Source organism: Bombilactobacillus sp. ESL1092 (genome assembly GCF_058107465.1).
In genome coordinates this window covers 1,038,085-1,268,770 of sequence record NZ_CM176594.1, presented here as the reverse complement: position 1 = coordinate 1,268,770, position 230,686 = coordinate 1,038,085, and the positions used below count along the sequence as shown (strand labels likewise).

Below are 230,686 nucleotides of genomic sequence, written 5' to 3'. Positions count from 1 at the left end.
CTAAGATAAACCGTCCTAAAAAAATGCCCAACATATCTTTACTTAAACGAATATTCTTTAAGCCCACTTGGGCTAATTTCATCCCAATAAAAAACATAGAGAGCGGAATAGTTAAATTACCAATATATTTAAAATCTGAATTCAAAAAAGTGGGCACTGAAATATGACATAAAACCAAAATCACGCCAATTAAAAAACCGAGTAATGGTGGCGAAAAAATCTTTTTGAGCATCTCTGACCATTTTAGTTTTTCATTATTCGAACCATCCAAGCGAATCAGATACACGCCTAACGTCCAAAAAAACGTCGTATTAGCCATGTAATAAATTAAAACATATGGCAGACTGGCTTTACCAAACAGCGCCATGTTCACTGGTAAACCCACAAAGACCGTATTCGAATTGGAAAACATAGATTTAAACAAGCCTCGATGTTTAGAATCAATCCGTAAAACAGACTGCATCACCCAGGAAATTATGAATAATAACATCATTGATAAAATTGGAAATTTTAAATCAGGAAAAATCCGAAAAAGTTCTCCTCTAGAAAACTTAGACGTGATAGTATTAATCATGTAACACGGTAAGGCTATCTGCGTTACTAATTTAGAAACAATCTGACTAAAATTTTCATCAAACCATTGTCTGACTGTCAACCAATAGCCAACTACAATCATTCCTAAAATGATTAACACACCACTAATACTATGCAATAACATAACTTCATCTCACTATCTTACTTAGCCTATCTATTCTATGTTAGCATGATCCCTTCAGATTTTCAGAAGAGATTGACACGGTGGGAATTAAAAAATAAAGGCGGCTTCCGTATGAAGATACAGCTTCACTGGGATTGGAAACAATTTTGGCACAAAAATCACTTATTTATCATCATTTTAGGCGGCTTTATCATTACTGTCGCTTTATTTTCTTATCTTTTATTTAATGTTGTTTGGATTAATGGCACCGTACATGGTCAATCCATGCAGCCCAACTTTTACGCTAACGACCGCGTTTTAGTTAAACCCAATGCTCAGATTCACCGCGGTGATATCGTCTTATTAGATCCCCCCGGATCCACTGAGAACAAACTTTTTGTCAAGCGGGTGATTGGCATTCCGCATGATCAAATCACTTCTAAAAACGATACCACTTACATCAATCACCAAGCTATTAACGAACCTTACCTCGATCCTTACAAAGCCAAATTAGCTCCGGGAAAGTTACTCACCAAGAATTTTAAATTAAAAAATCTGTTTGGTATTTCTCATGTTCCCGCAGATAATTATTTTGTAATGGGCGATAACCGCCGCAAGTCGGCTGATAGTCGTAGTTTTGGCCCCGTCAAAAAAGACCAAATTTTAGGGGTTGTCAAAGTTCGTTATTGGCCCTTAAATCGCATCAAATTCTATTAATCATGCTGTTTTTGATGGACTATTTGCTCCTGTAAACCATGCTTAAATTCTGGTTGTAGTGTGACGTGTTCTATGCCGTACTCTTTGAGAATTTGAGCAATTTTTTGGTAGAGTTGTTCTAACTGGGAAGTCGGTTCATCCTCCTGAACATTAATATGTGCATCAAAAGCAATCAATTGTTCATCAATGCGCCAAACATGCACATGATGTACCCGCACCACCTCAGGCAAGGCTTGAATCTGTTGACAAACTGCTTGTAAATCGATTTGCGGACTAGCTTCCATCAAAATTGCGACCGTTTGTTTAACCACTTCCAGTGATTCTTTTAAAATCCAAACGGCAGTGATTAACGTAATCACGGGATCCGCCCAGTACCAATTAAACAGTTGCACCAGGATTGCGGCTAAGATGACGCCAAAAGATGACAAGGCATCCGCCGCCATATGTAAAAAAGTTGCTTTAATATTTAAATTATGTTGTGAACCCTGCATCATGATCAGAGCGGAAATCAGATTAGCTACAAAACCAATCACCGCTACAATTAACATCAGATGACCATTAACTTTTTGTGGATGAAAGAGCCGCTTTAGACCTTCCACTGCTAAAAAAATTGTAATTGCAATTAAAATAGCTGAATTGACAAAAGCGGCTAAGATTTCAGCGCGCTGATAACCAAAAGTCTGCCGTTCATCATTGGCCTTTTTACCAATTAAATGAGCAATAAATGACAAAACGACTGACAAAGTATCTTCCATATTATGAAAACCATCAGATACCAACCCTAAACTGCCCGCAACCAAACCGCCAACCAGCTCAGCTCCTGTAATTGTGGCATTTAAAAGCGTTACTAGCGAAAATTTCACAGTCGACATTTCTTTATGCTTTTCAGTCATTTAATATTACTCCTTTGAACTTTATTTTAAGTTAAATGACCAAAATGTTCAATCCGAATTCTATAACTTATTCCAATGTACAAAAAAAGATTGACGCTAACTATTGCTTCAATCTTGACTACATAATTTTAATTGCTCAATACCGCTCTCGGTAAATTGCTTTAAACTTTTTACTTCAAAAATCAGAAATTTGGTCTGAAGAAGTTAGACTAGTTGGTACCCAATGACTAAATTCAGTTGTCAAAACTGTAATTAATGATTAACTTTCACATTAACCTTAATGGGTTGGTGGACGTCCAGATTGTCAGAATAATTCGTTTGTACCCAATTTTTCATTCGTTGAATAGCTTCCCGCCGTGATACATTATGACAAACTCTTTTAGCAACCACGCGCTCACCATTAACTGTATTAAACACACAAACTACTTCGTAATCACATACCTGACGATTGAAAACAAACATAATCATTCCTCCATCAGAACCCTCACTCTTTTAGCAACCAGAATGTTATATCATTTTTGGTTCAAAAATTCAAGGGGCTTGCTGTATTTTTCTGATTATTGGCGCCTAATTGAAAAAAATTTTTCCTTACCAAACGTTTATTTTTTAAGATTTAGTTGAGTTTTCATCAGAATAGTTTAATTTGAGGGCCAGATTGTATAAGATGTTGTAGAGGAGGCTGATGTATATGCCGAAACAAAGATCGAAACATCAATTTAAAACCAATCAAAACAACAATTTAACTAATAACAATCCCGTGCCACAACACCCCAGCGCTCCCAGAGCACCTGAGCCTGTGGCGCCTAATTTTTCTGAACAACCAAAAGCTCCTTTAAACACTAATCTCCCCCCCAAACCGGATTATCCGCGTAATCAAACACCAAATTATCAAATGCCGCCGACTAATCCCCAACCAAGTAATGATAGCAACAATCATGGCAAACATAATAAAGCTTGGTATAAACAACCAATTTTTTGGATTATTGCAGTGCTCATTATTGTAGTAGCTGCAATCTTACTAGTTTTCTTACTTTTACATCCGACTAAACAAGCACCGAAAACCACTGATCATCCTAAAAGTGAACAGACAACTTCTAAGCAACTACCGTTAAAGAAGCACCCGAAGACTACGAAAGTCACGCCCGCTTTAAAGAAAGATACTGCAGCCAAAGACGTTCAACATAGTGAAGCTAATGAACGCCAATGGAAAAATCCGGGTTCCTATGACAATATGAAATATGAGACTGATGATTTTACATTAGAGCTGAATAATTCGGCTGACGGCGTTAAATTGATTTCTGACGCTAATAATAAACCAGCTTTATATATTGAATACACAATTACTAATAATTCTAAACAAGATTTGAAACCAGCAGATATTGTTAGTCAAGATTTGCAATTAAAACAGGATAATCAAATTTTAAATGCTAATAACGATATTGGTGATAACCAAGATATGAAAGATCGTTTGAATACCGCTCAACAAGCAGTGGCTGCCGGTCAAAAAGCCCAAGCAGCAATGCTTTATTCCGTGAATAACACCAAGGACCAAATTTCCATGTTCTTTATGAACTTAAAAACTAAACAGCCTATTGCTACAACGCAACCGTTTAAGTTATAACACAACAGCAATTTCAAATTGATCATACTGATAAATGGTTGAATTTATAATGTGGCTCCCGAAGTTAGCACAACTTCGGGGGCCTTTTTGTGTCTAATTATCTAAGTAAAATAAGATTGATCTTTTGTCTTTATGGAAAGATGATAATATACTTCTTTTTTATTGGCATAATTCTACTTTAGGTGTTCTTTTAATGCTCACTGAAACTCAACTAATCAATAGCTATTAAAACTAGCAACTAGCTACCTAATATTTAATTGAACAAATAAAAAACACTTTCGTAATCGAAAGTGTTAGTAGAAATATCTTAACGTTTGGAAAATTGTGAAGCCTTACGAGCCTTCTTCAAACCTGGCTTCTTACGTTCTTTCATTCGTGGATCACGAGTTAACATGCCTGCACGTTTCAAAGGTGCCCGAAAATCAGGATCTACTTCCAATAAAGCCCGCGCAATTCCATGACGGATTGCACCGGCTTGACCAGAAAAACCGCCTCCATGAACATTAACCAAGACATCATAACTATCAGCAGTTTCAGTGATATCCAATGGTTGTTTTAAATCTTTGATCAAACTTGCAGAAGGAATGTAATCTTCTGCAGCACGTTTATTAATTGTTACTTGACCCTTACCAGGGACCAAGCGTACACGAGCAACTGAGTCTTTACGACGTCCAGTTCCAGCATAAGATACTTGTGCCAAATTATTCTCCTCCTTAAATCAACTTATTAACATCTAAAACTTCAGGTTGTTGAGCTGCATGTTTATGTTCTGAACCTGCATAGACATAAAGCTTCTTAAATTGTTGACGACCAAGGGAATTCTTTGGCAACATGCCGCGAACTGAAGTTTCAATCAACCGTTCAGGCTTTTCAGCCAACATTTTACCTGCAGAAGTAGTCTTCAACCCACCAGGATGATTACTATGATGATAGTACATCTTCTTAGTAGCTTTCTTGCCGGTCAACTTCACTTTGTCGGCGTTAATAATAATTACATTATCACCAGTATCAACGTTCGGGGTAAATGTTGGTTTATTCTTGCCACGTAAAATTGTAGCGACAGCTGATGATAAACGACCTAAGACGACATCAGTTGCATCAATCAGATACCATTTACGTTCAACTTCGCTTGGTTTAGCTAATGGTGTTGTACGCATTTGTTTTCCTCCAATATCTGTGTTTGTTCACACACTCAATAAGTTTCCGGGGCTCATCGTGGGGTAAACAATACCATTTATCAGTATAATCGTTAATTTTATTGAAGTCAATGATAAGTCACTGTTGTTTTCAACACTCACGTTTTAACTTAATAGAACACTTGCTTTAAAAATAAACCACTAGCAGGCGCTGTTACCCGGGCCTGTTGTCGATCTTTGACTTCATATAATCGCAAAAAATCGTGCACATCACGCCGACCGTTACCAATTTCCAAAAGTGTTGCGACCATAATGCGCACCATATTATACAAAAAACCATTACCGTGAAAAATAAATTTCAATTGTCGTGGATAGTCACTTAAATCGAGCTGGGCTTGATAAATTTCGCGTACTTTATTTTTAATAACGCCACCACTGGCAGCAAAGCTAGTAAAATCATGAACACCAACAATATCTTGTAGCGCTATCTGTAAGCGTGAAACTTCCAGCGGATAAGGGTAATGACCCGTATATAATCGTAAAAAAGGATCCGTATAACGCCCCAAAGCCACCCGATATTCATATATCTTACTAACCGTATCAAAACGGGCATTAAAATTTTCCGGGACAATTTGGGAATTTGTAAAGAGGATATCTAGCGGCATGAGACTATTTAACGCCTTTAACATTTGCTCCGCTGGAATATTTCCCGGGTAATTAAACGAAATAACTTGTCCTAAAGCGTGCACTCCTGCATCCGTGCGTCCCGAACCAATTATTTCAACTAATTGACCCTTCGTCATCTTAGCTAAGGCCTGTTCAATAGTACCTTGAATTGTTGCTAATTGTGGCTGTTTTTGAAAGCCATGATATTTAGTGCCATCATACGCCACAGTCATTTTATAAGTCGTCATTTAATAACTCCGTAAAATTAAAAGTAAAATTGTCAGTAATCCAAATGTCATTAACATGATGGTATCTTTTTTTTGCCAGTGCAACTGACGATATTTACTTCTACCAGCACTACCTTGATAGCCCCGTGATTCCATCGCCACTGACAAGTCATAAGCAATATTAAAACTACTAACAAATAACGGAATTAAAATCGGAACAATCGCTTTGATTTGTTTAATAATATTTCCTTCGCCAAAGTCCACGCCCCGCGCCCGCTGAGCATTCATAATCTTAGTAGTTTCATCAGATAACAAAGGAATAAATTGTAAAGCAATTGACAACATCAAAGCTACTTCGTCAACCGGAAAATGAACATATCGCAACGGTTTTAATAATGATTCAATCGCGTCAGACATTTGTAACGGAGTAGTGGTAATTGTTAATAAAGTTGAAATGAAAATAATTAAAATAAAGCGAAAAAAAATGTATGCTCCATTAGTCAAACTCAAACTTGATAATGATAAAAAGCCCCAGTGCCAAAAAGGATGCCCCCCAGGTGTCAAAAAGACTTGCAAAGCAACCGTAAATAAAATAAGAATTAACATCGGGCGAATACCACGCAAAAAGAAACTCAGCGAGATTTGCGACAAATAAACCGCCCAAATAACAAATGCCAACAAAGTGGCGTAGGTTAACCAATTATTAGCTAAAAAAACAATAATAACAAATAAAAAAGTGGCCGTAAATTTAGCTCGCGGATCCAACTGATGAATGAATGAATTGCCAGGTAAATAACGCCCAATAATGATTTTACCCATCGTTCTCTCCTCTCAATTGTGGAACTAACTGTGCGACTAGCTCTGGCATCGTAATCGGCAATGATGCAAATTTAAAGCCTCTTTGTAGCAACTTTTGTGCAAATTGCGTACTTTCTGGTTGTAACAAATGATGCTGAGTTAAAAATTCTTGATCATTAAAAATCACTTGTGGACTAGCAGCACGAACCAATTGTGCATGGTCCATCACTAAAACTTGGTCACTGTATAATGCCACATCTTCCATTTGATGAGAAATCAACACAATCGTAGTACCAGTTTGATTCAATTGGGCAAATAACTGCATTAATTCCTGATGTCCTTGGGGATCTAAACCTGCTGTTGGTTCATCCAAAATCAATACTTGTGGCTGCGATGCTAAAACACCCGCAATGGCCACCCGCCGCATTTGCCCACCAGATAAATCAAAGGGTGACTTATCAGCTAAACTTTGTGGTAAGCCAACCAAATCTAACATTTTTAAAGCTAAGTTATTAGCTTCACTCGCATCTACACCAAAGTTTTTCGGACCAAAACTAATATCTTCTTGGATCGTTTCTGCAAATAATTGCTGTTCTGGAAATTGAAAAACCATCCCTACTTGCTGACGCAACGGCTTTAAATGCTTATTTTTTGTCTCTGCAGTAATTTTGTGCTGACCAATTGTTACCGTGCCACTGGTCGGCTTTAAGAGCGCATTCATATGCTGCACTAAAGTTGACTTTCCACTGCCAGTCTGACCAATAATCGAGGTAAAACTGCCATCAGCAATTTCAAAGCTGACGTCCTTTAAGCCAGTATACGCTAATGGTCCATCAGCTTGATAAGTATGTGTTACCTGTTCAAATGTAATTGCCATAATTTTTCAACCAATTCCTGCTTTGTTAAATATTGATTATCAATTGCAATTTTTTGTTCCTGTAATAATAATTGCAAACTTTGCGTAAACGGTGGTTGCAAACCAAAATCGGTTAGTTGTCGCGGATTTTGAAAAATATCTTTCACAGCACCTGTTTTTAAAACATGCCCCGCTTTTAAAACCACTACCTGATCTGCTTGAACGATTTCTGTTAGATCATGGGTAATTGATAAAACCGTCATGCCTAATTCTTGTTGTAAAGCTTTAATTAATTGAATAATATCGCGACGACCTTGCGGATCCAACATACTCGTGGCCTCATCCATCACAATAATTTTAGGTTTTAATGCAATAATACCAGCAATTGCAACTCGTTGCTTTTGCCCACCAGACAGTAACTGTGGCGACTTTTGCGCATAATCTGTCATTTGTACACGCTCTAAAGCCCAAGCCACTCGTTGGACCATCTGTTCTCGGGGCATCCCCTGATTCTCTAGGCCAAAAGCGACATCATCTTCAACAGTAGCACCCACAAACTGATGATCTGGATTTTGAAAAATAATCCTCAACTGTTCCCGAATCGTCCAAAGTGTTTCATCGGATAATACTTGCCCAGCAACCTTAACTTGTCCTGATTGTGGTTGTAATAATCCATTTAAAATTCGGGCCAAGGTACTTTTACCACTACCATTACGACCAATAATAGCGACCCATTGCTTGGGTTTAACTTGTAAACTAACCTGATCCAATGCTGGTGTTACTGCTTCTTCATAAGTGTACGTGACATGGTCTAATTGAATAATATTTTCCATGCTGTCACCTCATCTCAATAGTGCTTTTAATCAATATCATACCATAGACTTTCTTAAATATAATCAAAACCACAAAAAAATCATTCCCGAAAAGTAGCGCTAAAGCATTAGAGCTAGACTTAGCTTTCACCAACATCATTACGCTCACTACTAATCGAAAGAATGATCATTTAAATAGCTATTTAAAAAAATCTATAAATTAAACTAATTCAATAATTGCCATGGGTGCTGCATCACCACGACGAGGGGCAGTCTTTAAAATACGAGTATAGCCGCCTTGACGATCTTGATAACGTGGAGCAATATCACTAAATAATTTTTGCAAAGTTGATTGAATAACTACTGCATCTTCTTCTTCAGTAATACTTGCTACTTCGTTACGCAAATAACTAGCTGCCAAACGCCGAGAATGTAAATCGCCACGTTTAGCTAACGTAATCATCTTTTCAGCTGTTTTTCTAACTTCCTTAGCGCGTGCTTCAGTAGTAACAATATGTTCGTTAATAAACAAATCTGTTGTTAAATCACGTAACATTGCCTTACGTTTATCTGATGCTCGACCTAATTTACGATAACTCATCTGTTTACCTCCTTTTCATCTTAATCATCTAGACGCAGTGACAATCCTAAATTGGCCAACTTCTCTTTAACTTCTTCTAGAGACTTACGCCCTAAATTGCGCACTTTCATCATATCTGATTCAGATTTATCGGTTAATTCTTGGACAGTATTAATCCCCGCCCGCTTCAAACAATTGTATGAACGAACTGAAAGATCAAGTTCTTCGATGGTCATTTCAAGTTTCTTCTCTTTACGAGTTTCTTCCTTTTCAACCATCATCTCAGCGTCTTTAGCTTCATCGGTTAATTCAACAAAAACGCTCAAGTGCTCTGTCAAAACTTTAGCAGCTAAGCTAATTGATTCCCGCGGACCAATTGAACCATTAGTCCAAATATCCAAAGTTAACTTATCAAAATCATTCCGCTTACCCACACGAGTATGCTCTACTTGATAATTAACCCGAGAAACAGGGGTAAAAATCGAATCCACAGGTAAAACGCCAATTGGTGTTTCATCAGTTTTATTTTGATCTGCCGGAATATAACCGCGACCAGTTTTAACAGACAATTGCATGTGCAACTGTCCACCTTCAGCTACGGTACAGATATATTGATCAGGATCCAAAATTTCTAAATCAGCATCCGTTTCAATGTCAGCAGCCGTAACTTGTTTGGGGCCTTCAACATTAATTTCAACTTTTTTCTCGTCGGAATGTAATTTTAAAGACAATTTTTTGATATTTAAAACAATCTCAGTTACATCTTCTAAGACACCATCAATTGTTGAAAATTCATGTAAAACTCCATCAATTTGAATGTCAGAAACTGCTGTTCCTGGTAAAGAAGCCAATAAAACTCGCCGTAAAGAATTACCTAATGTAGTCCCATAACCGCGTTCCAATGGCTCAATTACATATTTACCGTAATTATCTGTTTCATCAATTTTTGTGATAACAGGTTTTTCAAATTCAATCATTATTTATGTTTTGCCCCTTTCACAACACTGTTTAACAACAAAAGTTTAACACTAATGCTTGGGTCAAAACTAAACACGACGGCGTTTTGGTGGACGTGAACCGTTGTGAGGAACTGGTGTGACATCACGAATTGCAGTCACTTCTAGACCGGTAGTCTGTAATGAGCGAATCGCAGCTTCACGACCAGAACCAGGACCTTTAACAGCTACTTCAACTGATTTCATACCATGTTCCATGGATTCTTTAGCAGCAGCTTCACCAGCCATTTGCGCAGCAAATGGTGTTGATTTACGACTACCCTTAAATCCTAATGCACCTGCAGAAGACCAAGAAACAGCATTACCATGAGTATCGGTAATCATCACGATCGTATTATTAAATGTTGAATGGATATGTGCTACACCAGATTCAATATTTTTCTTTACACGACGCTTACGTGAAGTCTTTGCTTTCTTGTTTGCCATTAATCATTACCTCCTTTATTATTATTTTTTCTTGCCAGCAATAGCCATCTTTTTGCCCTTACGAGTCCGAGCATTATTTTTCGTGTTTTGACCACGAACGGGCAAACCACGACGATGACGCATACCACGATAAGAACCAATTTCTTGTAGACGTTTAATGTTCATGCTGACTTCACGACGTAAGTCACCTTCAACCTTAATGCCATCTACTTGCGCACGGATTTTTTCCTCTTGTTCAGGAGTCAAATCACGTGTTCTGATATCTTCAGAAACACCGGCAGCAGCCAACACCTTTTGAGCGGTTGTATTACCGATCCCATAGATGTAGGTTAATGCGACAACAATACGTTTATCACGTGGTAAGTCAATACCTGCAATACGTGCCATATGTTGTTAACCTCCTTTTTAACCTTGTCTTTGTTTATGCTTTGGGTCAGCAGAACAAATAATCATGACGCGACCCTTCCGCTTAATCACTTTACAATGCTCACACATTGGTTTCACTGATGGTCTAACTTTCATAAACTAAATCCTCCCATCTGAACTGACGGACAACTTTGACTCACACTATTTACCGGAAACGATAGGTAATACGCCCCTTAGTTAAATCATAAGGTGAAAGTTCAACCGTAACTTTATCACCAGGTAAAATCCGAATATAATGCATCCGAATTTTACCAGAAACATGAGCCAACACAGTAGCACCATTTTCCAACTTAACTTTGAACATTGCATTTGGCAAAGTATCGGAAATAGTTCCTTCAACTTCGATTACGTCATCTTTAGCCAAAAAAGTATCCTCCTCGTTTCTTTTAAACACAAAAATAGTGAGAGCTTGGCACTCACTAGACGATACACGCGCTTAGTGTACCATATAAATGAAGTGATTGCCACCAATTAATTAATCTGTTTTAAAACTTGATCAATTTCTGCAAAAACTTGATCAATTTCTTGCGCACCATTAACTTTATGCAAGATACCTGCATTTTGATAATAATCAATTAACGGTGTATTCATTTTAATATTAACATCCAAACGATTTTTAACCGTTTCAGGCTTATCATCATCACGCTGATAAAAATCATGACCACCACAACGGTCACAAGTTCCATCAACTTTCGGTGGATTATATAACTTATGATAAGTGGAACCACAATCCCGGCAGATAAAGCGTCCTGATAAACGATCAACCAACAAATCAGTTGGCACATCAATATCAATCACGGCATCCAGTTTTAAGCTTAATTCATCATCAATCTGATCTAAAGCCTTCGCTTGATCCAAATTTCTTGGAAAACCGTCTAGCATATAACCAGCTTGAAAGACATCACTTTGAGCTAAACGTTCCTTAACAATTTCATTAGTAACACTATCAGGAACTAAATTTCCCTGATCAATAAAAGACTTAGCTTTCAAACCCACTGGTGTTTCTTGAGCCATAGCCTCACGAAACATATCACCAGTTGAAATATGAATGACATGATATTGATCAACAATTTTTTCAGCTTGTGTTCCTTTACCAGCCCCTGGTAAACCCATTAACATTAAATTCATCAAACTTCCTCCAAGCTTTTAACGAATAAAACCAACATATTCACGCTTCATCAACAATCCTTCTAATTGCCGATTAGCTTCAATCGCTACCCCAACAACAATTAACAAACTTGTTCCACCTAAACCAATCGATTGTGGTAGGCCAAACAAATTAGTTGCTAACTGAGGTAGTAAAGCAATTAAACCTAAAAAGACAGAACCAACAGTTGATAGACGCATTAATAAACCAGAAATATATTTAATTGTCGCATTTCCTGGCCAAATACCCGGAATATAAGCTCCTTGCTTTTGCAAGTTCTCCGCTAATTTTTCAGGGTTAACCTGAACAAAGGCGTAGAAGAAAGTAAATAGAACAATTAATACAGTATACACAATAGAACCGGTTGTTGTTTGTAAGCTAAAAATATTTTGTAAGACTTGATACCAAGTATCACCGCCATGAGAATTTTGAAAGGCCATCAAAATCGTCGACGGAGTAACAATTAGTGAACTAGCAAAAATAACTGGGATAACTCCCGCTACATTCACTTTCAATGGTAAATAACTTTCAGAACCACCACTAATTGCTCGCCGAGTATATTGAATCGGCACTTTACGATTAGCTTGTTGAACATAAGTTGTAAACTGTGTTACTAACAAAACAGCAACTAAAATCAAAACTAAGAATAAAATGTTCAACCAAAGATCCGAACCAGTCGAACTAATAATTTTATCCTTTACTAATTGATAAGTTCCGTGTGGCAAGCGAGCAACAATACCAGCAAAGATAATCATGGAAACACCATTACCAATACCCTTATCAGTAATTTGCTCACCCATCCAAGTTAAAAGCATTGAACCACCTGTCATGACAACCCCTAAAACTACAAAGGTTTGCCAATCAGGTTTAGGAACTAACTTCAAACCCTTCATTGAACTCAAAGCATTAAAACCAGCGGTTATTCCGACTGATTGTACAAAGGCTAAGAAAATCGTCAAATAACGAGTTACTTGATTTAATTTACGTCGACCAACTTCACCTTGCTTACTCCATTCAACAAACTTAGGAACAATATCCATTTGCAACAGCTGAATTACAATTTGGGCAGTAATATAAGGCGAAACACCTAACGAGAAAATCGAATAGTTAGATAAACCACCGCCACTAACTGTATCCAGCAAAGGAATTAATCCGGTAGAACCAACCTTTTCCATTGCTGCAGCGTTAATACCTGGAACTGTAATTTGTGCTCCCAAACGATACACTGCCAAAATAAACAATGTGAAAAAAATCTTTTTACGAATTTCTTTAACTTTAAGAGCATTCTTAAGTGTTCCTAGCATTAAATCACCTCGATTGAACCACCTGCTGCTTCAACCGCTTCTTTAGCAGCTTTAGATACTTTATTGACTTTAATGGTTAATTTCTTAGTTAATTCACCATTAGCTAATAATTTAACGCCAGCTAATTCTTTCTTGATGATTCCAGCTTTTTTCAAAGCTTGTGCATCTACAACACTACCAGCACGAAATTGGTTCAATTGATCTAAATTAACAACCGCATATTCTTTACGATTAATATTATTAAAACCACGCTTAGGCATCCGCCGGAATAAAGGCATTTGACCACCTTCAAAACCTAGACGAGTCTTACCACCACTACGTGCTAATTGACCTTTTTGTCCGCGTCCGGAAGTTTTTCCAAAACCCGAAGAAGTTCCGCGACCTACACGCTTGCGTGTATGACGTGAACCTGCACTCGTTTGTATTTCATGTAACTTCACGATTAAGGCACCTCCTTAAAATTTAATGATTAAGCTTCTTCAACTTCAACTAAATGAGCAATCTTTAAAACTGCTCCGCGCATTGCAGCATTATCAGGCTTGATTACTGAACTGTTAATGCGTCCAAGGCCCAATTCTTTAACAACTTTACGTTGTTCTGGAATCCGATGTGCCACACTACGCTTCAAAGTAATTTTAATTTTATTAGCCATTGTGTGCTCTCCTAACCTTGTAATTCTTCAGTTGAAATACCACGTAAATTAGCAACTTCTTGCGCAGTCTTCAACTTCTTTAGGGCATCCATCGTAGCACGAATCATATTAATTGGTGTGTTACGACCCAGTGACTTACTAGTAATATCATCGATACCAGCCAATTCCATAACGGCACGAACAGAACCACCAGCAGCAATTCCAGAACCAGCAACAGCTGGCTTCAAGAGAACTCGACCAGCGCCAAATTCACCGATGATTTCATGAGGAATGGTTGTTCCAACTTTTGGTACTTCTACCAAGTTTTTACGTGCATCGTCAACAGCCTTACGAATAGCTTCTGGAACTTCTTGAGCTTTACCTGTTCCTAAGCCAACGTGACCATTCTTATCGCCAACCACAACAATTGCAGCAAACCGTAAACGACGACCACCCTTAACAACTTTAGTAATCCGATTGATAGAAACTAAGCGATCTTCTAATTCTAATTGAGATGGATCAACAAAAGCCATAAATCTTATTCCTCCTTTCTAAAATTTTAAACCATTTTCACGTGCGGCTTCAGCCAATGCTTGAACCCGACCTTGGTATAAGTAACCGCCACGATCAAAGACAACATCTGACTTACCAGCTTTGACAGCACGTTCAGCAATTAATTTACCAACAGCACTTGCTTGTTCGGTTTTGTTAGCTGCTGCTACTTCAGAGTCTAAAGTTGAGGCACTTGCTAGCGTTACACCCGCTACGTCATCAATTAATTGAGCGTAGATGTTTTTATTGGAACGAAAAACGTTTAAGCGTGGGCGCTCAGCAGTACCAGAGATTTTAGCACGAACTCGACGATGACGCTTAGCGCGAGTCTTGTTTTTATCTGGTTTAGTAATCACAATTTTCACCTCATAAATTATTCAGAATAAACTGGTTAACTATTTACCAGTCTTACCTTCTTTACGACGAATATGTTCATCAGCATATTTAATACCTTTACCCTTGTATGGTTCAGGTGGACGAACATCACGAATTTCAGCCGCAAATTGACCAACTTTTTGTTTACTTATACCACTAACATTGATTTGAGTATTTGACGGAACATCGATTGTTAAACCTTCAGGTGTTGTCATTTCAACGGGGTTAGAATAACCAACATTTAAAACTAAGTCATTACCCTTCTTTTGAGCACGATAACCAACACCAACCAATTCCAAATTCTTTTGGAATCCGTCTGTAACACCGAGTACCATGTTATTCACGTTAGCTCTAGTTGTTCCGTGAATAGCTTTGTCACTTTCATTGTGACGTTCAAATTTTAATTGATTGTCTGTTTGTGTAACTGTAATCTTCGGGCTAATATCACGAGTTAATTCACCCTTAGGTCCCTTAACAGTAATAGCATTTTGATCATTATCAATTGCTACTGTTACGCCTTCTGGAAGATCAATTACTTTATTTCCAATACGACTCACGCTAAGCGCACCTCCTTGTTATTGATTTTACCAAACGTAGGCAATAACTTCGCCGCCGATGTCTTTAGCCCGAGCTTCTTTGTCTGTGATAACTCCTTCAGATGTTGAAAGAATAGCTATACCTAAACCATTAAGAACCTTGGGAACTGCATCAGCTTTAACGTAGCTACGTAAACCTGGCTTTGAAATCTTCTTCAAGCCAGTAATGACGCGTTCATTATCTTTACTATATTTCAAGTAAACCTTGATAATACCTTGTTTATGATCATCAATTACTTCATAATCGCGAATAAAACCTTCACGTTTAAGAATTTCAGAAATACTTTTCTTCATATTAGAAGCTGGTACTTCTACTGAAGCATGACGAACCATGTTCGCATTACGAATCCGTGTTAAGTAATCCGCAATTGGATCTGTCATAGACATGTGCTGACCTCCTAAGTTTTATTTTTTTACCAACTAGCTTTACGCATACCTGGAATTTGTCCATCATGAGCTAATTCACGAAGGCAAATACGGCAGAGCTTAAATTTACGATATACAGAATGTGGACGACCACAGCGTTCGCAACGTGTATAAGCTTGTGATGAAAACTTTGCTGGACGATGATTCCGAACAATTTGTGACTTCTTAGCCAATAGTTTGACCTCCTAATTTACTACTTTGCAAATGGCATTCCAATTTGCGTTAATAACTCTTTAGCTTCTTCATCAGATTGAGCTGTTGTAACAATTACAACGTCTAATCCGCGGACTTTGCTAACTTTATCATAGTCAATTTCTGGGAAAATTAATTGTTCCTTAATTCCTAAGGTATAATTTCCACGACCGTCAAATGAACGACCGTTGATACCATGGAAATCACGCACACGTGGTAATGAAATATTAATCAACTTATCTAAAAAGTCGTACATTCTTTCACCACGTAAAGTAACTTTAGCTCCAATTGCCATGCCTTCACGTAAACGAAAACCAGCAATGGATTTTTTAGCTTTAGTAATTAAAGGTTTTTGTCCAGAAATTAAGCTTAATTCTTCAACTGCATTATCCAAGTTTTTAGAATTAGAAACAGCGTCACCAACACCCATGTTTAAGACAATCTTATCAATCTTTGGGACTTGCATAACAGAACTGTAATTAAATTTCTTTACTAAACTAGGAGTAATTTCTTCAACATATTTTTTATGCAAAGCATTTTCCATCTTAGACAAAATCCTCCTTCCTTAATTATTTATCTTTCTTTTTGTCGGACTTTTTAGCAGGTTCTTGAGCTGCTGTCACAACTTTAACATTTGATGCATCAAGCGGAGCTTCAACGTCTTTGATTCCACCGTTAGGTTCTGTTTGAGATGGTTTTTGATGTTTCTTTACCATATTGATTCCCTTAACAGTTACCTTATTGGTCTTAGGAAAAGCCTTAATGACTGTACCAGTCTTACCTTTATCTTTTCCCGCAATGACTTTGACATTATCGCCGGTTTTTACAAACACTGGTCAAGCACCTCCTTATGAATTCCAGATTTTACAAAACTTCGGGAGCTAATGAAACGATCTTCATAAAGTTGTTATCACGTAACTCACGTGCAACTGGTCCAAAAATACGAGTTCCCTTAGGGGTCTTATCAGCGTTAATAATAACAGCAGCATTTTCATCAAAACTGATGTAAGAACCGTCTGGACGATGAGAACTAGATACTGTTCGAACAATAACAGCCTTCACTACGTCACCTTTTTTGACAACGCCACCTGGTGTTGCTTGTTTAACAGTTGCAACAATGACGTCACCAACACCGGCAACTTTGCGACCAGAGCCGCCTAACACTTTAATAGTTAGCAATTCACGTGCACCAGAGTTATCAGCAACACGTAACCGCGTTTCTTGTTGAATCAAATTAGGATCCTCCTCTCATGGACTTATCTCAATATCAAATTAAATTTTAACAGCTTTTTCTACAACGTTTAATAAACGGAAACGTTTCAACCGTGACAAGGGACGAGTTTCCATGATACGAACAACGTCGCCAACTTTTGCTTCATTATTGTCGTCTTGGGCATAGAATTTTTTAGAATATCTAAACCGTTTGCCATAGACTGGGTGGGTTTTGTAAGTTTCCACAACGACAGTAATTGTTTTATCCATTTTATCAGAAACTACACGTCCTTGATAAACTTTACGATGGTTACGAGAATTTTCTGTTTCGCTCAATTAATTCCACTCCTTCCTACTTGTCTTCTAATTCTTGTTGACGTAACACTGTCTTAATCCGCGCAATATTTTTACGCACTTGCTTAAGACGTGCTGTGTTTTCTAATTGACCAGTTGCTTGTTGAAAATGCAAATTAAATAGTTCTTCTTTATATTGCTTTTCTTTATCATGCATTTGCGCAGTGGTTAATTGTCTAATTTCACTAGTTTTCATCAGATTCGCCACCTACTTCCTCACGCTTAACAAACTTAGTTTTAATTGGGAGTTTGTTAGATGCAAGCCGCAAAGCTTCACGAGCAACTTCTTCGGAAACACCACCGATTTCAAACATGATCTTTTCACGTTTTACTACTGCTACCCAGCCAGCCGGTGCACCTTTACCAGATCCCATCCGGACACCAACACCTTTTGCAGTGTATGATTTATGAGGGAAGATCTTAATCCAAACTTTACCGCCACGTTTCATGTAACGAGTCATCGCAATACGGGCTGCTTCAATTTGACGGTTAGTAATCCAATGTGATTCTAAGGCTTGTAAGCCATATTCACCAAAAGTTACCTCACGACCGCCTTTAGCAGCGCCACGCATTTTACCACGAAATTCACGACGGTGTTTTACACGCTTAGGTACTAACATCGATTAGTTTCCTCCTTTCGCTCCATTATGATCAGTACGATTATTCGTTCTTGGCTTATCTGGTAAAATTTCGCCACGATAAATCCAAGTTTTAACACCCAAATTACCATAGGTGGTTGATGCTTCAACCCAAGCATAATCAATATCAGCTCGTAAAGTATGCAAAGGAACAGTTCCTTCTGTATGCCATTCTGTCCGTGACATATCAGCACCATTTAACCGACCAGAAATTTGAGTTTTGATACCTTTAGCACCAGCACGACGAGTCCGTTGTGTAGCTTGGCGTTGTGCCCGACGAAAAGCAATACGTGCTTCCAATTGGCGAGCAATACTTTCACCAACTAATTTGGCATCCAAATCAGGCTTTTTGATTTCCACAATGTTAATGTGAATATTTTTGCCTGTTAAAGCATTTAATTCTTTACGAAGTTTTTCAACTTCGGATCCACCTTTACCAATAACCATACCTGGTTTTGCAGTATGAATGGAAACATTGATTTTCTTTGCTGCACGTTCAATTTCAATACGTGAAACTGAAGCACTAGCTAACTTCTTTTCAATAAACTTACGAATTTTTAAATCTTCAAGCAAGTATTTAGAAAAGTCTTTTTTATCAGCATACCATCTTGAATCCCAGTCACGGATAACACCAACACGGAATCCAATTGGATTAATCTTTTGACCCACGTTTTTTCCTCCTTATTGGATTATTCGACTTCAGAAACAACAACCGTGATATGGCTAGTCCGCTTGTTAATTGGAGATGCGGAACCTTTAGCCCGTGGACGGAATCGTTTCAAAGTTGGTCCTTCATTTACATAAGCTTCACTAACAACTAAGTTTTGAGCATCCAAATCATAGTTATGTTCAGCATTAGCAATTGCGGATTTTAATACTTTAGCCACAATTGGTGAACCTGCACGTGGAGTGAATTGTAAAATTGCCAAAGCTTCAGCAGCACTTTTACCTTTAATCAACTCTACAACCAAGCGCGCTTTTCTTGGAGCGATGCGAACTGTTTTAGCGGTTGCCGTTGCAGTAGTAATTTGTTCTTCTGCCATCGTATAACCTCTCCTTTCTATGCGCCAGTTTTCTTGTCATCTTTGCTATGACCATGGAATGTCCGTGTTGGTACGAATTCACCAAGCTTATGACCAACCATGTCTTCAGAAATATAAACTGGGACGTGCTTTCTTCCATTGTAAACAGCGATTGTATATCCTACAAAACTAGGAAAAATAGTAGAACGACGTGACCAAGTCTTAATAACAGACTTCTTTTCTTGATCTGCTTGAGCTTCAACTTTTTTTAACAAGTGAGCATCCGCAAATGGTCCTTTTTTTAAACTACGGCTCATTAGACAACCTCCCTTAACGTTATCGTGATCAAACTAAATTATTTTCTCTTATTCTTACGGTGACGTACAATAAACTTCTCAGATTGTGCACGTTTAGAACGTGTCTTCTTACCAAGAGTTTTCTTACCCCAAGGAGAAAGAGGAGATGGATGTCCAACGGGAGCCTTACCTTCACCACCACCATGAGGGTGATCGTTAGGGTTCATAACAGAACCACGAACTGTTGGGCGAATACCCATCCAACGTTTACGACCGGCTTTACCGATATTAATCAATTCGTGTTGTTCATTACCAACAGCCCCGATTGTTGCCCGACATGCAGAAAGGATCATCCGCACTTCACCAGAAGCTAAACGAATTAAGGTATATTTACCATCACGACCCAAAACTTGAGCTGAAGTTCCTGCAGAACGAACTAATTGTCCACCCTTACCAGGCTTTAATTCAATGTTATGAATAACTGTACCAACTGGGATGTTAGCTAATGGTAGTGCATTACCAACTTTGATATCAGCTTGTGCACCAGATTGTAACTTTTGACCAACTTCCAAACCTTTAGGTGCCAAAATATAGGATTTAACACCATCATCATAATGTAATAAAGCAATGTTGGCAGAACGATTTGGATCGTATTCAATAGCCTTAACAGTTGCTGTTACATCATCTTTGGTCCGTTTAAAGTCAATAATACGGTACTTTTGCTTATGACCACCGCCACGATGACGAACGGTAATTTGACCGTATGAGTTACGACCAGCAGTATGACTTTGAGATTCTAATAAAGTCTTTTCTGGCTTCGTCTTCGTGATTTCAGCAAAATCAGAGCCAGTCATGTTCCGGCGACCATTAGTTGTCGGTTTGTATTTAATAATACCCATGCTCATTACCTCCTATTTTACTTGTTTTCAAAAATTTTAATTTCTTTAGAATCAGCAGTCAACTTAACAATGGCTTTCCGCCGACGATTAGTTTTACCAAGATAACGACCAACGCGTTTCTTCTTGGGTTTTACATTCATAATGTTAACTTGAGCAACTTTTACATCAAAGATTTCTTCAATGGCTTGACGTACTTGAATTTTGTTAGCAGTAACTGCAACATCAAAAACGTACTTTTTGTCGTCCATATCAGCCATGGAAGATTCTGTAATTACAGGACGTAAAATGATATCTTGTGCTGCCATTATCCAAGTGCCTCCTCAATTGTTGATAAAGCTGATTGCGTCACAACAATTTGGTTGTTATTTAAAACATCCAAAACGTTAATTCCATCAGCCTTGATTACTTTAACTTTATCAATGTTACGTGCAGATAAGATCGCATTTTCATTGTCAGATTCAACAATCACTAATGTCCGACCTTGAGCATTTAATTGATCTAAAGTTTTCTTAAATTCTTTGGTACTTGGTTTAGTAAAGTTCAAAGAATCCACAACGATCATTTCTTGGTCAGCAACCTTTTGTGAAAGTGCCGACTTAATTGCCAAACGTGCAACTTTACGTGGCAACTTATAAGCATATGATCTTGGTGTTGGTCCAAAGACAACACCACCACCACGCCATTGTGGGGAACGGATAGAGCCTTGACGAGCACGGCCTGTTCCTTTTTGACGCCAAGGTTTACGACCACCACCACGAACTGCAGAACGGTTCTTGACGGCATGATTTCCTTGACGTAATGATGCTTGTTGCATGATAACAGCATCAGCTAAAACATGATTATTAGGTTCAATACCAAAGACTTCATCTTTAATATCTGTAGAACCATTTTTAGAGCCTGTTTGTTTAAAGACATCAATTTGTGCCATTAATAGTTTCCTCCTTTCCTTTCCAATTATTCTTCGTTAGAAGTAGCTTCTTCATCAGAAATCAAAGCACCAATATTCTTTTGGCCTTTAATTCCCTTAATAGTTGATTGAATCTTAACTAATGATTTATTAGCACCAGGAACGTTACCTTTGATCATTAATAAGTTATTCTCAACATCTACTTTGGCAATTACCAAATTTTGTGTTGTAACTTGGTTACCGCCCATCCGTCCAGGTAACATCTTACCCTTAAAGACGCGATTAATGATTGAACCCATTGAACCAGGGATTCGGTGATACCGAGAACCGTGGGTTTCTGGTCCACGTGATTGACCAAAACGTTTGATATTTCCTTGGAAACCATGTCCCTTAGTAATACCAGTAACATCAATCACATCGCCACTAACAAATGTGTCAACTTTAACTTCATCGCCAACTTTGTAATCATCCAAATTTACATCGCGAAATTCACGGATATAATGCTTGGGAGTTGTGTTGGCTTTTTTAGCATGGCCTTGTTGCGGTTTGTTACTTAAAATTTCACGCCGGTCTTCTAAGCCTAATTGAACAGCTTCATAACCATCATTTTCATTGGTCTTAAGTTGCATAACAACATTCGGTGTTGCTTGAATAACTGTTACTGGAATTAATTCGCCTTTATCAGTAAAAAGCTGAGTCATTCCGACTTTTTTACCAAGAATTCCTTTTCTGGTCATGATTACACCTCCATTAATTGATTTGTTTTTTAAAGATAAAATTATAATTTAATTTCGATATAGACACCACTTGGAAGATCAAGCTTCATTAAAGAATCAACTGTCTTCGGTGATGGGTTAACAATATCGATTAAGCGCTTGTGTGTGCGCATTTCGAATTGTTCACGTGAGTCTTTAAACTTATGTGGTGAACGAATAACCGTATATACTGTACGTTCTGTTGGTAAAGGAATTGGGCCAGAAATTTGTGCACCAGTTCTCTTTGCGGTTTCAACAATCTTATCAGCTGATTGATCGATAATCCGATGTTCATAAGCTTTAAGACGAATACGAATCTTTTGACTTGCCATGGATTTCCCTCCTTTTTGTATCTTTCAGACACCGGCTCTGTGAAAATTACCGATAACCCTGCCGTGGCAAAGCGTCCGGGCGTGTCGCAACCTCTCACATCAATGCCGTAGCCACCAATCCAAGTTTTAAGCATAATTATCCCTTGAATCAGCACTCTTACTATATTACACTGATGAATGCCTAATTTCAAGGATTTAGTTGCATTTTATTAGCTATATTTGAAATTGATTATGCTAAAATCAAGAGGAAAGGAAGTAAGCAAAATGTCTAACGAAGCACTATTAATTATTGACTATACAAATGACTTTGTGGCTGATCAAGGCGCGCTAACTGCGGGCAAACCAGCTCAGCAATTGGAATCAGCTATTGTTGATTTAGCTAATCAATTTCTAGATGAGAAGAAGTGGGTTATTTTACCAACCGATCTCCATCAAAAAAATGATCCCTATCATCCTGAAACGAAACTATTTCCCCCACATAATTTAGCGAATACCTGGGGGCGCGAATTTTATGGACAATTACAAACTTGGTACAAACAAAACCAAACTAACTCCTTAGTTTATAATTTTGCTAAGAATCGTTATTCCGCTTTTGCTAATACTAATTTAGATAATTTTTTACGGGAGCGGAAAATTGATACGCTTCATTTAACTGGTGTCTGCACCGACATCTGTGTTTTACACACAGCTATGGATGCTTATAACAGGGATTATCAACTCGTGATCCATGAAAATGGCGTAGCCACTTTTAATCCACAAGGACAGACTTGGGCCCTAGATCATTTTAAAAACAGTTTAGGCGCCACTATTGTTTCATAAGTTAATCATTTCTTTACTGAACACAAAAAAAGCTGGGAAAATTCCCAGCTTTTTTTGATTCAGCAATTAACCAGCGTTACCGCCATTTTTCTTAATAATATCTTCTTGAATACTCTTTGGAGTCTTTTCATAATGATCAAAAGTCATCGTGAAAGTACCACGTCCTTGAGTTGCAGAACGCAAAGTAGTAGCATAACCAAACATTTCAGATAATGGCACAAATGCATTAATCAATTGCGCATTACCACGTTCTTCCATACCTTCGATCCGACCACGACGAGCTGTAACTTGTCCCATAACATCACCTAAGTAATCTTCTGGAGTTACAATTTCAACTTTCATGATTGGTTCCAAGATTACGGCACCAGCATTCTTCACTGCATTATGCAAGGCCATTGAAGCAGCAACTTTAAAGGCAGCTTCAGAAGAATCGACTTCATGGTAAGAACCATCGTATAACTTAGCTTTAATATCAATCAAAGGATAACCAGCTAAGACACCATTAGCCATTGAATCTTTCAAACCATCTTCAACTGATGGAATGTATTCACGTGGAACAACCCCACCAACAATAGCATCTTCAAATTCAAAGCCTTTGCCTTCTTCATTTGGTGTAAATTCAATCCAGACATCACCGTATTGACCTTTACCACCAGACTGACGAACAAACTTACCTTCAGCAGAGGCTTGTTTCGTGAAGGTTTCACGATAGGCAACTTGCGGTTCACCAACTTGAGCATCAACCTTGAATTCACGCCGCATCCGATCAACCATGATATCCAAGTGCAATTCACCCATACCAGCGATTAAAGTTTCACCAGTTTCCGGATTCGTTTCAGCACGGAAAGTTGGATCTTCTTCAGCTAATTTTTGAATAGCAATATCTAATTTATCACGGTCTTCTTTAGACTTCGGTTCAATAGAAACTTGGATCACAGGATCAGGAATTTCCATTGATTCCAAAATCAAAGGATGATCAGGATCAGTCAAAGAATCACCAGTTGTCGTATTCTTCAAGCCAATTGCGGCAGCAATATCGCCAGAGAACACTTCTGGAATTTCCATTCGGTGATTAGAATGCATCTGTAATAAACGACCAACACGTTCCCGCTTATCTTTGGTAGCATTCAAGACATAAGAACCAGCTTCCAAAGTACCAGTATAAACCCGCAAGTAAGTTAAACGACCAACAAATGGGTCCGTAGCAATCTTGAAAGCTAAACCAGCAAATGGCTTAGTATCATCAGCTACTAATTCAACATCATCACCAGTTTCTGGATCTTTGGCATTATATGGACGAACATCCAATGGTGATGGCAAATAATCAACCACGGCATCCATCAACATTTGCACACCTTTATTCTTAAAGGCAGAACCAGCTAAAACAGGGAACAATTCCAAGTCAATAGTAGCTTTACGAATAGCTGTCCGAATTTCATCATTACTGATTTCAGCACCGTCAAGGTATTTCTCCATGATTTCATCATCAACATCAGCTAATTCTTCAATCATTTGTGCCCGACGCTTTTCAGCTTCTTCTTTATATTCATCAGGAACATCAATGGTATCCCATTTAGAACCTAATTCATCTTCGTCATAAAGATCAGCTTTCATTTCGATTAAGTCAATAACACCTTCAAAAGCATCCTCGGCACCAATTGGCATTTGAATTGCTAATGGTTTAGCATCCAAACGATCTTTGATCGTTTGAACAGAATAATCGAAATCGGCTCCTAATTTATCCATTTTGTTAACAAAAACGATTCTAGGAACATGGTAAGTGGTAGCTTGACGCCAAACATTTTCTGTTTGTGGTTCAACACCAGATTGACCATCCAAAACTGTAATTGCACCATCTAACACACGTAAAGAACGTTCAACTTCAATCGTGAAGTCCACGTGTCCTGGGGTATCGATAATGTTAATCCGATGATCCTTCCATTGAGCAGTTGTCGCAGCTGAAGTAATAGTAATACCACGTTCCTGTTCTTGTTCCATCCAGTCCATTTGGGAAGCTCCATCATGAGTTTCACCAATTTTATGAATTTTACCAGTGTAATAAAGGATCCGTTCTGTTGTTGTTGTTTTACCGGCATCAATATGTGCCATGATCCCGATATTACGTGTTTTCTCTAAAGGAAATTCACGTTTATTAGCCATAAGACTAGTACTCCTCTCAATAAATCGGTTTTAAATTACCAACGATAATGTGCAAAAGCCCGGTTGGCATCAGCCATCTTATGAGTATCTTCACGTCTTTTGACAGCTGCACCAGTATTGTTAGCAGCATCCATAATTTCTTGAGCTAAACGTTCATCCATTGTGTGTTCACCACGTAAACGTGCGTAGCTAACAATCCAACGTAAGCCTAAAGTTGTCCGCCGTTCTGGACGTACTTCGATCGGAACTTGATAGTTAGAACCACCAATCCGGCGAGCTTTAACTTCCAAAACTGGCATAACATTTTTCATTGCTTCGTTAAAAACTTCAACTGGATCGTTACCAGTTTTATCTTTAATAATATCAAATGCATCATACAAAATAGTTGAAGCTTTACCACGTTTACCATCGATCATTAAGTGATTAATTAAACGAGTAACAAGCTTTGAATTATAAATTGGATCTGGCAAAACATCGCGCTTTGCAACTGTACCTTTTCTTGGCATTGGAAATCCTCCTAAATAGATCTCTTAGAATTTTGATTGCTTATTTTTTAGGCTTCTTTGCGCCATACTTGGAACGGCCTTGCATCCGACCATCAACACCAGCAGTATCTAATGCACCACGAACAATATGGTAACGAACACCAGGTAAATCTTTCACACGGCCGCCACGAATCAAAACAACACTATGTTCCTGCAAATTATGACCAATTCCTGGAATATAAGCAGTAACTTCGATTAAGTTTGATAAACGAACACGAGCATATTTACGTAAAGCAGAGTTTGGCTTCTTTGGTGTCATAGTACCGACACGAGTTGCAACTCCCCGTTTTTGTGGAGCAGGATTATCAGTAGCAATTTTCTTCATACTGTTATAGCCGAAGTTCAAAGCTGGAGAATCAGACTTTGAAGTTCTTGATTTACGACCTTTACGTACCAATTGGTTAATTGTTGGCATTAAAAGTTCCTCCTTAAAATTTTAAGTACACACATCCAGGTGGTTCTTTTTTGATTAAATAAAAAGACCACACGTGTGGTTTACTAAGCTAATTATGGCACACTAAACCTCTAAAAAGCACAGCTATCATGGTAGCATTGAATCAACTTAATGTCAAATTAAATTCCACGCCAATTGCTAACGACTGTCAAAAAATTAATCTCTCTACGATCTTAACATTTACATTCTGGTATCCAATTTTTTTACACTTTATTCAAAAAAATCACCGCAATTTACGTAGTGTGAATTGAGGTGAAAATATGATTATTTTTAAATTATTCTTGAGTATCTGTCTGGCATCTTTCTGTGGCTTAGTTGCCTTACGTTTACCATTAGGTTATTCCATTATCCGCGGACGTTCCCGCTGTGACGTCTGTGCCAAACCACTGAAGTGGTATCATGAAATTCCTATTATCAGCTACTTATTATTACGTGGTCGTTGTGCCTATTGCCACCGCAGAATCTATCCGGGCATTTTTTGGATTGAAGTAATTGGACTAGTTATTGGGCTAGAGGCTAGCTTGCAACATACTGTCAATTCTTATTTATTAATCTTAGTTGGCTTAACTATCGCTCTAAGTTCCATGACCGATTACATCTTTTTGAGTATTTGGCCAGTAACTTTAGTTCCTGCTTATCTCGCTTGCATTATCTTCAACTTCCCCAACTGGCACCAATTGATTTTCATTGGACTTTTTAGTTTATTTATAATTGGTTTTTATTTCTGTTGTCGTCCACGCTTCGGTTTAGGCGATTGCGAAATACTGATTTTAATGAGCCTTTTAACTCCTAATCAGATAACATTACAAATCGTCCTCATTGCATGCGGATTAGCATTAATTGGATTTTTGATTTTATATCATAAACAACATCGTCGAGTTTTAATGCCCTTTATTCCGTTTATTCTCATAGCTTTCATTTTACGCTTTTTATTTTGACCAATGCTCCTTTAAAAACTGTTCTCGCCCACCAGCTTCTTCTAATTGATAACGTGCAGGATTTTTTTTATAAAAAGCTTGATGATAGTCTTCCGCCGGATAAAAAGTTTGTGCCGGTTCAATTTGGGTCACAATTGGTCGATCAAAATGGCCACTTTGAATCAAACTTTGTTTTGAGGCTTCAGCAATCTTTCGTTGTTGTTCATCTTTCACAAAAATAACCGGTCGATAGTTGTCTCCGCGGTCTTGAAATTGACCCATTGCATCTGTAGGATCCGTTTGCTGCCAATAAATATTAACTAAATCTTGATAAGAAATAATTGCTGGATCAAATACAATTTTGACTGCTTCAGTATGACCAGTTTGGTGACTGGCCACTTGTTCATACGTCGGATTGGGGACGTGACCACCAGTATAACCAGAAATGACTTGTTTAATGCCCGGCATTGTATCAAATGGTTTAACCATGCACCAAAAACAACCGCCCGCAAAAATTGCAGTTTCTTCCATAATTGAAAACCTCCTTTTTATTATTAACTAAGAATAGCACGATTTTAACTAAGATTGGCATAATTGAATTAATGGACAGTTGCAATTGTATAACCCAAAAGTTATAATTCTTATTCGATGTTAAATATAGCAGGAGGATTCCCATGAATCTCAAACTAACTAATTTTAAAAAAGGGTTAACCACTTTTGATTTAAAAATTTTAGGTATTATTTTCATGGTCGTTGACCACATTCATCAAATGTTTTTGCCATTTGGCGCTCCCAATTGGTTAGACTGGTTTGGTCGCCCCGTAGCGACGATTTTCTTTTTTACTTGTGTTATTGGTTTTAGTTACACACATAGCAAAAAGAATTATATGTGGCGCTTATATTTCAGTATGGTCTGTATGTCCTTATTAACCTTTGGTGTAGAACACTGGGTTAAATATGACAAAGTCGTTTTATCAAATAACATTTTTCGAGACTTATTCATCGGTACTATTTTTATGTTAGCTATTGATTATTTTCAAAAGGCGCGCCAACAACAACGTGGCAAAAATATTATTATTGGTCTCTTATTATTTAGCTTACCTTTTGTTGCTTCATTATTAATTTTACCGTTAACTAAAGCTCCTGTACCATTAATGGTCATTGGTACTAGTCTCTTACCAGCTTTGTTATTAGCCGAAAATAATTTTATGGTTTTGCTGATTCCTTTACTTTATCTTTTTAAAGACCATCGCAAAATTCAATGTCTCATTATTGCTTTAGTCGCCCTGATTTACGCTTTATTACGAATGGATCAATGGTTGATGGTTCTGGCGATTATTCCTATTCTATTTTATAACAATCAAAAAGGGCCAGGGATGAAGTACTTCTTTTATATTTTCTATCCAGCGCATATTATTATTTTATATTTAATCTCAGCTTTCATTTATATGCACTAGTTCCATGAACTTAGCAAATTAACGCCAACAAAAAAAGCCTTACGAAAAATTTCGTAAGGCTTTTTCTTTACATTAATCACGATTCATTTCAGCTTCAATATCGGATAAGTTAGTATGATCAGTGGTATCGCCTAACACTGCGCCCACTTTTTGTGGTTGCATGTGCCGATACTTAGCCATACCGGTACCAGCTGGAATAATCTTACCAATCATGACATTTTCTTTTAAGCCGACCAATGGATCGCTCTTGCCACGAATCGAAGCATCAGTTAGAACTCTCGTAGTTTCCTGGAAGGAAGCGGCTGACAAGAAACTATTGGTTTCTAATGAAGCTTTGGTAATTCCTAATAAGACTGGTGAACCAGTTGCTGGTAATTTACCTTTAATTAAAGCATCGGTATTCGTATCAGTAAAGTCACCAATATCTAATAAGGAACCCGGTAAGACTTCAGTATCCCCAGGATCTAAAACCCGGATCTTCCGTAGCATCTTACGGACCATAACTTCAATATGCTTATCACTAATATCAACACCTTGCATCCGATAAACTTTTTGCACTTCAGATAGCAAATAGTTTTCGGTAGTTTGGACATCAGTAACTTTAATTAATTGCTTAGGATCAATTGAACCAGAAGTTAATTTATCACCCCGCTGAATCACATCGCCTTCACTCACAGCAACACTCGCTGTGTAAGGAACACTGTAGGTGCGGTTATCAATTTTACCTTCAACAGTGATTTCACGAGTATGTTCTGCAGGATTTTCATCAATAGCAGTAACGGTCCCATCAACTTCAGAAATATAAGCTAGACCTTTAGGATTCCGAGCTTCAAAAATTTCTTCAACCCGCGGCAATCCTTGCGTAATATCTTCGCCACCAGCAACACCACCGGTATGGAAGTTTCTCATGGTTAACTGGGTACCGGGTTCACCGATGGATTGTGCAGCAACAACCCCGACAGCTTCACCAACTTCAACTTCTTCACCAGTTGCCAAGTTGCGACCGTAACATTTTTGGCAAACACCATGCAATGTGTTGCAGGTGAAAGCAGAACGAATCGTTACTTTGGTTACACCAGCATCCAAAACTAACTTGGTTAATTCTTCATCCAATAAAACGTTACGTCCAACTAATTCTTCACCAGTTGCGGGATCTAAAATTTCCTTTTGCGTGTAACGACCTAATAAACGATCGGCCAAAGGTTCAATAATTTCATTACCTTCAGTAATGGCCGAGACCTCTAAGCCCCGATCAGTACCACAATCTTCTTCTCTGACAATCACGTCTTGGGCAACATCAACCAAACGTCTAGTCAAGTAACCAGAGTTAGCCGTCTTCAAAGCCGTATCAGTCATACCCTTCCGGGCACCGTGAGTGGACATAAACATTTCCAAAACAGATAAGCCTTCACGGAAGTTCGAAGTAACAGGAACTTCCATCATTCCGCCGTTAGGAGCGGCCATTAAGCCCCGCATTCCTGCTAACTGCGTAAAGTTAGAAATATTACCCCGGGCTCCAGAATCAGACATCATGGAAATTGGGTTCTTCGGATCAAAACTATCAACCAATTGTTGTTGAATCTCGTCTTTAGCATCATTCCAAATGCTAATAACCCGATTATGCCGTTCTTCATCAGTAATTAAACCACGCCGGAATTGCTTAGCTACAGTAGCTACTTGTTTATGTGCTTCATTAACAATATCTTGCTTATCAGACAATTGTGGTACGTCAGAAACCCCAACGGTTAAACCAGATAAAGTACAGATCGTATAACCCAATTCTTTCATATCATCTAACAATTCGGAAGTGCGTTGAACTTTATAAATCTTAAAGACTTGCGCAATGATATCACTTAAATAGCCCTTTTTAAATGGATCAATTAACGGCATATCCGTTAAGCGTTGGTGAATATCTTCACCTTCATTTAAGAAGTATTGATCAGCAACGCCATCAGTTAAGTTAGCCGCAGTTGGTTCATTAATATATGGCATTCCTTCTGGTAAAATCCGGTTAAAAATCACTTTACCAACACTAGTTATCATAATCCGATCTTTTTGATCTTCTTTGAAGGCAAAATTAGTCAAAGACTTAGTTGCCAAACCAATTCTTGTATGCCAATGAACGACCCCATTTTGAAAGGCCATCTCAACTTCGTCCATGTCTTTAAAGATCATGCCTTCGCCTTCACGACCACGTTCTTCTAGCGTTAGATAATAGTTACCCAACACAACGTCCTGTGAAGGAGTAACGATTGGTTTACCATCTTTCGGAGCTAAAATATGGTGAGCAGCTAACATTAACATCCGCGCTTCTGCTTGTGCTTCATCAGATAAAGGAACGTGAACAGCCATCTGATCGCCATCAAAATCGGCATTATAAGCTTCACAAGCCAATGGATGTAATCGAATGGACTTACCATCAACTAAGACAGGCTCAAAAGCTTGAATACCTAACCGGTGTAAGGTTGGTGCCCGGTTTAACAACACTGGACGTTCTTTAATCACATCTTCGAGAACGTCCCACACCACATCATCTTGCCGTTCAATTTTGCGTTTAGCATTTTTAATATTGGAAGCTAATTCCCGTTCAACCAATTCGTGCATGACAAATGGCTTAAATAATTCCAAGGCCATTTCACGTGGCAAACCACATTGATAAAACTTCAACGTTGGTCCAACATCAATAACCGAACGCCCAGAATAATCAACACGCTTACCTAATAAGTTTTGACGGAAACGTCCCTGCTTACCTTTAAGCATATGCGATAAGGATTTTAATGGTCGATTTCCTGGGCCAGTTACTGGACGACCCCGTCGGCCATTATCAATCAAAGCATCGACTGCTTCTTGTAACATCCGTTTTTCATTTTGCACAATGATATTTGGCGCATTTAAATCTAATAACCGCTTCAAACGATTATTACGATTAATGACCCGCCGATATAAATCATTCAAATCAGATGTGGCAAAACGACCACCTTCTAATTGCACCATTGGCCGTAAATCTGGCGGAATAACTGGGATACAGTCCATAACCATCCATTCGGGACGATTACCGGAATCCCGAAAAGCATTTAAAATATCTAAGCGCCGAATTGCCCGCGTCCGCTTTTGACCAGTAGCAGTTTTTAAGAGTTCTTTCAAACCGGCAACTTCTTTATCTAAATCTACGGCCTGTAATAACTCTTTAATACCCTCGGCACCCATTTTGGCATCGAAAGCTTTACCATACTGCTCCCGTTTTTTACGATACTCAGTTTCGGTTAATAATTGCTTATCTTCCAAATCAGTATCACCGGACTTGATAACTACATAAGCGGCAAAATAAATAATTTCTTCCAATGCTCTAGGACTCATATCTAACACTAAGCCCATCCGACTCGGAATTCCTTTAAAATACCAAATATGCGTTACAGGAGCTGCTAATTCAATATGCCCCATCCGTTCACGACGAACTTTTGAGCGCGTTACTTCCACACCACAGCGGTCGCAAACAATTCCTTTATAACGGATGCGCTTATATTTACCACAAGCACATTCCCAATCTTTGGTGGGTCCAAAAATTCGTTCATCGAACAAACCATCACGTTCTGGTTTTAAAGTCCGATAATTGATAGTTTCTGGCTTCTTAACTTCGCCGTAAGACCAACTTCTAATCTTATCTGGTGAAGCCAGACCAATTTGCATACTTTCAAACTTATTGACGTCTATCAATTGGCAACCTCCTATTATTTATCAGTTGTATCGCCATCATCCGCGTTTAAACTATTAATTTTATCCATTAAATTATCTAAATTAGGTTGTAATTGTGCTTCTTGTTCTTTATTCTTATCAGCCATTTCTTGCAGTTTCTTTTGTTCCTGCTCTTGTGCTAATTTGGATAAAGCATCAACACTCTTAGACGTAGTATCTTCATCCATATCACGTAAACCAATTTCTTGATGTTCATGATCTAGAATCTTCATATCTAAGCCCAATGATTCCAATTCTTTAATTAAAACTCTGAAGGATTCTGGAACCCCAGGTTTAGGAATTGTCTCACCTTTAACAATAGCTTCGTAGGTGTTGACCCGACCAGTTACATCGTCGGACTTATAAGTCAAAATTTCTTGTAAGGTATAAGCTGCACCATAAGCTTCTAAGGCCCAAACTTCCATTTCACCAAAACGCTGACCACCAAATTGTGCTTTACCACCTAATGGCTGTTGCGTAACTAATGAGTAAGGTCCAATGGAACGCGCATGGATTTTATCATCAACCATATGCGCTAATTTCATATAATACATAACCCCGACAGCTACCCGGTTATGGAAGGGTTCACCTGTCCGGCCATCGTACAAAATAGTCTTAGCGTCAGAAGCCATATTAGCTTCTTTAACAGCTTCCCACAAATCATCATCACTGGCCCCATCAAATACAGGAGTAGCCACGTGAATACCTAAATTCCGAGCAGCCATACCTAAGTGTAATTCCAAAACCTGCCCAATATTCATACGGGAAGGAACACCCATAGGATTTAACAAAATATCAATTGGGGTACCATCTGGCATATATGGCATATCTTCTTCAGGAACCACAATGGAAACTGTTCCTTTGTTACCATGACGTCCGGCCATCTTATCACCCACTTGAATCTTCCGCTTTTGAGCAATATAAACCCGAACCATCGTATTAACACCAGGGCTTAATTCATCGCCGGCTTCGCGAGTAAAGACTTTCACGTCTTGCACAATTCCACCGCCACCATGAGGCACCCGTAAGGAAGTATCACGTACTTCACGAGCTTTTTCACCAAAAATGGCGTGCAGTAAACGTTCTTCAGCTGATAATTCAGTCATACCTTTTGGTGTCACCTTACCAACTAAGATATCACCATCACGAACTTCGGCTCCAATCCGGACAATTCCAGTTTCATCCAAATCTTTTAACGCATCTTCACCAACATTTGGAATTTCGCGTGTAATTTCCTCTGGTCCTAATTTGGTATCCCGAGATTCTGATTCATATTCTTCAATATGAATTGAGGTATAAACGTCATCTTTGACCAAACGTTCAGATAAAACAACCGCATCTTCGTAGTTGTACATGTTCCAAGTCATAAAAGCAATCAGTGGATTTTGACCTAAAGCCAATTCCCCTTCTTGCATTGCTGGACCATCGGCAATAATTTCACTCTTATCAACATGGTTGCCCTTTTCCACAATTGGCCGTTGATTGTAACATTTACCCGCATTAGAACGCCGATATTTCATCAAATGATAGGTGTCAATCACATCTTCATCGTCACGTTTAACCTTGACAATTTTAGCATCAACATATTGCACTACTCCGGCATGATGAGCTAATAAAGCTGTTCCTGAGTCATGGGCAGCGACATATTCCATACTGGTTCCCACCAATGGAGAATGTGGCTTTAATAATGGAACCGCCTGCCGTTGCATGTTAGCACCCATCAACGCCCGGTTGGAGTCATCGTTTTCCAAGAATGGAATACAAGAAGTCGCTACCGACACAACTTGACGCGGTGAAACATCCATATAATCGACTTTATCGGCGGTCGTTTCAATATTATCATCTTTATGCCGAGCTAAAATCCGTTCTTCAGCAAATGAACCATCATCATTCAAAGGCGTGTTAGCCTGGGCCACCACATAGTTATCTTCTTCATCGGCAGTCAAATAGTCAATCTTATCAGTAACTTTATGCGTATCCCAAGAAACGCGACGGTAAGGAGTTTCAATAAAGCCATACTTATTAACAACCCCATAAGTGGCCAAGTTATTGATCAAGCCAATGTTCGGTCCTTCGGGTGTTTCAATCGGACACATCCGTCCATAATGCGTATAGTGCACGTCCCGAACGGCATATCCAGCTCGATCACGAGTTAAACCACCCGGTCCTAAAGCTGATAAACGTCTCTTATGCGTCAATTCACCCAAAGGATTGTTTTGATCCATGAACTGGGACAATTGTGAAGAACCAAAGAATTCCTTAATAGCTGCTACCACAGGACGAATATTAATCAATTGCTGCGGCGTTACAGTTGCTGTGTCTTGAATGGACATCCGTTCCCGAACAACCCGTTCCATCCGGGATAAACCTAAACGAAATTGGTTTTGCAACAATTCACCAACAGACCGAATCCGCCGGTTACCCAAGTGGTCAATATCATCAGTGGTGCCAATGCCCTCTTGTAAATTCAAGAAGTAATTAATTTCAGCTAAAATATCAGCTGGGGTAATATGCTTGATTTTTTCATCAATATTACCATTGCCAATGATATTGACAATCCGATCTTCATCAGTTTGTGAATAGACTTTAATAATCTGTAATTTAACTGGATCGCCCAAAATTCCTTCATCAGCTGGTTGGAAAGTAACCGCCTTAAAGTCAGGATTTTTGAGATATGGAGCTAATTTGCTCATCGCTTCCCGGTCAATTTTGGTATCTTTAGCTAAGATAACTTCACCAGTTTCTGGATCGGCTAAAGTTTCGGCGAGTGTTAAACCTAACAAACGTGTTTTTAAATTTAATTTTTTGTTTACCTTATAACGTCCCACTGGCGCTGTATCGTAACGCTTTGGATCAAAGAAGCGCGCGTACAATAAGGACCGTGAACTTTCAGCAGTCTTAGGTTCACCAGGGCGTAACCGTTCATAAATATCTTTTAGAGCTTCGGCAACCCGCGAATCACTGGTATCCTTGTGGACATCTTTTTCTAAAGATAAGTTCAAGGAATCACTGTTACTGCCAAAAATTTCCGTAATTTCTTGATCAGAACCAAAACCAATGGCCCGAATCAATTCAGTAATCGGCAATTTTCGTGTTCGATCAATTCGAACATAACTAATATTCTTCGCATCGTTATCGAATTCTAACCAAGCTCCCCGATTGGGAATCACCGTTGTGCCATAAATCATGCGACCGTTTTTGTCAGCTTCGGCAGTGTAATAAACGCCCGGTGAACGTACTAATTGGGAAACAATTACCCGTTCGGCACCATTAATGATAAAAGTTCCTTGCTCAGTCATTAAGGGAAAATCACCAAAGAAAACATCTTGGGTCTTGATTTCGCCTGTGTCATGATTAGTCAAACGCAAAGTAACGTGTAGTGGTGCAGAATAGTTGGCATCATGATCACGTGCTTCTTCAACCGTATATTTAGGCTTTAATAGTTTATAACCAACATAATCCAAAGATAATGTTCCTGCAAAATCATTAATTGGCATAATATCTTGGAACATTTCTTTTAAACCTTCATCCAAGAACCAATTATAAGAATTAGTTTGAATGTCAATTAAATTTGGTAATGGTAAAACTTCCTTAATCCGCGCATAACTCCGCCGCGTCCGGTGTTTTCCATAATTGACATTGTGGTAACGTACTGTGTCTTGCGTCAAACTATTCACCCTTTCAAATCAAATAAATTACCAGTCAAATATTACAATTCCATTACAAATTAGCATTTAACAATTCGAAAGCAAAAAAAAACCAAAAATAGTTCAAACTATTTTTGCTTTTTTATAATTCCGGCTCGGACAAGATTTCGAGGGAATACGCCCACTGCACCACGCTAATTAATTATAATTAGGATAAAACAAATTCACCTAAGTGTCAAGTTCTAGACTTGAACTTTTTGAGCATGACGAATGTTAAATGATAACTGGCCTTTAGCTACCCCTACCGACAAACGATCACCTGCAACTAATTGCCGCGACAATAATAAATCACTAATTTGATCTTCGACTTGGCTTTGAATCGTCCGGCGTAACGGCCTTGCGCCCATTTGGGGATTGAAGCCTTTCTCCACTAACCAATTTAAAGCTCGCGTTGTAATCGTCAATTTGATTTGCCGTTGTGTCAAACGCTGAACTAAATCTTTCGTCAAAATCTTGACCACTGCTTGTAAATCAGTTTTAGTCAACTCATGGAAAATCAAGATTTCATCAATTCGATTTAAAAATTCGGGCCGGAAAAACTCTTTAGTTGCCGCTAAAATATGATTCTTCATGGTCTGATAATCGTGAGCTGTCGTTTGGTTAAAGCCCACATTATGTTCTTCATTGAGGCTATCAACGCCTAAATTAGAAGTCATAATAATGATTGTATTGCGAAAATCAACTTTGCGACCCTTAGAGTCTGTCAAAAAACCATCATCCAAAACTTGGAGTAATAAATTAAACACATCGCGATGAGCCTTTTCAATCTCATCTAATAAAATCACAGAATAGGGATGATTGCGGACTTGTTCAGTTAGTTGTCCGCCTTCATCGTAGCCCACATAACCAGGAGCTGCTCCTACTAAGCGTGAAGTACTAAATTTTTCCATATACTCAGACATATCAATACGAATAATTTCGTCTTCGCTGCCAAAAACACTTTGTGCTAAAGCTTTGGCTAGCTCAGTTTTCCCAACGCCAGTAGGTCCTAAAAACATGAAAGAACCAATGGGGCGTTTCGGATCTTTTAAGCCACTACGCGCACGACGAATAGCTTTGGCAATGGCTGTCACAGCTTCATCCTGACCAACAATCCGTTGATGTAATTCATCTTCTAAATGTAGTAATTGTTTGGATTCTTGTTGGGTAATCTTCGTTACCGGAACATTCGTCCATTGCGAAATGATTGTTGCAATATCATCACTAGTTACTTGAGATTGATCATCTGTTGGCTGTGCGCTGTTTTGTTCACTTTCGGCAAGCTCTTGCTGCAGTTTTAATTCCTGTTTCCGTAAAACTGCCGCTTTTTCAAAATCTTGTTGAGCAATAGCCTGATCTTTTTGCATCCCCACATTATTCAACTCTTGCTCCAGGGCCTGCCATTTTTGCGGTTGTTGCTGTGCAGACTGATTAATGTGCACTCGCGCAGCGGCCTCATCAACTAAATCAATCGCTTTATCAGGCAAGAAACGATCTGTCAAATAACGTTTGGATAAATCAACTGCAGCCTGTAAAGCCGCATCGGTAATTTTTAAATGGTGATGTTGTTCATATTCTGGGCGCAAGCCTTTCAAAATCTCATAAGTTTGTTCGGTAGTTGGTTCTTCCACCACAATCTTCGCAAATCGGCGAGCAAAAGCCGCATCTTTTTCAATATATTTTTGGTATTCATCTAAAGTAGTGGCACCAATCATTTGGAGCTCACCGCGTGATAGTGGTGGCTTTAAGATGTTCGAGGCATCAATGGCCCCTTCAGCTCCGCCTGCACCGATTAAAGTATGCAACTCATCAACAAATAAAATAACATTTTGATCTTGGTTGATTTCATTAATTATCTTTTTCAGACGATCTTCAAATTCACCACGATACTTGGTGCCAGCTACTAGTGAACCCATATCCAACATCATTACCCGTTTATTGAGTAACTCTAACGGAACCTCTTGCTTAATAATTTTTTGAGCAAGACCTTCAACAATTGCCGTTTTACCGACTCCTGGTTCACCAATTAAAACTGGATTATTCTTGGTGCGACGGCTTAAAATCTGGATCATTCGTTCAATTTCTTTGTCTCGACCAATGACCGGATCTAAGTGTTTTTGTTTGGCTGAAATAGTTAAGTCACGGGCTAAAGAATCCAGTGTTGGTGTCGCACTTTGTGAACCATTCATACTCTTTTTTTGATTAGCCCGATCAACTCTTTCAGAAATACCCATATTTTTTAATAATAAGCGCTTGGTCTTAACAATACTTAAGCCCAAACTAGTTAAAATCCGTGAAGATAAAATTGTCTGATCATGTAATAAAGCCAATAAGAGATGGCCGGTTCCAACTTGATTAGCACCTAACAATTTGGCTTGTTGACTAGCTTGTTCTAGAACTTGCCCCGTTCTAGGTGAATACGGTAGATAGAGCTGATCTTGGCGCTCATCCGTATTATCGCCATAGCCTGTGAGGGCTTCAATTTCGTCTTTAATATCCTCAGAAGTGACTGTCATTTCAGTAATTGTTTGAGCTGCAACTCCAGAACCCTGTTCTACTAAACCATAGAGTAAATGTTCTGTACCTACAGCTTGATGACGAAAAGCCATTGCGATCTTTTGTGCCAAACTTAGAGCAGTTTTGGCACTATCAGTAAATAATTCGCTCATAACAATCTCTCTTTCTTTTACTTCAATTGAATATTCTTAAAACATTACGTTGTTTGACTATTTTACCGCAGATTAACAAGAGTACCAATGAAAAGTCATCGTAATGAATTAAATTATTAATTTTAGTTTATCGTCAAACACTTATCTGAACAATGATTAAGAATTAGAACCAAAAGCTTCAAACTATTGAAAGTGTGGCTTTTGCCCATAGCAACTCTTGTTCAGTAACATAACATCTTAAAAGCATATAGGTTTAAACAGCATTAATTACGTGACCTCCCTTACTGAACTTTTCAATATACAAAAAGATACGATAAATAATATCGTATCTTCAACCATCATATGTAACTGGACTTATCGGGAAAACAAGATTCGAACTTGCGACCCCTACGTCCCTAACGTAGTGCTCTACCAAGCTGAGCTATTTCCCGAAATCGGGAAAACAAGATTCGAACTTGCGACCTCTACGTCCCGAACGTAGCGCTCTACCAAGCTGAGCTATTTCCCGATGAAAAAAGCGGAAGACGGGATTCGAACCCGCGACCCCCACCATGGCAAGGTGATGTTCTACCACTGAACTACTTCCGCAATCAAATTCACAAATATAAATGTACAATCGTACAATGCACCCAGTAGGAGTCGAACCTACAACCTTCTGATTCGTAGTCAGACACTCTATCCAATTGCGCTATGGGTGCTCATTATAATGCCGAGGACCGGAATCGAACCGGTACGGTAATCACTTACCGCAGGATTTTAAGTCCTGTGCGTCTGCCAGTTCCGCCACCCCGGCGTGATTATAATGAAAGCGGAAGACGGGATTCGAACCCGCGACCCCCACCATGGCAAGGTGATGTTCTACCACTGAACTACTTCCGCAATTAAAACTATCTTCAACGATAGTATGAGTCGCGTGGGGCTCGGACCCACGACCCACGGCTTAAAAGGCCGTTGCTCTACCAACTGAGCTAGCGACTCAATACAATCATCAGCTAACCCAATGACTGTATTAGTATAACAATTTTAATTTCAAAATGCAACTCTCTCAAACAAAAATTTACTTATTTTGTTCACCTGGCCGTAATGTTGGGAATAAAATGACATCACGAATGGATGGCGCATCGGTTAGCAACATGACCAAACGGTCAATTCCAATGCCTAAACCACCAGTTGGTGGCATCCCATATTCCAAAGCTTCCACGAAATCTTCATCAATTGGTTCAGCTTCATCATTACCAGCTTCACGTTCTTTAGCCTGAGCTTCAAAGCGTTCCCGTTGATCAATTGGATCATTTAATTCAGTAAAGGCATTGGCATATTCATTACCTAAAATAAACAATTCAAAGCGATCAACAAAACGGGGATCGCGTTCACTCTTTTTAGCTAACGGTGAAATTTCAATTGGATGACCATAGATAAAAGTTGGTTCAGTAATGGTTTCTTCAACAAATTCTTCAAAGAAAGCATTAATAATATGACCAACTTGCCAATAATCTTCGTAATGAACCTGATGTTCATCTGCAAGCTTGCGAGCTTGTTCAATGGACATTTCGGGCCAAAAATCAACTCCGGTCCGTTCCTTAATGGCATCAACCATATGTTGGCGTTTGAACGGCTTACTTAAGTCAACAGCATGACCTTGATAAGTCACTTGCTGGGTACCTAAAGCTTTTTTGGCGGCATAGCGAAAAATACCTTCAGTTTCGTCCATCACATCTTCAAAGTTAAAGTAAGCAGCATAACTTTCTAATTCAGTAAACTCAGGATTATGCTTGGTATCAATCCCTTCATTTCGAAAGACCCGACCAATTTCGTAAACCCGTTCCATGCCACCAACGATCAAACGTTTTAGTGGTAGTTCCAAGGCAATGCGCATATACAAATCAATATCCAAGGCATTATGGTGTGTCAAAAATGGTCGTGCCGATGCGCCACCGGCTTGACTATGCAAAACGGGCGTTTCCACTTCTAAGAAGCCATTTTGGTCCAAATATTCTCTAATTGCTGAAATAATTTTGGTGCGTTTCACAAAACGATCGAAACTTTCTTGGTTGGTAATCAAATCCAAGTACCGTTGCCGATAAATTTGTTCCACATTGGTTAAGCCGTGATACTTATCTGGCAATGGTCTTAAGGCCTTCGTTAATAAAGTAACATGATCAGCCCGCACAGTTAATTCACCCATGTCGGTCTTCATCACCGTTCCTTCAATGCCAAACAAATCCCCTAAGTCCGCTTTTTTAAAAATCTGATAATTTTCTTCACCGACAACATCTTTACGCACATAAAGTTGAATCTTACCCGTCCGATCTTTTAAATCAGCAAAACCAACTTTACCTTTGCCACGTTTGGTCATCATCCGACCAGCAACTTGCACTTTAACTGGCTCAATTGCATCTTTATCTAAAGCATCATATTGCTCATGCAATTCTTGGGCAGTTGCTGTTGGTTGATAACGATGACCAAACGGGTCAATCCCAGCATCACGTAAGTCTTGCATCTTTTGTCGCCGAACACGTAATTGATCATTCATTTCATTTTCTGCCATATTACTAACCCCTATCTTTGTAATTGTCGTTGCATTGCTTGCTGGGCAAATTGATCCAGCAAGTCATCAACTTCTTGTTGCGTATTCACTTCATTAATGGCCGCTTTCGTGCGGGCTGAACGAGGAATTCCTTTTAAATAGTAAGCGGCCTGCTGCCGAAATTCTGGAACACCAATTCGCTCACCTTTTAATTCCACTAACCGCGCTAATTGTTCTTTCGCAATTTGAATTTTTTCAGCCGGTGTTGGTTCTGGCAATAATTCACCGGTGTCTAAATAAGTGACCATGGCTTTTAATGCCCAAGGATTACCAATCGCGCCCCGCGCTACCATCACTGCATCGGCTCCGACTTCATCAATCATTACTTTAGCATCTTGGGGCGTTTTCACATCACCGTTACCCATAAACGGAATGGTTAAATGTTGTGCCACTTCATGTAATAATTCCCAATCCGCATGCCCCGTATACATTTGCGCTTTAGTCCGACCGTGCATGGCAATGGCATCAGCGCCACCTTCTTGGGCCGCTAAGGCATTCTCTACAGCCAAAATATGATCGCTATCAAACCCTGTGCGCATTTTCACAGTCAAAGGCTTTGAGATTTCTTGTTTGACCGCTTTCACTAAATCATAAATACTATCCGGATCCAATAACCAATGTGAACCAGCACCGGTTTTAGTAACCTTTTTCACGGGACAGCCCATATTAATATCGATAATGTCCGCCGCTGTATTTTCGGCCACATATTTAATCGCCGGAACTAACGTTTCTTTCGAACCACCAAAAACTTGAATGCTAATCGGATGTTCGTTAGGATTCACATACAACATTTCATGGGTCTTTTGATTATTGTATAAAATACCGCGATCACTAACCATTTCGCAAACTACCAATCCTGCCCCAAATTCTTTGGCCGTCATGCGAAATGAATAATTAGAAATTCCCGCCATTGGGGCGACCACAACTTGATTGGGGATCGTAACATCCCCTATTTTCCACTCCATACTCTCTTCTTCTTTCTTTTAAAATCAAACCTCAGCCTGTTAAAATTAGCGTCTAGCGTTAATCAATGAATTGGTTAGTTTTAATTTTTTCAGATAACTATCATTTACATGATAGCAAAGTCAATACCCTACTGGCAATTATTTCTGTGAAATCATTTGTTGAATTTCAGTCGGTGTAAAATGATACTTTTGTCCACAAAATTTGCAAACCACTTCTACTGGTTGATTTTCTTGTTCCATAGCCTGCAATTCAGTTAATGGCAAAGCTTGAATCGTTTTTGCAAAGCGTTGTTTGGAACAATCACAAGTAAAACTCACTGGTATTTTCTCTAAAATTTTATTTCCCGTGGCAAATAATAACGTTAAGATTTCTTCGGGACTTTTTTCTTGCAGTAATTCATGCAATGGTGGTAATTGCTGAATCTTGGTGGTTAACGCCGTTAACTCTTGTTCCGTAGCCTGCGGCATGGCTTGCACCATAAATCCGCCAGCACAACTCACATGATTATCACTTTCTACGTAAACAGACAGTCCCACTGCTGCGGGAATCTGTTCTGACTGTACTAAATAATACGCATAATCTTCGGCTAATTCACCCGAAATTAATGGAACCTTGCCCGTAAAAGGTTGAGCTAAATGCTGATCTTTGGTAACCGCCAAATAACCATTTTGTCCCACGGCTTTAGCCACGTCAATTTTACCTTTTTGATTCAGCGGCAAACTAATATGTGGATTTTGAACATAGCCTTTCACTTGGCCCTGCGCATTACCGTCCGCAACAATTAACCCGACTGGTCCGCCACCAGCAATTCGCGTAGTCAATAATTCATCATTTTTTAGCATGGAAGTACTTAATAATAACGTTCCGATTAAACTACGCCCCAAACTAGCCGTGGAAGCACTCCATGTATCATGATTGACTTGCGCCGTCGCCACTAAGTTAGTGGCCCGTACGACATAAATTCGAAAATGACTATTTTGATTTAAAGCTTTAATTAAATAATCTTGCATCGCAAGTTCTCCTTTAAAATTCAGTTGTATCATTTGAAACTCGTTATTAAATCTCCAAAAGCAAGTAAGCACAGACCACTACAGTCTGTGCTTACCAACTTGATTTTGTTATTCTTCAGTTTGATCATCATCACTATCAGCAGGATCTGCAGTGATAGTTTCTTCATGATGTTGTGCAACTTCATGCGCTTGTTTAGCTTCATCACGACGTTGCGCAGCTTGTTTAGCTTCTTCAAAAGTTGAAGCCTTTTCTGATGGAAATTCGTCTTGATTAGTTTCTGGCATATGACCAGTATTATATAAACTCAAAATTTGTTTTTCATCTAAAGTTTCATACTTTAATAGTGCTTGTGCAATCGCCTTATGTTGTTCACGATGGCTTTGGATAACTTCTACCGCTGTTTGATGACCTTCATCTAAAATCTTGCGAATTTCTTCATCAATGGCAGTTGCTGTTTCTTGAGAATAGTTAGGTTGACCGTAGGCCCCAACTGGAGCACCACCTTTTTCAAGTTGGACCATCCCCAAGCGCTCCGACATTCCGTATTCAGTGACCATGGACCGCGCAATTTGCGTTGCTTGTTCAAAATCATTGGAAGCACCAGATGATTGTACCCCAAAGATAATCTCTTCAGCAGTGCGACCACCCATTAAGCCAGCAACTTGCTCCATTAAATCTTTCTTAGTCAGCAAGTTCTGATCTTCTTTAGGCAACATAATCGCATAACCACCCGCACGACCACGCGGAATAATCGTAACTTTGCGGACAACGCGGGAATCACTCAAAACCACACCAATGATCGCATGTCCTGCTTCATGGTAAGCCACGGTTTCACGTTCTTTAGCAGAAATCACCCGATCCTTTTTAGCGGGACCCGCAATTACACGATCTTCAGCCTCATCAATATCGGCCGCATCAATTTTAGTTTTATTACGTTCAGCCGCTACTAAAGCTGCTTCGTTTAAGACATTTTCCAAGTCAGCTCCGACAAACCCAGGGGTTTGTTGGGCAATAACTTTCAAATCAACATCATCAGCCAAAGGTTTATTCTTGGCATGGACTTTCAAGATGGCTTCGCGCCCTTTGACATCCGGTTGACCAACTAAAATCTTTCGATCAAACCGACCTGGCCGCAATAAGGCAGGATCTAACACATCCGAACGGTTAGTAGCCGCCATCACGATTAAACCTTCTTTACCGGTAAAGCCGTCCATTTCTACCAATAATTGATTTAAAGTTTGTTCGCGTTCATCATTGCCACCACCGGTTTTACCGTTACCACGTTGGCGACCAATGGCATCAATTTCATCAATAAAGATAATGGCGGGAGCATTCTTTTTAGCGCTACTAAATAAATCACGCACTCTGGAAGCACCAACACCGACAAACATTTCCACAAAATCAGAACCAGAAATAGAATAGAATGGCACGGCTGCTTCACCAGCAACTGCACGAGCTAATAGTGTTTTACCAGTTCCGGGAGGTCCCTCTAATAAAACACCTGATGGTATCCGCGCACCTAAAGCTAGATATTTCCGCGGATCCTTTAAGAAATCAACTACTTCAACTAATTCTTGTTTTTCTTCTTCAGCACCAGCAACGTCAGAAAAACGAACCTTATTTTTCTTAGGATCAACTGGCTTGGTTTGCGACTTGCCAAAACTCATGATCTTGCCAGCACCGCCACCTTGACCAGCTTGACCCATCATAGAATACAATAAGAATGCGAAGAATAAAAACGGAATTACCGTTAAGGCAATATTAAGCCACATTCCATTCTGTGATTCCTCACGCGTACTCATTTTTGTTTGCGACTTCTGTGCCGCGCGATTAATTTCTTGCAACGTTGAATTATTCGGCAAAACGGTAGCCGTAAAATTCTTTGCCTTAGTTACAGTCGCTGCTGAGTGTGAAAATAAATTAACATTTGACTGACTGCCTTTACTAGTTTCAGACTTTTTTAAAGTTCCTGAAACTTTATAAACACCATTAGACGGTTGAAGCGAAAAATGTTTAATTTTATTAGCTTTTAATTTGGACACAAATTCACTCGAAGAAAGGTTTTCAACTTGTGATGATCCTTGTCCTCCAACAAACCAACTAGTAGCCAAAATTAACAACACGAAAATAATGATATAAAATAGACTATTATTTCGTAGTCCATTTCGATTATTTTTCAATCTATTTTTCCTCCACAAGAATAAACTTGCTTTTCATGCTAACACAATCTCGCATGAGCCGCTAGCCTTGATTAAGATATAACTATGTGAAACAAATGCTTACCACTTAAGCCCTTAACAGCTTTCAGCTACTCAGCAATTAAAACCAGTATATCATATTGTTTTGATTCCACTTGAATTAGAATTAACTTAATTTTGCGTGTAAACTTCTGGCTTTAAAACACCGATATATGGCAAATTACGATAACGTTCTTGATAATCCATACCATAGCCTACAACAAATTCATCTGGACACTGTAACCCCACGTAGTCCACATGCACATTTTGTTGCCGGTTAGCTGGCTTATCAAGCAGGGTCACAATTTTAATGGACTTAGCATGACGAGACTTAAACAAATTCGTTAATTCTTTTAAGGTAATGCCTGTATCAATAATATCTTCGATAAAAACGACATCGCGACCCGTCACTGATACGTCTAAGTCTTTGAGAATTCGAACCTGACCAGACGTTGCGGTTTGACCGTTATAACTTGAAACATCCATAAATTCAATTTCGGCACTTTGAGGTAGTTGCCGCATTAAATCTGTTAAAAAGACAATTGCTCCTTTTAAAATACAAACAAACAGTGGGTCCTTATCTTTATAATCAGCTGCTAACTGTTGTCCTAACTTTTTGTTAGCTTGTGCGATTTCTTCCGCAGAAAAAAGCACTTTCTGCATGTCCTGATCCATTTCCATAATTAATCTCCAATCTTAATTTCAAATAAATATTGTGTAGGGGAAATTTGATAACGATAAATATCTTTAATCCAAACAATTTCTTCATCAAAAGTGACTACCCACAATTGATCTCGCAATAAGCGGGGCAACTTCAAGTTAATCAAGCGATCTTTTAGCTTTTGATGCTGCCCGTTCATTAAACGGACACGATCTCCTGGCTGGCGTGTCCGAATCCGAATTTTTTGTGGCAAACGATTAAAATAAAAAGTATTGCGATTGATTTTTGAAGACTGTTTAATTGTAAACTTTTGTCCATCATTTGCAAGACAGGGCTGATTCAACTTGAGCGCAAGCGCGAACGTCTTTTTCGATTGTGACTTCTGAAGCAAACTTAATTTTTGATAAGCTTTCACCAGTAACCAATTTTGTCCAATATCCATCTGGGCGTTAGCCTGTGGTAATAAGCGTTTAACTTGTTGCAATTGGCGGTTAGTTAAATCTAAGTTTAACTGGTGATGGCATACATACTGAATAAATAAAACTGTTTGCTCTGCATTTAAAGAATTAATCGCCGTTAAATCCATATCTAATGCTCGCGCGCCAACACTAATACTAAGCGTTTGTAATTGTTCAAACATTGCTGTCGTTAATTGCACTGACTGTTGTAACTGGGTAGCAAAATTAGTTACGTGCTGGGAAAATTGCGGATTTAATGCTTGCAGTTGGGGAATGATTTGATTGCGCAATTGATTGCGCCACGTAATATCTTCAAAGTTAGTTGCATCAACTGCAAAGCTAATGTGCTGGCGTTGTAAGTAAGCCACTAATTCTTGCTTAGAAAAATTGAGCAACGGTCGTATTAATTGTCCAGAAGCAAAAGCCCGACACCGCTGCATTGCCGGCACTTCCCACAAACTACCACTTCGGATCAATTTCATTAAGATTGTTTCCACTTGATCATCTTGCTGATGCGCAACTAATAATTGTTCTAAATCAAATTGCTTCATTAATTGTGCAAAGTACTGATAACGAAATTGGCGGGCTTGATTTTCTAAATCCGTCACTACCGATTCATGCTGCCAAGTAATCGTATGAAAAGCAATCTGGTGCTGTTGACAAAACTGCTGCACTAAAACCACTTCTGACACACTTTGCGCTCGCAACTGAAAATCAACAGTTGCCACATGAATCACAGGGCGCCAAGCTTGAGGTAATTGTAACACCAAGTTTAACAATGCCAGGGAATCACTACCGCCAGAAACCGCAATTAACACACGCGTTTTAGCAGTCCAATCTTGATAAGTACGCACTTCTTGAACAAATTTAGCTTCTGTCACATCCATAATTTATACTAAAAAAGTCCGGGCTAAACTTGCTCGCACTTAACCACGACGACCACCACGGCCGCCTCTTTTCCCTTCAGTGTTCTTTTTAATCGTTGCCAAACGATCCTGACTTTCTTTCATAAAACCAGCTAATAAGTCATCAAAATCCTCCGATTTATGTGTAGCAACATGACCATGATTATTATGTCCACCATGACGTTTATAACTAGGTTTGGGTTCAGCTTTTTTCATTGATAAAGCAATTTTACCATTATCAACGCTCACCACAATAGCGGTAACTTCATCACCAATACTCAACTTATCATGAATATCTTTGACATAATCATTAGAAATCTGGCTAATATGTACCAGACCACTCTGGCCATTACCAATATCAACAAAAGCTCCAAAATTTTTAATGCCAACCACTTTACCCGTTACTTTTGTTCCTACCGATACGGTCATTTTCTTTCCTTACTCCTTAAAAATTTAAATTTTTATTTGATTCATTAGGAATATTATAAATGATTTCCCCATTTTTAGAATAGTTGAATCGATAACGAATTAAATTGTCGAGATATTCTGGTCGATGTAATTGCTGAATTTCGTTTTGTAAATCGGCGTTTTTATTTTTTGCCGCTGTCAACTTCTGTTGCTGTTGAAAGACACTTTGCTTGGTTACGGCTTGCGTTTTATTAGCTTGATAAATGCGTCCACCAAATAACAGACTAATCAAGGCTAATACACCTAGTAATACCGTTACCCGGCGCCGATGAACTGCTTGAACATGCCGTTTAAATTGACGTTCAGCTGACCGATCTTCATTATCAATGTTAATTGGACTCACGTTATTAGTCCTCGGCTGATTAGACAAAATAATCCCTCCGTTTAGCTATCCTATTTTGAGTATAACAACATTAATATTATATTGTCTATTATTTAATCAGTCTAATCTTTGATACATCTTCGCTGCATCTTCTTTTTTAACAATTTGCGGTGTTGCCACTACGCGTACTTGCACTTGACGATTACCATAGTGAATTGTAATTTGATCACCAATTTCTACATCACTAGCGGATTTAGCAACTCGCTCATTGACTTCTACTCGTCCTTTGTCAGCCAACTCTTTAGCTAATGGCCGTCGTTTCACTAATCGCGACAACTTCAAATATTTATCTAAGCGCATGTTTGACTCCTTTTTTTCACAGAAATTTTGCTCCCGGTAATAACTGCCATTCTGCTTTTGACCACAGATGGCTATAATAACTACCTCCTAAGACTAAGATCACTCCCAAACCAGCTTCGAACAGTGTTTCAATGGCAGCATGGAAACGATCTAGTGGCCAAATAAATTGCCAGCACCAACTAGTAGCTCCAACAATTAATCCCATTGTACCAACAATAACAATAACTTTTAAGCAGAAATTTTCTTTCCAGATAATTTTTTGTAAGAAAGCACCTGAATAATGATAAATCAGTGCGGCCATGACTAAACTAGCTAATAAAGTAGCCCAACTAGCCCCTTGAATTCCCAAAATGGGCATCAAGCCCAAATTAGCTAATAACTTGACCACAATACCAACGACTAACACCCGCCAATTTTTTTGTTGTTGATGAAAAGCATGCATAATCGTATTGATAATGGTGACATAAGAAATAAAGATGAGCGATAAAACATAAATTGCTAAACTCAGACTTTGCTGAGCATTGGTAAAAAGTAAGGTATTGATTTGCGGCATTAAAACGGCCAACCCTACCGCACAAGCACTCGCTAACACCAAGGAAACATGTAAAGTAGCCGCCACCAACTGTTGAGCCTTGGGTCCACGTTGTGCGCTAATTTGTGGTAGTAAAGTTGTCGCAAAAGAAACAGCAATCACAATGCCTAATTGGGCTAGTGGTTGCCCGCGATCATAAATGCCCTTTACTACTTGCGGATGTGCTACGTGGATCTGGCGTAATAACTTCAAGACCGTGACGGAATCAACTAATTGTAACAAAATTAAAATGCTACCAAATAAACTAAGGGCTAAGCCTTCGGTCAAAAAGCGGTGTCTTAGTTGCTGCCAAACAACTGGTTGCGAATTGTCTGTTACTTGCTGTAGGTGAATTTGTGTCCAAAAATACCCTAATACTAATAAACCAACTATGGCTCCTACAATGGCCCCTGCGTGTGCTAAACTTCCCATTAAATATAACGACCAATGAAATTGTTTAAAACCCAGCGCAACGAACACAATCACTAGCACGCGTGCAATTTGTTCACTCACCTGCGCTAAAGCCGTAGGCAACATCAAGAGCTTACCTTGAAAAATCCCACGAAATAAGGCCGCCAGTGGCGCTAACAGATAAAAGCCTGCTACCGTTTGAATTAAATAACTTAAATTTCGATCGCCCATCAACCGTGCCAAATCTGGCGCAACTAACCACAAAGTTACTGCTGAAATAATCGCTAGTAACACTAACCAATTACGCAAATGCTGATAATTACTTTGTTGGTGATCAGGATCCTCCACCATTATTTGCGAAATAAACATTGGCAAACCGGTTAACGTAATCGCTGTCCAAAGTCCGTAAATTGGATAAACCTGCTGGTAGACAAAAAAGCCGCGATCACCAACAATATTTTGTAATGGGATGCGGTATAAAGCACTCAAAATTTTAGTAATTAGTGCTGATAATGACAAAATCCACGTACTTTGCCACCAAAAATGTAATTGCTTTTTTTTCATTGTTTTAACTTGTCTTTTCTAATTTGGCCTGCGCCTGTTTAGCAAATGGCGTTAAAAGTTGCTTTAAACCAGCTAATAAATCATCGGTTGGTTTTAACTGTAATTTTATCACAAAATAATGGTGCTCATTAGCCACGCGGGCCTTAAAATCAACAGTTGCCAAATTAGCGAAAAGTTGTTTCCCTGTTAAATAACGATTAGCCGCTGGATCAAACGTTATTTCGACTTGTGTCTCTAGTTGCACAATCTTCTTAACCAATGCTTGATCGGCTAAAATCTTTATGGCACTAATCTGCAATAAATTAGTTACTTCTTGTGGAAAACGGCCAAAACGTTCCTGAAGTTCCTGTCCTAATTGGGTAATCTGCTCTAGGGACTTGGCTTCACGTAGCCGCTTATAAATTTCAATTTTTTGACTTTCATCACTGATATACTCATGTGGTAAATAAGCTTCGACATTTAACCGTAATTGAGCATCGGTTAACGGCGTTTGTGCTTGTTGATTGCGCTTTTTGGCAACTGCTTCATTGAGCATTTGCGTATACAAGTCATAGCCCACAGAGTCAATAAAACCATGCTGTTGCTGGCCTAATAAATTACCAGCACCTCGAATAGCTAAATCGCGCATTGCAATTTTGAAACCGGAACCTAACTCTGTAAAATTCTTAACAGCTTCCAAGCGCTTTTCGCCAACTTCTGTCAAAGTTTTATTAGGTTGATACATAAAATAAGCATACGCCACGCGACTGGAACGCCCAACCCGCCCACGTAATTGGTACAACTGAGATAAGCCATAATGGTCCGCGTTCTCAACAATTAGCGTATTGGCATTGGCAATATCGACACCGGTTTCAATAATTGTGGTGGTCACCAACACATCATATTCACCATTTAAAAAACTAGTAATCACACTCTCTAACTGGTTTTCGGACATTTGACCATTAGCAATCCCGACTCGAACATCTGGAATCAAATCCTCCAAGATACTAACGGTTTGCTCCATATCTTCAACCCGATTGTGTAGATAAAATACTTGTCCACCACGCTGGATTTCGCGTTCAATCGCGTTTCGAATGACTTCATAATTTTGTTCCATAACAAATGTTTGAATCGGATAGCGGTTAGGAGGAGCCGTCTCAATCACCGACAAATCCCGAACCCCCATCATCGACATGTTCAAAGTTCGTGGAATTGGGGTGGCAGTCATGGATAAAACATCAATTTGTGATTTGAGTTGTTTTAAGCGTTCTTTATGCTTTACACCAAAACGTTGCTCTTCGTCAATAATCAATAGACCTAAATCTTTAAACTGGATATCCTTCGACAACAAGCGATGGGTGCCGACAACAATATCCACGCTGCCATCAATTAAGCCTTGCTTAGTTTGCCGCTGCTGTGCTGTGGTTTGAAACCGTGACATAATCGCAATCTGTACCGGAAAATCCGCAAAACGCTCCAACATCGTCTGGTAATGCTGCTGTGCCAAGATAGTTGTTGGTACCAAAAAGGCCACTTGCTTATTATCATTGACTGCTTTAAAAGCTGCGCGTAAAGCGACTTCTGTCTTACCAAACCCCACATCACCCACTAATAGCCGTTCCATGGGATGGGGTTTTTCCATATCCGCTTTCACTTCCGCAATACTGCGCAATTGATCTGGTGTTTCAATATAAGCAAATTGTTCGTCAAACTTTGTTTGCAAATCATCATCTGGGGAAAAAGCAAAACCCGGTTCTGATTCTCGCTGAGCATATAATTTTACCAAATCATCAGCAATATCTTCGATGTTTTTTTGAACTTTTTGCTTAGTCTTATGCCATTCACTACCACCTAACTTATTTAACTTCGGTGATTTGCCTTCAGCAGACACATATTTTTGGACCATGTTCAATTGCGTAACGGGAATAAACAACTTGCCATCATCACGATACTCAATGGTCATATAGTCCTGGTGCTTACCGTCCACTTCTAATGTCTGCGTACCCAAGAATTTACCAATACCATGATTAACATGGACTACGTAATCTCCCGGTTTCAAATCCGTATAACTTTTTAATCGTTGCGCATTACTAATCGTTGAACGGACACGTTTGCGTTGCGGCTGGCGATTGAATAACTCCTTATCAGTAATAATAACCACTTTTTCTTGGGGCAGATCAACGCCAGCATGAAAACCGCCAGCTACTAATTGAGTCTGACCTTTTTGTAAAGTGGTAAGCGTTGCGGTTTTGGCTGTGATCTCAAAATCGGCTAAAGTTCGTTGTAATTTTTGTAAATTACTTTGATTACTGATTAATAAAACAATCGTGTATCCTTGCTTTTGCCACCGGTTGATCTCCGTCTTTAATAACGGTAAATTACTAAAAAATTGTTGAACACTGCGACTATTTACATGCAGCAATTGCTGTAAGCGAAAAGTATAACTACTTCTTTGAAATAATGATAGATAAATTTGCGGCTGCTGGATTTTAGTCGTCACTTGATTAAATGTTTGCCGCAATTGTTGTTGTGGCAATAACTTCCCTGTTTCCAATTGTCCGCTCATCCACGCCGTATTTTCTTCAACATTGGCGCGCTCTTGTTCTTGCAAACGATTATAGTCATCGTAAACCAAAACCCCAGTGGGCGCTAAATAATCAGTTAACGTCGTAGTCGTAGAATATAATAAATCCACATATTGATTTAAATTAGCTGGCAGTTGTGCACGTAACATTTGGTCAATATCAACTTGAAAATTGGTCCGTAACGCCTTTTTAGTAGCGTCATCTTTAATTTTCTTTAAATCAGTTTGCAAACGCTTTTGTAATCGTTGACCACTTTGTTTCAAGACTTCTGGCGTGACTAATTGATCTTGCGCTGGCGTAATAGTTATTTGTGATAACTGCGCTTGGCTGCGTTGACTTTGCGGGTCAAATTCATGAATCGTATCAAGCTCATCGCCAAACAATTCTAATCTAACTGGTTGGTTACTGGTTAACGGATAAAAGTCTAAGATATCGCCGCGCAAAGCAAACTCACCAGGATGGGCAACTAAACTATCCCGCCGATATCCCAAAGTCACTAGTTGTTGTAACAGGTGTTCCACCGTAATTTCTTGGCCGACTTTTAAACTTACTTGCGCTTCAGCAAATTGTTCTGGTGTTGGTAACAAATATTCCAGACCACTAACCGAAGTCACCACAATTCCCGGACGTTTCGTCTGTAAAAAATTCAAAGCTAAAATCCGTTGCCGTAAAGCCTGCGGTGAGCTAGTTGCTACTTGCGTCGCAATTAAGGCTTCCACTGAAAAGTTATACAGTTGCTGTGCTGGTAGCAATTGTTGTAAATCATCACATAACAAATCTGCATGGTAATTATTATCAGTAACGAGCAGCACTGGTTGTTGTGTTTGCTCAACTAAAGTGGCTAAAAATAATGCTTTAGCCGATCCACTAAGACCCGTCAATAATTGTTTTGATTGCGGTTGTAATTGCGCAATAAATTTTTTCAAATCATGATTTTGTTTTAAAAAATCAACTAGTTGCACTATCTTTCTCCTAATTAAAATCATTCATTGTTTGTTGAAAATTATCCGTAGTAATCCATTGTTCAATCGCTTCAGCTGCCCGCTGGATGCCAGCTTGCGCCTGGGGCGCATCAGCCTCAGAAAATGGATCTAACACCCAATTAATCACTTGTGAACGTTTGGGGTGTCCAATTCCAATCTTAACCCGCTTGAATTCTTTGGTTCCGACCGCAGAGATAATACTTTTTATACCATTATGTCCACCAGCTGAGCCTTGTTGGCGTAAACGAACCTTCCCAATTGGCATATCTAAATCATCTTGAATCACTAAAATTTCTTCCGGACGAATTTGATAATAATCCATGAGCATTCGTACCGCATTACCTGAAGTATTCATAAATGTTAAGGGCTTAACTAAATAAATTGCTTCGCCCTGTAATTTAAAACGCACATCTAGTGCGGAACATTCTTTTTTGTTTAATTCCACTTGATAATACTGGGCCAATTGATCAATTGTCATAAACCCCATATTATGTTTTGTCTGATCATATTGTACGCCCGGATTGCCTAATCCAAAAATTGCCTTCATAATTTTTCACCTAGTTTTCAAGTTTTAATTACATAATTTATTAACTAATATTGCTTAATTTTTCCACTTCAATCTTTCTCTAAAAAATTTAAGTCTCTGCGGCTTAAAATGCTAGTGTTTAGGTTATCACTAATAATTAATGTTCGTTGTGGTTGAAAACAAAGCCCAGCAATTAATATTAATAGCTCGTAATTTTTGATTTCAACATAATTTTAACAAGCATTGCTGCTTGATTATAACATTTATCTTGAAAAAATATCCGTCATAGTAATGGAACTCAAATAGCTTTCTCAGGCTATTTTAGTCTAATTTAATAGTGTCAAATTACACAAACCACTTTTTTTTCAGAAACTTGCGTGGTAAAATCAAGTCGTGCAGTTATTAACAAAGTAAAAAAAGGGGTAGAATTCATGACAAGTATTACAGATAAAAACCATACTAAAATTTTATTAGTTGGTGATGGTGCTGTTGGTTCAACATTTGCTTACGCAATGACTTTACAAGGTATTGCTAACGAAATTGGCATTACTGATATTGCTAAAGATAAGACCAAAGGTGACGCATTGGACCTTGCTGATGCCACACCTTTAAGTTATCCAACTAAACTTTATTCTGCTGAATATAGTGACGCCAAAGATGCTGATATCGTTGTCATTACTGCTGGTGCTCCACAAAAGCCTGGTGAGACGAGATTAGATTTAGTTAATAAGAATTTAAAGATTCTACAAACGATCATTAAACCAATCGTTGATTCTGGATTTAATGGAATCTTTTTAGTTGCTGCTAACCCAGTAGATATTTTAACTTATGGTACTTGGAAGATTTCTGGTTTCCCAAGAGAACGGGTTATCGGTACTGGTACTTCACTAGATACTGCTCGTTTACGGAAATTTGTTGGTCAAGAATTAAATGTTGACCCTCGTTCAGTTCACGGCTATATCTTGGGTGAACACGGTGATAGTGAATTTGCTGCCTGGTCTCATGTAACAGTTGGGGGCTTAACAATGGCTGAATTGCGTGCTACTCATCCAGAATTAACCGAAGAAAAATTAGCTGAACTCAATGATACCATCGTTAATGCTGCTTACGACATTATTAATACTAAAGGTGCTACCTTCTATGGTATTGGTACTGCTTTAGCACGAATCTGCCAAGCTTTGTTACGTGATGAAAATACTGTTTTACCATTATCCGTTGGGATGAACGGTCAATACGGTGTCCAAGATCTATACATCAGTTCACCAACTGTGATTAACCGCAATGGTGTCCAAAAGATTTTGGAAATTCCTTTAACTGATGCCGAAAAAGCTAAAATGGACAATTCTGCAGCGCAATTACGGAAAGTTGCTGAAGATAGCTTTAAAGAAGTTGGCATTAAATAATTTAATTAAACAAAAGACTGAATCAGAGATTGGAGCAATCAGAGTAACAATCACTTCAGTCTTTTTTTATGGCCAAATTAATCGTCATTAATTTGTCAAACCCGGAACTTGGCTTTACAATAAAAGGTAATAGATAATGATTGGAGGTTCATCAATGAAGAAGTTCATGATTATTTTATTAGTCTTATGTGTATTATGCGTTTTAGGCGGCATTGCTTTAGAAAATTGGTGGTTAGGTATTGTACCTTTGTTTGTTGCCTTTTGGCCAGCAGCTTATTTTGCTTCCAGCGATGAGTAGTAAAGGAGACAATCATGCTGATTAAATCACTTGTTTTAAAAAAACAATTTTTAACTACGGTTCAAGAATCAGTTACTTTAGCTGAAGCTTTACAAATTTTAGAAGATACTGGTTTTCGGTGTGTCCCGATTTTAGATGAAACGGGAACAATCTTTCGGGGCAATATTTATAAAATGCACATTTACCGTCACAAATCACGTGGGGGTGATATGAACTTACCAGTTACCTATCTAATCAAGAATGCAACCAAAACCATTCCCGTGAACGCTCCCTTTTTTAAAGTCTTTTTTAATATTAAAGATTTACCTTACATTGCTGTTTTAGACGAGAACAACCATTTTTACGGAATTTTAACACATACTAAATTATTAAATATGTTATCTGAAGCCTGGAATATTAATACTGGTAGTTACGTCTTAACGGTAATTTCCTCGGGACAAAGCGGCGAATTAGCAGCTATGTCTTCAATTATTAGTCGCTATGCTAATATTGCTGGTTGCTTAACCTTGGATGCCCGCAAAACAGCTCTCGTACGGCGGAATTTATTTACGTTACAATCGGGACTGACACCAGCTACGCTAGCAAAAATTGTTCATGAACTAGAAGAAAACAACTTTCGCGTAGCCGAAATTGATGATTTGCAAAAGGGCACTATTTTAAACGAGCTCCCCCAAGCTTAAAGTCAATTGAAGAATTTTTTTAATACTAAAATAAGGCTCGGACAATTTTGGTCCGAGCCTCATTTTTTATTTTTTAACGAAATAACTTTTGGATCTTTTGAAAGGTAGATAATTTACCTAATTTAATTAATAATAAACAAGCTACAATAGAACCCATAATGGCTGCGCCTAAAAAACGGGGCGTATAAACGAATAAATATAAGCCACTAGCTGATCCTGTGAACCAGGCCATTACTGGATAAGATAATAATGAACCAATAATGCCCGTACCAATTATTTCTCCCAGAGCAGCTGCCCACGAATGCGGCCAAACTTTGTAAAAGAATGCCGCTAAAAAAGCGCCAAAAACCGCTCCTGTTAAAGCTAATGGCGGAATACCTAAAAATAGCATCCGCATTAACCCACAAATCAAGGCCATCAACGTCGCAGCGAACGGATTCATTAATACCGCCGCAATGATATTGACAACACTCGACATGGGAGCCATGCCCTCGACTCTCAAAATTGGTGATAGGATAAAATCCAACGCAATCATTAATGCTATCACTGTTAATCTTTTGACCTGCAAACTTTGTTTCGTCATCACTGTTTCCTCCAACTATTGAATTAAAGTCGAAGGGGGTTCACAGCCTTAAAAACATCTTGAAGCCAAAATAAGTTCAAGAACTAATCAGCTTCAGCCAGATCTCAAAACAATTCCCTTATCTCAAGATCAGTTATCAACAATTAGCTGCCAGCTTATTTTGTGTCTATTCCTGCGCTAGTATTATCTAGATCAGGTTCACGAGTATGTTCTCAGCTATTTAGCACCCCGTAGACTTTCTAAAATTCATTATAGTAGCTTTTGTTGATTTAGGAACACCCAAATTTATTTTTGACTTAAATATAAATATTGAGCTCGCATTCCCGTAAAGGAACGCAATAATTTTTTAATTGGAACTTTCCGATCTTTTTTCTTGAGTGGGTCATTTACATAAAAATAATGTTGATCAATACCAGTCACAACTACCGAATGAATCAAAGGACTGACGGTCATTGTTCCTGAAGGCGTCTTCCATTTGAGCAAATCATTTTTGGTCACTGGTTGAAAATCTAACGTAGCCAAAATCCAAACTGGTTTCTCATGGTGTATCAAACGTTTTAAATCGGCTGGCTGTAAATTTTCGCCACTGTGAACCTGATATTTGTTACCGACAATTTGCCGACACAACTTACTAATTGGTTCCACGTAAACGCCCATAGCTGCATAACCATCTTTGATATTACCAACAAAACCCTTACGCGGATCACCATGGTGCGTCGCATCTACCAAAAAAGGCTGACGGTCAATCTGAGCTGCCAAGTCATTTTTAGTTTCGTGAAAACCATAGTATCGCAATAACATTGACAATGAAGTCACTTCACAGCCATTTTTTAAAGGATTATCCTCTAGTTGATTTTCGTAAGGTACATCTAATAAAACCTCTTGATGGTAAGTGAACGGATTATGCAGACCATCGGCGGCGATAAACAAATAATAACCTAGACCACCAACTAAGAAGATTGCTAAAAAGAATATGACGAACTTTGTAGTTTTTTTCATATAAATAATTATACTCAGATACTGGCTTTTTTGTACGATAATTATTAATTTCGCTAGTTAAAAAAAGTTAAAACAAAAAATGCCCACAAATTTTTAAAAATTTGCGAACATTTTTGTGAAGACTGCTTTCTCAAATGCTATTTAGTACTTCCACTTACAACGTCTTTTATCGCAATCTTAATTTTATACATGAATACTAATTCTTAAAGCTTTATCAACTGCACTCATTTTTTCTGCTGACAGAGTCGTTACTTTTTCTTTTAAACGTTGCTTATCAATTGTGCGAATTTGTTCAGTTAAAATCACTGAATCTTTACTAAAACCATCTTCCTTAGTAATACCAACATGCGTCGGCATCTTCGGCTTTTCGATTCGCCCAGTAATGGCAACAATAACGGTTGTCGGGCTGTAACGATTACCGACATTATTTTGTACTACTAATACTGGTCGCATTCCACCTTGTTCGGAACCAACCACGGGTGATAAATCGGCGAAAAATACGTCGCCACGTTTAATTGGAATAGCCACTGACTTGCCTATCTACTTCCTGTTCACAAATTGAAAAAGCATTACTTATTTCTTCGTTAATATCTGCCATATTTAAATAACCATCAACTAATTGACCTACCATCCGATCCTCTTGCTGAAAGAAGTTAAACAATGCTTCATCAATAACATAATTAGTATCACAAGCATTTTCAGCGCTATACTTCTGCAATCGATCGACGACATCAGAATCTAATTGAACGGAAAAATTTTTCTGAAATGCGGCCATGGTTATTCTCCCCCCTAATCTTTTACCAATTAAATATCATTGTCAACTACCGGACTAAGTCGCTAGCAACTAATTATCCAAAAATCAGCTAATAACTATTATATCTTGTTTAGAAGTTATTCATAGCTAGAGTTCAGTGTTCCAGAAGTCTGTTTTTTTAAACTTAATGTTATTTTAACACAATTAATTTAAAAAACAGGACTGCTTCTGACGTTAATTCAGTTGAGTACTTAATTAATATACGTACGGGGAATTCGCTCGGATAGAGAACATAAAATTTCATAGTTAATGGTTTGACCAAAACTAGCTACATCATCAACACTAATAGTTTGCTGGTCTTGAGTACCGATCAGCGTCACGGTAGTTCCTAACGCGTAACGCTGAGGAACTTTAATCATTAACTGATCCATACAAATGCGCCCTACAATCGGGCACTTATGCCCTGCTACTAAGACCGAACTACCACTCAAATTTCGATGCCAGCCGTCAGCATAACCCAGTGGCACCGTGGCAATCCATTCCGACTCAGCTTGCACGGTATACGTTGCTCCATAGCCGACTTTGTCACCGGCATGTAACTGGCGCAAAGCAACAATTTGACTAGTTAAGCTTAAAACGGGTTTTAAAGGTAACGACACATCATTACGCAACTTACCGGCCGGACTTAGTCCGTACAAACCAATCCCGAGCCGCACCAAATTACTGTTGTCCAAAGTTGGCGCCCAAATAGCAGTAGCCGTATTAGCCATATGCACATAGGTAAACTTAAGTGGCAATGCGGTTACCGTCTGTTCAAAAGAAGCCCATTGTTGTTGAAAATAAGCCGAATTTTGTTCATCGGCAGTCGCAAAATGCGTAAAAATTCCTTCCGGAATTAATAACGGTGATTGCTCCAAGATTTGACATGCCGCTAATAAACTTGCCTTATCTGCTGGCATTCGAAAACCAATCCGCCCCATCCCAGTATCCAGAGCTAAATGCACCTTCACTGGGGTTTTAACCTGTTTACTAGCTTGCACTAACCATTCATAGCTATCGACGGTTAGCGAAATGTCATGTTGTGCCGCCAACGGTGCTTGTTCAACCGGAACAACATTTAAGACCAAGATTGGTTCTGTAATATGAGCCTGCCGCAATTGTAAGGCTTCGTCAATAGTAGCAACACAAAAACCATCCACTTGGACTTCCTGTAAAGCTTTGGCCACTTCTACCGCACCATGATGATAAGCATCAGCCTTCACAACCGCAAAAACTTGCCGCTGAGGACCGGCCAATTGCCGAAAAGTCAAATAATTCTGTCTTAGTGCCTGCCGATCAATCGTGATCATTGTCGGACGGTGGATTGAAGGTTGCATCTGAACCACTTCCCTTTTCCAAGATAACTTCGGTCATTACATAAGTTTGAGTATGTGAAATCGAAATCCAAACAGTTCCAGTATATACCTTTTGTTTAACATAAGGTTGTCCATTATCACTATTTAAAATTGTTAAATCTTGAAAACTAACCGGCCCAATACCGGTGCCCAAAGCCTTACTAAAAGCCTCTTTAGCAGAAAAGCGGCCCGCCAAAAACTCTTTTTGACGCTGACCGCGATATTGATGAAATACATTTTGTTCTGCTACCGTTAAAACTTTGGTTAAAAAACGGGGCTGTTTTTGATAAGCCTGCCAAATGCGCTCAATTCCTGCTATGTCAATTCCTAAGCCTTGAATCAACTGAAACTCCTTTACCGACTATTATTAGTCCTAATTGTAAAGTTACGATGATGGTTGTTATTATTGTTGCGTTTTTGCCGGTCATCATGAGAATAATGCCGGCGATCATTATTATTGTGCCGCCGACGGTCGTTACCCCGATAACGAGAATGTGACCGGTGATCATTACCACCACGGTAATTACGGTTATGGCGACTCGGCAATGGCCGTTCTGGTGTAATCTTTACCGGAATGGCTTCAGGATCTTTCGTCAAATTCTTCAATAATAATTCAACTAATTGAACATCATCATATTGTTCCAATAACTGTTGTGCCACTGTTTGAAACTTATCCAATTTACCATGGCTAATTTGTTCAGCAATCTTTTTAGTTGCATCTTCTAACTGTCCAGCTAATGCTTGTTGATCAGTTGGCGGCTTTAAGGGCAACATCCGCACCTTAGTTAATTGTTCAATTGCACGTAAATAACTCATTTCATTTGGTGATACAAACGTGATGGAAATTCCAGAGCGACCGGCACGACCCGTCCGGCCAATTCGATGCACATAACTGTCTGGATCTTGGGGAATATCATAGTTAAATACGTGACTAACACCAGAAATATCTAAGCCCCGCGCAGCAACATCCGTTGCCACTAAATATTCTAATTTTCCCGCTTTAAATTGCTTCAGAACACTCATCCGTTTTTGTTGGGACAAATCACCATGAATACCTTCAGCATTATAGCCCCGCGCTTTTAAACCCCGAGTAATTTCATCAACCCGCCGTTTGGTCCGCCCAAAAATAACGGCCAATTCTGGCTTTTGAACGTCAAATAACCGAGTCATGGTATTAAACTTTTCATATTCCTTAGAACGAATCATATATTGTTCAATTTTATCTGCGGTTAATTCCTTAGACTTAATTTGAACTATTTTGGGATCCTTCATAAACTTTTCAGCAATATTCATAATTGGCCGCGGCATGGTTGCTGAATAAAGTAAGGTTTGATGATCCGCTTGCACATTCTTCAAGATATTTTCAATATCTTCAACAAAGCCCATATCCAACATTTCGTCTGCTTCATCTAACACAACCGTTTGGACATGGTCTAATTTTAAAGTATGGCGCTTAATATGATCCAAAACCCGTCCAGGAGTGCCCACGACAATTTGGGGATGATTACGCAAAGCTTGAATTTGCCGCCGAATATCGGAACCACCATAAACTGCTTGCACTGCTACATGATGATAGCGACCTAAACGATGCAACTCTTCTTGCGTCTGCACAGCTAGTTCTCGAGTTGGTGAAATAACCAAAGCTTGAACATAAGGTGCATGTGTATCCACTGTTTGCAATAATGGCAAACCAAAAGAAGCGGTTTTACCAGTACCGGTTTGTGCTTGACCAATGACGTCCACCCCTGATAAAACTAGCGGAATGGTCTTTTCTTGAATGGGCGTTGTTTCTTCAAAGCCCGCTTCCTGTGTTGCTTTTAATAAGTCTTCATTTAAATTAAGTTCACTAAATTTCAAAAAATATCCTCCTAGAATTGTGAAAGTCAATCACAAAACAGGGGCTAGTTTTGTATCAAATCAACTGTCTTGTAATCATTATCATTATTTTTCAGAAACTTTCACTAGCTAACTACTTTACCACGTTTTGAATTGAAGATAAAGAACTTTAACTCAAATCAACTGTGACATGGAGCATTGAGAAGTTAAGTATGGCTCCGGTTAAGGACTTAAGTTTTGGTTTTTAAACTTCAGAACTTGACCATAGCTAGTCTCCGGGAACGTCACACCATTACAATCAGCTGTGAAATTGAGTTTTAAATTAAATACCGGAGCAACTTATTTCAATAGTGCCTGCACAACTTCATCTAAGTGCAAACCATTGCTAGCTTTTAATAAAACTAAATCATTGGCCTGAATCGTTGCTTTTAAATCATTAATTAATTGCTGCTTTTGGTTTAGTTCATAAAAAGCCACTGGAAAATCGGGTGGTAAAGCTTTTTGTAAAGCTGCTATCTGTTGACCATATAAGTAAATTTTATTAATTTTAGAAAAATCAATGGCTTGTGCCACACTAGCATGCAACTGGGCTGATTTTTCTCCTAACTCTAACATATCACCCAACACTAATAAGCGTCGGCCTGGTTGCGTAATCGGAAATTCTTGAAAATTTTTAATCACATCAATCATCGCCGTCGGATTAGCATTATAGACATCACTTAAAATTTGTGTGCCGGTAGCTGTCCGCAACCACTGGGTCCGGTTTTTAGTAGGTTGAAAATCACGCAATGCTGACTGCATTTGTGTTAATGGTACTTGATAATGTCGCCCTACTAACAAGGCTGCTAGAGCGTTATCCACGTTATAATCACCCATTAACGGTAAACTAAACTCTAAATTTTCATCCCAGTTAATTTTAAAATTAGTATGTGTCTGATAAGTCTGAATCATCGTCGGATACACATCTAATTGTGATTGCTGACCGAAAGTTTGTTTAGCCTGCGAAACAGTTTGGGCTCTAGTTTGCAATAGCGGCTCTGAGCCATTGTAAATAAACAAACCCGTTGTTTTTAAAGCTGAAACGATTTCCATCTTAGCATCCGCAATTTTAGCTCGTGTGCCGAAAAATTCAATGTGAGCTTCACCAATCATCGTAATGACTGCCACATCGGGACAAACTAATTTTGATAAAGCGGTCAACTGGCCAGGACGATCCATTCCCATTTCTACCACTAAAATTTCCGTATCGGGGGCCATTTGTAAAATGGTTAGCGGTACTCCAATTTCATTATTAAAATTAGCAGGTGTTTTCGCTACGCGATATTTTTGTGCTAAAATCGCCGCTACCATATCTTTCGTCGTTGTTTTGCCATTACTGCCAGTAATGCCCACTACTTGGGGATGAACCTGAGCTAGATAGGCTTGGCTTAACTGTTGCACTGCTTTCAGTGGGTCAGCCACCACTAAATAATTCTCAACATTCGTAGCTGGTAACGGATGATCTGCTTGCCACAAGGTGGCCACAGCTCCTTGGTTCAGTGCTTGTGCAACAAATTCATGACCATCACGTTGATCAATCAAGGGAACGAACAAGGAACCAGGCGTCACTTTACGACTATCAAAAACCACATCACGCACGATGGGATCCTCACTAAAGGTTTGCTTCAATTGCAGCAATTGCGCAATCTGACTTAAATGCATTTTCATAAATGTACTCCTTAATTATTTTTATTGAGAATAATTGCCAGAAATTAACTTTTTGAGTGCTATAATATTTTCATGTAAATGGAAGTGAAATTAATGCAGGAAGATCGATATTGGCAAAGAAACATGTATATCTTAACGTTTGGCAATTTTATTGCCGGCATTGGTTTTAGCATGGTTGTGCCATTTTTATCATTATATATTAACACGTTACAACATTTTAGTAATGCTCAATTATCATTTTGGTCGGGAATTACATATTCCATTACCTTTTTAGTTTCCGCGGCTATTTCTCCGATGTGGGGCAAATTAGCAGACCGAAAAGGACGTAAGACCATTATCTTAAGGGCCTCACTGGGCATGGCTATCGTGATTGGTTGTATGTCTATCGTCACTAATGTGTATGAATTGTTAATTTTACGGGCTCTTCAAGGCATCTTTTCAGGATACATTAGCAATTCTAACACTTTAATTGCTACAACTGCGCCCTCCAAAAATGTAGGTAAAGCTTTGGGAACCTTAACAACCGGAACCGTGACAGGTAATCTATTGGGGCCGTTAATTGGGGGCGTGATCGCACAATCCTTCGGTTACCGCCTACCGTTCTTGATTACCGGTATTTTGTTATTGAGTGCCTTCGTTCTTTGTCTATTTTTCGTCAAAGAAGACTTTACTCCGGTACCTAAAGATCAACAGGCAACCTTTAAAGAAGTGTACCACCAAATTCCTAATCCCAAAATTATTATTGGCATGTGTATCACGACCTTCATTATTCAAACAGCTAATAATTCGATTAACCCTATTATTAGTTTGTACGTACATCAATTAATGCATGGTCAAGGTAAAGTGGCCTTTATTAGTGGTTTAGTTACTGCCATGCCGGGAATTCCATCCGCACTGTTAGCTTCGCGCCTAGGCGCTTTAGGTGACCGCATTGGGACTAAACGAGTCTTAATTGTGGGACTCATTTTTGCAACTATCGTTTATATTCCACAAGCTTTTGTCACTAATGTTTGGCAACTAATGGCTTTACGCTTCTTAGTGGGTATTTCAAACGCTGCCCTACTCCCTCAAGTTCAAACTATTTTAGCCAAAGAAAGTCCGCATGAAATTTCTGGCCGGATCTTCGGCTATAATCAAAGTTTTATGTACATTGGCAATTTTGCCGGTCCTTTATTAGGATCGTTAGTTTCAGGAACCTTAGGTTACGCCATGGTCTTCTTATCTACTGCTTTCTTAGAGCTAATCAATTTAGGTTTTGTTCAACAAGTGACCAAGAAACCTAAATTAAAAGACAATGTTAACCAATAGTCTACTAAGAATAACTTAACTACTAATTCTGAGCCGAAAATATTGGCCAATAAAAAACGTCCTCGTAATTGAGGACGTTTTTTTAGTAAAACAATTATTTTTCTGTCAAGCCATACTTCTTGTTGAAACGATCGATTCGACCATCGGCTTGTGTAAACTTTTGCTTACCAGTGTAGAATGGATGAGAATCAGAAGTAATTTCAACCCGAATCAAAGGATATTCTTTACCCTCATAATCGGTAGTTTCATTTGATTGAACTGTTGAACCAGCTAAAAACTTCTTACCCGTTGCTGAGTCCATAAAAACAACTTCATGGTAATCAGGATGGATTCCTTTTTTCATAATTGACACTCCTTGGCCCTAGACCATTTGCTGATCTAGAGATTAATTTGACTAACAACTTGTTATGATAGCACTAAACAAATAAGGACGCAACCAGCTGACTGTCCGATATTAAAATTCTTGTTTTCCATTATAGGAAACATCAGCGCGCAAATTGCGTAATTTCGTAATGATTCGGTCATAACCCCGCATGATATTTTCAGCTTGATGAATGACTGTCGTGCCTGAAGCCATCAGTCCCGCCACCATCAAACTAGCACCACCACGAATTTCTTCTGCAGTTACTTCAGCGCCAATTAAATCATCAGTATGCGTTACTTCAATTTTGCCTTCGACAACTTTAATATTCGCACCCATTTTGATTAATTCGGGGACGTGGCGTGTCCGCTTCGGATAAAGGGTATCAATAATCGTGCTTTTACTATCGGCACGGAACAATAAAGGAGTCAAGGGTTGTTGTAAATCAGTGGCAAAACCCGGATAAGGACTGGTCTTGATTTCCACCCCACTCAATTGACTGTTTGGATAGACAAAAATACTATCCTCGCGAACATCAATATGGACACCTAACTCTTGAACTTTAGCCAAAAAAGCATCTAAATGTTCCGCAATAATATTTTTGATTAAAATACCGTCACCCATTGACGCTGCAATGGATAAATAAGTTCCGGCTTCAATCCGATCGGGAATAATCGTGTGCGCATTAGTGGCGCGTAAACTTTGCACACCCGTAATACGAATAGTTTGTGTACCCACACCCCGAATTTTGGCACCCATATTATTCAAAAATGTTGCCAAATCAATGATTTCAGGCTCTTTAGCAGCATTTTCAATGATGGTCGTTCCCTGTGCTCTGACAGCAGCCAAAATAATATTAATAGTGGCTCCCACTGAAGCCATATCCAAGAAAATCCGGGCTCCATGTAAACCTTCAGGCGCTTCAACGACAATACAATGATCTTTTTCAGATACTTGCGCACCTAAAGCCTTAAAACCTTTAATATGTTGATCAATCGGCCGCGGACCAATATCATCCCCACCAGGAAAACCAACCACTGCCTTGCCAAATCGTCCTAATAAAGAACCAATAAAATAATAAGATGCACGTAAACTATTAACTTTACTATGTGATAAAGAAATCGGAAAAATCGCAGTTGGATCAACTTTTAAAACTTCATCTTTAAACTGTGATTTAACGCCCATTTCCTGTAATAGATCCATTAAGTTATAAACATCCCTAATTTGCGGTACAGAATCTAAAACGACCGGCGTATCTGACAAAATGGTCGCGGGAATAATTGCTACTGTACTATTTTTAGAGCCACCAATAGTGACTGATCCGGAAAGTCTTTTTCCCCCATGAATAACCATTTCTGCCATAATTTTCAATCCTTCTTTGTTAGTCGTTGCCTCAATAGATTATTATCATTATTTTATAATACACGAGATAGTGATGGTCAGTTATCAATAATAATAAATCCCACTATAAAATAATAATATAAACTGTACGCAAAGTACACCTATTATTGGTCTTTAAAAGTCTATTTCGGACAAGTTGCTAGCAGCTTTCATAAATTCTTTAAAAATTGGTTCTGGGCGGTTCGGACGCGACAGAAATTCTGGATGATATTGTGTCCCCACAAAGAATTTATTCTTCGGCAATTCAATAATTTCTACTAAATGATTATCTGGCGAAACCCCAGACATAACTAAACCTTTATCTTGTAATAATTCTCGATAATCATTATTAAATTCATAACGATGACGATGACGCTCTTGAATAACACTTTGGCCGGCATAAGCCTGGGCTGTTAAGGTATTCGGTTTTAACTTGCAAGGGTATAAACCTAATCGTAAAGTTCCACCGATATCTTCCACGTCTTTTTGATCCGCCATTAAATCAATGACTTTATGCGGCGCATTTTCGTCAACTTCACCACTAGTAGCATCTTTAACTCCAGCCACATTACGAGCATATTCAATGCTAGCCATTTGCATACCCAAGCAAATTCCCAAAAATGGCAAGTCATTTTCACGGGCATACTGGATTGCTTGAATCATTCCTTCCAAACCACGGGTACCAAAACCACCAGGAACAATTAACCCATCGACACCTGCTAATTTTTCAGCAACATTATCTTTGGTTACTTCTTCCGCGCTAATCCGCACGACGTCAATATCGGTGTCAAAACAAAAGCCAGCATGTTTCAAAGCTTCATTAATGGAAATGTAAGCATCCTTTAAATCAACGTATTTACCCACCAAAGCAATTTTAGTCTGATGCTTCAAGTTCAATACCCGCTGTTCTAGCTTCTTCCATTCACTCATATCAGCTTGTGGGACATCTAAATGCAAGTAATCACAGACAATTTGATCCAGATTTTGTTTTTGTAAATTCAAAGGTACCGAATAAAGTGTTGGTACATCCATCGATTCCACCACGGCTTCAGGATCAACATCGCAAAATGAAGCAATTTTATTGCGCATTCCTTGTGAAATTGGCTTTTCTGTCCGCACAACCAAAATATTAGGCTGAATACCCAAGCCCCGTAATTCCTTGACACTATGCTGTGTCGGCTTAGTTTTCATTTCATCAGCGGCGCGTAAATAAGGAACCAACGTTGTATGAATATAAACTACATTTTCCGAACCTACTTCGGATTTCATTTGGCGTAAAGCCTCTAAATAAGGTAAAGATTCAATATCGCCGACTGTGCCCCCAACCTCTGTAATAATCACATCTGAATCCGTGGTTGTAGCAGCCCGCATAATCTTTTCTTTAATCATATTCGTTACGTGTGGAATCACTTGGACAGTAGCCCCATTGTACTCACCTTTACGTTCTTTGCGTAGAATTTCGGCGTACAATTTTCCAGTTGTGACGTTGGAATATTTGTTCAAATCATTATCAATGAAGCGTTCATAATGACCTAAATCCAAATCAGTTTCCGCACCATCATCTGTGACAAAAACTTCTCCGTGTTGATATGGACTCATCGTTCCTGGATCAACGTTGAGATACGGGTCAAACTTTTGTAAAGTCACCTTCAAGCCACGATTTTTTAGTAAACGTCCCAAAGATGAAGCGACGATCCCTTTGCCTAAAGACGAAACAACACCACCAGTGACAAAAATATATTTGGTCATTCAATTTACTCCTTTGAAAATTAATTGAGGGAAAGATTAATGATTTAAACCTTAAACGAAAGCCAGAAACAAAAGCAGAAGTCTCTTTGTCAATCAGCTTCCATTCAAAACTAAAAAAGCTCCCTATTCTATAAGAACAGAGAGCCTTTATTGCACATTGTAAAGTGCCCAAGCGGTATTTTACAATGAATTAAATATCTTGTCAAATTAGATTTAGGCTATGTTATAATGACTGTGCTTATTCAGCATCAGAATCATCGTCATCGTCTTCATCAGAAAACTCACTCAGATCGCCTTCAATACCATCCTGCAAATCATCAGTCGGATCGTCATCGATGTCACTATCATCCGTATTGCCAAAAGTTAGATCTTGATGTGAAAACTTCGATAAATCTGGCGTGTGATCATTAGAGTCTTCCTCGTCATCATCACCTGTGTCGACGGTATCGTCATCATAGTCAATGACATCATCGTCATCGTCTTCATCATCCAAGAAAGCGTTAACGCGTTTTAACGTCGGTGCTTTAACATTATCTGCATCTTCAGGATGGTTGACTTCTTCATCAACAGAATCATAAGGATACCACGTACGTAGTCCCCAGACATTTTCACCTAAAGAAATAAAGCCGCCGTCATCATTTAAATCTGTATAAAATTGCGGTAACCGTTCACGAATCTCGCTATCACTTTTACCCATGAATTGCTGGATTTCATTCACAATATCCGCAAAGGGGAGCACTGAGCCTTTTTGTTCCAAGATTGCGTGCGCTACTTCGATCATGGACAAATCTTTTTTGTCTTCGCCATCGAATTGTTTGAGTTCTAAAGCCAACTACGTACACGTCCTTTCAACGTGGATGGAACCAAAAGAGGATGTTTATAATTGAGACAATTAAAAACACCGCTTGTCAATAACGTTTCAAAAAGTCCTGAACTACCTCTTCATTCCTGCCAATTGCACCAGGAAGGTCCAAAACTTCAAACGACTATCTGTTATAGAATGCTCAACTCGTGAGCAACTTTGGTTCCAACCTCTTTCAACAGTCTAGTTCTAATATTACAGATTACTTAACTAAAAATCAATTGTAACTTGTAATCTCCCACCAAATTAGTTCCTGAATGCAGTGAATAATCTAAGTGCACACTACCCGATAACGGCATTTTCGACACTGCCACTTGCAACTGGTTAGTATGTGATACTAACGGAATTTGACCATACTCTGTCATATAATTAAAAGCTTGATCATTTTGTTGGTCGAACATCATATTCGTGGTTAAGTGTTCACCCGTTTGGCGCTTAATCGTGATTTGATTATTGGTGGCAATTTTAACAATCACCTTAATATTTTCTTGTTCTTTTGGTGATTCCTGGTAACGAATATATAGTTTATCACCCATAATCACCGCTTGTCCGGTTTGATCAACTCGATAATTATGAACTTGCCCTTCTTGTATAACCTGCGTTTTTAATTGCACTTGAATATCTTGAGCAGTTCGTTCCACATTATTCACCTCGTTTTATTTGACTGTACTTATTATAAGCTATTTATTAAATTGTGAGGAAAATTATGCTAGAAAAAAAATTATTAATTTATGATGTCAATTATCAAACACCGACGCAAATTCAAACTATTTTTTCAGAGACTGATTATCTCTTAGATTACTGCCAAACAATTCAGCAGCCCTTGCTCCAATTTTGGCAAACTAGTCCGACAGTGATTTGTGGTTTGCGCGATAAACATTTGGATCATTTTGCGAATGGTTTGCGTTACTTAAATCAACAAAATTATCACTTAATCATTCGCAACTCTGGTGGTTTAGCAGTTGTGAGCGATCCTAGTGTCTTAAATATTAGTTTACTATTGCCCAATGCAGAGAAATTCTCAATTGATCAAGGCTATGAATTAATGTTGGACTTAATTCAAGGTTGCTTGCCAAACATCAACCTAACACATTACGAGGTTAAAAATTCTTACTGTCCAGGTAATTTTGATTTAGTCATTAATCATCAAAAATTTGCCGGCATTGCTCAACGGCGCCAACACCAAAGTTTAGCCATTATGGCCTATATTTCAATCAACGGTGACCAGTTCAAGCGTGGGCAAATTATTCAGCAATTTTATCAATTAGCTAATCAAGAACACAACGATGCTTATCCAGATGTTGATCCACAGACAATGAACACATTAGCAGCTTTGACAGCTAACGAGCTGAGTGTCATGCAGTTTAAACACCAATTGTTGCAAGTTTGTCAACAACAATTTACAATTTCAGATATTACTCCCGCCCAGCTGCAACAATTGCCAAATTATACTGCTACTATGAATGCCAAATTAGAACAACAACAACGTTTAAATCGTATCATCAAGGAGAGTCTACATGAATAAAATTGATTTTTTACCCCGCGAAAAAGTTTTACGCGATCCAGTTCATAACTATATTCACGTCCCCTATCGCATTATTTTAGATTTAATCAATACCCCAGAATTTCAACGCTTGCGCCGTGTCAAACAATTAGGAACCACCTCATTTACCTTTCATGGTGCCGAACATTCACGCTTCACACATTGTGTTGGCGTTTACGAAGTTACGCGTTTAATTTGTGATTCTTTTCAACAAAATTATCCCACCCAACATCCTGGTGATGGTTTATGGGATGATCATGAACGCCTAGTGGCTTTATGTGCTGCTTTATTGCATGATATCGGACACGGACCTTATTCTCACACATTTGAACATATCTTTCATACTGATCACGAACAATGGACCCAACAGATTATTACTTCGCCACAAACTCAGGTTAATCAAGTCTTGCGTCAAGTTAGTCCGGAATTTCCCGCACAAGTTGCCAGCGTAATTGCCAAAACCTACCCCAACGCCCAGGTGGTCCAAATGATTTCTAGTCAAATTGATGCTGACCGCATGGATTACTTATTGCGGGATGCTTACTTTACTGGTACCCAATATGGCATGTTTGATTTAACGCGCATTATGCGGGTCATTCGTCCTTACCAAAACGGAATTGCCTTTGACATTGGGGGCATGCACGCCATTGAAGATTACATTGTCTCGCGTTTTCAGATGTATCAACAAGTTTATTTTCACCCGGTTTCTCGGGGGATGGAAGTCGTGCTGACTAAATTGTTACACCGAGCTAAATTTCTCTATGAGAATAGCCAACTCGTTGGTTTAGAAACGCCCAGTTTACTCATTCCATTCTTTGAAAATCAGATAAGCGTTCAAGATTATGTGCGCTTAGATGACGATGCTCTCAACACCTACTTTAATTTATGGCGGGAGCACCCGGATGCAATTTTACGGAATTTAGCGCACCACTTTCTCGATCGGATTCCTTTTAAATCAATTACCTTTACCGAACAACAAACACCATTAATTGCCAAAATGCAAGCTCTCGTTGAAGCGGCTGGTTTTGATCCTAACTTTTATACTGCGGTTAACAACAGTTTTGATTTGCCCTATGATTTATATGACCCGTCTTCTAAAGAACCCAAAACTCAGATTGAATTAATGCAGCCTGATGGCACTTTACAAGAACTCTCAACAGTCAGTCCCATTGTCAAGGCGCTCAGCGGTCGTGTCAGTGGCGATCATCGGTTCTATTTTCCTAAAGAAATGCTCGCTGATCCTCAAAGTTCCACCTTTAAAGCCGCATTAAGCGAATTTCAAAGTCATATTCGTAACAATTCTTTGCAAGATTAGCTATGATTAAGAAGAGGGTTTACTTAACAAAAAGTTGGGATCATAAAGACGGTTTGCTATTCAAAAACCACCTCAATACGCTCATCTCAACTTTGAATTATTAGTTGTGACCCTACTTTTGGCAAAGAGGAGTTTGGTGTTCATGTTAAAAGAATTTAAAGAATTTATTGCACGCGGTAGTGTCGTGGACTTGGCCGTAGGGGTAATTGTGGGCGGAGCTTTCAATAAAATTGTCAGCGCCTTAACTAAATACATCCTGAATCCCTTTATTGGATTGTTTTTAGGAAAAATTGATTTATCGTCTATCAAATTGGGAATGTTTCGCGTGGGTGATTTTTTAAATGCAGTCATTGAATTCTTGATTATTTCCTTTGTCGTTTTTTTAATTGTCAAAGGATTAAACGCGTTAGAAAAACCACACGCTCAAGCAGAACCAGAACAGCCGAGTAATGATGCATTATCAGTCCAGTACTTACAAGAAATTCGTGATCTTTTACAAAAGCAAAATCATTCTTAAACTAAATAAGTGATAACATTTAAAAAGCTATGGCAACAGTTGTTTCTTGAGCAATCAAGAACAAACCGTGGTCATAGCTTTTTTTGTTACCAACATTATGTCAAAAGAACTGGAATTCAGATATTTATTCCAGTTAAACTACTATTCTGGAAAAGTAAAGCACGTAGCTACCTTGATTAATACCTTGTTCACCAGCCCTAGGTTAGTGACTAGTGTCGTTTAAATCTAGTTTTAAATAATGGACTAACTGGCGCATTGTCATAAATCCGCTTAATGGCTTCACCCATCAATGGTGCCACCGAAATTTGGACCATTTTATCAATTTTCTTTTCTTCAGGCAATTGAATAGAGTCCGTTACAATCACTTGCTTAATTGGTGATTCTTCTAAACGACTAATTGCCGGACCTGACAACACTGCATGTGTACAAGAAGCGTAGACTTCCTTCGCACCCGCATTCATTAACGCTTGGGCCGCTAACGAAATCGTTCCGGCCGTATCGATCATATCATCAATAATGATACACCGTTTGTCTTTCACATCACCAATGATATTCATAACTTCGGATACATTTGGCCGTGGACGGCGCTTATCAATAATCGCAATCGGTGCTTTTAAAAATTCAGCTAATTTCCGAGCCCGCACTACGCCACCATGATCGGGTGAAACAACGACAGCATCTTGATCAAGACCCTTTTCTAAGAAATAGTCAGCTAATAATGGTGCCCCCATTAAATGATCAACAGGAATATCAAAAAAGCCTTGAATTTGGACGGCATGTAAATCTAAAGCTAAGATCCGATCAGCCCCCGCAGTTTGTAACATATTAGCCACCAATTTAGAGGTAATTGGTTCTCGCGCCCGCGCTTTGCGATCTTGACGGGCATAGCCATAATAAGGAATGACCACATTAATCATCGCTGCTGAAGCGCGGCGTAAAGCATCAATCATGATTAATAATTCCATCAAATTATCATTGACTGGTGCGGAGGTTGATTGAATAATAAAAATTTCAGAACCCCGGATACTTTCTTCAATATTAATTTGAATTTCTCCATCACTGAAACGTTTGACCGAAGACTTACCTAATGGTACTCCGACTTCTTTAGCAATCTTTTCTGCTAAAGGTTTATTAGAATTCAACGCAAAGATTTTCATGGGACTATTAGCTCTCAGTGTAGACATTATTTTCTCAACTTTCTTTTAATCAATTAATCATTCCAACTTTGATCATCAGCTACTGGCAAATGCGACCAGTAATTAGCTTTATTAACTTGCCGAGCACGCCCTAAAGCTAAATCGTGATAGGCCACGTCCTTGGTAATCGTGGAACCAGCAGCGATAAACGCATGATCGGCCACCTTTAATGGTGCCACTAAATTCGAATTACTACCAATGAAGGCATGATCGCCTACCTCAGTGGACCATTTCTGGACACCATCATAGTTTACGAAAACCACGCCACAACCAATGTTAACATCACTGCCAACAGTGGCATCGCCTAAATAACTCAGATGCCCCATCTTAGAGCGGGCCCCCAAAGTTGCCTTTTTGACTTCACAAAAATTACCAACATGCGCTTGTTGACCAATATGTGCTTGGGGTCTGAGATGTGAATGTGGTCCAATATCACTCTGATCTGCCATCGTTGCTTCTTGCAAAGTAGAACTAGTAATTGTTACGCCATCACCAATCGTTGAATCAACAATTCTGGAGCCACTCGTAATATAGCAGTTTTGACCAATCTTCGTCTGGCCTTTGATGACTACACCGCCTTCAATGGTTGTATCCGGACCAATTTGGACATCAACATCAATCGCAGTTTGTTCAGGAGACGTTAGCGTCACTCCCGAACGCATTAATTTTTGGTTAATCCGCAGCTGCATTAATTTAGTAGCTTGGGCCAATGCCACGCGATCATTAACGCCTAAAGACTCTGAAAAATCAGCCATCTGGTACGCTAACACCCGCTTGTGATCAGCTTGCATCATCCCAATAACGTCTGGCAAATAATATTCACCTTGAGCATTATCATTATTCACTTGATGCAAATAAGTAAATAATTGTTGGTTATCAAAACAATAAACACCAGTATTAATCTCTTGTACTTTTTGTTCCGTAACCGTTGCATCTTTTTGTTCTACAATCCGTAAAACTTGATCATTTTGATCCCGAATTACCCGACCATAACCAAAAGGATCCGGGGCTTGGGCCGTTAACACTGTGGCCCCAGCTTGATTTTGTTCATGAAAAGCAAACAACTTTTCTAAAGTAGCAGCAGTAAATAAAGGTGTATCACCACTAATAATTAAGGTTGTACCTTTTTTAGTTCCCAATAATTCCTCAGCTTGCAAAACTGCATGAGCAGTGCCTAACTGTTCTTTTTGCAAAGCATAAGATGTACGTTCTTGTAATAGTTCTTGAACTTGTTGAGAACCAAAACCCACGACCGTGACAATCTGGCTGGGATGAATTTGCTCGACTTGCGTTAGCACATGGTCGACCATGGCCCGTCCACAAACTGGATGCAACACTTTATAAAGTTGGGACTTCATTCTTGTGCCCTTACCAGCAGCCAAAATTACCGTAAAACGTTCAGACATGAAAATTCCTTCACTTCACTAAATTTATAAATCTTTACCTATACAATCATACATTATTGTTTTAGAGCACTCAATCTTTTGTTTCAAAGCGACTGAAGTCCGTTCGTTCTAAATAGTTGCCTAACGAAATTTGCACTTGTTGATCTTGATGTGCTAACGGTTGAATTTGGAATAAGGAAGTTGCCTGTGTCTTAACCATGGTTGGTTCTCGAACTTCAACTAAAACAGTTACTCCGATCAACTGACCGGAAAATTCTTGAATCAAATTTTCCATGCCTAACACCGTTCCGCCACCCTTCATAAAATCATCAACCGCCAAGACTTTCGATCCTGCCGCTAAGCTACGTTTTGATAATTCCATTTTCTCCACATAATCGGAGGAACCAGCTGTGTAGTTAACGCTTAAAGTCGGGCCTTCTGTAATCTTGGACTCGCGGCGAACAATCACAAACGGCACATTTAAGTATTCAGCAACACTTTGGGCAATCGGAATGCCCTTGGTGGCCATCGTCATAATGGCATCAATGTCTTGCTTCGCATACTGCGTCGCAATTAATTGACCTATTTTATCCAAAATTGTCGGATTCCCCAAGAGATCTGACAAATATAAATAGCCGCCAGGTAAAATCCGCTGGGCATCAGCTAACTGCTCTTTTAATTCTGTTAAATATTTTTGAGCTGTCGCTTGATCAATTCCGGGTGTAAAAATAACTCCACCACCGGCTCCCGGCACTGTTTCTACTAAGCCGATATGTGCGTGCAAAAAGGCTTGCTTAATAATCGTCATATCTTCGCTCAAGGAAGATTTGGCCGAATGATACCTTTGCGCAAAAAAAGTCAGCGGAACTAACTGATATGGTCGTTGCTCTAAATAATGCGTAATATCAATTAAACGTTCACTACGACGAATTTTCATGAAATATTACCTACTTAAATTCTATTTTTATTAATATTATACCGAGAAACCGAACATTTTGAAACAAAGTACCTTTTAGCAGACATCAATGATTCATCTCTTGATAAGAATTTGGCACAACTTTACCAAATTAATTACCAATAATTATTGCCAAACATCTATAATAGAAAAGGTGGGTGTAACCGATCACAAGCATTGCTAAAGCACCAGCTTGTCATCCCCCACTTCAATCTGATAGTGCTTAGTACCTGCTCTTTGGCGCAACTTATTAAAATTTTGCCTAGTACTCAATCATCTATCTAATTCAAAAGGAGTAATTTATTATGTCAGTGAAGATTGGAATTATCGGTGATGGTCATGTTGGTGACACTCTAGCGCATCATTTAGTGATTACTGGCTTAGTTAATGATTTAGTCTTAATTGATACCAATGAAACTAAAGTTAACGCGGATAAAATAGATTTTGAAGATTCCATGGCTAACCTTGACCATCATGTGAATATCACGGTTAATGACTATGCCGCTTTAAAAGATGCTCAAATCATTGTCAGCACCTTAGGAAAGATTTCATTGACCGCCAAAGGTGATCGCTTTGCAGAATTAAAGTACAACAAAGAACAATTGCAACCAATCACCGATGCCATTAAAAACAGTGGCTTTGACGGGATTTTAATTGTCATTTCTAATCCTGTTGATGCAGTAACCAGTTTATACCAAGAATTAACTGGTTTGCCTAAAAAGCACGTGCTGGGCACCGGCACACTATTAGACACTGCGCGCATGAAAAAAGTCGTGGCCCAAAAGTTCGATGTTGATCCCCGTTCTGTTCAAGGGTTCACCTTAGGTGAGCATGGCAATTCTCAATTTACAGCTTGGTCAACTGTCAAAGTTTTAGAACAACCGATTGTTGACTTAGCTCAAAATGCCCCTTGGAAATTGGCTGACCTTAATGAGACCATTAAATTCGGTGGTGCGACTGTTTTCCAGGGTAAGCATTATACTAATTATGGCGTCACAGCGGCAGCGGTTCGTCTTATTAAAACCATTTTAAGTGATGCCAAAAGTGAATTACCTATTTCTAGTTATCAAGACAAATATCACACTTACATGTCATATCCGTCGATTGTGGGGCGCGATGGCGTAATCAAAACCATTGAGCTGCAACTTACTCCCCAAGAGCAAGCACAATTAGAAAGTTCCGCGGCAACTATTCGCGAGAAATCACAGGGTGCCAACTGACCAATAATTCGATCAGATCACAAAATTTACTCAAATAATGTTCGTACAACTGGAAAAAGTTGACGGGCATTTTTTATTTTTTATAACATAAGACCAGTGTTATCGGCAAAAACTGGCATGTATTACTGTAAAAAAAGCATAAAAAAAGATTGTCCTCAAGACAATCTAATCAAATGACAATTCAATTGATTTAGTCAACAAATCAGCATAACTATAAGAAACACGTTCAAATGAATTTTCTGTTGGATCCAAATCAACTACAAAAACAGAATGAAATGTTTCAGCTAACTTGCCGTGGCGGCGAGTAACTTTTTTACGTCCAACTTGGGCAACAACTGTAATTCCTTCGCCCAAGTGATTATCCAATGTACGTTTAATAGAATCAAATGTTATTGGCATTAACTCAACCCCTTTAGCACAAATTCTACCATTAAACAATGAAAATTTCAATTTTTTAGCTAAAAAACAGCACTTTTAGGCAAATTGTTGTTTTAGCTGTTGTGTTAATTGCTCCAATTGTTCAATCGTTAACTGTTCGGCTCGCACTTGATGTTGCCAATTCAAGTTGGTAAACACCGTTTCTAGTTTTTGCTTATTAACCGGCGATTTACCCACTAATACTAACAAATTATTCCACAAATTCTTACGTTTTTGCTGAAAAGCTGCTTTCACAACTCGTTCAAACCAAACTTCATCATCAATTTGGTAATCAGGACGTTGTGCTAAATCTAAACTAACCACAGCGGAATCCACCTTTGGTTGGGGCACAAAAGCTTTTTTATCAACCAGTTGTTCAATTTTCACGGTCGCTTTAGTCTGGACATTAACACTTAATTCACCAAACTCACGGTGTCCTGGAGTCGCGGTAATTCTTTGAGCAACTTCTTTTTGCATCATCAAAACTAAACGCTGCAAAGTCACTGGCGCTTGCAATAATTTCCATAAAATAGGCGTCGTAATATAGTACGGTAAATTAGCAACTACCTTCAAGTTAGCTTGCGTTAAATGTTCGGTTTGCACAAATTTAGCTAAATCAACTTGCAAAAAATCAGCTTGGATAATTGTTAAATTATGATAATCCACCAAATTTTCCTGCAACAGCGTAATCAAATCCGCATCTAACTCAAACGCATAAACATGCTGCGCCACTTTCGCCAATTGTTGCGTGAGCGCCCCAATTCCCGGACCAATTTCTAAAACCACATCCCCCGGCTTAATCTGAGCACTGGCCACAATTTGATCAATTACCGTAGGCTCTTGTAAAAAATTTTGTCCTAAACTTTTTTTAGAATGAATTTGATACTGATTTAAAATTGCTTGTGTCCGTAATGGATCAGCAATATCATACTTTTCAACTACCATGAATACTCCCTTGAACCTTTTGCACCGCTTGCGCTAACTGCTGGGGTGTAATTTGTAACATTGTTAACCGCCGTAAAAATTGTTTAGCATTGGCGTAACCAATATGCAACTCATCACCAACCAACTCACGTAAATGTCTGGACTCTTTAGCGCCAATCAAATGCCAATCTAATAAGTCCTGTTGCGTAATTAAATTAGTTGCGGCTTGATCGGTGGTAAAGACGGATTGCAACGCCTGTTTAATAACCTGGGCATTCGCATGTTCCAAGCCTAAACTCCCGTGACGATTAGCAGGGACACTATCTTGCCGGCGTAAAAAAGCTTGCTTGACACCGGGAACTTGTTCCACGATTTTCCGGCGAATACGTTCGCCATTAAAATCGGGATCGGTAATCACGATCACGCCTCGCTTGGCCTGCGCTTGCTGAATCAACTTAATCGTCTCATCATTAATTGCCGAGCCATTGGTTTCAATCGTATCAATCGCGTTACCAAAAACTTGTTGAAGGCGGGCCGTATCGTCACGCCCTTCCACAACAATGACTTCTTTAATTTTTTCCATTTAAATCATAAACCTCATGTGCATTTTGATATGTTTGCGCCGCAATGGTTGCCACACTTTCTTGCCGGCAATTAGCCACGGCCTCAACCACAAAACGACTAAAAGCTGGTTGATTCATTTCTCCACGGTGTGGTTCCGGCGTCAAATACGGTGCATCGGTTTCAACCAAGAGACGCTTTAACGGTGTTTGTATCGCTGCGGCTCGTACTTCAGGTGCATTCTTAAAGGAAACCACACCACTATAGGAAATATAACACCCCAAAGCCAAAAATTTATCCAACCAAGCTAAACTGCCATTGAAGCTATGCATAATCACACCATGTGCGGGCCAATGCTGTTTTAAAATCGCATAGGTATCCTCCAGCGCATCCCGCGTATGAATGCTGACTGGCAAGTGTAATTGCTGAGCCAATTGCAATTGTTGAATAAAAACCGCTTGTTGAATTGTCGGAGCCGGATTTTGCTCCCAATGATAATCTAAGCCAATTTCACCAATCGCAATGGCACGTGGGTCTTGCAGCTGCTGTAGTAATTTTTTTTGCGCGGCAGCATCAAAATGAGCACTATCTTCAGGATGCCAGCCAATTACTGCAAAAAGTTGGGGGTAACTTTGGGCCAATTGCAAAGCTCGTGCATTTAGCTGCGTGTTCGAGCCCACAATCGCCATTTCTACCACATCCAAGTCTTGAGCTTGCTGTAAAAAAGCAGGCGTTTGCCCCCAAAAAGGATCATCATTTAGATGCGTATGGGAATCAAATATTTTCAAATTATAACCTCATTATTATTCAACACTGGAACCATTAACTAAGTTAGCTGGAACTGTTACTAACTGTACCTGTCCAGCATGTTCAGCAGAAAGTAGCATGCCTTGGCTCAGTTCTCCACGCATTTTCCGTGGTTTCAAGTTAGTAATCGCTAAAACCTTTTGATGGACTAATTGTTGTGGTTCTGGATAAAATTCGGCAATTCCTGAAATAATTTGCCGTGTTTGACCACTGCCATCATCTAATTGAAATTGGAGTAATCGATCAGCGCCCTTAACTTTTTGGACAGCCAAAATTTCCACTACTTGGACTTGAACTTTGTTAAAGTCATCAATTTGAATCTCAGATTTAGTTTGGGCTTGTTTCTTCTTAGCGGCAGCAGATTTAGTCACTTTCAACGTCCCACTAGCTTGCGCTTTTTGTTGTTCTTGACGCATTGTATCTTTGATATAAGCAACTTCTTCATCATAATCTAACCGTGGAAAAATTGGGGTTGGTTTAGCCACTACTTGACTCTTCGGCAAATGGCCAAATTCAATCTCATTATCCTGTTTCCAATTAAAGCCCAGTTGTGCAAAGATTTTTTGGGGCGCATGGGTCATTACAGGACTGATTAAAATGGCAATAATTCGTAAAGCTTCAGCTAAATGCGCCATCACATTGTCTAAAGTTGCTTTTTGCGCAGGATCTTTGGCTAAAACCCAAGGCTGGGTTTGATCAATGTACTTATTAGTCCGCGAAATCAAAGTCCAGGTAATATCTAAGGCCGTCGAAAATTCAAATTGATCCATGGCTTGATTATAATCGGCAATAGTTTTAGCTACTACTTGCTCTAAATCTTGATCAACGGCAGTTTGCCCCAGCACTAAATCGGGAATTTGTCCCGCACAATATTTATTAATCATTGACACAGTACGATTTAACAAATTACCTAAATCGTTAGCCAAATCATAATTAATGCGGTGTACAAAGTCTTCGGGTGTGAACACTCCATCACTACCAAACGGAATGGCGCGCATTAAATAATACCGCAAAGCATCTAAACCATAGCGTTCCACTAACATTTCTGGATAGACGACATTGCCACGAGACTTAGACATCTTGCCATCTTTCATTAATAACCAACCATGACCAAAAACTTGTTTAGGTAATGGTAAGTCCAAAGCCATCAAAATAATTGGCCAATAAATGGTATGAAAACGAACGATTTCTTTACCGACAAAATGCACATCAGCTGGCCAGTAGCGATCAAATAAAGTTTGATCAGCCGTACCGTAGCCTAAAGCTGTAATATAGTTTAAGAGCGCGTCAATCCAGACATAAACCACATGCTTAGGGTCGCTCGGGATCGGTACACCCCAATGAAAACTCGTCCGGGAAATAGCCAAATCTTCTAGCCCGGGCTTAATGAAGTTATTAATCATTTCATTTTTACGGCTATCCGGTTGGATAAAGTCCGGATGATCCTCATAATACTGCAATAAACGATCAGCATACTTACTCATCTTAAAGAAATATGACGGTTCTTTGACTAACTGGACTTCATGACCACTCGGTGCTTTACCACCAATAACTTGACCCTTTTCATCACGATAGACCTCGGCTAACTGTGATTCAGTAAAATACTCTTCATCATCGACGGAATACCAGCCAATGTATTCACCTAAGTAGACATCGCCACTGTCAATTAATTTTTGAACAATTTGTTGGACTGCAGCCACGTGTTGCTGATCAGTAGTCCGAATAAATTTGTCGTTGGAAATCTCGAGTAATTGCCATAATTTTTTAATACCTACCGCCATTTCGTCCACGTAAGCTTGCGGCTGCATGTGCTTAGCTTCAGCTTTTTGCTCAATCTTGAGCCCATGTTCGTCGGTGCCAGTTAGAAAGAACACGTCAAAGCCCTGGGAACGTTTATAACGTGCTAAGGTATCCGCGGCAACAGTCGTGTAAGAATTGCCAATCGTTAACTTCCCTGATGGATAATAAATTGGTGTTGTAATATAAAATGTTGGTCGTTGTGCCATTGATCTGCCCCATTTCTTCTAAATGATTACTAAATTGCTTAAATAATTAACATGATTATCTGGATTTAAAAAACGACTGTGAACGTAACGCTCAAACATTGAGATTGACAGATAACTATCCTTTATTGAGAACAAAACGAGCATTAAATCCGTAGTACATTTCAAAAGTTCACCATTGTACTTTCCAGCATTTACTCTGCAAAACCCATTTGACCTTTAAAATGTACTCTGGTTAATACTCTCCTGCTCAACAGTTTGATTTTAATCTTCATGTGGACGTCGTTATTGCTTCAACAATCAGAAGCTTGTCCCAACTTCTTTATTATACCTTATCAAAATGCGGAAAACTTGCGCGCTTCTTAATTTAATTGTGCAAAGATTTGCTGAGCATCTGCGGTAATCATAATTCCATCAGCCCCCACGTCAAGTGGTGTCTTATTAACAGCAACCAATTGCGCTTGAGGCTTGCGATATTGAATTAATCCTGCAAACGGATAAACTTGAAAACTCGTACCCACCACAATTAAAACATCAGCTTGTTGAACAGCCAAAACTGCTTGTTGAACAGCCATTTGGGCAATTGGTTCGCCATATAAGACAATATCTGGGCGAATCACTCCGCCACAATTTTGATGATGGTAGTCTGTTAAATAATCATGCCAGTCAACTTTTTGACCACATTTTAAACAAGTTGTTTGGTATAAGGTTCCGTGAAACTGCACTAATTCGTGATTATCCGCCTTTAAATCTAAATCATCAATATTTTGTGTGACAACCTTGCCCTTTTGATTCGCAATTACTGCCATTTTTTGATGAATGACATTGGGCTTAGCTTGTGGAAAGTACAAACTTTGTTTGACAAATTGCCAAAAATCAGCGGGATGATTCATCAGATAATCGTGACTCAGTAATTCTTCCGGACGCTTGTGACCGGAACCAGAATACAAGCCATTTTTCGACCGATAATCTGGAATTCCCGACGCTGTCGAAACGCCGGCTCCCGTTAAAAACGTAACATAATGAGCTTGATCAATAATTGTTTGTAAATCCTGCATTATATAACCTCCTTAACGCAAATGATAGGCCAAATGCTTTAGCTGAAGAAAAGTTTGTAAAGGTTGTTGATAAACTTGGAGATAAGTTTCAGGCAGCAAGGCTTGACCACTAAAGTCTTTGACAGTACCACAATTTTGTAAATCACGTTGATCAACTAATAACACTGCGGGCTTTTTCGTTTGTAAATCCAAAAAATCGACCCGCTTAAATTGAAAAATTTGCCCCACATTGAGCCGTAATTGCCGCGCACTTAGTAACGGCTCAAAAGTAACAAAATCGCTAAAGGGCAAAGCTTGATAGCCTTGCGCTTGTAAAATAGTATTAAACTCTTGCAAGATGGCGATCTCATTGCGCCGCAAGCCCAGCATCGTAGTTTTAAAATGTTGACTAGCTACTTGCCAAAGTTGTTGCGCCTTTTGATAAGCTTGCGGTAACTGATCCGCATAGGAAGCTAGTTCCTCAGCTAAACCAAAAACCAAACCATCCAGTAACTGTAAAGTTTGATAGATGGGATCACTAATATACTGCAAATGTTGCTGGAGTCCTTTAACAAAAGCAGCTTTTACTGCCGGTGTAATCTCGCCAGCCGCTAGTTGTTGTTTAGTTAAAGCCACATGCTCTACGACACCAATTAAAGTTCGCGCCGTTAATTGTAATTGGCGATCAAACTCCGGCTCGGTAGTTGTGACTAAAAAATCAACCTGGGGCGCAATGGTCATTTCTAACAAAACGTGCCGCAATTCATGCGCTAAAGTAAAGTTTAGATTTTGAGAATGCGCTAGAATAATTTCTAAATTCCCCTGCTGATCCATGCGGTGACCTGATTGATCAAAAGCTAACCAAGCTTCATGGCGTTGACTCAAACGCAACTTGATATTACTTTTAGTTTGAGCTTGGACTTGCTGATATAAAGTTTGTACTGCCGGTTCAAATTCTGTAATTTGCATCATTGTTCTCTTCAATCATCTTAGACTTAGTGATTTAGTTGCTTTCTGCCTTAAAATTGCTACAATTTAAGCAAGAATAATTGTACTTATTATAACATTGTTGCAAAGGAAGTCTTACGCATGAAAATCAGTGTGCCCTTAGTCCAGGGACTATTACCTAAAAAGTATGGCAAATTTGCCCCACTGGATGAATTAATGAATGGTTCGAATCCGATTAAATCTTTTCCAATTACCATTCAAGATGTACCTACGCTTACCAAATCTTTAGCATTAACGTTCCTAGATCCCGATTCTATTCCGGTCTGTGGTTTTGAATGGATTCATTGGAGTGCTGCGAACATTGACCCCCGTGTCACCCAAATTCCAGAAGATGCGAGTCAGCATCCGCTACCACAAATGATTCAAGGCAAAAATTCCTCCGCAGGTTCGCTTTTAGGAGAGACTAACCCCCAGCTCAATCAAACTTATCATGGTCCGACTCCGCCTAGTGGAATTCACCAATACGAATTACGCGTTTATGCGCTAGATCAAGTGTTAACACTCGACAATGGCTTTTGGCTCAACGAGTTATTACACGCTATGGCTGGTCACGTCTTAGCACACCAAAAACTGATTCTGCCATACCGCGGTTAATTTCTGGCGCAAGCACTAGCATTATGTAACTGACCAGAGGACAAGACCAAAATAATTTTTCAAACGTTTTTTGATAATATTTTCTACCCTAGAAGTCTGCCAAAAGCTATTTTAACTTTTCGGCGACTTCTTTTTTTGTTGTAAAAAGTCCACCAGAATCCCATCACGCAAAGCATACGAACAAAAATTGATTTGTTGAATATTAAATTTTTGAATAATCGCTTTTAAGGGCATTAACCCCACCGGCATAAACGGCGCCCGCGCAAATTCCATATTAGTTAATGCTGAATTAGCTGCTAAATTATTATGTTGAATCCGCTTAATCCAGCGTAGAATCACACTCGCTGGCTGCCACTGATTGGCCGGTAGTTGCATGACTTCAAACAAGGCGCGGTGAACGCCACCAATAACCACTAATTGTTGTAGCTGTGCACTATGACATTTTTGTAAACACGGATCCAGCAAAGTTTGCAGTTGTTGTTGTTGCAGCACCGTCAAACAATCTGGTTGTCCTAAACGATCGTATAGTTTAACGGCGCCGTAAGGCCAACTATGCGCTTGAGCTAGCTGATGCTTTAATACTGTTCCTAATTCAAAACTGCCGCCCCCCATATCTAAGAATAAAAAGTTAGGCTCATCAACGGCTTTTTGAATGGCTAAGGAATCAAAATACGCTTCTTGATAACCGCTTAACACTTGAATATCGATCTGAGCTTGCTGTTTGACAGCCTGCAAAAAGGCAGCTTGATTCTTGGCTTGCCGAATGGCTTCGGTCGCCGTCGCAATGATTTTTGTAATATGATTTTGATCTAAGATTTGACGAAATTGTTTTAATGTTGCCACCCCCGCTTTAAAATTAGCATCATTAATACAACCATCATTCGTCATCTCTTTGGCCAGTTGCACAAATTCTCGATAACGTTGAATTTCTTGAGATACTTGTTGATTTTTAATTTGATAAATCGCCATCCGAATCGAATTAGAACCAATATCAATCAGTGCTAGTTTTAACATAAAATCCTCCTCAATAATATTAGAATACACAATTTTTTACGGAATTACGACCATTAAAATTATTTTATTAAAAAAACAATCTCACACTTTCGTCTAAGATTGTTTTAATTAGGATTTTGTCAACTTACTGCGTATTGGCTTGACCAGTTGTATAGTTAATAGCTGCACCAGCCTGGGTATTAAACGTCCAAACATTAATCGTCAAAGCGTTGGGATCTTTGATCGCTTGTGCCTGAACTTGCACTCCACGTGGCACTAATTCATTACCAACATATTCTGGAATAGCTTTATAAAAGACAACTTCGTCTTGATGATTATATAAGAAATTGCGGACTTTGGTTTCTGCATAAGCCATGCCTCCGGGATCATTATTATTATTCGTTCCTACATTCTGAGCCCGTGTTCCCAGGACAATATTATCACTATCCATCGAACCACCTAATGACCACGCTAATAAATGACTTTTATTATAAATATAGCCACGATAACCTGATAGCTGCACAATTCTATTATTGGAACGCGTCCCCGACCAACGCTGTTGTTGTGCATCATAATGACCGTCAGCATATTCACCCGATATTTTAGCAGTTGGACTAAACGATGGGCGTTGCATTACTCGTGAGGAATGTTTGACCACATCTTTATACCGAACAAAACTGCTAACCTCACGTGTCCGACCCAACGAATCAAAACCGCGATAATTAGTTTCTTGTTGATCATTACCAGCTTGTAAATACTGCAAACGCTCTTGTTGCATCCGCGTAATTTGTTTTTTAGTATTCACCGAAAAATTAGGTTGATTGTTTAATAAGATCGCATAATTTTGGGGATATTTATGGATATTAAATTGTAAGTTAACTAAATTATCATGATTAACAATCTTGATATCTTGGGCGGATTGGCCCACATTATTGGGTGTCCGACCTTTGCCAAAAATCACCACCGCTACAATAATGATGACAATCAGCCAAAAACTTAAATTAGAACCTCTGCTTTTACTTTTTTTTCGCATAACTTTTCCTTCAAAAATCTTTTCAGTATTGCTTAAGCATACCATGATTCTAAAGTAAACTACGCATTTTTTAATTAAAAAATTTGAGTACTAACTGCATCACATAAAAATTCGAGCTTTTACTTTAGTGCTGAAAATAGTTAAACAACAATTTCTGACTTTGAAAACAGCGTAAACAATGAGAATATTTCTTGCAGTCTAGGAGCAATCTTCTTAATCTTTATTAAGATTAAATCTCTCGAGTTTAAAATTTCGGACACAAGAAGAGGCTGGTTCTTTTTTGTCCCAGCCTCTTACTTAAAATATTAATTAAAAATCTTTGCAAAGCTAAAAAACAAACCATCTGAAAAATTGCTAAGGCAAAATCATGAAGAAACTCATTAGTTCAAACAAGTTAACCATGAATCCACCTTTCAAAACTTTTCTGGTTGCGTTTCAAAAAGTCGTCTGACCGTAAAACATTTAACCCCAACTAATTTAAGCAATCTTTTATTTCACCAACTGTTTTAAAACAGTCTGTTCCACTAATAGCTAAAAACCATAACAATTTTCCCAACCAATCATATAATAAATTTTGTTCTTCAGGGTACAAAAAAAGCCTTCTAAATATTCCAGAAGGCCTAAGGCTCAAAGATCACTTTCAAAACTGGTAATCACTCCAGCTAATTTAAAAAGTAAACTCATAACCTCATCTCTATCAGTAATTATTATAACACAGCTAACTAGTGTGATAAAATTAAAGCTGATCATTAATAAGAACCAATCACTCTTAAGTAATGATTAGGAGGTGAACCATAGCCTTGTCTCTATCAATTTCTTTACCTTTTGGAATCTTCATACTTGCTTGTATAGCAGTATACAATATTACCAAAAGAAAATGAGCCAAAAGTCCTCGGAAATCAAGGACTTTTTTCAATGGTACATAACTTTTCATAAAAACCTCTCCTTTTCTTTAAAATTTTGAAACACTAATAAACCGGCATAGGCATCACCTCCTTAATCTGTACCACGATTACATTTCTCAAACACGCTCTTTGTTTCAAATTTTAGACACAAAAAAGGCTTAACACTAGTTGTGTCAAGCCTTTAAGCTTTTTAAACTTTTTTAAATAATATTATTCATCTGATCTAGGAGCAGCAATTTCAATCACTGTATAAATTTTATCATGTAGACCCGGTTTATCAGAATATCTAATAGATACCCCAATCTCCTTAGCTTGAGGTAACATATAAGTTTGATCAAATCCAATAGTAGTATAACCATCCATTAATCCATTAGTTAATTTATCAGGAGTATTATACTGAGTTAAATCAGAATAGCCATCTGAAACCAAAAAGTTTAACTCACGCGCATAACTCCAATTGTAACCAACTTCATTTAATACAGAATAGACACTTGAACCGTCTGGACGATTACCCGTTGTATTCTCATTTTCATTTGGATCATTATATTCTTCAGTAGTTCTAATAACTGCAGCTTGAGTTAATTTAGGATTTATAGTTAGCGGGGCTAATCCTCTAGCCGTACGTCGATTATTCATATAATTTAAAATTGATTGTTCATAAGCAGAATTAGATTCATGAGGAGCAATATTAGTAGTCATATCATCAGCTGGTGATGTTGAATGATGACTGGAACTGTTGGAAGAACTGGAGTTAGAGCTGCCAGTGCTAGAAGAACTATTATTTGCTGAGTTGCCAGTATTGGATGATGAGCTACCTGTGTTAGCAGCTACTGGTGTGAAGTTCGTTGAACAATCGTTGACATTCAACCATTCGTTGTCACCAATTTCAAAGAATAAACCACCATTAATATTGAATGTTCTTAATACCCGCCAATCTGAGTTGGCCGGCACACTAGAACTAGTAGCAACACCATTATGGTCGTAAATCTTAGCGCCGTTTCCACTAACGACACGAGCTACATTATAGCTATAGCCGGTTGGTTTGTTGCTTAAATTACTTAAAGAACTGCTGCTAGAACTTGAACTGTTACTTGGAGCAGTAACGGTGGTTGTCGGCTTGCCGTTCAAACCAAAGTTTGACACATCTTTGATGTTGTTAGGTGTAACGTTCAAGGTCATATCATCATCACGAACATACATATTAGGTGCTACTTGATAGAACAAACGTCCTTGAGAATTGCGAACAACTTTGCCGACTGTCCATTGAGATTGATAGGCTAAGTTAACACCATCATCATAAGTGTTGTTGCCTTGATTATCGTAAATAGCTGTAATTGTGCTATTGATTGTGCCAATTAACTTTTGATTCAATTTGCCTGTAGCTGGATCGAAGTTAGCTTTCACATCATTAGCGGCTACCCATTCATCACCGGCTACTTGATAGTAGTAAGTACCATTAACTTGTTTAGTTTTACCAACACGCCAATCAGACTTATTCATGATGACCCGTGGAATTGATTGCATGTTATTGTCATACAATTGTGCGTATGGATCTTTCTTGACGGTAATCACTTTATAGCTATAATCTTTAGCTTGAACATTTTGTTGATTCGTTGTTACTAACGAAATAATTAATCCCCAGCAATTAATAACCCACTCAAAACTTTTGATTTTTTCATTTTAGTAACCCTCCACTTTAAAATCTACTTTGCCATGGATATGCTTGCCTTTAATTACACGGTGCACTTTATAACTGTAACCTGTCGGCTTTTTACCTGAAGTGTTACCGCGTGAACTATTAACTTTACCATTTTTATCAAAGTTTGGTTTCACATCGCTACTATTAACCCATTCATCATCGGCTACTTGATAGTAGTAAGTACCGTCAACTTGCTTAGTTTTACCAACGCGCCAATCAGACTTATCATTAATGGCCTGGGGAATGGCCTCCATATCATTGTCATACAGTTGCGCATATGGAGCTTTCTTTACGGTAATAACTTTATAGCTATAATTTTTAGCTTGGACATTCTGTTGATTCGTTGTTCCTAACGCAATCAATAAGCTCCCAGCTAAAAATGCCCCACTCAAAACCTTTGTCTTCTTCATTTTCGGTCGCCCCCTCAAATTAAAAACCTACCCTGCTTTAAATACCGTTTTAGCGGATTTACTCAAACGACAAACAGTTCATTCAATATAATCTATCTTTGATTTAAGTAATCTCTGAATTAACTCAACATCAACAAGACTATTCAAACTCTAACTAATATATTATTCTCCTTTAAAGTAATCTCATTATAACGGTGTAATAGTTAATCGTGAAGAGAAAATATTTAAATAAATTAAATATTAATGAAAAATTGTCAATTTGGGGCTGCGACATCTAACGGCCAAATAGCCTCCGACTTAAGAAATCTATAATCTTTTTTATTAGACAAAAAGTGGTGGATAAATAATTGCAACGAATTATTTATCCACCACTCAGCTTTAAATTTTTTCCAAGCGATCGGCACCACATAGCGTACTGGTTGAATACTTAGCAGCTGAAAATTGATAATCTGAGATTAAACTTCACTAAAATCAATATCTACACTATCCGTTGATTGTGCGGACTTTTCTTCTGCCAAGTACTGCTTATCTAGCATTTTAATAAACGGATAATAGATTAAAATTCCTAAAATGATTTCAACAATTTGTAAAACTGAACCCTTCCAACTACCGGTTGCTAACCAGCCAGAAATAATTGGTGGCGTCGTCCACGGTAACTGCACGCCATTGGTTCGTGGTACCCAACCAGCCATAAACACTAGTCCAGAAATCAAGGTATTTAATGTCGGCACAACAATAAAGGGAATCGAAATAATTGGATTCAAAACGACTGGCAAACCAAAGATTATCGGTTCATTAATTCCAAAAATCCCCGGGACAATCGCTAATTTAGCTAATTCTTTAATGCGTTTAGACCGACAGATAAACAACATAATAACTAATAAAGACAAGGTACTGCCCCCGCCACCATAAGTCGTAAAGATATCAATAAATGGTTGCGTAAAAATGTGCGGTAATGCGGCATGATTTTTAAATGCTGTTAAATTATCCTGTGTTAAAACGAAAAAGATGGGTTGCCAAACCGAGTTAGTGATCGTTGGCCCATTAATCCCAAAGCACCATAGTAAGCTCGCCAAAAAGTTATATAACAAAACCGACGGTAACGAATTGCCAACATGTTTTAATGGTAACTGCAACAATGTATAAATAAAGTTATAAGCTGTATTAAAACTGGTCAAACTAAAAATGATATGCACCAAAAAGAACAGCAAAATGACTAACGCACTCGGTACTAAAGCATCGAATGATTGGCCCACAGCTGGTGGCACACCGTCAGGCATTTTAATTCGCCAACCACGTTTAACAGCAAAACGATAAACTTCTACACTAATTAACGCAATAAAAATTCCTAGGAAGACACCGTTTGGTCCCAAATACATCGTTTGCACGGCACTAACCATTGTCTTACCCGTCTTCACCGTTGTAGGCGTCAAAATTAGAAAAGAAATAATGGCAATGACACTCGAATGAATGGCTTGTAAACCGCGATTTTTACCATAAGCATAAGCGATCCCCATGCATGATAAAATGCCTGTGAAATTAAAGACCGAGTTGGAAACTGCGGAAAACCAATCGTCCCATTTGGAACCTAAAATATGCGTCCAAAATTCACTCCAACCGGGAATTGGAAAGTTACCAATTAACAGAAAAATTGAAGTAACAATAATCAATGGCATGATAATTAAGAATCCATCACGTAAAGATCTCAGCACCACATTGTTGCCTAATTTAGTCGCAATGGGCATTAAGACTTTTTCCATCTTGTTGTTGTGCATTACTGATCCCCCTCATCAATTAGTTAATAACAATACTCAGCTTTAAAACTGGTTAAATCACCTTGATCAACTAGAATATTTCCACCTTTAACTAAATCACTAATGGCTTGATCCACACCGCCGCCGCCTTTTTTCGGCATTTTAACTAAAGTGAGTTCTTCGTGATACTGATTAATTAATGCGGTATTTTTTTCTTGCGCTAATGCCACAATCGGCGCAATTTGCGTATTTTTTTGAAGATAGGCGCCTAATTCACAGGCCATTTGCGAAAACTCAGGATAATCATAGGTTGGCCCTAAAATAATCAAGTTAGCGGCCATTTTTTCTGCCATCTTGGCAAATTTACTTTGAACTACACTGGCATGAACGCGATAGTAGTCTGTACCACAGTAAAAAGTTCCTAATAATGTCCCCGACTGGGCCTTTAATTCCTGTTCAATCGCTGCCGCGCTCCCCATAGCTAAGCGTTTGCCACCATATGGCGTATCAGCTTTTTCTTTGCCGCCTAAACCGGCTTGAATTTGATCCAAAATAATAATTGCTTTAATCATTTCTACCCCTCAACTAATCAATTGGCTTTTTGATGCGTTGCTCATATTCGTCTAACCATTGCTGACTAACCGGTTGAATCTTGGTCGTATCAGCTTTCGCTGGATAAGCAATCAAAATTTGGGGTTGACTATGTTCAGTTGCCACACTAAAAGTAAACTCGACATTCGTAGCTACTCCCCATTGGCCTTGAGGATTCATGGCAATCAAGGAAAATTCACCCGCTTGACCATATCTCTGTTTTAAATCTCTGATAAACGGATAAACTGCTTGATCACAGGCTTGTTGTGGTGTCAAACCGGCGGCCATTCGCCGCACAATTTCGTAAGACAAACAACCTTTCATAATATCTTCACCTAAACCGGTAGCCGCTGCAGCCCCGATTTGACTATCAGCATAAAAGCCAGAACCGGACAACGGCGAATCGCCCACACGACCTGGTTGTTTCATAAATAAACCTGACGTAGAAGTCCCGACCGCCAGCGCTTGCATTTGATCTAAAGCAATGGCGCCTACGGTATCGTGACCATCGTATGGATTTAAGGATTGTTGTTGCAATTCTAATTTTTTATTTTCCCAAATTTTTTTAGCGCGAGCTGTCAACATGTTAGTCGTTTCAAAACCGTGCAGCTTGGCGTATTGCGTTGCGCCGGTGCCGACTAAAAAACTATTGTAGTGATTCTGACTTAAAGCTTTGGCCACGCTAATGGGATGCTTAACATCCTCAATCCCAGCCACGGCGCCTTGTGCTAACGTAGTGCCATCCATAAAGGCGGCATCCATTTGTACAACGCCACAAGCGTTCGGTAACCCACCGTATCCGACAGATTTATAATATTGATAGCCTTCTACCTCCTTGATCAAAGCTTCAACAGCATCACCAGCAGATTCATCTTCAGCCAAAAGTTTACTAGCTGTAACTAAGCCTTCATATGACATGCGCCACGTGGCAATTGTTCCCCATTTTGTCATTGATTGTTTCCTTTCTTACCGTGTCATGGTATAAATTGCTTGCGTATAGATCTCCATAATGGTTAACAGATCCGTTAATTTCATCCATTCATCTTGTTTATGTGCAATTCCTTTTTGGCCTGGAAATGACGGGCCAAAAGCAACAATGTTGGGCATCACACGGGCATAAGTTGCCCCCGTTGTCGTTACCGGCGTAGCATCCAAGTTCGTCACTTGTTGATAAATTTGGGATAATTGTTGAATTCTCGCATCGTCCGGATCATGATAAACGCTCGGCAAACTGCGAATGATTGTTAATTGACTCCCAGAAAATAATGCTTGCTTCATGCCAGCAGTTACTTGTTGCTCGGTAAATGAAACTGGGTAGCGAATTGCGACTTTTAACACCAAATTATGGTGGTCTTTTTGTAAACTGTATGGCGTTTGAATTAACTTACCACTCGCTTCATCGTGTAACGCTAAATTGAGTCCTTCACCATAGTGTTGCTCATGAAAACTCCGTTCTAACCAGTGAAAGTATTGGGCTAAATGCCCTGTTACTAATTGTTGTTCATTAAGCAATTTTGCTAAATAAGTAATCGCATTTTGCCCCATTTCCGGCGCATTAGTCGGTGACCTTTGTCCTTTAACAGCATAGTTTTGCCCATTGATTTGTACTTGTAATTGATCCGGAACATGATCACTGGCTTGATCACCACTAATTTGCGAAAAGTTGGCTAATTCAGCGCCCGCAAATGGCGTCGTGATTTGATAATTAACAATCCCGCGTTCACCATAGACTACTGGAAATTTACAATCCGGGGTAAAACCAAAAGTCGGCGGTGCCTCTTGCTGTAAATATAGTGCAATATCTTGACTGCCACTTTCTTCGTCAGAACCAAAAATCAAGCGAATCGTGTGATGCGGTTTCACACCCAAATCTTTAAGAATTTTCATACCATATAAACATGTAAAGCTGGGCCCTTTATTATCCAAAATACCGCGGCCATACAGCATTTGCTGCACTTGCGTGACAGCAAAGGGTTCACTTGACCAATCATTGCCCGCAGCTACGACATCTAAATGGCCCACAATGGCTTGATAATTTTGATTATCCAAGCCCCACTGGACATAAGCCATTGCGTTATTAACCACCTTAGCTGTAAAGCCATATTGCTGAGCTAGTTGAACTATCTCTTGTAACACTTGCCGTGGTCCCAGACCAAATGGCGCCTGCGGTTGAGCTTGCGACTTAACACTCGGAATTTGCATCAATTTTTGCAAGTCAGTTAAAAAATCAGTTTGTTGCTGGTAAATTCTCTGGTGCACTTGACTTGGTGAAAACATGACATCCTCCTTCAACCAGGATTTTCAGATTAGTAATTAATAATTAAAGCCAATCTCATGCCTATGGCTCTAAAAATAAGATTGGTCTAATCCATTAATTATTTTTCTTTGAGCTTAATATTAATCTTCTCCGAAAGCATTTACAAGATATTTTTTTAAATATATCGTGTCCTAAAATGAGATTGGTAATTGCGAATACAAAAAAAGCGGTGCTGAAAGCCCCACTTTTTCTCAAACTTAATTAAAATAATTGACCCCAATGGCTTGCCGCACTTCTTGCAAAGTTTGTTGGGCAACTTCATTGGCCTTTTGACTACCAGTTTGTAAAATCTGATAAACCGCACCTAAATCTTGCGCATATTCAGCTCGACGCTTCCGAATTGGTGTTAAAACTTCATTTAAAACTTCTTCCAAATACCGTTTAACTTTCACATCACCCAAACCACCATGTTGGTATTGCTCTTTTAGGGACGCAATTTTTTCAGTATCTTGACCAAATAAATCTAAATATTGAAAGACAATATTTCCAGCAATTTTCCCCGGATCTTCTACATGAATATGATCTGGGTCTGTGTACATACGCATTACTTTTTTATGCAAATCTTCTTCAGAATCCGACAAATAAATGGCGTTATTCAATGATTTACTCATTTTGGCATTGCCGTCTATTCCGGGTAAACGTCCCTGACCCTTAGGCGGAAACAAGCCTTGTGGCTCCACCAAAACTGCAGCTTGATAAGTTGAGTTGAAGGTCCGCACAATTTCTCTAGTTTGCTCTAACATCGGTTCTTGATCATCGCCAACTGGAACGGTATCTGCTTTGAAGGCGGTAATGTCTGCAGCTTGACTAACTGGATAAGCCAAAAAGCCCGCCGGAACACTTTCACCAAATCCTTTTTGTTGAATCTCGGTTTTGACAGTCGGATTACGTTTTAGTCGGGCGACAGAAACTAAATCTAAATAATACATGGTTAATTCATTCAATGCGGGAATCTGTGATTGTACAAAAATAGTAGATTTACTAGGATCAATTCCCACTGCCAAATAATCCAACGCTACTTCAATCAAACTGTTTCGAATTTTTTCCGGATTACGCGCATTATCAGTTAAAGCCTGCATATCAGCAATCATTATAAAGCTTTGGTACTGACCACTGTTTTGCAAACGAACCCGATTTTTCAAGGAACCTAAATAATGCCCAATGTGTAATTTGCCGGTTGGCCGATCTGCTGTTAGAATTGTATGTCCTGTCATAATAATTTCTCCTTATTAAATAATATACTGCGACCAGTAGCGCTTGGAAGTTGAGTATAGCCTAGATAAAGGACTTAAGTTTTGGTTTTTAAACTTGAGAACTTTAGCGTAGCTAGACGCAAACTTCTGCTGCTGGGAGCGCTATATCAAACACTGCGTTCCAAATAAAAAGTCCTATTGTTCACTGAACAATAGGACGAATGACCGCGGTACCACCTGTTTTGCAGAAATAAATTTCTACCACTTACTTTAAAATAATCTAGTATTAAGTTCCACTTCTTAAATAATAGGGCTAACTTTTCAGCAACCAGTCAGTTTCTAATTTCCCAATTAAATAATACTTTGCGCTTAATAGATACTTGTTAGATGTTCCATTAACTGTTAACGTGATTGTAATGAAACTACATTAAAGTACTGAATTGTATCAGCCATCATTCATTTTAGAATATTAGTTGATCAATCTTAAGTGTTATTTTATCACAATTAACAAAGAACTTCTTAATAATTAATTTTAGTGCCAATTAATAATTTACTGAAAGGATCAATCATGTCATTTACTAATAATTCACAAGCTGACGAACAAGCACACTTAGATTTTGTCGAACAACAAATTACTGATCAATTACAAAGCACTTCAGAAAAATTATTGCAAGCTAAAAAAGAACGTCGAAGAGTCGAAATCAATTATGGCGCTAACACTCGGGCCAACTATATTGAAACTGATGATATCATGGAAACTTATGCCACCACGCAGCAACAAAAACAATTATTAAACAGTGCTACCAGTAATGAAGAAATTTTACAAAAAAAGCAAACCAACTTGCACAATTTACAAGGTTCACCTTATTTTGGACGCATTGATATTACTGAAGAGGGGGATGACGATTCCTTATACATTGGCATTGCTTCGTTAGATGATGAACAAGATGCTGACTTTTTAATCTATGATTGGCGGGCGCCGATTGCCGCCATTTATTACAACGGCACTTTGGGTCCAGTTAAATATCAAACGCCTTTAGGGCAACAGACTGTTGATTTAAAGCGCAAACGGCAGTTTTCCATTCAAGCAGGCCAAATCAAAAATATGTTTGATACCAATGAAACGATCGGTGACGAGATTTTACAAAATGTGCTTGGGCAAGCTAGTAGTGCGCAAATGCAAAATATTGTCGCAACTATTCAGCGCAAACAAAATCAAATTATTCGTGACACCAAATCCAACATCTTAATTGTTCAAGGCGTGGCAGGCTCTGGTAAAACTTCAACCATCATGCAACGTATTGCGTACTTGTTATATCATAGTCGTCAAAATTTAGATGCCGATCAGATTATTCTGTTTTCGCCCAATCGTTTATTTTCCAATTATATTGCTGAAGTATTGCCTAGTCTGGGCGAAAAAAATATGCGCCAAGTAACTTTTAGTGACTTTTTGACGCAACGGTTACAAGGATTTCATGTTGAAACTTTATTTGAACGTTTTGAAAATGACCAAGCGCAACAAACAATTAGCTATCAAAAAATTCGCCAATTTAAAGAAAGTACTGCCTTAGTCAAAATTTTAGATCATTACGCTGATTATCTTTCCCAGCCAGTATTTAGTAATTTATATTTTAAAGGCCAAATTATTTTTTCTGCTCAAGACATTAGTCACATCTTTGCCAGTTGGCCGAAAAATTTATTAGCTGGTGACAAATATTTAAAAACTAAAAATCATTTAATTAAACAAGTCAAGCATTTAATGTATAGTCAGCAAAATGCTGATTGGGTCAGTGAAAGCTTGGATAATTTAAGTGATGAACAATATCAACAAATTTTGCAGGAGCAAGACTTATTAGACGCCGATTTAGCACAACAGCAACAAGCTCTCAGCAATTATTTATTAAAGCAATATTATTTACCACTTTATGATGCCATTTATAATGACTATTTCTTTGATGAAGTCCAGACCTATATCAAGCTGCTCAAGCAAGTTCAACCAACTGATATTACCACAGCAGCTTGGCAAGAAATGATTACCGAAATTAATGATCGTCTCGAACGACATCAGCTCCACTTAGACGACGCCACTGCCATTTTATATTTACGGCATCTGATTACTGGTCGTGGACAAAATCATCAAATTCAATATTTATTTGTGGACGAAATTCAAGATTATTCTTATGTGCAATTAGCGTACCTGCACCAAGCTTTTCCTAACGCTCAATTAACACTGGTAGGTGACATTGAACAAAATGTTTACCAAACTGATGGCTTACCGAGTGAGCATTTTCAAACGATTGCGCAACTGTTAAATAGTTCGAAGACCAGTTTGATCACCCTCAATCAAAGCTATCGTTCCACAGCTACAATTACTAATTTTGCTAAGCAATTGATTCCGAGCGGATCACAAATTCAAGCTTTTAATCGATCCGGCCAACTGCCAACAATTATTATCAGCAACCAGTTAATCACTGTTGCTAAACAACAGGCACAAGCTTTACTCAAGCAGTACCAAACAGTCGCGTTAATTACGAAGACCCAACTACAAGCCCAACAACTGAGTGAACAAATTGGACTCAAGCATCAACTACTTTCACAAGAAACGTTAAAAATCCCACAAGACTTAGTAATTTTACCAGTTTATTTAGCCAAAGGCTTAGAATTCGATGCGGTGATTGCTTACGACATTAGTGATGCTAATTATCACACATTAGGCGATCAAGGCATTTTATATACCATCGCTACTAGAGCAATGCACCAATTAAGTTTACTTTGTCGCAATCAATTGCCACAAATTTTACAAAAGATAGAACCCAAAACATATCAAATACTGCGACCAGCAGCGCTTGGAAGTTGAGTATAGCCTAGATAAAGGACTTAAGTTTTGGTTTTTAAACTTGAGAACTTTATCGTAGCTAGACGCAAACTTCTGCTGCTGGGAGCGCTAATTAAAATACTGCGACAAGGGCCGGTTAAAAGCCGAGGACTAACCTAAACTAAAAGCTTAAGTCGGTCTTTGACTTGAGTTTTTAGGTGTAGTTAAACGCAAGCTTTTGGTTTTTGGAACGATAATAAATACACTGCGACCAACAGCGCTTAGAAGTTGAGTATAGCCTAAATAAAGTCCTTAAGTTTAAAGTTAAAAACTTAAGGACTTTATTTGTAGTTAATGAAAGCTTTGAGCATCCGAAGCGGCTAGATCAAAAACTGCAATTAATATTTCCGCAAAAAAATTCGATCAATTAAATGTTGTTTCGTTTTGTGCAAAATAACATCGGCACGGTTCATCGTAGGTGCGATATATTCAACCAAATTCTTATAATTCACATCTTGCCAAACTTGATGGGCTTGCTGCAAAACTTGTTCTTGGGGTTGACTTAAATAACGATAATAATAATCGTTCGGGTTAGGATTTTGTTTTTCCGTTTGTAAAAAACCTAAAAAGCGTTTCAAATACCATTGCTCTATGAGTTGTGGATCTGCATCCACATAGATAGAAAAGTCAAAATAATCACTTACATATAAGTTTTGATTTTGTGGTAATTGTAAAACATTAATCCCCTCTAAAATTAAAATATCCGGCTGTTCTAATTTTCCTTGCTGTCCGGGAACAATATCATAAATTTCGTGCGAATATAATGGATAAGTAACGGTTCCTTGATTGGCTTTGACCGCTTCTAGGAACTGCAGTAATTTTTCATTATCGTAACTCCACGGAAATCCTTTTTCACTTAAAATCTGCCGGCGTTCTAATTCTTGGTTGGGATACAAGAAACCGTCCGTGGTCATCTGGGCAATCTTATATTGGGGGTAAGCACGTTCTAACATGATTTTTAAAAGCCGTGCTGTGGTACTTTTACCAACAGCCACACTGCCACTAATTCCAATAATAAATGGTGTTGGATGCGGCTTCTTGCCTAGAAAGTCAGCTTTTTTAATTAGTAACTGCTGATAATTTTTAAAATAGATATGTAACAAATGTCGGAGTGGTTCATAAACTTCCCGGACATCTGTCAACGAAATATGATCGTCAACTGAACGGATTCGTTGGAGATCTGCTGTATCAACCGTCTGTAAATTAGCACCGTGAAATTGCGCCCATTGTTGTCGTGAATATTCATTATAATTCATAAAATCTTGCATTTAACTGCCTCACTCATGATATGATTAAATTAATATTTAGCACTTATTATATCAAAATTTTAAACGCTATCACACTTAACTAAAGAGGTTTTGCTATGCAAAGAATTGTTTTGTTTGGTGACGAAATTCTCGGCGGAGTATATCACAATCAAGTTACCGAGACCTTTACCAAGCGCATCGCCCTAGCCTTTCCTGAAGACGAGGTTATTAATCTCTCTATTCCGGGACACAAAACTACTGACGCCTTAACTCATGTCAACCGCGATTTGGTTGCTTTAGATCCGACCATCGTCATTTTGGGATTTGGTGTAAATGATGTTTCTATTCATGATGAAATTAAACCTGGCTTTTTCACGAATAATCTAACCAGTTTAATTCAAACCATCGGCACTTCTAAAGTAATTCTTTTATCGCCACCGTATACTGACTATCACCATCATCTTAATCATAATTGGCCTCGTCAACTGCAATTTACTTTGGCGGCAGAACACGTTGCTAACAAATTGCAAGTTCCGTTTATTAATCTGTTAAAAAGCATGCAACAACAAAATAATCCGCAGCAATATTTGCAAGCTGATGGTTTACATTTTAATGAGGATGGCTTTGATTTATTATTTGATCTATTACAACCGATCTTAAAGCAGGCTTTAACTACTGCAAAACTCAAAACCCAAGACGCTTAATATGGAGCTTGTAAACAAAAAATCATTCATCAAGCATCATAAAAAAATGTTCGTTCATACGAGCATTTTTATTTTGTCGCAGTTTAATATCAGGACAAAAAAAGTGCTCCTGAAATTAATCAACAGCACTGTAAATTTAATTTAATTGCTTAGACGTTTTCGGTTGTAAACCACGATTTTGAATCAAATAAACAACCACCATCAACACTTCAAATCCTACACCAATGATAATGGAGATTTGTGTTTCTGGATTCACAAACATAAAGACCAACGTAATTAATAAACCAAAAAGCGCAATATAGTTAGTCACTGGTGCTCCTGGCATTTTAAATGGATGTTCCTGCAACACCTTGGCGTCGGTCTGCTTGCGAAAACGCAAATGACTAATCAAGATAATGAACCACGGCATCATCCCTGGTAACACACTGGCACCATAAACTAAAACAAACGGATTGGTTTTTAAATGTAGCATTGTGGGCACAAAATCATTTAACAATAAGCCAATTAAGATTCCACCAGACATGATAATTACGGGCAAATAAGGAACCTTATGCTTCGAAACTTTAGTCAAAGTCTTTGGCAAGCTACCGTTCTCCGCCAAAGTATAAATCATCCGACTAGCACTAAAAATACCCGAGTTGCAGCCTGATAAAGCTGCGGTTAAAACCACAAAGTTGATAATTTCTGCGGCAAAAGTTATTCCGACTTTCGCAAAAGTTTGAACAAAGGGTGACCCAATTTTTCCTAATTCATTCCACGGATAAATCGCCACAATGACAAAAATTGCCCCGATGTAAAAAATCAAAATTCGGAAAATCAACGATTTAATGGATTTCACAATACTCTTTTGGGCATCTTGGGCTTCGCCGGCCGTAATACCCACAATTTCAATTCCCTGATAAGAAGCAATGACTAAGGACAAGGAGAAGAAAAACCCTTTCCAACCGCCCGTAAAGAAACCGCCATGAGACCACAAATTACTAATACCTACCGGATGACCATGATTACCTAAACCAAAAATAATTACCAACAGTCCTAAAATAATCATCAGAATAATCGTCAATACTTTGACCAGGGCAAACCACGACTCTAATTGGCCGTAAGCTTTGACTGAGGCCAGATTAGCCAACGCCAATGTGACAACTACGATCACCCCGGCAATCCAACCAGGAAAATGTGGCCACCAAAATTGCAAATATTGCCCCACCGCAATTGTTTCACTAATACCTACTAATAAAAATTCAAAAATATTACTCCACGCTGCTAAATAGCCAGCCAAAGGATGGACGTATTCCGTTGCAAAATCCGCAAAAGAACCCGTTACCGGATTAATATATAACATTTCGCCTAAAGCACGCATCACTAAGTACAAGATACCGCCAGCCAACGCATAGGCTAACATCACCGACGGTCCCGTCCACTTGATGGTGGAAGCTGAACCCATAAATAGACCTACACCAATAGTTCCACCTAGAGCAATCATCTGCATTTGATTGGGTGATAATGATTTATTTAACTGTGGTTCCTGCTGCTTTTTTGCCATAACACTCCTCCAAATTAAAAATTAATTAATTGACTCTTACAACTTGCTTTGAAATTTAAATTCTTCATATGCATAAAGTTTGATCAGTAATTCATCAATCCGACAATAATTACCACATTTTAACGAACTACGTACCAAAATGCAAAGTGTTTTTTAATTTATCAGCGTTTTAGTTTAATAACTTTCACGAACAAGAGTTGCAATGCGGTACTAATGGCGAATTATTAAATTAAAAAAATAAATTATTTTTAATCTTTGATGTGTTTTCGTAGTATATCAGGAAATGCTGCCAACATAGCTAAAAATTGAGGTTAATTTTCCATAGATAACTTATTCAAATAATCCAAAGATATTCTCCTTTTATATAGAAAGCGAATGAATATTACTTTTCAAAAAATCTAACTAACCTGCAGAAAAATCATTACTTTTACCCAATAATTTCTCTGCTATATTATAGCTTATTGTTCTAATACTTCAGTATCTATTATGTAAAAGCAAAAGAGATTGCGACAAAGTTATTAGCAAACATTCACTAAATTGTCCCAACCTCTTCATTGAAGTCATTAAGCCGACATATGCTGTTCAATCGTTGCTAAATCTAATTGAGCAGTTGTTGGTAATAACAATTTGGCTGCTCCTAATTCTTGAGCATCACCAATACCGACCGAAAAAGCCCCCGCCGCATTGATGGCCTGAATTCCTGCAATAGAATCTTCAATCCCGATGCAATTCTGGGGATCTTCATTAATTCCTGCCGCTGCTGCTAAAAAAATGTCTGGTGCTGGTTTACCAGCTTGCACTTTTGCAGGATCAGCAATTGCAGCAAAATAATCAGTTAATTGCAGTTTATCTAAAATCACTGGTGCATTGCGACTAGCCGAAGCTAGAGCAATCTTAACGTGATGTTTTTGCAACTGCTTTAAAAAAGCCACGATACCAGGTAACGTATCACTAGGTTGCAATTGTTGCAATGATTTTAAATATAAATCATTTTTTTCCGCCATCATTGCTTGAAACTCCGTTTCTGGAACTTCAATCTGCAAATAATTCAAGATAGCGGTTAATGAATCAGCCCGACTAACCCCCTTGGTTTGTTGCTCTAATTGATCTGGCAATTCTTTTTGAAAATGATTGGCAATTAATTGCCGCCAAGATTGAAAATGATAAACTGATGTATCAGCGATCACGCCGTCTAAATCAAATAATGCTCCTTGAATCATTTTTTACCCTGCTTTCGTTCACTTAAAATTGGTGTTTGCGCTAATAATTGGTTAACTTGTTGTAAATGATCAGTTGAAATATTAATAAATGGGAAGGTGACACTGACTTCAGTTAAGTTCATATCGCCCATACCACCGTTAACTTCATTGGGATTTTGCTTAAAGTAGTCAAGCACCGGATCAATTTGGGCAATTTGCTCTACTAATTCGGAATCAGCCATGATTGCTTTAATCGTCGTCTGGGCTTGATAACGTTCTACATAATCTGTCGTGGGTTGATAACTGATTTGATAAGTGCCCGCTGGCAATTCAAAATTGCCACCAGTAAATTGCTGGTCATTAACTTGAACAGTTTGTTGTTCAGCTCTGGGCAAACGTACTTGAACGCTAACGCCAAATGGAATCGTTAATTGAATCTTAATTGTATGCTGTGCGTCAGTTTCCACTTGATTATGCACTTTAATTTCACCGTAAGAACTTTGGAAATGACCTTGCACATCAGTTAAACGGTAATCAAATTGTGGCGCAAAAGTAAATTCTTTAAATCCTGGTGTATGCTCTGTCAAGCCTAATAAATATTTATAAGCCCACTGCATAATGGCACCAATACTGTAATGATTCAAAGAATTCATCCCTTGCGGATTCATTGAGCCATCTTCTTGGACCGAATTCCAACGTTCCCAAACTGTTGTCGCCCCTAAATTGACCGCGTATAACCAACTTGGGAAGTCTTCATTTAAGAAAATTTCCGTAGCCAATTTATGTTGACCGTTAGCCGATAAAGCTTGGCACAGATAAGGTGTTCCGACAAAGCCCGTTGTTAAATGATTATGATCTAATTTCAAACGTTGCACTAAATCATCCACCACGTGTGCTTTTTGTTGCGGCGTAATTAAATCAAAGAATAGTGCCAAGGCGTAGGCCGTTTGTGAATTAATCGCCACGCGGCCAGTAGCCGTAATATATTCTTGTTGAATAGCTTGTTTAATTTGGCTAGCCAAATCCCCATATTTTTGGGCATCGGCTGACTGATCCAACAATTGAGCAGTTTGTGCCATAATCGTAGCGGAATAGTAGTAATAAACAGAAGCAATAAAATCTTCATCAGTTTTACCAGTTGGCTTAGCTGGATTTTCTCCATCTAAAGCTAACCAATCACCAAATTGGAACGTTCCTGTCCACAAGTTGGGCGTCGTGGTCTGTGCGCTAATCCAATCAACCCAAGATTTCATATCCGAATAGTTTTGCTGCAAAATAGCTGGATCACCGTAAGCTTGATACATATTCCACGGAATAATCGTGGCTGCATCAGCCCAAGCAGCCGCGCCGCCGTCACCTTGACCCATAGCTGGCGCATACATTGGTAACATACCACCGCGCTGTTGTTGTTCAATTGCCATATCTTTCGCATATTTCTTAAAGAAAGCAAAGACATTCATATTAAAGGCTGCGGTTTCGGAGAAAATTTCACCGTCGCCACTCCAGCCCAACCGTTCATCACGCTGTGGGCAATCCGTCGGGACGTCGATGAAGTTACTGCGTTGACTCCAAATAATATTTTGGAACAAGCGGTTAACTAGTTGATTATTCGTCGTAATGGAGCCGGTATCTTGCATATCGGAATACAAAACATCAGCTTGATAATCGGTCATTTGTAACGGTTGGGTATTGCCGCTAACACGCACATAACGGTAACCAAAATACGTAAAGTGGGGCCGCACCCAACCAGTCGTTCCATCCGAAACATAGGTAAAACTAGCTCGGGCTTCGCGCAGATTATCGCGATAAAAGTTGCCATTTTGTAAAATTTCACCCATTTCAAAGGTGATCTTGGTACCTTTTGGCTCACGATTATAAAATTCTAACCAGCCAGCCTGATTTTGTTGGAAGTCTAGCACTTGCTCACCAGCTGGCGTTTGAATTAATTGTGGCGTTAATTGTTGGTGGACGGTAATTGGTAAACTCAAGCGATCTGCTAAAATAGCCTTCGAATGGTCAATGACCACTGCTGGTTGCCAATCAGTCACTTCTTTAGTAGCGTCATAATCTTCACCGTAATAAATGGCCGATTTAATTACCTTACCGGCAGTCGTTTGCCAATCTGCGTCTGTCTTAATTACTGCGTGAGTGCCATCAGCATAATCTAAATGATATTCCGCAATCGCCATTTGACGATCACCGTAAATACAATCTTGACCACCATCAAAGCCAAAGTTACCTTTATACCAACCATCAGCCAACGAGATGAGTAACTCATGCTGCCCCGTTGTCAGTTCTTTAGTTACATCGTAAGTTTGCACTTGCACCAACTGATCATACGCTGTCACACCCGGTGTTAAATATTCATTACCAACTTTTTGGTCATCAATATAGGTTTCATATAATCCTAAACCACTAATATATAAGCGCGCTTGTTTTAACGGCTTCTCAATGGCAACTTGTTTTTTCAATAAAGTATTTTGTAAATCAGCATTTTGATTACCAATCCAAGCAGCGCTAAAGGCTTCCGTCATTTTGCCCGTTTCAAACCAACTAGTTGCTCTGGCAGTCTGCGTGCCTGCTTGCACCTCAATAGTGACATCATAACGGGTGCGGGGGGTTAAAGCTTGTTGAACTGTAAAGTAATTATCACTAAATTCTTGCCAGTCACTTTCATAAACGGGCTGTTGTTTAGATGTGGTAATAGTTAATTTTTTTTGCACCGGTTGTTGAGTAGCAACGTTTTGTAATTGAAATTCAATTCGTAAATCACTCAAATCAAAGCCGAGTGGTTGTTGCATATGATTAATTAAGATATTCGTAATTTCCATTCTGGTCATCCTCCTAACTTAAGCTGCGAAAAAGAGCGGGTAAAAGGCTAAAGCTAACCTAGACAAATTCAAAAGTCTGAATTTGACTTTTAATTTGGCGTAGTTAGACAGAGACTTTTGCTCTTTAGAACGTATTTATCAAGCTGTTACAAGCAATTTATTACAATCTTGTAGTAAAGTCGCCACAAAATGGATCGACAGGATTAATGCCCTTGAATTCACTTTGACCTGTTAATTTATCAAAAACTGCCTGGATGGTTTCAGCATTGCCAGTATAAGCATTCACAAAAGTTGAGACATTCGGAATATCAAATAAATGATACGGATTAGCAGTAGACACAAAAATTGTGGGAATAGCCTTCATGAACCACGGAGCATCAGCGGCCATCAAATGAACCCAATCAATCCGTGTAGTTGTCTGATTGCTGGCAGTTTCAATATTCGCTACATATAAAGCCAAATCAAATTTTTGCTGTAAATCAGCAACCCCTTCTTCAAAAACTTCATGAAAGTCTAAGTGTGCTTGATCAAATAAAGTGACTTCAAAGCCCCGCTCTTGTAATTGTTTCATAATGCTATCAGTAACACTGCCGCCTTCTTTAAAGCCGCCATCATCGCTATCACCTAAAACCACTAAGCGGACCCGAGGATATTTTTGCGGCGTCATTGGTAATAATTGGTCACGATCTTTGACCAAAGTGACTGATTGATCAGCTAATTTTTTGGTTGCTTGATGATGCTGTTCTAGTTGCAAATCTAACTTGGCGGGTACTGCATCACAAAATTGACCGTTAGTGTCCATAATGCCTTGCGCTAATTTAGTTGCCAAAATTCGGGTCACCGCTTCATCCAAACGTGCTTGTGTAATCACATTATCGGCTACTGCTTGTGTAATATATGCATAGTCTTCATCAATATTCTTATTAAACAAAATCATATCAATCCCAGCATTAATCGTCGCTGGTAATAAATCTTTGCGCGCCATGGCAGCATTGTAACCAATCATCGGTGTTGCATCAGTGATGGTTAAGCCATTAAATTGAAGAACATTCCGTAACAAACCATCGATCAACAACTTGGAGCTCGAAGCTGGCCGTAAGTCTTGGTCACTAATTCCAGGTTCTAAGGCCCGTTCCCAAGCCGGTTGCATAATATGCGCAATCATGACTGCAGGAGCACCATCATTAATTAATTGATGGTAAATTTGCCCGTAAGAATTCATCCAATCATCTTTAGACAAGGAATTCACTGAACTAACTAAATGTTGGTCGCGTTCATCCACGCCATCACCAGGGAAATGTTTAATCACCGGAATCACATGAGCATCTTTTAAGCCCTTAACTTGAGCTTGGGCCATCTTAATCACCCGATGTTTATCGCTCCCAAAAGTCCGCGTATTCATAATTGGGTTCCGAAAGTTATTATCAATATCTACAATTGGCGCAAAGGACATATTGTTTCCGACTTGATGTGCTTCACTACCGGCAACATTACCTAATTGGTACGCATTTTCGGGATTGTCACTAGCGGCTACTTGCAGTGGTGTTCCAAACCAAGTGCCTTCATTGACAATACCATTACCACCAGACTCCAAATTAGCAGCTGTCAATAACGGAATTTTACTATTAGTTTGCGCCGTTTCTAATTCCCGCTTAATTTTTTCTGCTTGATCTGGCCGGTACATTACCCCACCAGGTTGATACTTGTGCATAAATTCTTTGAGATCTGTTGTTTGTTCATCGGGACCAATAACAAAGAATAACTGTCCGATTTTCTCTTGAGTATTCATTGCTTGTAATTTTTGTTGAACATAAGTAATTTGTTCTTGTGTTAAGTTATAAGGCTTTGCTGTTAAATCAACCATTTCATCAACCTCCATTAGGTTCTAATCATATAACGATTTTATTGTAACGAAGAAAATTTCATCCAACTATGGTTAAACAGTATAAATCTTCTGTTTATTTCCTAGATAAGCTTCAGAAAAAAGTTATTTTCTACTTTAAATAGTTTATGATTAAAGTAAAAACCAGTGTGGAGGGAATTATTGTGAAACAAAAACTATTAAAAATTTTGCGCTCCAAAAATCAGCCCCGTGATTGGCAAGATGTTTCTGCCACTTTTGCACAACAAGGGAATACATTGAAACGTGCTGGTCAAATCACTGATGAGCCAACCTATGAGTTTTTTGAAACTTACTCTGATGATCTCGTTTTAAATCTCAATGCGATTACGATCTCCGTGCAACCAGTCAATTCTTTTATTCCCTACCATTTACATAATTACATTGAAATTATGATTCCCTTAGTAGGCAATTGCACCGTACATTTGGATAAGCAAACTGTTCAGTTAAATAGTGAAGATGTTTTATTCATTGGTAATCACACGCCTCACAAAGTTGAACCTATCGGTCCAAATGATATTGTCGTTAATCTAGCACTCAAAAGTTCGGCCTTTTCCCTCAACGACCTCAACTTTTTACACCGTAATGGTACCAACTCCAATATCTCAAACCTGTTATTCACCCTCCTATCCAACGAAAATTATAGTGCAGGCCGTTATGTTTGGTTTCAAGTAGAACATCAACCGAAAATTGTCAATAATATTTATGACATTATTGACGAATATTACAATTACGACATTCAATCCCACCAAATCATTCGCTTTGATATTTTAACGCTATTTTCTCGCCTCATTCGCCAAGCCTATCACGCTAAAGCCCACACTCATAAAGTCAAAGATTCGCAAATCAATCTGTTGTCACTATTACTTTATATTGAGAATAACTACCGCACCATTACCCTGACCCAAATGGCCAAAGATTTTGGCTTCAATCCCAACTATCTTTCTACTTATTTAAAGAAACAAACGGGGCAATCTTTTATTCAATTGGTTCATCTCCAACGCGTCAATACTGCAGGGGAATACTTAATCTATACCAAAGCCCCCATTGAAACAATTGCCAGTGAAGTTGGATATGAAAATCCTTCATACTTTTATAAAGTTTTTAAAAAAATTATCGGCGTTTCTCCTGCCGAATACCGGCGTAATAATCAGTAAAATGATAGCGGATACACAAAAATTATCATTCTTTTGATTTTGAAATGCCATCATGAATTAACGTCGGGATAATTGGCGTTCATCGAATTATTCAAATTGCTCTTAATGAATTTCATAATTAAATAACAAATAATCACGTCAATTTACATCTATTAAATTGGGATTATAATTGTGGTAATTGTTGTTGTGATTTCAGTATCTAATTTCATAATATTTTTAAATAAGATTTGATTGAATTATCAGATTGGAGATAGCCAATGTTGAAAAAGTATCTACAACCGTTGAACTTGATTATCATTATTTCTATCTGTTTGTCGCTACTCACTTTCTCCGGACTGGTCACCCCCGTAAAAGCTAGTAGCCTCTCAAATTCATTGACTAATAACAGCAATGCCACTTTTATGACCAGTCCACACTGGTCCAAACAATCAAACATTACGACAAATAATCTCCTCACTAACACCAATTTATTAAAAGACACCAGTAGTTTGCCTGGAATTAATTATGCCGATGGGACAACAGGTTTTAACTTGCATAGTCAACAAAATTTTGACCAAGCTGCTTATGTTAGCTTAAATTGGGAACAGCTAGCTAATTTATCAGGTGGTTATAATGTGCAACGGAGTACCGATCCGTCCAATCTCACCTCATGGCAAAACGTGGCCAGTAATTATGGCAAGACCATTAATGTTTTAAATATTTATCCCACTAACGGCAATCACCTCCAGAATTGGTTACAGATCAAGTACACTAATCCGCAAACGCAGCAAATTCAGACTGTCTCCCAAGGCTTAATCAAAGTCACACCCGTTTCGGCAGCCGATTTTGCGGCCAATCCTACGCAGTATTTGTTTAAAGATAGTTCCGGTAATTATAATTACGACGAACTTTATTTTGGTTCTGCCGATGGCGGTTGGAATGTCGATATTACTAATCAGGTTAAAGATTTAATCAATGATTTTGGCGATACAGGACGCGGTGTTGTCTTCGGTCATGATACCTTAAGAGACAGTCGTCCAGTTTACGATACTTTTGCTCCCAAACTTGGCTTAAAGATCTTCGGCACTCGTGATCTCACTTCCCAAGGTGATGATCGCTTGGGCTTCTACTACTGTCGAATTGACCCCAGCTTTTATGAACGAATCCTTAGCCCAATACCCAAATAATCTCTTGAATTATAATCCATCTAATAAATTTACGATTCAATCTTCCCACACTTCTAATCAATTTTATCTTTACAATGGCGGCTCCCAAAAATGGATGGACTTCTTACCACTCACTGATAAAGATCCTCATTATCATATTTTGGGGCAAACCAAATACAATACTACCGACGAACATTATATTGACCAGTCTGGTCAGAAAAGTTTTACTGCCACCAATGCTACGGCTGACAATAATTGGTATTTAATCATCAAAAACAACTATGCCATGATTCAAACAGGTCACGTCACTAACGCTTGTACAATCGAAGAAGCAATGATCAATGCCAATTTAATGTACTATACCAGCACTCTCAATACTGGCACGACTGGTGAAGATCGAACCGTCAAAGATACTGCCGCCCCTGATGCCCCACTTTAGATCATGTCACGGCTACGACTAATCAAGATCAAGTTAGCGTTAATGTTCACAGTTTAGATAATGCCACCAACTACTATTATCGAGTCAAAGGCAATGCTGGTAATACCACGCAATACTCCAACACTATCCAACAACCAGTCAAAAGTGATATTAAGGGTTATATTTACCAATTAGATGACAATCCTGACACGACGATTACGCCTCATAAAAATACTCAGGGAATCATTGATGGTTCTGATAATGACAACTTCATTGGCGTGAGCGATCCTACCGCTAGTGCTAGTCGCTTTTCCAAGCAATATCTACACGTTATTGCTGTCGATCGGGCCAATAATTACTCCACGACAAGCACCCAACAAGTTGCTGATTTAATCACTAAATGTCCCGACTTTAGTTACCAAATTTGGAATGACCAGAACTATAACGGTATTTTTGATAGTGACGAAACCGTTAATAATGACCAACAAGTGACTGTTTTCTATAAAAAAAATGATGGCTCTTATGTACCGATCACTTCAGTGACTAGCCCCAGTGGGGAACATGACTTTTTAAACGAATTGCAAGTTAACGCCACTGTGCAAATCGGTCTTAATACCCAGGCTAGCGGTTTTCAAGGCCTGGACCCTACTAGCGCTAGCGATCTTTCTGAAGGCGATCCCGTAACTATTAATGGGCAACAATATTTATTGTCTCACCCCATTAACCTGACCAAAACTAGTCAAACGCAAAAGCTTGGGCTGGTTAATCAGTTACGCTTTTTAAGTTTTCAAAATTTACCACAAATTCAATTTGGCAATGACAAAACGCCAATTCCTGAACAACAAGCGAAAACTTTTATTAATAACAACACCTCTAATTTACAAAATGAATTACAAATCAAAGATACCAGAGCTAGCCAGCCCCAATTCAATCATTACTTTGTACCTTATCAAGTCACAGCACGTCTCTCAAACTTTACCAAAAAGGGGCAAGTCGGTTTACAACAAGCACAACTGCTTTTTCAAGAGCAAAATTCTGGACAATCGACTACTCTCAGTCCCAATGATTCCGAGACTTTACTCTACAATTCCAATGCTACTGTTTTAAATGATCTCAACACTATTTACTACTTCGATCCAGCTGGCAACTCACAAATTAAGTTACAAGTCCCCCCACGCGGTTTGAATAATCAAATTCAAGGTGGCGCTTACCACGCAACATTAACGTACACGATTAATAATGCTTTAACATAGACCAATGCCCATCCACTTGGTAGTGACACTACCAAACGAGCTTGGTTCTTGCGCACTAACTCAGACATTGTTTTACCTTCAAGATTGAATTGAGCATTTACTGTAGCCTTAATAAGATGTCTGACTACGCACTTGATTCCTAAATTAAAAATCTATGAAATCAACACAAAAGCTCACTTTTTTCAATCTAGTCATTCAGCACTTATTCCAACTATACTTAATTTATGAAATCGAATTCAAATTAAGTGTGAGGAGTAAGTCAATGAATAAGTTCCAAGAACTTCTGCAAAAAACTTTGGTGCCCGTTTCTAATAAAATTGGTCAAAGTAAGATTTTACAAAGTATTTCAGCTGGTATGGTCATGACTTTACCAATTACCATTGGTGCTTCTGTCTTTTCCATCTTAGCTAGTTTTCCGATTAAAAGTGTTAGTAATTGGTTTAATTCTTTAAGAATTACTCAACCAATGAACGCTGTCGTTAACGGTTCGATGAACATCTTGGCCGTTTTTATCGTTTTTTGTATTGCTTACAGTTATGCTCAAAAAAGCAAATCGAATGGTGTAATCGCCGGTCTGTTTAGTTTATCGAGCTTTTTTGTGTTAGCACCACAAACTGTCGGTCATGGTAAAAAAGCTATTAACGCTTTTGAAATGCAGTACATGGGTAGTCAAGGAATTATCGTAGCTATTATTTTAGCTATTTTAATTAGTATGCTTTATGTCCGCTTGAACAAAGTTCAAAAACTAAAAATCAAATTACCCGATTCCGTGCCTAGTATGGTTAGTACCTCAATTGAGCCCTTAATTATCGGAATTATTATTTTCACGATTGTCTTTATTGTGGGTGCTATCTTTAGTTATACTCCATATAAAGATGTCTTCCATTTCGTCAACCAATTGATTACGACACCGTTATTGCATGTGGGTGGTTCTGCTTGGACAATTATCTTAGTAATCACCTTGTCCAACTTACTCTTTTTCTTTGGTGTGCATCCAGCTGCTATTCAATCTGTTTTAATGCCAATTGTTATTTCGATGATGGTTGCTAGCGCTCCCGCTTTTCAGCAAGGTAAAACCATTCCGTATTTGCAAAATTTAGTTGCCTTTTCTTTTTCCAATAATGATGCCGCTGGTGCGACCTTAAGTTTGGTGCTGATTGGCTTAATCTTTGGCAAATCGAAACGTTATAAAGAATTCTTTAAAGTTTCCTCAATTCCTAATTTATTTAATATTAATGAGCCAATCGTCTTTGGTTTACCAATCGTTCTTAATGCCTTATTATTCATTCCCTTTGTCTTATCATCATTGGTGTCCGGATTAGTGGCCATCGGTGCAGTCAAAATTGGTTTTATTTCGATGTATAATCCAACCTTAAGTCTGGGTATGCCTTGGACCATGCCCAAAGTCATTGCTGACTTCTTAATTATGGGCTGGCAAGGAATTGTTATTTGGCTCATTAACTTTGCTTTAATGGCTTTGATTTACTTGCCATTCTTTAAAATTTTAGATCAACAAGCTGTAAAAGAAGAACAACAAACCGCAATTAATAAAGGAGAATAACTTTAATACGATGAAACAATTACCCACAGATTTCCCAGATGACTTTTTATGGGGCGCCAGTACCTCCGCTTTTCAAGTTGAAGGTGCTAGCCAACTGGATGGCAAAGGCTTAACGGTCGCCGATTTAAGAGCGCAACAAAGTAAATATTTGGATACCTCTGTTTCGGTTGATCACTATCATCACTTAGAAGAAGATGTGCAATTAATGGCAGACTTAGGGTTAAAAAGTTACCGCTTTTCCATTAGTTGGGCCCGAATTTTTCCTAACGGTAATGATGAACATTATAATCAAGCGGGTGTAGACTTTTATAATCGCCTAATTAATTTACTCGTTGACAATCATATCGAACCTATCGTGACAATGTTCCACTTTGATCTGCCGCAGGGACTGGTAGAGCAGTATAACGGTTGGGCCAATCGCCAATGTATCGCGGATTTTTATCGCTATGCTCAAACTTTATTTAAATTATATGGTGATCGGGTGCACTACTGGTTAACAATCAATGAGCAATCGCTATTAGCTAACGTTCCTTCAATGAATGGTATTAAAGCTGATAACCCGCAAGATTTACGCTTTAAAGGTGAACAATCTAACTACAACATGTTCATTGCGCAAGCGAAAGTTTACCAACTTTGCCACCAAATGTTACCCGATGCTAAAATTGGCCCCGCCGTTTCTTACATGACCACCCTGCCTTACGATCATACTTCAAGTGATGTTTTAAAAAGTAAACAATTAGAAGACTTTATTGGCTACATTGATATGGATATTGCTATCCGTGGACAATTACCTAGCTATTATCTACGTTACTTGCAAGATAATAATTTTCAATTAGAAACCAAGCGCGAGGATGAGCAAACCTTGCTTAATGGGCGTGCTGACTTTTTAGGATTAAATTGGTATTCGACTAGTATTTTTAAGCTCAACGACCAAGCCAATCCCAAAATGTTAGACGGAGTGATTTCTGGCGTGGAAAAAGTTCAAGACGAACGTTTACTCAATTCCGAGTGGGATTTTTCCTGTGATCCTCAAGGCTTACGTTATGCTTTACAAAAAGTCAATGACCGCTTTCCTAATGTTCCCATTATTATTACCGAATGTGGTTGGTCGCAAAAAGAAGCTTTAACCACTGATGGTCATGTTCATGATCAAAAGCGTGTGCACTACTTGCATGATCATATTTTCCAATTACGCGAGGCCATTAAAGATGGCGTCAATGTTATTTCCTTTAATCCATGGTCATTTCTGGATTTAATTAGCGTTCATGATGGTATTGATAAACGTTACGGCTTAGTTTTTGTTGATCGCAATAATTATAGTGAAAAAGCTCAAAAACGTTACCCGAAAGATAGTTTTTACTTTTATCAAAAAGTCATTGCCACAAATGCTCAAAACATTACAGCAATGGACAATTAAGATCAAAACGAAGCCGTTTAGTAAAAAATTTGAAGAGACTAGAACAACAAGTTAAATGTGTTCTGGTCTTTTTTTGCTGCAATAATCAAAGCACTTTTATATACGAAATGAACAGACAAGCCCTGCTTTTTCGCTATGGTCTGAAAATTAAAAACAGTAATATACTCAAGACGATCGATGAAAGCGTAACCAAAAAAGGAGAATAGCTATGAATAAAAAACAAATTTCCATGGCTGTCGGGATTTTGAGCATGAATTTATTATTAATGCTCAGCACCACGGCCAGTGCAGCAATTGCAGCGATTGCTCGTTCGTTTCCCCATGAACCAGTTTCCAAAGTGCAATTGATTGGTTCTATTCCTCAGTTAGGTCAAATCATTGCCACCGCCATCTTTACTTACTTAGCTTTTATTATGACGCGCAAAAATTTAGGCCTCTTAGCCGTCGGAATTGTAGCCATTGCTGGGATGTTACCGGCCATTTACAGTAGTAATTTAAATATTATTTTAGCTTGCATGGTCCTGGTTGGTTTTGGTACCGGTACCATTACTAACCTCGTACCCGTTTTACTACAAGAAAATTTTGAAGGTGAGACTCGAGCTACTGTGATGGGCTGGGCATCAGGTGTCACGAACGCTGGAATGATGATCTTTACTTTCTTAGGTGGATTTTTAGGAAAACTAAACTGGCGTAATTTATTCTGGGTTTATGGCTTAGCCTTAATTGTTTTTGTTTTGGCATTTATCCTGATTCCACAAGATACCAAATTAGCCAATACTAAGCAGGATAAAACAGGAACCCAAACTAAAACGGGCTTGTGGTCTTTATTAAAAAGTTTAAACGGTTATGTTTACATCATTTATATTATTAACTTCATGTTATCTTTAGCTATGATGACTTTTGTTTCTAATCAGTCAATTGTCCTCGCTGCTCAAGGTAAAGGTACTGCTTATGTAGCTGGGGTCACTGCTTTGGGGAATGCTGGTGGTATTTTAACTGCTGCCACGCTCAAATATATTCGCAAATTGACTCGCAATGATACCATTGCTTGGGGATTTGTTGCCTTTGCTTTGTCATTTATTTGTATCATTTTTTCATCTAATGTAGTAATGCATGTTATTGGTAATGCTTTCTCAGGCATGGGAATTGTTTTAGTTAACGCCACCGCTCCTTATGAAATGTCGATTTTAGCTGACCAAAAGCAATTTACTATCGCCATTTCTATTAACACACTCTTAGGCTCCATTGCTGGAATGATTGTCCCAATTTTACTAGCAGCATTAAAAATTAAACCGGGTTATAACTCCTTCATTGCGGGCATGATCGTTTCGATTGTTGTAGCTGTGATCTTACTAATTACACGGTTTGGTACTCGTGTAGAAAAAATCAGTCAAGCTAAACAAGCTGCGAATAATTAAACAACTAATTCAAGTGAGGTTTAAAACATGATTAACTTTCAAATTCAAACAGATCAAGTTACTGATTTCCCCCATTATTGGGAAGTGTGCGTCGGTAGTTGCCACGCTTATACGGCGTTACGTGCTGATTATCAGGCGCAATTAACCAAAGCCCATCAGGAATTGGGCTTTAAATACGTTCGTTTTCATGGCTTATTCGATGATGAGATGAGTGTTTGTATCGAGAATTTTGATTTCCAAGGCCAATCGCTTGGCATAACCTACAACTTTACTAATATTGACAAGATCTTTGACTTTTTATTGAGTATTGGCATGAAACCCTTCTTAGAATTAGGCTTTATGCCCAGTTGCTTAGCTTCTGGTGGTAAAACTATTTTTGCCTATGGTGGTAATAATTCGATGCCGGCTTCAGATGCGCAATGGCAAGAATTAATTCACCGCTTTACCAATCATTTACTAGAACGCTACGGCAAAAGCGAAGTGGAATCTTGGTTTTTTGAAGTTTGGAATGAACCCAACTTGCCGCTCTTTTTTGCCGGTACACAAGCCGATTATTTTCATCTATACGAAATTACTGCCAAAACACTGAAAGCCATTGATCCCAAATTAAAGGTCGGCGGACCAGCCACATCCTTTAATGCTTGGATTAAAGAGATGGTTCATTTTTGTGAAGAAAATCAGGTACCACTAGATTTTATTTCATCACACCACTACCCTACGGATGATCCGTTGTGGCAAAGCGGTATGGATATTGACGAATTTTTCAAGCAAACTGGCGGTCAAATCACCGAATATCGCCGCGGTGTTCTCCAAAAAATGACGCGCATCGCCCACCAAGACGCTCAAGGTTATCCGTTGTACTATACCGAATGGAACGTTTCAGCGATGCTAGGTGATTCCATTCATGATGAACCCTATGCGGCGGCAATGATTGCTAAAACTTTAGCCGATAATGATGGCTTAGTCGCTGGTTATTCTTTTTGGACTTTTTCGGATATTTTTGAAGAACAATCCCAAAAGCCCGGACTTTTTCACGGTGGTTTTGGCTTGCAAACTACCAACGGTATTGCTAAACCTGCTTATCGCATCTTTGAGATTTTTCATCAATTAGGAACCAAACGTTTAGCTGTCACAGCGGACTCTAATGCAACTGCCGAATTATTAGCAGTCCAAAACCAAACTGACTTACAATTACTGGCTTACAATCATAATGTTCCTGACCAACCAATTGCGACTGAACAAATCAGCATTCAATTGTCTGGTCCAGATAAAGATTGCACCATTCAAAGAATTGATACTGACCACGCTAATGCCAAGCAAGTTTGGGAGCAAATGGGTAAACCAGAATACGTCAATGACCAACAAGTTCAGACATTACAAGCTGCTTCAAAATTAACCACAGAAACAATTACCCTGAAAAATCAACACTTGCAGCTTTCGTTAAGGCCACATTCTTGTGCTTTCATTACTGTCCCAGATTATTTTGCTCAATAGCACAATCAAAAAAGTTTCTTCAACAATTAAGCTATTGCAAATCTTAACTGTCTCCAAAATTGATTTTCATTTTGGAGACTTTTTATATGTACAAAGTTTAATTATTTTTAAACTAAAAAGCACTTAAAAATCCCCTACTGCATTTATTTAGCAATTTTTAAAATAAAAATAGCATTAATTATTTACTAACAAATAATTGGTTCTAGACATCAATAGTTTCATATATTGATAATTATTTTAAAAATATCTAAGAAATCAACACATAATTACTCACTTTTACATATGGAGGAAGCGGTTAACACCCTTTATGATAGTTAACGAGTAGTACATAACTCATAATAGAAAGGAATTTAATATGAATCGAAAGAAAACAGTTTTAGCGATTGGTATCTTAAGTATGAACTTACTGCTGATGACTGGATCAGTTATTGGCTCTGCTATTGCCGCCATTGCTAAATCATTCCCCAATGAACCTATTTCCAAAGTACAAATGGTTAGCTCCATTTCCCAGTTAGGCCAATTAATCGCTACATTAGCTTTTACTTGGTTAACGTATAAAATGACACGGAAAAATATTGGTTTAATGGCCGTTTTGTTTGTTTTAATTAGTGGAATTGTTCCATTATTCTACTCTAGCAGTTTGAATTTAATCCTCGCCTGTATGGTCCTACTGGGTTGTGGAACTGGTCTAATCAGTAACGTTAGTCCTATTTTATTACAGGAACATTTTGAAGGTGAAGACCGGGCAAACGTCATGGGTTGGTCCGTTGGTTTTAACAATATTGGTATGATGGTCTTTACTTACGTAGGCGGCTATTTAGGTGGTTCTAATTGGCGCAATTTATTTTGGGTTTACTGGTTAGCTTTAATCGTCTTAATAGCGGTTTGGTTTATGGTACCTCAAGATACTAAAATTGTGGCTACTCAAAATGATAACGATAATAAGCAAAGCTTTTGGAGTTTGCTTAAGGGTTTAAACTGGCATGTTTATTTGATTATTATTATTACTTTCTTTACTTCTTTAGCTTTAATGATCTTTATGTCTAATCAATCTATTGCCTTAGCCGCTCAAGGTCGGGGCACTACTTACGTCGGCATGGTCACTGCTATTGGTAATATCGGAGGTATTTTGACCGGCTTCTTATTGAAGTATATTCGCAAGATGACAAAGTCGGATACCATGGCCTTTGGTTTTGTAGCTTTTGCTTTATCCTATGTATTTGTCATCTTCTTTAATAATCCGGCTTGCCACATTATCGGTAATATGTTTTCTGGCATGGGCATTGTAATGGTTAATGCGACAATTCAATTCGAATTATCCATCTTAGCTGACGAGAAGCAATTTCCAGTTGTTATTTCGATGAACACCCTAGTTTCCTCAATTGCCGGTGTGATTGCACCAATGCTCTGGGCCGCAATTAAAATCCCTGCTGGTAAAGCATCATTCATTGCCGCAACTATTATGTGCGCTGTGATTGCTTTAGTATTACTAGTTACCCGAATGGGCAAGGTGATTGAAAAGCAACAAACTCAAACTGAAGCTTAATTTTCAGTAGTTAACTTAACATCCAAAAAAAGCGAATTAGCCTTAAAGACTAGTTCGCTATTTTTGTGTATTAAGATTATTAAAAAAGGGCTCGCTACAGTGACAAAACACTAGCTAACCCTCAATTAAATTATTCATTCGGCAATGGTTTTTGATGAGTGATCACAATACCACTGATCAACAATAAAATGCCTAAAATGCTATAAGCAATGAAGATCGGCGTAAAAGAATGAAGCTGCCCTTCAATTACCCCCGTTAGGGTTGGTCCAATTGCTGCTAACAAATAACCGACTGATTGCGCAGTTCCTGATAATTTTGCTGTTTGATAAACGGAACTAGTTTTCCGCTGGAAAAAGACCATACACAAACTAAAGGCAGAACCCGAAGCTAAACCGGCAACAATTGCCAAAATCATATTGCCCATAAAACTATGTGGCACTAGTAACAAGCCAAAGGTTCCGATCGCAAAGCCACCACCAACAATCGCTACACTCGCATACATTCCCGGCTTTTTGCTAGCTAAAGCAGGAATTATTAAGGACATTGGCATTCCACACAGTTGATAAACGGTGGCTAATAATCCGGCTTGTGTGGTTGAAAAACCATTATGACTCCAAAAAACAGGCAACCAAGTTAACATGGAATAATATAACAACGATTGTGTCCCAAAGAAAAAGGTCATAAACCACGTTAAGCGGTATTTTTTAATTGATGGTACTTTAACCGCTTCATGTTTGGCCACTGATTGTTTTTTTGGTAGTTGGCGAACCACAACCCACCAAATCACAAAAGCAATTAAACTAACAGTCGTCATTAATGCAATTGTGGCCGCTAAATTAGTCTTTTTAACTAAAGGTGCTGCTAAACCTGTGCCAGCCGAAGCCACCAATCCCATCGTAAAGGTATATAAACTGGTTAATAAGGTCGCTTTTTGGGGAAAATATTCTTGAATCACTGCTGGTAATAAAACATTACCGCCAGAAATACCTAGTCCGACTAAAACTGTCCCAATTAATAAAACCCAGGTACTCGGAATGACCCGTAAATAACCCCCAACCGTTAATGTCAGTAACGTACACCACAATACTTGCGCATTGCCGAAACGAATGCCCCATTTAGCAATCATTGGTGATAATAAGGCAAACATCAGCAGAGGAATCGTCGTCAACAACCCACTTAAACTAGTTGCAAAACCCAGTGCACTATGTAACCACGGCAAGATTGGCGGTAACATCGTAATCGGCAAGCGTAAGTTGGCCGCAATTAAAATAATTCCTATAGCTAAACCAAAATATGTTTTCTTTTTCAAAATACAACATCCTTTACTTCTAATTCTAATACGTTTTAGACACAGCAAGAATAACTTTACTAGCAATTATGCTATTTGGCAACTAATTGGCAACTTTTATCAACCAAAAAGCAGCTCAGACAAAAAGAAAATGCTCGTATACAACGAACATTTTCCTGAATTTATATTATTTTCAATTTTAGTTATAACGTCTTAACTTAGCATTAACATCAACAATCCCATTCTTGCTGGCTGCTAGTAACTTTGTTTTACTTAAATGACCCGCCGTTAAAGATTGGTTCGCAAACTCAATTACCATGGGTAGATTAATCCCACTAACCACCTGCAAGCGCGGATATTTCACCATCAATCGTAAAACGACATCTGACGGCGTTCCACCTAAAAAGTCAATGGCTGCCACTGTCTCTTCTTCCAAGTTTTGTTCCAAAAAATATTCCGCTGCTTTTTGAAAATCGGCCGCACTTTGATCAGCACTTAAACCAACTGCATAAGCATTCGGCAATTCTCCCACAATCATTTCTGCACTAGCTAAAGTCGCCTGAGCCATTTGTCCATGACTCATCAATAACATTCGCATTTTGTTTCCCCCAAGTTACTATTCAATTGGTTTATCAACCAAACTTCAATAGTTTAACATGGTTGTCAAGTAACATTGATTTACTCTTGTACATACAGCTGCTGCGGAACTTGCGCTACCAGTGGTTCCAGTTGCTTAACTGCCAAAATACTGAGGCGATGCATTGCCCGCGAAGCAATTGTATAAATTAATTGGCGTTCGTCAGCTTGGAATTGTCCCGCACTAGTATTCCACATAATGACGGCATCAAATTCTAAACCTTTCGCTAAGTAGGCCGGAATCACAATATTACCAGCGGCTAAGCGCTGATTTTCTGAACGAATTAAAGTAATTTTTTCAATCGATTTTAGCTGATCATAAACTTGTTGCGCTTGGGCCAAATCACGTGTGATAATAGCCGTCACATATTGATCTTGTTGGTTTAATTGTAATTGATGTAAAACGGCTTTGAGCATCTGTTGTTCATCCGCATTAATCTTCACGTTCGGCAAGTCACCCTTCCGATTAAACGGTGTGATTTTTTCACCTTGCGTTAACAATGCCTTCGTAAACTCGGTAATTTGTTTCGTAGAACGATAAGAATGTGTCAACTGGACCACCCGCGTTTTAGACGCATCAAACAATTGCGTAATTTCTTTGAGCAAAGTATTGTTTTGTTCCTTGACTAAAATCGACTGGTTCAAATCACCCAACATTGTATAACGAGCTCTAGGAAAGCTGTACTTTAAATAAGCTAACTGAAATGGAGTATAGTCTTGAATCTCATCAATAAAGACAAACTTCATACTTGTGTCCCCGTGATAACCCGTAATCAAATCATAGAGATATAAGTACGGTGAAATATCCGTAATCGTAATTCTTTTAGCCTTTAAATTTTGCCGAAAGTCTGTTAAATGCTGTTGCCATTGTTGAGGCGTAATATGCCACTGTTGTAAATCTAATAATTGCGGTACTGTTTGTAAAAATTTTTGATACGTCGCAGTTAAGTTGACAAAATTGTTATGCTGAATCTGGCGTGCTAAAGGTTTAAAGGCTTGTGTCACAATCTTACGGGCTAAAAACTTTTGTTCTGCATCACTGTTTTTAAATTCTTGGTCAGGATAATCATACAAAGCCCGTAATTGTTCTTGGCTCAACGACTCAATCGTTTCTTGAACCCATTTCTTGCGCATTTCTTGACCCAAACGTTGATTCAAAATCTTCATGAGTCGTTGTCTAGTACCATCAATGCGATTGATTAACTTATATTGCGAACCAAAGCCATAATAAATTTCGGCAATTTTGGTTTTGGAAATCAAGACCCGTTTCTTAAATTTTAAATCTCGAAAATAAACACCGCCACTGCCTAGAATCTGAGCATAGTTGGTTTCCAATTTAAAGAATTCGATATCGGTCATCAAATCAGTGACCACATCTTGAGCTTGATGAATTGTTTGTTCAAACTGCTCAAACAGAGTTTGTAATTGTAAATGTGGCAAGCGCCGCGCAACATATTGCAAATAAGTCATTTGCACCATATTTTGTTCGCCCATCTCGGGCAAGACTTGGCTAATATAGTCATTAAATAACATATTAGGCGAAAACATTAAGACTTGACCTGAAGTCAATTTACGACGGTAACGATAAAGTAAGAAGGCAATTCGTTGCATAATAGCTGACGTTTTACCCGAACCAGCCGCACCTTGCACAAACAGCAAGTCCGAAGTAGTATCACGAATAATTTGATTTTGTTCGCGTTGAATGGTTGTCACAATGCCCCGCATTTTGGTACTGGCTTTTTCATCCAAAACTTCCAGTAACATCTGATCACCAATGGTTTCTTCGGTATCATATAAAGTCTTAATCTGTCCATCTTGGATAATAAATTGACGCTTTAATTGCACGTCAACTGCTTGCTCACCGTCCGGTGTTTGATAAGTGATTTTCCCCAAATCACCATCATAATAAATTGAAGAAATGGGCGCCCGCCAATCATAAACTAAAAAGTGATCATGGCGGTCGGTAAATGATCCTAAACCAATATAGATGGTCTCTGGTTTACCATCTGGTAATTCTTGAAAATCAATGCGTGCAAAATAAGGATTTTGTTCCAGCTTTCGTAAGACCCCCAGTTGTTGGTGCGAACGTTGCCAAGAATTATTTCTTTCGGCCAGCATCTGTTGCTGTTGATGAATCGATAATGCCCCCGCCATTGAAATAGCGTCATCACCCATGCCAATATGCACATCATCCCCAAAAGTCCGGTCAATTTCTTTAATGTCGGCTTTGGCGGTGGCCATACTGTGCGTTAACTTTAGTTCGGCCTGTTGAATCTTTTGAACAACATCATTCAAATGTGCTTGTTCTTGTTGCTTGGCTGTTTGTTTTGTCATTCTTTAACTATCCCCAAATTTTTTATTAATAGCTAAACATTTAGTGAAATATTCTAGCATAGAGTGATACAAAATCATAGTTAATACTGCGACAAGTGCCGCTTCAAAGCCGCGGACTAACCTAGGATAACCAATTAAGTGGCGGTTTTTAACTTGATTGGTTATTCGTAGTTAGACACAGGCTTTTGGCACTTGGAGCGCTAATAAACACACTGCGACAAAGGGCGCTTAGAAACTGAGCACTAACCTAACCAAAACTAAAGTTGATTCTTAACTTTAGTTCTTGGGCGTAGTTAGGCGCAAGTTTTTGCCCTTTGGAGCGCTATTTAAGCACTGCGACAAACAGCGTTTAGAAGTTGAGTATAGTATAGAATAAGGACTTAAGTTTTGCTTTATAAACTTGAGGGCTTATTCGTAGCTAAACGCAGACTTCTGCTGCTTGGAGCGCTAATCAAACTACTGCGACAAAAGCTGAGCACTTACCCAGCTCAGACACTGAAAGCTTTGTAATTAATATTGAATGTCGTTAGCACAAATTTTGCTACTTAAAGTAGCAGATTATAATGTAATGCCACATAGATTTTTACCGATTAGTCTCTAAGTTATACATTAAAATTGTATTACCCTCAAACAAAAGGAAATCAATAACAATAAACAATCCATCATTAACCATAAAAGTTCCTAAAATGGTAGAAACATTTAATCTACGATAACCAACAAACCAACTTAACCAATCTGAAAAGTCAAACAGTCGCAAAACCAAATAAATAGTTATCACCGTAACAGCTAAGTAAATTAGCCATTTAATCCACTTTTGATTGGGCACAAAATCAGTAATAAATTTTCCTATGAAGCTCACTAAATGTACTACTAATACAGCAAACACTAGCATAATGGCAATAGTTAAAATTACCATTACACCAACTTGAACAATTTGTTTTGTGGTTAACATTAAGTCACTTTTACTGGGCCAATTTACTCGATCTTTCAGAAAAATGGTAAAGCAACTAATACCTAATAAGATGATATCCACTAAAAACATGTATAACCAATTCAACAACACATTCAAAATTTGAACAGCATATAGTTGCCAATCTTTAATTGGTAACAGCCGGTATTGATTGGTAAAAGTTTGATTTTTAGAATTAAAAATCATCAAAATAACTAAAATAATATCGAAGATAACTTCCCAAATAATCACATTGGCTAAGATTACCAATGACCAATCCGAATGTGGACCTGCACCAATTGAAACCGCACTAGCAAACACAATCATTAATAAATTAATCAATAATAGCTTAGTCGTCTGAATAATTTGTTGACGCGTTAAAACTTTGAAAACTTGTCGCCACTTAGTCATAATCTTGATCCCCCTAATCAATCTGATTAGTTAGTTAATAAGTCGTTTCAACATGTTCCACTAACCAACTATTAATAATCAAAAAGACTAAACTTAACAGTAAAATACCCCCAGCAATGATCCAAATTGACGTACTAGCACCCGCATTAACGCTAAAGTAACCACCACTAATTTTCAGATTGAACTGACGGGGACCAATTAACCTGGTAAACAATGGAATTAATAATGTAGCTAGTTTAATAGTTAAAACCATCACGATTAAATAAATGATCCATTTAACTAGTTTAGACGTTCCACCCGGCAAATAATTCAATAAAACATGACTAATCAAATCGACAAAATTGATTAATAAAATCGCCACCACCACTACTAACAGCATGAGCACCAACCCACCCCAGATAACACGCCAATCATTCTGGCTAAGGGAACTACTAGTTGCGTAATGGTGCTGACTAATAATGAAACTCACAGCAATTAAGACAGCTTGAACAACAAAGAAATATAACCAACTACCTACCATAGTAACCACTTGCACGATATAAGTTTTCCAGGTAGCAATCGGTAATAACTGATAGCGATTGCTATACATTTGCCGCCGAATTAACATCGCTAACTGCCAAATATAAACAATCCCGAAAACAAAACTCCATGACATTAAACTGATTGCTACTGCATCACTAAAATTATGCACACTGCCTTTATTAAATAAAACAATTAAACTAGTCACGAAAACAAACAACAAATTAATAATTAATGTCATAGTAGCCTTTTTAAATTGTTCTCGACTGACTACTTTGAAGACTTGCCAACTATTAGTCATAACTTTCCCCTTAAATAGTTTATTTTTTTGGCTCCAAATAGTTCGTTAACCAAGCATTAACCAGTAACAACAAGATAATCGCCCCAAACAATAAAACATAATTGGCATGCGTATTGCCAGCGAGACTACTCATATGCATCATGGAATTAAACGCAATTGCCCTGAACCAACGAAACATTAATTGTAAAAACTTGATAGCTAGCCATGTAATGACCAAATAAACTACCACCGTCACTACTTTAGACTGCCGTAATGGTAAATAATCCAGAGAAATGCGGCTGGTAAAATTAATGGTATTGACAAACAACAAACTCAAGATTAACCAACCCAAGGAGATTAAGACGACTACTAAGAACACTGACCAATGAGCATGTTCAAAAATTTGAAAATGCTGCATAAAATAATAAAGCGTGCGATTTTGCTGCCAAATTTCTAACAAGACCAAGCCAAAGGCAATAATCAATAGACAGACTTGCATTACCAAAAATATCAGCCAATTCACAACCACCCCGAGAATTTGAGTCAGGTAAATTTTCCACGTAGAAAAAGGAATGAGCTGGTAGCGATTGCTATTGATTTGATTTTGCGTCAAGATGATGGTTTGCACCAGTAGCACTACGGCAAAAACCATGGCCCAAATCAGAACACTGAAGAAGAATTCTTCAGCCCAATAGTGATTGCCAGAAAACAACATAAACACCACGGAAATCACCAAAAATAATGCATTGAATAAAATAATAGTACGCAACTTTTTAAATTGTTCTAGAAATACGGTTTGAAACAATGACCACCAGTTAGTCATCCAGTGTGTCCTCCTGTTCTTCATATAGACCTTCAAAATATTCTTCCACCGAACAGTGTTCTTGTTCCACAATTTCTTCGGTCGAACGATGTGTAAGTACTGTTTGGTCTTTAATGATTACTAATTCATCTAAAATCTGACTAATTTCTTCTAAATGATGACTGCTAATCAACACAGAAGCCGAATCATCTACCCAATTGAGCATGCCTTGAATAATTTTTTTTCGACTCATCACATCAATGCCACTAAATGGTTCATCTAATAAATAGAGTTGGGCCTTGCGCGCCAGCGTCAACGCAATCGTTAAACGTTCGCGATTACCTTTGGAGAGGTTACCTAATTTTTGTTTACCTTCCAAATTTAAAAAGTCAGCTAGTTGTTGGTAACGATCTACCACAAAGTCTGGATAAACACTTTGGTAAAACTGCATAATTTTATTAATTGGGGTTTGTGGGGCAAAACCTTGTAGTTCATCGGAATAGCTAACATGCGCTTTTCTTTGTACCACATTATCATCATCTTCGAACAAAATTCTTCCTTTATAATGTTTGGCTACACCAGCAATTAAACGCATTAACGTGGTTTTCCCAGCACCATTAGCCCCTGCTAAACCAATGAAGTGCCCCGTATCTAAAGTCAAATTCACATCATTTAAAATTAATTTATTGTTTTTCCGGTAAGTTAAATCTGCAATTTGTAATAGTTTAGTCGTCATTGTCATTCATCCTCTCACCCAAATATAATTTAATATAATAGAACATTTCTCCCTGATCTAAACCCATTTGCGACAATGCTTCATACATTTCACTCAGTGTTTGATCAATAATCTGATCCCGTAAATGGTCAATAATCTGCGGATTCTCCGTTACAAAATTACCTAATCCCCGCTTCGTAATTACTATCTTTTCTTGAATTAATTCGCCTAATGCTTTTTGAATAGTATTAATATTAACTTCTAAACTCACAGATAGTTCCCGAACAGATGGTAATTTATCACCCAGTCGGTATTTACCAGCGATAATTTGGCGATTGATTAGATCTTTAATTTGTAAATAGATCGGAATATTATCTTTAAATTTCATAATATCCTCCTTCACCTGTGTACCATTACAGTATAACACTAGCACGGCCAATTACAAGTTCCCCGCCAAAAAAGACGACTTCTCAAAATAAAACTTGCCTTTTGAACAATCGTCTCTTTGCATGCCAATTTTTATCAAATTATTCGTTGAATGACTAATGTCTTTTAATTAACGACTCATTTACCAGCTTTAGGCAAAGCTGGATTACTATCTTCATACTCGTATTGGCTAATATAGCCATTTTGCATATAATTGCGTAAACGATCCACTTCCGGACCATGATCCGCATCTAATAATTGCGGAAAACCACCCCGAATAGTATTATCATAGGCCGCTTGCGTATTTTCCTGCGGTGAAATAGCCTGAACTAAATCAAAGGCCCGCCCCGCAATTAAATCATTAAATTGCCATTGTTCTAAATCTTCAAACACAATTTTAATTTTGCCATGCGGTACTCCCTTTAAACATTGCGCACTTTTAACTTCATTTCGACTCCGTTCCTGTAAGGAATGAGGTTGCTTCAAATCATAGTAATAAACTTTCGTGCCCGCGGTAAATATTACTTGTTCCAACTCCCCATCTTGATTCAGGGCAATACTGGTCATTTTTTCTGGAACCGCAGTTAAGGCCGGCAGCACTTTTTTCACTTTGATTTCTGGTAAATATTTGCGAACAAATTGTTCATTATCGGCTAAATCCATACTCATTAACGCACCCTCCTTTACCATTATCGTCTTCAAATACTAAACTACTTAATGTTTAGACATCACAAAGATTAAGCCCAAGACAGCAACTAAAATAATTACCCCGGCAAAGATTTTTTCGTATTTCGTAAAAATTGCAGCTTGAGGGGCATATTGCTTGCGTGCATACATAAAGACCGGAATTCCCAGCGCATAAATAATAAATGACAAAGTTGTATATTCAATCCCCGCAGCGTATCCCATAAAAATAGTTCCTAAAGCTCCTAAGAGACTGATGTAATGGGCTTTCGTGCGCGAAGAAGTTGTGGTTAAATGTTGTGGATTAAAGGTTTTTTCGCTGCTACTTTCTTTAAATAGATAGAGCATCGAAATTAAATACGGCGGTACAGTCATGGTGCCGACAATCGTTAGCATCGTATTAAACGCATTGCCCGCAAAATGCGTGCCAATAATAATAATCTGCATGACAATCGTGGAAACAACTACTGAAAAAGAAGGCACTTTATTTTTATTAATTTTGGCAAAAGCCCGTGGAAAAGTCTGATCTTGAGCCGCCGCCGCCGGCATTTGCGAGAGCAGTAAGGTCCAAGTTAACCAACTAGATAAGACCGCTAAAATGACCCCAAACGTGATAATCAAACGTCCCCAAGGTCCAACTACGAGATTCATTAATTCTCCGGAAGACGGTGAATGCATTACCGCAATTTGACCATAACTTTTTAAACCGAGGGGTAATAGTGAGGCCAACGCATATAGCACTAAACAAATTAAAAAACCATATTTAGTTGCTGTCCGAACATCTTTTTGACTCCGGGCCTTATCAGACAAAACAACTGCTCCTTCAACCCCACCAAAGACCCATAAGGTCGTCATCATTGTATTTTTGACTTGTGAAGCTAAAGAACCAAGATTCTTATCTCCTAAACTAGCAATAGCATGATTAGCAAACATATTAGTCGTGAAAGTCTGCCAATTAAAGACGACAATCATCGTAATTAAGAAGATTGCAGTTGATAAGAGCATTACAACGGTACCAGTGATATCCACCCAACTAGCACCTTTAATTCCATTGAGAATTAATAAACTCATTCCCCACAGAATTAAACTATTTAAGATTAAGGACGGAATATTATTGCCATTGCCAAAAGTTCCCGGCCATAAAGTGTTTAACGTGGACATTAATAATACGGCATATGTTACGTTGGCAAAACACTCGCAAATCCAATAACCCCAACTAACAAAAAAGCCTGTAAAGCGACCAAAACCATCATCGGCATACTTATATAATCCTGTCGTAAACTGCGGCCTGATTTCTGACAAAGTCAAAAAAGAACGCACAATAAACCACATGATCACCCCGGTTAGAATCCAACCGAAGACTTGTCCCAACATCCCAGCTTTAATCGCCATATTTTGCGGCAAATCATAAATGCCACCGCCAACCATAGCGGATAAAACAAACGCAATGAGCCCTAAGACTCCGACTTTTTGCGTCGTTGAATTTTTTGTTGCTTGTTTTTTCTGGGCAGTCACAAGTAGTTTCCTCCTCCCCTTAATACTTAATCTGTTTAGTTTCTACAATGGATTCATAGCCCATTTGGTCTAGCCATTGCGGCAAAGTCAGTTGTTCCATAATTTCCATATCTTTATCTGGCGTTAGTAATGAGCCGTTAGGAATGGCATCAATTGGTAAGGAAAAATAGGGGGCCGCTGTGATAGCATTGCCAATTTGCCCGGGTTCCATCATCGTATGTGCAAAACCAATCCACGAACTAGCAAAAGATGTGTCAGCATCTTGACCACAGGCAGCAATTGATTTAGCAATGGCGCGGCGCCGTTGTGCCAAAAACTCATTCAGCTCAGCTTCACTAGGTGTATTCCAAACGCCAGCATCTTCGATATACATGCTAGAATTATGTTCTGGATCTTTCGCAAACGAAATTGCGATAGCGGACCAAACACCATAACCTTGTCCGGGTTTCATGGCTTGGTCAGCTTTGGGACGCGAAGCGGTCACTCCTTTGTTAGCACAAACAATAAAACTCCCCGGTGCTGGATAATGGCGACGTTCATCGCGGACGCCAAAATATTCAACTAAAGAATCTTGTAATGGTTTAGCGTCATAAATTGGTAATCGACTGCCATCCCACTGTTCCACACTGAATAATGGCTCTGCTTGATCAACCGTCGGATTGCGCAACAAGTCATATCCTAAGAAATGCCCCTGCGGCCCAGTAAAACTTGAGGCTGTTGTCATATTAATTTGTCCGATATAAGCGTTTTTGGTTTCTGCCCGATCATAGGAAACAATACCGTCTAAAACATCATCATCGGTTTTGTCACGCACACCAGCATCAACTTTGATTCCGGTGACGTAACCGTTCCCCAGATTTCCTGGTTCCATGTAGCCTCGTGAATACTTGGTATACGGACTAATTGCAATCCGATCAATCCCCATTTGGTTAAGTTTTAAATCTAATTCTGCCATTTGATAACCCCCATCAATGTTTCAAATTATGAAAATTAATTTCTAGGGCAATCATAAAAGGCTCTAATTTTTTTAGCAAGAAATAAGCTATATAAGTGCTATTATTTGACAATAAATAGCCGCATGGTATTTTATAAGCAATAAGTATGCATTTTTTAGACTTGATTATCAAATTATTTAATATGTAAATCAATGAAAAACCATTACATTTTAGACCAAAAAATGCTCACCCAAGCAAAAGCTTGGACAAGCATTCCTGTTTTAAAATGAAGTGGAACAAAATAACTGAGAAGTTGTGTACTAATTAAAAACTCCGTCAAGACAAAATAATTTATTGGAATGTAGGAATTTGGATCGCATATTGTTCTTCCAGCAAAATTTTGGCTAACGCTGCTGGTTGAAAAGCGCCTAAATTTTCAGGTAAATTGCTTTGTTGAAAAGCATCAATTAACGGCTTTAACTGAAAGGAAACCCCAATTAAATTCTGTTCAATCAATTGCAAATTTCCTGAAGCCAACGCAAAATCACCATAAATTTTGATTTGCGTCAGCACGTCGTGCTGCACAGTAAACGCAAATTCAATTGTCCCCAAATTAGCGAAGTGGCGTGCATGAAAATGGGCTCCGGTTTGCTGTGAACCATAAATCCATTCCGGCGTACTGTATTTAGTAGCTGCCAATTTAGTTACCGCTTGCCAGTCTTCATCTGTCATGTGATAAGTTGGAAATGCTGTTAAATCAGTCGTTTGAAATTCCATCTGTAAAAATAAGTCTTGAATTTGTTGTCGAGTAATATCTTGATATTTTGATTTCAAATAAGGCCGAATATTAGTAATTCGACGTTGAACTGAGGGAACACCCTTGATCGCCACATGCTGTAAAGCTGCTTTGGCTTGAGCCATATCAACATCCAACATTAAGGTGCCACCACAAGAAAACCGTTGCTTAATTCTCGCAGAGGACAGGCTAGAACACTTTTGATCTGCCACCGTAAGATCAGTTCGACCATTCATAATTGCGGGTACGCCTAATTCATGCAAAACTTTCAGCATCGTTTGGGCATACAAATCAAACTGCTGATAATTAGTTCCCCGATCACTATCTACATAAAAATAAGTTAAGCTCCCAGCGTCGCTATAGATCGCACCGCCACCAGAACTGCGCCGCGCTAAAGTAAATTGCTGGTTCTTTAAGTAACCCAAGTTGACTTCTGCGCAAACATTTTGATTAACTCCACAAGTGACCGCTGGTTGTGAAGAATGTGTAAAGCCAATGAGTGTTTCATCACCAAACTTAGTTTGCGTTTCTAAGTATTCAATCACTGCTTGACTTAAATACGGATTCTGACAATCAACTCCTCTGTTAGCTAGATCAATATATAACACTGTTTTTTCCTCACTTTTTTGTAATCGCTAACATTTATTATTAGCACAAAGCTTCTAATTTTTCAATCAGACTGAGCTGATATTTATTAATAAATTATCAAAATTTTAATAAACATCTGCAAAAACAACACATTACCCTTTATTTTCAACAGCCGAGCGCGCATTATTCGGCAAGCGTGAACTATGGCAGCACGAAAGTTTCGAGCTGCTGGGAATAGACTTAACTACAACTTAGTGACAATTGATCCCAATTTGCTATGGCTTGTTCCAAATTTATGCAATAATCAAATCTTAAATTTACTTCAGAAGGTTTTTCTGGTCGTCAGTTACATAGTTAAATTTGATGGCTCTTAATATTGAAATGATGGTAAAAACTGCATCTCCAGACCAAAAAAATAATTATCAAAAATTGTTAAAGATGCTTCATTACTGTGATAATTAGTCAACTACCGATATGGCTGCAGAACTTGGTACTCATTCACTAAATATCTTTGATAGCAATCGTTTTACAACCATCAAATAAATTAGTAAAAAAGCAATAAAAAATATTGCAATATTTTTGAAATAAATTGATTAAAGTAATATACCACAAAATGCCGCTTTTGTAGCACTTGTTTGTGAACTGTTCTTTTTTATGAATCCTAGGTTAATAATTACTCATGTAGCAAAATGAAAAGAAAATTATTACTTGAGGAGTGAACGATGAATGGTAAAAAACAAACTACTAAAGAACAATCACGTCAATGGTTATGGCAATCATTTCTCCGACTGTTGACTCAAAAGGATTATTCGCACATCACAGTCACAGAAATTGCCGCTAATGCTTCGTTGGATAGAGGGACATTTTACCGCGCTTTTGCTAATAAGGGGGATTTAATTGATTGGCATTGTCAACAAGATTTTTATGAATATTGTCAAGTGATTTTAGCAGAAGACCTAAAAAATTTGACTGCTGAACAATTTCTGGGTAATCTGTTCAATTTTTGGTGGGATAAACGCGCAACCATTAAAATTTTGATTCAGCAAAATTTAACTTACCATTTTTTAAAGATTTGGAATGATAAGTTTAGCGACATATACGATAATTTTAAACTACCAACTCATATACAAGGTACACAAGCAGAGATCCAATATTTACAAACTTTTACTTCGGGAGGATTTTACTTTGTCATTATTACTTGGCTGGCTAAAGAAAATCCAGAGCCACCTAGTTATCTGGCGCAGTGTTTTACACGTGCTTATAATCACATTTTAGAGAACTAACTTTTTGAAATTGAATAAAAGGTCAAAAAGCATCCCGTTTTTACTAAAAACTATCTAGAATTTCTGTTTTTTTTATGTAAGAACAACAACGGCTAATTTATTACTTTTAAATCACCATAACAAAAAAGGTAAAGAAAAAAATGAGTAAAAAATCTTTCTTTAATGTAGCATTAACATTAATTTCTTTAGTTATCAGTATTATCTTCGCCAATGGTTTTCAAAGTCAAACCATTTTAGCAACAGCTAAACAAGAACCATCAGCTGCTCTTGTTAAGCAAGTTGAAGGAATGAATTTACCTAATGAACAACTATTAAAAACGCCCGTTATGACAGTTAGTAATTTCACCTTGAATCCTCCACAAGCTACTGATATTGATGATGGCTTAACTTGGTCAGCACCGCAAAATAACTTGGAGATTGGTTATACTAATCCTATGGCTATTAACGGCAAAACAGTTAAAATGGGCTTTACTTTTGGTAGTTGGTCGGCAACTAAATTTTCCGGACAAATTACTTCAAATTCTAATATTTTTCTGCAAGATGGCTTAAATTCTAATGGTACACCAAATAACATTCAAGCCTTTAGTCACGGTGCAACTGAGGGACCTTCAACTAGTTCGGATTACGTTCTTTTTCAGGGGGGCGGGGCGAACTCATTAATGTATACAGCATTACTTACGTATGGTCATCAACCGACTTATTTTGTATCTAAAGATAGTAGTGGTGCCGTACAAGCGGTTAAAGTCATGGGGTATTGTACTAATGGTGATTCTAACGATTCATTCGAATTTGAAGAAATTTTGCGGCGTTCCCCCTACCGTAATGGGAATGTTGCTCAAGAATTATATGTAAAAAACATTTCTAGTTCACCACAGCTTTACCTTATTGGTGAACATGAGGATACACAATTAGAAAATGGTGCGCTGATTGGCAACTATGTTCCAGATCGAGTACCAGTTTATGCCTTGGGAGATAATCGTGGTATGTATCTGGAATCACCTAATCATCGGTTAAATATTAATTTTGATCTTACAAATGGACCAGCGCATTGGTTAGCTGAAGATTATAGTGATCGGTTTAGCTATAGCCCAACAGGTCTTAGTAATGCAGTTAATCGTGATAAAACTCCAGTTTTTAAGGGACCGAATTTTACAAATGTTACTGGACAAGAGATTTATAATTATTCAGCAGGTAAGATATTGTTACCGAAAATTAAAAACCGCAATAACGGTAAAATCGAATATCCTGATTCAGGTTATGCTGTATTATGGCCACAATTTACTTTACCAGTAGGACAAACGCAACATTATGCATTGGATATTGGGGTGGGTGCTAGCTCTTCTTCCAACCCATGGCTAAAAGAAAATTGGCAAAATGAATCCCGATCAGACGGCAAAAATTATCCAGGGAATAAAATTAAGTTTACTGTTAATTTAGGAAATGATGGTAAAGATAGTGAGTATAAGACAACTAACTTATCCGATTTAGTACCCGCAGGAATAGATGTAGATAATAGCAGTTTTAAGTTAACTGATGCTAATGGTACAACTAAGTCTGTCACTTATAATGCTGCTAATCGTGGTTTGCAGTTAAGTAATGCTGATGCCATAGACTTAAAAGATAATCAAACTGCAACTTTAACATTTTTGGGAACTATTTCGAATTCTGCTAGTGGACCAGCTTTAACGACGACTCCTAAAGCAATAGCTATTGAACAAAAGTTAGATGGCAATCCTACTAAGGACTTTTCTGGACCACAGGTTAGTATCCCATTATCACATAAATTTCAGGCCGAATTAACACAAGATGCCTCAGACCAAACTCACAAAGAATTACCAGCAAACCATTATATACCGGGGGATACGATTGATTTTCATATACACTACAAGATTAATGCTGATGTTACTGATAGTGTATCGGAACTTCACTTTATTCCTAGTGTTAGTGCAGGATTAACAGCTAGTGGCCATGTAGCAGCGACAATGGATAATTCTGATACTAATGACTTAAAAGTAACTTATCAACAAACAGAAGGTTCTCCTTGGCCTTCTCAAGTTAACGTTACTAAAAGTGATGGAACTGCTTTTAAGGCAGGTGATCAAATAACGGTAACCATTACGGGAACCGCGGAAAAATCACCCGATGATCAGTCTGATGGTAAGTTAAGTCAGACAGTTGATGTGACTGGTACTTTAGACTCAGGTGAAGCAATTGCTTCAAACCCAAACACTTTAACAATCTTACGTCAAAATCTGACCCGCTTAAGCGTACCGAAGAGTATTGATTTTGGGACACATTACAAAGGAGAAGCAACCGAATTCTTAAATCCAGAGTTAGATGCTAATTTGACAGTGGAAAGTGGAGTTAAATTAAATTCTAATTCTAGATTTTTGGTTCAAGCCCAGGGTAATGCGCAATTAGCTGGTGGATTATTTTTGAAAGATCAAACCAATCAATGGCAGGATTTATCAACGCCAACATTGCTACCTGTGCCATCACCATCGCCAGCTCCAACAACTGATGTTAATTATCAGTATATTTATGATTTTTCTGCCTTAATCCAGCCTAAAAAATGGAAATTAGTAGTACCGGTTAATGCTCAAAAACCAGGCCAGGCTAATCAAACTGTTACTTGGACCATCTCGAACTCATTATGAGTTAGTAAAATTGAGAAGTATTTAATTTTGAGCGGAACCATCACTTAATCCAAGGTTAATCCAATTAATCTGAGACCAAGTGGTTTGATTTCATCAGGTCTTCAAAGAATGGGTTCCTTGCTTACTTTCAAAAAATTAATAGTATGTCTAAACTAGGCAAAATTTGCTATGATAGAAGTAATTACTTCAGAAAAGAGTGAGTTGCATGAAACAAGGAACACATATTCTAACCTTAGATAATGGTTACCATTTATGGACACGCACCGTAGGTCACGGTGATATTAAATTATTATGCTTACACGGTGGTCCCGGTGGTACCCATGAATATTGGGAAAACTTCGGTGATGAATTGGCCGATTTAGGTGTCGAAGTTACGATGTACGACCAATTAGGTTCATTTTATTCTGACCAACCAGATTACAGTGATCCCCAAATTGCCGAAAAATATTTAACGTATGATTATTATTTGGGTGAAGTTGAAGAAGTCCGTCAAAAATTAGGTCTTGATAATTTTTATTTAATCGGCCAATCTTGGGGTGGCTTGTTAGTTCAATTATATGCTGCCAAATATGGTCAACATTTAAAAGGCGCTATTATTTCTAGTATGGTGGACGAAATTGATGACTATGTTAAACATGTCAACCAATGCCGTTTAGATTGCCTCGGCCCTGATAAAGTAGCCTACATGGAGCAAATTGAACAAGCAAACAAACTGGATGACCCTACCTACCAAAGTTATGTTGACGTTTTGAACGCCGAATACGTTGATCGCAAACAACCTGAAGCCATCCGACATTTAGTATCAACCATGGCAACTGATGTTTACAACGTTTTCCAAGGCGACAATGAATTTGTTGTGACTGGTAAATTAAGTCAATGGCATTTTCGCGAACATTTGCACGAAATTCAAGTTCCAACCTTGCTGACTTTTGGTGAACACGAAACTATGCCGTTATCATCTGCAAAAATTATGCAGGAAAAAATTCCACATGCTCGCTTAGTAACCACGCCTAACGGTGGTCATCATCATATGATCGACAACGCACCAGTGTACTTTGATCATTTGAAACAGTTTATTAAAGATGTGGAATCCGGTAATTTCAACGATTAAATAATCACTGCGACAAGCAGCGTTTAAAAGTTGAGTATAGCCTTAGATAAAGGACTTAAGTTTTGATTTTTAAACTTGAGTCCTTTATTGTAGCTAGACGCAGACTTCTGCTACTTGGAGCGCTAAATCAATTACTGTGACAAAGGGCGATTAAAAACTGAGCACTAACCTAGACCAAGACTAAAGTGTATTTTAGCTTTAGGACTTGGGCGTAGTTAGGCACAAGTTTTTGCCCTTTGGAGCGCTAAATCAATCACTGTGACAAGTAGCGTTTAGAAGTTGAGTATAGCTTAGATAAAGGACTTAAGTTTTGATTTTTAAACTTGAGTCCTTTATTGTAGCTAGACGCAGACTTCTGCTACTTGGAGCGCTAAATCAACATCGCGACAAAAAACGTTTTTAACCGAAAACTAACCTAGACTAAGGACTGAAGTTGAACTTTAACTTGAGTCCTTAGTTGTTGTTAGGCGAAATTTTTCAATAGTTAGCTGAATTTCGTAGTATAAAATTCAAGCTAAGTAATTATTTTATTCATTAAATTAAATAATGTCATCATTAAAACAACTCCGCCATTTTCTCATAAAACGAGTACAATAATTGACAGGAGGTAGTGAAATGAAATACACAGTTTATTTAATCCGTCACGGCCGCACCTGGTTTAACAACTACAATAAAATGCAAGGTTGGTCTGATAGCCCACTAACAACTGAAGGTACTGCTGTTGCCGAAAAAGCAGCTCAACAACTAAAAGATGTTCCGTTTGATCTTGCCATTTCTTCTGATGCGCGACGAGCCATTGATACTTGTCGCATCATTATTTCTGAAAATGTTAATCATGAACAACTAGTTCCTCAAAAATCATCCCGCTTCCGGGAAGAATTTTATGGTTACTTTGAGGGAATGAACTCTGACGAAGCTTGGCATATGATTTTAACGCCTCATGGCTATACCAGTTATAACGACGCTGCCCAAAAAGTGGGGTTGGACCAAACCAAAGACTGGATGAAAGTTGCGGATCCATTTCATGACGCTGAAGATTCCACGGAGTACTGGCAACGATTAGAGGCGGGATTTAATGATTTAGATCACCTCGCATTTGATGGCGCCAAAGTCTTACTAATCAGTCATGGCACCACCATTCGTTCTTTAGCTCAACGCTATAGTGATGGCTCTTTTGATGTTGATCGTGGACCGGCTAATGCTAGTTTAACGACTTTAGTGCGTGAAGATGGTCAAAATACCGTAACCAGCTATAACCAAAATCTCTTTACCGCAGACGAAGTTTAATTATCTAGTTGTCCCAAATTTATTATCTATTCAATCTTACCTGAGAGTTAGATTTCTAAGTTTCTACTTTAGAAATTTAACTCTTTTTATCTGCTTAAATTTTCACTTGACTCCTGTTCAAAATAAATTATAGTAAAATAGGATTAGTTAGTGAGTGTTTACTCATTGATTTTTGAGTAATTACTCAAAAATTATATTATCAGGAGGTAGCCCTATGGAAGATCGGGCTTTATACACGCTCTTTCCTGAAGCCCAGTTGTTTACCAATACGAAGTATAAATTATTTAAAAGTGCGATTGAATTATTTGCACAACAAGGCTTTAACAAAACGAGCACTCGCCAAATTGCTCAACAAGCACAAGTATCCGAAGCTTCGCTGTTCAAATATTTCACGAATAAGCGTGGAATTTTAACCGCGATTTTAAAGCCGATGGCGCAGCAAATTTTTACCGACGTCATTCGCGAATTTTCTCAAACCGTTTTGCAGAAACACACGGCCAATCTTCAAGAACTCATTACTTTAATTGTTCATAATCGCATTGATTTTTACAAAAAAAATCCCGAGTTAACTAAAATTTATCTCAACGAACTCAGCACGAACCCCACTTTAAGCCAAGAGCTGCTACGTTCTTTTCCTAAAGAAGCTATTCAAGATTTTAATGCCGAAATTAATTATTTAAAGCAGCGGCAAACTATTGTCACTTGGCAAAATTCTGAAATTTTTCGCTTTATTATCACAACCATGTTGGGTTATTTTGTCGAACATTATGTTTTGTTTCCCCAAAAAAAGTGGTCTCAAACCATTGAGGTCAATCATTTAATCACTTTTATCACTGACGGTTTAACCGTCAATAACCACTAAGCATTTTTGATGTCAAGTATTTGGAGGTCCTAAAGATTAATATTTTATATTGTGGTGATGATAACATGTTTCATGGTATTTTATTATCCATGTTATCAATTGCTAAACATGAACCAACACCGTGTCATTTTTATATTATTACTGCTTCGCTCTACAACAAAAAGCATCAGTTTCAAGCCTTGAGTACTGCACATGTAAACTTTTTGACGAAAGTTTTACATGACAAAAATCCGCAGCATACGCTAACCAAAATCGATTTAACCGACCTATTTAACCGTTATTCACCGTTGGCCAACTTGAATACCATGTTTACACCTTACAGTATGTTGCGACTATATCTTGACTTAGTTCCAGAAATCCCCGATCGTTTGCTTTATTTAGACGCTGATGTTATTTGTCACCATGCTTTTGATGATTTTTATGATCAAGATTTGCGTGATACCGAATTAGTGGGCGTTTTAGATTATTACGGTCGGTGGTTTTTCCATTACCAATGGCAGAAGTTTGATTATCTCAATTCTGGGATGTTACTACTTAATATGCAAAAAATTCGTCAGACCGGTCTCTTTGCCAAATGTCGCACTTATTGTCGCAAACATAAATTAATTATGCCGGATCAATCAGCCATCAACAAATTTGCGCGCACCAAACGCTTCGCCGCCACTAAATACAATGAACAACATGGCGTGAACGAAGCCACGATCTTTCAACATTTTTCTACCAATTGGAAATTGTTACCAGTTATTCATGTAGTTAGTGTCAAACCCTGGGAAACTGACAAGGTTTTCCAATTAGATTTAACTGCGAATGACCAAGATATTTACTTAGAATATCTTGCTTTAATTAACTAGTGCTTGTTCAACGTGCCAAATTGTTCCTGAAAATAAGCTTGGTAAGGTGGATAATTTTGTAATAGCTCCTCATGCGTCCCAGAACTTTGAACTTGACCATTTTTAATAAAATAGATTTGATCAGCATGAATAATGGTATTGAGTCGATGAGCAATAATGAGTGTCGTGCGCCCGATCATTAATTGCTGCAGTGATTGTTGAATTAATTTTTCAGATTCTAAGTCTAAACTGGCAGTCGCCTCATCAAGTAATAGCAGTTTGGGATTGCGCAAAAACACCCGCGCAATCGCTAAACGTTGACGTTGGCCACCGGATAAATTCGTTCCTTGCTCTCCCACTGGCGTGGCCAATTTTTGGGGCATTTGTTGGACGAATTCGCGCGCATTGGCTAACGCCAATACTTGCCATAACTGTTCATCAGTATAATGTTTTGATAATCCATAAGTGAGATTATCCCGAATTGTGCCAGTAATGGCTACTGAATTTTGATCAACCAAACCCAATTGCTGACGCCAAGAAGTCAAGTTAACATGGTTTAAATCGACTTCACCAATTCTGACTTGACCGTGGGTGGGCTGGTAAAAACCTTCTAACAAGTTAAAAATTGTAGACTTGCCGCTACCTGAAGGTCCCACAAATGCCACTGTCGTCTGCGGTTTAATCGTGAACGCTACTTGGTCTAAAGCTTGCCGGCCATCCGGATAAGCGAATTGCACATTATCAAAAGTTATTTTTTGCCGTTGATAATCAATTTTTTGCCCACTGTGTGAATTTTCTGCTCCTTCATCTAACAATTCCCGAATTTTATCGGTGGAACCATCCACTTTGGCTAAATCCGTTAAGAATTGCCCTAATGTCGTAAAGGGGACCATTAATTGAATTAGATACATCATAAAGGCCAACAACGTTCCCAAATCCAAAGTACCATTTTTGATCCGCACTTCACCATAAAGTAAAATGCTAAAGACCGTGGCTAACATAATAATGCCCGTGACAGGACCGACAATAGAATCATAAATGGCTTCTTTACGTCCAACCTGATACAATTGCTGTAATTGATTTTGACCGCTCTGATATTCTTGAATTTCGGCGTTATCAGCCTTAACTAAGGTAATGCCACTAATCATTTCGCTAACTTTACCACTAAATTGTGCTAACAAGCTTTGCCGTTGCCCCGCAATTTTGGTGGAACGGTGAAACACTGGTAATAAAATCAAAATCAATAACGGGACCGCAATAAACAAAATCAGCGTTAATTGCCAATCCATCGCTAGCATAAATAACAAAGCCCCGACTAACTGCAACAAAGAAGTTAACATTTTGGGTAAAGAATTAGCTAACAACTCTTTAACTTGGTTGGAGTCATTAATGACTCGTGACGCAATTTCGCCGGATTGTCTTTGATCAAAATAACCTACCGGTACCGTTAACAACTTATCCCACAATTTTAAGCGTAATTTCAAGACCACCTCTTCGCCAAAAAAGCCCAAAAAGCTGCCTGAAAAAGCCCCAATCAAAGTACTCAATAAAAACAGCCCACCGCCTAAGACCACTAAACCTACATCCACGTGTGCTAGAGATTTTTGTACCATTGCCACTAATTGTTTAGCAATCATGGGCACAATTAATTGGATCACAATCGAAACCGCCCCTAACACAATGCCAAGGAGTAATTGCCAATAGTGCGGTTTAATTTTATGTATTAAAGTCATCAAATTATGATAACTATCTCTTAATTTGTTACTATTGAAAAATGACATAATTTTACTCCTATGATTGCTAAATTAAAGAGTTCTATGTAATATTAACCGAACCAGCTAGCATAAGTAAAGCCATTATTTTACTAGGAAGGATGGACTATGACTCAGAAAACCATTTACTATGAGTCTTATCAAGACGATGTTGTTACTTCTAAAAACCAAGCGGCCAAATTACCAGCTAACCATCGTTGGATTCATCATAATTTATTTTACCGCTGTTTTTCACAATTATTTTATTATTTAGTAGTTGTTATTAGCATTATATACTGTTATGGTTGGTTACATTTAAGATTTCAAAATTTACATAAACTACGCCAAAACTCCAAGAAAGGTGGTGTTGTCTATTGTAATCATACTCAGCCTTTAGGGGATGTTTTCTTGCCTTTTTTAGCGGCTTTCCCCAAACGGCCTTATATTATCTGCTCCCAAGCCAATCTCGGATTGCCAATTATCGGTAAATTACTGACATTTGCCGGCGCGTTAATCATCCCTGATGGTAAAAAGCAATTTAATCAATTTAATCAAGCTATTAAATATCACTTAAACAAGCACCACCTCATCTTTATTTATCCAGAAGCCCATGTTTGGCCGTACTTTACTGAAATTCGGCCCTTTACCGCCACGAGCTTTCATTATCCCGCCGCTTGTAATAAACCCAGTTTTAGCTTAACCGTGACCTATCAATCAGCTAACTACTTCAAGCGGCCACAAATAATTGTTTATACTGATGGACCTTTTACGGTTGCTTCGCAACTTTTGCCCAAGCAAAGGCAATTCCAATTGTATCAACAAATTCGCAAAACCATGATTACTCGCAGTCATCAGAGTAATTGTCAATACATTAATTACCAACAACGAAAGGACTTCGTCAAACAATGACAAATCTTAATCAAGAAATTCCCGTTTTCTTTTCTGTCGATGACAGATACGCACCTTATCTAGCTGTAGCTATAAATTCCTTAATTCAAAACAGCAATCCTGAAAGAAATTATCATATTATCGTTTTGTGTGATGACTTATCACTGACTAACCAACAAAAACTCCGTACCTTAGTCCAATCAAATATTCAGTTAGAATTTGTTTCCATCACCGAGCAAATCAAAAAACAAATTACGGATACGAATAACAAGTTACGTGCCGATTATTTCACCTATACCATCTACTTCCGCTTATTTATTGCAGAATTATTTCCACAATTTGACAAAGCTATTTACTTGGATGCCGATACTGCTATCAATCATGATATTGCGGATTTATTTGATCTGCCATTAGGTGACAACTGGATCGGCGCAGCCGTTGATCGCTTCATCGTGGAAAATCCAGAAACTTTTAATTACGCTCAAGAGGCTATTGGCGTTGCCGGTGATAAATATATCAATTCGGGCGTTTTACTCATGGATTTACAGGCCTTACGCGATAATCATTTTGCTGATCATTTCTTTAACTTATTAAATCAATACCATTTTCGTAGCTTAGCTCCCGATCAAGATTATCTCAATGCTATCGCTAAGAATAAAATTATGTACCTAGATTCCACCTGGAACGTAATGGTAACTTTTCCTGAGGAGACACCAGCTGCTTTAATCCACTGGAACTTATTCAACAAACCTTGGTACTACCAAGATGCCCCCAGACAAGAATATTTTTGGAAATACGCCCAAACAACACCGTATTATGATCAATTACAACAACAACTGCATAGTGTGGATGCTCAAGCCATTCAAAAAGATGAAAAAAATGCTGACGAATTAATGAACTTAGCTGTGCAAATTGCTAAAACTTCTAATACTTTTCATGCTCGTGCCCAGCAAGGAGTGAAGATCGCCTTATGATGATTGATCATTTTATTGATATTGGTGATCGAAAACCGGTCATCGACAACATCAAGCATAACGTTCAACAGCACGCTTTAACTGCTAAAGTGGAAGTTAATGATCCCGTCATGAGCTTAGCTGACGAACAGGCAACCATTCACGAATTTGAACAACTGTTACCAACTTGGAAATATCGGCTGAATAATTCTACGGCCCGCCATATCATGAACTTAGCGGCAGCGACTTTAAAAAGCAATCTTCAAGTAACAAACCAACATAATTTAACCGGCTTACAATTGCCTGCGGTCATTACTTGCAATCATTTTAACCCCATCGACAGTTTATTGGTCCGCCAAGGATTGCATTTTAAGCGAATGGCCATTGTGATTGAGCCTACCAACTTGAAGATGCCCGGACTGTTAGGATATCTGATGAACTATACCGATACCATTCCTATCAGCCAAAGCTTCAATTATATGAAAAAAGATTTTCAACAGTTGGTCGCTCACAGTTTGCAACAAAAATTACCCTTATTGATTTTTCCCGAAAGTGAAATGTGGTTTAACTATCGTAAGCCGCGCACTTTCCAACGCGGTGCTTATTATTATGCGGCTAAAAATCATGTTCCTATTCTTTCTTGTTTTATTGCAATTTTTGACGCACCAACTGCCAAGGATTCACATGCTGTTAAGTATCAATTAATGATCCTCAAGCCAATTCATGCGGATCCTGATCTATCTATCAGTGATGCGTCTGAACAGATGCGACAAATTGATTACCAACAAAAGGTCGCTGCTTATGAACAGGCCTATCAAAAACCATTTACACCTGAGTTTGAGGACACAGATATTGCGGGACATTACCTTTAAGTAAAGATACACATTATAAAAGGCTTAGAACTAAAGCTTACGATCTCAATATTCAAACATTTTTTGAATATTGTTAGATCCTAATTGCTTAAGTTCCAAGCCTTTTTTGATTTATGGACATTAAACTTATTTGATCTAGTCTCCAAGTATCATCTAACTACGAATCAGCCACCAAGTCAAAAGTCGAAATTAATTGTTAATCCTTAGCTTTTAGATAGGTACTGGTCAAAGTCTTTGCTGTTAACCAGCCATGCGCTTATCAATATGATTACCTAATAATGATAAGCTGAAACAAACGATAAAATATAACACAGCTAATGCGGCAAACATGGGCAAAATATAGTTGGCATTTTGTCCATAAATTACTTGCGCATGTTGCATCATTTCAGGAACCACGATAATTGTGGCTAACGATGTATCTTTAATCAAAGAAACAAATTGACTAATCAGTGCCGGAATCATTTTTTTATACGCTTGCGGCAAAATAATATGCCACAAGGCTTGCAAAAAGCTCATCCCCACTGAGCGCGCGCCTTCCATTTGTCCCGTATCAACCGCATTCAAACCCGAACGAACAATTTCGGCAATCATCGTTGATTCGAAAACCGTCATCGCAATAATTGCTGCAACGATGGTATCGGGCTTTAACCCAAAATTAGGCAAACCAAAATAAGTGAAGAAAATAATCAACAAAAGCGGAATATTGCGAATAATATCAATCACAAAACCAAAAATAGCCGAGACATATTTGATTTTAGAATAGCGAATAATCCCTAAAATGGAACCAAAGATAAAGCTTAATACCACCGAGATCACGGAAATATAAATTGTCACCCAAAGTCCCATTAACAAGAAACGCAGGTTCAACCATGAAAAAGCTTGAATCCAATTTTGCATTGATGGTCACCTCCTAAGCCAGTTTCTTTTCTAAATGTTGCATGTAATAACTCAATGGCAACGTAATTATTAAATACAAAACCCCCACAACCAAATAACTATTGATGGTATCAAAAGTCGTGGAAGCAATCGAATTAGCTTGATACATTAAATCAAAGCCCGCCACAAACGCCAAAACAGACGAATTCTTAACTAAGTTAATAAATTGATTACCTAAAGGAGGAATCACAATTTTGACAGCTTGCGGCAAAATAATATAACGCATTGCTTGCCAATAAGTCATCCCTACTGATAGGGCTCCTTCCATCTGGCCTGTCGAAACTGACTGAATACCCGAGCGAATGGTTTCGGCAATAAAAGCGGAAGTATATAACGTCAAGCCAATGGTCCCCGCGGTAAAACCGTTGATTTTTACAACGTACATCGGAATAACTAAATAAAAGAACATGGTAATTACTAATAACGGAATATTACGAAAAATTTCCACATAAGCCTTGCCAATTACCCGGGCAATTTTATTGGGCACCACTTCCATAATGGCAAACAATGTACCAATGATTAGGCTAAAAAACAAGGCCAAGATACTTGATAAAACGGTCCAACCAAAGCCGCTTAATAGTTGGTGGCCGTAATGTGTAAAAATATTAATCATTATCGATACAGCTCCTTATAATTAAACCCCGGCACATTACCAAACCATTTTTTGATTAAACGATTATACTCACCATCACGTTGCATTTCTGTCACCGCACGGTCCACGGCCTTCGTAAAGGACTTTTGACCCTTGTTAACTGCCACCCCATACGGTTCTTTAGTAAACGTGCCGCCCCGCACTTCAAAGCCGGGATTTTCGACAGCTAACCCGTACAAGATCCCATTATCGGTTGTTAATGCATCACCTTGGTGCGACTTTAAAGCATTCATTGCTTGGGCATAATCTTGCAACTCCACGACGCGAGCTTTCGGTGAAACTTTTTTGATATTATCAACTGAATTAGAACCGACTACGCCAATCACGGTTTTATGATTTAAGTCACGCGCATTTTTAATGGTAGAATTTTTGGGAACTAACAACGATTGACCAGCATCAAAATAAGAATGTGAGAAATCAATGGTTTTTTCACGTTCCGGTGTAATCGACATGGTCGCAATGACCGCGTCAACGTTACCATTTTTTAGTAATGGTACCCGGGACTGCGAGGTAACCGTGACAAATTTGGCGTGGCCATGAGGGCCTAAAATATGCTTCGTAATGTGCTTGGCCATATCAACGTCAAATCCTTTTTGCTGCCCGTCACGTACATCAATCAAGCCAAATAATTTCACATCACCTTTGACACCCCAAGTAATGGTATTCGACTGACGATCATTTTGTAAAACCGATTGACTGGACAGTTTTTGACCACAACCACTTAAGAATACAATCCCTAATAATAAGGAGAACAACCAAAATTTCTTTTTCATCGCGGTTCCTCCTAATGTGTAATAATCTTACTCAAGAATTGTTGTGCCCGTTGCGTTTTCGGCTGCTTAAAGAATGACTCCGTGTCATCATCTTCCACAATGCGCCCGGCGTCCATAAAAATAACGCGGTTAGCCACCTCTTTAGCAAAGCCCATTTCATGGGTCACGATTAGAGAAGTCATATCACTATCAGACGTAATTTTTTTAATAACTTGTAAAACATCATCAATCATTTCTGGATCTAGCGCCGAAGTTGGTTCATCAAATAATAAGAGTTTCGGACGCATAGCTAGAGAGCGGGCAATCGCCACCCGCTGTTTTTGACCACCCGAGATTTGACTCGGCATATTTTGAGCTTTCGTTTCTAAACCAACCATTTCTAATAATTTCATGGCTTGTTTTTTGTTATCAGCTTCTGGAATATGGCTGACAATTCTCGGAGCCAACATAATATTTTCTAAAACTGTTTTGTTCGCGTATAAGTTGAAATGTTGAAAAACCATGCCAACATCGCGGCGTAAAATATTTAAATCAGTCTGGTCTGATGAAAGATCATGATTATTGACAATTAATTGTCCCTCTTGAATCGACTCCAGTCCATTCACCGTTCGCGCTAGCGTACTTTTTCCTGAGCCAGATGGACCGATTAAAACTACCGTCTCTCCCTGATCAATTTCCAAATTAATATCGTACAATGCATGAAACTGTCCGTAATACTTTTGGACATTATGAAATTCAATCATTGACATGTTATCGCCTCTTTCAAACTTGTTTCCTAATAGCTTCTGTCTAGAAACTATTTTTTCAATTATACTCTTCTAAGGACAAATTAAAAATAGTCTTTCTTATAATTAATTTTTCTTAATTTTATAATCCCATCGCCGAAACCGCCAAGCTAACGTCAAAACTACTGCAAAACCTAAGGTGGCCAGTATTAAATCTAAGAAGAAAATTTGCTGAATATTTTGCGTCATGCGTCCCGTAACTAACGGAATCACCACTGCTGCCACAGCGCCCGCCGAGTTATAAAGTCCCGTGGCCCAACCTTTTTGTTGCGGCCAAACTTCTAATAATAATGTCAATCCTAACTGCATGACGCCACCAGCAGCACTAAAGCCGATTAAACCAGACATTAAAATGCAGACCTCCTGATTATTAAAAAAGCAGAGCAGACTTAAAGCAATAACTGATAATAATGTATAAACGAGCATCAAGCTAAGGGTTTTCGCGCCGTGTTGGGTCAACCAGACGGTCAGCAAAACGCACACCACCGATCCTAGACTGTAGTAACTAATTAATGCTTGAGCCTGTGACGTTGTTAAGTGAACCACTGTTTGCCCTAAGCGCGTTAACCACTGGCTTACTAAATAAAACGTTGCTTGGGCCAAAAAGCCATAACTAATTAATAAGCCAATATCAAAAGTCGTTGCTTTAACCGGCAACAAAGCAGTCTTTTTAGTTGTCGATGGTGATATTTGAGGCACTGATTGGCGCCAATTGATGGCCCATAAAACGAATCCATTACAAAACATTAAGCTTAAACATAAAAGAATGTTCCAACCAAACCATTGTTGATGCAAAGTCAACCAACTCACCAATAGCGGTAGCATAAATTGTCCCAAAGACATACTGGCTTTTAATAACACGTTGGCACTACTGGCATGTTGTGGAAATAATTCCGTTAAACTCGGATACGTTCCGGCATCTAAACACGCATTAGCGACACCTGCCAAGAGAGCACTTAACTGAGCTGTTAACAGTGTTGAGCTAATTAATAAACCGCCAAAAAAACCTGCATAACAAACCATTCCTAATAGAATGATTTTTTTTCTGCCCAAATGATCAGATAGTTGACCTGCTAATAATTGCGTCAGTAAACGACCAATTCCAATATTGGCAATCACGGTAGCAACGCCTGCCAAGTCAGTCTGCCAATAATGCATCAGACTAGTGGCATTTTGGGCAATCATAATGGCACCCATCCCGTGAATAACATAATTTAAATAGAGGCTGCTCGCCAAGATTTTACGTTGAACTTTCATAAAGTGGTTCTCCAAAAGAAATTATTTTTTCTGGTACAAAAAAGGTTGGAACAATAATATTAACATTTCCCACCTTAGGCAACATTATTTACTATTATTGTGCTCCAACCACTAAATTGCGTCTACTGATTCATTTGAACTTGGATATTGTTTCCATTCTGTAAAAACTAATCCGAACTATTTTTCTTCAATACAATGACTTTATATAAACCAACTGTTACTAAATAATACAACGCATATAACAAAATAAAAATAATCATTGGCCACCACAAGTGTTGGTAGGGATTACGTAACAGCGGTTTGAATAAGCGCAACCCAAATAACAAGTTAATAATGCCTAAGCCAGCCGGAATACCAAAGAGGACGGCCAATTCTTGTTGAATCGAAGTTGTTAATAACTTTTTTCGAGTACCAATTTTTTGTAACATGACATACCGTTGGCGATCTTGATTAGCTCCTGATAAGACTTTAAACATCAAGCAACTGGCTAGCATTGCTAAAAAGGCAAAGCCTAAGAAAAAGCCCATAAACTCTAAGCCACTGTACATTTCGTTAATCATTTGGTAAGTCAAAAATTTCGGCATCGCTCCCTGATCCTTTAACATTGGAAACCGGCTTTGTTGCGCAGCGACTAATTTCCCAACGACTTTGGTATTTTGATAAAAATCACTAGTTTTCACCAAAATTAATTGATTAGTAGGCTGCTTAATTTGATCAAAGTCACTTTGATCCACCCAACGTAAAGATTTTTCTAAGCCCTGTGGGATTAATAAGTGTTGTAAATGATTCCCCACTTCTGATTCTGGACGTTGCATTTGCTTAGCCGATGGGGTCAGCGTGGTCACTTTTTGGTTATTTGTTAATAAATATTTAAACGGTTGTCGTTGTAATTGTTGTCGGACCAAATAGACCTGTCCCGCCTGAATTTTATATTGATAACGCGTTTGTTGGGGCTGTTTTAATTGGTGCAATAATTGCTGTTCATGATGTGTCGGATTATTGACCGTAACATCGTAATACTCGGCATGATCAGTGACAGTCCGCACATTTTGTTGAAAGCTCATTCCCACACTCAAAGCTCCCAACGCCAACGAAAAGAGCAATGACACAATCGTTAAAATTTTTGTATAATCAGCAATTCGAAAATTCAATTGTCCTAACGTAAATTCGTGCAAGCCTTGCAAAGCCCACCGGCTTTTTCGCAAATGGTTTAATAAAATTCGAAACAAAGTATTGATAATCAGATAAGTTCCGAAACTAACCGCAATTAAAGATACCGCCAACGCTAGAATAGCCAGTTGACTAACTAACCCCATCATCCAATAACCAATGCCTAAACAAACTAGTCCCAAGATTAGCCTAATTACCTGTCCCACTGAAATAGCATTCAACCGTGGATTAATTCGCGGACTTGCTGGCTTTACCAGTTGTAAAATTGGTGTATGACTAATCTTCCAACTGTTTTGGCAAGCCGCTAATAAAAAGATTAAGCCCAACACAATGATCGTTGATAATAAAGCTGGACCATAGAAAATGTGAAATCCAGTTAATGAGGTGTGAAGTTGGTGTGCCAAGGCTTGAGCAACTAATTTTGTCAAGCCTAAACCAACCAGCATACCACTAAGCAAACTAAACAAGCCAATCAACATCGTTTCCAGAATGACTAGTTGACGAATAGTCTTCGGTCTGGCACCGAGCATCAAAAACATTCCGTAATCTTTTTGGCGCATACTCATCAAAAAGTTATTCGCATATAAAACATAGATAAGTGTAATCACTACTAATAAGACAGTTCCTAATTGAAAGACAATTGGCGTCACGGCAATTGGAGAATTAGTTTTTAAAAACTTTTGATTCAAAGCTAGCGCTTGAAACATATAAAAAATGGCGGCCGAGATTAATAACCCCGAAAATAATACCGCGTAATCTTTCAATCGATGTTTAATTCCACTTAAAGCTAATTTATGAAGCATAATTCCTCCCTACTGCGACAAAGGCTGTTCAGAAACTGAGCACTAACCTAGACTAAGACTAAAGTTGGTTTAGGCTTTAGTTCTTAGGCGTAGTTAGGCACAAGTTTCTTGCCTTTGGAGCGCTAGATCAAATACTGCGATAAGTGCCGCGTAAAAGAAACGGACTAACACTTAGGCTGCTTTGTACTTAAAGATTGTGTGTCGTTAAATAACCTTGAGAGCAGCTCAATTCCTATTGAAAATTTTTATTTTCAATCTTATTCCACAAAAGTACCCAAATTATTTAATATTTGCTGATAAAATTCCGTCCGTGTGGCTTGCTGCCGCTTTAATTCCAAACCAATTTGGCCATCGCGAATAAATAAAATGCGATGGCAAAAACTGGCTGAAAATGGATCATGTGTCACCATTAAAATAGAAGTTTGATCCGTTTGATTGATTTTAGTCAGTGTATCTAGTAAAGCTCGCGCACTTTTGGAATCTAAAGCACCAGTGGGTTCATCACCTAAAATCAAGGCTGGATCATTAATTAAGGCCCGAGCCGCCGAAACGCGTTGTTTTTGCCCACCCGATAATTGATTAGGATAATGTTTTAAATACTGTTTCAGGCCTAACTTTTGCGCAACTAGCTGTACTTTTTGTTGAATCAGTCGCGGTTTAACTTTTTGTAAGGATAAAGGCAAGGCGATATTTTCAAAAGCCGTTAAATTATCTAATAAATTAAAGTCTTGGAAAATAAAGCCAATTTGCCGCGCTCGAAAATCAGCTAATTGATTCCCCTTTAACTGCGTAATGTCCTGACCATTAATTGTCACCGTACCACTGGTTGGTCGATCTAACGTCGACATCGTATTTAATAACGTCGTCTTACCCGAACCAGAAGCACCCATAATCCCCACAAATTCACCCGCATCTACTTGCAAATTAATATCTTTTAAAACTGGAGTGGCGACTGTATTTTTCTGACCATAAACTTTTTGAATATTTTTTAATTCTACAACTGGTGTCATAATATCCTCCACAGCAATATTTTTTATTATGTTATATTATATGGTAAATAGCATTGTACAATAAATTATATATTTGCGTCAAACCTTTTTTGGCGTATACTATTTACGTTTTTGATTAATTGGAGGAGGACGATCATGTTTGAAGATTTAGACCCTGATCGTAAAAAATTTATTAGCTGGCCCGTAGTCGCTTTAATGGATTTTGTGACAGTCATCGGCTTTGATGATATTATTTATAACTTTCAAAACCAAGGCTTAGCCGTGGTGACTACTTGGATTTTAATGTTATTTGTTTTTGTCGTCCCTTACGAGATGATTGTGGGACATCTGGGATCCGTCTTTAGCCATGATGGTGGCGGCATGACTTCTTGGGTTCGTCATACTAGTGGCGATCTCTGGGGTTATATCTGTGCCTGGACTTATTGGGTCTCAGGTTTGCCTTATATCGTAGATGTTGCTAACTCAATGGTTGTTTCATTTGGCTGGTTGATTTTTGGTAACAACTCACTATCTAACAAAATGAGTAATGCCATGTTTGCTTTATTAACTGCCGTTATCTTTACCATCTTTATTTTCTTGGAACACCGCTTTAAAAATTCCCTGCAGTTCTTCAGTATTATCGGTGGGGGCGCGATGTTTATTATGACGGTTTTATATGTCATCATGACCTTTGTCTATTTAGGACACGGTGGTGCACCACATACCCAACCATTTACTTGGAAGTCCTTTTTACCGCATGTCGATATGAAATACTTAGGATCATTTGCGTTAATTATTTTTGCCATGAACGGGAGTGAATTTGCGGCTCCTTATGTAACCGAAATGAAAAACGGCAAAAAAGACTTTCCTAAAGCCATGTGGATGTTAGCAATTATGACTGGCTTCTTAACCGTGCTGGGTTCATTTTCACTAGGAATTTTCTTCAATGCCCATCACTTACCGAATGATCTAAAAATGAACGGTTCTTATTATGCTTTTCAAAAAATGGGTGCTGAATTTGGCTTAGGTAAGTTCTTCTTATACGCCTTTGCAATTACCCAAGCCATTTATATGATGGCCCAATTGGCTGTGTTATTAGATGCGGGCACGCGCATGTTCTTATCCGATACGGCGAAAAAATATTTACCAAAGAGCTTAACTAAATTAGATAGTCGGGGCTTACCGATTAACGGCTATTGGTTAACGACTGGCATCTGTACTTTTATAATGGTCGCCAGCGCTACCTTGCCGAATATGAACTCTATTTTTAATCAACTCTTAAATCTGAACGGTATTGTTTCTCCGTATACTACATGTTTTCTCTTTTCTTCATTTATATTAGTGCGCCTGCACGATAAAAAGTATCCTTCCGATTTTGTCTTTATTAAAAATAATAAATTAGCTGTTGCGGTAGGGATCTGGTGTTTTGCCATCACCTTTGGTTTTGCGACACTCGGCATTTGGCCCGTTGATGAAAAACCGGGTACTGCCACGTTCTATCAGGTTTTAGCTTTAAATATTATTGAGCCCTTGGTCATGCTAGTAATCGGTGCCATTTTACCAATGATTGCCCGCCATCAACAAAAAAAGGCTTTGGAATAATTTTTACTATTAAAAAAAGACTGACTAACATCAGTCTTTTTTTAGTTATAACTAGTAGAACTTCAATATACACCATGAGCTATCTTAGCTAAAATAGATAATATTAAGATTAGTATTTGAAATCATCAGCCCACTTTCTTAAATTACAGGAGGTCTATTATGCAGCAACTAATACCCGTTATTCTGATCGGTGTCAGCCAATTTCAAAGTGATTTTTCCAGTTCGATGGCCGAATTAAAGCAATTAACTTTGGCGGCCAACTTAAAACCGCAAGCTCAACTGACCCAAAATATGGCCCAAATTAATCATCAAACTTACTTTGGTCAAGGAAAAATTCAAGAACTTATTCAATTAGCTCACCGCAAAGCTATTCAGTTAATCATTGTTAATGATGAACTCACCCCAGCTCAGTTACGCAATCTGGAAAAATTGACGCAGTTAAATTTTTTAGACCGAACGGAACTAATTCTCCAAATTTTTAATCAACGAGCTCATAGCCGCCAAGCCCAACTCCAGGTAAAAATTGCCCAGCTGCAATACCAATTGCCGCGCATTCACCCGTCTGGCAACCCATTAGATCAACAACGTGGTGGTGGTTTAGCTAACCGTGGCATCGGTGAAAGCCAATTAGAATTAAACCGCCGTACCATTCAACAGCAAATCGCCCAACTAAAACATGAACTACAACATCTGCACACCGCACTACAAGTTCAAAGCCAGCGCCAACAACAATCGCGCCTGCCTAAAGTGGCACTGGTAGGTTATACCAATGCTGGTAAATCAACCACTTTAAATGCCATCTTAGATTATGTTCAACAACAAACGATTAAACAGGTTTTAGTCAAAGACCAATTATTTGCCACGTTAGATACAGCCGTGCGGGAAATTAAATTACCGCGCCAAACTAATTTTTTATTATCTGACACCGTCGGCTTTGTCAGTAAACTGCCCCACAACTTAATTGAAGCTTTTAAATCAACCTTAGCTCAAGCTCAAGATGCCGACTTATTGGTACAGGTCATTGATGCCGCTGATGTTCACCATGAACAAATGGTCCAAATTACAGAACAAACCTTACAAGCCATTGGCATCAACCAAAAGCCCATGATCTACGCATATAACAAGCTAGATCTAGTCACAACGAAGACCAACGCCGTGACTATGAATCGCAATACCATTCGTTATAGCGCTCAAAATCCGGCCGATATTGGGCAATTGTTACAATTGATTGAACAATTTTTGACGGCGCAGTACCAAACTATTGCTGTGCTGATTCCCTACACTAACGGCAAAATGGATAATTATATCCAAACACAGCTCACCATTATCGATAAATACTTCACCACAACTGGGACCTACTACCAACTCAAAGTCGCGCCCGCAGCAAAAAAGCTTCTCCAAAAATTCAGATTACCTAGTGCCCAAAAGCCGGCTCCTCTGAGTTAATTTTTACGCTTCGAACTAAAATCGCACATTACTCAAATAATCAAATTGCTCTGCTGCACTCCCTCGACTATTGGCAAATTAATTCTTATTGCCCGCTTCCACTTCAAAATCTTTAATTTTTTTAATAGTAATTTGCTATGTAAACAGTGCTTTTTCAAAATTCATTAATCTATCATCATTTTATATAATTTATTTTTAATATCACTATTTACTTTTAGATTATTAGTCGGTACACTTTGAATAATCTTTTAGTAAGGAAGTGATGTTGATGAAGTTTAATAAAATGCTTTTAGTAAGTAGCACTTGTTTATTAGCCGGTAGTTTATTAGCTGGTTGTCATTCTCAGAATCAGTCCCAAACTAGTTCCAATAGTACAGTTAAGTTTATGGCTAAAGATGTCATTGCCACGATGGATCCCTCTTTAAATACCGATGTGATTGGTTCCCAAAACCAAGGTAATACGATGGAAGGATTATATCGCTATCATGGCAAGCAATTAGAACCCGCCATGGCCACGAAAATTGTGACCCCGACCAATAACGGTTTAACCTATACTTTTCCTTTAAGGAAAAATGCCAAATGGTCCAATGGTCAACCCGTAACTGCCCAAGATTTTGTCTATGCCTGGCAAAGGACGGTCAATCCCAAAACCAAATCCCAATATGCTTATGCTTTTGAGAATATTGTCAACGCCAAGGACATTTCCGCGGGCAAAAAAGCCGTAACCACCATGGGCGTGAAAGCTTTAAATCGTCATACATTACAAGTTCAACTGAATCAACCGGTTCCTTATTTTAGTCAATTAATGACGACCCATGCTTTTTTACCTCAAAATCAAAAAAACAATGCCAAATGGGGCAAAAAATATGGCACCAGCTCCAAAACGTTAGTGTTTAACGGGCCATATAAATTAGTCAATTGGAGTAGTCCCGATACTACTTGGACTGAAGTGAAAAATAATCAATATTGGAATGCTTCCGCTGTTAAAGTTAAAAAATTACAATACCAAGTGGTCAAAGATCCCTCAACCGCGTTAAATCTTTACCAATCCAAGAAATTAGACGATGTGGTTTTAGGTGGCGACACAGCCAAGCAAATGCGTAAAGATAAAGCCTATAATATTGTGAAATTAAACGCGACTTTCTATATCCAAACTAATCAAAGAAAAGACCCGCTGTTTAAAAATGCCAAAATTCGCCAAGCCTTATCTTTGAGTCTGGATCGCCCCCAGCTCACTAAACAAATTTTAGGTGATGGTAGTTTTCCGGTTTCGTCAGTCACTCCTAAGCAAATGGCCTATAACCCCAACAATAAACAGCAAGATTTTGTGCAAGCTACTAATAAATCGGGACAAAAATATACCACGTACAATCCGACTTTAGCCAAAAAATTGTGGCGTCAAGGTTTAGCTGAAAGTGGTCAAACTAATAAAAAGTTCACTTGGACCTTGTTAGGTGATGATACTGATGGTTCCAAAAAGCAAGGCGAGTTCTTACAAAACCAATTAGAAAAATTGCCGGGCGTCAAAATTAATTTGAATAACGTTCCCTTCAAAAGTCGCTTAAGCAAAACCGATGCGGGTGATTTTGATTTAGTTGTAACTGGTTGGAGTGCTGATTATCCCGATCCAATTAATTTCTTAACACTGTTCACTAGCGATGCCAGCAACAATGATGGTCACTGGAACAATAGTAGCTATGACAATCTCGTCAATAAGAGTTTAACCACTGATTCCAACAACGCCACCAAACGTTGGCAGGATATGGTCCAAGCTCAAGATATTTTAAATGAACAACAGGCTGTCTTACCGTTGTACCAAAAAGGTGAAGCTCACTTGACGAGCTCACGTTTAAAGGATGTGCAATACGACCCGGCTGGTAAATGTGATGTGTTAACTTTAAAGATTAAATAACTACTGAACTATTTTCTCATGACATTTAAATGTTTATTAGTAAGTTTATTCGACTTATTAATAAGCATTTTTTTGATTGAAGCTAGATTAGTTGGCCCATGAGCAATTTTTAAGATTACCCGTTTACTTTTAATCTTAAACATTGTAAACTTAACTAAATGCTTATGAATGAGGAGAGGTTTTTATGAAGTTAAAACAAGTGTTAGTTGCTAGCACAACAGCACTCGTTAGTATCGGTGTTTTAGCTGGTTGTGGCTCTTCCAAATCAGCTGCACCTTCTGATACTGTACGAATTATGCGTAAAGATGTGATCGCCACCATGGATTCTTCCATGAATACTGACGTCATTGGTGCCCAAGCACTAACTGATACAATGGATGGTTTATATCGCTACCATGGTAAAGATGTTAAACCAGCGATTGCTACTAAGGTAGTTAAGCCAACTAACAATGGTCTAACCTATACTTTCCCATTACGTAAAAATGTTAAATGGTCCAATGGTGATCCTGTAACTGCCAACGATTTTGTCTATGCTTGGCAAAGAACAGTTAACCCTAAGACTAAGTCGCAATATGCTTATATCTATGAAGGTATTGCCAACGCCAAAGCTATTACTGATGGCAAAAAGCCGGTTAATTCCTTGGGCGTTAAAGCTTTAGACAAGCATACCTTGCAAGTTAATTTAGAAAAACCAATTCCTTATTTTAATGAATTAATGACTTCATCAACTTTCTTCCCACAGGATAAAAAGGTTGTTAATAAATGGGGTAAGAAATACGGTACTAGTTCTAAAACGCTAGTCTTTAACGGACCTTATACTTTGAAGAAATGGAACGGTCCAGACAATACTTGGAATGAAGTTAAGAATCCGAACTATTGGGATGCTAAACGCGTTAAGGTTAAAAAGCTGCAATACCAAGTAGTTAAAGATCCTTCCACCGCGTTAAACTTATACCAATCGAATAAACTTGACGATGTGACCTTAACTGGCGATACTGCTAAGCAAATGAAGAATTCTAAGGGCTTTAATGTTAAGAAAATGAATGCTACTTTCTACATGCAGATGAACCAAAAGAAAGATCCCGTCTTTAAGAACCAAAAAATTCGGCAAGCTTTAGCAATGTCGATTGACCGTCAGCAATTAACTAACAAGATTTTAGGCGACGGTAGTGTGCCACTATTATCCACTACTCCTTCGGATATGTCTTATGATCCCGCTAATAAATCCCAAGACTTTGTCAGTGAAACCAAACAAAGTGCCAAAACTGCTGAATACAATCCTACCAAAGCTAAACAGCTCTGGAAGCAAGGTTTAGCCGAAACTGGCAATACTGGTAAGAAGTTCAACTTGACTTTATTAGGTGATGATACTGATTCTGCCAAAAAACAAGGTGAATTCTTACAGAATGCCTTTGAAAAACTACCTGGTGTTAAAGTTACCCTGAATAACGTGCCGTTTAAGAGCCGTTTAACCCGTTCTACGAATGGTGACTTCGATTTAGTCGTAACTGCTTGGAATGCCGATTATCCTGATCCATCGAACTTCTTAACCCTCTTTAACACTGGCGCAAGTAATAACGATGGCAATTGGAGTAATAGTCAGTACGATAACTTAGTTAATAAGAGCTTAACTGACGATGCCAATAATGCCACTGCACGGTGGAATGACATGAAGCAAGCTCAGGATATTCTGAATAAAGAACAAGGAATTATCCCACTATATCAAACTGGTGAAGCCCATATGACCCGCTCAAATGTGCAAAACTTGAATTATGGTCCATCAGGTAGCTACGATACAGCTTCACTTCGTGTTCATAAAAAATAGCAATTATTAATTCATGAAAACGGAGTTACAGGTAACGCTGGAACTCTGTTTTTGTTTTATATCAAAGGAGTTGGTGACATTGACCAAATATATACTCAAGCGTCTTGGTTACATGCTTTTAACACTATTTATTGTTGCTAGTGTGACCTTCTTCATGATGAAATTGATGCCTGGGACGCCCTTTTCGAATCAAGATAAACTCTCGGCAGCACAATTAAAAATCATGAATGAACAATACGGTTTAAATAAACCCATTTGGCAACAATATGTAATTTATATTGTTAACTTATTACACGGTGATTTTGGAACCTCGTTCCAATTCAATAATCAACCCGTACTTTCTTTAATCATGACCCGCTTAAAGCCTTCCATGTTGATTGGGGCACAAGCCATGATTATTGGTTCACTCCTTGGTATTTTATTGGGGGCCATTGCTGCGATTAACAAAAATAACTGGATTGATAGTTTAGCTACTTTTGTTTCCATTGTGGGCATTTCGATTCCAAGTTTCGTCTTAGGTGTTTTGTTACAATTCTTCATTGCCTTTAAATGGCATCTGTTGCCCATCGCATTGTGGAATGGTTGGCAGTCTAGTATCTTACCGTCTTTAGCATTAGCCGTTTCGCCGTTGGCCCAAACCGCGCGCTTTATGCGGACAGAAATGGTCGATGTCTTAAATAGTGATTATATTGAATTATCCAAAGCTAAGGGAAATACCCGCTGGCAAACCGTGGTTAAACATACTCTACGGAACTCTTTAATTCCAGTTATCACAATTTTAGGACCGTTAACTGCTAATATCTTAACTGGTTCTTTGGTGGTTGAAAACATCTTCTCCATTCCTGGTATTGGGGAACAATTCGTCAAGTCAATCATGACCAACGATTATCCCACGATCATGGGCTTAACAATTTTTTACTCCATCATGTTCATGGTAATGTTATTAATTACTGATATTTTATATAGTATTATCGATCCACGTATTCGCTTAACTAATAGTAAGGGGGCTAACTAATGGCTGATCTCAAAATCACAGCTGATAGTTTTGAAAAACTCAGTAGTGACCAAACTCAAAATCAGGAAAAAATTAGCGCACCTTCATTAACTTTTTTCCAAGATGCCGTGCGGCGTTTAAGAAAGGATAAAGTCGCGGTCGTTTCGTTTATTGTTTTAGTCTTAATTGCGGTCGTAGCTTTTTGTGCCCCGATTCTTTCACCCAGAGACCCGAACGCGCAAAATCCCGATTACGCCAATTTACCTCCCCGTATTGCCAATACCAATATTCCAGGTTTTCGTGGAGAAATTAAGAATGCTGCTGGCATTAAAACTAATCCTTATGAAACCAATAATGTGCCGAAGAATCGGACTTACATTCTAGGGACTGATTATCTTGGACGTGATTTATTCTCACGAATCCTTTATGGAACGCGTTTATCACTAATTATTGCGGTGGTTGCTACCTTGGTCGACTTATTAATTGGTCTACCTTACGGGATTATTTCCGGTTGGAAAGGTGGGACGGTGGACTTAGTTCTGCAACGCATTATCGAAATTATTTCTTCCGTGCCTAACTTAATCATTGTTATCTTGCTGTTATTAGTCTTAAAACCGGGACTTTCTTCGATTATCATCGCGATTGCCTTTAGTAGTTGGGTCACGATGGCGCGACTCATTCGAGCGCAAACTTTACAGTTAAAAGAAGAAGAATATATTTTGGCTTCGTTAACTTTGGGTGAATCACCCTTCAAAATTGCGATGAAGCATTTAATTCCTAATTTATCTTCAACAATCATTATTCAAACGATGTTTTCCATTCCCAATGCCATCTTCTTTGAAGCTTTCCTCAGTTTCATCGGAATTGGGATTCCCGCTCCAAACGCTTCATTAGGTACCTTATTATCTGATGGTCAAAAAGCTTTCCGGTTCTTACCATATCAAATGTGGTACCCCGCTTTAGTCCTTTGTATTTTAATGATTGCCTTTAATTTATTTGCTGATGGCTTACGCGACGCGTTTGATCCAAAATCAGAATAAGGAGGTTGACATAATGGCGAATAATATTCTAGAAGTTAAACATTTACAAATTGATTTTAAAACTTTTGCCGGTACTGTGAAGGCTATTCGAGATGTCAGCTTTACTTTACGTAAGGGTGAAACGCTCGCCATCGTTGGTGAATCCGGTTCCGGTAAGTCCGTTACTACCAGAAGTATCATGGGCTTGTTAGCTTCTAACGCCCAAATTACCAATGGGGAAATTTTATATAAAGGTAACGACTTACTCAAAGAATCAGAAAAACAAATGGATCATCACCGTGGGAATGACATTTCAATGATTTTCCAAGATCCGATGACTTCGTTAGATCCAACAATGCCGATTGGTAAACAAGTAGCAGAACCACTGCGAATTCACGGCAAAATTTCCAAAGAAAAGGCGCTCAAACGTGCTCAAGAAGTTCTTGAATTAGTCGGTATTCCGAATGCGAAAGAACGGATGAAAGATTATCCCCACCAATTTTCTGGTGGCCAACGGCAAAGAATTGTGATTGCTATTGCCATTGTCAATTACCCTGAAATCTTAATTGCTGACGAACCGACCACGGCTTTAGATGTTACCGTGCAAGCCCAAATTATTGATTTAATGCGCGAACTACAAGAAAAACTTGAAACTTCAATTATTTTTATTACGCATGACTTAGGTGTGGTGGCCGGTATTGCCGATCGCGTGGCTGTGATGTATGCTGGCAAAATTATTGAATATGGCACAGTTGATGAAATCTTTTATCAACCAAAACACCCTTATACTTGGGGGCTATTAAGTTCAATGCCTACGTTAGATACTAAAGGCACTAAGCTATCATCCATTCCGGGCACGCCACCAGACTTATTGGATCCACCCAAAGGCGACGCTTTTGCCCCCCGGAATCCGTATGCTATGAAAATTGATGTGGAAGCTCAACCACCATTCTTTAAAGTCAGCGATACACATTATGCGGCTACGTGGTTATTGCACCCCGATGCACCGAAAGTCGAGCCCCCTGCTGCTATTGTCAAACGCGCACAGGAATATGATCATTTACTCCACAATGGTCAAATAACTGATCCCATTGAGGGAGGAACCAATTAATGAGTGACAAGAAAAAGATCGTTCAAGTTCAACATTTAAAACAGTATTTTAGTCCTGGTAAACCTAATGAAGTCCGGGCGGTTGACGATATTAGTTTTGACATTTATGAAGGTGAAACCTTCGGCTTAGTCGGTGAATCTGGTTCCGGTAAAAGTACTACCGGTCGCAGTATTATCCGCTTATACAATCCAACTGCCGGCAAAATTTTGTTTGACGGTCAAGATGTAAGTCAAATCAAAAATCATAGTGCTGAAATGTTAAATTTTCGGCGGGAAATGCAAATGATTTTCCAAGATCCATATGCTTCCTTAGACCCGCGGATGAAAGTAAAAGATATTATTGCTGAAGGTTTAGACATTCACCACCTCGTTAAAAATGACCAAGAACGTGATCAACGTGTTAACGATTTGCTCAAAATCGTAGGTTTAAATCCTGATCATGCAACTCGTTACCCGCATGAATTCTCGGGTGGGCAACGCCAGCGGATCGGCATTGCGCGCGCTTTGGCTGTTGATCCTCAGTTTATTATTGCTGACGAACCAATTTCTGCGTTGGATGTTTCCATTCAAGCACAGGTAGTTAACTTAATGAAAGACATTCAAAATCGCAGTAATTTAACTTACCTCTTCATTGCCCACGATTTATCAATGGTTAAATATATTAGTGACCGCATTGCCGTAATGCATCAAGGCAAGTTAATGGAAATGGGTGATGCTGAAGAAGTTTATAATCACCCATTGCATCCTTATACTAAGAGCTTACTGTCCGCGGTGCCTACGCCAGATCCCGAATTAGAGCGGCAGCGCACCCGAATTGCTTATGATGCTTCCATTGAAGATAGTAATCCGGATCACCAACGTAAATTACGCGAGATCACTCCTGGACATTCTGTTTTTTGTACTGAAGAAGAAATTACTCACTATCAACAATTAGCTGCACAACAACAAGCATAAAAGCTGCTACCACAGCAAATAAGCCATGAACTCAATTAGTTCATGGCTTATTTTGATGGAATAACAACCATCAATGTTTTGGCGACAGCAGATTGAAGCAACAGCAAGCGATGATTAAAACAACAATACATAAAGCAAACAGCCAGTGGTAACTTAACTGGCCAATAATGACCGCACCAAAAATGGGACCCAATGCTTTACCGGCGGCTGTAAACATTTGCACGCGCCCTTGAAAATAGCCACTCATGGCCGTAGGCGTTTTGGCAGCTACCCAACTTGAGATACCGGGATATAACAGAATTTCGCCTAAAGTTAAAATCCCCATCGCAATAAAATAGCCCACATACTGGCGATTACTCAATAAGAAAACAAATGAACCAATAAAAAGCACTAAGCCAACATTTAATCGCGCCCTTAAATGCTGCATCAAAAACTTGTCAAAATGCGTAATAAATGGTTGGCAGATCACAATCACAATTGCGTTAAAAGTCCAGAGTAAACTATAATCTTTGACTTGATAACCTTGACCAACCATAAAAGTGGATAGATTACTTTGCCATTGTGTATAGACTAGCCATGCACACAAAACCGTAATTAACGCGCCCACAATTTTACCGAAGTAGCCTTGCTGACGTTGTTGTACGACTTTAGTACCAGCAGTTTGTGTAGCAGGAGTAATTTGAATCCGATAAAAACAAAAAACCACTATTAAAAAGATAATCTGAATCAAAACTGCGGTCAAAAAAACTGTCGCAATGCCCAATGGTAAGATATAGCCCACAATGGCCGTACCAATCACAATGCCAAGATTTAACATGAAATAAGTAGCATTAAATACGTAACTAGACGCCCGTTTGGTGACATGCGTCGCCAAGGAATTTTCACAAGTGGCGGAAATTCCATTCGCAAAACCAGACAGTGTAATTAAAATTGCGTAACTGGGCCAACCATGCCAAATTACCAAACATCCTAAAGCCACAATATTGAGACTAACACCTAACAAAATCGTATAGTACGGATCCCAATGATCGAATAAATGGCCTCCTAACACATTCCCTGCCATCGTGGCAACTTGGTTAATACATAAGACCACCGCAGCTGTAACCAAACTTTGATGTAAAGTTTCATGCATATAAATAGTGTTCAAAGGCCAAATAAAACTCATGGCGATACTCGTGATTAGCGTCCCCAATAATAGCCACTTTAAATCAATGGTTTGCGTTCGTTTCATAACTTACTCCTATTTATAAAGTTGGTTGTTGCTGTAATAACTGTTGATATTCCGGTAATAATTGTACTCCCAAACCAATTTTTTGTGGCACCTGTAACTGGCCCTGATTAAACAATAAACTCGTCGTATAATCATGCTCATAATAGCGACTGTTGGCCGATAAATCACCCGGAAAATTAAAATTGGCTAAGCTAGCGAGTGCTAAATTAGCGGCCCGACCAATCCCACCTTCTAACATACCGCCACACCACATTAGAAATTTTCGTTGCGTTTGCGCTGGAATTAACTGCAAAACTGGGGTAATGCCCCCCATCACTGCTAATTTAACACTAACGATTTGACATTGTTGCAGTGCCACGGAGGTCAAAGCACTGCGAACATCCTCAATCGGTTCATCAAAACACAGCGGTGTTTGCATTTGTTGTTGTAGGTCAGCACTTTGTTGGAATTCACTGGGTGCAAACGGATCTTCAATAAAGGTTAATTTTAATTGATCGATTTCATGCGCTAAGCTTTTTGTCCACCGCAAACTGCCATTAGCGTCCAACGTTAAATTAAAATTGGGCATGCTTTGGCGCAATTGTTGAATGCGCTGTAAATCTTGATTACCATTGACCTTGATTTTAATTCGGGTATAACCCGCTTGGAGTGCCTTATTCACAGCAATGCGCGTTGCCGCTAAATCCTGCAAGCCGACACTAATGCCTACCGGTACTTGTTTTTTATATGGTAAGCCACTAATATCTGCCAAGACCGCGGCCAAACTTTGGTGCCGTCTTTGTGCAAATAAATCCCACATTGCCATATCTAGAGCGGCTTTCGCAAAGTTATTAGCTTTGACAGCTTGTAACTTATGCCACATTTGCCTGGGATCACTAAGTTCTTGGTCTTTAATCAACGGCCATAAAAATTGCTGTAAAACACTTACGGCCATGGCTTGGGTTTGTGCGGTATAAAATGGGGTTTGAAAGGCCTCAATTTCTCCATAACCCCAATTGCCTTGTTCATCAGCTAATGCCACTAAGGTAATGGGGCGTTTTTGCATGGTTTCATGTGCGGAAACAAACGGTTTCTTTAATGTTAAAGTTAATGGTAATAATTTTAACTGTTTAAGTTGCATCGGCTAAACTCCGTAAAATCATGCGGTAAATCTTAGGCTGCTCTAAATGCACATTATGGCCGGCCTGTGCCACTACGTAACGTTGAACTCGTGGTAGTTGTTGCGCCATTTGTTGCGTTATTTTCCGAAACTTTGCATCTTGCGCTCCAGTAATCAACGTTACTGGTAAGGATAATTGAACTAATTGGGGCCAAAAATTCGGCATTGAACCCGTTCCCATCCCTAATAAACTGGCTGCTAAAGCTTTGGGATCTTGAGTTAAACGCTGTTGCCGAATCTGAGCTTGTAATTGGGCTGGCAACTGCCGTTGGGAAGCAAACAATGGTAGTTGCTCCCACTGGTTAACAAATTCGACTAACGGTCGCGTTTGTAATTGATGCGCTAACAGGGCATCATGCGCCCGCCGGGCTGTTCGTTGGTCAACAGTTCTCAATCCTGCGGTACTACTTTCTAAAATCAAATTTAACAACCGTTTGGGATAAGCGAAAGCATACCCTAATGCCAAGCGGCCACCCATTGAATAACCTACAAGATTAATTGGTTGATAACCCAGTAATTGCTGCAATAACTGCTCTAAAACTTGCACTTGTTGTTCCATGGCATAAGTGGAGGCAGTGTAAACTTTGGAAGTTTGCCCATGACCTAATAAATCAATATACCAACTCGTCCCCGGCAATTGTGCTCCAATACGCGCAAAATCGGCACCACTTCCCATAAAACCGTGCAAAAATACCCAATGAGGCGTTGCTTGCCCCGTTTTAGTAACATAAAAAGTTTGCTGTGCTATTTTAATTTTCATGCAAGTATTGCTCCCAAAAAGTAGCCACGGCCGCTTTAATTTGACCATCAATTTGTGTCAATAACGGACGCTTAGTCGTAACTTCAATAATGGTCAAACCCGTCTGCTCTTGTGCCAGCAATTGTGCCAATTCGCTTTGCTTGTGTGCGTGATAATATTGACCACCAAATAACTGCGCTACATCGGCAATTTGATAATTTAAAGGAGTGCCAAAAACTTTTTCAAATTGTGTGGGCTCTTGCGCTTGTGGCAAAAAGGAAAAAATGCCGCCCCCCTGATTATTTTGCACAATGATTGTTAATTGTAATTTTTCTTGGCGCGCCATCATTAGGCCCGTTAGGTCATGGAAAAAGGCCAAATCACCAATGTATAAGTATGAATTTTTTGCCCGCTGACTAGCCATCCCTAACGCGGTCGAATTAATTCCATCAATTCCGTTCGCACCTCGATTAGCTAACACTAACTGTGGCTTGGTGGGAGCAAAATAATCATCAATTTCCCGAATTGGCATGGAATTGCTGACAAATAAAGCGGAATCCGCTGGGAGATTCTGCCCTAAGGTCCAAGCAATTTGCGGTTCCGTTAATGTTGTCGACGAAGTAACGGCTTGCGTTATAACTTGACGCAGTCGGCGATCAAGTTGTTGCCATTGAGCCAACCAAGTATTTGAACTGGGTGGTAATTGTAAAGCGGGCAACAATTGCTGTGGCGCTAAGGCGATCGCGATGGTCGTATTTAACGTATGATCTAATTGGGCGCGATTAGCATCTAAATAAACTACCGGAATGGTCGTTTTTGCCAGCCAATCACTTAAGGCGGCAGACACTGGTGTTGCTCCCAAGCGAATAATTACCTCTGGCTTTAGGTCAGCAGGCCAAGAATTAGCTTGTTGAAACAACCAATCGCCAGTAGTTAAGACCGCTTCCTGTCCTCGCAAGCAACTCAAAGGATCCGCAATAATCGGCCAATTCATCGTGTGCGCAAATTCCAGGACACTAGCAGTAGCTTGTTGCGTCCCCACCTGCGGGCCCGCAAGAATGAGGCCTTTTTTATTGCGTAACAAATCCTGAACTTGCTGAATTAATTGTGGACTTGCTACTTGGCCCTGCCATTGTTGGGCTACTGACAGCTGGGCAGTTGGTAATTCTTGTGCGGTCGCGGGCAACAAGGGCTTGCGCAACGGTAAGTTAAGATGTACAGGCCCTTGGGGTGTTTGTAACGCTAATTGCACAGCTTTTTGGGCAATATAACTAAAATATTTTTGAGCCTGGGCAGGTAAAGTTGCTTGAGGCGTTGGTAGTTGGTAAAAGGCCTTGACTTGTTGACCGTAAAGACGTTCTTGAGTCAACGTCTGTGGTGCACCAACTTGTTGCAATTCTGGAGGACGATCGGTCGTCAAAATTAGTAAGGGAATATTGCTGGCCTGGGCTTCACAAATTGCTGGATAATAATTAGCCGCAGCCGTGCCTGAAGTACAGACTAATAACACCGCCTGTTTTTTAGTTTTGGCAATGCCCAACGCCAGAAAAGCCGCCGAACGTTCATCAACATCTATGTGTAACGTTAACCGTTTTAAATCTGCGAGTTTACCTAATAAAATCGCCACCGGCGTCGAACGTGAACCCGGTGATAAAACAACTTCGGTAATCCCGTTGGACAAAAAAGTTTCTAAAAATGGTGTTAATTGTTGTGTTAAATAATTTTCACCAATGGTCATTGTGATTACTTCCTTCGATAATTTTACGAATTAATCCGCGTTTACTTTTGTAAAGCTTGATATAGTGATTGTAATTTCAGCCCCGTCTCTTTTTGCTCTGAAACAGCCTGGGAATCGGCTACAATCCCCGCTCCAGCAAAGAAAGCCAATTGCTGATCTTTGATTAAAGCGCTCCGAATACCAACCGCAAATTCGCCGGTTTGTTGAGCGGATAAATAACCAATGGGGGCCCCAAATAAACCACGAGCATGGGGTTCCAACTGCCTGATTAATTCTACCGCTAATTGTTGGGGCATCCCGCCTAAAGCGGGCGTTGGATGCAATTGTGCAATAATCGACCACGGTTGAACTAAGCCGCGACCTGTAATCGGAGTGTACAAATGTTGCAAATTAGCAGTAGTTAAGATTTCTGGCGTCGCTGGTGCTTGCACCGTCAGTTGCGCTTGCTGTAAAACTCGTTTAATCCCTTGAACTACTATATCATGCTCTTGGCGGTTTTTGGCATCATGTAATAATTCGTGGGCCAATTGTGTTGCCTTTTGTTGATCAACATCATTGGCAATCGTACCAGCCACTGCACCGGTTTGTACCATCTGCGCTTGAAAGCTAGCTAACCGCTCCGGAGTAATACTAATAAAACTAGCTCCTGGCACACTTAATAAAATATGATATCCTGGTTGCTTTTGACTCAAATAAAGCCAAACTGCTACCCAGTTGGTAGCCGCACATTGAGCCGTAGCCTGTCGTGCTAAAACTACCTTTTGTAATTGTGTTTGCTTAATTTGTGCTACTGCTGTTGCTACGGCAGTTGACCATTGATCCACTGCCTGTTCTCGATAATTAACTAATTGTACCGCCTGGGGTGCCAAGTTCGGTAACTGCAAAATGGTATTAATAATTTCGTTTAATCGAGCTTCATCCGTGGCAATTACTGTTAACTGCCATTGTTGAGCTGTTTGAAAAAAACTGACTTCTGGGATGAAGACAATTCCGTTGTGTAAAGCGCCCCAAGTTGAGTTCCGGGGATCTTTCGGATCAAACAAAAAACTACCAACTAATTTAACATCTTCCCAACTACTAGAAGGTGTTAACTGTAACGTCGTTTGAGCTTCTTGTAATAAATTTTGTGCTGCGACCATAGTAATTGGTTGGGCACTCTTAGCCTGCAAAACGCTACCAGCCGTAAATAATTGTTGCGTGCGCGGCGGATTTTCCCACAAAAAAATTTGTGTCTGCTGCGCCAACCACTGCAAAATTTGGGAACGTTGAATTTCAGGCGGTAAAACTGTTGTATATACTTTTAATTGTGTCATGGATTGCTTCTCTTTTCTATCATACAATACTGCGACAAAAACCGGTTAAAAGTTGAGGATTAACCTAACCTAAAAGCTTAAGTCGGTCTTTGACTTGAGTTTTTAGGTGTAGTTAACCGCAAACTTTTGGTTTTTGGAGCGCTAATAAACACACTGCGACAAGTGTCGCTTAAAAGCCGCGGACTAACCTAGAATAAACAATTAAGTTGCGGTTTTTAACTTGATTATTTATTCGTAGTTAGACACAGGCTTTTGACACTTGGAGCGCTAGATCAATACTGCGACCAGCAGCGCTTAGAAGTTGAGTATCGCCTAGATAAAGGACTTAAGTTTTGGTTTTTAAACTTGAGGACTTTAGTGTAGCTAGACGCAAACTTCTGCTGTTTGGAGCGCTAATAAACACACTGTGACAAAGGCTGTTCAGAAACTGAGCACTAACCTAGACTAAGACTAAAGTTTCTTGCCTTTGGAGCGCTGGATCAATATTACGACAAAAGCTAAGAACTAATAAACACACTGCACTTCATATCGCTTAACGACCAAATATTTTTACACAATAAAAAAACCAGCTACAATTGCCGCTGGTTAACTTAATTATTTATTGAATTGGTTTTAGTTAATTGCCCGCACACCAAATGATGGATAGAAGTAACCAGAAATTGTGGAAACTTGAACACCTTGACCAGGTTGTGGAGCATGAATGTATTGATTATTACCAATGTATAAACCAACATGATAAGAATTACCTTGTGAACCCCAGAAAACTAAGTCACCAGGTTGTAAATCATTTACAGAAACCTTCGGACCAGCACTTTCTTGCGCTACTGTGTAACCACCAATATCGACACCTAAAGCTTGTTTAAAGACGTAATACATTAAACCGGAGCAATCAAAGGAATTTGGTCCTTTAGCGCCCCAAACGTAAGGCTTACCGCCTTGAATTTGTGCCATGTTAATTACTTTTTGAACTTTCGCATTCCGGGCTTCTGTCATGTCTGTAACATCATTAGCTGGAATCCAATCATTTTGACCTAAGTTATACCATTGACCATCAGCACTAATTTGTGTCACAGCCCAAGAAGATCCGTTCGAAACATATTGTCCAGTTAAAGTGCCAGCATTATTTGGTTGGCTCCGCAAACCGACTTGATTGTTGCTAGTAACAGTCACGCCATCACCAACATTAGCAGCTTGTGCGTCTTGATTATGACTTAAAAATGTAGAAGTAGAAATACCAATAACACCTGCAGCAATTAAACTAAGAAAATGTTTTTTAGAAATCATGAAAATTGTTCGCCTCCGAGAATAAGTAACAAGTTATTTTTACGAGAATTGATTTGAATTTAATTTGGAAATAACTTAACAATCAAAATAGTACACTTCTTACATTGCAATCATGTTACAAACAAACAAACAAACCGTTACAAATCCCGAATTTTATGACATCTTTGTAATCAATTGATCAATGGTCTGCTTTAATTGGGGCCAAGCATCATTAGTCAAAACCAGCGCTGTACCTTTTAAAGCCTTCGGCAGTTGCAAGTCACGCGCAAATTCTTGACTGGTTAACCGCTGGTGAATCGCTGCCGTTTGATCTCCACGCTGCAACAGCCGTTGCTGTAAAACTTGCCGATCAGCAGTTATAAACCAAATGACTACTTGCTGGGGATAAGCTTTTAAATACGTTAAAGCGCCTTTAGTGTCTAAAACGATACTGACTATCTCAGCTTTCGCAAAAGCCCGCTGTAAGCCCTGGCGCGAAGAGCCATATTGATAGTGAGCATATGTAACTTGTTCTAGATAATCATTTAAGAGAAAACTCTGGGGCGTCTCAAAATAGTAATCCACACCATTTTCCTCGTTAACGCGTTGCGGACGCGTCGTATGCGTTACAACACTCGGAATTTGGTATGCTTGCGCCAAATAATGACTGACGGTCGTCTTACCTACACCGCTCGCACCGGTAATAACAATAATCTTTTTCATTAATTTACTCCTTTTCAATTGTTCAATTAAAGAACCCAGGCCAAAAGTAAGCCTTATTTTTATCGTTCCAACTTCCAATTAACGACCGGATAATCCTTCTTTGGCAACTATCTGTGGTAAGATAGTACTTAAGAATTCTACCGACCAGGAATTCTGGTAGCTCTAACTTTTTAAGCTACTGTTGCTTGATAGTGCTCAACCTTTGGCGTACAATCTTTCCAAGAATTTTACCAAAATGGGAAAAACACCAAGCTTGGCGCACTATCAATGGTCTTCGCTTAAACTCAAAACCAACTCCACGTTTAATTAGTCCAGGAGGAACTACACATGAAAATTGCCAATATTAAAGTCGGCGACAAATTACAAGGTTCAGTCGAAGAAGATTTAGAAAAGCCCTTCGTTGGCACAGTTGAAAAGATCTATACAAATGCCGTTTTATTAGATATTGAAGACTTTGATCCACAAGATAGTGATAACGTCGTTGAACTGAACCATAAAATTGTGATTAATGCTCAAAATTTGAAAAAGCTGCCCAAAAAAGCAGCTAAATAAATAACCATAAGAAAAGTTCCTCAATTTGACTCATAAATAGTCATTGAGGAACTTTTTTAATCCAATGTTTTAACAAAAGTGGTTCCAGGAATACGAATCAATGCATAATCCGTCGCTACATTACCGGCATGAACGCCTAAGCCGTTGCGCCAGTTATTCTTATAATGAGCCACCATCATCATCACATATGCTTGCTGATATTTTTGATCATAGCGTTTCGTATTTGGCCACGGATAATTCTTCGCGTTTAAACTAGCTGATTGATTACCATCTAAAACTGAGGCATTATTGCCCGGAATACTGTACTTAGCTCCTTGGACCCAATAATTATAATACTTAACCGTTTTTTTATTGTCTGCTGACTTAACTTCTACATAATAACCTTGACCATTCTTGGTCTGCATCACTAGAGGTTTAACCGTATAGCTCAATTGAACGCGCTGTGTATCTTTCACATCAACTTTATCTAAAAAAGTCATATAAAACATAAAGCCCACTAACACAAAAGCGCCAATAAACTCACAAAAATCCCAGCAGACATTGCCTAATGAGTGGTGCTTGCGGTGCACGACAATCATTTTTAAATGACGGCGTCGAATATCAAAGATAATCACCGCTACCAAACAAAAAACAATTAACCACGCGCCAACCCCTAATAAATTCCAGTTTAATTGCATCCTGCTTTCTCCAAACTCCAGATAAATTTAATTAGATTTATTATAGCTCACTTTCACACTGACTGCACTGTCCAAGTCTAGTGAAAACCTTCCGACCTACGTAACTGTCATCAGCGTAATTGAAAAAAACTTAATAAAAAAATCACTTGACTTATGCAGCGAACAAATGTTTTTTATTTTTTTCTTACCCAAAATCCAAGCCTGGCAACCACACTATCATGTGGTTCGGTTTCGAATCAAACACAATATATTGTATTTTGACTAGTAGGGTTTTATAATTGGGCTCAGTTATTCCGATCAAAAGTTCCGCAGCAACAACTGGTTAACTAATGCCAGTACAACTCAACTGTGAAACTTTTAATCGAAAATTGATCGGTGCGCACTACCGTGATTTTTTCATCATTAAGGAGGTTTTTTCATGAATCAATCAGTAAAGATTTTTACCAAAGATGGCTGTATACAATGTAAAATGACCAAACGTTTTTTGAATGATCACCAAATTCAATTTGAAGAACATAACATTAATCAACAACCTCAGGCCTTAACTTACCTCAAACAGCAAGGATTTCAAAGCGTCCCCGTCGTGGTCACGGATAGTCAGCCCCCGATCATTGGTTTTTGCCCGAGCGAATTGAAAGCACTGGTGCAATAATGCAAATTGCTTACTATACAATTACTGGTCAAACCCGCCGTTTTATTCAAAAAGTTAAGCTACCTGCTTACGAGATTAATGATGCTAATCCTTATCACGTCATGAACGGTCCGTACTTGTTAGCTGTGCCCGCTTATGATGACAATATGATGGATGCGGTCATTGACTTTTTAGGTTTTCAAAATAATGCCCAACAATTAGTCGGTGTCGTCGGCAGTGGTAATCGCAACTTCAATGAACTCTACATTCATACTGCCAAAGATATCGCTGCTGGCTTAGGTGTCCCCGTTGTTTTCGATTATGAATTTAACGGCACCGCGGCCGATGTTAAAAATTTCAGGAAAGTAGTGGAGCAACTTGAGTCTAAACAACATTGATATCGCTAAAGTTAATTACTTTAAACTAAATAACGAATTAAATATTCCAGTTAACGGACAGATCCCTTTAGATCGTGACCAAGCCGCACTCCAGGCTTTCTGGCAAGAAAATGTTCAACCTAATCTGAAAATGGAACCCGATATATTAAGCCAGTTACAAAAGTTAGTGCAAGCTGATTATTTAGAAGCAGCTTTTTTAAAGCAGTACTCGCCAGCTTTTATTAAAGAACTTTACCAATATTTGCTGCAACAGCATTTTCAGTTTAAATCCTTTATGGCTGCTTACAAATTTTACAATCAGTATGCGTTAAAAACCAACGATGGTGCCTACTATCTAGAAAATTATGAACTCCGGGTGTTAAATAATGCTTTATATTTTGCAGACGGTGATGAGCAACTCGCACACCAATTAGCTGATGAAATGATTCATCAACGTTATCAGCCCGCCACGCCTTCGTTTTTAAATGCGGGTAAAAAGCGCCGTGGCGAGTTTGTTTCGTGCTTTTTAATCCAAATAACTGACGACATGAATTCCATCGGTCGTAACATCAACAGTGCATTACAATTGTCGCGCATTGGCGGCGGTGTGGGTATTACATTGTCTAATTTGCGAGAAGCTGGCGCCCCCATCAAAGGGGTCGAAGGTGTTTCGAGCGGTGTTTTACCCGTGATGAAATTATTGGAAGATAGTTTTAGTTACAGTAATCAATTAGGGCAGCGTCAAGGAGCAGGAGCTGTTTATCTCAACGTTTTTCATCCCGATATTTTAGACTTTTTGTCTGCTAAAAAAGAAAATGCAGACGAAAAAATCCGTGTCAAAACCCTCTCCTTAGGCATTATTGTTCCTGATAAATTTTATGAATTAGTGCGCCAAGACGCGCCAATGTATTTATTCAGTCCTTACAGTGTGGAACGCGAATACCACCAGCCCTTTTCTTACGTCGACATTACTCAAGAGTATGACAAGTTAGTGGCTAATCCCAAAATCAAAAAATATCAGATTAGAGCACGTGATTTAGAGCTAGAAATTAGTAAATTACAACAAGAATCTGGCTATCCTTACATTCTAAATATTGATACCGCCAATCGCCACAATCCAGTGGCGGGCAAAATTATTATGAGTAACCTGTGCTCCGAAATTCAACAAGTCCAAACACCATCTTTATTAAATGACAAACAAGACTACGTGCAATTGGGACAAGATGTCAGTTGTAATCTTGGTTCAACGAATATTCCCCAATTAATGACTAGTCCAGACTTTGGTCAATCCGTGCGCGTCATGACCCGTGCTTTGACTTTTGTCTCCGATCATTCACGAATTGACGCCGTACCGTCGATTAAACACGGTAACGAGCTGAACCACGCCATCGGCTTAGGGGCGATGGGGTTGCATACTTTCTTAGCAACTCACCAGATTGAGTATGGCTCACCACAAGCCCTCGAATTTACCAGCGTTTATTTTATGCTCTTAAATTATTGGACTTTGGTCGAAAGCAATCAGATTGCCCGTGAACGACACAGTATGTTTCACGATTTTGCCAAATCCAAGTACGCTGACGGTTCTTATTTTGCGAAATATACGCAGCGCTCCTTTGCACCGCAAGATCCCCAGGTGCAAGCTTTATTTAAAGATATTTTTATTCCTACTCAAAAAGACTGGCAATTATTACAACATAAAGTCCAAGCGACTGGTTTGTACAATGCCTACCGCTTAGCCGTGGCTCCTACGGGTTCAATTTCTTATATTGATGATACTAGTGCCAGTTTGCAACCAATTACCTGGTTAGTGGAAGAACGCCAAGAAAAAAAGAACGGCAAATTATATTTCCCAGCACCACATCTGACTAACGATACTATTCCTTACTATCGTTCTGCCTATGATACCGATATGCGCAAAGTCATCGACACCTACGCCGCTGCGCAAGAGCATGTCGATCAAGGCTTAAGTCTCACTTTGTTTATTCGTTCCAGCATTCCGGAAGGTATGTACGAATGGAAAACGCCCGCTGAGGAGAATAAACAAACCACCAGAGATTTAACTATTTTGCGTAATTATGCCTATTACAAAGGGATTAAATCACTTTATTACGTGCGTACCTTTACTGATGATAACTCGGAAATCGGCGTAAATGAATGTGAAAGCTGTTCAATCTAACAAGTTGTGACAAGAAGCGTTTAACAGTTGAGTATAGCCTAGATAAAGGACTTAAGTTTTGGTTTTTAAACCTGAGAACTTTATCGTAGCTAGACGCAAACTGCTGCTTCTGGGAACACAATTTAACCAAGTTGTGAGCAAAACCGGGTAAAAGACGTAGGCTAACCTAGATTAAACTTTTAAGTTTTGGTTTGAACTTGAAAGTTTAATTGTAGTTAGACATAGGCTTTTAGTTTTGCGAACACAATTAACAAGTTGTGACAAAGAGCGTTTAAAAGACGAAAAGCTAACCTAAACCACTAAAAAGTCTGCATTTGACTTTTTTAGTGGATGTAGTTAGATAGAGTCTTTTGCTCTTTGGAACACGATTTAACAAGTTGTGACAAGAAACGCTTAGCAGCTGCGGATAATCTGCCAAATTAAGTACTATGCTGAGATTCTCTGGAACTATTATTCTAAGAAGGGATTTATTATGGCGAAAACATATTATCAAGCAATTAATTGGAACCAAATTGAAGACCAAGTTGATAAGGCCACTTGGGAAAAATTAACCGAACAATTTTGGTTGGATACGCGCATTCCGCTATCCAATGATCGTGATGACTGGCGTGAATTAAGTGCTGTAGAACATACTGTCGTCGGTCATGTTTTTGGTGGTTTGACTTTACTGGATACCTTACAATCACAAGATGGAGCTGCCGTTTTACGACAAGATGCGCGCACTCCCGAAGAAATTGCTGTTTTCAACAATATTCAGTTTATGGAATCAGTTCATGCTAAAAGTTACTCATCAATCTTTAGTACGTTAAATACTGCCGAAGAAATTGAAGAAATTTTTGATTGGACGAATCATAATGAATTTTTGCAAAAAAAGGCCTACATCATTAATAATTTGTACCAAAATGGTGATCCTCTGCAAAAGAAAGTCGCATCCGTCTTTTTAGAAACTTTTCTCTTCTACTCTGGCTTTTATACACCGCTTTACTATCTCGGTAATAATAAGTTGACCAATGTGGCCGAAATTATTAAACTGATTATCCGCGATGAATCTGTGCATGGTACTTATATCGGCTACAAGTTCCAGCTAGGCTTTCAAGAATTATCCCAAGCAGAGCAAGGTAAGTTCCAAGATTGGATGTATGATTTACTGTATCAACTGTACGATAATGAAGAAAAGTATACTGCTCAACTCTATGATGAAATTGGCTGGACCCAGGAAGTTAACTGTTTCTTACGCTATAATGCCAACAAAGCTTTAATGAACCTTGGCCAAAACCCCTTGTTTGCGGACGGTAATGCAGAAAATGTAAACCCAATTGTAATGAATGGGATTTCTACCGGCACTAATAATCACGACTTCTTTTCCCAAGTCGGCAATGGCTATCTTTTAGGCAAAGTCGCCGCAATGAAGGATTCTGATTACGAGATCGGACGCAATTAAAATTGTCATAAGAAACTACCGACTTATACTTTCGGCGCATATAAAGAGAAAATGTTCGTATCAATACGAGCATTTTTTTATTTCAGCTTTCCACCATATCGCAGGGCAAAAGATGATTAATTTAAAAAATTTCCACCCCGTAACTGAACAAATTTTCAATATATAAGGAACAAAACTAAATATAAAATAATCAATTATTGCGTAATTAATTATTTGTCAAAATTATTTTAATAATTTTGACTGCTTTTTAAAAAGGTACAATAATTCATAAACGATTGAACATTGAACTATGATAGCGCTTTAGTTATAATGAGTTTGCTAACAAGGAGGTTAACAAAATGACTTTAATTACTCATCCAGCTATTCAAACCATCAAAGTAGAACAAATTCTCAATGCTTTATGCGAACCCCTACGTCTACAAATTATTGCATCATTAAAGCAAAATGGTGAAACTCCTTGCTGTGAGTTCGACTATTTAGGCAAAAAAAATAATCTCTCACATCATTTAAAAGTCCTCCGTGAAAATGGTTTAATTCACGTGCGCATCGACGGTCGACAACGTTTCATTAGTTTGCGCAAATCTGAATTAGAACAAAAATTTCCTCATTTAATTGATACTATTATCTATAGCTACTTATGTAATATTTAAAGTAATCGAAAAAGAGGAGTCCTCAAAAGTTAGACACTTTTAAGCACTTCTCTTTTTTTGTTGCCAGTATTAATCAATCGTTTACCTACCGATTAGCTAGATAACCGCCGATCATCGCAAAAGCTAAAATTACTAAAACTAAAGTAGTAATAGCTACATATAAATAATCATGTTCCTTAAAGAAAGCATAAATGGAAACGACCACGCGTAACACGGGGGTCAAAATCAATAAAAAGACACCTAACATCATCACGGCAAAAGGTTTGAATTGAATGATGCCCTGATAAATCGCACTAAAGGTGGTTGGATGACTCTGCCCTGGATAACCACTATTACCTTGAATTAACATCATCACAATCCCTAAAGCCATCACAATGACGGAAATAATTACCCCAACACGCAAAATTTTACCAATGATTAATTCAATATCCTGCATCTCATCTTTTTTCATTTAAATGTTCACCCCAAATCCTTTTAAGAACATTTGTAAACCTAAGTACAATAAAATTGGAATAAAGATAATCCGGATTACTTTCGGATGTAAATGCTGCATAATGCGACTACCAATCATCGCGCCAAAGACCACTCCTAAGGCTAATGGTACCGCAATATTTGGTAAAATCGTTCCGTTAAAGAAGTACACTGTTGCACTGGCCGCCGCAGTCACACCCATCATTAAATTACTGGTGGCACTAGACGGCTTGAGTGGCATCTTCATAATGTTATCCATCGCAATCACTTTAAAAGCACCACTCCCGATGCCTAATAAGCCACTGGCAATGCCGGCAGCTAACATCATCAAGAAACCACCCGGAACATTTTTGACTTGATAGTCCACTGGCTTTTGTAAAGCCTTATCATAGTAGCTACCATTTAGTCGTAATTTTTGCGATAAATAATCCGGTTGTACCTCTTGGTCACTTTTAGCAGACTTTTTATTCATGAGCTTTTTAATCATGTTGTAGCAAGATTGGAATAACAAAAAGCTAAATAAGACATATAAAACTGCTTTGGGGATAATCCCATTTAAAGCCGCACCAGTTACCGCACCGACTGTCGTTGCAATTTCTAAGAACATGGCAACCCGTAAGTTCAACATTTCATCCTTTAAAAACGAAATGGTCGCTCCGGAACTGGTAGCAATGACGACGATAATACTGGCCCCAATCGCGTACTTAATATCTAAGCCCATCGCGATCGTCAAAATTGGTGTGACAATCATGCCACCACCAATACCTAAAATTGAGCCTAAAGTTCCCGCTAATAAACCAGTAATCAACATTATTAATAAATTACTTGTCGTAATCATGATTTCTTTGCAGCCTCTTTTGTTTGAGTTTGATTAGTAATCGCCTGTCGACATTGATCAATAATTAGTTGCACAATGGCAGCTTGTTGTTGCTGTAAGTCCGCAGCATCCGTGGCCACTTGATCAATCCGTAAGTGGGAAGCATTAATAAATTCACAGCTCGTCACTAAGTAAAACGCTAATTCTACTTGTTCGTCCCGATCAAAAAAATGACTCACTTTGGCAGCGTCTTGCCACGGCAAGTTTAAAGGACTGAGTTGTAAATTACAAACCACCGGAAAGCCTAGTCCTTCAATGGTTAACTCCCCTTGCGCTAAATAACCACCATTTACTGCTTCTTCCAGTTGCTGGGTTAATTGCTGAAGCGCTAGCGTTACTTTACTGGCGGCTAAACGCTTCGTTAATTTAATCGTTTGCTGAAAAGTTTGATATTCTGCGTTCGCAATTTTATCTTGAAATTGCTGAATTGTCATTTTCATATAATAACCCTCTTTAATAATCAAAATTATTATATTACTGTGCCACGCTAGTTGCAATTATCACTATCTTAGATAGATTAACCTAGCTGGTTTGATTGTTCAGTACTCATTTAAATTAATTTTGTATGAATAAGTCAATAAAGTTCTCATACTCTTTTCACTTATGATCTAGTTTGTGCTATGATATAGGCTTAAACAATTCGATTGTCATAGACCTAATAGGAGGATTTCTCATGACAGAAAAAAAGGCGCTCTCGCGCAGCCTATCAGCACGGCATGTCAGTATGATTGCCTTAGGCGGAACCATTGGTACCGGTTTATTTTTGGGTTCAGGCGAATCCATTCATAAAGCTGGACCATTAATTTTGGTAATTTATCTTTTAACAGGCGCGTTTGTTTTTTTAATGATGCGCGCGCTCGGCGAATTGCTCTTATCCGATACACATAAAATCATTTTTATTGATTTTATTAAAGAATATCTCGGTGATCGCTGGGGCTTTATCATGGGCTGGACCTATTGGCTAGGCTGGTTAGTGATTGCCATGTCCGAATTGACTGCCGTGGGTAATTATATGCAGTTCTGGTTTCCCCATGTGCCGGCTTGGATTTGGGAATTAATCTTTTTAGGTGCTTTATATCTTATTAATATCACGGCGGTCAAAGCTTTCGGCGAAACCGAGTTTTGGTTTGCGTTAATTAAAATCGTAGCCATCTTAGCGATTATTGCCGTGGCTGTGATCATGGTCTTATTTCATACCAAAACCAATCACGGTTACGTCGAATTTAGTAATTTGTGGCGCTTTGGTGCCACTTCTGGCAATCTGAAAGAAATTATTTCCGCCTTTCAAATGGCATTTTTCTCTTTCTTGGGTGTCGAATTTGTCGGTGTATCTGCCGCCGAAACTAAGGATCCCCAGGCGAATATTCCGCATGCGATTAATTCTGTCATTATGCGAATTTTGATTTTTTATATTGGCGCGTTAGCAGCCATCATGATCATTCAGCCCTGGACTGACTATAGCGCGGGGCACTCACCTTTTGTCCAAGTCTTTGGTGGGATTGGGATTAAGGCCGCAGCCGGCATTATCAATTTCGTCGTCTTAACGGCCGCCGCTTCGTCGTTAAACAGCTCCCTGTTTACTACAGGACGAATGTTATATTCCTTATGTAAACCGACTAGTTATTTTGCTAAACTCAACAAGAATCAAACACCTATGCGGGCCATTTCTTTTTCGACCTTATTAGTAGCAGCGGTCGTGATTGTTAATTATATTTTTCCTCAAGGTGCGTTTAAATTAATCACTTCCATTGCTTCAGCCGGCTTTTTAGTTATTTATATGTTTTTAATGGGCACCCACGCCAAATACCGCCACTCTCAGAACTTTCAAACTAGCGAGCAACACTTTTTAATGCCGGGTGCTCCGATGACTGATTATTTAACCATTATTTTTATGTTAATTATTTTTGGTATTTTACTATTCACTCCCGAAACGACTTGGACCACCATCGCGACCATTGGTTGGTTCATCGTTATTTATCTACTGAGTTTCAAAGCCGTGAAAAAGTAAAGCACCTAACAAGTGGCAAAGTTTCGAATAATCTCGGAATTTTGCCATTTTTAATTATGTTAAACTAAAACTTGTAAAGTTAAGCTAAGGCAGTGGCTATTCCGAAAGGGAGTGGTGCTTATGGTGTAAAAACTGTAACCCCAGATCCTAAAGAAAGGAATAGCAAATTGTTTCATTTGAACGTCCACGATCTTTGCCAAATAATCAATACGATTATTGACGTGGCAAGTTTTGCTTGGATGATTAAACATGAATCAAATTGTCAAACGGCGGTCATTATTTTCTTTAGACATCTTATTTTATTCTCCCATAAAAAGTATTAAAATCACGAATCATAGAATACACTATTCAAACGGTTTCTTTTAAGTACACCATAATATAGCGAACATGAGCTTGCAAATTGGAACAAAATGTACTTAATTGAAAACCTGTACCTAATATGATAATATGAACTTGTAAAGCTAGATTAGGTAGCATATAGTTCTTGCAATTAAAAAAGACGCTCAAAACTTTCCGTCAAAAGTTTAAGAACGCCTTTTTTATTTCAAAAACTATTTGTGATTACGGTCATTCAACCATTTAGTAAAGATGGCAATTAAACAACCGGAAATAATAGATGAAATAATTTGTAAAGTTAGTTCGGCAATCATATAGTTCACCCCCTTAATGTTGCGAGGTGCAACCTATATATTATAACATTAAAAATGCGCTGAGATTGGTCAAGTTCAATCTTCAAGCGGATAAAACCCTGTCGTCAAATGGCCAATGAGAGTGCATTTTAAAATCTATTTGCTGCAATTCTTTCCATTTTATTATAAGTTGTTCTAATTCTTGAATATCTTCAAGTGTTGACCACTTTCTAATAAAGCTTCTAGCAGTTGATCGGTTTCTCAAATATTTAGTACAATAGCGATTTTTTTCTTGCCAGCGCTTATTATCTTCGGTTTGACTATTTGTGTTTTCTATTATTAGTCCCCTTTGTGTCGTGAATGATTGACAGGATTGTTAAAAGCCCAACAATTGATATTCCTAAACTTTTTAATGTGTCACTAGCAAAAAAATAAATAACCCAAACAAGTATTGTTAACGCAAGATACTTAATTACTTTTCCTATTTTTGATAATCAATGTTAGAATATATAAGGAAGTGAGGGGGTAAGCCCCTTATCAACTATATTTTTTATTTTTGTGGTCTTTAATTCAATAGTAGATAGTTACGCAAGTACCGGCGGAAACGGTAATTGCTGATATGGTATCTGCTATTTTTATTATTATCTAGCATTGTTCTACATATATTAGAATACGATATATCGTATTATGTAATAAAGGGGGGTTCATGAATATTATTCAGAAATATTTAGATCAAAATAACGTAACTCGCAGTTACATTAGCAAAGTTAGTGGAACAGTACCGACGACTTTGCAATCTGTTGTACAGAGTAAAAACAGTATTAATGGCTTAACTGGTAAAGTTTTAATAGCCATTGATAAGGGGATCAGGAAAACTCCTGGAACTGTGTTAGACGAATTAATTAAATTGCAGGAAAACAAACTCTAATTTTCCTAATTCTCAAATTATGTACAAAGCTCTCCTATAAAAACATCAGGAGAGCTTTCTTTTTAGATAAGGTGAAACGCCTTGGCTCCCCCAAAAAGCTAGCGATTGTTATTTATTAAATACAAATATAATAGTTACCGCTTTGGCAACTTTACCAAAAAGTCAGTGTTTTGAGCGCTGACTATTTTTTCTATCTAAATAATAATATATTCAATCAGAAATTGCAGCTAACAGAAAAACTGCCACCAACAATTGTTACATAAAGAATTAAACCTCTGCTTGATAAGCTAGTTGGCCATCTAAATAGGTAGCTTGCAATTTCATCTTTGGTGTTAACACGATGAAGTCAGCCGCGCGTCCTGGCAAAATAGCCCCGGCAGTTTGGTCAATGTGCACACTTTTGGCCGGTGTAGCAGCTGCCATTTGAATGGCCGCTTGCGGCGTTACCGTGTTCCAATCTACCAAATTTTTAATTGCATCATTCAATTTCAAAATGCTACCAGCCAAATTATGCGTTTCATCTTTCAACCGCGCCGTACCATCAGCCACAACAACGGGTAATTCTCCCAACATGTAATCCCCATCGGGCATTAAACCGGCTGACATACAATCCGTCACCAACACTACGTGTTCGGGCGATTTTTGTTTAATTAAAATTGCAGCCGCATTAGGATGAACATGGTGACCATCACAAATTAATTCAGCATTAACGTTGTTTAAACTCATGGCTGCTCCAACCATGCCCGGTTGACGATGATTCAAGCCACTCATGCCGTTATACGTATGAGTAAATGTTGTGGCTCCCGCTTCCACGCAAGCTTTGGCTTGCTCAAAAGTGGCAGATGAGTGCCCTAATGCCACGACTACTCCCGTTTGACTCACAGTACGCGTGAATTCGACCGCGCCTTGGCGTTCCGGAGCGATGGTAATTTGGCGCAACAAACCTTGAGCGGCATCTTGCCAATCGTTAAACGTATCAACATCCGGATCGCCAAAGTATTTCGGGTTTTGAGCCCCTTTATGTTCCGGCGTAAAGAACGGGCCTTCAAAATTAATGCCCGCAATTTTAGCACCCGAAATTTGTTGATAATTTTGCGCGATGGTTTGACAAATAGCCGTTAATTCCGCTTTAGAACCGGTAATTGTTGTAGGTAACCACGAAGTAACCCCACACTTTAACAAAGCTTGCGCCATGGCTTCTAAGCCGGCTGGATCATTGTCCATCACATCGTGACCCGCCAGTCCGTGAATATGCGTATCAATTAATCCCGGCGCAATCCACTGCTGGTCGTAATCAAGAATCTCACCTTCTGGACGTTGGTCTTCTGGCAAGTACTGACCAAAGGTTCCATCAGCATTAATCGCTAAATAACCACCATTTTCAGTTGTATTTTTCAAAAAAAACTTGGCTGCGTGAATATATTTCATTGACTTAAACCTCCATTTGCTTGCCTTAATTGTAACGAGCTTTCACAAGAAAGTAAATTAACGCTAAGAAAAAGAAAATGTGCGAATGAATCATTACGCAGCATTTTCTTTACTAAGCTAAATTTCAAATTAATTCAAAGTATTATTAACTGTCCAAGTAAGCGTGGATTGGTATTTTTTCGCCGCAGGTTGATCTTGCGTCGGTTGGAGATAAATCCCTTTCTTTGCTCCAGTCAAGGGCCACCAATTCGTGGCAAACTTCGCTGGTGAACTCGTGCTGGTACCTGTTTGAAAGACAGGCACATCCCCACTATTAATAACTTTGGCCACCGAACCAGCAGTACCATCTTGATAAATCAAATTAAACAAAGCATTACTGGAATCACAACGCACACCCACCGTGTAGTGGAAGGTGGCATTGGCAGGTGCTTCATATTTCAACTGGTAAGCGGTCTGCTTATTACTCGTATTGGCTGGACGATACTGGTCTGTCGTTTTCACCGAATTACGTGTATGGCGACCATAATCAATGTTAGTCGGAACCGTCAAAGTCACATCATATAGGTTATTGTACGTCAATGAACCCGAAGCACCTAAGTTCAATTGCTGCGTTGGAGCTGTAGCGGGGGCTTCTGGATCCGTTGTTTGTAAGGTTGAACCATGCAAAGTTAATTGCGTATCAGCTTTGGACTTCTGATAAGTCACCGGCGTATCCACTTCAAAACTCGTTCCGGCAGGAAAACTCGTTTGGGACAAATTAAAGTCTTTGGGAGTATAGGTCTTTTCGTAAGCAAAATTCGTTAACGTCTGGTCTTTTTGATTTGGGATATGCAAAATCACTTTTGCCGTTCCCTTCTGAATACCACTGCCATCATCGGCGGGTTGAGTTAAACGAAAATCCTTTAAACCGACGGTACTAATCTTTGGTTGATACAAATCTTTTTCCAGATAGTGTCCACTAGCCATATAGGTTTTGTGATCAGCGTTAGTCGTAGAATCTAGTAACTTGGTAGAATCATTTTGTTGATACAATTCTTTAGAACCATTAAAACCGGGCACATTTTCGACATGATAGTTATATTGTAATAAATCTGATGTGGCTAACTTGCCAGCAGCATCGGGCTTGACGTAGGGACTGAGGCCTTGTTGGTCATCACTGCCCTGAATATACAAAGTGTGATCACCTGGTGTTTGCGTCACTTGCCCAACGTCCCAAGTATGTTGGGCTAAGGCCGTCGAAGCTGGTGTAACATCCGTAGTTTGTGGCGTGGCTGTGGTGGTGTTCAGACTACCAGTGTCGCCTGCATCGTAACCTTTTAAATGAATAATATTCTTGTCGCTAATATCATCTTGATATTCTAACGGTACAGAAACTTTGTCGCCCAGCAATACCTTCGGTCCTTGATAAACGTTTGCTTTCGTAGCAGCTTTTTGGTTAAAGCCTAAATACAAGCTATTGATATCTACATTTTTAGCAGCGGATTCTTGGTTATTAGCAACAGCACTAACCTTAACTGTATCATTGGGTTTTAAGGTTAAAGGTGTAAAACCAGTTTGACCACTATTCTTATCGTTATAATTTTTCACTGCTTGGTCAATATTAAAGGAGAAGTCAGTTGTTCCCGTTGGCCAAGTAACAACTTGACCATTGGCTAAATATAACGGCGCAGCTGTAACTTTCTTGCCAAGATCCCAAGTGGTTGTGCCATCAGTAGCTGTACTATAAGCAATGTCGTCGTCGTCATTTAAAATATCCGGCGTTGACGGGCTAAAATTAGGATTATAACTCCCACCAGAAGAAGTAAAACTGCTGACAATATAGCCTTGTGTATCCTGCTTATCAGCATCTGAAGCACTCGCATCTTCATTTCGGACAGTTCCCAAATCATAATCTTTGACTCCATCATTAACTACCACTTTCAGCATCGGCGGATCCGGGTGAAAATCATCGGTTGAAGCATTTAACGACCCACTAACTGTGCGGGAACGCGGATCGATGACCGAAGTCTTCATGTGTTCCACCGGCCCATCAATTTCTGAAAAATGAATATGGCGGAATTCTTTAGAAAGACCCGAACTAGCCGAGGTTTGCATTTGATTCAAATAAGTTAATAATCGGCCAATCTCTGTCTGACTACCAGTTAAGTCTTCGGGTGTCGTCGCTAGGACAAACTTCGTCAAATCAATATAGCCAACTCCCCAACTGTTAGTGAACGGAATACTGAGGTGTTGCATTGGCACCGGCTTTTGGTCATTGCTTGGAGAATCATTAAAGCCAAACGATACTGATTGAGATTGAGAATTCGTCCCACTGGCAGCCATTTTGATATCGTAAGCCTTGATATCCGTCGCCGCACTCGGCGAAACCATACTTGATGAAGTCCCCGTGTTATTCCCCAAATTCAAATCAACACCTTGGGGTTTATACAAGCTGATGTCAGTAGTCCCTGTGACATTCAATAACTGCACATTACCAGAACTTGGTTGCTCAGGCGTATCCGCAATCTTTATATTAAAGTTTCCACCTTTACGCACATTGACCGTCGAAGCTCCTAACGTAAATAACCCTGAATTGCTGGCAGAGCCCAGATTATTTGCCGTAATATTAAAGTCCCCACGATCTAAATCAGCTTCACCACCAGCAAATTGAACTAATGGTTTAGTATCAGCCCCATCACTTTCCACATTAATAGCTTCGTCATCCGAACCTTGTTGATAACCGCCTGTGTTATAAATAATTTTTGAACCAGTACCGCCCATATAAAGCGCATTGGACGTCGTAGTTGTGGAATACGGATCGCTATAAGTAGCGGTCGTATCATAAGCACTCGTATCACCGCTTAACTGTGCCATGGAATCTTTCATCGAATCATTTTTGACATCAATGTTTAAATGGGTCCCGGGATTTAATGTTAAAACACCTGTATTCATTAAATAAAGTCCGGAGGAACCGTTGGGGGCATCTTCCCCACTGCCGCGCGGATAGAGATTAACCTCTGCACCTTGTTTCTTATCAGCATCACTCAATAGCGTGGCATTTTTCGTCAATTCCAACACATTACCATCATAAGTCGAGCCATTAAATACCGCGTCTGGTTCAAAGGTAACATTCGACACCTGCATAACTTGTTGACTACCCCAACCTTGACACGTATAAACTCGTTGATCCACTGGACTTTTATAATAATATAAAGAATAAGCCGTCGTGTGCCCCGAAATATAAACATTAGATGTTCCACTAGCTGTCCACAAAAATTGTGAACCATAATACGTAACGTCGCGATAAAACTCGTTAGAAACACTTGCAGCTCCAATTCCTAATCGTACAAATCCATAATAAGTGGAGCCATATAACTTTAAATTGTCTAATGTTACATTATCGGTTTGTGTTGAAGTATTTCGGGCAAAACGTAAACTATAGTTACCTGCATTAATTTTCGGCGTACTCTGATCCGGACCATGATTACCAACAATCGTCAAATTATGATTATCGGATGAATCACCAGGACGATCTGCTAAAACGGTAAAATTGCCAGTACCTCCACCGGAACCATCTCCAAGAACATCAGTTACCCCACTTAAATAACTATTAACAAAATTATACTTATTTAATAATGGATTATCCTTAAACACATCTGACGAAACAAAATCCAAGTCATTAACAATAATAATTCGCTTCACATCACTATAACTAGTAAACTTATCGCTACCAGTACCTTCATTAACATCAACAATATTGGCTGGTCCCGTGTTTTTAGTACCGTAAACCGCTAGTAAAAATTGCAAAACATTACGTACATAAACGGTTTTTCCATCTTCATCAGAATCAATACTCTGGGTTCCGGTACCATCACCACCAGTAATCGCCCCTGGTTGAACATCTTTCGTGGAATCAGCGTACATCCCATCACTAGGCCAGTTAATTTTGGAGGGATCAATTTTCGAATAGCCTAACTCTTCGAGTTTATCAGCATCGCCAAAACCAGTTTTGGAAACATTTTTATCTGTTTCTAATAACGAACTCGTAGCACTAGTAATTCTAGAATTGAACCGAGCCGGCGTACCACCAGTCGCTAGCAAACCACTATTTAGTTGCGCCAAGTCTTGCTGAAAGCTATCCGCATTAGCAGCCCCCTGAACCAGATTCCCCTGTTCACCACAAATAACTGTCAAAGAAAACAACATCAGACTAAAAATCAACCGAATTTTTTTCATATTATCCCCTAATATTCTTGATTATGTAATATAATTAAAATTATTTTGCTAATTTAACAAAAATAAATACTGATCCCCCAAAATAGGCGTCTCATTTATAATTTAGTTTTAATTACACTAATAAAACAATCATTATATGATAATATCATTATTATGCATGCTTTTAAACCGTATTTTTTACATTATTTATTTTTTTAGTCAAAAAATTAAGTTAAATCAAGGATAACGACTGTTTCAAAAAGATATTTTTACATTTAAAGCTATTTTTTCAGAGGTGGATAACACCTTAATTAAATTAAATTTAAACATTAGTCCTAATTATTGTGAAAAAAATAATTTTTAATTAATTTTAATTAGACATTAAGCTTACAAAAACTAAACATACTAAAAAAGCAGTTTAGTTTTAGCAAGTCTAAACTACTTTTATCATTAAATGTCATTCTACTAAGAACCGAAAATTGAAGAAAATGCCGGTTTCAACAGATGATTCTACTATAATATTAATATGCTTCCCAAGAATTAGGATAATAATTTTTGGAAGCATTTTTTATTGCTATCTCAATAAGACAAAATTGATATTTATAATTCAAAGAACTATCTGAAAAGTTATTAATTTAGCAATCTACTATGATATATTTAGTGGCTTTAATTGATCGACGCGGTTTTAAAGCTTCCAAAACATGCAAGCATGTATCTCTTAATCACCAAAGCATCAAGACCAAATAAAAAGGACTAACACCGATCGAATATCGGAAATTAGTCCTAATTTAAAAACTGTTTTACATTTTGGGTTCATATCACTTTTTTCATTACTAAATTTAATTATTCAAAGCATTATTAACCGTCCACGTTAGCATTGATTGATATTTTTTCGCTGCAGGTTTATCTTGCGTTGGTTGGAGATAAATTCCTTTCTTAGCTCCGGTTTTAAGCCACCAATCTTTGGCAAATGATGCCGTCGCACTAGGACCGGTACCTGTCTGAAAGACGGGCACGTCACTGTTAATAACCTTAGCCACTGAATCAGTAGTACCATCTTGATAAATCAAATTGAATAAAGCATTGTTGGAATTACAACGCACATCAACTGTGTAATGGAAGGTGGAATTGGCAGGTTGCTCATATGTCAACTGGTAATCCTTCTCCTTATAACTATCACTCGTATCCACCGGACAATACTGATCTGTCGTTTTAACCGAATTACGTGTATGGCGACCATAATCAATGTTTTTTGGAACTGCCAAAGATACATCATATAGATTGTTGTAAGTCAGTGAACCCGAAGCACCTAAGTTCAATTGCTGGTCAGGTGCTTCTGGATCCGTTGTTTGTAAAGTTGAACCATGTAGAGTTAATTGCGTATCAGCTTTGGACTTCTGATAAGTCACCGGCGTATCCACTTCAAAACTCGTTCCAGCAGGAAAACTCGTTCCCGTGAGTTTGAAATTACCCGGGGTATAGTGCTGACCATAAGCAAAGTCCGTTAACGTCTGGTCTCCTTGATTAGGAATGTGCAAAATCAATTTTGCAGTTCCCTTCTTAATGCCACCGCCATCATCGGCTGGTTCAGTCAAACAAAAATCGTTTAAGCCGACGGTACTCATCTTTGGTTGATACAGATCTTTTTCCAGATAATTTCCACTAGCCAGATAGGATTGGTGCTCACCTTTAGCGGTCGTATCTAGCGGCTTGGTAAGATCATTTTGTTGATATAACTCTTTATAACCATTAAAGGCGGGCACATTTTCGACATGATAGTTATACTGCAATAGATCTGACGTAACCAAATTGCCAGCAGCGTCCGGCTTGACGTAGGGACTCAGGCCTTTTTGATCATCACTGCCCTGAATATACAGGGTGTGATCGCCTGGTGTTTGCGTCACATGATCAACATCCCAAGTATGTTTTGTTAAGGTAGGCACGTCTGGTGGCGTAACAGCTGGCGGTGTAACATCTGCAGTTTGTAGAATGTTTGTGTCTGTGGTGGTATTCAGGCTGGTAGTGCTTCCCTTTTTATCATATCCCTTTAAGTGAATAATATTACTACTGCTAATATCATCTTGATATTCTAACGGTACAGAAACTTTGTCGCCCAATAATACCTTTGGTCCTTGATAGACATTGGACTTGGCAGCAGCTTCTTGGTCAAAGCCCAAATACAAACTATTGATATCCACAGTTTTAGTAGCAGATTCTTGGTTATTAGAGACGGCGCTAACCTTAACCGTATCATTCGGTTTTAAGGTTAATTTTGTAAAGCCATCCTTCCCCTCATTTTTAGTATTATAATTATCCACCGCTTTATCAATATCAAAGGAGAAGTGAGGAATATTATTCGTGTCAACTTTCCAAGCGATACCTTGATCCTCGGATAAATATAACGGAAAATCTTGAACTTGCTTGCCAAGATCCCAAGTGGTTTTGGGCGTGGTGGGGTCGGTACTATCGGTACTATAAGCAATGTCGTCGTCGTCATTTAAAATATCGGGCGTGGACGGGCTAAAATTAGGATTATAACTCCCACCAGAAGGGGTAAACTTGCTAACAATATAGCCCTGTGTATCCTGCTTATCAGCACTCGCATCTAAGTTTTGAACAGTTCCCAGATCATAATCTTCTCCTCCATCATTAACTACCACTTTCAGCATCGGCGGATCCGGATGGAAATCATCTTCTGACTTATTCAAAGAGCCACTAACCGTACGCGAGCGTGGATCTATAATCGGGGTACTAACGTGTTCAACTGGTCCATCAATTTCTGAAAAATGGATATGGCTAAATTCTTTAGAATTTCCCGAACCAGCGGATGTTTGCATTTGGTTCAAGTAATTTAATAAACGTCCAATTTCTGCCTGACTACCAGTTAAATCTTCGGGTGGCGTCTTTAAGACAAACTTTGTTAAATCAATGTAGTTACCAGTAAACGGAATACTGAGATGTTGCATTTGTACTGGCTTTTGGTCATTGGTTGGAGAATCATCGAAACCAAACGATACTTTAGACTGAGAATTCGTCCCACTAGCACGCATTTTGATATCGTAAGCTTTAATATCCGTCGCCGCACTTGTCGAAACAATATTCGATGAAGCATTAGTATTAGTACCAAGATTCAGATCGACATTTTTTGGTTTATACAAGCTGATGTCGGTTTTCCCCTTGATATTCAATAATTGCACATTACCAGAACTTGATTGCCCAGGTGTATCGGAAGTCTTAATATTAAAGTTACCACCCTTACGTACAATTACCGTCGAAGCTCCTAACGTAAACAACCCTGAATTGCTGGCAGAACCCAAATCATTCGCGGTAATATTAAAGTCCCCACGATTTAACTCAGCTGTACCACTATCAAAATAGACTAGTGGGTTAGTGTCAGCTCCCTCACTCGTCACGTTAATGGCTTCATCCAAACCTTTTTGATAATCACCTGAATTATAAGTGATTTTTGAACCAGTACCTTTCATATAAATCGCATTGGCAGTCGTGGTTGAAGAAATTGGATCCTTATAATTATGAGTTGTATCATAAGCACTCGTATCACCGCTTAACTGCGCCATGGAGTCCTTCATAGAATCATTTTTGACATCGATATTGAGATGAGTATTAGGATTTAATGTTAAGACACCTGTATTCATCAAATACAGTCCAGAAGAACCATTGGGGGCATCTTCTCCACTGCCACGCGGATAGAGATTAACCTCCGCGCCTTGTTTCTTATCAGCATCACTCAATAGCGTGGCATTATCCTTCAATTCCAAAACATTACCGTTATAAGTCGAACCATTAAAAACCGCATCCGGTTCAAAGGTGACATTCGACACCTGCATAACTTGCTGAGTGCCCCAACCTTGACACGTATAAACTCGTTGATCCACTGGACTTTTATAATAATATAAAGAATAAGCCGTCGTGTGCCCCGAGATATAAACATTAGATGTTCCACTAGCTGTCCACAAAAATTGTGAACCATAATACGTAACGTCGCGATAAAACTCGTTAGAAACACTTGCAGCTCCAATTCCTAATCGTACAAATCCATAATAAGTGGAGCCATATAACTTTAAATTGTCTAATGTTACATTATCGGTTTGTGTTGAAGTATTTCGGGCAAAACGTAAACTATAGTTACCTGCATTAATTTTCGGCGTACTCTGATCCGGACCATGGTTACCAACAATCGTCAAATTATGATTATCGGATGAATCACCAGGACGATCTGCTAAAACGGTAAAATTTCCAGTACCTCCACCGGAACCATCTCCAAGAACATCAGTTACCCCACTTAAATAACTATTAACAAAATTATACTTATTTAATAATGGATTATCCTTAAACACATCTGACGAAACAAAATCCAAGTCATTAACAATAATAATTCGCTTCACATCACTATAACTAGTAAACTTATCGCTACCAGTACCTTCATTAACATCAACAATATTGGCTGGTCCCGTGTTTTTAGTACCGTAAACCGCTAGTAAAAATTGCAAAACATTACGTACATAAACCGTTTTTCCGCCATTGGCATTAATCTCATCAGTACCAGTACCATCACCAGTAATCGCCCCTGGTTGAACATCTTTCGTGGCATCAGCATACATTCCATCACTAGGCCAGTTGATTTTGGAGGGGTCAATTTTCGAATAGCCTAACTCTTCAAGTTTGTCAGCATCGCCGAAACCACCCTGCGAAACACTGTCGTCAGTCTTTAATAATGGAGCCGTAGCACTAGTAATATCAGAACTAAACCGGGCTGGCGTACCACCAGTTGGAGGCAAACCACTATTTAGTTGCGCCAAGTCTTGCTGAAAACTATCAGCATTAGCAGCCCCCCGAACAAGGTTCCCCTGTTCACCGCAAACGATCGTCAAAGAAAGCAACATCAAACTAAAAATCCACCGAATTTTTTTCATATTATCCCCTAATATTCATGATTATGTAATATGATTTAAATATCATTAAAATTATTTTGTTAATTTAACTAAGATGACTTTTTATCTAAAAAATAATTGTATCATTTATAATTTAGTTCTAATTACATACACAAAATAATCATTACATAATGATATCATCATTAGACTCACTTTTAAACAACATCTGTACATTATTTATGTTTTTAGGATAAAAATTCAGTCATAGCAGGTATAATATCTGTTTTCAAAAAGATATTTTTTCATTTAAAGTTGTTTATTTAGTGCCAATACACCACCTTAATTAAATTAGTTTCAATCATTCAGCTCAACAATCGTGAAAAAATGAATTTTAAGCTAGCTTTAACTAGCTGTTAAGTTTATAACCATAAAAAAAGCAGTTTAGGTTTAAAGAACAATTCCTAAACTGCTTTCATCGTTAAATTATTATTTCACTAAGATCTTTGGGTTGAAGACAGTCACTACTCATTGGTTAATGACCATTCACTTCAAGTTGAAGAAAAATACCGGCTGCAACGCATGATTCTGCTATAATACTTGTGAGTAAAGTTACTGCTAAGGTGGCGACTATTCCGCAAGGAAGTGGTGCTTATGGTGTTAATACTGTAATCCCAGAGCCTATTGAAAGGAATAGCAATTTGAAACTACTAGCTATTGCTTATCTAAGCCATAGCTTTGTTGGATTAGTCCGCATAGTTGTAGAACTTGTCAAGTTCATAAACAAGACAAGAAAATAGCCATCCTTAGCTTGTACAGAGCTAGATGGCTATCAATATAATATAAAATATAAATAGTCGCTACTTTGGCAACTTTACTAAAGAGTCAGTGTTACAAGCGCTGGCTCTTTTACGTCTTTAGAATAACACAAACATAAAGAAATACCAATCGCAACGGATTTTTTGCTATAATATTTACTAGTAAAGTTAAGCTGAGGTGGCGGCTATTCCGCAAAGGAGTGGTGCTTATGGTGTTAATGCTGTAATCCCAGATTCCATTGAAAGGAATAGCAATTTGAAACTACTAGCTATTGCTTATCTAATCCATAGTTTAATTGGATTAGTCCGCATAGTCGTAGAACTTGTCAAGTTGAAAAACAAGACAAGAAAATAGTCATCCTTAGCTTTCACAGAGCTAGATGACTATTTCAACAATTTTTAATAAATAGAATAGTCGCTGCTTTGGCAGCTTTACTAAAGAGTCAGTGTAACCAGCGCTGGCTCTTTTTCTATTTTTAGAATAACACAACTGGCAGAAAATACCAGTTTCAACAAATTATTCTGCTATAATATTTACTAGTAAAGTTAAGCTAAGGTGGCGGCTATTCCGCAAAGGAGTGGTGCTTATGGTGTTAATGCTGTAATCCCAGATTCCATTGAAAGGAATAGCAATTTGAAACTACTAGCTATTGCTTATCTAATCCATAGTTTAATTGGATTAGTCCGCATAGTCGTAGAACTTGTCAAGTTGAAAAACAAGACAAGAAAATAGTCATCCTTAGCTTGTACAGAGCTAGATGACTATAAGATTTATAAATAATTCAATAGTCGCTACTTTGGCAACTTTACTAAAGAGTCGGTGTAACCAGCGCTGACTCTTCTTCTATCCTTAGAATAACACAACTGGAAGAAAATACCAGTTATTTAGTTCTTAGTATAGTAAACATCCACCACTTGATCTTGGTCATTGCTGGTGACTGTTTGTGCAGCAACCGTTGCTTGACTAGCAGTATAACCACTAATCACTGGTGCCAAAAATTCATCCCAATTGCCCGTACTCCAAGTGCCGTAAACCTTTTTGCCGGTAACTTGATCAATGTACAGATTTTGCTTCAAAACAGCAACTTGATCGTAACTCTTGGTCATGCCACTGGGATAATTGACATTAATCGTCCGCAGAATGGTCTTGGTTTGTGAACTAGTTTGAATTTGATGATCAACTGCCACTTGAATAATCTGCTGACCGGAGCCATCAATAGTAATCGTGGTTTGCGGTTGTTCCAATAATTCATAACCCTTTGGAGCATGATAATTAAGCGTCAAGACATCACCCACATAACCCGTCAAAGTTTGTGTGCCAACTTCTTGGCCATCATCTAAATATTGAATCGTCACTGTTTGTTCAACTGGTGTGTAATAAATATCAATCGTCTGATCAGAATCATACGCATTAATTGTTTGCGCGGGTACTTCAGCTTGACTGGCTTGATATCCTGCAAAAGTCGGTACCACATAAGCATCCCATTGATCTTGTGACCAGTCGCCATAATCCACCGTGTCATCATCGTTGTAGTGAACATTGCGCTTTAAAGTGATCGTTTGCGTCTGTGTTTGCAGCCGCCCATCGGGTTGATGAATATTAATCGTGCGCGTTACGGCTTTTTTCTCAACCCGATCAGGAATGAACGGTTCGCTGTCCCAATCATAGGTAGTGATTTGGTCACGATCAGTAGTTTGTACAATCTCTTCTGGCGTATATTTAGTTCCTTGCTGGTAACCTTTTGTTGCAACCCAATGTTGTGAGAGCAGAGTTTTATTAGTTCCTGGAATCTTAGTTCCTACTTCAGGGAAACCACCTACTTTCCCATTATATCCGAACGAGTCAAATTCAAGGGGTATATTAGGACCAACTACAATATGATTTAATGGAATCCATTCAAAAATAACATCAATACCCTCCACCACTTCAGGACATAATATATGCCAGCTGCTTAAGTCTAAGCTGTATATCGCATCTATGCATCCAAACATACCGTGCATATTAGTACCTAAAATATCTGGATTATCAATAGTCAGCTGAAATACTTTAATATTTTTACAAGACTGCATGGAATAAAACATTTCCGTCATATCTGCACCTTGCTTAATAACCCAGTTGGACAGATCTAAGTCAGTTATGGATGAACAATAGAAAAACATCCCATACGTGTTGGTCACATTAGAAACGTTCCAATTATTAATATCTAAACTCTGTAAATCAAAGTCCCACGCAAACATACCTCGCATATTGGTAACTTGAGAAGTATCAAATGATGATAAATCAATTGTTTTTAAATTGGAACATCCATCAAACATGCCCATCATGTTAGTCACTTGGGAAGTATCAAAATTGCTAACATCCACGTAGCCTAAATAATAACAACCATAAAACATACCGTACATGGTTGTTACTTTGGATGTATCAAAGTTGCTTAAATCTAAAGTTGTTAGATTACGACATCCAGCAAACATACCATACATATCAGTCACATTGGATGTCTTCATGCCGCTAACGTCCAAGTTAGCCAAATCACCAGAAGCAACAAACATACCGTGCATATCAGTCACATTGGATGTATCAAAATCCTTTAAAATTAATGAGGATAATTTCGTTACACCAAACATCTCTCGCATAGATTTAACATGAGAAACATCTAAATTATTAATTCCCAAAATACGTTTAACTGGTAAGTATTCAAATAAAAACGATGAATTAGCATTAGCAATAACTCCTGGATCAAATTGAATTTGTGTCAACTCAGTAATCCAAGTAGTATTTTTATTTAAAACTTCAGGGTTACCGCTTATACTTCCATATCTATGATCCGTCAAAAGAGGTCCATATCCATATCCATCTTCATATGCATCCTCATCTTCGTCTATTGCACCATAATAATATCTGTGTCCTTCACCCAGCGTACCGGCATGAAAAGTCAAAGTATAATCGTCACCTTGGTGGACATAATCCCAATTGCTGGTGCCCCAAGTTCCTGTTGCAATGACCTCACTTGTAGTAGTGTCAGGTGTTGGATTAGTCGGCGTCGTTGTCGAAGCAGCATTAGTGATAACATTTGTATTATTTAAAGCGTTATCATTAGTTGCCGAATTAACACTTGCTGCAGTTGTCGTAGAACTCGGCTCCACATTATCCGTTGATGCTGGTGCAGGAGTTACACTTGCGTCTGTGGTTGGTGCTTCGTTGTTCGCCCCAACATTATCATTGCCAACATTTTGCACTGATGTTGTCGGTGTAGTCACCGCCACCGCTTGGTTAGTTTGATTCGTGTCCGCAGCCACTTGTTGCGTTAACGCTAAGCCACACACTAAGCCTAATAGTGTCCCCGTTGCGGTTAGCCATCGCTTCTTATCCAAAAGAACTCCTCCTCAATTCAAGTAATTTATTTAACAAATTTAATTATATCTTGATAATTTTAATTTTCAAGCCAACTTTTTTAAAATTTAATGTGTATTGTATTAATACATATCAAAAGATAATTGTCAGTTTTTAATCAAAAATTAAATATCTAATGTCTTTAAAAACTAATGAGTACAAAATTAGCTTTTTTCACACCCGACAATTGCGCTAATTATTTATTTAAAGCTCATTATGCAGTTTCATTAAATCACAAATAAATAATAGTAAAATGCAAAATAACTGTAATTCAATTCATTTGATTAATAAAAAAGAAGGAATTATAATGATCACGCATACTTTTAACATATTATGAAAAATCGACAGCATATTTATTGATAATTTCTAGAAATTCAATTGAGGTCGTACTTATGTCTAAAATTAAAGTCATCTTATCTACCATTCTATTTACCGCAATTATTGTCCTAGCCCAACTAACACCTGTAAAGGCTGACTTATTGAAGCCGACTACACCAAACGACGAGATAATTGGATCCTACACAAAGAATCCACCAATTCAAAAAACGCCTACTTTCACTCCCCAGGAAGTGACACGCGAATCTCCCTTATTAAAAGATGACAGTCAAGATGGTGTAGCTTATACCAATAAACCCGATTATTATATATCTGACGGTACAATAACGAATAACACTGAAAATCAATCAATTATTGCTGACGGTTTAATTAATCCAGATGATATTATACGCAACGGTAATAACGATGACATTACCTATAATGAAAACACTAATTCAGTTGACCCAAACAACTCCGATACTTATACAGTTTACGTATCGAATGCATATCAATTCTTAGAAGCTATATATGATTTACATGCTAGTGGAGCAACCACTTCGACAGATAGAATTTCTACGCAAGAACAAAGCGTATCACATATCAGCAAAATAGTTCTCACAAAAGATATTGATTTAACTAACTTACCACAAGTTATTAAGAATAAATATATTCTTGAAGGGTCTGGAGATTACTCAAGTATTTATACCAGACATTTTAAACTAACCATAGATGGTCAAGACCCCTATAACAAAAATATTGAACATTCAATAAACTTAGGTGCATACTCTTTTGCCATTACGGGAGATGCTAGAAACGGTGATGGTAAAAATCTCAAATTGTATAAGGAAGATTGGACTTGGAAAAACATCCATATGTATGGACAAAGTTGGTGGGGACCAACAGCAGCTAACACCGGCTATTCGAAAAATGCAGAACACCCAGAATATTCTAATGCTGATTTATTTGCCAAGGGCGGTTATACAAAGTTGAATTTTGAAAATTGTACTTACATAGGGTGTCAATTACACAACTCCTACAGTAGTCGATCCAATGCTTTGGTAACAATTAAAGGTAGAGTTAGTGCATCGTCTGTTAAAAATTTTCAATACAACGGTAAACAATACGTATCTGAAGACAAAAACCAACAAATTTTCGAAGCCTCTAAAATTAGATTTGAAAAAAATAGCTACTTTACTGGCTATACGTACGATAGTCCTGCTATTGAATTAAACTCCACGTCGCAAAGTGATTTTATTGATAAAACTCCAGCCACTTCCAGCATGACTCTGGAAGACGGAGCAAAAGTTTTCATTTACCCACATGGAGACAATTCTATGGAAAGAGCTGGTGATACTTCACCCTATGGCATGCCTTACGGGTTGGTAACCCAAGCTACTAATTCTCAATTAATTATGAACGGTAATTCTCAGTTAAATTTCATTTCTAATGATGCACCAGCCAAAGGACAGTATGTAGGTGATGAGAGCAAATACCTTACTTACGGTGGAAGTATTAATACGGACACTCCTACTTTAAGAGAAAGTAATAATTTAGCAGGTGCAATTTATTTAGCTGGCAGTAACCAAATTCGATACAAAAAGGACGACTCTGGATCTCCAACCATTAATGTACAAAGCAATGACCAAATCAATATGAACTACGACGATACAGTTACCACAACCGACACTAGCTCTAATGGTTTAAATAAATATGAAAACGGAACTCAAGAAGATGAAAAAAATCTTATAGATAATGGAAATATAACTGCACCTACAGAAATCGGAAATGAAGCAAACTACAATAACAATTATAGCAAGTATGTAAATTACCTTTACTCTAAAGGTCAAGACCAATCTAAAACAGGCGCAACTTATAATAGTTCTCCGTTAGTTGCTTTCTTAGGCAAGGGAGACATTCAACTAGATCATGGAACATTTAGCATAGTGTCGAATAATATGGACGATTTTGGCGGAGCTAATGTAGGTTTGGATCCCGGTAATAAAGGAAGCATAATGTATGTAGGTGGAACATCAAATATAGATATCAAAAAAGATGGTATTTTTAAATTATTAGTTGATGGTAGTTACCCCGATACTATAGATGGAGGAAAGGGAGGAGTTATTAACTTATTAACTGCCGCAAATGGATTATCTTTAAAAATTTCAAATCCCGAACAAATCACATTAGATGCTGGGCCTAATAATAACGAAAATACACACATTGTTTACGTACAAGGTGGAAGTAAAACTGATGGAGGTGGCGATGTTGATTTACAAGATTCTACATTCTCCGCATGGGGAAACACTTCACCAATTAAATCTCCTGCTGGAGATATGCTGGGGACAGATCCTTCTAAAGATATCAAGCTATTGAATATTCCAATTCAAAGAATTGATATTCCGTTTACCTATTGGTCTATACCTGCTAATCTTTTTCAAAATGGTCACAATGCAGTTTATGCACGTAATCAGCTCTCTGGGCAAAGTGATTTAAACGAATTAAATAGTGCCTTAAGTTCTATGAATGGTAAAGAATTTCATAAAATTGAATTTGGTAAATTAGACAGTCCTAAAATCAATAATACAGTTACCCACATCATTCCCAATCTTCCTAAACATGACGATGATAAAATTGATAGTATGACGATTGCAGGAACAATTAATCACTATGATGGCGATACACCGTTTACTCCTGCTATTCCATTAATTAGTTTAAAAATTGAGCATCATGCTCCTGATGGATCTGTAACAACTGTTGATGATTTAGGAACTATCAATAATAGTGATCAAGCTTATGGTATTAGTCCATCAAATACAACAGTTCCTGTTTCAGTTACTCCTAACATTTTAGGCATTGATGACAAGGGTAAACAAACCGGAGTAGCAGATGTCACAGGTTCATTAACAGATGTCACTAATCCAATGCCCAAATATTTGAATGTTGATTCGACTAAAGACGGACCATCTCCTTTGATAATGAGTAAAAACTTGGATGATGGAACTGCCAATGATTACAAAGATTCTTATAATTATCAAATAAATGTTCAGCAGGCAATCAAGAACTATAATAACTCGCACCAAGATAACCCAATCCCAGAATTAAAATCCAGCGATGTTATTCAAGTTGGTGCAGTTACTAACTTTCAGAGTACTCCGTTACAAAATATCAAGGTTACCGACCTCTTTTTAAGTACCACTACTAAAACTGATAAATACTTATTAGGTGATACTGTTCGCGTACCCGTAACCTATTTCGATGGTAATACTAGTTCTACCAAAGTTAATTTGACTGGTTCAGTTACTAGCGATAGTGATACTTCCAAATCTGTTAGTGGGTCATTAATGTTTGATCAAGATGAAGATCACCACTATGATCATAATTCTGAAGTTACTAAAAATTGGAACATATCAGGAATCGCCGATAAAGTTAGTTCTATCAATACCTTAACCTTTAATGGTCAAGATGATGCTACTCCAATTAATAAGTACCCGTTCGATCAAACTGATCAACCATTAACTTATAATTATCAAGTTCTGCCTTACCCAAAGTATGACGGCAAAAAATATTTAACGAAGGTTAATCATGATGGCAAAACTATTGATAAGGGGGGCAATACTTTAGAGACCGACTTTACACCAGTTGGTCATCACGATTTAAGTAACGTCCAATTTATCATTGGTGCACTCAATGGTGCTAGTGCTGACACCCCGGCCAAATCAAATGGTAGTTTGACTATTACTGCCACTACGCCCACTGGTCAAAGTGGTACTTATCGCCCCACTACTGTGCCTGACGATAACACCTATAATCTAACTGGTACCGACTTTGGCTTTGACTCTGCTACTTTACCTGCAGATACGACCTTTACGATTAAGCAACCAGTTACTTTTCCTAATGACAGTGGCTCTTTCATTCCTAGCACAGATAGTATGTATTCTAAAAGTGCTGATAGTACTCAAATTAAATTAGCTGATTCCAACAATTTAGCTACGGACGGTTATGGTATCGGGTTGCCGGATCTTAGTTTGAACGTCCCTCAGCAATTAGACTATTCCGCAATTTTAAAGGGTGAAGAACAAAAAATCTTTCCTAAAAAGCTTGCTGACACTGATCCACAAGTTACTCTAACCAATAACTATGTCGCTCCTTTGAATGTTCAATTGACGGCGCAAGTTAATGCCAAAAATTCAACAATTCGAGACTTGTTCTACTTCCAAGAAGCACCAACTACTGCCGACAGTACTACGAATGCAGCGCTAGCAGCACCAGTAACCGTCTTAGATCAACAATTCCCCAGTCAGCAAACACAAAAATTAACTTTATCAACTGATAAACAAGCCGCTAGTCCGAATATTGGGCCCTATTTGCAGATAGATAAAGACGACAGTAGCCTTAAAGCTTTAGCAAAAGAGCCCCAATCGGCTAGCATCACCTGGACTGCTACCAACAGTCTCGTTAATTAACGTCCTTCCCCGAACAATGTAATTCAGATAGAACACAAAAAAGCCAACTAGAAAATTCTAGTTGGCTTTTTTATTCATTAATAATAATTTGTACCAGTCTATCACTTAGGCAACCCTTACCTAAAGTAAGTTTAGGCTGTAACAAACCCTTTTTATTTTATCTAACTATCTGAGGGAATGCAATTCTTAATTTAATCTTTTGCTTAGTCTAAATTAATTTTAATCATAAAAAATAATTTTTTGAACTGCTTTTTGGAAAATAGTCTATAAAATCTGGCTTCGCTTACAAAATCAATTTTTGCTTAACATCGTGAAATATTTTACCACAAATACTCATTTTATTATTTTACTTAATTTTATTTACTAGATTACTTGCCTAGCAGTAGATATAGGTTTATAATACCTTAGCTTTCCAGATTAATTAATGCAATATTTTTAATCAAAAAATATTTTTCCTAATCATAATGTAATAAAAATAGGTGAGATAAGATAAATGACCAAAAAAATCAATTTTATATTCTATTTATTATTCATAGTCTTTATTAGTAGCAATTTCTCAACTAAAGTTAAAGCTGATCTACTAAAACCACAAACAGGCGCCGATGCACAACTAATCAGTGCTGTTAACCAACAGACTCCTAACACCCAAACTACTAGTCCATTACAAGCATCCCCTTTACTGGATAATCCCGCCCGCTCAGGCAGCGCTTATCCGGATATGCCCCAGTATTCTGATATGGATGAAATTATCTACGACGGCACAAACCCCGATGTCGGCAATACTTATACCGTATATGTTTCGACACCCAAAGCTTTTTTAGAAGCCGTCTATGATGATCAAGCTCCAGGTGGCGTTTCACATATTGACCACATTATTTTAAAAAATAATCTGGATTTATCTAATGCCGGTGTGTATGGCTTTAGCGGTGGTGGCTATAGTTACGACTTCACGCGCCATTTCAAACTAACCATTGACGGTGCAGGCTATACGCTCAATTTTGGTTACAATAGCATTGCGCTAAAGGGTAATAACGCGGGCTTAGTGACCAGCAACTTATATAAAGAAGACTGGACTTTAAAAGATGTTAATTTGTTTAGCTCTTCATACTGGGGACCCATTGCAGGTAATTCCGGTAATTCACAAAATGTTGATTTAACCGATAACGCGGCGATTCAAGCCGCTGGCGGTTACACCCAAATCACTTATGATAATGTCAATTACGTGGGTTCACAAACCCATAACTCACTGAATGGCGTCGGCACGACTGCAATTATCATTAAGAATCGGGTTAGTTTGTCCTCCGTTCAAAAATATAAGTACCACGATCAAGTCTACACAACTGACTCCGACGGTAACCAACAAATCTTCGAAGCTTCGCGGATTACTTTTGATAAAAACAGCCATTTCTCCGGCTATACCTATAATGGCAACGGGATTGAGTTAACAGGTCCCAAAAACAGCGTGGTCTTAAAAGATGGTGCCCAAGTTTACCTCTACCCCCACGGCCAATCAGGTGAAAATAGCGGTTTTGGCTATGTGGAAAATCATAATTACGCCTTAGTGATGCACCCATCAGACTCTAATGCCACTTCTGATATTGACCTTTACGGTAATTCGCAATTAAATATTATTTCTAACGATGCTCCCGCCAAAGGCCAGTACTCTGACGGCACCAATGCACTGCGCAGTACGACTAACTTAGCCGGCGCTATTTATGTTTCTGGAACCAGCAGTATTCACTTCCACAAAGAAGCCAGTGGCTCTCCCATTATTCGCCTGCAAAGTAATGACCAAAGTACCATGGATTACCAAACAGATGCCAACAATTTATTAGATGACCAAGGCAATATCAAGGATACCTCCGCGCAAGCCGTCGGCGATGCCGCTAGTTACGCTTCTAATCACGGTGCCGACTACGGCAAATATATTACGCCTGATAGCCCCAATGCCAAAAGTACGCTCAATCACAGTCTCCCCTTAGTCGATCTCAACGGCGGAAATATCACATTAGATCACGGGACTTTTGATGTGCAGTCTAATAACTTACACGATTTTGGCGGTAGTGGTACTACCCTAAATCCCCGATTCGGTAATTTAATGCGAATTGGTTCCAAAATGAACATTACCATCAAAAAAGATGGCGTTTTTAAATTACACGAAACCGGCACCAAACAAACAAGCAATAGTATGAATTTATTAGATACGGATGCGGGCTTAAATTTGAATATTTATAACCCTAAGGAAATCATGCTAGATTTAGGTAACAACGATAACGACAATGCTCATATCGTCAACGTTGAAGGTGGTAATGACAGCAGTGCGGGCGGTGACGTTATCGTCCAAAACACGACTTTTAGCGCCCAAGGTAATCCTTCACCAATCACTGGACCATCGCAGTCTTTAGGAACTGCTAATTACCCCGAACTGACCCTCGATAAAGTTCCAGTCCAAAGAATCGATGTCCCGTTTGCTTATTGGGCTATTCCCGCCACCTTATTCCAATCTGGTAACAAACAAATTTATGCTAAACAAGCGGATTTAATGCAACTAAATCAAGGGTTAAGCATTATGCACGGCAAAGAGTTTCACAAAATCGTCTTTGGCAAGCTCGGGAGTCCGACCATCACCAATCACACCGCGCAAATCATCCCTCACCAAGATGCCAGTGAAGACATGCATATCAAAGGCAGCGTCCAACCCTACAGCGATGATACCCAAGAAAGTTTTAACCCCACTCCACCTTTAATGCACCTGGTACTCAATCGCTTAGGTCAACAATATGACTTAGGGACAGTGACCAACTCCCAGCAAGCCTATGGAATCAAAAATGCTAATACAATTTTGCCGGTTACCCCCGGAATGTTGCTGGCCGACGATCAAGGCGTGCAAGATGGGGTGGCTGATCCGGATAACCTCGGTTCCTTAGTTGATAGTGTTGATGCTATGCCGCAATACGTTGCCGACACTGCCATTAAGTGGACCCCTGATGCAAAAGACTCGACCGTGCAAAATTACGATATTGATTTACAAAAAGTGTTAGCTAATTACAATACGCTGCACCCCACAGCTCATTTAGAATTTAATTCCAGTGATACTTTGCAGTTAAGTGCGGTATCGAATTTTCAAGAAACGCCTAAGCAAACCATCGGGGTTACCAATCTTTCTTTAGGAATCCCCGATAAAGTGGATCAATATTTAATTGGTGATACGGTTAAAGTTCCCCTGACTTATTTTGATGGTGATACAACTGCTAATAACATTAGTATTACGGGTCAGGTAAATGACGGTCGCAACGTTGATTTACAAAAGCACATTGCAATCACTTCGCACAAGGAACCCATCAAAGATTCTTCTTGGCAAATTGATAACATCACTAACCAAGCCGATAGCGATACCTCGACTCACCAACTACAGTTCCGCGGTCAAGATGATGCCAGTCCTACGAACGATTATCCACTCAAAAAAGAAGACCAGGCCACTTATCAATACAAAGTCTTGCCGTTTCCTAAGTACTCAGTTACCAAAACTGTGAAAAAGATTAACAAGGGACAAAATACTATCAGTCGGGGCGCTAATCATTTGCAAACCACTTTTAAACCGGTGGGGCAACATGCTTTAGACACGGTTCAATTTAAGCTAGGTAGTTTAACTTCTAATTCTACGGTAGCAACAACTAGTCCGCAACTGACATTTACTGCGAAGACTCCTGATGACCAAAAATCCATCCAAGTAGCGACGAATTCCAAAGATACCTATACCTTAACGGGCAAGGATTTTGGCTTTAGTGACGGTCAAATTCCGGCTAACACCACTTTTACAGTGGAACAACCACTGCAAGTTGTCGGTAAGAACAATAGTCGTTTAACTGGTCACAGTGATCAATTACTGGCGGTTGCCGCAGACAAAAGCACTCATTTCTTAGGCCAGAGTAAAATCCTCAATTATTTAATTACTGAACCAGATATTGAATTAGATGTTCCTCAGCAACTAGGTTTTAGTGTGATTTTAAAGCACCAAAACCAAACGATTTTTTCTAACACGCCTAGTGCTACTGCCAAATTAACAAATCACACTAAAAATGCCACTAACGTTTCTCTCTTAGCCAGTTTCAGCGGTAATAAAATTTTGACACCCTTAATTTATTATCAAACCACAAAGAGTGCCGCCGCTTTAGCTGATCCTGCAACAATTTTCACTGGCACACTCACTGCCAATCAAAAAAAGGACATTCAACTTAATCCTTCCGCTGCTACTAAGCAAGGACTTGCTTTAAAGATACCAGCCAATGACACTGCATTAAAACCTGGATCTCAGGGCGGTACGTTGACTTGGACAGTGCAAAACAGTTTAAAATAAATAGTTGAGTTTTAACTAGACCAACTGCCAAGCTAATATTATTGTCTGCTATTACCCAAAATAATATGTAATGTGTTACAATTAGTAACGAAAAAGGGACTGGTGCTAGTACACCAATCCCTGAACGATCCGCTTTAAAGGCGGTGACTAGTTATTTAGACAATTTTAAATCGCCCTATAACTTGCCAAAGTTACTGTAGGACGGTTTTTTATTACTTTTTGTGGTTCATGATTGTGGCAACTAGTGTGCCAAAAGCAATCATCAACACCAATACCTGATAGGTATTCAAGTAAGACTGTGTATCCTTTCTGTTGATTCTTCCGTATTCTCATACGCAAGCACCTACTTGAGAACAAACAGTCACCGCCCATAAAACTTATCGCATTAATTATTTTAGCACATCGATTAGCGTGAACCACTTCTTAATTTTAGAAAATGATTTTTCCCGAATAATATGTTATTATAATATTGAAAAAGGGATCAGTGCTCCAAACACTAATCCCTCAGCGATCCGCTTTAAAGGCGGTGACTAAATTATAGAATTTATTTGATCGTCCTATAACTCGCCAAAGTTATTAATAGGACGGTTTTTTGTTACTTTTTGTTCATGATTGCGGCAACTAGTGTGCCAAAAGCAATCATCAACATTAATACCTGATAGGTATTCAAGTAAGACTGTGTATCCTTTCTGTTGATTCTTCCGTATTCTCATACGCAAGCACCTCCTTGAGAACAAACAGTCACCGCCCATAAAACTTATCGCATTAATTATTTTAGCATATCGATTAGCGTGAACCACTTATTAGTTTTAGAAAATGATTTTTCCCGAATAATATGTTATATTGGTAATGAAAAAGGACTGGTGCTGGTACACCAATCCCTCAGCGATCCGCTTTAAAGGCGGTGACTAGATAACGAACGACTTTAAATCGTCCTATAACTTGCCAAAGTTATTGATAGGACGATTTTTTGTTGTTCATATCAAAAGCTCCAATGACTTTTGATTTATTTGAAATGCAATTACCAACAATCATTTTTAATTCATCAACGAATTAGTGATTGACCACGTCAATTGTCCCTGATATTGACCACTTTGAAAGTTAAGCAAAGCCGTGCGCAAATCTAACATCAATCCGGCCACTTGTTGCCCATTAGCAGACCACCAAGCTTTTGAAATATCTGTTGTGTCAATCTTCGGCGTCTGAATAGTATCAACAGTCGCTGTTTTACTATCTACCAAAGTATCACTAGTACCTATTGTTTCTAAAGTGCCATTATTTCTTTGCTGATATTTCAAAACATTACTCAACAAATCGTTATTATGATTCGTCAATGGTTCTGATAACCTAACTAATAATTGCCAATTAGGCTTTTGGGTAGTGTCCACCACTTGCAAGTTTTGGTTGGATGAACTCTCAGGCAAATGATTTAATTGTCTACTTTGTGAAATAATCTTAGTGCCAAAATCTAAATTATTAGGAACGCCTTGCAGCGTTAGGCTACCGACCTCGGTATATACTACCTTGATTTCAACAGGATTAGCACTTGGTTTGGAACCATCAGCATTCGCGACTGATTGATAGGTCACTGAAGCAGGGCGTGTTTTTAAATGATAACGATGATATTTGGTATAAATATCGTCCGGATAATTAGTCGTATCTTGGGCAAGATTCAAAGTCTCGCCTACCGAACCATAATAAGAAGCCGCGGGTCGGTTGCCGGTTTCCTCAGCGTTAGGTAACGGATTACCATTTTGGTCAACCGTATCCACCGTAATTTTACTATTTTCTCTAATTGTCAACTGCGCCGTGGTAACTCGGGGATTAATCGTCGTAAATTGGCCACCACTATCAACCCCATATAGGTAGATTTGATGTCCACCTTGTTTCGGTATAGCTAATGTCTTGAGATCAGAATCAACTTTAATTTGAGCTGGGTAAGTGGTATTAATCGGAGCCGAACTAGTGCCCGAGAAAGCTGTTAGTTGCTGACACTTTTTGATATCTGTTAAATTAACCAACTGCTTATCAATAGAGTAATACAGTGCCACGGTCGTACTATCAGGATCTTGAACTCGAACATCAAACTCAAATGGCGGTAATTGGTTACTATTCCAATCTTGCGCATAGGTGTAACTGGTTTGAGTCGGTGTTAATGTTGGCGCAGTGTTGGCCCACTTTCTTTGCCAGACTAATGTTTCGGGCAGAATATGATTGGTTGCTAAATGACTATTTAAACTATCACTGTTAGAATAAATGGTACCTGCCGGGGCAATATCACTGCCGCCAGCAACGCTTTGCCAACCACCTACATTTTCATATTGGTAACCATTGTAAGTTGAGATTTGTCCTGCTTGGGGCATTGCTAAATCCGGCGAATTCGTAAACTTGGTATCCGTACCTAATTGTAGTTTCCACAGTTTCAAATCCAAAGTGAACATTTGAGTCATGCCGGTCAAATGAGCAGTGTTAAAGGAACTTAAATTCAAAGTTTGCAAATTAGAACACCCGTAAAACATGTAAGACATATCAGCGACTTTGTTAGTGTCAAAGGTGCTTAAATCCAAAGTTGGTAAGTTATAACAGCCATAAAACATATACGACATATTAGTAGCTGATGAAGTTTTAATTTGACTAACATCCAAACTGGTCAAATGACTGCACTGATTAAACATTGACTTCATTAACGTTACATTACTCGTATCAAATCCCGCACCGAAGGTGATTTTTGACAAGTTGGAACACCCATAAAGCAGCCATCCCATATCAGTCACTTTACTAGTTTGAAAAGAACTTAAATCTAAATTACTTAAGCTGGAACAGCCGTAAAACATTGCTTCCATATTAGTAACTTTGCTTGTAGCAAACTTCTGACCAAAATCAATCTCCGGTAGCTTAGTACAATTATAAAACATGTAGCTCAGATTAATTACTTGACTCGTGTCAAAGTTATTACCAAAATTAATATGCGTTAAGCTGGAACAGTTATCAAACATATAACCGATGTCATGATTATTACTGGTATTAAAACTGCTCAGATCAATATCCGTCAAACTTGCACAATCGAAAAACAAGCTGCGCATTCCTTCTATATTATTAACATTCAAAGTCTTAAAATTACTTAAATCAACTTTCTTTAATGAAGTACAACTTCGAAATAAATTTCCCATCATAGTAGCTTGACTAGTATCCAAGTTTGTTAAACCAACAATCTGCTGTAAATTAGTTAAATTAGCAAATAAATAAGAACAATCACTATTTGTTTTCACACCGGGGGCAATCTTGACGGTGGTAATCTGATCGCGATAAGCAATCCAAGGACCGCAGCGATTCCGGTAAGTGCTATTAGGATCTTCACCAGGCATTGTATTGTTCACGGTTCCTATAGTTCCAGCATTAATATTTAAAATCGTATTGTTATCAGATAAATACCAATAACAACTGCCTAACGTCCCCGAAGTAACCGCAGTTGTTGGATCAGCTTGAACATTAATGACATTGTTCAACGTTGAAGCCGGTGCAGGGGACTGAGTTAAATTCTGCGGTACAGATAATAAATGCAGCACTGGTTGCGTGGTTATAGTTGTTGAACTCTTAGTATTACTTTGCTGTTGAATGCGAGATGTAGCTGCTTGTCCCCGCTGAGAAGTCGCTAATATGACCGTGTGCTGCGAGCATGCCCAGCTCATAATAAATAACAACAACGCAGTTATGAGCACTAACTTGCCAGATTTAAACATTTCCTGCACCACCCTTCTCTCGTTAATCGCCCCGTTCAGGATTGATTATTTTTACTTAAACAGTGTTTAATCCAAAGTTGCCATCAAATACTTTTAAGTCTCATCATTAATAACAGTCAGATAATATTTAATTCTTTTAAATGTTGTTTTTATCTTTTACTCTAAAATAATTAATCAAATTATATATTTATTCACTCGTAAAAACTGAATAATACATAATTTGATTCAAAAAATAAGATTTATATTATTAAACTTCGAAGAGATTATAGCACTCATCTATAACAAATAACAAATATTTTCCAATTTTTTCTAATAGTTAATTTTGAAATGTTGTTTGACATTTTTTAATTAGATTGCTTTTTTAAATATTTGCTGATGATCAATGCCGACAGCTGTAAATTAATATTGTCATCTAGAGTTAACACAGCTGCATTCACCGCAAAAAAAGACTAATTGTTTAATCCAAGAATTAAACAATTAGCCTTTTATTTTCGGTTCAATTTTACAGCGAATTAACCATGGACCACGTTAGCTTTCCTTTATAATCTCCCGCTGGTATACCTTTTGGAGCTGTTAATTGCCATGACTTAGGACCGACCAACGCAGTTAAATCAGTAACTCGATCATAATAACCTGACAAACCATCATTGGATCCCGAAGTCGGCGTAATAGTCGAAATTTTAGTATTATTATTTGAAATTGGTGTTGAATTATATGACAAAGATGATGTCTCCCCAGCCTTGGCGGCTAAATCACTCGTATAAGAGACACAAACATCAATGTTAGAATCCGTACTATTTTGAAAGAAACTATTAACTTTCAATTTACCGGTTGTCGTTTTATTAGCTAACTTTTGTCCAGTATTCACGGCTTTACCAAAATCAATTGCCGTGGGTACACTTTTAAAATACGCAAAATCTTGTCGCATGATTGTTAACTTATTTGGATCAGAAACCAAGTCATTACCAGAAGTTAAAGTTCCATGAGCATCAACTGTTTGGCTTAATGATTTGTAGCTACTACTATGCTTATCATCTGGAGATTTGCCCGCAACCCCTGTAATTGTTACCGTGAATTGATCTCCTGCTTTAAAAGGCATCCCATCACGCTTCGTCACGTTCACTTGCGAAGGCCAAGTTGCTCCTGATGCCTGTTGGTAAGTAGCTTTTAAAGAGCTAGTAGTTGAATCATCATCAGCCATTGCGGCAGCTACGTAACCAATTCCCGTCAAGCCTGCGCTAACGCTAGGCACAAAATGAATTGCAGAGATAGTATCAGTACTATCAGCAGCTATTTTATAATGAACATAAAAATCAATCGTATCTCCCGGAACATAATAATTTGTAGGTAAATTGCGCGTACGATCTAAAGCCGTTTGCGTTAATTGTGCATCATATGTCGACTTTGACAAAGGAATAGTGATTTCCGTCCCCGAAACATTTGTAGTAGGGTTACCATCTAACTTTTGCTCCACCGCAGACATTTGTGGTGTCGTTGTTAATGATGAACCATTAACAGTCTGTGATATAGTACCAGAAAAAGTCACAGTTGCTGTTTGGTTATCTTTTAAATTAATCGCGTCTGCTGAACTTAATTGGAGACCACGATTAGCCTCATTATAATTCAATGACTTCTCGTTACCGTTAACGTCTTTCAATTTAAAGCTCTTAGGGTTCACATTCACTCCCTCAGGTACTAAATTAGATAAATTAGTTGTTTGATACTCACTATCCTTACCGTCGTTTCCTAGATTAACAGTAAAGTCAAGTTGATTTTGGGGATAATTCTTGCCATCAGCCCGTGATGCGTTTCGCCAAGTTTCTGTAATTTTCGGTATTGAATAAGAGCTAGTCGTCATTCCGATATCGACCGCATAATGTTTCGTTTGTCCAACTGACAGATTAGTCTGTGGCCACAATAAAGAATAGGCAGAATCAGGATATGAGCCATCACTAGCTTGTGGAAGTAATTCCGTACCAGACGGATAATTATAAACTTCTTGACCGGTAACATTTGATAGAGCAGTTCCCTTAAAAATTGCAGATTTACTCAAATTAGTACTAATACCAGTAGAATTATAATTAAATTCATCCAAATAGTATTCTGCAGCCCAATGTGCTGGTCCATTAATTAGATCAGTATTAACATTCAAGCGATGTTTCAGTGATTCAAAATACATCCCTCGATTATTGCCTAATGCATAAATTGGTACATGATCAGGAGAATAAATGCAAGTACTTCCATTATAAACAAATTCATTCTCTAATTCTGTGTCCTCATGGTCACCAATAAAGTAACTGTGCGATGTAGACGAAATATTTTTCATATATAGTGCTTGTGTCACACCACCATTGGAATACGGCGAACGTTGTAATATCTCTTCAAATTCCAATGAATCACTATAATACCCCATGACTTTGACCGCTTGAACTGCTCCACGACTATCTTTAGATACAAAATAAGTTAACTGGCTACCCCATAGTAACGAAGTGTAATTTTCTGAGGAAAACAAAATAGTATAATCACTACTGGAACTAGGTCCTGTGTTATTACCATAAAAAAAAGCTTGAATATTTTTGGGCGAACCATCAGTATTTACACCATCCTGTAAGAAAATATTAGCTTTTCTACAATACAAGCTTTGCGCAGAAAAACTAGTAGCGGACCAACTTCCAAAAGTAAACCCCATCTTTATCGACTTGCCTTGAACAGTTACCGGATTAGTATAACCAATTTCCATGTTATCTTGAGCAGGTGACCAGTTTAAGCCATCATCAATATCCGTTGCTTGCGGTGGATTTAGCGTTAAATTACTGACAGTCAGCACTGGCTTTTTTAATAATTGCTCATCAGGCAACTCCACAGAGTCCACAGACTTCATTAGAGATACTGGTTGTTCTTTAGCCCAGACCTGTTGTACTCTCCAAGTCATTGCTATCGGGATCAACGTTAAAATTATCAGTTGCACAGCTAATCTTAAAGCATAGTTTCCATTAACTTTTTGAGACATTAATTTCTCCCAACTTTAAATCTTACCAACAATTAGTTACTCAAATAGACTTTTTAATAACGTTTAATTTTAAATTTAGATTTATAACTTTTTATGTAAAAACAATTAGCAAAATACTACCGCTTTAATTGATCAAAATTCAATACTTATAAATGTAACTCATGCAGCCATGTGATTAATCGATCAATTTTCAGATAAATTATAACGCCTATCCATAATTAATTTCAAATATTTTTTTAATTTTTCTAATAATCATATTTTGAATAAAAACCATAAGTTTTTTATCAATTAAACTTAAAGCACAAAAAAAGGCTAATTGCTTAATCCAAGAATTAAACAATTAGCCTTTTATTTTCGGTTCAATTTTACAGCGAATTAACCATGGACCACGTTAGCTTTCCTTTATAATCTCCCGCTAAAGCATTACGCTGCGCATGTAATTGCCACTGGTTAGCTCCCACTAAATCAGTCAAATCAATCCCACGTTCATTAATGCCAATACTATTACCAGAACTAGGCGTAATCTTGGCCACCTTAATACCGCTGCTTAAAACCGGCTGTTCTTGATATGCTAATAACGACGTTCCTTGTGGTATTAAGCCAACCGAGCCGTTTGTTAATCTTTGACTACCAGTATTATCATAAGCCACTCGGATCTCATAACCTTGAGCGGTCGCATTTTGAAAATAGCTATTAACTTTTAACGCTCCCTTGGTAGCACGATTAGTTACGGATTGCCCTGCATTCACGACCTTACCAAAATCAATCGTCGTCGGTATCTCAGTAAAATAAGCGAAATTCGCACGCTGCAATGTTAATATTGGCGCGTTAACAGTATTTCCTTGCCCAGAATTGAGAGGTGCTGAAGCATTGACATTATGTTGTAAAGTTTGATAACTACTATTATGTGCTCCAGATAAATCCCCCACGGCTACACCAGTAATTGTTAAACGCAAGTGATCGCCCGCTTTGAAAGTTTCCCTGCTACGTTTTTTAACTACAATTGTTTGCGGCCAATTGGCATTTGTCTGATCTGTCATATAAGTAGTTACTAAATCAGTATTATTAATGCCGTCGCTCGCAAAAACATAATTAGCAAACTTCAAACCAGCACTGGCTTGTGTTGTAAAGACTAGCTGTGATGCCGTGGCCGTACTATCCGCAGCAATCTGATAGTCTAAATAAAAATCAATCGTATCTCCGGGAACATAATAATTGGTTGGTAAACTGCGCGTACGATCCACCGCGGTTTGCGTTAAATTGGCAGAAAAAGTTAATTTTTCAACTGGAATACTCAAAGTGGAACCATAAAAATCACTGGTTGGATGACTACTTAAATTCTGTTCTATGGCTGTCGCCTTAGGCGTCGTACTTAAAGTTGTTCCATTAGCACTCGTATTAATTGTCCCCAGAAAAGTAATCTTTGCCTTTTGGTTATCCTTGAGTACAATTGCATCAGCAGGGCTCAATTGCAGTCCTCGATTAGCAATATTATAAGCAACCGTTTTGTCCTGACCATTGGCGTAAGTAATTTTAGCACTTGTAACTTGGAAATCAGTGGGGAGCAAATTACTTAAGTTGGTGGTTTGATAAGCACTCGCAAAACCATCATTACCTAAAGTCACATCAAACTCAATTTGATCTTGGGGATAATTTTTGCCATCACTCCGGGAAACGTTGCGCCAAGTTTCTGTCAACCATGGTTTAGAATACGCACTAGCATTAATTCCCAGATCAACGGCATAATGCTTGGTTTGACCAACCGCCAAATTAGTTACTGGCCACAGCAGAGCATACGCTGAATCGGGATAGGAACCGCCACTTTTTGGTAATAACTCAGAGCCAGCAGGATAACTACCAACCTCTTGACCAGTAGCATTGGCTAAACTACTGCCCTTAAACACGGCAGTGCCATAAGCAAAAGTACTGACTCCACTCGTATTGCACTTGATATAATCGCCATAAAAACCTGCTAGCCAATGCGTAGGACCATCAGTGACATCAGTATTAATATTTAAGCGATGATTTGGCGACTGGATATACATGCCCCGGTTATCCCCCAAGGCATAAACCGGTACCCGGTCACTAACATAAGAGCCAATCTGATCTTCATTTTCTAACTTCGTATCTTCCCCTTCAGCTACCACATAATTTTGTAACGTCGTGGAAACATTTTTAACATACAATTCCTGAGCTACGCCACCATCTGAGTAACGAGAAGTCCGCAACACTTCTTCCACTTCCAAAGTCCCAGAACGTAAGTATCCCATAATCTTAACTGCCTGGACTCTTCCACTGGCATCTTTAGAAACAAAATACGTCAAATTAGACATTGTTTGTAAAACTCCCCCTGTTTGGCCAATTGAGGTCGTCGTACTATCTAATAAGGCATAATCAACACTGGTACTGGGACCAATACTGACACCACCATAGAAAGCTTGAATATTGTTGGGAGTTCCGTTATCTTTTTGACCATCATGTAAGAAGATATTGGCCTTGCGGCTAGCAGTTAATTGACCCGAAATCGTAAGATCACCCCAACCACCAAAGGTAAAACCCATATTGACACTTTTACCTTGATTATTCGTAACAGCAGACGTTTGGCCGAGCTCAATCCGGTTTTGAGCCGGCGACCAAGTCAAGCCATCATCAATATCTGTAGCTTGTGGCGGATTAACTGCCAAATTACTGACAGTAATGGTCGGCGCCTGTAAAACTTGATTATTCGGTAACGTAACTGACCCCACTTGTTTGACCAGCGGGGCAGTCACATCATTGGGATCAGCATTAACATTATTAACGTGTAGTTGCAAAATCAAAGCCCAACTAAATAATAAAATTACTATTGATAAAATTTTATCGTTACGCATTAGCCTCACTATCCATAATATATTTTAGAAAATATTTATTCAAAATATAATTATCAAAATTACAGCAGCAGTTATACTTTTATCGATAATAAAACGCCTACAGATGGGGATTACATCAGTTTTTTGTCAGTATCATTTGTTAGAGTATACCATGAATCACGAATTTTGTTGAGTAATATATTCATTATATCTAATATATTTTTATATTTAATAAATATAAAAATATTTAGATTTAATTACTAATTATTCTTTTTAATGCAAAATATTAAAGCAAAACCATTATTATGCAACATTTACATTAATTCATTGGCTTTTCTAAAGCACAAAAAAACGACTGTGGCTTCTTTGAACCATCAGTCGTCTTATTTAACTCTTAAATTTTAAGCTTGTTGCTCATACCAACGCCATTTACTTTGAATAATCTTCTCACATAAATCAGGATAACTAATCCCCACGGCGGCCGCTTCACGCGGAATCAAGGAGCGCGGCGTCATGCCCGGCAGTGAGTTAGCTTCCATGACGTAAGCCCCTTCTTCACTTACCAAGAAATCAATGCGCCCATAATTTTGCATATCTAAGGCCGCAAAAGTTTGGCGCGTCAACTTTTCTAAAACTTGCGCTGTTTCATGATCCAACTCGGGTGGTGTAATGAATTGCGTTTGGTTATTGTCTTGGAACTTATGCTGAAAATCATACCAACCAGTCGTCACCACAATCTCCACGGGTGGCAAAACTTCGCCATCAATAATGGCCACCGAAAATTCGCGCCCTTGGATGTACTTCTCAATCAAAGCTTCCTCGTCAAATAAAAAGGAATCCTCTAAGCTCGCCGCCAAATCCGCATATTCGCGCACAATGTGCGTACCTACACTCGAACCACCATTAGCCGGTTTTACCACAACTGGAAAACCAAACGGAATGTCCGCTGGAGCAATTTGCGTGGTTTTGGTCGTTATATAAGGTGCCGTAGGAATTTGATTTTGCACAAAAACTTCCTTAGAAAACTTCTTATTCATTGCCAGACCGGAAGCTAAGGGACCGCTACCCGTGTAACGAATATCAAAGACATCTAACACGGCTTGGACTTTGCCATTTTCGCCATCTTCACCGTGCAAACCAAGATAAACCAAGTCAGCAGCTTGGCAAATCTTGAGTACGTTTTTGCCAAGTAAGCCACGCGTACCATCCGTGCGCAAAGCATTAATCTTTTCATCTGTGAGCACTTCATCATCAATCACTAACTTGGTCTCATCCGCTAATTGCGTCGTGAAAAGATCTTCAACCTTCTGATTGGCCGCTAGTTCTTGGCCCAAGAAAGAATCCACCAAAGCTACAAAGTAGCCTTTAGAGCGTAAAGCATTGGTAATTTTGACACCAGACGATAGTGAAACATTGCGTTCAGTGCTGCGGCCACCGGCCAAAACAACTATTTTCATTTGTTTAACTCCTTTAATTAAATTGAAGTTCATTTATCGGTCGTACTTAGAACCTTGAGTATAACACATTTAATTAAAGAACCAATAGAAAATCGTTCCTCCTGGTAGCTATCTACCACTGAAATGTTTAGCAATAGTAACTCCAAGCAGCATAAATTCTAACAATTTTCTGCTAATCATTGACCGAATAAGTTTGTCATTACATAAGTACTCTTTGCGCGAAAGTAGTCAGTAATTTGTTAAGTTGTTATAATAATCCTAGATCCCCATGAGGAGGAAAACATCATGAAATTACGAACACGTTTATTAACCTTATTGACTGTGTTAGTTGGTGGCTGGTGGCTAACGACGACCACCACCCAAGCGGACAATAATTGGGACACCCCGGTGATGACCTTAGGAACTTCATTGTCCAACGCCCAAAAGCAAGGAACGATTGACGTTTTATCGAATCAAATTCAAAATAAAAACTTTCAACAAATCACCGTCACCGGTGCCACGTTAGTGCAATACCTCAATCCGGCAGGCGATAACTTCACGGAGCAATCAGGCGTTTGGTCCTCGGCTTTAATTGAAAAGACCAGCCGTGGTTCGGGCATTAACGTCCAAATTTTAAAATATGACGGTCACAATAACATCACCACGATTACTGCTAATCAATACCGTAATGCGGCTTTAACCGCCGGGATTAGCGACGCTAACATCTACGTCACTTCGGCCACTCCGATTGATGGTTCGGGTGCCTTAGCTGGTGTTTACGCCGCGTTTGCCCAAAATGGCCAACAACTCAATGAGAATCAAGTCGCCGCAGCGCAAAATGAAATGGGAACGTTAAGCCAAATTAGCCAACAAAATAAGGGTCAACAAGGCTATAGTGATACCCAACTCAACAACGCGATTGCGCAAGCTAAGAGTCAAATGGCCAAGATTGGGAATAACGTGACAGTTAATCAAATCACCAATATCGTCAACAACACGATTCAAAATAATAATCTGCAAAACATTATTACTGATAATCAGAAACAAAAAATCATTAACTTATTGGTTCAAATTCGGGATTCCGGTGCTTTAAAAAATGGCAACTTTCGCCAGCAGGCCAATAAATTAAGTTCGGATATCAAAAGTCATGCCCAAGATTTATTTAACAAAGTCAATACTCCCCAAAATCAAGGCTTCTTACAGCAATTGTGGACTAAAATCGTCAACTTCTTTCAAAATTTGTTTTAATTGATATGTCAAAAGGCTAGGTATCAGTCAGCAAGACAGCGACTTTGATCCTAGCCTTTTTTATTAACTTAATTATCTTCATGATTAAATAAGCGGTTTTTATAATAAGTGAAAAATGATTCCCGACCGGTGATAATGGAACCTTGTCCCGCCATGCCATAATGTAAATTAGTAATTTGTGCTGCTGGGACTTTTGCCAATGCTTCAACGACATAATAATTACTCTTACCCACAGTCACCGGCGCGACACTAATGGTTTTAATGCGTCCGCTCAAGACAATGGGGGTCGGCACATTGCGACTGATTTTAACTCGTAATATTTGCTGGCGCCGTACGGTTGAAATATCATTGGGCGCAACATAAGCCTGCAATTTGAGTGGTTTTTGGACCGTCAACGGTGGATAAATTTGGGCCAACGGATTGCCCGTGCCCACCAATTTATTACGCTGATTGGGATTTAACACGTGAACGATCCCCGTAATCGGTGCTTTAACTTTCAAATCATGCGTGGAATCTTGAACTTCTTTGAGTTTTAAATTATTCTGACTTTGCTTTTGTTTCAGATCTATTTGTTGTTGAGAACAGGACCTCAATTGTTCCGCTTGTAAACTAGCTAATTTTTGCTGATTAGTTGCCACATCGTATTGACTACTATCAAAATCGCTTAACTCTAATTTTTGCTGAGTCGTCGCTTGAATGCTGTCTTGCAACTGGTCAATTTGTTGCTGAATATTGGTTAAAGCATCTGCTTGCGCAGTGCTCGGATCTTGGGTTTGTTTGGCTGTGAGATAAGCTGTATATAAATAACGATAAGTGGAATTGCCCGGATCAGAGCCTTGCTTAATCGCTTGGGCAATATTTTGATAAGCAGCCAATTTGGTTTGCGCCGTTTGTAAACTAGTATTTAAATTCGCGATCAACTTATTCTTTTTGGCAGTATTCGTTTGGGACTTTTGTTGTAACAACTCATTTTCCAAGAGATATACTTGGCGTTGATTTTGATAACTGTGATACAAATCCTCATAACCAAATTGATCCGTCTGGGCAAACAAATCTTGATTTTGCTGCAGGCTATTATTCAAAGTGGTGAGTGCCGTTAACTGTTGTTGAAATAACTGTTGTTGTTGCCGTAATAAAGTCAACTGATGCTTTAAAGATTGGGACTGATAAGTGACCAATAGCTGCCCCTTATGAACGTGTTGTCCTTCTTTTAAATAATCATGCGTAATTTGATTATTACTCGTCGATTGTAAAATGGAAACTGCTTTGCCCGAGGCGACTTGACTAGGCGCCTTAATCGTAATTTCACGTTGGCCAATCAAAGAAAATAAAATTACTAACACAATCAAAATGGCCACCGGCACAATTAATAATGTCGAAAAGTTATTAAAGCGCGCATGATAAAATTCACTACTCTCTAATTGAGACTCATCCATTTAAACCACCTCCCGTTGCGTTTAATAAGCGGAAGTATTCGCCTTGTTGGGCGACTAATTCTTGGTGCGTTCCTTGTTCAATTAATTGGCCCTGTTTTAAAACGACAATGTTATTGGTTTTTTCCGCAATTGCTAAGCGGTGGGCGATAAAAATCACCGTTTGTGGCAATTTTAAGAGTGCCGCCACCAACTTAGCTTCCGTAATAGCATCTAGCCCACTGGTTGATTCGTCAAAAATCAAAACTTGCGCCGGTGATAATAGTGCCCGTGCAATTGTTAAGCGTTGCTTTTGCCCGCCAGATAAAATATCGCCATTTTCATCAAGTTTGGTTTCATATTGTAAGGACATGTGTTCAATGTCGGATTGAATTTGCGCCACCGCACAAGCTTGGCGAATGTCTTCAAACGTAACCCCCGGGCGATTGCCTAATTTGAGATTCTCCAAAATCGTCCCCGAAAAAACATACGGATCTTGTGGTACATAGACAATCTGGTGCCGCAAAGCGGTTTTATCAATTTCTTGGACGTTATGATCATTAATCAACACTTGTCCTTTGGTCGGTTCAAAAAAATCAACTAATAGTTTGACCATGGTGGACTTGCCCGAGCCACTCATCCCCACGATTGTTAACTTGGAACCCGCTTGAATTGTTAAATTGATTTGGTGCAAAACGTCTTGACCGTAACCATAGCGGTAGCTCACATTTCGCAATTCTAAATCACCATGCAACAGTTCCTGTTCTTTCAGCGGACGTTCTTGATTAAACTCCGATTCCACCAAATATATTTCGTTGAGTCGATTATTAGCTACCTTGGCACTTTGAAGTTTGGGTTGCAGGTTCACAATATTTTGCAACGGATTGGTAAAATAAGTCAGTAATGCGTTAAAGGTCATTAATTGGCCGACTGTCAGCACATTTTTGACCACCAAATTGGACCCCACCCATAAAACCACGACGCCGAGGCCCAATTGCACAAAGAGCTTGAAGGCTTGTTGTAATTGATCAGCTTTGGTATATTTTAAATTTTTTTTGAGTAAATCCACAAATGCATGATCAACTTTTTGATAACTCTGTTCTTCGCTCGATAGTGACTTGATCGTTTCAATTCCGTGCAAATCTTCAATAATGGAAGAATCTAACACTGCACTACTTTCCATTTGCTTGCGATTCAAGGTTTCAAACGGTTTATTAAACGCCCAAATAATTACGATATAAATCGGCAACGCAATTAATGTAATTAAAAATAACGTCCCGTTTTGCAGCGTTAAAACTGTCCCCATAATAACCACGATGGTTAAATCTAAGCCAATCGAAATTATGGAACTCGCTAGCGCATCAATAATTTTGTTGGCGTCATTAAACCGCGAAATAATATCGCCTGTTTTGCGCGTGGTAAAAAACGACATCGGCAATTCAAAAATATGGCGCACATAGCCTAAAATAATCTCAATTGATAGTCGCTGACCTAAAATTGCCAGTAAAAAATTTTGTGCATACGAAAAAATCGCCTGAAAGATGTAAGCCACTACTAACCCCAGTGCAATAATTGATAAGGTGTGAATCATATTGTTGGGAATATATGTATCAATTAAACTTTGGAGAAAATACGATCCCAAAATACTGATTAACGTCACTAATAGTGCGGCTAAAATAATGTTGACTAATAATTTTTTTTGCTTGAAAATTACGGGCAAGAATTGTGCCAACGAATTTTTTTGTTGGTCTTTCACCGGCTGATAGGTCGGCTTGGGCGCAAAAAACAAACTCACCCCCGTCCACTCTTGGTTAAACTGCTCGTAAGTCATCTTTGTAACACCAACATCGGGATCGGGATCAGCAATCAACACGCCTTTCTGTTCTGCCTTGAGCACGACATAATAATGTTCCAGGGCTTCATCTTTCACGACATGCGCAATAAACGGATATGGGACATCCTTCATTTGAAATAACGAAGCATCAGCTTGCACGGCTTGAACTTCCAAGTCAAAATGTTCCGCGGCCTTTTTTAAGCCAAGGGCTGTGGTGCCTTCATTCGTTGTCTTAGTAAAAGTGCGCAAACGCGCTAAGGAAAATTCCGAACCATAATTTTTCAAAATCATGGCTAGAGCTGCAACACCACAATCTTCTTCATCAACTTGAGGAATATAAAGTTTTTTGGGATTCATCAACACACTCCAACTTGTCTTTAAATTAAGCTAAATAATAATTTAGCAGATTCTAGACATTCATTAAAATGAAAAATCTACTAATATACTTAATGTAAAACCATTTTTCTCAAAGTACAAGCTATCTGTGACAGACATTATTACCTAGGAAATATTAATGACAAATAACTTAAACAGTAAAATATTTTAAATCCATAATATAATTTTGAAAGACGCTTTAAAAGCTACTATAAAAACATCTTAAAAGTCGTTATAAAAAAGAAGATTTTGAAAAAGTATATAATTTGCCATTGAACTTGGGTGAATCGTAAACCGGAGCGTGATTTACATATTAAGCCAGATTGGTTATTGATGCTGGTTCACAAGTAGAGCTTTTCAGATAATTAAATACATTAAAAATCCTGCCTAGCTAACAAGCTAAGTAGGATTTATCAATTGCAGTAAAATTACAAAATCAAAAATAAACTAATACTAAAAATAATGTATACGACCGTTTTGCCAATGTTTGTCCAATAAAATTTTGTTTTGTTATCAGCTTTAATTGAAGTGTGGGCAACTTTAGTTTTCCAAAATAAAGCTGTCCAAATTACGGCACCAATAATGTAGACACCAATTAGGACTACGAACAAAATATGATAATTGCTTTCCGACAAATGGGCTACATTTCTCTGCAAAATGACATTGCCTAAACAAATTGCTAAAGTCCATAACATTAAATTAACGAAATCAGAATTTTTCTTAGAATGGATTGTTTGCTTCATCTCCATGCCAACGCCAGTAAAGGCACCATCTTTTTGAGCCATTTATTACTTCCTTCTAATAATAAAGTTATAACAGTCTCTAATTTTTATTTTTTAGCACCTTTGATGTCGACCTTCATGAAGAAAATTAGCAATTTGCATGACTGATGAATATACAATCCAGATAACTAGTAGAATTAATAATAAGTTGCCAACCGTTTCTAATGGAATTTTTAAATTAAAAAATGGTTGTGTCAAACTATGCAATGAAAGTATCACCAACACAATATTGAAGACGATTTCTATAAAAAATTTAGTACGTTGCTTCATCAAAATCACTCCAAATTTTTATTCAGGTAAATATGGTTGTAAACCAGTCAACTTTTGCCGGAAATTTTGTTGATCATAAACATAGTCAATTGATAAATCAATCGTAATAGTTTGCGAATTTTTTAAAGTTAACGTTAAATTAATTGGATTCTTAGCAGCCAGCATTCCTGGCAAGAAAGCCCCGTAAGCAGTGGAAACTGGCAGTGGCAAATTAACATCAGTAAATTTATCATGGCGCCCTTGAATTTGATAAGATGCTATCTCATCAATTGCAACACTTTGTGGTTTTTTAAAAGGCAATAAAACTAAGGAAATTCGCTCACCAAAGCTAGCTGTAGGATAATAATAAATTCTTTGCTCATCAACTTGTAAATAACCATCTAACGTGGCAACTTTCCGCGTATAATTTAAAATCATCAAAATAAAAACTACTACAAATACTGCGACACCTAAACCCACGTTCCAAACCGATCCAACAAACAAGCCAAACACTGCACCTATTAACAAACTCATTATTAATGGACGATATAACGGTTTACGACCAAAAGTTAACATGATTTAACTCCCCCTGTAAAATAGCATTTTATTATACGCTTACATTTAAAGACTTTTTCTTCAATTTAACAAGCTTCAGTTCGCAGACACCACTTATTTGGGGCAATATTTCCCTGGAAATATTTGGCTCAGCTGAAAAATTTGTAATATAATTAAAACATTGTTTATTAAGTCAAAACTTAGGGGTACAAACAATGAATATTGGCGAAAAAATCAAATTTTACCGTCAACAACAAGGATTAACTCAAGCGCAACTGGGACAAAAAATTATGGTTTCTCGCAAAACTATTTCTGGCTGGGAGAACAACCATAGTATTCCCGACATTAACATTCTCATCAATTTATGCGATATCTTTCAGACGAGCTTAGATGATTTAATTCGTAATGATCCCCAAGTATTAGATCATTATGAACAGCAAGAAAAGAAACTATCACGTTTCAAGCATTTAAAACTATACATTTATTGGCTACTGCCAATATTATTAGGACTAAACTATTTTAAATTTTTTGGAACGATTCCTCAGGTACGCTTTGTTTTTACAACAATGGTCGTGATTTTGATATTTTATCTTTACCTTTTTGATGATTGGCAAAGATTCCAACAACACCGCCTACTGTTCCGTCTCATGATCTCTAGTATATTGGCATTCATTTTCAACCTTTTAATTTTGTTATTTAACCAACATATTATTAATACTTTTTCAACTAACCACGTCTTCGATTTGGGCCTGTGCATTGGTATTTTACTAATGACTCTTATCAATACTTGTTACTTAATTATGATTTTTAATTTGTATCCTACAAAATATTACTCAAAATCGTAGACAAGTTTAAAAAACAAACATTTGCTGACTGCCATTTGTGAACGTTAATCATTGAAAAATAGACGTTAAAAACAAGCCGACCTTTTCTAAAAAATATTTATTAAAATAAAAGTTGTAAGTTACAACGACTTACGTCAATAAAAATAGTTGATGGAAAGGAGTACAACCAATGAATAACTTTCAGATTATTGATAATATTAAACTGCAAAGTGTTACTGGTGGTGGTAAAGCTGATTATAACTTTGGTTACGGCATTGGCCACGGTCTACACAAGGGATGTAATGGCGTTAGTTCTTGGCTTCATAAACATTTATAAAAATACAAGTAGATGATAAATTTGCTATGAATAAGATGGCTCAACTTCCAAAAATTGATAATTCCAAATTGAACAGCGTTATTGGTGGTAAAATTTACAGTCAAGTCCGAGATACAGCATGGGCGTTATTGACGGCTGGAAAGGCGAAGCATTTTTTTCGCTTTTTTATTTAGTAAAGTAACAAGCTACCCAAAAATAACGAGGAGTCAATAAATATTGAAAAAAGTTTTAATTTTAATTTTTAAATTATTTTTTATTTTTATAGTTTTTATAGCTGCCCAAGTCCCATCAATGGCAGAGACTTTTTGGAATAATGAAAATAAATATCATTATAGTTTAGCAAATCACACATTATTATTTGTTATTTCCAGTATCGTAGTCGTCAGCTTTACTTATGGGCTTTATCGTTGGATCACTGGCACTAAGATATCAGAACAAAAACTAACGCTGCGTAATTTATTATTTGCCCTAGCTTTAGCTATAAGCTCACAATTAGCTCAATTAATCATCACTTACTTGACAAATACCAGTGATCGCCAGAATAACTACGAAATTATTGAAGTTCTAACTTCTAAAACTCCTTTAATAATAATCACCTTAATTAGCTTAATCATCATTTCACCTATCTTGGAAGAGTTAATTTTTCAAGGCATGTTCCAAGGTGGGCTCTTAAAAAAACTAAATTCCATCTTAAATATCACACTAGTGTCCATAATCTTTACTTTTGTTCATGGCTATTCTTTATCGTGGTCATCATTTGAATTATTGATATCAACGTTATCCTACGCAATTACTTATTACCCAACTAAAGATATTAAAATGGCAATCGCGTGTCATAGTATCTCCAATTTGATAACAATGTGCACAATGTTTTAACGATATAATTAAAATCTAGAAAATTAAATATCCAAATTCTGACTAATAACACTACAATTTCAAAAAATTAATTGTGGTGTTATTTGAGTTTCTATTATTACTGATATCATCTGAGCAATTTGACTATCTCGCACGCTTTTCTAAAAGATACGTTGGCTTTTGCAACATTGATAAAATAGGCGTTGATGTTAATCAAAAAATAATTGAAATAAAAAACACCTGAATATGTTTAATCCAAAATTTTCTAGCTTACAAACTTTAATTCAAGAATTCAAGATTGGAGGATCAACATTTTGAATCCACTCTACAAAAAATTGTACCCTTTATGATTAAACGGCTAAACGTTCATTATCTGACGTACAACCACTGAATTTAATGCGTTTACGTATTCAAATTGTGATGTTTTCATCGTTTATTAAGCTTGTTGAATTTGTTTGATTTACTAGGAATGTCCCGGTCTGACTGCTGGGATCAAAGGTATAATGATTTATCTCAATGAATTAGAACTGGAATAGTGAACCAGAAAGCTAAACCACGTCACCAATAAATTACATTATTACGGTTTTAAAGGAAATCTTGAAATTACGGATCAAGTTACTGTCATGACATTGCAGCGGACCTGCGGATCTAAATAAAAATGGTGTCCGCACTTATTACCTTATCCTAACTTCTTAGCTAATCTCAGTTATTTAAGCATAGAGTTTAAGTAAAGATCCACCAGCTGAGCTGGTGGCTTTTTATTTAGCCCTAAAAGGGCTCTCCCCCGACGCAAAAAGCCCCTTTAAGGGGCCCAACAAAACACTACCAACCGCTACTGCTCATGATTTTTATTTGTTCTTACTTCTTAAACGGATCAATGTATTCTTTTTTACTAATACTATCTTTGATTCGATCTTCCAGTTCTTGATCGCGTATATATTTGGCTATTGTCTTTTGGTTGAGTCCTACTGTACTCACATAAAATCCTCGCGCCCAAAAACTACGGTTGCCATAATTATATTTTAAATTGGCATGTCGCTCATGAATTATAACTGCACTTCTTCCCTTTAAATAACCCATAAAACTAGAAACACTAATTTTAGGTGGTATTTTCACCAACATGTGGATATGATCTGGCATCGCATGGGCTTCAATAATTTCCACTTCTTTTAATTCGCACAACCTTCTTAAGATTCGTCCAATGTCTTGCCGTAATTCTCCATAAATTACTTTTCGACGATATTTAGGTGTAAAAATAATGTGATACTTACAATTCCATCTTGTATGTGCTAGGCTATTAGTATCTTGTTTCAAGATTAGAAAAACTCCCTTTCGATAACAGTGTTGGTTGGTAGCCAAAAACTATTATATCGAAAGGGAGTTTTTAACGCTAAAGCTATTTCTGACCCCCACAAGTAAAACTTGTGGTTTATTTTCACCTTATATAAACAAAAACTAGTATCCAAAAAGTCATTAATTTTTGGATACTAGTTAGAAAAATATGAAACAAAAATTTGATAAAGTTAGTTAGCGATTACTGAATAAACGACGTATAAAAATTGAAGCAGTTTTTGCAACTGAAACCAAATGTTCGATATTGAACGCCAACAAGATCGCTATTTAGCAAGGTTCAAAAATAGATTGGAACAATACTTATTTGTGTAAATATTTTTAAAAAATTCACTAGCACCAAGCATATAGCATTACCCAAAATAGATATAAGTTGATTTATCTCTAATAGATATAGTGAGATCAATATCTTAAAAACATGACAGTGATAAAAATAAGTTAGTCTAATCATAAAACTGTGAATTTTTAGATATTCTTATTATTAATAAAATTAACGGAACCTGAACTATCAACATAAATATCCACACCAAAGGCCAAGGATTGATCGGATTACTTTTTGCAACTATTGGAGCAAAATCAATAAAAAAATGAATAATAATTGGAACAATTAAATTATTAAATACTATTCGAACATAAGACAAAAAAATTCCTAATGTTAATGCCATTATGGCCTGCTGTATTGTAGCTATATAGCTTTGACCCATTGATAAATTTACAAAGTGTATTAAAGCAAAGAAAAAACTACTGAACAAAGCTGACCATAAAAGACAGTAAATTCTTTTATTAGTTAGTCTATTAAATATATTAAACAACAATCCTCTAAAGTATAATTCCTCAAAAATAGCCGCTGTTAAAGAAAGATTAAATATTATAACAATTTTTTTGATATTATAGCTTATAACTATGCCGAAATGTCGATAAGCTCCATAAAAATAAAAAATAAATAAAGTATATAATATTGCAACTATATAATTAAATATAGTACTATGCCCCTTAATTTCAAAATTTGAAATTAAATGACCGTATTTTTTATTACGTAAAATATTAACTATAACTAAAGACAATATAATAACTACCACAAATCTTTCAGTAGAGTATAACATCGATTCACGGTTTAATCCATGTGCTAATATATGACCAGATATAAAATATCCTAAAATAATTGCCAAACCATCTATAACTTCATTTTTTAATTTCATGTTTGCTCCAATTCAATCACAATTAACGAACCAAAAAATAAATTAATACCTGTGACCTAATTTCAATCACAGGTATTATCAAAACAATTTTATATTATAACAATATTAATACCAATGAATCTTAGCATGTCCTTTAATATGAAGAAAATGTTTTCCACCTAAAGTATTATTCAATTCAATATCATCGATACATTTAAAATTACTAATATTAGTTTTAGTCAAATTCTCATTCTTCATTTTACAATTTTCTCCTTTTATAGTTATCCCCATACAGCCCAAATATTTCCATGAAAACTAAAGCCATGTCCCCGCTTCTTTTTTTTACCGCCATTTACAACAATTAACTGTTCATCGCTTAAACTGTTCAATCTCATTAATTCTTTCATTATTAAACACCCTTTCTAAAAAAATAAATTTAAAACAACAAGTCAATGTTTCCAGACAATTCATTTGAACCAACAACAAAATGTAGAAAATGCTTTTTATCATTGCTTTTCCAGCAAATTGTTCTTTTTTTAGATCTTCCACCAGAAAAATAGTTCAAATTATTATCAGATATAACTTCAAAGTTCATTCCAACGCGTCACTTCCTTCCTAATCTAACTCATCTAATCTAAATCAAAAGTTCAAATGATTTCATTGTTAGATATATTTTTAATTTCAAGAAATAATAAGAAATCGAATAATCATTCTTGAAACAAGATTAATTTAACTTTAAGCTTTTGATGATTCAAGCTATAAATAAAAGACATTCAGTATCTATGTACTAAAGACTTATTTTCATTTCGAAAATTAACACTAATTAAAATACCAATAATCTCAATAATCTAATGAGTAAAAATATTCGCTACAAAATTGTATACAAGGAGTTCATCTTTTGCTAAAAAATACTATACGTTCTTATTTATAAATTTAATAATGATTTCATGTCTATAATTCTGAGACCGCTTAAAAACATTTATTAACAGATAAAATATATGTATTCCTCTTTTGAAATTCAATCAAATAATCAATTTACATTCTATAATACGTGTGGAGCTAGTTAATTTTTCTGCAAGCATATACAACAATAAGCATTGTTCCAATCTACTTTTGAATCCTGCTAAACAGCGAGCACGGTTATGTTCAATATCAAACATTTGATTCTATTGAGTAAAGACTGTCTCAATTTTTTATACGTCATTTATTCAGTAAACTTAATAAACGATAAAAACTGGTTAATTAGTAATTCCAATTTGAACCTTAAAAGGAAGTAATTGTATATCAGATAGTTTAACTAAATGAATATTACGTTGATTTTTGAATAGTAAAGAGGTACGAATTTTTTATAGAGTGGGGTTAAAATATTAATCAAATTTTAAATTGAAGATTGCACACTAGGAGATTCTTAGTTTAACTTAAAGTTAAGTAACATGGCTATCACTTTCTTGTTAGAGGTAACTTAGAATGTAGCTTAGTCAGGCTTTTTACTTCAACCAATTTTTAACTAGCACCACGCGTTAAATAACTAATAATTCTAAACAAGCTTATAGTAAAAGAACTATAGACATCACTTAATCAAAAAACATTAAAATTATTAAAATTTCATTCAAATCATTAACATTATTTATGAACCTGCTATAAATTGTCGTATAATGTACAATAATGTAAAATT

General features: G+C 38.3%; 201 protein-coding genes, 7 tRNA genes, 1 pseudogene and 1 riboswitch (1 of these 210 cut by a window edge). Of the genes and pseudogenes, 57 read left to right on the top strand and 152 right to left on the bottom strand.

Translation table 11 applies throughout. The features are described 5' to 3' along the window. Positions 1 to 718, bottom strand: partial view of an AEC family transporter gene (locus AC3B6Y_RS05820; protein WP_489757173.1) — the 5' portion only. It extends 224 nt beyond the left edge of the window; 718 of the gene's 942 nt are visible here — the first part of the coding sequence; it begins with the start codon at positions 716 to 718; its stop codon lies off the left edge, out of view. Between the two features lie 111 nt (positions 719 to 829). On the opposite strand from AC3B6Y_RS05820, the gene lepB reads away from it, so the two are divergent. Next, positions 830 to 1,414, top strand: coding sequence for a signal peptidase I (lepB, locus tag AC3B6Y_RS05815; RefSeq protein ID WP_489757172.1), 585 nt, complete (start codon positions 830 to 832; stop codon positions 1,412 to 1,414). Here lepB and AC3B6Y_RS05810 read toward each other — a convergent pair. Further along, on the bottom strand, positions 1,411 to 2,307 hold the full coding sequence (locus AC3B6Y_RS05810; RefSeq protein ID WP_489769197.1) for a cation diffusion facilitator family transporter: 897 nt from the start codon (positions 2,305 to 2,307) through the stop codon (positions 1,411 to 1,413). The two genes, lepB and AC3B6Y_RS05810, sit on opposite strands and share 4 nt — an antisense overlap. Positions 2,308 to 2,559: 252 nt before the next feature. Then, the gene (locus tag AC3B6Y_RS05805) at positions 2,560 to 2,769 is read right to left on the bottom strand and encodes a hypothetical protein (protein WP_489757170.1); all 210 of its coding nucleotides are present in this window, start codon (positions 2,767 to 2,769) and stop codon (positions 2,560 to 2,562) included. Between the two features lie 226 nt (positions 2,770 to 2,995). On the opposite strand from AC3B6Y_RS05805, the gene AC3B6Y_RS05800 reads away from it, so the two are divergent. Continuing rightward, a complete protein-coding gene (locus AC3B6Y_RS05800) occupies positions 2,996 to 3,928 on the top strand; it encodes a DUF5067 domain-containing protein (RefSeq protein ID WP_489757169.1) in 933 nt (310 codons plus the stop codon). 307 nt (positions 3,929 to 4,235) lie between these two features. Here AC3B6Y_RS05800 and rpsI read toward each other — a convergent pair whose 3' ends face one another. The 35 genes from rpsI to rpsJ form a co-directional block, all read right to left on the bottom strand. Further along, positions 4,236 to 4,628, bottom strand: a complete 393-nt coding sequence (gene rpsI / locus AC3B6Y_RS05795; protein ID WP_489757168.1) for a 30S ribosomal protein S9 — start codon at positions 4,626 to 4,628, stop codon at positions 4,236 to 4,238. A 13-nt stretch (positions 4,629 to 4,641) separates the two neighbouring features. Further along, positions 4,642 to 5,085, bottom strand: coding sequence for a 50S ribosomal protein L13 (rplM, locus tag AC3B6Y_RS05790; RefSeq protein WP_489757167.1), 444 nt, complete (start codon positions 5,083 to 5,085; stop codon positions 4,642 to 4,644). A gap of 149 nt (positions 5,086 to 5,234) precedes the next feature. Then, complete coding sequence (truA, locus tag AC3B6Y_RS05785; protein ID WP_489769199.1) at positions 5,235 to 5,978, bottom strand: tRNA pseudouridine(38-40) synthase TruA; 744 nt, start codon at positions 5,976 to 5,978, stop codon at positions 5,235 to 5,237. Then, the gene (locus AC3B6Y_RS05780) at positions 5,979 to 6,776 is read right to left on the bottom strand and encodes an energy-coupling factor transporter transmembrane component T family protein (protein WP_489790658.1); all 798 of its coding nucleotides are present in this window, start codon (positions 6,774 to 6,776) and stop codon (positions 5,979 to 5,981) included. Further along, the gene (locus AC3B6Y_RS05775) at positions 6,769 to 7,632 is read right to left on the bottom strand and encodes an energy-coupling factor transporter ATPase (RefSeq protein ID WP_489757164.1); all 864 of its coding nucleotides are present in this window, start codon (positions 7,630 to 7,632) and stop codon (positions 6,769 to 6,771) included. The genes AC3B6Y_RS05780 and AC3B6Y_RS05775 overlap by 8 nt, the downstream gene beginning before the upstream one ends. Continuing rightward, on the bottom strand, positions 7,608 to 8,444 hold the full coding sequence (locus AC3B6Y_RS05770; protein ID WP_489774762.1) for an energy-coupling factor ABC transporter ATP-binding protein: 837 nt from the start codon (positions 8,442 to 8,444) through the stop codon (positions 7,608 to 7,610). Before AC3B6Y_RS05770 ends, AC3B6Y_RS05775 begins: the two co-directional genes overlap by 25 nt. Positions 8,445 to 8,643: 199 nt before the next feature. After that, positions 8,644 to 9,024 (bottom strand): 50S ribosomal protein L17, encoded by a 381-nt coding sequence (rplQ, locus tag AC3B6Y_RS05765; protein ID WP_489769202.1) that lies wholly within the window; start codon positions 9,022 to 9,024, stop codon positions 8,644 to 8,646. A 20-nt stretch (positions 9,025 to 9,044) separates the two neighbouring features. Further along, entirely contained in the window at positions 9,045 to 9,980 is a 936-nt protein-coding gene (locus AC3B6Y_RS05760; RefSeq protein ID WP_489757161.1) for a DNA-directed RNA polymerase subunit alpha, read from the bottom strand. Positions 9,981 to 10,049: 69 nt separating this feature from the next. Then, positions 10,050 to 10,445, bottom strand: coding sequence for a 30S ribosomal protein S11 (rpsK, locus tag AC3B6Y_RS05755; RefSeq protein ID WP_489755290.1), 396 nt, complete (start codon positions 10,443 to 10,445; stop codon positions 10,050 to 10,052). A 21-nt stretch (positions 10,446 to 10,466) separates the two neighbouring features. Continuing rightward, positions 10,467 to 10,832, bottom strand: coding sequence for a 30S ribosomal protein S13 (gene rpsM / locus AC3B6Y_RS05750; protein ID WP_489757160.1), 366 nt, complete (start codon positions 10,830 to 10,832; stop codon positions 10,467 to 10,469). 18 nt (positions 10,833 to 10,850) lie between these two features. Next, the gene (gene rpmJ / locus AC3B6Y_RS05745) at positions 10,851 to 10,967 is read right to left on the bottom strand and encodes a 50S ribosomal protein L36 (protein ID WP_045922249.1); all 117 of its coding nucleotides are present in this window, start codon (positions 10,965 to 10,967) and stop codon (positions 10,851 to 10,853) included. Between the two features lie 49 nt (positions 10,968 to 11,016). Continuing rightward, positions 11,017 to 11,235: a translation initiation factor IF-1 gene (infA, locus tag AC3B6Y_RS05740; RefSeq protein ID WP_489757159.1), complete on the bottom strand. Its 219-nt coding sequence runs from the start codon at positions 11,233 to 11,235 to the stop codon at positions 11,017 to 11,019. A 107-nt stretch (positions 11,236 to 11,342) separates the two neighbouring features. After that, the gene (locus AC3B6Y_RS05735; protein ID WP_489790052.1) at positions 11,343 to 11,999 is read right to left on the bottom strand and encodes an adenylate kinase; all 657 of its coding nucleotides are present in this window, start codon (positions 11,997 to 11,999) and stop codon (positions 11,343 to 11,345) included. An 18-nt stretch (positions 12,000 to 12,017) separates the two neighbouring features. Next, positions 12,018 to 13,322: a preprotein translocase subunit SecY gene (gene secY / locus AC3B6Y_RS05730; RefSeq protein WP_489757157.1), complete on the bottom strand. Its 1,305-nt coding sequence runs from the start codon at positions 13,320 to 13,322 to the stop codon at positions 12,018 to 12,020. Further along, on the bottom strand, positions 13,322 to 13,762 hold the full coding sequence (gene rplO, locus AC3B6Y_RS05725; protein ID WP_489757156.1) for a 50S ribosomal protein L15: 441 nt from the start codon (positions 13,760 to 13,762) through the stop codon (positions 13,322 to 13,324). The genes secY and rplO overlap by 1 nt, the downstream gene beginning before the upstream one ends. Before the next feature lie 29 nt (positions 13,763 to 13,791). After that, positions 13,792 to 13,974, bottom strand: a complete 183-nt coding sequence (gene rpmD / locus AC3B6Y_RS05720) for a 50S ribosomal protein L30 (protein WP_489757155.1) — start codon at positions 13,972 to 13,974, stop codon at positions 13,792 to 13,794. An 11-nt stretch (positions 13,975 to 13,985) separates the two neighbouring features. Next, positions 13,986 to 14,486 (bottom strand): 30S ribosomal protein S5, encoded by a 501-nt coding sequence (gene rpsE / locus AC3B6Y_RS05715; RefSeq protein WP_489757154.1) that lies wholly within the window; start codon positions 14,484 to 14,486, stop codon positions 13,986 to 13,988. A gap of 18 nt (positions 14,487 to 14,504) precedes the next feature. Continuing rightward, positions 14,505 to 14,870 (bottom strand): 50S ribosomal protein L18, encoded by a 366-nt coding sequence (rplR, locus tag AC3B6Y_RS05710; protein WP_489757153.1) that lies wholly within the window; start codon positions 14,868 to 14,870, stop codon positions 14,505 to 14,507. Between the two features lie 30 nt (positions 14,871 to 14,900). After that, the gene (gene rplF / locus AC3B6Y_RS05705) at positions 14,901 to 15,437 is read right to left on the bottom strand and encodes a 50S ribosomal protein L6 (protein WP_489757152.1); all 537 of its coding nucleotides are present in this window, start codon (positions 15,435 to 15,437) and stop codon (positions 14,901 to 14,903) included. Between the two features lie 27 nt (positions 15,438 to 15,464). Then, positions 15,465 to 15,863, bottom strand: a complete 399-nt coding sequence (rpsH, locus tag AC3B6Y_RS05700; RefSeq protein ID WP_489755280.1) for a 30S ribosomal protein S8 — start codon at positions 15,861 to 15,863, stop codon at positions 15,465 to 15,467. A 26-nt stretch (positions 15,864 to 15,889) separates the two neighbouring features. Beyond that, positions 15,890 to 16,075 (bottom strand): type Z 30S ribosomal protein S14, encoded by a 186-nt coding sequence (locus AC3B6Y_RS05695; protein WP_489755279.1) that lies wholly within the window; start codon positions 16,073 to 16,075, stop codon positions 15,890 to 15,892. A gap of 20 nt (positions 16,076 to 16,095) precedes the next feature. Further along, positions 16,096 to 16,638 carry a 50S ribosomal protein L5 gene (gene rplE / locus AC3B6Y_RS05690; protein WP_489757705.1) on the bottom strand — a complete coding sequence of 181 codons (543 nt, stop codon included), beginning with the start codon at positions 16,636 to 16,638 and terminating at the stop codon, positions 16,096 to 16,098. A 25-nt stretch (positions 16,639 to 16,663) separates the two neighbouring features. Further along, on the bottom strand, positions 16,664 to 16,927 hold the full coding sequence (rplX, locus tag AC3B6Y_RS05685; RefSeq protein ID WP_489757151.1) for a 50S ribosomal protein L24: 264 nt from the start codon (positions 16,925 to 16,927) through the stop codon (positions 16,664 to 16,666). A 31-nt stretch (positions 16,928 to 16,958) separates the two neighbouring features. Then, entirely contained in the window at positions 16,959 to 17,327 is a 369-nt protein-coding gene (rplN, locus tag AC3B6Y_RS05680; RefSeq protein WP_489755276.1) for a 50S ribosomal protein L14, read from the bottom strand. Between the two features lie 39 nt (positions 17,328 to 17,366). Further along, positions 17,367 to 17,642, bottom strand: a complete 276-nt coding sequence (rpsQ, locus tag AC3B6Y_RS05675) for a 30S ribosomal protein S17 (protein WP_489757150.1) — start codon at positions 17,640 to 17,642, stop codon at positions 17,367 to 17,369. A 16-nt stretch (positions 17,643 to 17,658) separates the two neighbouring features. Next, positions 17,659 to 17,856 carry a 50S ribosomal protein L29 gene (rpmC, locus tag AC3B6Y_RS05670; RefSeq protein ID WP_249514631.1) on the bottom strand — a complete coding sequence of 66 codons (198 nt, stop codon included), beginning with the start codon at positions 17,854 to 17,856 and terminating at the stop codon, positions 17,659 to 17,661. Further along, positions 17,846 to 18,280, bottom strand: coding sequence for a 50S ribosomal protein L16 (gene rplP, locus AC3B6Y_RS05665; RefSeq protein ID WP_489757149.1), 435 nt, complete (start codon positions 18,278 to 18,280; stop codon positions 17,846 to 17,848). The genes rpmC and rplP overlap by 11 nt, the downstream gene beginning before the upstream one ends. A 3-nt stretch (positions 18,281 to 18,283) precedes the next feature. After that, on the bottom strand, positions 18,284 to 18,967 hold the full coding sequence (gene rpsC / locus AC3B6Y_RS05660) for a 30S ribosomal protein S3 (protein WP_489757148.1): 684 nt from the start codon (positions 18,965 to 18,967) through the stop codon (positions 18,284 to 18,286). Positions 18,968 to 18,987: 20 nt separating this feature from the next. Then, positions 18,988 to 19,341 (bottom strand): 50S ribosomal protein L22, encoded by a 354-nt coding sequence (rplV, locus tag AC3B6Y_RS05655; RefSeq protein ID WP_489757147.1) that lies wholly within the window; start codon positions 19,339 to 19,341, stop codon positions 18,988 to 18,990. 17 nt (positions 19,342 to 19,358) lie between these two features. Continuing rightward, positions 19,359 to 19,637: a 30S ribosomal protein S19 gene (rpsS, locus tag AC3B6Y_RS05650; protein WP_489755271.1), complete on the bottom strand. Its 279-nt coding sequence runs from the start codon at positions 19,635 to 19,637 to the stop codon at positions 19,359 to 19,361. 38 nt (positions 19,638 to 19,675) lie between these two features. Next, positions 19,676 to 20,515, bottom strand: a complete 840-nt coding sequence (gene rplB, locus AC3B6Y_RS05645) for a 50S ribosomal protein L2 (RefSeq protein ID WP_489757146.1) — start codon at positions 20,513 to 20,515, stop codon at positions 19,676 to 19,678. 17 nt (positions 20,516 to 20,532) lie between these two features. Further along, positions 20,533 to 20,820 (bottom strand): 50S ribosomal protein L23, encoded by a 288-nt coding sequence (rplW, locus tag AC3B6Y_RS05640; RefSeq protein ID WP_489757145.1) that lies wholly within the window; start codon positions 20,818 to 20,820, stop codon positions 20,533 to 20,535. Then, positions 20,820 to 21,443, bottom strand: coding sequence for a 50S ribosomal protein L4 (rplD, locus tag AC3B6Y_RS05635; protein WP_489757144.1), 624 nt, complete (start codon positions 21,441 to 21,443; stop codon positions 20,820 to 20,822). The genes rplW and rplD overlap by 1 nt, the downstream gene beginning before the upstream one ends. A 26-nt stretch (positions 21,444 to 21,469) precedes the next feature. Continuing rightward, entirely contained in the window at positions 21,470 to 22,159 is a 690-nt protein-coding gene (gene rplC / locus AC3B6Y_RS05630) for a 50S ribosomal protein L3 (protein WP_489757143.1), read from the bottom strand. A 41-nt stretch (positions 22,160 to 22,200) separates the two neighbouring features. Next, positions 22,201 to 22,509, bottom strand: coding sequence for a 30S ribosomal protein S10 (gene rpsJ / locus AC3B6Y_RS05625; RefSeq protein WP_489757142.1), 309 nt, complete (start codon positions 22,507 to 22,509; stop codon positions 22,201 to 22,203). Between the two features lie 264 nt (positions 22,510 to 22,773). Here rpsJ and AC3B6Y_RS05620 point away from each other — a divergent pair, with 264 nt between their 5' ends. Next, positions 22,774 to 23,328: a cysteine hydrolase family protein gene (locus AC3B6Y_RS05620; protein ID WP_489757141.1), complete on the top strand. Its 555-nt coding sequence runs from the start codon at positions 22,774 to 22,776 to the stop codon at positions 23,326 to 23,328. 66 nt (positions 23,329 to 23,394) lie between these two features. Here the strand turns inward: AC3B6Y_RS05620 and fusA are convergent, their stop codons facing one another. From fusA to rpsL, 3 genes are read right to left on the bottom strand one after another with little or no spacing between them, the layout of a single operon-like run. Further along, positions 23,395 to 25,488: an elongation factor G gene (gene fusA / locus AC3B6Y_RS05615; RefSeq protein ID WP_489790657.1), complete on the bottom strand. Its 2,094-nt coding sequence runs from the start codon at positions 25,486 to 25,488 to the stop codon at positions 23,395 to 23,397. Between the two features lie 35 nt (positions 25,489 to 25,523). Beyond that, positions 25,524 to 25,994 (bottom strand): 30S ribosomal protein S7, encoded by a 471-nt coding sequence (gene rpsG / locus AC3B6Y_RS05610; protein ID WP_489757139.1) that lies wholly within the window; start codon positions 25,992 to 25,994, stop codon positions 25,524 to 25,526. A gap of 40 nt (positions 25,995 to 26,034) precedes the next feature. Then, the gene (gene rpsL / locus AC3B6Y_RS05605; protein ID WP_489755262.1) at positions 26,035 to 26,448 is read right to left on the bottom strand and encodes a 30S ribosomal protein S12; all 414 of its coding nucleotides are present in this window, start codon (positions 26,446 to 26,448) and stop codon (positions 26,035 to 26,037) included. A gap of 299 nt (positions 26,449 to 26,747) precedes the next feature. On the opposite strand from rpsL, the gene AC3B6Y_RS05600 reads away from it, so the two are divergent. Then, positions 26,748 to 27,425, top strand: coding sequence for a prepilin peptidase (locus AC3B6Y_RS05600; protein ID WP_489757138.1), 678 nt, complete (start codon positions 26,748 to 26,750; stop codon positions 27,423 to 27,425). Here the strand turns inward: AC3B6Y_RS05600 and msrA are convergent. Then, positions 27,417 to 27,935: a peptide-methionine (S)-S-oxide reductase MsrA gene (msrA, locus tag AC3B6Y_RS05595; protein ID WP_489790655.1), complete on the bottom strand. Its 519-nt coding sequence runs from the start codon at positions 27,933 to 27,935 to the stop codon at positions 27,417 to 27,419. The two genes, AC3B6Y_RS05600 and msrA, sit on opposite strands and share 9 nt — an antisense overlap. A 143-nt stretch (positions 27,936 to 28,078) precedes the next feature. Between msrA and AC3B6Y_RS05590 the strand changes: the two genes are divergently transcribed. Next, entirely contained in the window at positions 28,079 to 28,861 is a 783-nt protein-coding gene (locus tag AC3B6Y_RS05590; protein WP_489790653.1) for a TraX family protein, read from the top strand. Between the two features lie 72 nt (positions 28,862 to 28,933). Here the strand turns inward: AC3B6Y_RS05590 and rpoC are convergent, their stop codons facing one another. From rpoC to pth, 22 genes are all read right to left on the bottom strand, one after another. Beyond that, a complete protein-coding gene (gene rpoC / locus AC3B6Y_RS05585; protein ID WP_489757135.1) occupies positions 28,934 to 32,575 on the bottom strand; it encodes a DNA-directed RNA polymerase subunit beta' in 3,642 nt (1,213 codons plus the stop codon). 14 nt (positions 32,576 to 32,589) lie between these two features. Continuing rightward, positions 32,590 to 36,261 carry a DNA-directed RNA polymerase subunit beta gene (rpoB, locus tag AC3B6Y_RS05580; protein WP_489757134.1) on the bottom strand — a complete coding sequence of 1,224 codons (3,672 nt, stop codon included), beginning with the start codon at positions 36,259 to 36,261 and terminating at the stop codon, positions 32,590 to 32,592. Between the two features lie 221 nt (positions 36,262 to 36,482). Beyond that, positions 36,483 to 38,948 carry an ATP-dependent Clp protease ATP-binding subunit gene (locus tag AC3B6Y_RS05575; protein WP_489757133.1) on the bottom strand — a complete coding sequence of 822 codons (2,466 nt, stop codon included), beginning with the start codon at positions 38,946 to 38,948 and terminating at the stop codon, positions 36,483 to 36,485. A 357-nt stretch (positions 38,949 to 39,305) separates the two neighbouring features. Further along, positions 39,306 to 39,379: transfer RNA gene (locus AC3B6Y_RS05570), tRNA-Pro, on the bottom strand. 3 nt (positions 39,380 to 39,382) lie between these two features. Continuing rightward, positions 39,383 to 39,456 (bottom strand) — tRNA-Pro (locus tag AC3B6Y_RS05565). Between the two features lie 8 nt (positions 39,457 to 39,464). Continuing rightward, a tRNA-Gly gene (locus AC3B6Y_RS05560) sits at positions 39,465 to 39,536 on the bottom strand. Positions 39,537 to 39,572: 36 nt separating this feature from the next. Next, a tRNA-Arg gene (locus tag AC3B6Y_RS05555) sits at positions 39,573 to 39,646 on the bottom strand. 9 nt (positions 39,647 to 39,655) lie between these two features. Then, positions 39,656 to 39,741, bottom strand: a tRNA-Leu gene (locus AC3B6Y_RS05550). A gap of 14 nt (positions 39,742 to 39,755) precedes the next feature. Next, positions 39,756 to 39,827, bottom strand: a tRNA-Gly gene (locus AC3B6Y_RS05545). 26 nt (positions 39,828 to 39,853) lie between these two features. Then, positions 39,854 to 39,926 (bottom strand) — tRNA-Lys (locus tag AC3B6Y_RS05540). Positions 39,927 to 40,005: 79 nt separating this feature from the next. Continuing rightward, positions 40,006 to 41,496: a lysine--tRNA ligase gene (gene lysS / locus AC3B6Y_RS05535; protein ID WP_489757132.1), complete on the bottom strand. Its 1,491-nt coding sequence runs from the start codon at positions 41,494 to 41,496 to the stop codon at positions 40,006 to 40,008. An 11-nt stretch (positions 41,497 to 41,507) separates the two neighbouring features. Beyond that, positions 41,508 to 42,500, bottom strand: a complete 993-nt coding sequence (dusB, locus tag AC3B6Y_RS05530) for a tRNA dihydrouridine synthase DusB (protein WP_489769205.1) — start codon at positions 42,498 to 42,500, stop codon at positions 41,508 to 41,510. 138 nt (positions 42,501 to 42,638) lie between these two features. After that, entirely contained in the window at positions 42,639 to 43,511 is an 873-nt protein-coding gene (hslO, locus tag AC3B6Y_RS05525; protein WP_489757130.1) for an Hsp33 family molecular chaperone HslO, read from the bottom strand. Between the two features lie 108 nt (positions 43,512 to 43,619). Beyond that, positions 43,620 to 45,692, bottom strand: coding sequence for an ATP-dependent zinc metalloprotease FtsH (gene ftsH, locus AC3B6Y_RS05520; RefSeq protein ID WP_489757129.1), 2,073 nt, complete (start codon positions 45,690 to 45,692; stop codon positions 43,620 to 43,622). 189 nt (positions 45,693 to 45,881) lie between these two features. Continuing rightward, positions 45,882 to 46,424: a hypoxanthine phosphoribosyltransferase gene (gene hpt, locus AC3B6Y_RS05515; protein WP_489757704.1), complete on the bottom strand. Its 543-nt coding sequence runs from the start codon at positions 46,422 to 46,424 to the stop codon at positions 45,882 to 45,884. Positions 46,425 to 46,432: 8 nt separating this feature from the next. Next, positions 46,433 to 47,755: a tRNA lysidine(34) synthetase TilS gene (gene tilS, locus AC3B6Y_RS05510; RefSeq protein ID WP_489790652.1), complete on the bottom strand. Its 1,323-nt coding sequence runs from the start codon at positions 47,753 to 47,755 to the stop codon at positions 46,433 to 46,435. 39 nt (positions 47,756 to 47,794) lie between these two features. Then, positions 47,795 to 48,202 carry a S1 domain-containing RNA-binding protein gene (locus tag AC3B6Y_RS05505; protein WP_489757127.1) on the bottom strand — a complete coding sequence of 136 codons (408 nt, stop codon included), beginning with the start codon at positions 48,200 to 48,202 and terminating at the stop codon, positions 47,795 to 47,797. A 16-nt stretch (positions 48,203 to 48,218) separates the two neighbouring features. Beyond that, positions 48,219 to 48,584, bottom strand: coding sequence for an FtsB family cell division protein (locus AC3B6Y_RS05500; RefSeq protein ID WP_489774751.1), 366 nt, complete (start codon positions 48,582 to 48,584; stop codon positions 48,219 to 48,221). Between the two features lie 96 nt (positions 48,585 to 48,680). Then, a complete protein-coding gene (locus tag AC3B6Y_RS05495; protein WP_489757125.1) occupies positions 48,681 to 48,923 on the bottom strand; it encodes an RNA-binding S4 domain-containing protein in 243 nt (80 codons plus the stop codon). 16 nt (positions 48,924 to 48,939) lie between these two features. Further along, positions 48,940 to 50,469, bottom strand: coding sequence for a putative polysaccharide biosynthesis protein (locus tag AC3B6Y_RS05490; RefSeq protein WP_489790055.1), 1,530 nt, complete (start codon positions 50,467 to 50,469; stop codon positions 48,940 to 48,942). Between the two features lie 4 nt (positions 50,470 to 50,473). Beyond that, entirely contained in the window at positions 50,474 to 53,995 is a 3,522-nt protein-coding gene (mfd, locus tag AC3B6Y_RS05485) for a transcription-repair coupling factor (RefSeq protein WP_489790651.1), read from the bottom strand. Positions 53,996 to 54,005: 10 nt separating this feature from the next. Further along, positions 54,006 to 54,563, bottom strand: a complete 558-nt coding sequence (gene pth, locus AC3B6Y_RS05480; protein ID WP_489757122.1) for an aminoacyl-tRNA hydrolase — start codon at positions 54,561 to 54,563, stop codon at positions 54,006 to 54,008. Positions 54,564 to 54,973: 410 nt separating this feature from the next. On the opposite strand from pth, the gene AC3B6Y_RS05475 reads away from it, so the two are divergent. From AC3B6Y_RS05475 to cbpA, 3 genes are all read left to right on the top strand, one after another. Further along, on the top strand, positions 54,974 to 55,945 hold the full coding sequence (locus AC3B6Y_RS05475) for an L-lactate dehydrogenase (RefSeq protein WP_489757121.1): 972 nt from the start codon (positions 54,974 to 54,976) through the stop codon (positions 55,943 to 55,945). Positions 55,946 to 56,099: 154 nt separating this feature from the next. Then, the gene (locus tag AC3B6Y_RS05470) at positions 56,100 to 56,243 is read left to right on the top strand and encodes a hypothetical protein (protein WP_489757120.1); all 144 of its coding nucleotides are present in this window, start codon (positions 56,100 to 56,102) and stop codon (positions 56,241 to 56,243) included. A 14-nt stretch (positions 56,244 to 56,257) separates the two neighbouring features. Continuing rightward, positions 56,258 to 56,923 carry a cyclic di-AMP binding protein CbpA gene (gene cbpA / locus AC3B6Y_RS05465; RefSeq protein WP_489757119.1) on the top strand — a complete coding sequence of 222 codons (666 nt, stop codon included), beginning with the start codon at positions 56,258 to 56,260 and terminating at the stop codon, positions 56,921 to 56,923. A gap of 73 nt (positions 56,924 to 56,996) precedes the next feature. Here the strand turns inward: cbpA and thiW are convergent, their stop codons facing one another. From thiW to AC3B6Y_RS05425, 8 genes are all read right to left on the bottom strand, one after another. Next, entirely contained in the window at positions 56,997 to 57,506 is a 510-nt protein-coding gene (thiW, locus tag AC3B6Y_RS05460; RefSeq protein WP_489790649.1) for an energy coupling factor transporter S component ThiW, read from the bottom strand. Positions 57,507 to 57,658: 152 nt separating this feature from the next. Next, positions 57,659 to 57,747, bottom strand: a riboswitch (TPP riboswitch). 44 nt (positions 57,748 to 57,791) lie between these two features. Then, a complete protein-coding gene (locus AC3B6Y_RS05455; protein WP_489757117.1) occupies positions 57,792 to 58,505 on the bottom strand; it encodes a C39 family peptidase in 714 nt (237 codons plus the stop codon). A 183-nt stretch (positions 58,506 to 58,688) separates the two neighbouring features. Further along, on the bottom strand, positions 58,689 to 59,033 hold the full coding sequence (locus AC3B6Y_RS05450) for a type II toxin-antitoxin system PemK/MazF family toxin (protein ID WP_489757116.1): 345 nt from the start codon (positions 59,031 to 59,033) through the stop codon (positions 58,689 to 58,691). Further along, entirely contained in the window at positions 59,017 to 59,280 is a 264-nt protein-coding gene (locus AC3B6Y_RS05445; RefSeq protein ID WP_489757115.1) for a ribbon-helix-helix domain-containing protein, read from the bottom strand. The genes AC3B6Y_RS05450 and AC3B6Y_RS05445 overlap by 17 nt, the downstream gene beginning before the upstream one ends. A gap of 230 nt (positions 59,281 to 59,510) precedes the next feature. Beyond that, complete coding sequence (gene alr, locus AC3B6Y_RS05440; RefSeq protein ID WP_489790647.1) at positions 59,511 to 60,635, bottom strand: alanine racemase; 1,125 nt, start codon at positions 60,633 to 60,635, stop codon at positions 59,511 to 59,513. Next, positions 60,595 to 60,996, bottom strand: a complete 402-nt coding sequence (acpS, locus tag AC3B6Y_RS05435; protein ID WP_489757113.1) for a holo-ACP synthase — start codon at positions 60,994 to 60,996, stop codon at positions 60,595 to 60,597. The genes alr and acpS overlap by 41 nt, the downstream gene beginning before the upstream one ends. A gap of 11 nt (positions 60,997 to 61,007) precedes the next feature. Beyond that, positions 61,008 to 62,510: a degradosome RNA helicase CshA gene (gene cshA, locus AC3B6Y_RS05430; RefSeq protein ID WP_489757112.1), complete on the bottom strand. Its 1,503-nt coding sequence runs from the start codon at positions 62,508 to 62,510 to the stop codon at positions 61,008 to 61,010. A gap of 318 nt (positions 62,511 to 62,828) precedes the next feature. Then, positions 62,829 to 64,196, bottom strand: a complete 1,368-nt coding sequence (locus AC3B6Y_RS05425) for a UDP-N-acetylmuramoyl-tripeptide--D-alanyl-D-alanine ligase (RefSeq protein ID WP_489790645.1) — start codon at positions 64,194 to 64,196, stop codon at positions 62,829 to 62,831. A gap of 93 nt (positions 64,197 to 64,289) precedes the next feature. Here AC3B6Y_RS05425 and AC3B6Y_RS05420 point away from each other — a divergent pair, with 93 nt between their 5' ends. Then, positions 64,290 to 65,504 (top strand): multidrug efflux MFS transporter, encoded by a 1,215-nt coding sequence (locus AC3B6Y_RS05420; RefSeq protein ID WP_489757110.1) that lies wholly within the window; start codon positions 64,290 to 64,292, stop codon positions 65,502 to 65,504. A gap of 94 nt (positions 65,505 to 65,598) precedes the next feature. Here AC3B6Y_RS05420 and AC3B6Y_RS05415 read toward each other — a convergent pair whose 3' ends face one another. The 5 genes from AC3B6Y_RS05415 to AC3B6Y_RS05395 form a co-directional block, all read right to left on the bottom strand. After that, positions 65,599 to 65,847, bottom strand: coding sequence for a type B 50S ribosomal protein L31 (locus AC3B6Y_RS05415; RefSeq protein WP_489757109.1), 249 nt, complete (start codon positions 65,845 to 65,847; stop codon positions 65,599 to 65,601). A gap of 111 nt (positions 65,848 to 65,958) precedes the next feature. Further along, complete coding sequence (murA, locus tag AC3B6Y_RS05410; RefSeq protein ID WP_489757108.1) at positions 65,959 to 67,227, bottom strand: UDP-N-acetylglucosamine 1-carboxyvinyltransferase; 1,269 nt, start codon at positions 67,225 to 67,227, stop codon at positions 65,959 to 65,961. Positions 67,228 to 67,380: 153 nt separating this feature from the next. Beyond that, positions 67,381 to 68,994: a CTP synthase gene (gene pyrG / locus AC3B6Y_RS05405; RefSeq protein WP_489790643.1), complete on the bottom strand. Its 1,614-nt coding sequence runs from the start codon at positions 68,992 to 68,994 to the stop codon at positions 67,381 to 67,383. A gap of 238 nt (positions 68,995 to 69,232) precedes the next feature. After that, on the bottom strand, positions 69,233 to 69,775 hold the full coding sequence (gene rpoE / locus AC3B6Y_RS05400; protein ID WP_489757703.1) for a DNA-directed RNA polymerase subunit delta: 543 nt from the start codon (positions 69,773 to 69,775) through the stop codon (positions 69,233 to 69,235). A gap of 287 nt (positions 69,776 to 70,062) precedes the next feature. After that, a complete protein-coding gene (locus AC3B6Y_RS05395) occupies positions 70,063 to 70,497 on the bottom strand; it encodes a YwiB family protein (protein ID WP_489757106.1) in 435 nt (144 codons plus the stop codon). 65 nt (positions 70,498 to 70,562) lie between these two features. Here AC3B6Y_RS05395 and AC3B6Y_RS05390 point away from each other — a divergent pair, with 65 nt between their 5' ends. From AC3B6Y_RS05390 to mscL, 3 genes are all read left to right on the top strand, one after another. Further along, entirely contained in the window at positions 70,563 to 71,381 is an 819-nt protein-coding gene (locus AC3B6Y_RS05390; protein WP_489790641.1) for a lipoate--protein ligase family protein, read from the top strand. Next, positions 71,374 to 72,714, top strand: coding sequence for an HD domain-containing protein (locus AC3B6Y_RS05385; protein ID WP_489774745.1), 1,341 nt, complete (start codon positions 71,374 to 71,376; stop codon positions 72,712 to 72,714). The genes AC3B6Y_RS05390 and AC3B6Y_RS05385 overlap by 8 nt, the downstream gene beginning before the upstream one ends. A 142-nt stretch (positions 72,715 to 72,856) precedes the next feature. Further along, positions 72,857 to 73,231, top strand: coding sequence for a large conductance mechanosensitive channel protein MscL (gene mscL, locus AC3B6Y_RS05380; protein WP_489757103.1), 375 nt, complete (start codon positions 72,857 to 72,859; stop codon positions 73,229 to 73,231). A 209-nt stretch (positions 73,232 to 73,440) separates the two neighbouring features. On the opposite strand, the gene AC3B6Y_RS05375 is transcribed toward mscL, so the two are convergent. The 3 genes from AC3B6Y_RS05375 to purR all read right to left on the bottom strand — a co-directional run bounded on the left by AC3B6Y_RS05375 (position 73,441) and on the right by purR (position 76,749). After that, positions 73,441 to 74,415: a ribose-phosphate diphosphokinase gene (locus AC3B6Y_RS05375; protein WP_489757102.1), complete on the bottom strand. Its 975-nt coding sequence runs from the start codon at positions 74,413 to 74,415 to the stop codon at positions 73,441 to 73,443. A 26-nt stretch (positions 74,416 to 74,441) separates the two neighbouring features. Further along, complete coding sequence (gene glmU, locus AC3B6Y_RS05370; protein ID WP_489790061.1) at positions 74,442 to 75,833, bottom strand: bifunctional UDP-N-acetylglucosamine diphosphorylase/glucosamine-1-phosphate N-acetyltransferase GlmU; 1,392 nt, start codon at positions 75,831 to 75,833, stop codon at positions 74,442 to 74,444. A gap of 70 nt (positions 75,834 to 75,903) precedes the next feature. Then, entirely contained in the window at positions 75,904 to 76,749 is an 846-nt protein-coding gene (purR, locus tag AC3B6Y_RS05365; protein ID WP_489757100.1) for a pur operon repressor, read from the bottom strand. A gap of 323 nt (positions 76,750 to 77,072) precedes the next feature. Between purR and AC3B6Y_RS05360 the strand changes: the two genes are divergently transcribed. Beyond that, positions 77,073 to 77,987, top strand: a complete 915-nt coding sequence (locus tag AC3B6Y_RS05360; RefSeq protein WP_489790640.1) for an L-lactate dehydrogenase — start codon at positions 77,073 to 77,075, stop codon at positions 77,985 to 77,987. 165 nt (positions 77,988 to 78,152) lie between these two features. On the opposite strand, the gene AC3B6Y_RS05355 is transcribed toward AC3B6Y_RS05360, so the two are convergent. The 7 genes from AC3B6Y_RS05355 to AC3B6Y_RS05325 form a co-directional block, all read right to left on the bottom strand. Continuing rightward, positions 78,153 to 78,386: a Veg family protein gene (locus AC3B6Y_RS05355; RefSeq protein ID WP_489757098.1), complete on the bottom strand. Its 234-nt coding sequence runs from the start codon at positions 78,384 to 78,386 to the stop codon at positions 78,153 to 78,155. Positions 78,387 to 78,461: 75 nt separating this feature from the next. Beyond that, entirely contained in the window at positions 78,462 to 79,349 is an 888-nt protein-coding gene (gene rsmA / locus AC3B6Y_RS05350) for a 16S rRNA (adenine(1518)-N(6)/adenine(1519)-N(6))-dimethyltransferase RsmA (RefSeq protein WP_489790638.1), read from the bottom strand. Next, complete coding sequence (rnmV, locus tag AC3B6Y_RS05345; RefSeq protein WP_489757096.1) at positions 79,339 to 79,911, bottom strand: ribonuclease M5; 573 nt, start codon at positions 79,909 to 79,911, stop codon at positions 79,339 to 79,341. The genes rsmA and rnmV overlap by 11 nt, the downstream gene beginning before the upstream one ends. After that, positions 79,898 to 80,677 (bottom strand): TatD family hydrolase, encoded by a 780-nt coding sequence (locus AC3B6Y_RS05340; RefSeq protein WP_489790636.1) that lies wholly within the window; start codon positions 80,675 to 80,677, stop codon positions 79,898 to 79,900. Before AC3B6Y_RS05340 ends, rnmV begins: the two co-directional genes overlap by 14 nt. A gap of 15 nt (positions 80,678 to 80,692) precedes the next feature. Beyond that, a complete protein-coding gene (metG, locus tag AC3B6Y_RS05335) occupies positions 80,693 to 82,702 on the bottom strand; it encodes a methionine--tRNA ligase (RefSeq protein ID WP_489790635.1) in 2,010 nt (669 codons plus the stop codon). 359 nt (positions 82,703 to 83,061) lie between these two features. Continuing rightward, positions 83,062 to 83,757 carry an NAD-dependent protein deacylase gene (locus AC3B6Y_RS05330; RefSeq protein ID WP_489757093.1) on the bottom strand — a complete coding sequence of 232 codons (696 nt, stop codon included), beginning with the start codon at positions 83,755 to 83,757 and terminating at the stop codon, positions 83,062 to 83,064. A 12-nt stretch (positions 83,758 to 83,769) separates the two neighbouring features. After that, positions 83,770 to 84,708, bottom strand: a complete 939-nt coding sequence (locus tag AC3B6Y_RS05325) for a hypothetical protein (protein WP_489790633.1) — start codon at positions 84,706 to 84,708, stop codon at positions 83,770 to 83,772. A gap of 117 nt (positions 84,709 to 84,825) precedes the next feature. On the opposite strand from AC3B6Y_RS05325, the gene AC3B6Y_RS05320 reads away from it, so the two are divergent. Then, the gene (locus tag AC3B6Y_RS05320; protein WP_489769224.1) at positions 84,826 to 85,338 is read left to right on the top strand and encodes a YbhB/YbcL family Raf kinase inhibitor-like protein; all 513 of its coding nucleotides are present in this window, start codon (positions 84,826 to 84,828) and stop codon (positions 85,336 to 85,338) included. A 111-nt stretch (positions 85,339 to 85,449) separates the two neighbouring features. On the opposite strand, the gene AC3B6Y_RS05315 is transcribed toward AC3B6Y_RS05320, so the two are convergent. The 10 genes from AC3B6Y_RS05315 to trpS form a co-directional block, all read right to left on the bottom strand. Further along, positions 85,450 to 86,352 (bottom strand): Ppx/GppA phosphatase family protein, encoded by a 903-nt coding sequence (locus AC3B6Y_RS05315; RefSeq protein ID WP_489769225.1) that lies wholly within the window; start codon positions 86,350 to 86,352, stop codon positions 85,450 to 85,452. Between the two features lie 124 nt (positions 86,353 to 86,476). Beyond that, positions 86,477 to 87,364, bottom strand: coding sequence for a DNA/RNA non-specific endonuclease (locus tag AC3B6Y_RS05310; RefSeq protein ID WP_489769226.1), 888 nt, complete (start codon positions 87,362 to 87,364; stop codon positions 86,477 to 86,479). A gap of 769 nt (positions 87,365 to 88,133) precedes the next feature. Next, the gene (locus AC3B6Y_RS05305) at positions 88,134 to 88,298 is read right to left on the bottom strand and encodes a hypothetical protein (RefSeq protein WP_489769227.1); all 165 of its coding nucleotides are present in this window, start codon (positions 88,296 to 88,298) and stop codon (positions 88,134 to 88,136) included. Positions 88,299 to 88,479: 181 nt separating this feature from the next. Then, complete coding sequence (locus AC3B6Y_RS05300) at positions 88,480 to 89,841, bottom strand: CAP domain-containing protein (protein ID WP_489790631.1); 1,362 nt, start codon at positions 89,839 to 89,841, stop codon at positions 88,480 to 88,482. Between the two features lie 108 nt (positions 89,842 to 89,949). Then, positions 89,950 to 90,378, bottom strand: coding sequence for a hypothetical protein (locus AC3B6Y_RS05295; protein WP_489757086.1), 429 nt, complete (start codon positions 90,376 to 90,378; stop codon positions 89,950 to 89,952). A gap of 455 nt (positions 90,379 to 90,833) precedes the next feature. Beyond that, complete coding sequence (locus AC3B6Y_RS05290; protein WP_489769229.1) at positions 90,834 to 92,153, bottom strand: PTS sugar transporter subunit IIC; 1,320 nt, start codon at positions 92,151 to 92,153, stop codon at positions 90,834 to 90,836. A gap of 23 nt (positions 92,154 to 92,176) precedes the next feature. Further along, on the bottom strand, positions 92,177 to 92,701 hold the full coding sequence (locus AC3B6Y_RS05285) for a GrdB-related putative oxidoreductase (protein WP_489769842.1): 525 nt from the start codon (positions 92,699 to 92,701) through the stop codon (positions 92,177 to 92,179). Positions 92,702 to 92,717: 16 nt separating this feature from the next. Then, entirely contained in the window at positions 92,718 to 93,674 is a 957-nt protein-coding gene (locus AC3B6Y_RS05280; RefSeq protein ID WP_489769230.1) for a glycosylasparaginase, read from the bottom strand. A 15-nt stretch (positions 93,675 to 93,689) separates the two neighbouring features. Beyond that, positions 93,690 to 95,000, bottom strand: coding sequence for a Sapep family Mn(2+)-dependent dipeptidase (locus AC3B6Y_RS05275; protein ID WP_489769231.1), 1,311 nt, complete (start codon positions 94,998 to 95,000; stop codon positions 93,690 to 93,692). 237 nt (positions 95,001 to 95,237) lie between these two features. Then, complete coding sequence (gene trpS / locus AC3B6Y_RS05270) at positions 95,238 to 96,254, bottom strand: tryptophan--tRNA ligase (RefSeq protein WP_489757082.1); 1,017 nt, start codon at positions 96,252 to 96,254, stop codon at positions 95,238 to 95,240. Between the two features lie 514 nt (positions 96,255 to 96,768). On the opposite strand from trpS, the gene helD (AC3B6Y_RS05265) reads away from it, so the two are divergent. After that, the gene (helD, locus tag AC3B6Y_RS05265) at positions 96,769 to 99,090 is read left to right on the top strand and encodes an RNA polymerase recycling motor HelD (RefSeq protein WP_489790629.1); all 2,322 of its coding nucleotides are present in this window, start codon (positions 96,769 to 96,771) and stop codon (positions 99,088 to 99,090) included. A 356-nt stretch (positions 99,091 to 99,446) separates the two neighbouring features. On the opposite strand, the gene coaA is transcribed toward helD (AC3B6Y_RS05265), so the two are convergent. Then, positions 99,447 to 100,376, bottom strand: coding sequence for a type I pantothenate kinase (gene coaA, locus AC3B6Y_RS05260; RefSeq protein WP_489769233.1), 930 nt, complete (start codon positions 100,374 to 100,376; stop codon positions 99,447 to 99,449). A gap of 95 nt (positions 100,377 to 100,471) precedes the next feature. Here coaA and AC3B6Y_RS05255 point away from each other — a divergent pair, with 95 nt between their 5' ends. Continuing rightward, positions 100,472 to 101,059, top strand: a complete 588-nt coding sequence (locus AC3B6Y_RS05255; RefSeq protein WP_489790627.1) for an SGNH/GDSL hydrolase family protein — start codon at positions 100,472 to 100,474, stop codon at positions 101,057 to 101,059. A 136-nt stretch (positions 101,060 to 101,195) separates the two neighbouring features. Here AC3B6Y_RS05255 and AC3B6Y_RS05250 read toward each other — a convergent pair whose 3' ends face one another. From AC3B6Y_RS05250 to AC3B6Y_RS05235, 4 genes are all read right to left on the bottom strand, one after another. Then, entirely contained in the window at positions 101,196 to 102,602 is a 1,407-nt protein-coding gene (locus tag AC3B6Y_RS05250; protein ID WP_489774730.1) for an amino acid permease, read from the bottom strand. Between the two features lie 563 nt (positions 102,603 to 103,165). Continuing rightward, complete coding sequence (gene pgmB / locus AC3B6Y_RS05245; protein WP_489790625.1) at positions 103,166 to 103,822, bottom strand: beta-phosphoglucomutase; 657 nt, start codon at positions 103,820 to 103,822, stop codon at positions 103,166 to 103,168. Beyond that, positions 103,819 to 106,632 carry an alpha-L-rhamnosidase gene (locus AC3B6Y_RS05240; protein WP_489790624.1) on the bottom strand — a complete coding sequence of 938 codons (2,814 nt, stop codon included), beginning with the start codon at positions 106,630 to 106,632 and terminating at the stop codon, positions 103,819 to 103,821. The genes pgmB and AC3B6Y_RS05240 overlap by 4 nt, the downstream gene beginning before the upstream one ends. 160 nt (positions 106,633 to 106,792) lie before the next feature. Further along, on the bottom strand, positions 106,793 to 108,496 hold the full coding sequence (locus AC3B6Y_RS05235; protein WP_489790622.1) for a glycoside hydrolase family 3 protein: 1,704 nt from the start codon (positions 108,494 to 108,496) through the stop codon (positions 106,793 to 106,795). Positions 108,497 to 108,678: 182 nt separating this feature from the next. Here AC3B6Y_RS05235 and AC3B6Y_RS05230 point away from each other — a divergent pair, with 182 nt between their 5' ends. From AC3B6Y_RS05230 to AC3B6Y_RS05190, 9 genes are all read left to right on the top strand, one after another. Then, positions 108,679 to 109,689 carry an AraC family transcriptional regulator gene (locus AC3B6Y_RS05230; RefSeq protein WP_489757074.1) on the top strand — a complete coding sequence of 337 codons (1,011 nt, stop codon included), beginning with the start codon at positions 108,679 to 108,681 and terminating at the stop codon, positions 109,687 to 109,689. 257 nt (positions 109,690 to 109,946) lie between these two features. Then, positions 109,947 to 110,855, top strand: coding sequence for a hypothetical protein (locus tag AC3B6Y_RS05225; RefSeq protein ID WP_489790620.1), 909 nt, complete (start codon positions 109,947 to 109,949; stop codon positions 110,853 to 110,855). After that, positions 110,824 to 111,273 (top strand): hypothetical protein, encoded by a 450-nt coding sequence (locus AC3B6Y_RS05220; protein ID WP_489790619.1) that lies wholly within the window; start codon positions 110,824 to 110,826, stop codon positions 111,271 to 111,273. The genes AC3B6Y_RS05225 and AC3B6Y_RS05220 overlap by 32 nt, the downstream gene beginning before the upstream one ends. A gap of 257 nt (positions 111,274 to 111,530) precedes the next feature. Beyond that, complete coding sequence (locus AC3B6Y_RS05215) at positions 111,531 to 112,505, top strand: hypothetical protein (RefSeq protein ID WP_489790617.1); 975 nt, start codon at positions 111,531 to 111,533, stop codon at positions 112,503 to 112,505. 262 nt (positions 112,506 to 112,767) lie between these two features. Continuing rightward, positions 112,768 to 114,066 carry a PTS sugar transporter subunit IIC gene (locus tag AC3B6Y_RS05210; protein WP_489790615.1) on the top strand — a complete coding sequence of 433 codons (1,299 nt, stop codon included), beginning with the start codon at positions 112,768 to 112,770 and terminating at the stop codon, positions 114,064 to 114,066. Between the two features lie 10 nt (positions 114,067 to 114,076). Then, a complete protein-coding gene (locus AC3B6Y_RS05205; protein ID WP_489790613.1) occupies positions 114,077 to 115,483 on the top strand; it encodes a glycoside hydrolase family 1 protein in 1,407 nt (468 codons plus the stop codon). Positions 115,484 to 115,691: 208 nt separating this feature from the next. Next, positions 115,692 to 116,900 carry an MFS transporter gene (locus tag AC3B6Y_RS05200; RefSeq protein WP_489790612.1) on the top strand — a complete coding sequence of 403 codons (1,209 nt, stop codon included), beginning with the start codon at positions 115,692 to 115,694 and terminating at the stop codon, positions 116,898 to 116,900. 27 nt (positions 116,901 to 116,927) lie between these two features. Continuing rightward, positions 116,928 to 118,394, top strand: coding sequence for a GH39 family glycosyl hydrolase (locus AC3B6Y_RS05195; RefSeq protein ID WP_489790610.1), 1,467 nt, complete (start codon positions 116,928 to 116,930; stop codon positions 118,392 to 118,394). Between the two features lie 355 nt (positions 118,395 to 118,749). Beyond that, entirely contained in the window at positions 118,750 to 119,940 is a 1,191-nt protein-coding gene (locus tag AC3B6Y_RS05190) for an MFS transporter (RefSeq protein ID WP_489757067.1), read from the top strand. A 130-nt stretch (positions 119,941 to 120,070) separates the two neighbouring features. Here the strand turns inward: AC3B6Y_RS05190 and AC3B6Y_RS05185 are convergent, their stop codons facing one another. The 12 genes from AC3B6Y_RS05185 to AC3B6Y_RS05130 all read right to left on the bottom strand — a co-directional run bounded on the left by AC3B6Y_RS05185 (position 120,071) and on the right by AC3B6Y_RS05130 (position 132,838). Then, positions 120,071 to 121,249, bottom strand: coding sequence for a CynX/NimT family MFS transporter (locus AC3B6Y_RS05185; protein WP_489757066.1), 1,179 nt, complete (start codon positions 121,247 to 121,249; stop codon positions 120,071 to 120,073). A 178-nt stretch (positions 121,250 to 121,427) separates the two neighbouring features. Further along, positions 121,428 to 121,826 carry a PTS sugar transporter subunit IIA gene (locus AC3B6Y_RS05180; RefSeq protein WP_489757065.1) on the bottom strand — a complete coding sequence of 133 codons (399 nt, stop codon included), beginning with the start codon at positions 121,824 to 121,826 and terminating at the stop codon, positions 121,428 to 121,430. An 80-nt stretch (positions 121,827 to 121,906) separates the two neighbouring features. Beyond that, entirely contained in the window at positions 121,907 to 124,198 is a 2,292-nt protein-coding gene (gene helD, locus AC3B6Y_RS05175) for an RNA polymerase recycling motor HelD (RefSeq protein ID WP_489790609.1), read from the bottom strand. A 583-nt stretch (positions 124,199 to 124,781) separates the two neighbouring features. After that, the gene (locus AC3B6Y_RS05170; RefSeq protein ID WP_489790607.1) at positions 124,782 to 125,558 is read right to left on the bottom strand and encodes a hypothetical protein; all 777 of its coding nucleotides are present in this window, start codon (positions 125,556 to 125,558) and stop codon (positions 124,782 to 124,784) included. Positions 125,559 to 125,592: 34 nt separating this feature from the next. Beyond that, a complete protein-coding gene (locus AC3B6Y_RS05165) occupies positions 125,593 to 126,378 on the bottom strand; it encodes a hypothetical protein (RefSeq protein WP_489790606.1) in 786 nt (261 codons plus the stop codon). Between the two features lie 19 nt (positions 126,379 to 126,397). Then, the gene (locus tag AC3B6Y_RS05160) at positions 126,398 to 127,180 is read right to left on the bottom strand and encodes a hypothetical protein (RefSeq protein ID WP_489790604.1); all 783 of its coding nucleotides are present in this window, start codon (positions 127,178 to 127,180) and stop codon (positions 126,398 to 126,400) included. Further along, positions 127,173 to 127,895 (bottom strand): ATP-binding cassette domain-containing protein, encoded by a 723-nt coding sequence (locus tag AC3B6Y_RS05155; RefSeq protein ID WP_489774725.1) that lies wholly within the window; start codon positions 127,893 to 127,895, stop codon positions 127,173 to 127,175. The genes AC3B6Y_RS05160 and AC3B6Y_RS05155 overlap by 8 nt, the downstream gene beginning before the upstream one ends. Next, a complete protein-coding gene (locus AC3B6Y_RS05150) occupies positions 127,885 to 128,262 on the bottom strand; it encodes a GntR family transcriptional regulator (protein WP_489790602.1) in 378 nt (125 codons plus the stop codon). Before AC3B6Y_RS05150 ends, AC3B6Y_RS05155 begins: the two co-directional genes overlap by 11 nt. 176 nt (positions 128,263 to 128,438) lie before the next feature. Then, positions 128,439 to 128,969: a histidine decarboxylase maturation protein HdcB gene (gene hdcB, locus AC3B6Y_RS05145; protein ID WP_489757058.1), complete on the bottom strand. Its 531-nt coding sequence runs from the start codon at positions 128,967 to 128,969 to the stop codon at positions 128,439 to 128,441. 45 nt (positions 128,970 to 129,014) lie between these two features. Then, entirely contained in the window at positions 129,015 to 130,499 is a 1,485-nt protein-coding gene (locus AC3B6Y_RS05140; protein WP_489757057.1) for an amino acid permease, read from the bottom strand. A gap of 19 nt (positions 130,500 to 130,518) precedes the next feature. Next, positions 130,519 to 131,454, bottom strand: coding sequence for a histidine decarboxylase, pyruvoyl type (gene hdcA, locus AC3B6Y_RS05135; protein ID WP_489757056.1), 936 nt, complete (start codon positions 131,452 to 131,454; stop codon positions 130,519 to 130,521). A 331-nt stretch (positions 131,455 to 131,785) separates the two neighbouring features. Continuing rightward, positions 131,786 to 132,838 carry a lipoyl protein ligase domain-containing protein gene (locus tag AC3B6Y_RS05130; protein ID WP_489790071.1) on the bottom strand — a complete coding sequence of 351 codons (1,053 nt, stop codon included), beginning with the start codon at positions 132,836 to 132,838 and terminating at the stop codon, positions 131,786 to 131,788. A gap of 702 nt (positions 132,839 to 133,540) precedes the next feature. Between AC3B6Y_RS05130 and AC3B6Y_RS05125 the strand changes: the two genes are divergently transcribed. The 6 genes from AC3B6Y_RS05125 to AC3B6Y_RS05100 all read left to right on the top strand — a co-directional run bounded on the left by AC3B6Y_RS05125 (position 133,541) and on the right by AC3B6Y_RS05100 (position 140,869). Then, positions 133,541 to 134,101, top strand: coding sequence for a TetR/AcrR family transcriptional regulator (locus AC3B6Y_RS05125; RefSeq protein ID WP_489757054.1), 561 nt, complete (start codon positions 133,541 to 133,543; stop codon positions 134,099 to 134,101). Between the two features lie 140 nt (positions 134,102 to 134,241). Next, complete coding sequence (locus AC3B6Y_RS05120) at positions 134,242 to 136,758, top strand: hypothetical protein (RefSeq protein WP_489790600.1); 2,517 nt, start codon at positions 134,242 to 134,244, stop codon at positions 136,756 to 136,758. Between the two features lie 205 nt (positions 136,759 to 136,963). After that, entirely contained in the window at positions 136,964 to 137,869 is a 906-nt protein-coding gene (locus AC3B6Y_RS05115) for a proline-specific peptidase family protein (RefSeq protein ID WP_489769250.1), read from the top strand. 615 nt (positions 137,870 to 138,484) lie between these two features. Continuing rightward, a complete protein-coding gene (locus AC3B6Y_RS05110) occupies positions 138,485 to 139,156 on the top strand; it encodes a histidine phosphatase family protein (protein WP_489757051.1) in 672 nt (223 codons plus the stop codon). A 214-nt stretch (positions 139,157 to 139,370) separates the two neighbouring features. Continuing rightward, on the top strand, positions 139,371 to 140,018 hold the full coding sequence (locus tag AC3B6Y_RS05105; protein WP_489790598.1) for a TetR/AcrR family transcriptional regulator: 648 nt from the start codon (positions 139,371 to 139,373) through the stop codon (positions 140,016 to 140,018). Between the two features lie 20 nt (positions 140,019 to 140,038). Beyond that, positions 140,039 to 140,869, top strand: a complete 831-nt coding sequence (locus AC3B6Y_RS05100) for a glycosyltransferase family 8 protein (protein ID WP_489769252.1) — start codon at positions 140,039 to 140,041, stop codon at positions 140,867 to 140,869. On the opposite strand, the gene AC3B6Y_RS05095 is transcribed toward AC3B6Y_RS05100, so the two are convergent. Continuing rightward, complete coding sequence (locus tag AC3B6Y_RS05095) at positions 140,866 to 142,581, bottom strand: ABC transporter ATP-binding protein (RefSeq protein WP_489790597.1); 1,716 nt, start codon at positions 142,579 to 142,581, stop codon at positions 140,866 to 140,868. The two genes, AC3B6Y_RS05100 and AC3B6Y_RS05095, sit on opposite strands and share 4 nt — an antisense overlap. Positions 142,582 to 142,728: 147 nt before the next feature. On the opposite strand from AC3B6Y_RS05095, the gene AC3B6Y_RS05090 reads away from it, so the two are divergent. Genes AC3B6Y_RS05090 through AC3B6Y_RS05080 form a run of 3 tightly spaced genes read left to right on the top strand, consistent with a single transcriptional unit; the run spans position 142,729 to position 145,312 of the window. Beyond that, positions 142,729 to 143,508, top strand: a complete 780-nt coding sequence (locus AC3B6Y_RS05090; protein ID WP_489790073.1) for a 1-acyl-sn-glycerol-3-phosphate acyltransferase — start codon at positions 142,729 to 142,731, stop codon at positions 143,506 to 143,508. Beyond that, positions 143,505 to 144,461: a glycosyltransferase family 8 protein gene (locus tag AC3B6Y_RS05085; RefSeq protein ID WP_489769254.1), complete on the top strand. Its 957-nt coding sequence runs from the start codon at positions 143,505 to 143,507 to the stop codon at positions 144,459 to 144,461. Before AC3B6Y_RS05090 ends, AC3B6Y_RS05085 begins: the two co-directional genes overlap by 4 nt. Then, a complete protein-coding gene (locus AC3B6Y_RS05080; protein WP_489774715.1) occupies positions 144,458 to 145,312 on the top strand; it encodes a lysophospholipid acyltransferase family protein in 855 nt (284 codons plus the stop codon). The genes AC3B6Y_RS05085 and AC3B6Y_RS05080 overlap by 4 nt, the downstream gene beginning before the upstream one ends. A gap of 240 nt (positions 145,313 to 145,552) precedes the next feature. On the opposite strand, the gene AC3B6Y_RS05075 is transcribed toward AC3B6Y_RS05080, so the two are convergent. The 7 genes from AC3B6Y_RS05075 to AC3B6Y_RS05045 form a co-directional block, all read right to left on the bottom strand. Next, the gene (locus tag AC3B6Y_RS05075; RefSeq protein WP_489757044.1) at positions 145,553 to 146,209 is read right to left on the bottom strand and encodes an amino acid ABC transporter permease; all 657 of its coding nucleotides are present in this window, start codon (positions 146,207 to 146,209) and stop codon (positions 145,553 to 145,555) included. Positions 146,210 to 146,222: 13 nt separating this feature from the next. Next, positions 146,223 to 146,861: an amino acid ABC transporter permease gene (locus AC3B6Y_RS05070; protein ID WP_489757043.1), complete on the bottom strand. Its 639-nt coding sequence runs from the start codon at positions 146,859 to 146,861 to the stop codon at positions 146,223 to 146,225. Further along, the gene (locus AC3B6Y_RS05065; RefSeq protein ID WP_489790595.1) at positions 146,861 to 147,673 is read right to left on the bottom strand and encodes a transporter substrate-binding domain-containing protein; all 813 of its coding nucleotides are present in this window, start codon (positions 147,671 to 147,673) and stop codon (positions 146,861 to 146,863) included. The genes AC3B6Y_RS05070 and AC3B6Y_RS05065 overlap by 1 nt, the downstream gene beginning before the upstream one ends. Before the next feature lie 11 nt (positions 147,674 to 147,684). Then, positions 147,685 to 148,422 (bottom strand): amino acid ABC transporter ATP-binding protein, encoded by a 738-nt coding sequence (locus AC3B6Y_RS05060; protein ID WP_489757041.1) that lies wholly within the window; start codon positions 148,420 to 148,422, stop codon positions 147,685 to 147,687. Positions 148,423 to 148,524: 102 nt separating this feature from the next. Continuing rightward, positions 148,525 to 149,715 carry an MFS transporter gene (locus AC3B6Y_RS05055; RefSeq protein WP_489790594.1) on the bottom strand — a complete coding sequence of 397 codons (1,191 nt, stop codon included), beginning with the start codon at positions 149,713 to 149,715 and terminating at the stop codon, positions 148,525 to 148,527. A gap of 167 nt (positions 149,716 to 149,882) precedes the next feature. Beyond that, complete coding sequence (locus AC3B6Y_RS05050) at positions 149,883 to 151,688, bottom strand: FtsX-like permease family protein (protein WP_489790592.1); 1,806 nt, start codon at positions 151,686 to 151,688, stop codon at positions 149,883 to 149,885. 257 nt (positions 151,689 to 151,945) lie between these two features. Beyond that, positions 151,946 to 152,698, bottom strand: a complete 753-nt coding sequence (locus AC3B6Y_RS05045; RefSeq protein ID WP_489757038.1) for an ABC transporter ATP-binding protein — start codon at positions 152,696 to 152,698, stop codon at positions 151,946 to 151,948. Between the two features lie 135 nt (positions 152,699 to 152,833). Between AC3B6Y_RS05045 and AC3B6Y_RS05040 the strand changes: the two genes are divergently transcribed. From AC3B6Y_RS05040 to AC3B6Y_RS05005, 8 genes are all read left to right on the top strand, one after another. Continuing rightward, positions 152,834 to 154,279 (top strand): APC family permease, encoded by a 1,446-nt coding sequence (locus AC3B6Y_RS05040; protein ID WP_489757037.1) that lies wholly within the window; start codon positions 152,834 to 152,836, stop codon positions 154,277 to 154,279. A 159-nt stretch (positions 154,280 to 154,438) separates the two neighbouring features. Then, positions 154,439 to 155,725 carry a GTPase HflX gene (gene hflX, locus AC3B6Y_RS05035; RefSeq protein WP_489790590.1) on the top strand — a complete coding sequence of 429 codons (1,287 nt, stop codon included), beginning with the start codon at positions 154,439 to 154,441 and terminating at the stop codon, positions 155,723 to 155,725. A gap of 268 nt (positions 155,726 to 155,993) precedes the next feature. After that, positions 155,994 to 157,637, top strand: a complete 1,644-nt coding sequence (locus tag AC3B6Y_RS05030) for a peptide ABC transporter substrate-binding protein (protein WP_489790588.1) — start codon at positions 155,994 to 155,996, stop codon at positions 157,635 to 157,637. A gap of 184 nt (positions 157,638 to 157,821) precedes the next feature. Continuing rightward, positions 157,822 to 159,462 carry a peptide ABC transporter substrate-binding protein gene (locus AC3B6Y_RS05025; protein WP_489790080.1) on the top strand — a complete coding sequence of 547 codons (1,641 nt, stop codon included), beginning with the start codon at positions 157,822 to 157,824 and terminating at the stop codon, positions 159,460 to 159,462. 79 nt (positions 159,463 to 159,541) lie between these two features. Then, complete coding sequence (gene opp3b, locus AC3B6Y_RS05020; RefSeq protein ID WP_489769262.1) at positions 159,542 to 160,477, top strand: oligopeptide ABC transporter permease; 936 nt, start codon at positions 159,542 to 159,544, stop codon at positions 160,475 to 160,477. Further along, entirely contained in the window at positions 160,477 to 161,496 is a 1,020-nt protein-coding gene (locus AC3B6Y_RS05015) for an ABC transporter permease (protein WP_489757032.1), read from the top strand. Before opp3b ends, AC3B6Y_RS05015 begins: the two co-directional genes overlap by 1 nt. Before the next feature lie 13 nt (positions 161,497 to 161,509). Further along, the gene (locus AC3B6Y_RS05010; protein ID WP_489757031.1) at positions 161,510 to 162,586 is read left to right on the top strand and encodes an ABC transporter ATP-binding protein; all 1,077 of its coding nucleotides are present in this window, start codon (positions 161,510 to 161,512) and stop codon (positions 162,584 to 162,586) included. Beyond that, positions 162,586 to 163,539 (top strand): ABC transporter ATP-binding protein, encoded by a 954-nt coding sequence (locus tag AC3B6Y_RS05005; protein WP_489757030.1) that lies wholly within the window; start codon positions 162,586 to 162,588, stop codon positions 163,537 to 163,539. Before AC3B6Y_RS05010 ends, AC3B6Y_RS05005 begins: the two co-directional genes overlap by 1 nt. A gap of 70 nt (positions 163,540 to 163,609) precedes the next feature. On the opposite strand, the gene AC3B6Y_RS05000 is transcribed toward AC3B6Y_RS05005, so the two are convergent. The 7 genes from AC3B6Y_RS05000 to AC3B6Y_RS04970 all read right to left on the bottom strand — a co-directional run bounded on the left by AC3B6Y_RS05000 (position 163,610) and on the right by AC3B6Y_RS04970 (position 171,705). Then, positions 163,610 to 164,770, bottom strand: coding sequence for an MFS transporter (locus AC3B6Y_RS05000; protein ID WP_489790586.1), 1,161 nt, complete (start codon positions 164,768 to 164,770; stop codon positions 163,610 to 163,612). Between the two features lie 13 nt (positions 164,771 to 164,783). Further along, positions 164,784 to 165,890: an o-succinylbenzoate synthase gene (menC, locus tag AC3B6Y_RS04995; protein ID WP_489790585.1), complete on the bottom strand. Its 1,107-nt coding sequence runs from the start codon at positions 165,888 to 165,890 to the stop codon at positions 164,784 to 164,786. Next, positions 165,880 to 166,689, bottom strand: coding sequence for a 2-succinyl-6-hydroxy-2,4-cyclohexadiene-1-carboxylate synthase (gene menH, locus AC3B6Y_RS04990; protein WP_489790583.1), 810 nt, complete (start codon positions 166,687 to 166,689; stop codon positions 165,880 to 165,882). Before menH ends, menC begins: the two co-directional genes overlap by 11 nt. Beyond that, complete coding sequence (menD, locus tag AC3B6Y_RS04985) at positions 166,679 to 168,406, bottom strand: 2-succinyl-5-enolpyruvyl-6-hydroxy-3-cyclohexene-1-carboxylic-acid synthase (protein WP_489790582.1); 1,728 nt, start codon at positions 168,404 to 168,406, stop codon at positions 166,679 to 166,681. The genes menH and menD overlap by 11 nt, the downstream gene beginning before the upstream one ends. A 41-nt stretch (positions 168,407 to 168,447) precedes the next feature. Beyond that, on the bottom strand, positions 168,448 to 169,719 hold the full coding sequence (locus AC3B6Y_RS04980) for an isochorismate synthase (protein WP_489790580.1): 1,272 nt from the start codon (positions 169,717 to 169,719) through the stop codon (positions 168,448 to 168,450). Between the two features lie 612 nt (positions 169,720 to 170,331). Further along, positions 170,332 to 171,003, bottom strand: a complete 672-nt coding sequence (locus tag AC3B6Y_RS04975) for a C40 family peptidase (protein ID WP_489769267.1) — start codon at positions 171,001 to 171,003, stop codon at positions 170,332 to 170,334. Between the two features lie 153 nt (positions 171,004 to 171,156). After that, a complete protein-coding gene (locus tag AC3B6Y_RS04970; RefSeq protein ID WP_489790578.1) occupies positions 171,157 to 171,705 on the bottom strand; it encodes a guanylate kinase in 549 nt (182 codons plus the stop codon). A gap of 327 nt (positions 171,706 to 172,032) precedes the next feature. Here AC3B6Y_RS04970 and AC3B6Y_RS04965 point away from each other — a divergent pair, with 327 nt between their 5' ends. After that, positions 172,033 to 172,257 (top strand): DUF2187 domain-containing protein, encoded by a 225-nt coding sequence (locus AC3B6Y_RS04965; RefSeq protein WP_489757022.1) that lies wholly within the window; start codon positions 172,033 to 172,035, stop codon positions 172,255 to 172,257. 56 nt (positions 172,258 to 172,313) lie between these two features. On the opposite strand, the gene AC3B6Y_RS04960 is transcribed toward AC3B6Y_RS04965, so the two are convergent. Beyond that, on the bottom strand, positions 172,314 to 172,934 hold the full coding sequence (locus tag AC3B6Y_RS04960) for an LVIS_2131 family protein (RefSeq protein WP_489757021.1): 621 nt from the start codon (positions 172,932 to 172,934) through the stop codon (positions 172,314 to 172,316). Positions 172,935 to 173,352: 418 nt separating this feature from the next. On the opposite strand from AC3B6Y_RS04960, the gene nrdH reads away from it, so the two are divergent. The 5 genes from nrdH (at position 173,353) to AC3B6Y_RS04935 (ending at position 178,209) form a co-directional block, all read left to right on the top strand. Next, the gene (gene nrdH / locus AC3B6Y_RS04955) at positions 173,353 to 173,586 is read left to right on the top strand and encodes a glutaredoxin-like protein NrdH (RefSeq protein WP_489757020.1); all 234 of its coding nucleotides are present in this window, start codon (positions 173,353 to 173,355) and stop codon (positions 173,584 to 173,586) included. Further along, positions 173,586 to 173,963, top strand: coding sequence for a class Ib ribonucleoside-diphosphate reductase assembly flavoprotein NrdI (nrdI, locus tag AC3B6Y_RS04950; RefSeq protein ID WP_489769269.1), 378 nt, complete (start codon positions 173,586 to 173,588; stop codon positions 173,961 to 173,963). The genes nrdH and nrdI overlap by 1 nt, the downstream gene beginning before the upstream one ends. Then, entirely contained in the window at positions 173,944 to 176,118 is a 2,175-nt protein-coding gene (gene nrdE / locus AC3B6Y_RS04945) for a class 1b ribonucleoside-diphosphate reductase subunit alpha (RefSeq protein WP_489790577.1), read from the top strand. The genes nrdI and nrdE overlap by 20 nt, the downstream gene beginning before the upstream one ends. Positions 176,119 to 176,590: 472 nt before the next feature. After that, complete coding sequence (gene nrdF, locus AC3B6Y_RS04940) at positions 176,591 to 177,559, top strand: class 1b ribonucleoside-diphosphate reductase subunit beta (RefSeq protein WP_489790575.1); 969 nt, start codon at positions 176,591 to 176,593, stop codon at positions 177,557 to 177,559. A gap of 338 nt (positions 177,560 to 177,897) precedes the next feature. Beyond that, positions 177,898 to 178,209 carry an ArsR/SmtB family transcription factor gene (locus AC3B6Y_RS04935; RefSeq protein WP_489757016.1) on the top strand — a complete coding sequence of 104 codons (312 nt, stop codon included), beginning with the start codon at positions 177,898 to 177,900 and terminating at the stop codon, positions 178,207 to 178,209. A gap of 85 nt (positions 178,210 to 178,294) precedes the next feature. Here AC3B6Y_RS04935 and AC3B6Y_RS04930 read toward each other — a convergent pair whose 3' ends face one another. The 3 genes from AC3B6Y_RS04930 to AC3B6Y_RS04920 are packed head-to-tail and all read right to left on the bottom strand — an operon-like array spanning position 178,295 to position 179,997. Further along, positions 178,295 to 178,660, bottom strand: a complete 366-nt coding sequence (locus tag AC3B6Y_RS04930; RefSeq protein ID WP_489757015.1) for a DUF1634 domain-containing protein — start codon at positions 178,658 to 178,660, stop codon at positions 178,295 to 178,297. Next, on the bottom strand, positions 178,661 to 179,518 hold the full coding sequence (locus tag AC3B6Y_RS04925) for a sulfite exporter TauE/SafE family protein (protein ID WP_489757014.1): 858 nt from the start codon (positions 179,516 to 179,518) through the stop codon (positions 178,661 to 178,663). After that, positions 179,515 to 179,997: a hypothetical protein gene (locus AC3B6Y_RS04920; protein WP_489757013.1), complete on the bottom strand. Its 483-nt coding sequence runs from the start codon at positions 179,995 to 179,997 to the stop codon at positions 179,515 to 179,517. Before AC3B6Y_RS04920 ends, AC3B6Y_RS04925 begins: the two co-directional genes overlap by 4 nt. Positions 179,998 to 180,230: 233 nt before the next feature. Here AC3B6Y_RS04920 and AC3B6Y_RS04915 point away from each other — a divergent pair, with 233 nt between their 5' ends. Then, positions 180,231 to 181,565 carry an amino acid permease gene (locus AC3B6Y_RS04915; protein WP_489774699.1) on the top strand — a complete coding sequence of 445 codons (1,335 nt, stop codon included), beginning with the start codon at positions 180,231 to 180,233 and terminating at the stop codon, positions 181,563 to 181,565. Between the two features lie 551 nt (positions 181,566 to 182,116). Here the strand turns inward: AC3B6Y_RS04915 and AC3B6Y_RS04910 are convergent. Beyond that, on the bottom strand, positions 182,117 to 182,215 hold the full coding sequence (locus AC3B6Y_RS04910) for a type I toxin-antitoxin system Fst family toxin (RefSeq protein WP_489790573.1): 99 nt from the start codon (positions 182,213 to 182,215) through the stop codon (positions 182,117 to 182,119). Positions 182,216 to 182,900: 685 nt separating this feature from the next. On the opposite strand from AC3B6Y_RS04910, the gene AC3B6Y_RS04905 reads away from it, so the two are divergent. Then, positions 182,901 to 183,122, top strand: coding sequence for a hypothetical protein (locus tag AC3B6Y_RS04905; RefSeq protein ID WP_489790571.1), 222 nt, complete (start codon positions 182,901 to 182,903; stop codon positions 183,120 to 183,122). A 267-nt stretch (positions 183,123 to 183,389) separates the two neighbouring features. On the opposite strand, the gene nagA is transcribed toward AC3B6Y_RS04905, so the two are convergent. From nagA to AC3B6Y_RS04885, 4 genes are all read right to left on the bottom strand, one after another. Continuing rightward, complete coding sequence (gene nagA, locus AC3B6Y_RS04900; protein ID WP_489790569.1) at positions 183,390 to 184,550, bottom strand: N-acetylglucosamine-6-phosphate deacetylase; 1,161 nt, start codon at positions 184,548 to 184,550, stop codon at positions 183,390 to 183,392. Positions 184,551 to 184,679: 129 nt separating this feature from the next. After that, positions 184,680 to 188,765 (bottom strand): hypothetical protein, encoded by a 4,086-nt coding sequence (locus AC3B6Y_RS04895; protein ID WP_489790568.1) that lies wholly within the window; start codon positions 188,763 to 188,765, stop codon positions 184,680 to 184,682. 818 nt (positions 188,766 to 189,583) lie between these two features. Continuing rightward, positions 189,584 to 193,678, bottom strand: coding sequence for a hypothetical protein (locus AC3B6Y_RS04890; protein ID WP_489790566.1), 4,095 nt, complete (start codon positions 193,676 to 193,678; stop codon positions 189,584 to 189,586). A gap of 1,658 nt (positions 193,679 to 195,336) precedes the next feature. Continuing rightward, a complete protein-coding gene (locus AC3B6Y_RS04885; RefSeq protein ID WP_489790564.1) occupies positions 195,337 to 197,823 on the bottom strand; it encodes a BspA family leucine-rich repeat surface protein in 2,487 nt (828 codons plus the stop codon). A 411-nt stretch (positions 197,824 to 198,234) separates the two neighbouring features. On the opposite strand from AC3B6Y_RS04885, the gene AC3B6Y_RS04880 reads away from it, so the two are divergent. Further along, complete coding sequence (locus tag AC3B6Y_RS04880; RefSeq protein WP_489790562.1) at positions 198,235 to 202,620, top strand: hypothetical protein; 4,386 nt, start codon at positions 198,235 to 198,237, stop codon at positions 202,618 to 202,620. 493 nt (positions 202,621 to 203,113) lie between these two features. Continuing rightward, entirely contained in the window at positions 203,114 to 206,977 is a 3,864-nt protein-coding gene (locus AC3B6Y_RS04875) for a pectate lyase-like adhesive domain-containing protein (protein WP_489790560.1), read from the top strand. A 212-nt stretch (positions 206,978 to 207,189) separates the two neighbouring features. On the opposite strand, the gene AC3B6Y_RS04870 is transcribed toward AC3B6Y_RS04875, so the two are convergent. The 6 genes from AC3B6Y_RS04870 to AC3B6Y_RS04845 form a co-directional block, all read right to left on the bottom strand. Beyond that, positions 207,190 to 207,267 (bottom strand): putative holin-like toxin, encoded by a 78-nt coding sequence (locus AC3B6Y_RS04870; protein ID WP_489791509.1) that lies wholly within the window; start codon positions 207,265 to 207,267, stop codon positions 207,190 to 207,192. Positions 207,268 to 207,534: 267 nt separating this feature from the next. Next, on the bottom strand, positions 207,535 to 207,690 hold the full coding sequence (locus tag AC3B6Y_RS04865; protein WP_489774691.1) for a hypothetical protein: 156 nt from the start codon (positions 207,688 to 207,690) through the stop codon (positions 207,535 to 207,537). Between the two features lie 324 nt (positions 207,691 to 208,014). After that, on the bottom strand, positions 208,015 to 210,717 hold the full coding sequence (locus tag AC3B6Y_RS04860) for a BspA family leucine-rich repeat surface protein (RefSeq protein WP_489790558.1): 2,703 nt from the start codon (positions 210,715 to 210,717) through the stop codon (positions 208,015 to 208,017). 502 nt (positions 210,718 to 211,219) lie between these two features. After that, positions 211,220 to 213,727, bottom strand: coding sequence for a hypothetical protein (locus tag AC3B6Y_RS04855; RefSeq protein ID WP_489790557.1), 2,508 nt, complete (start codon positions 213,725 to 213,727; stop codon positions 211,220 to 211,222). Positions 213,728 to 214,092: 365 nt separating this feature from the next. After that, entirely contained in the window at positions 214,093 to 216,597 is a 2,505-nt protein-coding gene (locus AC3B6Y_RS04850; RefSeq protein ID WP_489790555.1) for a hypothetical protein, read from the bottom strand. 380 nt (positions 216,598 to 216,977) lie between these two features. Continuing rightward, positions 216,978 to 218,033 carry a D-alanine--D-alanine ligase family protein gene (locus AC3B6Y_RS04845; protein ID WP_489790554.1) on the bottom strand — a complete coding sequence of 352 codons (1,056 nt, stop codon included), beginning with the start codon at positions 218,031 to 218,033 and terminating at the stop codon, positions 216,978 to 216,980. Between the two features lie 285 nt (positions 218,034 to 218,318). Here AC3B6Y_RS04845 and AC3B6Y_RS04840 point away from each other — a divergent pair, with 285 nt between their 5' ends. Beyond that, entirely contained in the window at positions 218,319 to 219,260 is a 942-nt protein-coding gene (locus tag AC3B6Y_RS04840) for a DUF1002 domain-containing protein (RefSeq protein WP_489790552.1), read from the top strand. A gap of 68 nt (positions 219,261 to 219,328) precedes the next feature. On the opposite strand, the gene AC3B6Y_RS04835 is transcribed toward AC3B6Y_RS04840, so the two are convergent. Both AC3B6Y_RS04835 and AC3B6Y_RS04830 read right to left on the bottom strand, forming a co-directional pair. After that, complete coding sequence (locus AC3B6Y_RS04835) at positions 219,329 to 220,696, bottom strand: bacteriocin secretion accessory protein (RefSeq protein WP_489790551.1); 1,368 nt, start codon at positions 220,694 to 220,696, stop codon at positions 219,329 to 219,331. Then, the gene (locus tag AC3B6Y_RS04830) at positions 220,689 to 222,863 is read right to left on the bottom strand and encodes a peptide cleavage/export ABC transporter (RefSeq protein WP_489790549.1); all 2,175 of its coding nucleotides are present in this window, start codon (positions 222,861 to 222,863) and stop codon (positions 220,689 to 220,691) included. The genes AC3B6Y_RS04835 and AC3B6Y_RS04830 overlap by 8 nt, the downstream gene beginning before the upstream one ends. Positions 222,864 to 223,100: 237 nt before the next feature. On the opposite strand from AC3B6Y_RS04830, the pseudogene AC3B6Y_RS04825 reads away from it, so the two are divergent. After that, a pseudogene (locus AC3B6Y_RS04825) lies at positions 223,101 to 223,217 on the top strand (type II toxin-antitoxin system mRNA interferase toxin, RelE/StbE family); the annotation flags it as partial. Positions 223,218 to 223,309: 92 nt separating this feature from the next. Here AC3B6Y_RS04825 and AC3B6Y_RS04820 read toward each other — a convergent pair. Both AC3B6Y_RS04820 and AC3B6Y_RS04815 read right to left on the bottom strand, forming a co-directional pair. Next, complete coding sequence (locus tag AC3B6Y_RS04820; protein WP_489790547.1) at positions 223,310 to 223,666, bottom strand: hypothetical protein; 357 nt, start codon at positions 223,664 to 223,666, stop codon at positions 223,310 to 223,312. 285 nt (positions 223,667 to 223,951) lie between these two features. Beyond that, on the bottom strand, positions 223,952 to 224,488 hold the full coding sequence (locus tag AC3B6Y_RS04815; protein ID WP_489790545.1) for a hypothetical protein: 537 nt from the start codon (positions 224,486 to 224,488) through the stop codon (positions 223,952 to 223,954). A 194-nt stretch (positions 224,489 to 224,682) separates the two neighbouring features. On the opposite strand from AC3B6Y_RS04815, the gene AC3B6Y_RS04810 reads away from it, so the two are divergent. The 3 genes from AC3B6Y_RS04810 to AC3B6Y_RS04800 all read left to right on the top strand — a co-directional run bounded on the left by AC3B6Y_RS04810 (position 224,683) and on the right by AC3B6Y_RS04800 (position 226,504). Next, positions 224,683 to 225,312 carry a helix-turn-helix domain-containing protein gene (locus tag AC3B6Y_RS04810; RefSeq protein ID WP_489769297.1) on the top strand — a complete coding sequence of 210 codons (630 nt, stop codon included), beginning with the start codon at positions 224,683 to 224,685 and terminating at the stop codon, positions 225,310 to 225,312. 169 nt (positions 225,313 to 225,481) lie between these two features. Beyond that, a complete protein-coding gene (locus tag AC3B6Y_RS04805; protein ID WP_489790543.1) occupies positions 225,482 to 225,628 on the top strand; it encodes a hypothetical protein in 147 nt (48 codons plus the stop codon). A 216-nt stretch (positions 225,629 to 225,844) separates the two neighbouring features. Next, the gene (locus tag AC3B6Y_RS04800; RefSeq protein ID WP_489790542.1) at positions 225,845 to 226,504 is read left to right on the top strand and encodes a CPBP family intramembrane glutamic endopeptidase; all 660 of its coding nucleotides are present in this window, start codon (positions 225,845 to 225,847) and stop codon (positions 226,502 to 226,504) included. 837 nt (positions 226,505 to 227,341) lie between these two features. Here the strand turns inward: AC3B6Y_RS04800 and tnpA are convergent. The 4 genes from tnpA to AC3B6Y_RS04780 form a co-directional block, all read right to left on the bottom strand. Continuing rightward, complete coding sequence (gene tnpA / locus AC3B6Y_RS04795) at positions 227,342 to 227,797, bottom strand: IS200/IS605 family transposase (RefSeq protein WP_489790540.1); 456 nt, start codon at positions 227,795 to 227,797, stop codon at positions 227,342 to 227,344. Positions 227,798 to 228,276: 479 nt separating this feature from the next. Further along, complete coding sequence (locus AC3B6Y_RS04790) at positions 228,277 to 229,032, bottom strand: CPBP family intramembrane glutamic endopeptidase (protein ID WP_489790538.1); 756 nt, start codon at positions 229,030 to 229,032, stop codon at positions 228,277 to 228,279. Positions 229,033 to 229,292: 260 nt separating this feature from the next. Then, the gene (locus AC3B6Y_RS04785; RefSeq protein ID WP_489790537.1) at positions 229,293 to 229,418 is read right to left on the bottom strand and encodes a hypothetical protein; all 126 of its coding nucleotides are present in this window, start codon (positions 229,416 to 229,418) and stop codon (positions 229,293 to 229,295) included. A gap of 29 nt (positions 229,419 to 229,447) precedes the next feature. Further along, positions 229,448 to 229,606, bottom strand: a complete 159-nt coding sequence (locus tag AC3B6Y_RS04780) for a hypothetical protein (RefSeq protein ID WP_489790535.1) — start codon at positions 229,604 to 229,606, stop codon at positions 229,448 to 229,450. Between the last annotated feature and the right edge of the window lie 1,080 nt (positions 229,607 to 230,686).

Coding starts and splice junctions, on each gene's coding strand:
- AC3B6Y_RS05760 (WP_489757161.1), bottom strand. CDS start 9,980: ATGATTGAATTTGAAAAACCTGTTATCACAAAAATTGATGAAACAGAT.
- AC3B6Y_RS04855 (WP_489790557.1), bottom strand. CDS start 213,727: ATGTCTCAAAAAGTTAATGGAAACTATGCTTTAAGATTAGCTGTGCAA.
- nrdF (WP_489790575.1), top strand. CDS start 176,591: ATGGCGAAAACATATTATCAAGCAATTAATTGGAACCAAATTGAAGAC.
- AC3B6Y_RS04895 (WP_489790568.1), bottom strand. CDS start 188,765: ATGAAAAAAATTCGGTTGATTTTTAGTCTGATGTTGTTTTCTTTGACA.
- menH (WP_489790583.1), bottom strand. CDS start 166,689: ATGAAAATTAAAATAGCACAGCAAACTTTTTATGTTACTAAAACGGGG.
- rpsG (WP_489757139.1), bottom strand. CDS start 25,994: ATGCCAAGAAAAGGTACAGTTGCAAAGCGCGATGTTTTGCCAGATCCA.
- AC3B6Y_RS05770 (WP_489774762.1), bottom strand. CDS start 8,444: ATGGAAAATATTATTCAATTAGACCATGTCACGTACACTTATGAAGAA.
- AC3B6Y_RS05065 (WP_489790595.1), bottom strand. CDS start 147,673: ATGAAAAAGAAATTTTGGTTGTTCTCCTTATTATTAGGGATTGTATTC.
- AC3B6Y_RS04890 (WP_489790566.1), bottom strand. CDS start 193,678: ATGAAAAAAATTCGGTGGATTTTTAGTTTGATGTTGCTTTCTTTGACG.
- AC3B6Y_RS05060 (WP_489757041.1), bottom strand. CDS start 148,422: ATGTCAATGATTGAATTTCATAATGTCCAAAAGTATTACGGACAGTTT.
- hdcA (WP_489757056.1), bottom strand. CDS start 131,454: ATGGCAGAATTAGATTTAAAACTTAACCAAATGGGGATTGATCGGATT.
- rpmD (WP_489757155.1), bottom strand. CDS start 13,974: ATGGCTAATAAAATTAAAATTACTTTGAAGCGTAGTGTGGCACATCGG.
- AC3B6Y_RS05325 (WP_489790633.1), bottom strand. CDS start 84,708: ATGATGCAAATTACAGAATTTGAACCGGCAGTACAAACTTTATATCAG.
- AC3B6Y_RS05105 (WP_489790598.1), top strand. CDS start 139,371: ATGGAAGATCGGGCTTTATACACGCTCTTTCCTGAAGCCCAGTTGTTT.
- AC3B6Y_RS05800 (WP_489757169.1), top strand. CDS start 2,996: ATGCCGAAACAAAGATCGAAACATCAATTTAAAACCAATCAAAACAAC.
- AC3B6Y_RS04860 (WP_489790558.1), bottom strand. CDS start 210,717: ATGTTTAAATCTGGCAAGTTAGTGCTCATAACTGCGTTGTTGTTATTT.
- rplE (WP_489757705.1), bottom strand. CDS start 16,638: ATGGAAAATGCTTTGCATAAAAAATATGTTGAAGAAATTACTCCTAGT.
- nrdH (WP_489757020.1), top strand. CDS start 173,353: ATGAATCAATCAGTAAAGATTTTTACCAAAGATGGCTGTATACAATGT.
- AC3B6Y_RS05280 (WP_489769230.1), bottom strand. CDS start 93,674: ATGACAAAATGGGGAACAATTGCCACGTGGCGCATGTCATATGAAGGC.
- AC3B6Y_RS04925 (WP_489757014.1), bottom strand. CDS start 179,518: ATGATTACGACAAGTAATTTATTAATAATGTTGATTACTGGTTTATTA.
- AC3B6Y_RS05025 (WP_489790080.1), top strand. CDS start 157,822: ATGAAGTTAAAACAAGTGTTAGTTGCTAGCACAACAGCACTCGTTAGT.
- hslO (WP_489757130.1), bottom strand. CDS start 43,511: ATGCAAGATTATTTAATTAAAGCTTTAAATCAAAATAGTCATTTTCGA.
- AC3B6Y_RS04835 (WP_489790551.1), bottom strand. CDS start 220,696: ATGGATGAGTCTCAATTAGAGAGTAGTGAATTTTATCATGCGCGCTTT.
- AC3B6Y_RS05225 (WP_489790620.1), top strand. CDS start 109,947: ATGTTGAAAAAGTATCTACAACCGTTGAACTTGATTATCATTATTTCT.
- mscL (WP_489757103.1), top strand. CDS start 72,857: ATGTTAAAAGAATTTAAAGAATTTATTGCACGCGGTAGTGTCGTGGAC.
- metG (WP_489790635.1), bottom strand. CDS start 82,702: ATGGCACAACGACCAACATTTTATATTACAACACCAATTTATTATCCA.
- AC3B6Y_RS05305 (WP_489769227.1), bottom strand. CDS start 88,298: ATGAAAAGTTATGTACCATTGAAAAAAGTCCTTGATTTCCGAGGACTT.
- rsmA (WP_489790638.1), bottom strand. CDS start 79,349: ATGGTAGTTGAAAAGTATGATATTGCTGATCCATTACGGACACAAGCA.
- rpsK (WP_489755290.1), bottom strand. CDS start 10,445: ATGGCAAACAAGAAAGCAAAGACTTCACGTAAGCGTCGTGTAAAGAAA.
- AC3B6Y_RS05195 (WP_489790610.1), top strand. CDS start 116,928: ATGATTAACTTTCAAATTCAAACAGATCAAGTTACTGATTTCCCCCAT.
- AC3B6Y_RS05160 (WP_489790604.1), bottom strand. CDS start 127,180: ATGACTAACTGGTGGTCATTGTTTCAAACCGTATTTCTAGAACAATTT.
- pth (WP_489757122.1), bottom strand. CDS start 54,563: ATGAAGGCAATTTTTGGATTAGGCAATCCGGGCGTACAATATGATCAG.
- AC3B6Y_RS05315 (WP_489769225.1), bottom strand. CDS start 86,352: ATGTTAAAACTAGCACTGATTGATATTGGTTCTAATTCGATTCGGATG.
- rplQ (WP_489769202.1), bottom strand. CDS start 9,024: ATGAGTTATCGTAAATTAGGTCGAGCATCAGATAAACGTAAGGCAATG.
- AC3B6Y_RS05490 (WP_489790055.1), bottom strand. CDS start 50,469: ATGAAAAAAAAGCAATTACATTTTTGGTGGCAAAGTACGTGGATTTTG.
- AC3B6Y_RS05420 (WP_489757110.1), top strand. CDS start 64,290: ATGCAGGAAGATCGATATTGGCAAAGAAACATGTATATCTTAACGTTT.
- rplW (WP_489757145.1), bottom strand. CDS start 20,820: ATGGCAGCACAAGATATCATTTTACGTCCTGTAATTACAGAATCTTCC.
- AC3B6Y_RS04905 (WP_489790571.1), top strand. CDS start 182,901: ATGAATATTATTCAGAAATATTTAGATCAAAATAACGTAACTCGCAGT.
- AC3B6Y_RS05095 (WP_489790597.1), bottom strand. CDS start 142,581: ATGACTTTAATACATAAAATTAAACCGCACTATTGGCAATTACTCCTT.
- lysS (WP_489757132.1), bottom strand. CDS start 41,496: ATGGCAGAAAATGAAATGAATGATCAATTACGTGTTCGGCGACAAAAG.
- AC3B6Y_RS05190 (WP_489757067.1), top strand. CDS start 118,750: ATGAATCGAAAGAAAACAGTTTTAGCGATTGGTATCTTAAGTATGAAC.
- AC3B6Y_RS05445 (WP_489757115.1), bottom strand. CDS start 59,280: ATGGCCGCATTTCAGAAAAATTTTTCCGTTCAATTAGATTCTGATGTC.
- AC3B6Y_RS05075 (WP_489757044.1), bottom strand. CDS start 146,209: ATGCAAAATTGGATTCAAGCTTTTTCATGGTTGAACCTGCGTTTCTTG.
- AC3B6Y_RS05355 (WP_489757098.1), bottom strand. CDS start 78,386: ATGCCAATAACATTTGATTCTATTAAACGTACATTGGATAATCACTTG.
- AC3B6Y_RS05330 (WP_489757093.1), bottom strand. CDS start 83,757: ATGCAGGATTTACAAACAATTATTGATCAAGCTCATTATGTTACGTTT.
- AC3B6Y_RS05810 (WP_489769197.1), bottom strand. CDS start 2,307: ATGACTGAAAAGCATAAAGAAATGTCGACTGTGAAATTTTCGCTAGTA.
- fusA (WP_489790657.1), bottom strand. CDS start 25,488: ATGGCTAATAAACGTGAATTTCCTTTAGAGAAAACACGTAATATCGGG.
- AC3B6Y_RS05735 (WP_489790052.1), bottom strand. CDS start 11,999: ATGAATTTAATGTTAATGGGTTTACCAGGGGCTGGTAAAGGAACACAA.
- AC3B6Y_RS05320 (WP_489769224.1), top strand. CDS start 84,826: ATGAAAATCAGTGTGCCCTTAGTCCAGGGACTATTACCTAAAAAGTAT.
- AC3B6Y_RS04810 (WP_489769297.1), top strand. CDS start 224,683: ATGAATATTGGCGAAAAAATCAAATTTTACCGTCAACAACAAGGATTA.
- tilS (WP_489790652.1), bottom strand. CDS start 47,755: ATGGATGTGACAGAAGCTAAATTTGTTCAAGAAGTGCGTACTTATCAA.
- AC3B6Y_RS05310 (WP_489769226.1), bottom strand. CDS start 87,364: ATGCGAAAAAAAAGTAAAAGCAGAGGTTCTAATTTAAGTTTTTGGCTG.
- AC3B6Y_RS05415 (WP_489757109.1), bottom strand. CDS start 65,847: ATGAAAAAAGGAATCCATCCTGATTACCATGAAGTTGTTTTTATGGAC.
- truA (WP_489769199.1), bottom strand. CDS start 5,978: ATGACGACTTATAAAATGACTGTGGCGTATGATGGCACTAAATATCAT.
- AC3B6Y_RS04960 (WP_489757021.1), bottom strand. CDS start 172,934: ATGCAATTAAACTGGAATTTATTAGGGGTTGGCGCGTGGTTAATTGTT.
- AC3B6Y_RS05590 (WP_489790653.1), top strand. CDS start 28,079: ATGAATCTCAAACTAACTAATTTTAAAAAAGGGTTAACCACTTTTGAT.
- lepB (WP_489757172.1), top strand. CDS start 830: ATGAAGATACAGCTTCACTGGGATTGGAAACAATTTTGGCACAAAAAT.
- AC3B6Y_RS05425 (WP_489790645.1), bottom strand. CDS start 64,196: ATGAAAATGCATTTAAGTCAGATTGCGCAATTGCTGCAATTGAAGCAA.
- AC3B6Y_RS05205 (WP_489790613.1), top strand. CDS start 114,077: ATGAAACAATTACCCACAGATTTCCCAGATGACTTTTTATGGGGCGCC.
- AC3B6Y_RS05290 (WP_489769229.1), bottom strand. CDS start 92,153: ATGCACAACAACAAGATGGAAAAAGTCTTAATGCCCATTGCGACTAAA.
- AC3B6Y_RS05775 (WP_489757164.1), bottom strand. CDS start 7,632: ATGGCAATTACATTTGAACAGGTAACACATACTTATCAAGCTGATGGA.
- AC3B6Y_RS04935 (WP_489757016.1), top strand. CDS start 177,898: ATGACTTTAATTACTCATCCAGCTATTCAAACCATCAAAGTAGAACAA.
- AC3B6Y_RS05455 (WP_489757117.1), bottom strand. CDS start 58,505: ATGAAAAAAACTACAAAGTTCGTCATATTCTTTTTAGCAATCTTCTTA.
- AC3B6Y_RS05200 (WP_489790612.1), top strand. CDS start 115,692: ATGAATAAAAAACAAATTTCCATGGCTGTCGGGATTTTGAGCATGAAT.
- rpsJ (WP_489757142.1), bottom strand. CDS start 22,509: ATGGCAAGTCAAAAGATTCGTATTCGTCTTAAAGCTTATGAACATCGG.
- AC3B6Y_RS04805 (WP_489790543.1), top strand. CDS start 225,482: ATGAATAACTTTCAGATTATTGATAATATTAAACTGCAAAGTGTTACT.
- AC3B6Y_RS05360 (WP_489790640.1), top strand. CDS start 77,073: ATGTCAGTGAAGATTGGAATTATCGGTGATGGTCATGTTGGTGACACT.
- AC3B6Y_RS04910 (WP_489790573.1), bottom strand. CDS start 182,215: ATGATTGCCGAACTAACTTTACAAATTATTTCATCTATTATTTCCGGT.
- AC3B6Y_RS04790 (WP_489790538.1), bottom strand. CDS start 229,032: ATGAAATTAAAAAATGAAGTTATAGATGGTTTGGCAATTATTTTAGGA.
- murA (WP_489757108.1), bottom strand. CDS start 67,227: ATGGCAGAAATGGTTATTCATGGGGGAAAAAGACTTTCCGGATCAGTC.
- rplV (WP_489757147.1), bottom strand. CDS start 19,341: ATGGCAGAAGAACAAATTACTACTGCAACGGCAACCGCTAAAACAGTT.
- nrdI (WP_489769269.1), top strand. CDS start 173,586: ATGCAAATTGCTTACTATACAATTACTGGTCAAACCCGCCGTTTTATT.
- AC3B6Y_RS05505 (WP_489757127.1), bottom strand. CDS start 48,202: ATGACCGTATCGGTAGGAACAAAAGTAACGGGTAAAGTGGTTGGCATT.
- hflX (WP_489790590.1), top strand. CDS start 154,439: ATGCAGCAACTAATACCCGTTATTCTGATCGGTGTCAGCCAATTTCAA.
- AC3B6Y_RS05110 (WP_489757051.1), top strand. CDS start 138,485: ATGAAATACACAGTTTATTTAATCCGTCACGGCCGCACCTGGTTTAAC.
- AC3B6Y_RS05805 (WP_489757170.1), bottom strand. CDS start 2,769: ATGTTTGTTTTCAATCGTCAGGTATGTGATTACGAAGTAGTTTGTGTG.
- AC3B6Y_RS04965 (WP_489757022.1), top strand. CDS start 172,033: ATGAAAATTGCCAATATTAAAGTCGGCGACAAATTACAAGGTTCAGTC.
- AC3B6Y_RS05080 (WP_489774715.1), top strand. CDS start 144,458: ATGATGATTGATCATTTTATTGATATTGGTGATCGAAAACCGGTCATC.
- purR (WP_489757100.1), bottom strand. CDS start 76,749: ATGAAAATTCGTCGTAGTGAACGTTTAATTGATATTACGCATTATTTA.
- AC3B6Y_RS05070 (WP_489757043.1), bottom strand. CDS start 146,861: ATGATTAATATTTTTACACATTACGGCCACCAACTATTAAGCGGCTTT.
- hpt (WP_489757704.1), bottom strand. CDS start 46,424: ATGGATCAGGACATGCAGAAAGTGCTTTTTTCTGCGGAAGAAATCGCA.
- helD (WP_489790609.1), bottom strand. CDS start 124,198: ATGACAAAACAAACAGCCAAGCAACAAGAACAAGCACATTTGAATGAT.
- AC3B6Y_RS05150 (WP_489790602.1), bottom strand. CDS start 128,262: ATGAAATTTAAAGATAATATTCCGATCTATTTACAAATTAAAGATCTA.
- AC3B6Y_RS05170 (WP_489790607.1), bottom strand. CDS start 125,558: ATGACTAAGTGGCGACAAGTTTTCAAAGTTTTAACGCGTCAACAAATT.
- AC3B6Y_RS05000 (WP_489790586.1), bottom strand. CDS start 164,770: ATGAAACGAACGCAAACCATTGATTTAAAGTGGCTATTATTGGGGACG.
- menC (WP_489790585.1), bottom strand. CDS start 165,890: ATGCAACTTAAACAGTTAAAATTATTACCATTAACTTTAACATTAAAG.
- AC3B6Y_RS05385 (WP_489774745.1), top strand. CDS start 71,374: ATGAATAAAATTGATTTTTTACCCCGCGAAAAAGTTTTACGCGATCCA.
- AC3B6Y_RS05495 (WP_489757125.1), bottom strand. CDS start 48,923: ATGCGCTTAGATAAATATTTGAAGTTGTCGCGATTAGTGAAACGACGG.
- AC3B6Y_RS05125 (WP_489757054.1), top strand. CDS start 133,541: ATGAATGGTAAAAAACAAACTACTAAAGAACAATCACGTCAATGGTTA.
- rplB (WP_489757146.1), bottom strand. CDS start 20,515: ATGGGTATTATTAAATACAAACCGACAACTAATGGTCGCCGGAACATG.
- dusB (WP_489769205.1), bottom strand. CDS start 42,500: ATGGAGTGGAAAATAGGGGATGTTACGATCCCCAATCAAGTTGTGGTC.
- thiW (WP_489790649.1), bottom strand. CDS start 57,506: ATGACGAAACAAAGTTTGCAGGTCAAAAGATTAACAGTGATAGCATTA.
- rpsM (WP_489757160.1), bottom strand. CDS start 10,832: ATGGCACGTATTGCAGGTATTGACTTACCACGTGATAAACGTATTGTT.
- rplD (WP_489757144.1), bottom strand. CDS start 21,443: ATGGCACAAATTGATGTCTTTAAACAAACAGGCTCTAAAAATGGTTCT.
- cbpA (WP_489757119.1), top strand. CDS start 56,258: ATGCTGATTAAATCACTTGTTTTAAAAAAACAATTTTTAACTACGGTT.
- AC3B6Y_RS05295 (WP_489757086.1), bottom strand. CDS start 90,378: ATGAAGAAGACAAAGGTTTTGAGTGGGGCATTTTTAGCTGGGAGCTTA.
- rplC (WP_489757143.1), bottom strand. CDS start 22,159: ATGACCAGAAAAGGAATTCTTGGTAAAAAAGTCGGAATGACTCAGCTT.
- AC3B6Y_RS05090 (WP_489790073.1), top strand. CDS start 142,729: ATGACTCAGAAAACCATTTACTATGAGTCTTATCAAGACGATGTTGTT.
- alr (WP_489790647.1), bottom strand. CDS start 60,635: ATGCAACCTTCAATCCACCGTCCGACAATGATCACGATTGATCGGCAG.
- AC3B6Y_RS05180 (WP_489757065.1), bottom strand. CDS start 121,826: ATGCGAATGTTATTGATGAGTCATGGACAAATGGCTCAGGCGACTTTA.
- AC3B6Y_RS05255 (WP_489790627.1), top strand. CDS start 100,472: ATGCAAAGAATTGTTTTGTTTGGTGACGAAATTCTCGGCGGAGTATAT.
- AC3B6Y_RS05620 (WP_489757141.1), top strand. CDS start 22,774: ATGTCTAACGAAGCACTATTAATTATTGACTATACAAATGACTTTGTG.
- AC3B6Y_RS04980 (WP_489790580.1), bottom strand. CDS start 169,719: ATGACACAATTAAAAGTATATACAACAGTTTTACCGCCTGAAATTCAA.
- AC3B6Y_RS04840 (WP_489790552.1), top strand. CDS start 218,319: ATGAAATTACGAACACGTTTATTAACCTTATTGACTGTGTTAGTTGGT.
- pgmB (WP_489790625.1), bottom strand. CDS start 103,822: ATGATTCAAGGAGCATTATTTGATTTAGACGGCGTGATCGCTGATACA.
- rpsH (WP_489755280.1), bottom strand. CDS start 15,863: ATGTCTATGACAGATCCAATTGCGGATTACTTAACACGGATTCGTAAT.
- rpmC (WP_249514631.1), bottom strand. CDS start 17,856: ATGAAAACTAGTGAAATTAGACAATTAACCACTGCGCAAATGCATGAT.
- AC3B6Y_RS04850 (WP_489790555.1), bottom strand. CDS start 216,597: ATGCGTAACGATAAAATTTTATCAATAGTAATTTTATTATTTAGTTGG.
- AC3B6Y_RS04820 (WP_489790547.1), bottom strand. CDS start 223,666: ATGGCTCAAAAAGATGGTGCCTTTACTGGCGTTGGCATGGAGATGAAG.
- AC3B6Y_RS04830 (WP_489790549.1), bottom strand. CDS start 222,863: ATGAATCCCAAAAAACTTTATATTCCTCAAGTTGATGAAGAAGATTGT.
- AC3B6Y_RS05120 (WP_489790600.1), top strand. CDS start 134,242: ATGAGTAAAAAATCTTTCTTTAATGTAGCATTAACATTAATTTCTTTA.
- nagA (WP_489790569.1), bottom strand. CDS start 184,550: ATGAAATATATTCACGCAGCCAAGTTTTTTTTGAAAAATACAACTGAA.
- AC3B6Y_RS05005 (WP_489757030.1), top strand. CDS start 162,586: ATGAGTGACAAGAAAAAGATCGTTCAAGTTCAACATTTAAAACAGTAT.
- AC3B6Y_RS04915 (WP_489774699.1), top strand. CDS start 180,231: ATGACAGAAAAAAAGGCGCTCTCGCGCAGCCTATCAGCACGGCATGTC.
- AC3B6Y_RS05375 (WP_489757102.1), bottom strand. CDS start 74,415: ATGTCTACACTGAGAGCTAATAGTCCCATGAAAATCTTTGCGTTGAAT.
- AC3B6Y_RS05780 (WP_489790658.1), bottom strand. CDS start 6,776: ATGGGTAAAATCATTATTGGGCGTTATTTACCTGGCAATTCATTCATT.
- AC3B6Y_RS05050 (WP_489790592.1), bottom strand. CDS start 151,688: ATGCTTCATAAATTAGCTTTAAGTGGAATTAAACATCGATTGAAAGAT.
- AC3B6Y_RS05055 (WP_489790594.1), bottom strand. CDS start 149,715: ATGAAAGTTCAACGTAAAATCTTGGCGAGCAGCCTCTATTTAAATTAT.
- rplP (WP_489757149.1), bottom strand. CDS start 18,280: ATGTTAGTACCTAAGCGTGTAAAACACCGTCGTGAATTTCGTGGTAAA.
- AC3B6Y_RS05085 (WP_489769254.1), top strand. CDS start 143,505: ATGACAAATCTTAATCAAGAAATTCCCGTTTTCTTTTCTGTCGATGAC.
- AC3B6Y_RS05220 (WP_489790619.1), top strand. CDS start 110,824: ATGAACGAATCCTTAGCCCAATACCCAAATAATCTCTTGAATTATAAT.
- AC3B6Y_RS04930 (WP_489757015.1), bottom strand. CDS start 178,660: ATGAAAAAAGATGAGATGCAGGATATTGAATTAATCATTGGTAAAATT.
- AC3B6Y_RS04875 (WP_489790560.1), top strand. CDS start 203,114: ATGACCAAAAAAATCAATTTTATATTCTATTTATTATTCATAGTCTTT.
- rpoE (WP_489757703.1), bottom strand. CDS start 69,775: ATGATCGAAGTAGCGCACGCAATCTTGGAACAAAAAGGCTCAGTGCTC.
- AC3B6Y_RS05010 (WP_489757031.1), top strand. CDS start 161,510: ATGGCGAATAATATTCTAGAAGTTAAACATTTACAAATTGATTTTAAA.
- secY (WP_489757157.1), bottom strand. CDS start 13,322: ATGCTAGGAACACTTAAGAATGCTCTTAAAGTTAAAGAAATTCGTAAA.
- AC3B6Y_RS05575 (WP_489757133.1), bottom strand. CDS start 38,948: ATGAGCGAATTATTTACTGATAGTGCCAAAACTGCTCTAAGTTTGGCA.
- AC3B6Y_RS05475 (WP_489757121.1), top strand. CDS start 54,974: ATGACAAGTATTACAGATAAAAACCATACTAAAATTTTATTAGTTGGT.
- hdcB (WP_489757058.1), bottom strand. CDS start 128,969: ATGAGTATGGATTTAGCCGATAATGAACAATTTGTTCGCAAATATTTA.
- rnmV (WP_489757096.1), bottom strand. CDS start 79,911: ATGGAAAAAATTAAAGAAGTCATTGTTGTGGAAGGGCGTGACGATACG.
- AC3B6Y_RS05390 (WP_489790641.1), top strand. CDS start 70,563: ATGCTAGAAAAAAAATTATTAATTTATGATGTCAATTATCAAACACCG.
- rplM (WP_489757167.1), bottom strand. CDS start 5,085: ATGCGTACAACACCATTAGCTAAACCAAGCGAAGTTGAACGTAAATGG.
- AC3B6Y_RS04880 (WP_489790562.1), top strand. CDS start 198,235: ATGTCTAAAATTAAAGTCATCTTATCTACCATTCTATTTACCGCAATT.
- msrA (WP_489790655.1), bottom strand. CDS start 27,935: ATGGAAGAAACTGCAATTTTTGCGGGCGGTTGTTTTTGGTGCATGGTT.
- AC3B6Y_RS04780 (WP_489790535.1), bottom strand. CDS start 229,606: ATGAACTTTGAAGTTATATCTGATAATAATTTGAACTATTTTTCTGGT.
- AC3B6Y_RS05250 (WP_489774730.1), bottom strand. CDS start 102,602: ATGGCAAAAAAGCAGCAGGAACCACAGTTAAATAAATCATTATCACCC.
- rpsS (WP_489755271.1), bottom strand. CDS start 19,637: ATGAGCCGTAGTTTAAAAAAAGGACCATTTGCGGATGCTCACTTGTTA.
- AC3B6Y_RS05155 (WP_489774725.1), bottom strand. CDS start 127,895: ATGACGACTAAACTATTACAAATTGCAGATTTAACTTACCGGAAAAAC.
- AC3B6Y_RS05600 (WP_489757138.1), top strand. CDS start 26,748: ATGATTATTTTTAAATTATTCTTGAGTATCTGTCTGGCATCTTTCTGT.
- AC3B6Y_RS05210 (WP_489790615.1), top strand. CDS start 112,768: ATGAATAAGTTCCAAGAACTTCTGCAAAAAACTTTGGTGCCCGTTTCT.
- menD (WP_489790582.1), bottom strand. CDS start 168,406: ATGACCATTGGTGAAAATTATTTAACACAACAATTAACACCATTTTTA.
- AC3B6Y_RS05045 (WP_489757038.1), bottom strand. CDS start 152,698: ATGACACCAGTTGTAGAATTAAAAAATATTCAAAAAGTTTATGGTCAG.
- AC3B6Y_RS05115 (WP_489769250.1), top strand. CDS start 136,964: ATGAAACAAGGAACACATATTCTAACCTTAGATAATGGTTACCATTTA.
- glmU (WP_489790061.1), bottom strand. CDS start 75,833: ATGTCTGAACGTTTTACGGTAATTTTGGCTGCTGGTAAGGGCACAAGA.
- AC3B6Y_RS05275 (WP_489769231.1), bottom strand. CDS start 95,000: ATGTTTTCACCAAGTCAAGTGCACCAGAGAATTTACCAGCAACAAACT.
- AC3B6Y_RS04920 (WP_489757013.1), bottom strand. CDS start 179,997: ATGAAAATGACAATTCAGCAATTTCAAGATAAAATTGCGAACGCAGAA.
- trpS (WP_489757082.1), bottom strand. CDS start 96,254: ATGACAGGACATACAATTCTAACAGCAGATCGGCCAACCGGCAAATTA.
- AC3B6Y_RS04975 (WP_489769267.1), bottom strand. CDS start 171,003: ATGATTTCTAAAAAACATTTTCTTAGTTTAATTGCTGCAGGTGTTATT.
- AC3B6Y_RS04970 (WP_489790578.1), bottom strand. CDS start 171,705: ATGAAAAAGATTATTGTTATTACCGGTGCGAGCGGTGTAGGTAAGACG.
- AC3B6Y_RS05030 (WP_489790588.1), top strand. CDS start 155,994: ATGAAGTTTAATAAAATGCTTTTAGTAAGTAGCACTTGTTTATTAGCC.
- AC3B6Y_RS04865 (WP_489774691.1), bottom strand. CDS start 207,690: ATGAGAATACGGAAGAATCAACAGAAAGGATACACAGTCTTACTTGAA.
- AC3B6Y_RS04785 (WP_489790537.1), bottom strand. CDS start 229,418: ATGAAAGAATTAATGAGATTGAACAGTTTAAGCGATGAACAGTTAATT.
- AC3B6Y_RS05470 (WP_489757120.1), top strand. CDS start 56,100: ATGAAGAAGTTCATGATTATTTTATTAGTCTTATGTGTATTATGCGTT.
- AC3B6Y_RS04845 (WP_489790554.1), bottom strand. CDS start 218,033: ATGAAAATAGTTGTTTTGGCCGGTGGCCGCAGCACTGAACGCAATGTT.
- AC3B6Y_RS05235 (WP_489790622.1), bottom strand. CDS start 108,496: ATGGTTGATTTAACAGCAAAGCCTTATAACTTAACACAAGAACAAATT.
- AC3B6Y_RS05040 (WP_489757037.1), top strand. CDS start 152,834: ATGTTTGAAGATTTAGACCCTGATCGTAAAAAATTTATTAGCTGGCCC.
- rpsE (WP_489757154.1), bottom strand. CDS start 14,486: ATGGCTTTTGTTGATCCATCTCAATTAGAATTAGAAGATCGCTTAGTT.
- rpsL (WP_489755262.1), bottom strand. CDS start 26,448: ATGCCAACAATTAACCAATTGGTACGTAAAGGTCGTAAATCAAGAACT.
- AC3B6Y_RS05165 (WP_489790606.1), bottom strand. CDS start 126,378: ATGACTAATAGTTGGCAAGTCTTCAAAGTAGTCAGTCGAGAACAATTT.
- coaA (WP_489769233.1), bottom strand. CDS start 100,376: ATGCAAGATTTTATGAATTATAATGAATATTCACGACAACAATGGGCG.
- pyrG (WP_489790643.1), bottom strand. CDS start 68,994: ATGACCAAATATATTTTTGTCACTGGTGGTGTTGTTTCGTCTTTAGGC.
- AC3B6Y_RS04815 (WP_489790545.1), bottom strand. CDS start 224,488: ATGTTAACTTTTGGTCGTAAACCGTTATATCGTCCATTAATAATGAGT.
- rpmJ (WP_045922249.1), bottom strand. CDS start 10,967: ATGAAAGTTAGACCATCAGTGAAACCAATGTGTGAGCATTGTAAAGTG.
- AC3B6Y_RS05240 (WP_489790624.1), bottom strand. CDS start 106,632: ATGGAAATTACGAATATCTTAATTAATCATATGCAACAACCACTCGGC.
- AC3B6Y_RS05015 (WP_489757032.1), top strand. CDS start 160,477: ATGGCTGATCTCAAAATCACAGCTGATAGTTTTGAAAAACTCAGTAGT.